The sequence below is a fragment of the Rhizobium esperanzae genome, from assembly GCF_002204185.1.
Classification (GTDB): Bacteria; Pseudomonadota; Alphaproteobacteria; order Rhizobiales; family Rhizobiaceae; genus Rhizobium; species Rhizobium esperanzae.
This window is the reverse complement of the sequence record NZ_MXPU01000001.1, coordinates 56,334-281,893: the sequence shown is the minus strand read 5'-3', so window position 1 is coordinate 281,893 and position 225,560 is coordinate 56,334. Positions and strand designations below refer to the sequence as shown.

Sequence of the window (225,560 nt, the reverse complement as noted above, 5' to 3'; positions counted from 1 at the left end):
CTTGGCTATAGCCGGCCTCGGCAAGGTCCTCGGCATCCATCGAGGTCAGCACGGTGACGCCGAGCAGACAGAGGCCGGAGCCGGCCGCCGCCTCCACTGCCGCTCTCATCGCCTTCGGATAGGCATGCAGCGTCAGCATCGACATGCCCATCTTGGCGATATTCTCGACGCCTGACGCGACTGTGTTGTCGATGTCGAGCAGCTTCATGTCGAGAAAGATCTTCTTGCCGCCGGCGGCAAGGTCGCGGGCGAATTCGAGACCGCCGGCAAAGACCAGCTGATAGCCGATCTTATAAAAGAGAATGTCGTCGCCGAGCGTGGAAACCAGTCTTTCCGCCTCGCCGATCGTTGGTACATCCAGGCCGACGATCAACCGCTCGCGTGCGTCCATGTGAAGTCACCCCCGCCAGTCTTCGATGGGCGTCCAGTCGCATGTTAGGCCGAGATCCGCAAGGCCGAAAGCATAGAGATTGCCGCCGCCGGCCGGTTGGTCGCGGTCGCGGGCGATCGGCCGGCCCGCCAGATGGCATTTGAGCAGCGTGCCGACGCCGCCATGGCCGACGAAGGCGATCGGTGCGGCCGGATCATGCATGGCGAGAACGGCCTTTACCGCAGCGACGATGCGGGCCTGCGCGTCGACGGCGCGCTCCCAGCCCCGGAAGCTTTGTTCCGGATGGGCAAAGAACCAGTTGGCCGCCTCTTCGAATTGCGGCGGCGGCAGGAAACCGGTGGCCGAACGGTCGTTCTCGTGCATGCCGTGGACGATCTCGACGCTGATGCCGGAGGCTGCCGCCAGGATTTCGGCCGTTTCGATCGCCTTCGTCTCCTCGCTGGAGACGATGCGGGTCAGCCGTCTGGCCCAGTCGCTCTCGGCAGCTTTGCGCGCTCGCGCCGCGCCGACATCGGAAAGCCCCCATTTCGGCACGGGAACATTCGCATCGATTCTGACTTGCGGATGGGTGACATAGAGCCCGAACATCTCAGCCGCGCCGGTAGATCCAGAGCTGCGCCGGCGGGATGTTGCGCATCACAAAATCGAAGTGCTGTATGTGATAACGATCGGGATTGGCGGCAATCGGCGAAATCGCGCCGTAGGAAATCTGCACCACCGGTCGGCCGACAGGCAGGCGGTCGAGCAGGCTTTCGAGCAGCGAGACGCGCATCGCCATTGGAAAATTCAACAGCGGAATGCAGGAGATGACGCAATCGAATGTCCGGTCGCTGTAGTCGCCGAGCGTGGTCTTGAGATCGAAGGCATCGCCGTTGATGAAGTGCACGCCGGGATAGGTTCGCAGCAGATGCTGGTGGAAATCCGTCGAATATTCGATTGCCACGAGATTTTCCGGTTTCACGCCCCGGCCGAGGATGGCCTTGGTGATGGCCCCCGTGCCCGGGCCGAGTTCCAGCACCGGCAGCCCCGAATGCATATCGATGACGCTGGCCATGCGCTTGGCGGTAATCGAAGAGGTCGGCACGATCGAGCCCACCGTCTTCGGCCCCTGCATCATGCCCCGGAAGAAGCGGATTTCCTCATCAAATCTCTTCCCGAGGTGTTCCTTCACCTTGACCCGTAAGCGCATTCTCCACCCATCCGCACGTTGATCGACTGTCTTAATATGCTGCTTGTCGCTCCCGGGACAAGGATTTTCGCAAAGAGGACATCGGCATCAACAGCTCATGCGGCCTTTCGCTGGGAATGAGGCATGAGGTCGGCAAGTCTTTCGCTCAAATGGCCGGCGTCGACAGGGGCGCGAAGTTTCTTATCGGTGTTGTCGAAATAAAGATAGACGTCGCGACCCTTGGCTCCCGCCGGCAGTGGCGCAACTATCCGCGTCGCATTCTCTGGTTCTCCGCCCTGTGCCCAGGCCCGGATGCGCTCGGCCCATAGATCGAGTGCTTGGTCTTCATAGCCGCTGACATAGAGCTGTTCGGATCCATGCAGGCGGCAATAGATGAAGTCGGCAGTGATATCCATCAGCAGCGGCCATTTCACTGTATCGGCGCAGACCAGCGCCGCCTTGTGCCGCCGGAGCATCTCGATGAACTCGGCTGAGCGGAAGCTGTCGTTGCGGATTTCGAACGCATGGCGGATCGGCTGGTGTCCGTCGCTTTTGAGCCAGGGCTGTTTGAGCCGCTCGTCATGCCGCTTGGCAAGCGTGATCGCCGCATCATGATCATGCGGCAGAAACGACAGGAAATTTTCGAAACGATCCGGATCGAAGACCATGTTGGCTGGGAATTGCCAGAGGATCGGCCCGAGCTTGGGGCCGAGCCTGAGCAGGCCCGAGGCGAAGAAATTGGCAAGCGGCGCCTCGATCTCCTTCAGTCGCCGCACATGGGTGAGGAAGCGCGGGCCCTTGACCGCAAAGACGAAATCATCAGGCGTTTCGTCCCGCCAGCGGCCGAAACTTTCGGGCTTCTGCAATCCGTAGAAGGTGCCGTTGATCTCGATCGAACGGAAGTGACGGGCGGCGTAGGAAAGCTCCTGCTTCTGCGGTAGGCCTTCCGGATAGAATTTCCCGCGCCAGGGCGCATAGGTCCAGCCGGAAATGCCGATGCGCACCGCTCCCGTCTTTTTCATCCTGGAACCTCCTGTTTGACAGGAGGAAAACCGGAAGCGGCCGCCTTCGTTCCGTCAGACGCGCATCGGCATCAAGACGTAGAGCGCGTCGTCACCGGCGGTGTCTCGGATCAGCGTCGGCGAGCCGGCATCCGCCAGCAGGAAGATCGCTTCCTCGCCGGAAAGCTGCGCGGTGATGTCGAGCAGATATTTGGCGTTGAAGCCGATTTCCATCGCATCCGTGTCGTAGCCGACGGCGACTTCTTCCGTAGCGCTGCCGGAATCCGGATTGTTGACGGTCAGCATCAGCTGCCCTTCGGAAAGCGCCAGCTTCACGGCGCGTCCGCGCTCGGAGGAGATCGTCGAGACGCGGTCGACGGCCTGGGCGAAGGTCGTGCAATCGACGCGCATTTCCTTGTCGTTGCCGGTGGGGATGACGCGCTGGTAATCGGGGAAGGTGCCGTCGATCAGTTTCGAAGTCATGACGATCGAGCCGATCGTCATGCGGATCTTGGCGTCTGAAACTTCGACGGTGACGATCGCTTCCGGATTGTCGACCAGCTTCTGCAGTTCCCCGACCGTCTTGCGTGGAATGATGATGCCGGGCATGCCCTCGGAGCCCGACGGCGCGTCGACATCGGCGCGGGCCAGCCGGTGGCCGTCGGTCGCGACCGCCCTGAGCTTCAGCTCACCATTGCTCTCGATCGTGTGGAAGAAGATGCCGTTCAGATAATAACGCGTCTCTTCCGTCGAGATCGCGAACTGGGTGCGGTCGATCAGCATCTTCAGATCGGTCGCCTTCAGCTTGAAGGAATGCGTGAAGGTGCCGGCGGTCAGATCCGGGAAATCGGATTCCGGCAGGCACTGCAGCGAGAATTTCGAGCGGCCGGACTGGACGGTCATCGAGCCGCCGTCGGTGCTGGTCGCCAGCAGCACTTCGGCGCCATCGGAAAGCTTGCGCACGATATCGTAGAGAAGGTGGGCGGGAACGGTGGTGGCGCCAGGCTGCTCGACGCTTGCCGGCGTCGCCTCGGTGATTTCGAGGTCGAGGTCGGTTGCCTTCATGTCGAGGTTCTGGCCATCGGCCTTGAGCAGTACGTTGGACAGGATCGGGATCGTGTTGCGACGTTCGACCACACGGTGGACGTGGTTCAGCGATTTCAGAAGGTTTGACCGCTCAATAGTAATACGCATGGGATGCTACCGCTTTCGACCGTGACTGCCCGGGCGCATCGAAGGCCCGAAGAATGCTTTCCCGATTTAGGTCGGGGGAGTGGACGGGCAAAATGGCAGACTTCAGCATTGGATGGCAAGAGGCATGGACGGCTGAGCCCCCGCATTTCAGGTTTTCCGGAGCAATCCTCACAGAAATCCCAACCCTTGCCGAAGCGGCGCCGCTCGCCCATAAAGGCCCGATGAGGGGCGAAGGACCGTCGGGACGAAGGCAAATGGCATGAACGAGCAAACCACAGCGGAGAACGCCGGCCGGCGAAGCTTCCGCCTGCACAACATGGCGGTGCCGGCGCGGCCGCTGGAACCGGCGCTCTATCTGGTCGCGACCCCCATCGGCAATCTCGGCGACATCACGCTGCGCGCACTGGAGACGCTGGCCGGCGCCGACGTGCTCGCCTGCGAGGATACGCGTGTCACCCGCGTTCTGCTCGACCGCTACGGCATCCAGAACCGTCCCTTCGCCTACCACGAGCACAATGCCGACGAAGCCGGTCCGCGGCTCATCCAGGCGCTGGAAGCCGGCCGCTCGGTGGCGCTGGTGTCCGATGCCGGCACGCCGCTCGTCTCCGATCCCGGCTACCGATTGGCCCGGCAGGCAATTGCCGCCGGTTACCGCGTCATTCCCATTCCGGGCGCCTCGGCGCCACTCGCCGCCCTGGTCGGTTCCGGCCTGCCGAACGACGCCTTCCTCTTTGCCGGCTTTCTGCCGGCCAAGGACAAGGCCCGCCGCGATCGTCTCGGCGAACTGGCTGCAGCCCCGGCGACGCTGATCTTTTTTGAATCGCCCCATCGCATCGGTGCGACGCTTCTTGCCGCCGCCGATGTGCTCGGCCCGGCTCGGACGGCTTGCGTCTGCCGCGAATTGACCAAGACCTATGAAGAATTCCGCCGCGGCACGCTGGCCGAACTTGCCGCCCACTACCAGCAGGTGGAAAATGTCAGGGGCGAGATCGTCCTCGTCGTCGGTCCGCCGCAGCCGGCCGAAACGTCCGAGGCCGATGTCGACGCCGTGCTTGCGGACCTGTCGATGTCGATGCCGACGGCAAAGGCAGCGACCGAGGCCGCCCGTCTCACCGGCCTGCCGCGCAAGGCGCTCTACCAGCGCCTGCTGGAGATGAAGAGCGGCAATGGGCGATAAAGACCTCACCGCCACCAAGCGGAAAGCGCTGCGCCGCGGCCGCATGTCGGAATATATCGCCGCCGCCTTCCTGATGCTGAAGGGCTACCGCATCCTGGCGCTGCGCCACCGCACCAGGCTCGGCGAGATCGATATCGTCGCCCGCAAGGGCGATCTCGCCGTCTTCGTCGAGGTCAAGGCCCGCCATGGCGAGGCTGCGGCCATCGACGCCGTCTCCATCGGCGCTCAGAAGCGGATCCGGGCGGCAAGCGATCTCTGGCTTGCCCGTCAGGCGGATCAAGCTCGCCTTTCCCAGCGCTACGACATCGTCGCGGTCATGCCCGGTCGGCTGCCGCGGCACTTTCCCGACGCCTTCTGAGGACTTGCGGCGCTGTCGAGTTGCCGGATTGTTAAAATTTTAGTCCCGCGTTGAACGAGCTCCTTACCTCTCTCTGCTACCCACCACCGCGGTAGGGATTAAGAATCGGGGGTTGTTGCATGGCCTGGAAGATGATGCTTGCAAGTGCGGTCGGCATGGCTGCGCGCTCGGTGCCTTATATCGCTCTGAAGCCGGCCGGGAAATCCTTCGTCGCGCATGCGAGCGGCCACCTGCCGCTGAAATCGACGCCGATCAATCCCGACTGGATCATCAGCGGCAATCCTGAAGCCCGCACCGCCGAACATTCGCGCGGCCATGACGAGGCGTCGCTGACGGCGATCTGGGACTGCACGGCGGGCGAATTCCGCTGGTATTTCGGCTGGGACGAGACCGTGATGATCCTCGAAGGCGAGGTCCACATCACCGCCGAGGATGGCACGGAACGGACCCTGTGCACCGGCGACGTCGCCTTTTTCGCAGGTGGAACCTGGGCGAGCTGGCAGGTCGACACTTACGTCCGCAAGGTCGCCTTCCTGCGCAAGCCTTTCCCGAAGCCTTTGGCGATCGTCTACCGTCTGCGCAACATGCTGCGCAACGGCGGCAGCCAGGGCATCGCCGCCTGAAAATTGCGACCGCCGCAAGCCTTCGATGACCGTTGCGTTTGATGCCGGGCCGACCTACATCTGTCCGGCATTCAGCGAGGGACGGAAATGGCCAAGATCACCAATGTAGCGGTCCAGATGGATCATGTCGCCGGCATCAATATCGCAGGTGACTCCACCTTCGCCATGAGCCTGGAAGCGCAATCGCGCGGCTACAGGCTCTTCCATTACACCCCCGAGCGCCTGAGCTTCCGCGATGGCAAGCTCTTTGCCAGCGTCGAGCCGATGGTGCTGCGCGACGTCAAGGGTGATCACTTCGAGCTTGGCGCGCCCGAGCGCGTCGATCTCTCGACCATGGATGTGGTGCTGCTGCGCCAGGATCCGCCCTTCGACATGGCCTATATCACCTCGACGCATCTGCTCGAGCGCATCCACCCGAAGACGCTCGTCGTCAACGATCCGGCCTGGGTGCGCAATTCGCCGGAGAAGATCTTCGTCACCGAATTCTCCGACCTGATGCCGAAGACGCTGATCACCAAGGATCCCGCCGAAATCCGCCGCTTCCGCGACGAGATGGGCGACATCATCCTGAAGCCGCTCTACGGCAATGGCGGCGCCGGCGTCTTCCATTCCACCCGCGACGACCGCAATCTCTCTTCGCTCTTGGAAATGTTCGGCCAGCTTTTCCGCGAGCCCTTCATCGCCCAGCAATATCTGCCCGACGTGCGCAAGGGCGACAAGCGCATCATCCTCGTCGACGGCGAATTTGCCGGCGCCATCAATCGCGTGCCGGCCGAGCATGACAGCCGCTCCAACATGCATGTCGGCGGCCGTGCTGAGGCGACCGAATTGACGGCGCGCGAAAAGGAAATCTGCGAGCGCATCGGCCCGGCGCTCAGGGAACGTGGCTTCCTGCTCGTCGGCATCGACGTGATCGGCGATTACATGACCGAGATCAACGTCACTTCGCCCACAGGCATCCGCGAGGTCCGGAAGTTCGGTGGCGCCGATATCGCGGCCCTGCTCTGGGGCGCGATCGAGCGCAAGCGTGGCTGAGGCTGCGATCGGGTACAACCGCGCTCGCTGCTGATTATCTGCCTGCGTTCTTTTATTGTTCTTGTTTTAGTCCTGCGTCGGTGCCAGATTGCAACCGCTGGCTTTCAACGGCCACGGGGCGGTCTCTAAGAGTTTGCGGGACAAGGGTGGGCATATGGTCGCGCGTGTCAGTACGGTAGCATTCCAGGGCATCGAAGGCGTGCCGGTCGAGGTTCAGGTCATGATCGCGCCTGGTAAGGTCGGCATGCAGATCGTCGGCCTGCCCGACAAGGCGGTGGCCGAAAGCCGCGAGCGCGTGCAGGCCGCCCTTCATGCTTCCGGCCTGGCGCTGCCGGGCAAACGGGTGACCGTCAACCTGGCGCCGGCCGATCTGCCGAAGGAAGGCTCGCATTTCGATCTGCCGATCGCGCTGGCCCTGATGGCTGCCCTCGGCGCCATTCCTGCCGATGCGCTCTCGGATTATGTCGTCGTCGGCGAACTCAATCTCGACGGCACGATCGCCGCAATCGCAGGCGCGCTACCGGCCGCCATCGGCGCCAATGCGCTCGGCAAGGGGCTGATCTGCCCGGCCGAAAGCGGAGCCGAAGCCGCCTGGGCCGGCGCCGAGGTCGATGTTCTCGCACCGCGCAGCCTGATCGCCCTTGCCAATCATTTCCGCGGCACGCAGGTGCTCTCCAGGCCGGAACCGTCGATCCGCGCCAATGCCGCCAACCTGCCGGATCTTGCCGAGATCAAGGGCCAGGAAAGCGCCAAGCGCGCCCTCGAAGTGGCGGCAGCCGGCGGTCACAACCTCTTGATGGTCGGGCCTCCCGGTTCCGGCAAGTCGATGTTGGCGGCAAGGCTGCCCTCGATCTTGCCGCCGCTTTCGCCCGCCGAACTGCTTGAAGTGTCGATGGTTCACTCGATCGCCGGCCAGCTCACCGGCGGCAAGCTTTCCGATCGCCGGCCCTTCCGCACTCCGCATCATTCCGCCACCATGGCCGCGCTTGTCGGCGGCGGTATACGCGCCCGGCCGGGCGAAGCCTCGCTTGCCCATCACGGCGTGCTGTTCCTCGACGAGTTTCCCGAATTCACGCCGCAGGCGCTCGATGCGCTGCGCCAGCCGCTCGAAGGCGGTGAATGCGTCATTGCCCGCGCCAATCACCGCGTCTCCTATCCGGCGAAATTCCAGCTGATCGCGGCGATGAACCCCTGCCGCTGCGGCATGGCCGGTGAGCCCGGCCACACCTGCGCCCGCGGCCCGCGCTGCATGAGCGATTACCAGGCCCGCATCTCCGGGCCGCTGATGGACCGCATCGATATCCGCATCGACGTGCCCGCCGTCTCAGCCGCCGACCTCATCCGGCCGATGGCGGCCGAGGCCAGCGCCGACGTCGCCCGCCGCGTCGCCCGCGCCCGCGAACTCCAGCAAGAGCGCTTCGAAGCCGCCGGCGCCAAGGGCATCGGCACCAATGCCCGCTGCTCCACCGCGATGATCGAAAAACTCGCCGAACCCGACGCCGCCGGCCTGCAGCTCCTGCGCGACGCCGCCGATAAAATGAAATTCTCCGCCCGCGGCTACCACCGCGTCCTCAAGGTCGCCCGCACCCTCGCCGACCTCGACGACAAACCGACAGTCGGCCGTTTGCATCTCGCCGAAGCGATTTCCTACAGGATTGCCGGGGAGAGGTTGACGGCGGCAGCATAGCGAGATGAGGACCGCGGGCGCGCTGACGTCCTGCTCTTCTCGTTGGTCAGGTGGGCACGGCGGCGCTCGGCGATAAAGCCTATGACAGCAATGCCCTGCTCGCGCGACATCGGGAACAAGTCATGCTTTCAATCAACGACAAATTTCGGTCTAGACCGAATTCGATGGGACGAACGTCTGCAACTAGCTCTGCGTAAATGCAGGGCGGGTCACCTTCGTCAGCGGGGGCCGACGTCTAATTCGGGGAATTTGTGATAGATGCAGTCATTGATCCTGAACCACCCCATACCATGGTCCATGTCGGCCTGCGAAAGTTCCCACTCGAATGTGTCATGGCCCTCGTACCCGTAGATTAGTGCCATGGTAGTCAACTCAGTGAACGGCCCGGGAGGAAATGGGATGCCGTACACTATCGCCTCCTTTGCAGCGAACTTTCCTTTGACGACCTTCTTGATCTCCAACTCTGCTCTTACCAGCTGCCCTGGGAAATCTTTGTCGGTCGTTATCAAACCAGAAGGGCTGATGGAGAGTGATCTGACCCTCGCCTCCACGACGATCTCTGCCTTCGCAAGCAGTTCTTTCTGGCTAGGACACGGCGCCATTGCCGCAGTCTGCCGCAGACCAATAGCCGATAGAACCAAAACCGCTGTACATAATAATCGCGCCTGCGCGTTCAGCATTCTTTCCTTCTCACACCAGTGCACTTAGCTTTCATCGATCCGATAAGGATGAACGCAAATCCCCGCTTAACAGTATAGACCGTGACTTTGCCCCCAAGTTTTATCCAATTTTAAGTTCACCCCAGCGGATCACATCAGCAAGAGCTAGGGGCGCCGCAGCGCCCCCAATATTCCCGCGGGGATTAAGAATGGGAAACCGGGAGATAAAGCCTTACCTCAGCTCCCCAACCCCTCAAACAGCGCCGTCGACAAATAACGCTCCGCAAACGACGGGATGATGATGACGATGTTCTTGCCCGCATTCTCCGGCCGGCTGCCGACCTTGATGGCGGCCGTCAGCGCCGCACCCGAGGAGATGCCGACCGGCACGCCTTCCAGCCTGGCGACCAGGCGCGCCTGTTCGAAGGCTTCGTCATTGGTGACGGTGACGACCTCGTCATAGATGCCGGTGTCGAGGATCTTCGGCGCGAAGCCGGCGCCGATGCCCTGGATCTTGTGCGGACCGGGATTGCCGCCGGAGAGAATGGGGGAATCGGCGGGCTCGACGGCGATGATCTGGATTTCGGGCTTATGGCTTTTCAGCACCTGACCGACGCCGGTGATCGTGCCGCCGGTGCCGATGCCGGAGACGACGATGTCGACGGTGCCGTTGGTGTCGTTCCAGATTTCCTCGGCCGTCGTCTTGCGGTGGATTTCAGGATTGGCGGGATTTTCGAACTGCTGCGGAATGATGGCGTCGGGCAGCGACTCCGCCAGTTCCTCGGCTTTGGCGATCGCGCCCTTCATGCCTTTGGCCCCTTCGGTCAGCACCAGCTCGGCGCCGAGCAGCGCCAGCATCTTACGGCGCTCGACCGACATCGTTTCGGGCATGGTGAGGATCAGCCGATAGCCCTTGGCAGCGGCGGCAAAGGCGAGCGCGATGCCGGTATTGCCGGAGGTCGGTTCGATCAGCACGGACTTGCCGGGGGTGATCCTGCCCTGCGCTTCGAGGCTTTCGATCATCGCCACGCCGATGCGGTCCTTGACCGAGGCGATCGGGTTGAAGAATTCGAGCTTGCCGATCAGGTTGGCCACGACGCCTTTTTCCCGCGCCAGCTTGTCGAAGCGCACGAGCGGCGTGTCGCCGATGGTCTCGGTAATCGAGGAATAGATGCGGCCGCGGCCGGGCTTGTGCGACATGGTGTGCTCTCCCTTGAAATTCCGTTTCTGAAATCGAGGAGGAGAATAGGGTCAAAGGCCGCAGGAGGCCAGAGCGCGTTCGCTTCCGGCGCGCGGACGGGAGAGAAAATAAGCTTTGAAAACCGTTTCCTTGCGGATGTTTATTTCAGGCCGCCCGCGTGGCGATGAAGGCGGCCGTGCCGGCCAGAATGCCGGCCGCAACCCGGTTCAGCGCCTGCAGGGCGCGCGGCTGTTTCAGCATCGTGCGTGCCCGCGAGGCCAGCAGCATATAGGGCACCAGCACTGATATCAGCACGACGAAGGTGACGGCGAGCAGCAGCGCATAGTCGCGCAAACCGATATTGCCGATATCGATCAGCGTCGGCGCCAGCGCGACATAAAACAGCATCGTCTTCGGATTGCCGAGCGTCACCAGCAGACCGGAAAGGAAGGATAGGCCGATATTGCTGGATTTCTTCGCCGCGATGTCCTGCGGCAGCAGCCCCGCCGTCCAGAGTTTCCAGGCGATGTAGCCGAGATAGAGGGCGCCGGCGATCTTGATGGCGATAAAGACCTCGGTGAAGGTCTGCGCCACGAAGGCAAGGCCGAGAATAACGGCAGTGAGATAGGTCATGTCGCCGAGCACCAGGCCGAGGCCCATGAAGAAGGTCTCGCGGAAATTCGAGCCGAGCGCACGCGCGACGATCGCGGTGATCCCGGGTCCGGGAATGGCGGCTGCGATGAACAGCGCTCCGGCATAGGCAAGCAAGGCGGCAAGGCTCATGGATGGGCTCCCTCTTCCCAGCTGTTTTATATCCGCCGAGCCGTGCCAATCAATCCGCCGGCGCTGATGGGTCCATCACCAGAAGAAATGCCTGCCGCCGCGTGCCAGCCCGCCCGTCGTCAGCCTTGAAGTGCCCGCGGCCGCAGCCAGCGTGGTGTCCAGCCGAGGTTCATGCCGGCGGCAGCCAAAAGTATGATGGCGGCGCCTGCGATCTGCATCGGCTGTAGCGCGTGGCCGAAGGCCAGCCGGTCGACGAGGATTGCGGCGATCGGATAGAGGAAGGACAAGGCCCCGGTCAGATGGGTCGGCAGCCGCTGGATGGCGCCGTAGAGCAGCACATACATCAGCCCGGTATGGACGACGCCGATGGAAACGAGGATCGCCCAGCTTTCGGCATCCTGAGGGGACTGCGAAAAATCCGTCATCGGCGCCAGCATCAGCATGCCGGTTGCGACCTGAATCAGTGCGATCAGATGCGGCGGCGTGCCCTTCAGCCACTTCGCGGCAAGCGCTGCCAGCGCGTAGAAGAAAGCCGCGCCCAGCGCCATCAGGATTCCGAGGCTGTAGCTCTCGAATGTATCGCCGCTTCCGCCCGGTTTTGCCTGGACGATCGCCATCATGCCGACAAAGGCGAGCGTCAGCCAGAACAGCTTGGCGGCGGTGATCTTCTCGCCGAGAAACAGCGCGCCGAGCACCAGCAGCATGAAGGGCTGGGTGTTGTAGACGGTGGTGGCGATCGAGATCGTCGCATGCGAATAGGAGGCGAAGAGCAGCAGCCAGTTGACGACGATGGCGATGCCGCCGAAGACGGCGATGGCGAAGGTGCGCAGCGTGAGGATGCCCGGCCGCAGCAGCCCGAGCGCGCCGCAGATGACAAGCAGGGTGAGCGCGCCGAACAGGCAGCGCCAGAAAACCACGCCGCTGACCGGCTGGCCCGACATGACGACGAACCAGCCGATCGTCCCCGAGATCAGCATCGCTGCCGTCATTTCCGCCGTGCCTCTTTTGATGTCGCCGCTCATGATCGCCTCCGTTTTTGCTGGGGTGATAATATTGCGGGAACACCCGAAATTATATAATGATAAAAACACAGTCCGCCGGTGCGACCTAATAATAAAAGGAAAATTCATCACCATGCCTAACGATGTCCAGTCGCTGGATGAAATCGATCAGGCCATTCTCGAAGCGCTGGCCGGCAATGCCCGGATCTCGCTGAAGGAGCTGGCGCAGCAGGTGGGGCTTTCCTCGCCGAGCGCCGCCGAGCGTCTGCGCCGGCTGGAGGAGCGCGGCGTCATCAAGGCCTTCACCATCGATCTCGATCCTGCCGCCGTCGGCTATCCCCTGCAGGCGATCGTCCGCGTGCGACCGCTGCCGGGGCAGCTGCATGTCGTCGAGCGCCTCATCCAGGAAATTCCCGAAATCGTCGAATGCGACAAGGTGACCGGCGAGGACTGCTTCATCGCCCGCCTGGTCATCCGCTCGATGGCGGAACTTGACGGTCTCCTGGACAGGGTTGCCGAACGCGCGGAGACCAACACCGCGATGATCAAAGCCTCGCCCGTCAAGCGCCGCCTGCCGCCGCTGTCACGTGGGAAATAATGCATGCCGCCCGGAAGTGCGCTGCGGTTCCGGGACAACGACATGCATAGAAACAAAGAGCTAAAGCGCGTTGCATGAATCAAGTTTGATGCGACGCGCCTTAGATCGGCGAACGGGCTAGAAATCCGCCATCGGCGAGAGCATCGCCGGAAAATGCGGAGCGTCGTCGCCGAGCCCGCGCAGCATCAGCGTCGTTCCGCCTTCAAACGGCTGCGGCGCGCCTGTCCAGCCGAGCTTGTCCGGCCGGAAGAGCACCTCGACGGTCGCCGAGGCAATGTCGAGCCCGCCGAGGATCGCGGCAAGCGACGGGATCTCCGCTGCCACGACATCGAGAAGGCTGAAGCGGCCTGTCCCATCCATCTTCCAGGCGATGACGGCTTGGCAGTCTTCCAGGAAGCTGATGCGGACATCGGCATCGAGCTGCGTGTTGATGAGAAACATCGCCGCATTTGCGGTCACCGAGAGCGTCGTCGAAACCGGGCTGCGTGCTTTCAGCAGCATTTGCAGCAGGGCGAGATCCTCTGCATTCGCCGGCAAAAGCGGCCGGGCGGCTGTGGCGCCATCAATCGCGGGGGCGGGGGCCGTTCCCACATATCGGTGCAGCGGCATCGCGCGAAAACCGTAAGGCTCATAGAGCGACGGTTTATCGGTGTAGAGGATGACGGCTTCGAAGCCCCGCCGCTCGCACCAGTCGAGCGCCTTGGCCGTCAGATCGCGATAGAGCCCACGGCCGCGCCATGGCGGCCGCACCGCGCCCGATTGCAGCCCGGCGGCATGAACGATCCGGCCGTTGAGGACGAAGGGCAGCGCAAAGGCCGAGAGATTGGCTGCAAGCTCGCCCTCGGCATCAAACCAGCCGAACGGCATGCTTGATGCATCGGGGCCGCCGAGCTGTTGCAGCGGATCGATGTCGATGCCGAAAATATCCTGGAGCAGGCGGACAAGCGCAGCCCAGCCGGCGGGATCGCCGAAATAATCCTGCCGGAAGGCCAGGCCCGCGCGGTCGAGGCCCGTTGCCATCAGAGCATGTCTCGCAAAACTGTGCAGCGGTTTTGCGATAAAGACATGCGCGAACAAAGATCTGAAGCGTGACAAGCGAATCTTAAAGATAGCGACACGGTTCAGACTCCAGTGGAGCCGAAGCCGCCGGCGCCGCGTGCCGTTTCGCTTGCCACGGTGATCTCGGCCACCCGTGCCTGGGTGACCGGCGCAATTACCATCTGGGCGATGCGCATGCCGCGTTCGATGACGAAGGCTTCTTCGCCGAGATTGGCGAGCAGCACCTTCACTTCGCCGCGATAGTCGCTGTCGACGGTGCCGGGTGAGTTGAGGCAGGTGATGCCGTGCTTGAAGGCAAGGCCGGAGCGCGGTCGCACCTGGCCTTCGAAACCCTCGGGGATCTCGAAAATGAAGCCGGTCGGCACCAGCGCCCGCTTGCCGGGCAGCAGCTTCAGCGGCGCATCCGCATCGACGGCGGCGCGCAGGTCCATGCCGGCCGCTCCCTTACTTTCATAGGCGGGCAGGTCGAGGCCTTCGCCATTGGCCAGGCGGATGAGGTTCAGCGTCGGGCTGAGGTCGGGATGAATGGTCATGGCTCATTACTTTGCGCCGCGAGCGCCGAGGTCAATTGCAAAGCCGGGCTTTAATCGTTAGATACGCCGCAATTCCACAGGATTCACATCATGGCCGAAAGTCTCGCCGAGGCGGTCTCCCGCCGCCGCACATTCGCTATTATCGCCCACCCGGACGCGGGTAAGACGACGCTCACCGAAAAGCTGCTGCTGTTCGGCGGCGCCATCCAGCTTGCCGGCGAAGTCAAGGCGAAGAAGGACCGCATGCAGACGCGCTCCGACTGGATGAAGATCGAGCGCGAGCGCGGCATCTCCGTCGTCACCTCGGTGATGACCTTCGAATATAACGACAATGTCTTCAACATCCTCGACACGCCGGGTCACGAGGATTTTGCCGACGACACCTATCGCACGCTGACCGCCGTCGACGCCGCGGTCATGGTCATCGACGCCGCCAAGGGCATCGAGCCGCGCACGCTGAAGCTCTTCGAAGTCTGCCGCATGCGCGATATCCCGATCATCACCTTCATCAACAAGATGGACCGCGAAAGCCGTGACCCCTTCGAGATCCTCGACGAGGTCGAAGAGAAGCTGGCGCTGGATACTGCGCCGATCACCTGGCCGATCGGCCGCTCGAAGACCTTCTGCGGCTCCTACCATCTCGCCAACAGCACCGCCCGCGGTTCCGATACCGAAGTCGAGACGACGCCGGTTAACGGCCCGCAGGCCGTTGCCGGCCGGCTGCCGGAAAACGAACGCCAGGCCTTCATCGACGAGACCGAGCTCGCCATCGAGGCCTGCCGCCCCTTCGATCGCGACTCCTTCCTCGAAGGCCATATGACGCCGGTGTTCTTCGGCTCGGCGCTGCGCAATTTCGGCGTGCGCGATCTGATTAACGCGCTCGGCGAATTCGCCCCGCCGCCGCGTGACCAGGTCGCCGATACCAGGACGGTTCATGCGACCGATGACAAGATGACGGCCTTCGTCTTCAAGATCCAGGCCAACATGGATCCCAACCACCGCGACCGCATCGCCTTTGCGCGCATCTGCTCCGGCAAGCTCGAACGTGGCATGAAGGCGAGGCTCGCCCGCACCGGCAAGCAGCTCGGCCTGACGGCACCGCAATTCTTCTTCGCCTCGCAGCGCCAGCTGGCCGACACCGCCTATGCCGGTGATGTCGTCGGCATTCCCAATCACGGGACGCTGCGCATCGGCGATACGCTGACCGAAGGTGAATCGCTGGTCTTCCAGGGCGTGCCGAATTTCTCGCCCGAGATCCTGCGCCGCGTGCGCCTCGAAGATGCGATGAAGGCGAAGAAGCTCAAGGAAGCCCTGCAGCAGATGGCCGAGGAAGGCGTCGTCCAGCTGTTTTCGCCGGAAGACGGTTCACCGGCGATCGTCGGCGTCGTCGGCGCCCTGCAGCTCGACGTCCTGAAGGAACGGCTGATGGCCGAATACGGCCTGCCGGTCTCCTTCGAAATGTCGCGTTTCTCCGTGTGCCGCTGGATTTCGGCCGATCAGCCGGCCGATCTCGACAAATTCCTCACCGTCAAACGCGGCGATATCGCCCGCGATCTCGACGGCGATCCCGTCTTCCTCGCCCAGGACGCCTTCTCGCTGCGTTACGAGGCCGAGCGTTACCCGGCAATCAAGATGGTCGCCATCAAGGAATATCACGCCGCCAAGGCGGCGTGATCTAGCTCGCGGCTATTTTTCCCGCATTGCGCGGCGGAAGTTCTGGGTGATCGGCTCGGCCAGATAGGACAGCACGGTGCGGGCGCCCGTCCGGATCATCGCCTCGCTCGACATGCCGGGCATGAGCTTGCGGCCCTCCAGCTTGGCGAGTTCGCTCTTGTCGATCAGCACGGTTGCGGCGAAATAGGGTGCCCCGCTGCGTTCTTCCAACATCCTGTCGGCCGAGACGATCCCGACGACGCCCTCGAGCGGCGGCAGGTTGTAGCGGGCAAAGGCCGGGAAGCTGACGCGTGCGCGCTGCCCGGGCGCGATCGTCTCGACATCCTCCGGCCGGACCATGGCCTCGACCACGAGCTGCTGTCCGAGCGGCACGACCGTCATCAAGGTCTCGCCGGGTTTGACGACGCCGCCTGTTGTGTGGACCTTCAGGTCCATGACGATGCCGTCAACCGGTGCGACGACATCGGTGCGGGCAAGCACGTCCTTGGCGGACCGCTCCTCCTGCCTGAGATCGACCAGTTCCGCCTCGACCTTGCTCAGCTCTTCGACCGCTTCGTTCAGCCGCAACGTGCTGAGATTGAGGATCTGCATGTCGATCTCGGCCATGGCGCTCTTGGCGCGGGCAATGGCCGCGACATTGGTCGCGCGATCGCCCTCGACCTCCCGCTGTTGCCGGGTGAGCAGCAGGCCGCGCTCGCGGGTGACCAGGCCACGCTTGAGCAGGCTTTCAAGATCCTTGGTTTCACCCTCGAATACCTCGATCTGCTTGTCCTCGGTGACGATCAGCTCCTCCAGTCCGGTGATCTCTTCCTGGGTCTGGCGCCGGCGTTGGCTGAGAATTTCCCGCTCGTCCTGCAGATTGTGGTGCTTCGCCGCAAAGACGTCGCGCTGAGCGGCCACGGCGTCCTTTGCTGACTTGCTCGAGTTTGCCAGCAAGGCAGGATCGAACTCGATCTCGGCCTTGTCGTCCCGCTCGGCGCGCAGCCGCGCGGCCAGCGCCTCGCGCGTTGCGATCCGGTTCTGGACCAGATCGAGCTTCGACCTCGCCTGCGTGCTGTCGAGCTGGATGAGCACCTTGCCCGCCTTGACAATATCGCCATCGGCGGCGTTCAGATCGGCGATGATGCCGCCCTCCAGGTGCTGGATAAGCTTGCGGTCGCCGACCACTTTGATGACACCCGGCGCCACTGCGGCGCTGTCCAGCGGCGCAAGTGCCGCCCAGCCTCCGGCCATGCCGAAGAACAGGAATATGATCGCGAAGCCCGTGACCGTTACGCCTGTGAGACGCAGGGGGATTGGCGCAGCGGGCGGCGAAACCGGTAACGGGACGACTTTCATATCCGTCATGGCTGTTTCGGTCCTTGCTGCTTCGCCACGATCGTCGGCATCTGCGCGACCTTGCGGACACGTGCGGCGAGTTCATTGAAGACATGGTCGCGCGGACCGAAGAGGTCCTGCTGGCCCCGGTTGAGGACCAGTATCTTGTCGACGGTTTCCATGATGTTCGGTCGGTGCGCGATCAGGATGACGGTCGTGCCCGCCGCCTTGACCGTGCCGAGCGCCGCGATCAAGGCCTCCTCGCCCTCCCGGTCGAGATTCGAATTGGGCTCGTCCAGGATGATGAGCGCCGGATCGCCGTAGAGCGCCCGTGCCAGGCCGATGCGCTGGCGCTGTCCGCCCGACAGCACCGCGCCGGATTCACCGATCTCGGTCAAGTAACCCTTCGGCAGCCCTTTGATCAGTTCGTGGACGCCGGCCAGCTGCGCTGCCTTGACCGCCTTGTCGAAGACCACGGGACTGACCGTGGCGAAGCGGCAGATATTTTCGCAGACGTTGCCTGCGAAAAGCTCGATGTCCTGCGGAAGGTAGCCGACATGATGACCGCGGTCCTCCGCCGCCCATTGGGCGACATCCATGCCATCGAGCAAAGCCCGCCCGCCGGAAGGTCGCCAGGCGCCGGCCAGGATGCGTGCCAGGCTCGTCTTGCCGGCCCCGCTCTGGCCGATCAACGCCATGGATTCACCCGGCTCGAGACGGAAGTTGATCCCTTTGAGAATATGTTCGCCGCCCTGTCGGGCAAGCACGATATTGTCGGCCTCGAACCGGCCTGTCGGCCGCGGCATTGCCGGAACCGGCGCGGCCTCGGGGTGTTCGCCCGCGACGGCGGTGAGACGCCGGTACGCGGCACGCGCACCGACCGTCGCCTTCCACGTGCCGATCGCCTGCTCGACCGGCGATAGCGCGCGGCCCATCAGGATGGAGGCGGAGACCATGATGCCCGGGGAAGCCTCGTTGCGCAGGACGAGATAGGCTCCGAGGCCCAATATTCCCATTTGCAGAGCCAGCCGGTGGCAACGCGCAATGGCCGAGATGATGCCGCCGCGGTTGGCGGCGAGAACCTGGCCCCTGTTTGCCTCGTCCTGCTGCACCTTCCAGCCTTCCAGCAGCGGCATCAGCATGCCCATCGCCTGGACGACCTCGGCGTTGCGGATTGCCGCCTCGGCCTGGTTGTAGGCCCGCGACTGTGCGCTGGTGGCCTCGGTCAACGGCTTGCGCGTCAGCCATTCGTTGAGCAAGGCCAGTGCAAACAGCACCCCGCCGCCCGACAGCGCCAGCCAGCCGAGCCAGGGATGCATGAAGAAGATGGCGGCGAAAAACAGCGGCGCCCAAGGCGCATCGAGAATGGGGAAGATGCTCGGGCTGGTGAAGAAATTCCGGACCTGGTCGAGATCGCGCAGTGGGCGGGCGTTGGCCTGGCCGGGTTTTGCGGCGGCATATTCCACCGATGCCGTCAGCAGAACGGGCGCCAGCCGCGCGTTCATCCACGATCCGACAGTTGCCAGAAGGCGCCCGCGCACCACCTCCAGCCCCGCCATTGCCGCAAGTGCGGCTGCCGCCATCAGCGACAACATCGCCAAGGTCTCGAGACTGTGGCTGGACAGCACGCGGTGATAGACCTGCAGCATGTAAAGCGCCCCGGTCAGCATCAGGACGTTGATGGCGCCGCTGAACCAGATAAGCGGCCGGATGGCCCGTCTGGCTTCTTTCATCACCACCTGAAGCGCCGGGGGCGGCTGTTTGGTTTTCATCTTTTCTATCTCTGGTACTCGAGATCACACCTTGTGCAATGCATGACGGGGGCAGCGAATGCTGCCCCCGTTGGCGACAAGTCAGGCGACGTCGACGAGGATGTGCTGCATCGCCGTCTGGTCCCCGTCCGCGTCGACGACCTGGAAGGCGAAGTCGAGATTGGCGTCCGGCGTCTGGCTGACCGTCGAGGTAAAGCCGATATCGGTGATCTTCAGCACGTCGTTGTCGGTGGTGTCGAAGTTCACCAGACCGCCGGTCACATTGCTGCCGCCGGTGGCGCCGGTCCCCCTTATCAGGTTGATCGCCGTAGCGTCGCCGGTGATCCCGTTGCCCGACTGCATGATCTGCACAGCCTGCAGCACGTAGTCTTCGCCGGCAGCGTTGTAGTCGTTCTGCTCGACGATCACGAGGCCGTCATTATTGTCGAGCGTGAACTCGCTGCTGTAGGGAGCCGGGACCTGGCCGGTCTTGTAGATGTCTTCGTTCGACACATACATGGCCCGGGTGATCACGTGATTGTCGTCGCCGTTGCCGGCAATGTTGTCGGCGCCGTCCTTGTCGATCAAGTTGAGGATCAACATCAGGTCTTCGCTGTTGCCGATGCCGTCGAACTTGATGGCCATCGCGCCGGCGGTCGCTGTCGGGGTGGTGGCCTCTTTGGCATTGTCGATGCCGACATCGCTATTGAAGAACCGCAAGGTGAGCAGTTCGTCTTTCTGGATCGTGTCGCCGGCGACGCCGTTGGTGCTCTGCGTTGCAGAGACCCACGTCTCATTATTGTTGCTCACCATCAACTTGCCGTCGGGGGTGAAGGTCGAGAGACCAGACGAGCCCTCGCCGTTGCTCGTCAGGCTGAACGGGTTGGCCTTGGTGACTAGGTTGCCGGTGAACTGCACGTAGAAGTCTTCATCGGCAGGTGTATTCGAGTCATCCGCCTGCAGCTTTTCCAGGACGATCTGCGGATGGCCGGTATTGCTCGTCGGCTGCTTGGACAGGAGCTCGCTGGTATGGAGCACGTCGAAGCTGAAGCCTTCCATCGGGTCGGTCAGGTTGATGGTGTAGGTGTCGGCCACCTTGTCGAAGACGAGGGTGCCGCCTGCCGTGCCCGTCTGGGTGCCGGCCGCCGGATCCTTGTCGTAGGTGAAGGTGAAGTTGAACGTCGCCGAGGTGAGGCTCTCCGACGCCAGCGTCACATTCGAGCTGAGGAGACTGCCGCTGCCGCCGCCGATAATCGTGCCGGTCAATCCGATCTGGACGCCGGCCGTAACGCCATCCTGGTCGACAAAGTCGGAACCGCCGCCGGTGTAGAATGCAGCGGGGTGGACATCCGCGCCGATATTGTAGCCGAAGGCGCCGCCGGCCGAGGCATTGAGCGCGTTGGCCAGGGTTTCATGCTGAATACCCACGAGAGCCGGGTTGCCGTCAAACGGCACTGTAATCGTCGGCCCGTCATCCTTGAAGAAGAGGCTCTGGCCGATATTGCCGGTGGAGGTTGCCTGATCGCCGTCGCCATCGGTGATTGTTGCGGTCAGGGTGACATCGGCGGCCGCCAGGGTGGTGATGTCGTCCGGGTCGTTGGCATCGGCATGGACGACCGCCCTTGCCTGGTCGAGGGTGATGACACCGGCAGCGCTGACGCTGACGGTGAAGACGACCGGACCGCCAGCTCCGGCGCGGCCGACCACGCTGCCGCCTTCCAGGAAGAGGAGGACGGACTGGCCGGTTTCGGTATCGGTAAGACCGCTGACATTGTTGTTCGGGTTGATGCCGAGCGCATAGGTGATTCCGTTGCCAACGCCATCGGCCCCGGGGAAGGCGACGAAGGCGGGCCCGAAGGCGCTGACATTGGTCGTCAGGTCGGTCTCGTCGACCACCAGTGGAGACGGGCCGCCTTTTATCCCGATTATCGGCGCGTCATCCTCGAAGTTGAGGTTCTGGCCGATATTGTGGGTGGCCGAGGCGTGATCGCCATCCTTGTCGGTAATGGTCGCGGTCAGGGTGACGAGGTTGGCGGCCGCCAAGGTGGCGCTGTCATCCGGGTTGCTGGCGTCGGCGTGGACGATTGCCCGTTGCTGGTCGAGGGTGACGACGCCGGCAGCACTGACGCTGACGGTGAAGACAACAGGACCGCCGACCCCGGCGCGGCCGACGACGCTGCCGCCTTCGAGGAAGAGCAGCACGGCCTGGTGGGTTGCGGTGTCGGTGAGGCCGCTGGCACTCCCGGCCTGGCTGATGCCGAGCGAATAGGTGATGGCGTCGCCATCGGCTCCGGCATTCGCGGTGAAGGAGGTCGCGAAGTCGCCGCTGGCATTGGTGGTCAGGTTGGTCTCGTCGACCGTCAGGTTCGGCGGGCTTCCGGTTGCGGCGATCGTCGGTCCGTCGTCATCGAAGTTGATGAAGGTGCCGACTTCTTCGTTATGGGCGTTGTTGACCTCGCCACCATAATGCACCTCCTTGACGTCGAAGAAGTCTTTCTCGGTGTCGATATTCTTGATAGTGAAGCGGTCGAAGGTTCCGCCAACGCCGCCCGCGGTGGTGAAATCGATCGTCACGCCGTCGCCGACATTCTCGAGGATCAGTCCGGTTCCGCTGAGATTGACCGTGATGCCGAGTGCCGCAGCCGTTGTTGCCACTCCGTTCAGTTTGAACGTCACGCCGGTAATATTGATCTCGGTGTCGTTGTCGTCACCAGGCAATGCGGCGCCTTCCGCATTGTCGTTATTATTATAGGCATGGATCTCGATGTCGGCGACGCTGCCGGTCGGGGTCGACTGCGAGACCGAGAATCCGGCGCTGGAGACGTTCTCGAGGTGTGAGCCATAGTCAGGCGCGGTTGGCGCGTTGGTAAAGTCCTTGCCCGCGCTCTGGGTACCGCCGGTGATCAGGTCGATCTGAAGCTCACGGCCGAAGCGCACGTCCTGAGAGGCGACGCCCAGGCCTTGCGTGCTGACATTGACCTCCGCCTGCACGCCATTGTCATGCGCCGTGACCAGGATCTTCTGCGGGCTGGCTGTGTCAGCGTCGAGAATATACCAATTGTTATGTCCGGAAGGGGCGTCGCTCAGCTGGCTGAAGTTGACCACAGAGGTCCCGGTGACCGACGCAAACACCTTATTGGTCAGATCGATGCGGTCGTCGGCATTGGTCGCATCGGGATGGAACAACGGCACGTATTGGACGGTATAAAGGTCATGGGTGGCGCCGGTGCCTGTGAGCCCCAGCGAAAAGGCGAGCGGCCCGGTCTCATCGGGTTCGGTGAGCGGGTTAGAGGTGCCGATGACACCGATCACGACGTTTGCATTGGTTGCGCTCTGGAATAGCCAGACATAATTGCCATCGACGGTGCGAATGCCGCTGTTGACGCCGACCGTGGTGGAAAACGGGGTCCCGGAAGAATTCTGCGTGAGAATCACCGACGTGATGGTTTCCCCTGCGCTCGCCGAGGCGACCACGAAATTGGACTGGAAGGCGACCTCCGGCGGGGATAAACCGCCCGCGCCATCGAGGCTTAACATATATTGCAGCGTGGTGTTGGTGCTATGCGGTGAAGCGGACGCGTTAATGTCATCGTCCTGCAAACCGGCGGTCTCGTCGATGATGAGGTCTTGGGTTGTGATGTCGAGTGCCATGGAAATTCTCCCTCGGTTAAGTCGCAGGGAGGCCGCGCCCCGGACGCCGAATGCATCCGACAGGTCCACCCCTTGCGCATGGGGCCTGCCGCTCCCCATCAATCGCGATTGTCTCGCCGACGGAGAGCGCGGTCCTTCTCAGTTGGAGGGTATTAAGACTAAAGTCCGGCGTTGGATTAAGACCAAAGCCTATACATGGAGGCTCGCCATAAAGACACGCATAAGTTTACATTCTCATAAACGCAAGATAAAGCTTTATGACTCAGAAATACAGAATTTATGGCTAAAAGCTTCCACCAAACGCGGCACGAGAATTCCCCTCCATTTGTATGTATACTAAAAGTTGGGCGAAACTTCACTTAGCCAATTCGAGCTAAGGCACATCTATATTGGGATATCGCCCAATAAGTCTGCTATTCGTCAACAAATACATCGCGTTGCATATCGGGCAAGTCCAACTGAAGACCTGCGGTCCGGCGAACAGTCAGACATCCGACGCTGCGTCTGGATGCGACAGGAGAACACCAAGCGGCGCCGCAAGAGTATACGCCGGTGTCATGGATAGCGGGTCGGAAATGGCACTCCTGATTGCAGCGCGACACGTCTTTTCAGATGGGGCGTGGAAGGTCTCTCAGTCTTCGCCATCAAACCGCGGCAGTGGCTCGATATTTGCCGACCAGGACAAGGCCGACCGGCACCATATCTGTTTCTTTGGCGTCAGGTCCCGCCGCTGGTCGATGCCGCCGAGACGGATGCCGATCGCACCGCCTTCGCCATCCGTACGATACAGCGGCGATCCGCAATTCGGACAGAAGAATTGCCGGCTGAGGGCGCCGCTGTCGCCATGCTTCGCATAGCTGCGCGGTTCGCCCGAAATAAGCGTGAAGCTTTGCGGTTGAGCCGGCGCGGTGACGCGGTAGGCCGAGCCCGTCAATCGCTGGCAATCGGTGCAGTGGCAGATCGTGACCCGCTCCGGATCGATTTCCGCCTGATAGCGGATCGCCCCGCAATGACATCCTCCCGTTATATGCATCGGCAACTCCTCAATCCGCCGGTTGTGCGGCCGGGCGTGCGGCATAGAAGGCCTTGGCATCCGCCGTGAAGGCGGCGCGTTGATCGGCTTGCGTGTAGAACATATGGCCGCCATGATAGAGCTTCAGCCCAACGCGGCCATCGGCGAGCGACGGCGGCAGGTGGTCGACGACATAGCGGCTGACGCTGTAAGGCGTCACCAGATCGCTGTAGCCATGCGCGATCAGCAGATGGAAGGCCGTGTTCGAGGCGAGCAGCTGCCTGATGTCGTCGGTCGCGCTCGCCTGGAAGCGTGATCCGCCGCCGCGGCCGCCGCCCCATTCCCAGCGCCGGCTGATATCGCTGTCGAGTAGCGAATAGGTCATTTCGGTTTTGAAGCCGAGCTCGTTGCGGGCATAGTCGGCAAAGGCGCCGCCATAGGCGCGGGCGAAGCCGTCAAGGATGGCGTCGTCGCCGCGGTCGTAATCCGACTCCGGATAGGGGTCGGGCGCTGCAAAGGACGCGTCGTAGGGGCTCATCAGCTCGCCGCTGCCGCCGTTCGAGTGCTTGACGAAGGAATTGCCTGGGAAACCGCGGTTGCGGGCGATGATATCCTGCGGGATGCCGGTTAGCCCGGCGATCCTGCCATAGAAGGCTGCAGCATCGGCGCCCGTCGGCGGCGGGCCGGCGAGCGTCGTCAAATAATCGCCGAGCGCGAAACGCTCCGCTTGCCTCTGCTTCTCCTCGGTAAAGCCATTTTGCCGGTCGAGCTCGGCCGCAGCCAGCGACGGCAGCTCGAGCGCCGCGCCGAGCGCGAACTGGTCGGCATCGAACATCAGCTGCCCTTCGAGCAGCGGCGAGAGCATCACGGCACCGGCGACGACAATGCCTTGGCTTTCCTGCAGGGTGGAAGCGACTTTGGCGGCGCGGAAACCGCCATAGCTTTCGCCGAGCAGATATTTCGGCGAGTTGGAACGGTTGTTATGCGCGACATAGAGCGCAATCGCCTTGGCGATGCTCTGGGCATCCGAGTTGACATTGTAATAGTTGGAGGCGTCGTCGGCCTTCGCCGTCCGGCTCCAGCCGGTGCCGATCGGATCGATCAGCACGAGATCGGTAAAGTCGAGCCAGCTATGCTCGTTATCGACGAGTTTCGCATGGGCGCCGTCGCGTGCCTGCGGCCCAAAATCGAGCACTTTGGGCCCAACCAGCCCGAGATGCAGAAAGGCGGAGGCGGCGCCCGGCCCGCCGTTGAAGACAAAGGTCAGCGGCCGATCCGGCCCGCCACCCTTGGCGACATAGGCGGTGTAGAAGATCGCGCCGGTCTGCGCTCCGTCCTGGCCGAAGAGATCAAGAGTACCGGCGGTCGCGGTATAGGCGATCTTCCGGCCGTCGACCGTCAGCTCGTGCTCCGTGACGGAGTCGGCTGGCAGCAGCTTCAGCACGCCGTCGCGCGCGATGCGCTCGACATTTGCCTGGCGCCCGCCGCGTTCCTGCGCCGGCGAAAGGGCAGGCCCCAGCGATGCCATCAACGCGGTGAGCAGAAACAGGGTTCGTATGCGCACGACTTGTCCTCCGGCGGATGCAGGCTGAGATAGCGTAGCATCCGCGCCTGGCGACCGGCATCAAGAGATGGTGATGGGCCGGTGAGCCTAGAAGTTCTCGACCGCATGCACATTCACCTCCAGCGCCCGGCCGGCCCTCCAGCCGTTGATCGCGGCCCCGAGCCCGAGCGCGATGAAGAGAACCGCACACCAGGAAAAGCTTCCGGTCCAGCCGCGGATGAGGCCGACGATCAGCGGGCCGATTGCGGCGAGCAGATAGCCGACGCATTGCGCCATGCCGGAGAGATGGGCGGCAACATCGGGATCGCGCGAGCGCAGCACGATCGTCGTCATGGCGGCCGCGATCAGTCCGCCCTGGCCGATGCCTTGCAGCACCGCCCACAGCCAGACGCTCGAAAGCGGCGCAAAGAGCAGTCCAAGCAGAGCCATGACGGCGACGCCGCAGAGGCCGGCATTGATCAATCGCTGATCCCGGCCGCGCACGGCGATATGCGGCACGACGAGGCAGGAGGCCGCCTGCACCATCACCGAGAGCGACACGATCGCCCCGGCCGTGACGCCGTCGAGCCCGCGTTCGCGCAGGATCGGAACGAGCCAGCCGAAGACGCAGTAGGCAAGCGCCGATTGCAGCCCCATGAACAGCGTAACCTGCCAGGCCAGCCGGTCCCGCCAGAGTCCGTCGACGCGAAAGCCGTTTCGCCTTGCTCCACCACCGCTGCGAAGGACCTGCGGCAGCCAGATCAGACCGACGGCGAGCGCCGGCAGTGCCCAGGCGGCGAGCGCGCCGCCGAGAGAGCCGCCGAGCGCATGTTCGATCGGCAGCGTCAGCCCGGCCGCGCCGGCAGCGCCTGCGCAGAGCGCCATCGTATAAAAGCCGGTCATCAGCGCGGCGCGCGTGGGGAAGTCCCGTTTCACCAGTCCCGGCAGCAGCACGTTGCCGACGGCGATGCAGGCGCCGGCAAGCGCCGTGCCGATAAAGAGCAGCGGCACGGAGAAAAGCCCGCGCAAGGCTGTGCCGAGCGCAAGCAGCAGGAGAACGCCGAGCAGTGTGCGTTCGGTTCCGATGCGCTGGGCAAGACGCGGCGCAAGCGGCGAGAAGACGCCGAGGCAGACGACCGGAAGCGTCGTCAGCAGGCTGGCGTCGAGCGCGCTCAGCCCGAGTTCGGAGCGGATCTCCGGCAGGAGCGCCGAGGCGCTCGAAAAGACCGGGCGCAGGTTGAAAGCGATCAGCACGAGGCTCGCGCCGAGCAGCAAACTGGCTGCACCATTCCGCACCGGCGTTGCCTGCTGGGCGGGAAGGCTGCCGGCCTCGGCATCGATCAGCAATTCGTCGGCCACATCAAGGGTGATGGCGCCAGTGTTGGAAGGTGTATTCATGACAGGATCATCCGGTCGAGTGCCGCAAGAACGGGCGCCATGAAGCGGCGCACCGCGGCATCCGCCTGGTCGGGATCGCCGGTGTCGATCGCATCGACGATATCGACATGCGCCTGCATGTCGGGTTCGGGAATATCCTTGCCGAGCGTCGCCGCTATGGTGTCGGCGATCGAGGCCGAAAAGAAAGCGTAGATTTCGATCATCGCCCGATTGCCGGAAGCAGCGATGACCGCCTCGTGGAAGGCGAGGTCCCGTTCGATGAAGGCGGCTTCATCGCCGCCGGCGTAACTGCCGCGTTCGTTCAGCAGCCGGCGCAGCTCGGCAATCGTCTCCGCCGTCTTGCGCATCGCCGTCAGTCGTGCCGCCTCGACATCGAGTGCTAAGCGCGCTTCGAACTGATCGCGCAGGCTCGCGCGCCGCGCCATGGTCAGCGGCCGGCCGGCGTCGCTGGTCGAACGCACGTATGTGCCCGACCCCTGCCGGGTTTCGAGATAACCCTGGGAGACAAGCACCCGCACCGCCTCGCGCACCGTGCCGCGGCTGACGGAGAGCATGGCCGACAGCGAGGCCTCGTTCGGCAGCTTGTCGCCGACCGCCCAACGCTTGCCGACAATGTCGCTGCGAATTGCCTCGATCGCCTCATCGGCGAGATTGGTCTTGCTGAGCGCCTGCATCTTCTACTCATAAAGTCATCAGATGACTTTATGAGTAGAAGAATTGTCGTCTTCTGTCAATCTTGAGGAGTCAGGCAATAAAAAAAAAAGGGCCGCCTCGGCGACCCTTTCCATGAGTTTGGCCTCGAACTGGCCTGGACTGTCAAAGCAGCCCCAGGAAGGCGGGTCTTAGAGCGAGGGCTGCCTCGTTTTCATCACCACTTCCATGCCCGATACGAGGTCCGAAATCTCATTAGACATTGGATCACCTTCCTTTCGTTCTGTTGCCGATAGGGAAAAGGTAGGACGATTCGCGCCGGATGCAAGAAGAAATTGCACTCGAGGCATCCCTCTGGGTCGGAGCCGCGTTCACAAAAGAACACAGGCTTTCGCCGAATTTGAAGTTCCACCCGGTCACCAAACCGTCATGATCGGCCTGCAAATCAGTCGCGCGTTAAGCTGTTATTAGCCGTGGCGTTCGACAATTTAGAGCATGCCCGCCGATGTCGCGGGTTCCGGAGCAAAAGAGCCATGTGTCGCTGGGCAGCCTATCACGGAGACCCTCTCTACCTCGAGGAGCTGGTATCTTCGCCGGCCCATTCGCTGATTGAGCAGTCCCATTGCGCCACCCGCGCCAAAACCGCGACCAATGGCGACGGCTTCGGCATCGCCTGGTATGGCGACCGGCCCGAGCCGGGCCGCTACCGCGACATCCTGCCGGCCTGGTCGGATTGCAATCTGAAGAGCCTGGCGCGGCAGATCCGCTCGCCCCTCTTCCTCGCCCATGTCCGTGCCGCCACCGGTGGCGGCACGCGCCGGGACAATTGCCATCCCTTCACCCACGATACCTGGTCGTTCATGCACAACGGCCAGATATCGGGCTTCGAGCGCTTGCGCCGGCCGATGGAGGCGATGCTTGACGACGAGCTGTTCAATGCCCGCAGCGGCACGACCGATTCCGAGCTGATGTTTCTGCTGGCGCTGCAGTTCGGCCTGCGCGAGGCGCCGATCGCTGCGATGGCTGATATGGTCGGCTTCGTCGAAGATCTCGCCGAACGCACCATCGGCTCGATCTTGCTGCGCTTCACCGCCGCCTTCTCCGACGGCAAGTCGCTCTATGCGATCCGCTATGCCACGGATCGCAAGGCGCCGACGCTCTACGCCTCGCCCGTCGGTGCCGGCTACTGCCTCGTCTCCGAACCCTTGAACGACGATGTCGACGCCTGGGCGGAGATTCCTGATGGCAGCGCCGTCATCGTCGGCAAAAACGGTATCGATGTCGCGGAATTCCGGCCGGAAAAGCCGAGCGCCGCCAAATCACAGCGCCTGGCGATCTCGGCATAATCCTTTCCGGAAAACGGGATCGATTTTCGAGGCGGCTATGCGCGGAAGCGTTTGGCAATCAGCGCCGCTAGCCTTTCGGCGACCTGTTCCTTCGTCAGGTCTGGCCATTGCTCGACGCCGTCGTGGCGAATGAGTTTGACGCTGTTGCGGCTGCCGCCCATGATGCCGGTCGCAGGAGAAACGTCATTGGCGACGATCAGGTCGGCGCCCTTCCGCTCGAGCTTCGCCCTGGCATTGCTTTCCACGTCCTGGGTCTCGGCGGCAAAGCCGATCACCAGCCTCGGCCGCATCGTGTGATGTCCCAGGGTCTTCAATATGTCGGGGTTCTCGGTCAGCGCCAGCGTCGGAATGGATTCACCCGGATGTTTCTTCAGTTTCTGGTCGGCGGCCGAGGCGACGCGCCAGTCCGCCACCGCCGCCACCATCACGGCGATATCGGCCGGCAGCGCCGCCAGCACGGCATCGCGCATTTCCTCGGCCCGCTCGACGTGGATGACGTTGACGCCAACCGGATCAGCGATCGTCACCGGCCCGGAGACGAGCGTCACGTCGGCCCCGAGCTTCGCCAGCGCTGCGGCGATCGCGTGCCCCTGCCGGCCGGAGGAGCGGTTGGCGATGTAGCGCACCGGATCGATCGGCTCATGGGTCGGCCCTGACGTGACGATCGCCTTGCGTCCCTTCAGCGGCTTTTCTCCCTCGTCGAGCATGGTTTCGGCGGCCGCGACGATATCCAGGGGCTCCGCCATCCGACCGATCCCCGCCTCCCGGCTTTCGGCCATCTCACCGGCCATCGGCCCGACGAAGCGCACGCCGTCTTCCCTGAGCCTCGCCGCATTGCGCCGTGTTGCCGGATGCGCCCACATTCTGGGGTTCATCGCCGGTGCGGCCAGCACAGGCCTGTCCGTCGCCAGAAGCACGGTCGAGGCGAGGTCATCGGCAAGGCCGTTCGCCATCTTCGCCATCAGATCGGCGCTGGCGGGGGCAATCAGCACAAGATCGCAGTCGCGCGCCAGCCTGATATGGCCGACATCCTGTTCGTCCTGCCGCGAAAACAGATCGACAAAGACATGGTCTGCCGCCAGCGCGCCGACCGCAAGCGGCGTGACGAATTCCTGCGCCCCCTTGGTCATGACCGGGCGCACGCTGGCACCGCGCTCGCGCAGCCGGCGGATCAGATCCAGGCTCTTATAGGCGGCAATGCCGCCCGAGATGATGAGGAGGATGCGTTTGCCGCTGAGAGCCATGGCCTTCTACCCGTTGCCTTTTCTGACCTGCCCCGACCCTAAGCCTTTGGCGGAGAACATGCAATCGCGCGGACGGCAGGTATCGGATCTGCTCGAGACGGGCGACCGGTGCGTCGGTGAACGACCCCTCCCCAACCCGTCCCCACAAGGGGGAGGGGCTTGGATGCCGCGCCGCCCATATCCCTTCCATCGTCTCATCCGCAGAAACGTTGATATTTGTCGTGGGGGTGGCGCCGCGCGTCAGCCCCTCCCCCTTGTGGGGAGGGGTTGGGGAGGGGTCTTTCAGCCCTTGGCTGGGACCCCCGGTGGATGGCGGCAGCTCCCGCCGTCTCAACTACGGGTGATCGAAATGCCGCCGTCGACCAGCGAAGCCGTGCCGGTGACGAAGCTTGCATCGTCGGAGGCGAGGTAGAGAACCGAGCGGGCGACTTCATCAGGTGTCGCGACGCGTTTCAGCGCGTGCATATTGGTGATGGCAGCCTGTTTCTCCGCCGTATCGTTCACATCGCGGTACATATCGGTATCGACGGCGCCCGGCAGGATGGCGTTGACGCGCACGCCCTGCGGTCCGAATTCGGCGGCCAGCGCCTGCGTCAGGCCGATCAGGCCGGATTTGCTGGCGGCATAAGCGGCAACGCCGGGAAAGGCGAAGCTGTAGCCGACGAAGGTCGAGGTGAAGATCACCGAACCGCCGCCACTGTCGGTCATCGCGCCGATCTGGTGTTTGGCAGCGAGAAAGGAGGCGGTCAGATTGACCGCCAGTGCGTCGCTGAATCCCGCTTCCGAGACACCGGTGCTCGGACCCGCTTCGCCGATGATGCCGGCATTGTTGAAGGCGATGTCGAGCTTGCCGTAATGGGTCACGGCGGCCGCGACAAGCGCCTGGTGATATTCTTCCGACCGGACGTCGCCGGCAACGGCCACCGCGTCGCCGCCCTCGGCCTTAATCTCCGCCACCAGGCTGTCGAGTTCGGCTTGACGTCGGGCGCCGACGATGACCTTGGCGCCTTCGGCGGCAAAAAGCTTTGCCGTGACGCGGCCGATGCCGGAGCTTGCGCCGGTGACGATTGCGACCTTGTTGTTCAAGCGGTTCATGCTTTCATCTCCTGTGTTGAAGTGAGGCGGCCCCTGCCGTCCCTTCCGTTGAATGGAAGATGGCATTTTCCTTTCGTTCGGATTAGTCTCCAGATCGGAGAATTCGAATTCGGAAAGACCGAACAATGATCAGGGTCGAAGGCATTGCCGCTTTCGTTGCCGTCGTCGAGGCCGGCTCGGTCAGCGAGGCGGCCCGGCGGCTGCGCCTCTCCAAATCCGTCGTCAGCGAAAGGCTGGCAGAACTGGAGAAGGCGCTTGGCGGCACGCTGCTGCACCGTACGACTCGCAAGCTCACCCTGACCGAGGACGGTGCGATCTTCCTGGAGCGGGCCGGGCGCATCGTGCGCGAGATCGAGGAGGCCGCCGCCGACATGGCCGAGCGGCGCGGCGCGCTGTCCGGCCCGATCCGCATTGCTGCACCCGTCACCTTCGGCCGCATGCATCTCGGTCCGGCGCTCTATCCCTTTCTCGCCCAACATCCCGACATCCACTTGACGCTCGATATCGACGACCGCCGTGTCGATGCCGCGTCGGACGGTTATGACGCCATCATCCGCAACGGCCCGCTCGCCGACAGCCGGCTGGTCGCCTGGAAGCTCGCGCCGAGCCGCCGGCTTCTCTGCGCGGCGCCGGATTATCTCGCCCGCCAGGGAATGCCGACCTCGCTCGCCGACCTCAACAATCATCGCGGTATCTTCTACACCAATCGCGGTGTCGCCGACTGGCGCTTCCAGACGCCGGAGGGGGTGATCCTCGTCCGCGCAAAACCGGCGCTCGGCATCAACAACGGCGATATGCTCCGCGACGCCGCCATCGCCGGCCTCGGCATTGCGCTGCTGCCCGCCTTCATTGCCGGCCCGGCCATCCGCGAGGGCCTGCTTGCCGAAATCGATGTCGGTCACAGGCCGGAGGCCGAATTCATCTATATGGCTCATCCCGCCGGCCGGAACCCCTCGGCCAAGCTGCGCGCCATCGCCGATCACCTGAAGAAGAGTTTTGGCCATCCGCCCTATTGGGATATTGCGGATAGAGCATGATGCCGAAAAGTGTGAGCGGTTTTCGGACGACATCATGCTCTAACTCTTTAATGTAGAACAGGATTCAGTTTTTAGGCCAAACGGCCTAAAATCATCCTGTTCTAACCCATGACTTCGAAAGTCCGTCAGCATGAAGATATGCCGCCCTCGGTGCACGCCGTGAAGACCGTGCTCACAGGAGAAAAGCGCTATTTGACACGCGGCACCGGTGCCTATCGCCGCGCCAGCCTGGCGCTTTTCCTCTCCGGCTTTTCCACCTTCTCGCTGCTCTATTGCGTGCAGCCGCTGCTGCCGATCTTTTCGCAGGAATTTTCCGTTAGCCCCGCCGAAAGCTCGCTGTCGCTGTCGCTCTCCACGGGTTTCCTCGCACTCGCCATCGTCTGCGCCGCCGCCGTCTCGGAAGGGGTCGGTCGCCGCAGCCTGATGTCGATTTCACTGGTCGGCGCGGCCTTGTTGACGGTGGCCACGGCTTTTGCGCCGAACTGGCACCTGCTGCTCGTCATCCGCGCCGTTGAGGGTCTCGTTCTCGGCGGCGTGCCCGCCGTCGCCATGGCCTATCTCGCGGAGGAGATCGATTCGCGCGGTCTCGGCGCCACCATGGGCCTTTATGTCGGCGGCACGGCCTTCGGCGGCATGTCCGGCCGCGTGCTGACCGGCATTTTCGCCGAATATCTCGGCTGGCGGCCGGCGCTGTTTCTCATCGGCGCCATCGGCCTTGCCGCGGCGCTCGGCTTCATCGCCCTGCTGCCGCCATCGCGGAATTTCGTCCGCCGGCCGGGCTTCGATCCGCGTTTCCATGCCAAGGCCTGGCTCGGCCATCTCGCCAATCCGGCGCTGCCCTTCATCTTCGCCATAGCCTTCCTGGCGATGGGTTCCTTCGTCACCGCCTACAATTACGCCGGTTTCCGCCTCGTGGCGCCGCCTTACGGCCTCAATCAGACCGAACTCGGCTTGATCTTCACCGTTTATCTCTTCGGCATCGGCGCCGCCTCGATCGGCGGCCTCATCGGAGATCGGATCGGGCATTTTCGCGTGCTGCTCTTCGGCCTGGCGCTAACGGCCGCCGGCAGCGTGCTGACGCTCTCCGCCGCGCTGCCATCGATCATCCTCGGGATTATTGTGCTGACGGCCGGCTTCTTCATGAGCCATTCCATCGCTAGCGGCCTCGTCGGTAGGCTGGCGCACGGCACCAAAGGCCACGCCTCGTCGCTCTATATGCTGGCCTATTACGTCGGCTCCAGCCTGATGGGGTCCGCGGGCGGCTGGTTCTGGGCAATCGACGGCTGGGCCGCCGTCGTCGCCTTCACCCTTGTCATGCTGACCCTCGCCTTTATCTCCGCCTGTGTCGCCCAGCACTTTGCGAGGGACGCCCGATAGTTTTGGGGTGCCGAACCTAGCCTTCCCAATTCTCGGCCTGCAAACCTGCCGCGCGTTCGAACTCCCTGAGGTTGCGGGTAATCAGAATGAGGCCGCGGGCGACGGCCTGCCCGGCAATCAGCACGTCATAAGGTCCAATCGGCGTTCCCGACGCTTGCAGTGCGGCCCGGATTTCCCCCGCCTTTTGCGCATCGTTCCGGTCGAATTCCAGGACGGCGAATTGCAGCCCGTCGATCCGTGCCAGATTCTCCTCGATGCGGAGGCTTTTGTAAGCACCGTAGAAGAGTTCGTGCGCGACGATTGCCGGGATGGCGAAATCCTGCGGCCTGTGTCTGCGCAGTCCGGCGATCAGTCTCTCGTTACCCTTCATCAAGGCGATGACGGCATTCGTATCGAGGAGATACGTCATTTGAAGAAGTCGAGCTCGGATCGCTCTTGCGGGGCGGGCTGCTCTTCCGCTGCCGCTGCAAAGTCGGGATCGACAGGACCGATCACGTCAGCTAGCCACTCCCAATCGTCGGAAATCGGCTCAAGAATGATCGCACGCCCCTGCCGCCGAATGGCGACACTGTCACCATCGAAACGGAATTCCTTGGGCAGCCGGACGGCCTGGGAACGTCCCGACCAGAAAATCTTTGCTGTTTCCATGTCAAAACCTCAATGAGATATGACAATGATATATAGCATGTCGTGGTTCATTTCAACCAAGCCGGATATAGGGCACATCCTTCTTCGCCACTTCATCAAGCGCCTCCTCATAACCGGCATCGGCATACCGCATGACGCCGAGGGCGGTGTCGTTGGTCAGCGCGTGGTCGAGCCGTTCGTCGGCAGCATCGGTGCCGTCGGCGACGACGGTGACGCCGCAGCTCGTCATGTAGCCGGCATAACCGCCGCCGCCGGAATGGACGACGACGAGATCGGCCATCGACGAGCAGAGCATCATCGCATCGATTAGCGGCCAGTCGGCGATCGCATCCGAACCGTCCTTCATCCGCTCGGTCATGATGTTGGGATGCGCCATGGCGCCGGCATCGAGATGGTCGCGGGAAAAGGCGACCGGGCCTTTGAGTTCGCCGCCTGCGACCAGCGCATTGACGCGCCGCGCCAGCATCGTGCGTTCGCCGTGGCCGAGCCAGGCGATGCGCGCCGGTAGCCCCTCGAAGGGAACGTGCTCGCGCGCCAGCCGGATCCAGTTGGTGATGATCTTGTTGTCGGGGAAGAGTTCGAGCAGCAGATCGTCGATGCGGGCGATATCGCTCTCCTCGCCCGACAGGGCCATCCAGCGGAACGGGCCGATCGCCCGGGCAAAGAGCGGCCTGAGATAGGCTTCGGTGAAGATCGGAATGTCGAAGGCATTGGTGACGCCGCCCTCTTTCGCCTGGGTACGGATCAGGTTGCCGTTGTCGAAGACTTCGGAGCCGCGCTTCTGGAAGTCCAGCATCGCGCTGACATGCTCGACGATCGAGGCGCGGCTTGCCGCCATCAATTGCCCCTGGCCATCGTCGCGCAAGCCTTTGACCTGATCGAGGCTCATGCCCTTCGGCACGTAGCCATAGACGAGGTCATGCGCCGAGGTCTGATCGGTGACGATATCGGGCACGATGCCGCGCCGCGCGATCTCGGGATAGACCTCCGCCGCATTCGCGACGAGGCCGACGGAGAGCGCCCGCTTGTCCTTCACCGCCCTATCGATCATTTGAAGGGCGGTATCGAGATCCGGCGCGATCTCCTGGAGATAGCCGATCTGCTGGCGTTTGCGCGCCCGCTCCGGATCGATGTCGACGCAGAGGATCGCCGCGCCCGCCATGCGGCCGGCGAGCGGCTGTGCCCCGCCCATGCCGCCAAGGCCGGCCGTCAGCACGAAGCGGCCTTGGAGATCGCCGCCGAAGCGACGTTCGGCAATGCGCATGAAAATCTCGTAGGTGCCCTGGATGACGCCCTGACTGCCGATATATTGCCAGGCCCCGGCCGTCAGCCCGCCCCAGCAGATCAGCCCTTTGCGCTGCAACTCGTAGAACACTTCGGCCTTTGCCCATTGCCCGACGATGTTGCAGTTCGCCATGATGACAAGGGGCGCCCTGGCATGGGTCTTTACGAGCCCGATCGGCTTGCCGGACTGGATGAGCAGCGTCTGGTCCTCATCCATCTCCGTCAGCGCCTTGACAATGCCCTTGTGCGCCGCCCAGTTGCGGGCCGCCTTGCCGAGCGCGGCATAGACGATCAGATTGTCGGGATCCTCGCCGACGGCGAGCACGTTTTCGAGGAGCCGCAGCAGCGCCTCCTGCCGCCAGCCCTTGGCGCGCAACTCCGGCCCGCCGGGAATCGGAAATTTCGGATGACGTGGATTGGCCTTCGGCATCGTGGGTTCCTCGCTTGGTTCTCTGCTCTTCCCTTCCCCAGCGGGGAGAAGGTAGCCCGAAGGGTCGGATGAGGGGGCCGCACGGCACGCCCTCCATTGCTCTTCGCTTGCGCTCAGCGCATTCGCTCCTGGCGTCGCTCACCCCCTCATCTGTCCTTCGGACCTCTGACCGGGGTCTAGCCGCAGGTCTCGACCCGTCCTTCGGACCTCCACTGGGGAGAAGGGAAATGGCGTCACTTGCCCGGCAGCGATTCCACATAGGCAAGCGCCGCATCGAGCAGACGCCGTCTCAGGGCATCGTCGCCGTAAGCCTCGGCGGAGGCGCGCAGCCAGCCGTGCATGACTCGCTCGCCCATCAGCATCCGGATTACGCCCGGCAGCGCCAGCGCCCAATCATCGTTGCCCTTGCCGAGACGGATCAGCATGCCGTCACTGCGGGCGCCGCAGAGAAGATTGCCGTTCAGCAGGAAGGCGCGGCCGCCGAACATGGATTTTTCGCTGAGCTCAGGACGATCGCCGAGTTCCTCACGCAGCAGTTCTTCAAGGCCGGGATCGCGTGCCATGGCTCAGGCCTTCGCCGCCAGTGCATAACGCGCGATCTCGATACCAATCGCCTTTTCGACGACGGGATAAACTGTCGGATCGAGTACGCTAGCCGACAGCGGAATGATATCCATCGGCACATGCAGGATGAAGATTTGCATGCCTTCCTGTAACTGCCCGACGCTCAGCGGCTCGCCCTCAGGCGACAGCGTGGTGATCACGGCGGGGAAGGTGGCAAGCCGCCCACCGCCCGCATCGTCCACGGCCATATATTCGTTCATCACATGCAGCGTCACCGATTTATTGCCCGAGCCGACGGTGATGGTGCCGATGTCGAAGGCCTCCCTAGTGTAGACGACGTTCTTCCGGCTGATGACTCCTTCGGCGAGGATATGTCCGCCCGTCGTCTTGCAGATCGCATCGATGACCGCTGGCCCGCCACGCTTCTCCGCCGCAATGATCGCCTCGCCGAGCGCAAGCGCCATCGAGATGCCGCCAAGTGCGGCATGGCTGCGCACGTAAGAAGCCCGGAGCGGATTGCGGCAGCTGGCGATGAAGCCGCCGGACTGATCGGCCGCGGCTCGCAGCACCGGCGAGATCTTGGCCGTCGCACCCTTCACCACCAGCTCGATGTAGCGGTTCTCGGCCCTGTTGCCGCCGACGGCGGTCTGGATCATCGGCTCGGGTGAGGCGGCCATGCCGATCGAGCCCATGTCGCCGGTGGGATGTGCGCGGATATCGCCGACGGCATCGACCACCTTGGTGCCGAGAATCGCCGATGGCAGCCAGCCGTTCAGCGTAGACGATTTGCCGTTCTGGCCGATGATCAGCCCGGAAAGCCTTTCGCCGAGCGCCTCCTGAAGCAATTGCACCGCCTTCACATAATCGACGCCCTGCATTTCCCAGGGCGTGGTGGAGGCCGGCGCGCCGATCGCCGCCGCCGTGGCAATCCAGTCGTCATCCTTCAATTCGTCGACCGATACCAGCTCAGGCTTGCCGATGGTGACGGCCGCAAGCCCGAGCATCCGGCCGTGATCGGCCCAGCCGCCGCCGCCGGCGGCATAGACGGAGCCGCCCTTGACAGCCGCCTCTACGTCCTTCTCAACCAGTATGCGTCCCATCGGCCTTCTCCCGCTTCAAATCCTTGTCCATCTCGCGCACCGCCTCGAAAAGCACGGCTGCGCCGAGCGCAATATCCTCATTGTCGGCCCATTCGTCGGAGCAATGGCTGCGACCTCCCCGGCAGGGCACGAAGATCATTGCCGCCGGCGCAACCTTGGCGATCCAGGCCGTATCGTGCCCGGCGCCGGAGGCCATGCGCCGGTATTTTGCGCCGACGCGTTCGCAGGCGGTCTCCAGCGTCGAAAGGAGCGCGACATCACTGGGCGTTGGCGGATTGTCGGAAACCCGGTTCGGCGCCTCGATCGTCACGCCGTAAGCGGTCGCCAGCTTTTCGACATGGCCGTCGAGCCAGCGGCAGAAGGCTTCCATGTCGGGGCGGATTTCCGCGCGCCCGTCGATCAGCAGCACGACCTTCGAGGGGACGACATTGGCCGCGTTCGGCTCGATCCTGAACTCACCGACTGTCGCCGCGAAATGCCCCGGCGTCTTGGCAAGCTCGGCGGCGGCGTTGCGGATGTCGAGCACCAGCTGCGAGGCCGCGACCAGCGCATCCGCCCGCCTGTCCATCGGCGTCGTGCCGGCATGGTCGGCCCGTCCCTCGACGGTGATCTCGATGCGGGTGATGCCGGAGATTGCCGTGACGATGCCGATATCCTCCCTTTCGGCTTCGAGCACCGGCCCCTGCTCGATATGAAGCTCCAGAAAGCCTGCCAGATCGGGCCGCTTCTGCTGTCCCAGCACGCCAGGCTCGCCGCCCACCCGGGCGATGCCGCCGGCAAGATCGAGGCCACCGCTTGCCCGCGACAGCCAGGCTTCCGGCAACTGCCCGGTCATGCCGCGGCTGCCGATGCAGGAGACGCCGAAGATGCTGACCTCCTCGGCAAGGAAATCGACGATCTCCAGATCGTGCTCGAGTTCGATGCTCTGGTCGCTGAGCGCCCGCGCCACCTCAAGCGCCGCGACCACCCCGGCAATGCCGTCGAAGCGGCCGCCGTCCGGCACCGTGTCGGAATGCGAACCGAGCATGATCGTGCCGAGCCATGGTTTGCGGCCGGTGCGCCGGCCGATCAGATTGCCGGCGGCATCGATCCGCGTTTCCAGCCCCGCCGCCTTCATCCGCGCCTCGATATAGGCTCGGCCTTCCAGAAAGAGCGGCGTGAAAGCCCGCCGCGTCCAGGGGCGCCCCGGCTCGGTGATATCGGCAAGCGCCTCGATATCTTCAGCGATTCGACCGGCATTGACGGGAAGATTACGGCTCATGCGGCGGCCCCCGATATGACCTGGCGGGGCGGCGGCCGGACGAACCGCCCAGTGCCGGGCGCGGCCAGCACCTTGCCGCCCTCGGCGATCCTTTCGCCGCGCAGATAGGTGGCGGAGACGGTCCAGGGCAGGCGAATGCCGTTATAGGGGCTCCAGCCGACGACGTTGTTGCCGCTCGCAGTCGCATCGTAGATGCTTTCGCGCGGCTCCAGCACGGTAATGTCGGCGTCCTTGCCTGGTGTCAGCGCCCCCTTGATGTGGTCGAGCCGGAAATGCTTCGCCGGATTCTCGGCCATCAGCCGCGCGGCCCAGGTGAGGGGAATGCCGCGCTCGAGAGCGCCCTTGATGAAAAGCGGCACCATCACCTCGAGGCCGGGAACACCGGATGCGTTGGCGAGCATGTCGGGATCGGTTTTGCGGTTCTCCGACCAGCTGACGTGATCGGTCGAGACCAACCAGACATCACCCTCGGCGACCTTCCGCCAGAGCCGCTCCACTTCGGCGCGCGACCGCAGCGGCGGATTGATCTTCGCCTTGCCGCCGAGGCGCCTCACATCGTTTTCCTCGTCGAGCGTCAGGTAATGAATGCAACATTCGACTGTGGCGGCAAAACCGTCGCGGCGGTAGGCGCGGGCGATATCGTAGCCGCGCCCGAGCGAGCAGTGCACCACATGTGCGGGGCAGCCGGTATTGGCCCCGGTCTCGAAAATCGTGTGCATCGCCAGGAGCTCGGTAATCGCAGGCCGAGACAGGCCGTGCGCCCGCCAGTCGATGATGCCGCTCGCCTTCACCTGTTCCATATAGCTGCGCACCGCCTCGTCATCCTCATTATGCACGCCCGCCGTCAGCCCGGTCGGCGCGATCGCGGCGAAGCAGACGTCGAGCAGGGCAGGGGGAATGCGCGGAAAACGTTTGGGATCGGTGCCGAAGGTCGAAAATTTGAAGGCAACAACCCCGGCCTCGACCATCTCCGGGATCCGCGCCGGGCCTTCTTGCGGATCGATGGTGCCGTAAAGCGCGAAATCGACGCGCGCCTGCGGGGCGGCATGGTCGATTTTGCGTTTGACCGCCGCCGCCGAGCAGACGAGATTGCCTTCGTCATAGGGCATGTCGACGATCGTAGTCACGCCGCCGGCCGCTGCCGACCGCGTCGACCAGACGAAATCCTCCTGATCCTTCTGGGACAGCGAATGCACCTGTGCGTCGATGGCGCTGGGCAGGATCAGCGCTCTTCCGAGCAGATGCCGCTCGCGCGCCGCAGGCGGGACGCCGAGGCCGATTTCGGCGATCTTGCCGGCGTGCACGGCGACATAACCCGCTTCGACGATGCGGTCCGGCAGCACCACCGTGCCCTGCAGAACGAGATCGAAGTCCATGCCGCTTCCTCCCTAGACTGACGTCAGACCGTACCTGCTGGAGCATGATGCCAAGCGCGCGTCTTCGAGGCGGCATCATGTTCAGGCGGATTAATGTAGAACAGGATCCGGATTTGACCCGGGCCTGAAATCACCCTGTCCGGTTGGCCAGCCGCTCCTCGATGGGCTCCGGCGAACCGAGTGCGAAGAAATCGTCGAAGGAGGCGATCGGAACCTGTTCGGTCAGCTTCGCGAGAAAGGTGTCCGATCCGAGTTCTTCCTCGATCGCCTCCACCTCAGCCGAAAGCGGCCGGTCGACGGTATAAAAGGCCGCATGTTTGCGGACGACCTCATAGAGCATACCGGCCACGCCCTTCGGTTCATCGCCGAGAATGTCGATCGCCTGGGCAGACAGGAGCGCCTCAAGTGCCGCGAGGCGCTTCAGCGCCTGCATCTGTCGCTCGAAGCGCTCGATGACCAGCGGCAGGAAGGCCGCCTCGTCCTCCAGGCCGGCCGCAACGACCAGGGACTGCGCCGAAACGGGACCTGACATCGACAGGACGCGCGAGAAGATTTCGCCGGCAAGCTTGATGATCGGCCCGAAGCCGGTGGCAATCCGGCCCGGCGGCACCAGGTTGACCGGCAGGTCGCGCCGTTGACCGTTGCCGAGAATGACGCAGCGGTTGAAGGCGTTGCGCGCCGCATGCGCCATGCAGAGTGCGGCCGATTCGAGCAGGATCGTCACATCGAGCGGAAGCGAACCGCCTGATGTCATCACCCGCCCCTCGACAACCACCGGATTGTCGTCCGAGCGTCCGGTGGCGGCGAGGATCTTGTGGCCGGTCGAAAGCAGATTTTCGATGACGGCGCCGAACACCTGGGCGATCATGCGCAGGCTGAGCGGATCCTGCACATGCGTTGCAACCGGCCAGTCCCATTCGTCCGACGCGTTGCAGAGCCAGGCGCCGATCAGCGCCTCGCGCGCCGTGCCGACGTGGCGGACCGCCTTCCACGGATCACGGGAGGCGCCGAGCGCACCTGATGCCATCATTCCGGTCGCGAGCAGGATGCGGATCGAGGCCGCGGCATTGCGCGTCGTTTCCGCCGCCGCCGCAAAGCTCACCGCGTTGACACTCAGCGAAGCGAGGCTGTCGCGCGGCGCCATCCGCACCGGTTCCAGTCCCGCCGCCCGGAAAGCGTCGGCCGCCTGCATCCGGTTGCCGCGATAGACCGCTTCACCGACGCCGGTCAGCACCGCGCCGATCTGCCCCATCAGGCCGATATCGGCGCAGCCGATCGACCCGGTGCGGCGCACGACCGGGATGAGATCGGCCTCGAGCATCCTGATATAGGCCTCGATCAGCTCCGGCGTGCAGCCGACCTGGCCGGTCAGCGCCGTGTTGACGCGGATCGCCATGGCATTGCGCACGACATTGCAGGAAAACGGCGTACCGGTGCCGAAGTGATGGGCACGCACCAGGCCGAGATTGAAGATGTCGAGCTCGTCGGCCGACCACTCCACATCCTTCATGGCGCCGACGCCCGTCGTCGAGCCGTAGACGGGCATGCCCGAGGCAATCGCGTCCTCGACGATCTCGCGGGCAATCGCGATGCGGGCCATGCCGGTCGGCGAGGCCGAAATCTTTGCCTTGCCTGCACCGATCGCCGCCATCTCGGCAAAACCGAGGGGACGTCCGGAAAGTTCGATGCCGGGGCGTTCGTGCTGCATGTGCCGTATCTCCTAACTCGAGAGACTAAGCGAGCCCTCCGTCACATGGGATATCCTAAATGCCGAACACAGCATGTTATTGGCAAGCGGTCAGCTCAGCATCCAGGCAATATAGAGCAGCGTCAATGCGATGACCCAGAGGGCGATCCGGCCGGAGCGGTTATGCCGCGCTTCGGCCTTGCCGATCGCCTCCGCCGTCTCCTCGTCGAAACGCAAGCCGTGTTCGCTCATATGCAGCAGTTGATGGTGGAATTTCTCGGTTTTCGCCGCGATCTCGGGCGCGGCTTCGGCGAGCTTGACCGCCGCCTTCAGCCCGTCCTTGAGGTCGGTGACGATCCGCTTCGGGCCGAGATTGGTGCGGATCCAGTCGCCGACGACGGGCTCGGAAGCCTTCCACATATTGAAACGCGGGTTGAGCATGCGCGACACGCCTTCGACCACGACCATGGTCTTCTGCAGCATCACAAGCTCCGGCCGTGTCGCCATGTCGAACAGTTCGGTCACTTCGAACAGCAGCGTCAGGAGCTTGCCCATCGAGATCGTTTCGGCCGGCTGCCCGTGGATCGGCTCGCCGATTGCCCGGATCGCCTGGGCGAAGCTTTCGACATTGTGGTGGCCGGGCACGTAGCCGGCCTCGAAATGCACCTCTGCGACACGGATGTAATCGCGGGTGATGAAGCCATAGAGGATCTCGGCCAGGAACCGTCGCTCCTTCTTGCCGAGCCGCCCGACAATGCCCATGTCGACGGCGACGATCATGCCGCCGGCATCGACGAAGAGATTGCCGGGATGCATGTCAGCATGGAAGAAACCGTCGCGCAGCGTATGGCGCAGGAAGGACTGGATCAGCGTATCGGCGAGCAGGTTGAGGTCGTGGCCGGCAGCGCGTAAGCCCTCGACGTCGGACATTCTCGTGCCGTCGATCCATTCCATGGTGATGACGTCGCGGCCCGTGCGCTCCCAGTCGACCTTCGGCACGCGAAAACCGGGATCGCTGTCGGTGTTTTCGGCAATCTCCGAAAGCGCTGCCGCCTCCAGGCGAAGATCCATCTCCACCTTCGTCGTCTGTTCCAGCGTCTTCGTCACCTCGACCGGCCGCAGCCGCCTGCTGGATGGCATGAACCGCTCCTGCATGTGGGCGACCAGATACATTGCCTCGATGTCATGGACAAAACGCTGGCGCACGCCCGGTCGGACGACCTTGACGGCGACCTTCCTTCGGCCTTCTGCCGTTTCGACTTCGGCCGGATGCACTTGCGCGATCGAGGCGGCGGCGATGGGCTCGCCGAAGCTCACATAGAGTTCGTCGATCGGCCGGCCGAGCGATCCTTCGATATTCGCCTTTGCGGCAGCCGAGGGGAAGAAGGCCATCCGATCCTGAAGCTGCGACAGATCGTTGGCGAATTCGACGCCGACGACGTCGGGCCGTGTCGCCAGGAACTGGCCGATTTTGACATAAGAGGGGCCGAGCCGCTCGACCGCCTGCGCCAGCCGATCGCTGCGCTTCTGATGCCGCGCCCTGCTGCGCTCGAAAATCGTGACGAAGGATTTGGCAAGCGCGACCGAAGGCGGCAGACCTTCGGACGGCAGGGCCGATACGACACCCTCACGCACGAGCACCCAACCGACACGGCAAAGGCGGAAATAGGCTCCGAAAGTGCTCATGCTGAAGTGCCCCATCGAGGGAGGTTCGTCTTTTTTTCCTTCATTCCCTCAGAGCTTCCAGCCGGAATGCAGCGCGGCGATGCCGCCGGTATAATTGGTATAAGTGACGCGCGAAAATCCGGCTTGACGGATCATCGCCGCGAAATTCTCCTGATTCGGGAACTTGCGGATCGATTCCACCAGATACTGGTAGGGTTCGGCATCGCCGGTGATCGCCTTGCCGAATTGCGGAATGGCGTTGAAAGACCAGGCGTCATAGATCTTGTCGAGAAGCGGCATATCGACTTCCGAAAACTCCAGGACCAGCAGCCGTCCGCCGCGTTTCAACACGCGATAGGCCTCGGACAGCGCCTTGTCGATCCTCGGCACGTTGCGAATGCCGAAGGCGATCGTATAGGCATCGAAGCTCCCCGCCTCGAAGGGCAGTTCCTCGGCATTCGCCTCGACGAAGGTGAGATTGTCGGAAAGCTTCTTCTTTGCCGCCCGCTCGGCGCCGACGCCGAGCATCGAGCCGTTGATGTCGAGCACGGTCGCGTGCGCCTGACGGCCCGAAGCCTCGACAATGCGGAAGGCGATGTCGCCCGTGCCGCCGGCAACATCGAGCACCTTGTAGCCCGGCTCCTTGCGCGGATTGAGGGCGGCGATCATCGCATCCTTCCAGACGCGGTGCATGCCCATCGACATCACGTCGTTCATGATGTCGTAGCGTTTGGCGACCTTGTGGAACACCTGGTTGACCAGACCCTGCTTCTCGCCGCCCGGCACCTCGCGAAAGCCGTAGGAGGTCTCCATGCCGCCATCGGCGGAAGTGCGGCTTTCTGACATCAGGCTGCTCCGTTCCTTGAAGATCGGCGCGGCGACCATAGCGAAAGGCCGCGCGCGACGTTATCACTGGACCGCGCTCTCCGCGGCACACTGGCGCTATAGCGCACATCGTCCTCGGTTGAAACACGTTCAATAGAGATGGGTTAAGATGCCGGAATTGCCAGAAGTCGAAACGGTCAAACGCGGCCTGGCGCCGGCGATGGAAGGCGCTCGCATTGCGAGGCTGGAACTGCGGCGCAAGGATTTGCGATTCCCCTTTCCCGATGCCTTGGCCGACAAGGTTTCCGGCCGCACCATCATCGGCCTTGGTCGCCGCGCCAAATATCTGCTGGTCGATCTCGATGACGGCAACACGCTGATTTCCCATCTCGGCATGTCCGGTTCCTTTCGCATCGAGGAGAACTCCGTCTCGGCGATGCCGGGCGAATTCCACCATGCCCGCACCAAGGACGAGAAGCACGATCACGTCGTCTTTCATCTTGAGGGCCCGGGCGGCCCGCGCCGCGTCGTCTATAACGACCCGCGCCGTTTCGGCTTCATGGATATGGTAAGACGAGCCGATCTTGCCGCCCATCCCTTCTTCCGCGATCTCGGCCCGGAGCCGACGGGCAACGATCTCGGCGCCGCCTATCTCGCCGAACGGTTCCGCGATAAGGCGCAGCCCTTGAAGAGCGCGCTTCTCGATCAGAAGAACATCGCCGGTCTCGGCAATATATATGTCTGCGAAGCGCTGTGGCGTTCCCATCTTTCGCCCATCCGCGCCGCCGGCACGCTGGTGACGCCGGGCGGCAAGCCGAAGGAAAAGCTCGGCCTGCTGGTCGCCTCGATCCGCGACGTCATCGCCGATGCGATCGCCGCTGGCGGATCGTCGCTGCGCGACCATATCCAGACGGACGGATCGCTCGGCTATTTCCAGCATGCCTTCTCCGTCTATGATCGCGAAGGTCAGGCTTGCGGCACGCCCGGCTGCGGCGGTACGGTCGCCCGTATCGTACAGGCGGGTCGCTCCACCTTCTATTGCGCCGCCTGCCAGAAATAATAGAGAACCGGGAGACCAGCATGGCTTACGAGACCCTGATCGTCGAAACCCGAGGCAATGTCGGCCTCGTCACGCTGAACCGCCCGCAGGCGCTGAACGCACTGAACTCCATCGTGCTGAGGGAACTGAAGCAGGCCTATGCCGCTTTCCATGAGGACGATGCCGTCGGCGCGATCGTCATCACTGGCTCCGAACGCGCCTTTGCCGCCGGCGCCGACATCAAGGAGATGCAGTCGCTTCAGTTCGCCGATATCTATAAGAGTGATTTCATTAGCGGCTGGGATGACGTCGCCAAGGCGCGCAAGCCGGTGATCGCTGCCGTCAGCGGTTTTGCCCTCGGCGGTGGCTGCGAGCTCGCCATGATGTGCGATTTCATTATCGCCTCGGAGACCGCGAAGTTCGGCCAGCCGGAGATCACCCTTGGCGTCATTCCCGGCATGGGCGGCTCGCAGCGGCTGACGCGCGCCGTCGGCAAGGCGAAGGCCATGGACCTGATCCTGACCGGTCGCATGATGGATGCGGCGGAAGCCGAACGGTCCGGACTCGTTTCGCGTGTGGTGGCGCCCGAGCGTCTGATCGACGAGGCTTTGGCCGCCGCCGAAAAGATCGCCTCGCTTTCGCAGCCCTCGGTCATGATGGCCAAGGAGGCGGTCAACCGCGCCTTCGAGGCGACGCTGGAGGAAGGGTTGCGGTTCGAACGCCGCCTGTTTCATAGTCTCTTTGCCACGGACGATCAGAAAGAAGGCATGGCGGCCTTCATCGAGAAGCGCAAACCTGCCTTTAAGCACCGTTGAATGCTTTTCGGCGCTTGCCGCCGGAAAGCTTGAAAATCCGCGTTGACGTGGGCCGGCTTTAGGGTTATATGCCCGCCCACGGTTCGGAAAGCCGCTCTGGTTTTCCGCGATTGCTCCCGCATTGCTGGATTTGGTGGCCGCAGGGCCCGCGGTGATGGCGGAGTTTGTTCGAATTCTTGAGAGAGGCATCCATGGCCAATACAACTTCGGCGAAAAAAGCGACCCGCAAGATCGCCCGCCGTACCGACGTCAATAAGGCTCGTCGCTCGCGCGTTCGTACTTTCGTTCGCCAGGTCGAAGAGGCCATCGCATCCGGTGACGCCGACAAGGCGAAGGCAGCTTTCCTGGCCGCTCAGCCGGAACTCGCCCGCGCCGCCAGCAAGGGCGTGCTGCACTCCAACACGGCATCGCGCAAGGTCTCTCGCCTGGCCGCTCGTGTGAAGGCTCTGTCGGTCTCCCCGACCGCGTAATAATCCATTAACGACCTCCTCGTTATGATTAGCCCGGTAATTTTACCGGGCTTTTTCGATTCCGCTGAGGAGCGTCCTTCATAGTTAATGACACGACTGTTTCGTGTCAGAGCCATGACAGGAAAAGGCATTTAAAAACAATGCCTTGCGCAAGGATGCTTTCCCATTGCGCGACTCTGGCCAAACCTTTGCGGATCACGCCCGAGTCAAGCGGATTTTTATTTTTTTTCTTTCTTTGCGTGTCAAAATAGCCCGAACGGGGAATCTCTTTGATTCAACTGCGATTCTTTTTTGACGCTGGTGTGACGCCCGAAAATGGCGGCCGGAGTCAATGGTCGCATCTTAATTTTGCGTAAAATTCATCGTTGATCTTGCCATTTGATCCTGCCTAAATGGCGTCCAACAGAGGGCGCGGACATCACCTGCAGAGCTCGGTCTTAACTGCCACGTCGGCAGGGCGATGAATTTGTGCCATCTGTTACGGAGCCTGCGCTTCCGTTTTTTCAAGCACTTGACGGATTTGGGCCGTAACGTGGCTGTTACGGGGCAGGGATGTTTTGTGCCTATGGCAACCACACGTTTAACGTGAGGCTGCCGGATAGGGATAGTAATATTGCGTTCGGGCTCGTCGGCCGAAAACGAGGATTGACCGACAGCCTGGCACGGAAAGCCGATGAAGGCGCCGCATGAACGCGGTACCTGCAGCGGGCTTCGGTGCCGTGTTTGAGTGAACCGGCAGGCGAGTGGCTTCATGAGGATGCCGCCAGCCCGTCAAAGCGGGGAATGATCGGGCGGCTGTTTTAGCGGAGGCCGCCCGGTGGAATTGAAAGGCGGCATTATGCAGATTAATACGATGATGGCGGGCGGGCTCGACAATGGGGATGCGGCACCGCAGGCGTTCGGCTCCATTCGCCAGGAAATGGGGGAAGCAAAGGCGGAAATGAAGCAGAGCATTTTGTTTGAGCGCGTCAGCGCGCGCTTGAAGGCCCAGGTCGGTCCTGACGTCTATGCCAGCTGGTTCGCCAGGTTGAAGCTGCATTCGGTCTCAAAGAGCGTTGTTCGCCTTTCAGTTCCCACGACCTTCCTGAAGTCGTGGATCAACAATCGTTATCTCGACCTCATCACCGGTCTGTTCCAGGCCGAAGATCCGGAAATCATGAAGATCGAAATCCTCGTGCGCACGGCAACGCGCAGCGGCATGAAGGCTGCCGACGAGGTGGTCCAGCCTGAGCCCGCTGCTCCCGCGCAGATGCGCCGTCCGCCGAGCGCCCAGCCGGCTGGCCAGGCCGTCCACCAGGCGGTTTCGGCCGTTGCCGCCGCAAGGCCCGCAAGCCTCGGCACGCCGCTCTTCGGCTCGCCGCTCGATAGCCGCTTCACCTTCGATACCTTCGTGGAAGGCAGCTCGAACCGCGTCGCGCTTGCGGCTGCCAAGACGATCGCGGAAGTCGGCTCCGGCGCCGTGCGCTTCAATCCGCTCTTCGTCCATTCGACGGTCGGCCTCGGCAAGACCCATCTTCTGCAGGCGATCGCCAATGCGGCGGTGCAGAACCCGCGGGCCCTGCGCGTTGTCTATCTGACGGCCGAATATTTCATGTGGCGCTTCGCCACCGCGATCCGCGACAACGACGCGCTGACGCTGAAGGATTCGCTGCGCAACATCGATCTCCTGATCATCGACGACATGCAGTTCCTGCAGGGCAAGATGATCCAGCATGAATTCTGCCATCTCCTGAACATGCTGCTCGACAGCGCCAAGCAGGTCGTCGTCGCCGCTGACCGCGCGCCATGGGAGCTGGAATCGCTCGATCCCCGCGTTCGCTCGCGTCTGCAGGGTGGCGTTGCGATCGAACTCGACGCTCCGGATTACGAAATGCGCCTCGAAATCCTCAAGCGGCGCCTTGCGGCCGCTCGCCTGGAGGATCCGTCGCTCGAAATTCCTGCAGACCTGCTGCAGCACGTCGCCCGCAACATCACGGCCAGTGGCCGCGAACTCGAAGGCGCCTTCAATCAGCTGATCTTCCGCCGTTCTTTCGAGCCGAACCTGTCGATCGAGCGCGTCGACGAACTGCTCGCCCATCTCGTCGGTTCGGGCGAGCCGCGCCGCGTGCGCATCGAGGATATCCAGCGCATCGTCGCCAGGCACTACAACGTCTCGCGCCAGGAACTGGTCTCCAATCGCCGCACCCGCGTCATCGTCAAGCCGCGCCAGATCGCCATGTATCTGTCGAAGACGCTGACGCCGCGCTCCTTCCCCGAGATCGGCCGCCGTTTCGGCGGGCGTGACCACACGACCGTGCTGCACGCCGTGCGCAAGATCGAAGAGCTGATATCAGGCGACACGAAGCTTTCGCACGAAATCGAGCTGCTGAAGCGGCTGATCAACGAATAAGTGGTGGATTTTCGAGGAAATTCGACGGCCGGGAGAGATTCCGGCCGTTTTCCTTTATAAGCTTTTTATTCTATACCTCCGGCCATCCCGTGCACGTCCGATTTTGAGCGACGCGCATCGGATAAAAACGAAAGCGCCGAAGCGGGCGCGTGGGAGGATTTGCATGAGTTTCAAAAGGATCGCCGTTCTCGGCCTGGGCAAGGTCGGACGGCTGGCGGCGACGCTGTTGCATGAAGGCGGCTTCGAGGTCATCGGCGTCGATGCGCAATTGCCGCTGGGCGAGCTGCCCTTCAAGTGCCGCACCGGCGATATTTCCGACGCTGAGGTGATTGGCGAGCTGCTCTCCACCGTGGAGGCGGTGCTTTCCTGCCTTCCCTATCACCTCAACATCGAACTGGCCCGCGCCGCCCATCTTGCCGGCATCCATTATTTCGATCTGACCGAAGACGTTCCGACCACCAATTTCATCATCGAATTGTCGAAGACCGCCCGCGGCCTGATGGCGCCGCAATGCGGACTGTCGCCGGGTTTCGTCGGCATCGTCGGCGCAAGCCTTGCCGACGGCTTCGAGCGCTGCCGCTCGATCCGCATGCGCGTCGGCGCCCTGCCGCAGCATCCCACGGGTCTTCTCGGCTACGCCTTCAACTGGTCGCCGGAGGGCGTCGTCAACGAATATCTGAATGATTGCGAGGTCATCGAGGGCGGTGTGCGCAAGCTGGTCTCGCCGATGGAATGGCATGAGACCATCTATGTCGGCGGCGTCAAGCTCGAAGCCTTCACCACCTCGGGCGGGCTTGGCACCATGTGCGACACCATGCTCGGCAAGATCGACAATCTCGACTACAAGACCATGCGTTACCCCGGCCATATGGAGCTGATGAACTTCTTCTTCCATGAGCTCTTGATGCGCGACAAGCGCGCACTCGCCGGCGAGATCCTGACCAATGCCAAGCCGCCCGTCGAAGACGATGTCGTCTATGTCCATGTCGCGGCCGAGGGAACGGAGAATGGCAGCCTGCGCCGCAAGGAATTCGTGCGCGCCTATTATCCGATCGAGATTGCCGGCGCGCGCCGCACGGCAATTGCCTGGACGACCTCGGCCTCTGTCGTCGCCGTCATCGAGATGGTCCGCGACGGCCTCCTGCCGGCGACCGGCTTCCTGCACCAGGAGCACATTCCGCTGGAGGCGTTCCTGAAGACGCCGACCGGCAGCCTGTTCAAGGCGGGCGCGACCAGCCACGGCTGAGACATGTTTTCCGGCGCGGACGGCGATGTCGCTGCCGCACCCGGATCAGCCTCGTTGGATGTCAGCAGGCGAGATCGGCGACGACGGAATCGAGGATCAGCATGCCCGATGGCGTGCAGCGCAGGCGCGAATTGCCGATCCGCTCGACGAATTTGTGTTCGAGCAGGAATTCCTCGCGCTTCGGGTCGAGCTCACGGCCCGAAAGCTGCTGCCAGCGGGCGAGATCGACGCCTTCCCTCAGCCGCAGTCCCATCAGCAGCAGTTCGTCCGACTGTTCCTCGAAACCGAGCCGCTCCTCATCGAGAATGCCATGGCCGTCGCGCTCGACCATCTCGAGCCAGGCTTCCGGCTTGCGCTCGGTCGCCGTCGCAAGCTTCTCATGCCCATGCGTCAGCCGGCCGTGCGCGCCCGGGCCGATGCCGGCATAATCGCCGTAACGCCAGTAGGTCAGGTTATGGCGGCTTTCGGCACCCGGCCGGGCATGATTGGAGACCTCGTAGGCGGGCATGCCTTCACGCGCCGTGATCTCCTGTGTCGCCTCGTAGAGCAAGGCCGATTGCTCGCCGTCCGGCACGATCAGCTTGCCTGATTTGTGCAGACCGAAGAAGGGTGTGCCTTCCTCGATGGTCAGCTGATAGAGCGACAGATGGTCGACCGCATAGGAGATCGCTTCCTTCAGTTCCTTCTCCCATTCATCGACCGTCTGCTCCGGCCGGGCATAGATGAGGTCGAAGGACATGCGCGGGAAGATCTCGCGCGCCAGCCGGATCGCCTTCAGCGCGTCGGCGACGTCGTGCAGCCGGCCGAGGAATTTCAGATCGCCGTCGTTCAGCGCCTGCACGCCGAGCGAGACCCGGTTGACGCCGGCCGCGCGGTAGCCGCGAAACCGTTCGGCCTCGACGCTCGAAGGGTTGGCCTCCATGGTGATTTCGATGCCGGCGGGCACATGCCAATGCCGTGCGATGCCATCGAGAATGGCAGAAACCGTCTCCGGCTTCATCAGCGACGGCGTGCCGCCGCCGAGGAAGATGCTTGTCACCGTCTTCGGACCGCTCATCGCCCGGACTGCCGCCATCTCCTTCAGAAAGGCTGATGCAAAGCGCTCCTGATCCACCGGCTGATGGCGCACATGACTGTTGAAGTCGCAGTAGGGGCACTTCGCCGCGCAGAAGGGCCAATGCACATAGACGCCGAAGCCGGGCTCGCCGGTATCGGGCAGCAGCGCAGCGTCGCGCGAGAGGCTTGGCGTATCGAAATTGCCCACGAACAGATCTTATGCCTCCAGGCAGGTTTCGACGAAAAGTTTGAAGGCACGGGCCCGATGCGACAGCGCCTGCGGCTTGCCGACATTCCAGCCGTGTTTCTCCTCGCCGCTCATTTCTCCGAAGGTGACGGCATAACCCTCGGGCTGGAAAACCGGATCATAGCCGAAGCCTTGGGTGCCGCGCGGCGGCCAGACGACATGGCCTTCCACCTCGCCGCGGAAAAGCTCGGTATGCCCGTCCGGCCAGGCAAGGCAGAGCACGCTGACGAAACGCGCCCCGCGCTGTTCCGGCGTCGTAGCGCCGGCGTCCTGCAGCGCCTTTTCCACCTTGGCCATCGCCATGTCGAAGTCGCGCGTTCCGTCCGCCTTCTCCGCCCAGTTGGCGGTGTAGACGCCGGGATCGCCGCCGAGCGCGTCGACCACCAGGCCGGAATCATCCGAGAGCGCCGGCATGCCGGCGGCATTGGCCGAGGCGACCGCCTTGATCGTCGCATTCTCCTCGAAGCTCGTGCCGGTTTCGTCAGGTTCGACGAAATTCAGTTCGGCGGCCGATTTGGCGGTGAAGCCGAGCGGCCCGATCAATTCCTGGATCTCGCGGATCTTGCCGGCATTGTGGCTGGCGACGACGATGGTTTTGGTTTCGAGCTTGCGCATTCAAATATCCTGTTCGATGCCCCAGATTTTAGCCTCCGCACATTCCAGGCTGTTGCCGGCAGGGTCGCGGAAATAGATCGAGCGGCCGCCATTTGGCCAGTGCACCTCGGATTCGATCGCAACGCCAGCTGCTTTCAGCTGTTCGGCCATCGCATCTATGTTGCGGCCAGATACCCGGAAACAGGCATGGCCTTGCCCGGTCGTGCCGTGTGGCGGCACCTGCAGCGCGTCGGGTGCCGGCGGCTTTGTCGTTTCCTCGGGGTTGAAGATGAGGAGAACGCCTGGCCCACAGCGGAAGAAGACATGCCGGTTGCCGGCGCGGGTGATCTTTTCAAGCCCGAGAACGCCCTCGTAGAACGTCTCGGCCTGATCGAGATCGCGCGCATAGAGCGCCGTTTCCAACATGCCTTCCAGCATGGCGTTCATCCCGCAATCGCCTCTTTCTGCAGGGCGACGAGTTCGCCGATGCCGTTCTTGGCAAGCCGCATCAGCGAGCTGAATTCCTCTTCGCTGAACGGCGTGCCTTCGGCAGTTCCCTGGATCTCGACGATGCCGCCCGCGCCGGTCATGACGAAGTTCGCATCGGTCTCGGCCGAGGAATCCTCGAGATAATCGAGGTCGATGACCGGCTGGCTGGCGAACACGCCGCAGGAGATGGCTGCGACGTGATCCTTCAGGACCCGGTCGACCTTGATCATGTTGCGGCTTTCCATCCATTTCAGGCAGTCGTAAAGCGCGATCCAGCCGCCGGTGATGGAGGCCGTCCGTGTGCCGCCATCGGCCTGGATGACGTCGCAATCGAGCGTGATCTGCTTTTCGCCGAGCGCCTGCAGGTCGACGACGGCGCGCAGCGACCGGCCGATCAGCCGTTGGATTTCCTGGGTGCGGCCGCCCTGCTTGCCGGCGGCGGCCTCGCGCTTCATGCGCTCGCCGGTCGCCCGCGGCAGCATGCCGTATTCGGCCGTGACCCAGCCCTTGCCGGTGTTGCGCAGCCACGGCGGCGTCTTTTCCTCGAGGCTTGCGGTGCAAAGCACGTGCGTATCGCCGAATTTCACCAGGCAGGAGCCTTCCGCATGCTTGGAAAAATTGCGCTCGAACGAGACCTTGCGCATCTGGTCGGTTTTTCTGCCTGAAGGCCGCATTCTCATCTCCTGGAGTTGTTGACCGCTTCTACGATTGGCGGCGCCCATTTGCAAATTCCCTTTTGCCACGGGTGCGAGTTTGACTATATTTTCGGGAGCATCATCAGCGCGGGTTTGAAAAGGTTCATGGGCATCAGGTCGACGTCGGTTTCGGATGCCGTTGCTGCACTGGACGAGCGCTCCAGGGAAATTTTTCGCCGCATCGTCGAAGGTTATCTCGAAAGCGGCGAGCCGCTCGGCTCGCGCAATCTGTCGCGCCTGCTGCCGATGTCGCTGTCGCCGGCCTCGGTGCGCAACGTCATGAGCGATCTCGAAGAGCTCGGTCTCATCTATTCCCCGCATGTCAGCGCCGGCCGGCTGCCGACCCAGATCGGGCTGCGCTTCTTCGTCGATGCATTCATGCAGATCGGCGATCTCTCCGCCGAGGAGCGCGCCAATATCGATCGCCAGGTGCGGGCCGAAAGCGGCGGCAATCCGGTGGAATCGATGATGAACGAAGCGAGCCGCATGCTTTCGGGCATCTCGCGCGGGGCCGGCCTCGTCATCACCTCGAAAAGCGATCCGGTGCTGAAACATGTCGAGTTCATCCGGCTTGAACCGACAAAGGCGCTCGCCGTGCTCGTCGGCGATCACGACCAGGTCGAAAACCGCATCATCGAGCTGCCGGCCGGCGTCACCTCCTCGCAGCTGACGGAGGCGGCGAATTTCCTCAATGCGCACATGTCCGGCCAGACGCTGCCGGAGCTGCGCAAACAGTTAAGCCGGCTGAAGGATGATGTCCGTCACGAACTCGATGCGCTCTCGCGCGATCTCGTCGAGCGCGGCATCGCCGTCTGGGCCGGCAGCCCGGACGAGGGAAAGCCTGCGCAGCTGATCATCCGCGGCCGCGCCAACCTGCTCGAAGGCCTCGCCGGCGCCGAAGATCTCGACCGGCTGCGCATGCTGTTCGACGATCTCGAAAAGAAGGACAGCCTGATCGAGCTTCTCAACCTCGCCGAAAGCGGTTCGGGCGTGCGCATCTTCATCGGCTCGGAAAACAAGCTCTTCTCGCTGTCCGGCTCGTCGCTCATCGTCGCGCCCTATCGCGACGATGATGACCGGATCGTCGGCGCTGTCGGCGTCATCGGCCCGACGCGGCTCAATTATTCCCGCATCGTGCCGATGGTGGATTACACAGCTCAGCTCGTCTCCCGCCTGTCGCGCAATCCGCTTTGACGTCATCACTGACGAAGCAGCGGAATTTTCGCTTCTTCGTCACGCAGACTTGATTTTTTCCGGCCAAACCTCGATATCGGGCGCATCTGAAAATACCAACCGGAGACCGTCATGACCGATGAAACGACGAAAAACGGACCTGACGCAACTGCGGCCGATGCCGCAGCCGACGCTGCCGTCAACGTCGAGACTGCCACTGTCGAGCAGGAGGAGGCCAGGCAGCCGGATCCGCTCGAGCTTCTGAAGGCCGAGAATGCCGAACTGCGTGACCGCTATCTGCGACTTGCCGCCGAGATGGATAATCTGCGCCGTCGCACCGAGCGCGAGGTGAAGGATGCAAAATCCTATTCCGTCGCCGGTTTCGCTCGCGACATGCTCGCCGTCTCGGACAATTTGCGCCGGGCGCTGGACGCCATCTCTCCGGAGGCCAAAGCCACGGCCGACGCCGGCCTCACCACGCTGATCGAAGGTGTGGAAATGACCGAGCGCTCGATGCTCTCGGCGTTGGAGCGACACGGCGTTCGCAAGCTGGAGCCGGTCGGCCAGAAATTCGATCCGAATTTCCATCAGGCAATGTTCGAAGTGCCGAACTCCGAAGTGCCGAACAATACCGTCGTTCAGGTCGTGCAGGCCGGCTTCACCATCGGCGAGCGCGTCCTGCGCCCGGCCATGGTCGGCGTCGCCAAGGGCGGCCCGAAACCGGTCGAGGCCGAAGCCAATTCCGTCTTCGACGAGAAGGACGCCTGAGGTCGTTTCGCTCTTCGGAGAAGGAAAGAATAATCAGATGCGGGCGAAGCGCTCGATCAGGAGATCGAAGAAGCCGTCCGCATCGACGGTGCGCATCACCTTGGCGTTGCGCTTGCGGTCGGTCACATGCCACCAGTCGACGACGGTCATGCCGGCGGTAAGTTCCGACCGAACCTCGATCTCGACATTGCAGTCCCGGCCCTGGAAAAGTTCCGGCTTCAGCAGATAGGCGACGACCGTCGGGTCGTGTAGCGGCCCGCCATCGGAGCCGTATTTCTCGATATCGAAGCGTTCGAAGAATTCCAACATTTCGACCATGGCCTTAACAGGCGCCGTGCCGATCTCAGCCATGCGTTTGACGCGGTCCTTGCGGGTCAGCAGCTGGTGCGTCACGTCAAGCGGCATCATCACGATCGGAACCCCCGAGCGGAAGACGATGTCGGCCGCCTCGGGATCGACATAGATGTTGAATTCGGCGGCCGGCGTAATATTGCCGCCCTCGAAGAAGCCGCCGCCCATCATGACCAGCTCGCGAATGCGGGGGATGATGTCGGGCGCTTTCTCAAAGGCCATGCCGATATTGGTGAGCGGCCCGAGCGTGCAGAGCGTCACCGTGCCTTCCGGCTCGCGGCGCAGCGTCTCGATGATGAAATCGACAGAATGGCCGGGTTGCAGCGCCATCGTCGGTTCGGGCAGAACAGGGCCGTCGAGGCCGGTCTTGCCGTGCACATGTTCTGCCGTCACCAGCTTGCGGGCGATCGGCTTGTCGGCGCCAGCGAAAACCTTCACATCCGTGCGGCCGCAGAGCTCGCAGACGATGCGCGCGTTGCGGCTGGTGAGAGACAGCGGCACGTTGCCGGCGACCGTCGTGATCCCCAGCACCTCGAGCTCACCCGGGCTGCCGAAAGCCAGCATGATGGCGGCCGCGTCATCCTGGCCGGGATCCGTGTCGATGATGATCTTTCTCGCGCTTGCCATTTCAATCGTCCCGTTCTCGGCATGCCGTTGTCCCGGCAGACACCATCTCTTCATTTCCCGTCACAAATCGGCACATTCCGCGCGGGCATGTTTTGATGCGAGGCAGCAGGTCCTTTGTCAAGCAAGGAGGCAGGCGCCGCCGTTCGAAAAGTAGCAGATGTTTAAATCGGGAGGATCGCGCGCGCCTTGCAGCGCCGTGATCATGCCCCCATATTAGCGGCATCCGGATGCTGCACTTTTAGGTCCGGGATGGTCGCTTGCATCAAGGACTTGAAAAGAGATGAGCCGCATTACCCCTTTCGCCAGCCCTCTGCTTCTGGGCTTCGACGCCATGGAAAAAACGCTGGAGCGCATTTCCAAGGCGAGCGACGGATACCCGCCTTACAATATCGAACGTATCGCCGCCGACAGCGGCGCGCCCGAGCGTCTGCGCATCACCCTTGCCGTTGCCGGTTTCAGCGAGGAGGAGCTTGATGTCTCCACCGAGGAGAATCAGCTTGTCATCCGCGGCCGCCAGGTGGAGCAGGGCGAGCGGGATTATCTTTATCGCGGCATCGCCGCTCGCCAGTTCCAGCGCACCTTCGTGCTGGCCGACGGCATGCAGGTCCTTGGCGCCGGCCTGAAGAACGGTCTGCTCTCCGTCGATCTAATTCGGCCGGAACCTGCGCGCATGGTCAAGAAAATTAACATTTCGGTTTCACAGTAGCACAACGGTTTGTCGAACCGTTGGTCCCTTCTTCCGGAGGAACAGGAATGTTGATGAAAGAAGCCACGTCTCACTTGACCAAATCCGAGCTTGCCCACATCGGCAACGGCGAGGTCGCCTATATCAGAAAAATGCGCACCGAAGAGGTCGCCAAGTGTTTCCCCGAGGCGCCGGATATCGATCCGAACGTCGATCTCTGGGCGCTGTTCGGCGCCGACGGCACGCCGATTCTCCTGACGGACAACCGCTCCAGCACCTTCTTCAAGGCTGCCGAGGACGAATTGAAGACGGTCAGCCTGCACTGACCGTCAAGACTGTCTGCTACGTTTCACTGCTTGCGGTGCACGGTCGCTCTATTCGTTTTCGCTGCGGTCGGGAGGGATGTCGCGACATTATCGCCAATCGAACCACGGCGTCAGCAAGCCCGTCTTGCGCCGATAGGCTTCATATTCGGATGCCAGCGGTGATAGGGCGAATTTCCTCTCCTCGTTGCGGGCTGCAATCACGTAGACAACCGTAAAAAATAAGACCGGCAGGATCGACCATATCGACCAAGATGCCAGCGCCCATCCCGACCAGAAGAGCAGGTAGGACGTGTAAAAAGGGTGCCGCAGGTAGCGATAGGGACCGTCGGTGACAAGACTATCTGGGTGATCGAGGGTGAACACAAAGCGCAACCTGGCCTCTCGCGACGCCGACACCGCCCACCAGAACAAGCCCGCCGACCCGATTTCAAACCCCAGTCCGACTACCTGTACCCATAGCATCTGCGTCCGGGACCAAACCAGGTACAGGAAAAACGCCGTCGTCGCGATGACGACGACGGTGATCAGCTTTGCTCCGGCTTCCATCTTCGGCGAGTTGAAGTGGCCTCGCAACGACCACGCGTAGAACCCGACGACACTCAGGCTGGTGATCGAAATAACAAAGTCCAGAAGAAATTGCATCGTGATGTCCACCTTGAAAGGTTGCTTGCAATTGCTGCTGCGACAGACCTAACCCGTATACAACGCCAAGGCAAATGATTGTGTATTGATGCGTAACCGCACCGAAACGTGTCGTGATTGCACGACCTGGTTCAGATCTGGTTTACGATGATCATGCACCTGCCATAGATATTTTCGTGCAAGACTTTGGCTGCGCGTTAGGGGTCGCAGCTTATGGACATATTTCACTGTACAATCGACACCAGCCACGGCGCTGTGCGCATCAGTGACACTATTGATGGCGCTGCACCACTGGTTATGATACACGGTTCGGGCAGCTCACGGACGGTCTTTTCACAGCAACTACACAGCCATTTGTCCCGGAATTGGCGTCTGATTGCGCTCGATCTTCCGGGACATGGCGAATCGAGCGACGCTAGAGATCCGCAGTCAACTTACACCGTCACCGGTCTTGCCGATTGCATAGGAGAGGTGGCAGCCCGCCTGGGACTTCATCGCTTTCCCGTGCTGGGATGGTCGCTTGGCGGTCACGTCGCGATTCAGATGGCGGGCAGCAGCAACGGCATTTCGGGCCTGATGTTGTGCGGCACGCCACCGATCCACAGCGGTCTCCTCGGAATGCTGCGGGGATTCCATCCATCATTTGATATTCTTCTGGCATCAAAAGAGAACTTTACATCGCGTGATGTGGAGCGGTTTCAGTCTCTTTGCTTTGGAGACACGAGTAACCCCTCCTTTCGCGATGCCATAGCGCGCGCGGACGGGAGACTAAGGAGCGTTTTTTCTCGCGCAATGTTGCGGGGGCAGGGGGTGGATCAGCGCCGCACCGTCGAACAGGCTGATATACCCATTGCTTTTGTGAATGGATTTTATGACCCCTTTGTCAAACTCAGCTATTTTTCGGGCCTGAACATCCAGTTGCTCTTCGAAGGCAAAGCGCATGTAATAGAAGGGGCTGGACACGCGCCCTTCTGGGAGAAGCCGGAGAGCTTCAACTCGATGCTCGACCGGTTCCTGAACACAGTCGCCGCTCATGAAGCCAATACCGATCTGAAAAATCAACACTGTCGCCGCAGTGGAAGCCAGATATAGGATCATCAACGATGAAACCAAGGCTTTAGCCATCACCTATTGGCGGCGACTCTCTCCGCCGGATTGTCGTGCCGGAAACGTGACCCTCTCGCGCTTGAAGGCTTCTGATGCATAGCAGCCTGGTTCAGATTGCGGATTTGGCAAACGGTGTCGATCGGCGGGCCGCCCATGTCCGCTTGTGGGCGCATAGCGGTCGTCCACCTGAAATGAACTGATAGTCCGCTTCGGACCGAAAGCCGTCAGGTAGGCCACTTGAGGCTTGATTGAGATCTCCCGTGCGTGACGGAGCTCTCTTACGCGAACCGGACCGCTGATCGCGCGCGCCTTTGCCGCAACCTCTTCGCGATCACGAGGAGGTTGAGACGTTTCCAGCGAATCGAGCAGCTCGCGGGCACAGGCCGTGATCGAACTGACCGCGTGCTCGAATGCGAGCTCATTGCGCTTCGACGGTTTGGTCGTTCCGCTCACCTTGCGCACGAACTGGAGCGCGGCATCGTGGACCTCGTCGTACGTCGCTGGCGGATCGAAATTGAACAGGGGTTTATATTTCGGCACATGACATGCTCCCGGTCATTTTCTCCCTTCCATTTGAGCGGAGGGTGGCCAGCACGGAAATAGTCGCGTCAGCGGCAATTGCAACCGTTCCACGGCGGAACTCTACGCGCCACAAGTGAGAGCGTAGCGCGTTCAGTTCGGTTTGTTGTCGTCGTCGGTTTTAGAGCCGGATGCCGGAAATTGCCGACAGCCTCAGATCTTCCTGAAGGTCAGATACGCCGAAGAGCGGCCCTCGCGGCGTGCCTTCGCCTCGTAGCGGGTGCTCGGCCAGCCCTCATAGGGGGTCAGCCAATCCGCCGCATTGTCGGCCAGCCAGTCGAAGCCGCCATGGTCGCGGCATTTGATCAGCGTCCAGTTCACATAGGTGTCGATGTCGGAGGCGAAGCAGAACAGGCCGCCGGGCTTCAGCACCCGGTGAAAGCGGTCGAGATTGGTCTTCGAGACGAAGCGGCGTTTCCAGTGCTTCCGCTTCGGCCAGGGATCGGGATAGAGCAGATCGATCTGGTCGAGCGACGCGTCCGGCAGCCAGTCGAGCAGTTGCGTCGCGTCGTCGTTGTAGACGCGGATATTGGAGGCACCCGTCTCGCCGATGCGCGACAAAAGCTTCTGCATCGAATTGACGAAGGGCTCGACGCCGATGAAGCCGGTCGAAGGTTTTTCGAGAGCCCGATGGATCAGATGTTCACCGCCGCCGAAACCGATTTCCAGCCGTAATGTCGTGACCGGAACCGGGAATAGCGAAGTCGGCGGCTCCGGGGGAGCCGCCGAGAGGTCGATGAGGAATGCCGGGAGCAGGCTGTTCAGCGTTTCCGCCTGCTGTTCGCGCAGGGCCTTTCCCTTGCGGCGACCGAAAAAGGCCTCGGTCGCCCGTCCCCGGCGTTCCATATCCGTCATGCAGCGACCTTGGTCTTGACGGCTTCCTTGAGCGCCTTGACGAGGTCGGTGCGCTCCCAGGAGAACGAGCCGTCACGGCCGGCCTTGCGGCCGAAATGACCGTAGGCCGAGGTCTTGGCGTAGATTGGCTTGTTGAGGTCGAGGTGACGGCGGATGCCCGACGGCGACAGGTCCATATTCTGGCGGATCGCCGCTTCGACCTGGTCTTCCGACACACCCCTGCCGGTGCCGTGCAGGTCGACGTAGATCGACAGCGGCTGCGCGACGCCGATGGCGTAGGAGAGCTGGATCGTGCAGCGGTCGGCGAGGCCGGCGGCCACGACGTTCTTGGCGAGGTAGCGGGCGGCATAGGCGGCCGAACGGTCGACTTTGGTCGTGTCCTTGCCGGAGAATGCGCCGCCGCCATGCGGAGCCGCACCGCCATAGGTGTCGACGATGATCTTGCGGCCGGTCAGGCCCGCATCGCCGTCCGGTCCGCCGATGACGAACTTGCCGGTCGGATTGATGTACCACTTGCAATCCTCGGCGATCTTCAGTTCGCCGAGCGCTTCGCGGATATAGGGTTCGACGACGGCGCGGACCTTCTTGGAATCCCAGCTCTCGTCGAGATGCTGGGTCGAAAGCACGATCGAGGTCGCTTCCGACGGCTTGCCGTCGACGTAACGCACGGTTACCTGGCTCTTGGCGTCGGGGCCGAGCTTGGCGACTTCACCGTCGCCCTTCTTGCGGGCGGCCGCCAGCAGCTGCAGGATCCTGTGGGAATAATAGATCGGCGCCGGCATCAGGTCCGGCGTTTCCTTGCAGGCGTAACCGAACATGATGCCCTGGTCGCCGGCGCCTTCGTCGCCCTGCTGGTCGGCGGCGCTGTCGACGCCCTGGGCAATATCGGCCGACTGCGAGTGCAGGAGCACGTCGATCTTTGCCTTCTTCCAGTGGAAGCCGTCCTGTTCGTAGCCGATATCCTTGATGGCGCGGCGAGCAGCGGCCTTGAACTTCGAGGGATTGATGACGTCCTTGCCGTCCTTGTCCTTCTTCATCAGGCTCGGCGGAAGGCGGACTTCGCCGGCGATGACGACACGGTTGGTCGTTGCCAGCGTTTCGCAGGCAATGCGCACACCCCACGGATTGACGCCGGTTTTGGCCGCTTCGCGGTAAACCAGATCGACGATCTCGTCGGAGATGCGGTCACACACTTTATCCGGATGACCTTCGGCAACAGATTCGCTGGTAAAGAGATAATTCGCGCGCATTCCGGGATTCCCCTCAAAGAATAAAAGCCAGCTAGTAGGTACTCAGTTCGAGCGCCGATGACAAGCGCACAAGGACATAAATATATCTTTATATCTGCGGCGAAGTGACAAATTTTGCCGCAAAAACACAAAAAAAGCGGTCTTTCGACCGCCTTTCTATTTCGCAATAAGAGCTGGATCAGTCAGCGTCGGCTTCGGCAGCGAGCGCCTTGACCAGTTCCACGACCTTGCGGCGAACCTTGGGATCGGAAATCTTGACGAAGGCGCGGTTGAGCTGCAGGCCCTCCGAGGAGGAGAGGAAGTCTACGACGTAATTCGAGCTGGAGGCTTCGGCCATGCCGCCGGCGGCGCCGGCATGTTCGCCGGGCGCATCCTCGAAGAAGAAGGAGACCGGAACATTTAGGATGCTCGAGATGTTCTGCAGGCGGCTTGCGCCGACACGGTTGGTGCCCTTCTCATATTTCTGGATCTGCTGGAAGGTGATGCCGAGGCTTTCGCCAAGCTTTTCCTGGCTCATGCCCAACATCGTTCGGCGAAGGCGAATGCGGCTGCCAACATGGATGTCGATCGGATTCGGTTTCTTCTTATTTTCAATCATGGTCGTGCCCTAGCTACGAATTTCTGTTTCCAACCGGCATGCCCCTGATCCATCCCAAAACGCCACGTTGTAAGCGGCGGGAACCCGCCGATAAACATACGTTAAGAACGCCGATTGACACCACTATGCAATTTTAGGGGTTTTTGGTCAATTCAACCCTAAAATAAAACCTGCGCGTGAAATTAGCGCAATCAACATCAACAGTGCTTCGGTCAACCAGAAGTATGTCTGAAGGGGGTATGAGGTTCCGAACCCATTGCCGAACCCATCAACAGTTGCATCAATAAAGCCGGTCTCACCAAGATCGAGGCCTGCGATGATTTCCCCGTGCGCGTTCACGAGCGCCGATATGCCGTTGTTGGCGTCGCGAATCAGCGGCAGGCCGGTCTCGACTGCCCGCACCCGCGCCTGCTGAAAATGCTGGTAGGGTCCGGGCGTGATGCCGAACCAGGCATCGTTGGTGAGGTTGAGGAGCGCGTTGGCATCCACGATGTCGCCGGTCATTTCGCCCGGAAAGATGATCTCGTAGCAGATCAGCGGATAAAGATTGAGGCCGCCCGGCAGCGCCAGCAGGTGCCGACTTGCGGCGCCCGAAAAACCGCCCGGTATCTCGACGACATTCTGGATGCCGAGTTCGGTGAGGATGTCCTCGAAGGGCAGATATTCGCCGAAAGGCACGAGATGCACCTTGTCGGAGGCGGCGATGATCTGGCCGCGGCCGTCGATCACATAGATGGAATTGTAGTAGCGCACCGGGGTGCCAGGCCCCATCTCCTCGGCGCGCACCGCGCCGGCGATCAGGATCTGGTCGTCGTCGAGCGTATCGGCGATGCGCGTCAGCGCATCCTGGTTGTCGGTGAGGATGAAGGGGATCGAGGTTTCCGGCCAGACGATGATGTTGGGTTTGCGGCCGCCATTCCTGGGCGCTTCGGCTGAAAGCTTCAGATGGGTCTCGAAGATCGCATTGCGGTCGGCGTCGTTGTCCATCTTCGCCGCCTGGTCGATGGCCGGCTGCACCAGCCGCACCACCGGCCGCTTGTCTTCGGGCAAGGGCTGCGGCCGCGGCGCCAGATAGAGGGCATAGGCGCCATAACCGAGATGGGCGGCAAACAGCAGGGTGGCGAGCGCAATTCCAGGCTTCGCGCCCTGTCGCGTCCCGATCAGCGCCGGGGCGGAAAAGACGAAGACGGCAAGTGTCGTCACCCCCATCGCGCCGATCACATGCGCCGACTGCATCATCAGCGGAACGGGCATCAGGCCATAACCGATGGCATTCCAGGGAAAGCCGGTGAGGATCATGCTTCGAAGCCATTCCATCAGGCCGAAGCCGGCCGCAAGTGCGGCGATCCGTCCCATGCCGTCGGACCAGACGATCCGGGCAAGTGCAGTCGCCAGCCCGTAGAAGACCGAAAGGCCGGCCGGCAGTCCGAGGACTGCCAGGGGCAGTGCCCAGGCAAATTCCTCCGAATCGACCAGCAAGGCGTGACCGATCCACCAGAGGCCGGCGACAAAATAACCGAAGCCGAACAGCCAGCCGATGGCAAAGGCCGGCCATAGCCTGCCGATCAGACCGCTTTCAGGAGAAGCCGCCGCCCCGTCGATCAGCCAGACGAGCAGCGTGAAGGAGAGAAACATCGCCGCGAAAAAGCCGAAAGGCGGCAGCGCCAGCGCGGCGAATGCTCCAGCGGCGACGGCCAGCAACGACCGTTTTACCCCCCAGACGAGGATAACCCTGTCCGCAAGCCGCTCCATGCGCACTCCCATCACACCGCGAATCAACCCATTCGCAGTCTTTCAAAAAAGCGGCTCTTTGTCCTGTTCCGCATCGGCCCGAAAGGCGATTCCGATTTCCGTACCGATGCCTAGTTGGTAGTCGATTCGGCCGGCCGGTCATCGCCGGTCTCGGATCCGGGCGTGATGTCGCCAGCCTCCTTGGCGCGGCGGCGGATCGCGTGGCGTTTACGGGTGATGCGCAGCCGCTTGATGCGGCGCGGATCGGCGTCGAGGATGTGGAATTCGAAGTTCGGCAGGGCCTGAACGACTTCGCCGCGGACGGGGATGCGGCCGAGCGCGGAGAAGATCAGCCCGCCCAGCGTGTCGACCTCGTCGACCTGTTCGCTGATGTCGAAATCCGGTCCGATCGCTTCGGCGATCTCTTCCAGCTCGACACGGGCGTCGGCGACGAAGATGTCTTCGGCGACGCGCTTGAACATCACCTCTTCGTCGTCATGTTCGTCGTCGATGTCGCCGACCACCATCTCGACGATGTCCTCATGCGAGGCGAGCCCATCGGTGCCGCCATATTCGTCGATGACCAGCGCCATCTGCGTACGGTTCACCTGCATTCGGCGCAAGAGGTCGGAGGCCAGCATCGACGGCGGCACGAACAGGATCTTGCGGATGATGCCGGCTTCGGCCAGCGTCTTCTGCAGATCGACCCGGGCAAGATCGAAATTCGGCTTGGTCGAGCGCGGCGGTTTCTGAATGTTCTCCGGCGCGACCTCGATCGCCGGCGCTGCAGCGGCCGGCTTTGCCGGGCCGCGGCGCTTGTTGCGCGCCTGCTTGGCGACATAGGAGAGCAGGTCGCGGATATGCACCATGCCGCGCGGGTCGTCGAGCGTATCGGCATAAACAGGCATGCGCGAGCGGCCGGATTCCTCGAAAAGGATCATCAGCTCGCCGATGGTGATGTTCTGGTCCACCGCCTCGATATCGGCGCGCGGCACCATCACGTCGGCGACGCGCACCTCGCGAAAGCGCAGGATATTGTGCAGCATCGCCCGCTCATCGGGCGAAAAAGCGTCGTCGCCGGCCGCATCGGTCATCAGCGCATCGGCAAGATCCTCGCGCAGTCGCGAGCCCTGCTGCGGGCGGAGAATGCGGGCGGCGCGCGACCAGAAGGATTGGGATCGGCCGGATGGCCGACTACTACTGCCGACCTCATCCGAAGAAGAGGATGATTCGGAGTCCTTGGCGTCTGCCGCCGGCTTCGTCGTAAAGTCGCTCATGGTTCCATTTTAAGGTCTTGACCCTCGTAGGGATCAGATAGGCCGAGCTGCGCCAAAATGCGAGTCTCCAGCGCCTCCATAATTTCGGCTTCGGCATTATTCATATGGTCGTAGCCGAGAAGATGCAAGAAACCGTGCACCAGCAGATGGGTCAGGTGGTCGTCGAAGCTCTTTTCGAGTTCCTGGGCTTCCCGCTCCACCGTCTCCCGGGCGATGATGATGTCGCCGAGCATCGGCCCGGGCAGCTTGCCCCGCTGAACCGGAAAGGCCGGGAAGGAGAGCACATTGGTCGGCTTGTCCTTGCCGCGCCATTCGGCATTGATGTCCTGGATCGAGGCATCGTCGGTAAAGACCAGCGAAACCTCGGGCGGCATCGTCGGAAAGGGCTGCTTCTCATTGTCGCGCAGATAGACCGCGGCGGCTCCGAGCACGCGCTCGCAAAAAACCAGCAGCGTTTCCTCGCCGGGCCAGCCGATGTCCTCGATGCTGATCTGGATATCGAGTTCGGCCATCAGCCCTGCCGACCGACGTCTTCGGCTTCGACAAGATAGGTGGCGTCATAGGCTCTGACGATGCGGCCGACCAGCGGATGACGCACGACGTCGGTATCCTTGAAGCGCACGATCGAGATGCCCTCGACGCCGTTCAGCAGCTCCAGAGCCTCGACGAGGCCGGATTTGACGCCGCGCGGCAGGTCGATCTGGCTCGGGTCGCCGGTGACGATCATGCGGGCATTTTCGCCGAGGCGCGTCAGGAACATCTTCATCTGCATCGACGTCGTGTTCTGCGCTTCGTCGAGGATGATGGCGGCGTTGGCGAGCGTGCGGCCGCGCATGAAGGCGAGCGGGGCGATTTCAATGACGCCGGCGGTGATCGCCCGATCGACCTTGTCGGCCGGGATCATATCGTAGAGCGCGTCATAGAGCGGGCGAAGATAGGGGTCGACCTTTTCCTTCATATCGCCGGGCAGGAAGCCGAGGCGCTCGCCGGCCTCGACGGCCGGGCGCGACAGGATGATCTTTTCGACCGCGCCGCGCTCCAGCATCTGGGCGGCATGGGCAACGGCGAGATAGGTCTTGCCAGTGCCGGCCGGGCCGACGCCGAAGACGAGCTCGGCGCGCTCCAGCGCCCTGATATAGGCGTCCTGCGTCGGCGTGCGAGCGATGATCGTCTTCTTGCGCGTCGAAATCTGCGCCATTGTCAGCTTGGCCTTGCGCTCCATGGTGGGAAGGCTGAGCTGATCGTCGGCGGCGACCGCCATGCGGATTGCGCCCTCGACGTCGGATCGTTCCACGCTGCCGCCTTTCTGAAGCTTTTCATAGAGATAATCGAGCGTGCGCCGCGCCTGATTTGTGGTCACGACATCGCCCGATATGACGACGGAATTGCCGCGCGCCCGCGCATTGATGTTCAGCCGCTCCTCGAGCAGCTTGAGGTTCTGGTCGAACTGGCCGAAGAGTTCGCTGGCGAACCGATTGTTCTCGAACGTCAGGACGAAGTGATTGGTGTCGCTCGGCGTGCGGGGGTGGCGCGGTGAAGAAGAAACCAATTCTTGTCCGTTCAAGCGGTCGGGCTCCTTGGGTTAAACCGCAGCCTCTGCGCGTTCGGCAAACAGGCTGTTCGTTCCGGTTCCGGTGATTCGCACTTTGATAATGTCACCGATTTGCGATGCTTTTGCATCAACATTCACGGATTGAAGCCAGGGAGAACGTCCGATCAGCTGGCCCGGCATGCGGCCCGGCTTTTCGAGCAGCAGATCGATCTCCTTGCCGATGCAGGATTCGGCAAATTCCTGCTGCTGCTTCAAAAGAAGCGCTTGCAGGCGTTCCAGCCGTTCTGCCTTGATCTCTTCCGGCACCTGGTCCTTCAGTTCCGCGCCGGGCGTGCCCGGCCGAGTCGAGTATTTGAATGAGAAGGCCTGCGCATAGCGCACCTCCTCCACAAGTCTGAGTGTATCCTCAAAATCCTTGTCTGTCTCCCCCGGAAAACCGGTGATGAAATCGCCCGATAGCGCGATGTCCGGCCGCACGGCGCGGATGCGCTCGATCAGACTCAAATATTCGGCGGCCGTATGACGCCGGTTCATCGCTTTGAGGATCCGGTCGGAGCCCGATTGCACCGGCAGGTGCAGGTAGGGCATCAGCGCCCGGAGGTCGCGATGGGCCTCGATCAACCGGTCGTCCATGTCGCGCGGATGGCTTGTGGTATAACGCAGCCGCGCCAGGCCGGGGATCTCGGCAAGGCGGTAGAGGAGGTCGCCGAGGCTCCATGCCTCGCCACGCGGTCCGCCGCCATGCCAGGCGTTGACGTTCTGGCCGAGCAGGGTGATTTCGCGCACTCCGGCTTCGACGAGCTTTTCGGCCTCCTCGACGATCTGCGAGACCGGCCGCGACACTTCCGAGCCGCGCGTATACGGCACGACACAGAAGGTGCAGAACTTGTCGCAACCCTCCTGCACCGTCAGGAAGGCAGTGACGCCGCGGGCGCGGATCTTGCGGCTCTCCGCAATCGGCAGATGCTCGAACTTGTCCTCGATCGCATATTCCGTATCGACGACGCGCTGGCCCTCCTTGGCCCGGCGCAGCGCCTCCGGCAAACGGTGATAGGTCTGCGGCCCGATGACGACGTCGACAGCCGGCGCCCGGCGCAGGATCTCCTCACCTTCGGCCTGGGCGACGCAGCCGGTTACGCCGATCATCATCTCCCGGCCGTCGGCTGCCTTCTTCTTTTTCATCTCGCGCAGCCGTCCGAGCGCCGAATAGACCTTCTCCGCCGCCTTCTCTCTGATATGACAGGTGTTGAGCAGAACGAGATCCGCCTGTTCCATGTCTTCGGTCGGTTCGTAGCCGTCGCGAGCAAGCGCATCGCTCATGCGCATGGAATCGTAGACGTTCATCTGGCAGCCATAGGTCTTGATGAAGACCTTGCGGCTGTTGCTGCCGTCACGGAGAGAAACTTCGGGGGCCTGAAGAAGGGCGTTATCCTGTGTCATGGCGCGGTATTTAGTGGTTTTTGCCGCCCGAGAAAAGAGACCTCTCGGCTTAGCCGATATCGCGACCACGCAGGCTTGTGTTGAGAAGGCTGCGGATGCGCGAGGCGATCGTCGCGCTCACCTGCTTGCGATTGCTGTCGGCGCGGTATTCCACCGCCTCACCGAAGGAAACTTCCGCGTCGATGGCGCCGCATTTGAGGATGTCGATCAGATGCGGCAGGAGCTCGATATCCCCCGGCCAGGCGGCAAGCGGCCGGTGGTAGCGTCCCATCGGAATGCCGTGCACCCTGGTATAGGCAACTGCCACCGGCTGCACCACGACGGTTCCCGTCGGCGAATAAGGCACCGCCATCGCGGCAGCGCCGAACAGCGACGACTTGACCTCCAGCAACCGGTTGCCGTCCGAGGTCGTGCCCTCGGGGAAGAGCACGACGATTTCCCCGTCGGCCATGCGCCCGGCGATCTCATTTGCCTGATGGCCGGTCTTGCGCCTCTCCTCGCGCACAACGAACACGCTTTTCTGCAGCTTGGCGAGGGTGCCGAAGATCGGCCAGTCGCTGACCTCGATCTTGGCGATGAAGGCGACGTCGGCGACGGCCGACAGGACCATGATGTCAAGCCAGGACGAATGGTTGGAGCAGAGCATCAGCGGCCGACGGTATTCCAGCCTGCCCGTCACCCGAACGCGGAGGCCGAGGCAATAACAGATGATACGGTGCCAGACGCGCGGAAGTCTGCGGCGCAGCCGCCAGTCGAAACGCAGCGCCAACACCTGCAGCGGCATGAGCACGATGCTGACGGCAAGGATGACGACTGCAGCGAAGGCAATGCGCAGCCAGGCGATCAAATGCGGCACTCCCGGGCTGCCATCGCTTCAGATATCTTCCTTCTTCAACGGAATGCCGTAGAGCTCCAGGCGGTGGTCGACCAGCTGGAAGCCGTGCTCGCGGGCGATGCGCTCCTGCAGCGCCTCGATCTCCGGCGAACGGAATTCGATGACCGTGCCGGTCTTCAGGTCGATGAGGTGGTCATGATGCTCTTCCGGCACCGTTTCGTAGCGCGAGCGCCCGTCGCGGAAGTCGTGGCGGGCGATGATGCCGGCATCCTCGAACAATTTGACGGTGCGATAGACCGTCGAGATCGAGATCTTCGCATCGACCTTCACCGAACGGCGGTAAAGCTCTTCGACGTCAGGATGGTCTTCCGACTCTTCGAGGATGCGTGCGATCACGCGGCGCTGCTCGGTCATGCGCATGCCGCGTTCGGTGCAAAGCTCCTCAAGGGTCTTGGCTACATCGGTCATGGCCGCCTCTAGAGATATTCGTGTTTCGACATGCCTGCACGGCGTTCGTGCCGGTGCGGATGTCATCTTTCTGCCACGGAACTATCGAAGAACGCGCTGCATGACAAGCGCCGTGGAGCGGGCGCCGTTTTCCTGCTTGTAGTAGCCTTGGCGCTCGCCGACCTTTTCAAAGCCGAGCTTGCGGTAAAGGCCGAGTGCGGCCGTATTGCCGCTGTCGACCTCGAGAAACACGCTCTCGCCGCCACGCGCCCGCGCCTCGCGCATTGCCGCCTGCATCAGCCGCCAGCCCAGCCCGGCGCGGGCGACCTTCGCCTGCACGGCAATCGTCAGGATCTCGGCCTCGCCGGCGACCTCACGCGCAAGGATAAAGCCGGGGAGCGGTTTTTTCAGGATGGCGTTGGTCTGGCGCGCGACGAAGCCGAAAACAGTCTCCTGCGACAGCAGGCTGTGGAATTCGCCGTCGCCCCAGGGCCGGGCGAAACGCTCGCCATGCAGGACGGCGACATCGCGGCAATCCTCGCGCTCCATGGCGATGATTTCGAATTCCGGCTTCAGCGTCAGATAGGCTTCCAGCATGGTCACACTCGTCGCGCAATCGCATATCCGGCCTGCGGCTTGGCATCCGGTCCGCGCAGATAAAGGGGCTTGGGCTTTCCGGCATCGGCAGGGACGGCAGCCCCCAGACGCGCGACAATCGAAGTCGGAAAGACATTGGGATGATCGCCACCGGCGCCGGCCTTCAGGAGCGGCGTTGCCGAACCGGTCATTTCACCATCGAAGCCGGCGGCGAAAGCCTGCGCCTCGGCGAGACTTGCCGCCCGCGGCTGATCGAGCGGGGAACCATCGGCTGCGAAGGACTGGAGATAGATTTCGTCCCGCTTGGCGTCCATCGCCGCCAGCACGGCGCGGCCGGGCGTCTTCTCCCGCTGGGCGGCGGCCATCACCTCGAGCGTGGTGACGCCGATGACGGGCACATTGAGGGAAAGCGCAAAACCGCGGGCTGCGGCAACGCCGACGCGGATACCGGTAAAGGAGCCGGGGCCGATGGTGACGGCAAGGCGGTCGATCTGAGAAAGTGTCACTCCCGCCTGATCCAGCGCGCGATCGACGATACCGATCAGATGTTCAGCATGCCCCTTGCCGATCATGTCCGATGCCTCCCCCAGCACCGTATTTCTGCCGCTGTCATAAACGGCGGCAGCGCAATCCACACCTGCCGTGTCGAGCGCCAGAACGATCATGCCATCAATTTCCGAATAAACTGTTTGTCGCCTAACCATAAACCGTCCAACCGAACCTGAGATGAACGGCCGGAGCGAATTCCAAATTCTTAAGCGGCAATGACTTCCTGCACTTCGGGAACAAAATGGCGCAGCAGGTTCTGGACGCCGTGCTTCAGCGTCGCCGTCGAAGACGGGCAGCCGGAGCAGGAGCCTTTCATGTTCAGATAGACCTTGCCGTCCTTGAAACCACGGAAGGTGATGTCGCCGCCGTCCTGGGCGACGGCCGGGCGCACGCGGGTCTCCAGAAGTTCCTTGATGGTCAGCACGATCGATTCGTCGCCTTCGTCAAAGAACTCGTCGCCGGCATCGGCATCCTCTGAAAGGATGGAGGCATTCCCCATGACCGGCTTGCCGGACATGAAATGCTCCATGATCGAGCCAAGGATAGCCGGCTTAAGATGCTGCCAGTCGGCGTTGTCCTTGGAGACGGAAATGAAATCATAGCCGAAATAGACGCCGGTAACGCCAGGGATTTCGAACAGCCGGGCGGCGAGCGGCGAGGCTTCAGCCTCTTCGGCGCTGCGGAATTCGGCGGTGCCGTTTTCCATGACGACCTTACCCGGCAGGAACTTCTGTGTGGCGGGGTTCGGCGTGGCTTCGGTCTGAATGAACATCTGGCTCTCCATGTGACAGGCTCGAGACCTCGGCCGTCTTTAGAATTCCTCAAAAGAAGATAAGCCCATTGCCTGGCCTAATCAAGAGACTTGTACTCAAGAAATAGGCTCAGCAGAGGGCGTCGATTTCCTCGTTGGTCAGCGTATCCGGCAGGACGGTGACGGGGATCGGAAACGCCGCCGCGCGTCCGGCGACCGACGAAACCAGTGGTCCCGGGCCTTCTTTCGCCGAGCCGGCGGCAAGAACGAGGATCGCCACATCGCGGTCTTCCTCGATCACGGCGTTGATCTGCTCGGCGGCACTGCCTTCGCGGATGACGACTTCGGGCTCGATGCCGATCGTCTCGCGCACGATCTGGGCGATCTTGGCAACCGTTGCCTCGGCTTCCTCGCGCGCCTCGGCCCGCATGATCTCCTCGACGCCGAGCCATTGCTGGAAATCGCCGTTCGGGATCACATAGAGCAGCACCAGGCCGCCATTGGAGTTCTTCGCGCGCCGGCCGGCATAATGAACGGCGCGCTGGCATTCGGGTGTCCCGTCGATCACCGCCATGAATTTGCGCCGGTGACCTTCGAGCCGTGAGAGTCGCTTCGATACCATGGGGCGGACTCTGACACCTGAAGCGGAAAAATTGCAAGCGCAGTTTTTGCCGCTTCTCCTTCCGAATAGATCCTCTTCCCCCGAAGGGTAAGAAGAGGAGATCTGCCTCAGTAAAGGAAGCCGATGACGTCGCGCAGCTGGTTCATCGTCACCTCGGCGCGGGCTCGGGCGCGTTCGCCGCCCCTGCGCAGGATCGCGTCGATATGGCTGGTATCGTCCATCAACCGGCGCATCTCGCCGGTGATCGGCGCCAGCACATGGATGGCGAGATCGACCAGCGCCGGCTTGAAGACGGAGAATTGCTGGCCGCCGAACTCGGCCAGAACCTCGGCTTTCGATTTGTCGGCGAGCGCGGCATAGATCGCCACCAGATTGTCGGCTTCCGGCCGGCCCTGCAGCCCGTCGACCTCGCTCGGCAAACCGTCCGGATCGGTCTTGGCCTTGCGGATCTTCTTCGAGATCGCCTCCTCGTCGTCCATCAGATTGATGCGCGAAAGGTCGGAAGGGTCCGATTTCGACATTTTCTTGGTGCCGTCGCGCAGCGACATGACGCGCGGCGCCGGTCCGCCGATCAAGGGTTCGACCATCGGGAAATAGGCATGCACCGGCTCGTCGCCGACGGTGATGTCGATGCCGTAGCCGCTCTTGCGAATATGCTCGGCATAATCGAGGTTGAACTTCATCGCAATGTCGCGGGCAAGCTCCAGATGCTGCTTTTGGTCCTCGCCAACGGGCACATGGGTGGCGCGATAGACGAGGATGTCGGCGGCCATCAGGCTCGGATAGGCGTAGAGGCCGAGGGAGGCCTGCTCACGGTCCTTGCCGGCCTTGTCCTTGAACTGCGTCATGCGGTTCATCCAGCCGATGCGGGCGACACAATTGAATATCCAGGCGAGTTCCGCGTGCTGCGGCACGGCCGACTGATTGAAGACGATATGCTTTTCCGGATCGATGCCGGCGGCAATGAAGGCGGCGGCGATCGAGCGCGTCTGGCTCGGCATATCCACGTGCACCAGCTGAGCCGTGAGGGCATGCATGTCGACGACGCAATAGATGCAGTCATTGCCTTCCTGCAGCGCCACGAAGCGGCGGATCGCGCCGAGATAGTTGCCGAGATGCAGATTGCCGGTCGGCTGCACGCCGGAGAATACGAGTTTCTTGAATTCGCTCATGTCGTCCTCAAAAGGCTGGTGGAGGGCCCCAAGGCTTCCCGCCTATGTTGCTAACGCCGCGGCTTATGCACGGGCGGCCGGTCGCAATCAAGGGGTTCGGGCTGCGGCATGCTGGATCAGATCGAAGGTGTTGCCGTAGGGATCCGCAAAGACGGCAACCGTGCCGTAAACCTCATGCCTGGGCTCCTCCAGAAAGCGCACGCCGGCGCCGAGCATCGCGGCATGATCGCGAGCGAAATCGTCGGTCTTCAGGAAGAAGCCGACGCGGCCGCCGGTCTGGTTGCCGATCGCCGCGCGCTGCGTCTCGTTTGCCGCCTGCGCCAGCAGAAAGGCGGCGCCATCTCCGCCTTTCGGCTTCACGACCACCCAGCGTTTGCCCTCAGGCTGGGGCTCGTCCTGAAGGCAATCAAAACCGAGGGTGCCGCAATAGAAGCGCTTGGCGCGGTCGTAATCGTCGACGACGAGCGTGACGAGAAATAGAGACTGAAGCGTCATGTGATCTCCGATGTTTGGATGTTTATTCCACCGCGAACGCGAAGGATGCTCATTTTTAAGCCAAATTGATCAGCGTTCTTAGTTCAAATTGAGTATAAAATTTCACAGAAAAGCTTTTATTGAACTGAAAATCCTCGGCCGTGCTGGCCAGTCCATTGATCGCCAGCCTAACCGACCGGAGGGACCATGCAGAACGTCAGTTTGCTCGCCCTGGCAGGCCTTTTCGCCCTACAATCCGCAACCGGCGCCGTCGGTCAAGACAGCAAGAGACCGGTCATTCATCTTCCCAAGCATGAGGCGCGTCTCGCCTATGCGGTCCAGACCGTCAGCGTGCGTGCCGGCTGTTTTCCAGAGCGCCTGCGAGCGATCCTCTCGCATATCGCCACAAAGACCGGACGCCGCCCGATCGTCACCTCCGGCCTCCGGCCGCATCCCCGCCGTCATGGCTCCCTGCATGGAAAATGCCTGGCGGCCGATATCAGGGTGCCGGGCCTCTCGGAACGAACAATCATTGCTGCCGCCAGGACAGCTCCTGGCATCGGCGGCATCGGCAGCTATTGCAACGGCATTATTCATGTCGATGTCGGCCCGCAACGGCGATGGGTCGATTGTTAAGCGGGAGAGAAGGTGTGCAGGGGGTTGTGCCACGACTGCCCGGTTTGCGATGGTGGCTTTTGCCCCTCACCCTAACCCTCTCGCCGTAAACGGGGCGAGGGGACATGCCCTACGAGAGTCTTGAGAGCGGCGTGACGGTGCGGCAAGTCCCTTCTCCCCGTCAGAACGGGAGAAGGTGGCGGCAGCCGGACGAGGGGCTGGTATTGGCAATTACCCTGGTTTCACGCATCCTTCGCCGGCACCGGCTTGCGGTTCAGATTGCGCCGGATCATGCCGAGGTCCGCCCCGCCGATCAGGAAAGCGGCGGCGAAATAGATGAGCATGGCGATTGCGATCAGCAGCCCCAGCGTACCGACCTTTGTCAGAAGCGGCGCGCCGGAGGCGAGCCATGGCGCCCAATATTGCTTGAGGACGACGATCGCCGCGCCCATGACGGCCGAGGCGACGATCAGCAGGGCGGCGCGTTTTGCCAACGCCCATTCCCATGTCAGATGGCCGCGGCGCAGAAGCGTGGTGAACAGCAGAAGCGTGCTGATCCAGCCGGCGGTGGCTTCGGCGACGGCGATGCCGGGCGCGCCCATAAAAGGAAAGAGGGTCAGCGCCGTCGCGCAGTTGGTCCCCACTGCGATCGCCGAGAAGCGCATCGGCGTCTTGGTGTCCTCGCGGGCATAAAAGCCCGGCTGCAGCGCCTTGATCAGCACGAAGGCCGGCAGCCCGATCCCGTAAATCGCGAGAATCGAACCGACGACGGTGGTGTTTTCCTGATGGAAGGCGCCGCGCTCATAGAGCACGCGGATGATCTCGTCCGAGAGGATCCACAGCGCGAAAGCGGCGGGGATGGTCAGGAACAGCACGAATTCGATCGAGCGGTTCTGCAAGTTTGCCGCTTCGCGCAGCGCCCCACCCTTCAGTGCCCGGGCAAGCTCCGGCAACAGCACGACGCCGACGGCGACGCCGACGACGCCGAGCGGAAGCTGATAGATGCGGTCGGCATATTGCAGGGCGGCGATCGCGCCGTCGCGGGAGGAGGCGATCGCCTGGCCGATCAGCTGGTTGATCTGGGTGATGCCGCCGGTGACGGCGGCCGGCACGGCCAGAATTAGGAGCCGCTTGACGTTGGGCGTCATTTTCGGGAAGCGCAAGCCGATGCTCATGCCGGCCGCCAGCACGCCGATATAGACGACGGCGAGCTGCAGCACCCCGGCGGCAAGAACGCCCCAGGAGAGATACCATGCTGTCGCGAGCGGATCGGCGCCGGTATAGAGCGAATAAAACAGCGCCCCGATCATCACCACGTTGAGGAAGACGGGGGCGATGGCGGCGGCGAAGAAATGATGCAGCGAATTCAGCATGCCGCTCATCATCGCCGTCAGCGACATGCACATCAGATAGGGAAACATCACGGCCGCCATGCGGATCGTGATCGAGAACTTGTCGGGATCGTCGGCAAAACCCGGCGCGATGATGAAGCGCACCAAGAGCGGCATGGCAAGCTCCATCACGATGGTGATGAGGAGCAGCACCGAAAACAAGACGCCGAAGACTTCTTCCGAAAAGCGCTTGGCGCCGTCCGTGCCGTTCGCCTCGATTTCCTTGGCAAAGAGCGGCACGAAGGCGGCATTGAAGGCCCCTTCGGCAAACAGCCGGCGGAAGAGGTTCGGAAAACGGAAGGCGGCGTAGAAGACGTCGGCCATCGGCCCGGTGCCGAGCGCCGCCGCCATCAGCGTTTCACGGGCGAAACCGAAAATCCGGCTGCCGAGAGTGGCGCCGCCGACGGTCGCGAATTTCTTGACGAGGCTCATGCTTTGGGGCTCATGCGGGGGAATCGGCTTTCTTTTCGGCTGCGGGCGATGTTCGGGTGGCGGCGGGCGCGATGATGCCGGAGGGCATGCGCTCGCGCAGCTCGTCCTGCTCCTCCGCCATCACGGCCTTCATGCGGGCGGTGATATTGGCGCGCTTGCTATCGCCCGATATTTTCTGACCCACGAGGTCGGTGACGTAGAAGGTGTCGATCACCTTCTCGCCGAAGGTGGTGATGCGCGCCGACTGGATGTCGAGCGACAGATCGGAGAGCACGGCGGTGATCTCCGACAGCAGGCCCGGCCGGTCGAGGCATTCGACTTCGATGACCGTGAACTTGTTCGACAGGCTGTTGGTGATATTGACCGAGGGCGGAATGTCGAAAGCCTTGCTTTTCTTGCGGTTACGCGTGCGCGTGGCGATGACCTCGGGCAGGCGCTTGCGGCCGGCCAGTACATTCTCGATCATCCGCCCGATCGTGCCGGCGCGGCGCAGCTCGTCGGCATCGTCGGCAAATTCGCGGCTGACATGGATCGTATCGAGCGCCCGGCCGTCCGAGGTCGTGAAAATCTGTGCGTCGACGATGTTGGCGCCCGTGGCAGCACAGGCGCCGGCAATGACGGCGAGAAGGCGCGGATGGTCGGGCGACAGCACGGTGATTTCAGTGATGGCGTGGAAGCTGTCGGTGCGCACCATGGTGGCGAGCGCCTGGCCCGCCTTGTCGGCCTGGCGGATGAAGTCGGCGTGGCGGAGCTGGTCTTCCAACGGCACGGAGAGCAGGTAGGGCTGGTAATGCAGCTTCGTATAGGTGTTGCGGTCCTTCTGGCTCCAGTCGGAAAGGGCGCCGCGCAGCGCCTCGGCGGCGGCATTGGCCCGCTCCTTGCGGGAGACCTCCGAAAAGCCGCCGGCCAGCAGCAGCTCGGTTTCGTAATAGAGCGTGCGCAGCAGCTGGCCCTTCCAGCCGTTCCAGACGCCGGGGCCGACGGCGCGAATATCGCAGATCGTCAGGACCAGAAGCATCTTCAGCCGGTCGAGCGACTGCACGCGGTCGGCAAAGTCGATAATGGTCTTGCGATCGGTGAGGTCGCGGGTCTGCGCCACCATCGACATCGTCAGATGTTCCTCGATCAGCCAGACGACGAGTTCCGTCTGCTTCTGCGACAGTCCGAAGCGGACGCAGAGCTTGCGGGCGACGCGGGCGCCGGCGATCGAATGATCCTCCTGGCGGCCCTTGGCGATGTCATGGAGGAGAACGGCGAGATAGAGCGCCTCGCGATCCTCGATTCCCGAGATCAGCTTGTTGGCGAGCGGATGCAGATCCTCCGAGCGCGACTTGTCGATCTCCGAGAGAACCTCGACGGAGCGGATCAGATGCTCGTCGACCGTATAATGGTGATACATGTTGAACTGCATCATCGCGACGATCTTGCCGAAATCAGGGATGAAGCGGCCGAGCACGCCGGCCTCGTTCATGCGGCGCAGGATCAGCGCCGGGTCGCGCTTCGACGTCAGGATCGACATGAAGAGGCGGTTGGCCTCGTCGTTTTCCCGTAAGCTGGCGTCGATCAGCGCGAGTGAACGGGTGACGCGTTTCAGCGCATCGGGATGGAATTCCAGCCCGTTGATGTCGGCGACGTGAAAGAGCCGCAGGATGCTGACCGGGTCGCGCTTGAAGACATCGGCGTCGGCGAGAGCGATGCGGCCGCGGTCTTCGACGAATTCGACGCTGCCGGCGATTTTGCGGGTGCGATGGGTAAAACGACTAATAACGCCGGTGAGGCCCGGGATCGATTTTGCCTGCTGGTCTTCGAGTGCGGCGCAGAGGATGCGCGTGAGATCGCCGACGTCCTTGGCCACGAGGAAATAGTGCTTCATGAAACGCTCGACCGCCGAAAGGCCGGGACGGGTGTGATAACCGAAGGCCTCGGCGATCTCGCGCTGAATGTCGAAGGACAGACGCTCCTCGGCCTTGCCTGTCAGGAAGTGCATATGGCAGCGCACCGCCCAGAGAAAATCGTCGGCTTTCTGCAGCAGGCGATATTCGTGTTTCGACAAGACGCCGAGCTTGATCAGCTCCGCCTGGTCGCGCACGTGGTAGTAATATTTCGAGATCCAGAACAGCGTGTGTAGGTCTCGAAGCCCGCCCTTGCCTTCCTTGACGTTCGGCTCGACCAGGTAACGCGTGTCGCCTGCCTTGCGGTGGCGCTCGTCGCGCTCGGCCAGCTTGGCGGCGATGAATTCGGGGCCGGTTCCGGTGACGATCTCCTTGTCGAAGCGGGCCTCGAGCTCGGTTTCCAGCCGCTGCAGGCCGCAGATATAGCGCATCTCGAGGATCGCGGTACGGATCGTCATGTCGGACTTGGACAGTGCGATGCATTCCTCCACCGTGCGGGTGGCGTGGCCGACCTTGAAGCCCATGTCCCAGAGCACGTAGAGCATGAATTCGACCGCCTTGTGCGTCTCCTCCGCCGGCCTCGGCGGGAAGAGGAAGAGCAGGTCGATATCGGAGCCCGGCGCCAACGTGTCGCGGCCGTAGCCTCCGACGGCCGTCACCGCGAATTTGTCCTTCTGCAGCGGAAAGATATGGGCGGTGGCGAAATTATAGAGGACGGTGATAATCTGGTCCTGCAGCCAGGAGATCCGATAGGCGCAATTGAGACCGCTGCCGTCGGCGGCAAGGGTCGCGCGCGCCTTCTGCCGGCCGTCCGTGCTCGCCTTTTTCAGGGCCGCGAGAAGATCGGCGCGCATGATGTCGGGCCGGTTCCGATTGGCCTCGGCAACGGCGTCGCACTGCTTCTGCAAGAGCTCGGCGTCGAGGATTTCCGAGAAATCGAGGTTGCGCGTCGCGCTCACAGGGCTGGTTTCCTGTTCATGCCGGGCTGCCTGATCGAGGCTCGCCTCACGTTTCGTCTGCATGCGCTATAACCTCTTTGCCCGGCGATTGACACGGGCCTTCGTACTGCAAGAACCTTTAAATTTGGCGAAATGGTGTTGCCATGCTGCGATGCGGGACGCTTTGCCGCAAGCGGCCTTTCCGTAATGCCTCAGTCTGCGACCTGCGCATGCAGCGAATACAGCACCTGCCGGGTCTCGCGCTGGATCTCCTCGAGCGTCGCCCTGTCGCACTCGCGGTAACCCGCCTTGGCGATCGACGTTCCGAGTTCAGAGATCATAGCGCAAGAGCGGGTGATTTTCAGCAGGCCGATCGGCGATGTCCAGCCGCGCGCGTTGCGGTCTTTGTCGGCGCGCCGCATTGTGTCGAGCATGGAGCAGATGAGCGACAGACGCTCGGTTTCGCGAACCAGCTTCTCCATGAACATGGGCTGCGCTCCTATTTCAGCTTTTTCTTGAGATCGTAAAGCGCGTCCATCGCCTGGCGCGGCGTCATGTCGTCAAGGCTCATCGCCTTCAGCGTCTCCTCGACCTTGGACGGAGCGCGGGCCGTGTCCTCGCGGCGCACCGCCACCTGGAAGAGCGGCAGATCGTCGATCAGCTGGCTCGCCGGGTTCTTGCGGTCGGCATCTTCGAGGCGGGTGAGCACGTCGCGGGCCCGGGCCACGACCGAGGCCGGAAGCCCGGCAAGACGGGCGACCTGGATGCCGTAGGAGCGGTCGGCGGCACCCGGGCCGACCTCGTGCAGAAAGATCACGTCGCCGTCCCATTCCTTGACGCGCATCGTGGCGTTCGATAGCCGGCCAAGCTTTTCCGACAGCACGGTCAATTCGTGAAAATGCGTGGCGAAAAGGCCGCGGCAGCGATTGGCCTCATGCAGGTGCTCGACGGCGGCCCAGGCGATCGACAGCCCGTCGAAAGTGGCGGTGCCGCGGCCGATTTCGTCGAGAATGACGAGCGAACGGTCGCTCGCCTGGTTGAGGATCGCAGCCGTTTCCACCATCTCGACCATGAAGGTGGAGCGCCCGCGCGCCAGATCGTCGGAGGCGCCAACGCGCGAGAAGAGCCGGTCGACGATGCCGATATGGGCCGATGTCGCCGGCACGAAAGAGCCCATCTGCGCCAGGATCGCGATCAGCGCGTTCTGGCGCAGAAAGGTCGATTTACCGCCCATGTTCGGGCCGGTCAGCAGCCAGATGGCGCCGTCCTTGGCGCCGTCCTTCGGCGAAAGATCGCAATGGTTGGCGACGAAGGGGCCACCCGCCTGCCGCCGCAGTGCCTGCTCGACAACAGGATGACGGCCGCCCTCGATGGCAAACATCTTCGAGCCGTCGACCTGCGGTCGGCAGTAGGCCTGCTCCTCGGCGAGCAGCGCCAGGCCTGCGGCGACGTCGATCACGGCAAGCGCCCGCGCACCGGATTTGATCGCCTCGGCTTCAGCCACAACGGCCGCCGTCATCCGGTCGAAAGCGGCGAGTTCGATGGAAAGCGCCCGGTCGGCGGCGTTGGCGATGCGGCTTTCGAGATCGGCAAGTTCGGTCGTGGTGAAGCGCATCGCGCTCGCCATCGTCTGGCGGTGAATGAAGCGGGCCTTGGCTTCGGCCGTATCGGTCATCGGGGCGGCATTGCCGGCGGTGACCTCGATGAAATAGCCGAGAATATTGTTATGCTTGATCTTCAGCGACCTTATGCCAGTTTCCTCGGCATATTGCAGCTGCAGCCCGGCGATGACGCGACGCGACTGGTCGCGCAGCGCCCGGACCTCGTCGAGCTCGGTGCTGGCGCCGTCGCGCAGGAAACCGCCGTCGCGCTTCAGCAGCGGCAGTTCATCGGCGAGCGTCTCGGCAAGCAGCGTTTCCAGGCTCGCGGGAAGCGCTTTCAGCCCGGACAGCGCCTCGCCGAGTTCTTCCGGCAGCATGGCGTTGGCGAGCAGATCCGCAATGCCGCCCGCCGCTTGCAGGCCCTGCCGAATGGCGGCGAGATCGCGTGGGCCGCCGCGGTCGAGCGCCAGACGGGAGAGCGCCCGCGGCATGTCGGGCACATGTTTCAGCGTGTCGCGCAGCCTGCCGCAGAGCGACGGCTCTTCGATCAAGAAACCGATCGAATCGAGCCGCGCATTGATATGGGCGGGATCGGTGAGCGGCGACATCAGCCGCTCGGCGAGAAGCCTGGCGCCGCCGCCGGTGACGGTGCGGTCGATTGCCTTCAGCAGCGAACCGTTGCGATCGCCCGACAGCGTGCGGGCAAGTTCGAGATTGGCGCGGGTGGCCGGGTCGATGAACAGCGTCGAGGCGGCACTTTCCCGCTCGGGCTGCCCAAGCGGCGGACGCTCGGCGATCTGCGTCTTCTCGACATAGGCGACGGCGGCTGCGGCTGCCGCAAGCTCGGCGCGCGAGAAGCTGCCGAAGCCGTCCAGCGTCGAAACCCCGAAATAGCGGGCGATCCGGCCTTCAGCGCTGGCGCTGTCGAATAGAACCGCCGGCTGCGGCACCGCCGTTCGGCCGAGCACGTCAAAGACGGGTTTCAGCTCGGCATCGTGGAAGATCGTATCGGGCAGGATGAGCTCGCGCGGATCGATGCGCAGGATGTCGGCGAGCAGCCGCGAACTTTCCGTCTCCGCCAGACGGAAGACGCCGGTGGAAATATCGATCCAGGCAAGCGCCAACGCCGGTTCGGCCCCGCCGCGAATGCGGGCGAGCGCCATCAGATAGTTGGATTCCGAGGGCGATAGCAGCTTTTCCTCGGTGATCGTGCCCGGCGTGACCAAGCGCACGACATCGCGCCTGACGACGGATTTGCCGCCGCGTTTCTTTGCCTCGGCCGGATCCTCGACCTGCTCGCAGACGGCGACGCGGAAGCCGAGGGAAATCAGCTTCTGCAGATAATCATCGGCGGCATGCACGGGAACGCCGCACATCGGGATGTCCTGGCCCATATGCTGGCCACGCTTCGTCAGCGTGATGCCGAGCGCGCGCGAGGCCTCCAGCGCATCCTCGAAGAACAGCTCGTAGAAGTCGCCCATGCGATAGAACAGCAGCGAACCCGGATTGTTCGCCTTGATCTCGATATATTGCTCCATCATCGGCGTCGCCGAGGCACGGCTTTCCGCCGTGGCAAGCTCGGCAGCCGAAAAGGCTTCATTTCCTGTGTCTATTCGTGCGTTCACGGAGGTGCAGTTTTTCCCAAAAAAACAGGTGCCAACCCTATCCGCGCGCCGCTATAGATGACAACAGCATTTGAGGAAGAGCAAAGCGTCGCCCACAGGACGTTGGAGGATTTATGCCCGATATCGATAAGAAGGACCGGCCGACGACATCAGTGACCGACCAGGAGGCGCTCGATTTTCATGCGATGGGCCGGCCCGGCAAGCTGGAGATCAATCCGACCAAGCCGATGGCAACGCAGCGCGACCTGTCGCTGGCCTATTCCCCGGGTGTCGCCGTCCCCGTCAAGGCGATCGCCGCCGATCCGCAGACGGCCTACGATTACACGGCGCGCGGCAACATGGTCGCGGTCATCTCCAACGGCACTGCCATTCTCGGCCTCGGCAATCTCGGCGCGCTCGCCTCCAAGCCGGTCATGGAAGGCAAGTCGGTGCTCTTCAAGCGCTTCGCCGACGTCGACTCTATCGATCTCGAGATCGATACCGAAAATGTCGACGAGTTCATCAATTGCGTGCGCTTCCTCGGCCCCTCCTTCGGCGGCATCAACCTGGAGGATATCAAGGCGCCGGATTGCTTCGTCATCGAAAGCCGGCTGCGCGAGCTGATGGATATTCCGGTGTTTCACGATGATCAGCACGGTACGGCGATCATCGCCGCCGCCGGCCTGATCAACGCGCTGGAGCTGACCGGCCGAGACCTGAAGACGACGAAGCTCGTCTGCAACGGCGCGGGAGCGGCGGCGATTGCCTGCGTCGAGCTCATCAAGGCGATGGGTTTTGCGCCTGAAAACATCATCCTCTGCGATACCAAGGGCGTCATCTACCAGGGCCGCACCGAGGGCATGAACCAGTGGAAATCGGCGCATGCGGCAAAGACCGACGCCCGCACGCTGGAAGAGGCGATGAAGGGTGCCGACGTCATTTTCGGCCTGTCGCAGAAGGGCGCCTTCTCGGCCAAGATGATCCGCTCGATGGCGGACCGGCCGATCATCTTCGCCATGGCCAATCCCGATCCCGAAATCACCCCGGAAGAGGTGGCCCGCATCCGCGACGACGCCATCATGGCGACGGGCCGCTCGGACTATCCGAACCAGGTCAACAACGTCCTCGGCTTCCCCTATATCTTCCGCGGCGCGCTCGACGTGCGCGCCTCAACGATCAACGACGCAATGAAGATCGCCGCCGTCAACGCGCTGGCCAATCTTGCCCGCGAGGACGTGCCCGATGATGTGGTCGCCGCCTATCAGGGCAACCGGCCGCGTTTCGGGGCGCAATACATCATCCCGGTTCCATTCGATCCGCGGCTGATCTCGGCCATCCCGGTCGCGGTCGCGCAGGCCGCAATCGAGACCGGCGTTGCCCGCAAGGTCATCACCGATATGGCCGGTTACGCCCGCGAGCTTTCGGCCCGCCGCGATCCGATCGCCTCGACGCTCGCCAGCCTCTACGAGCGGGTGCGCCGCCGCCCGAAGCGGATCGTCTTTGCCGAAGCCGAGGAAGAGCAGGTCCTGCGTGCAGCATTGTCCTATGCCAATCAGCAGCTCGGCACCGCTTTGCTGCTCGGCCGCGAAGACCTGATCCGGGCGACGGCGGAGCGCGCCGGCATCGATCTCAACCGCCCCGGCCTGGAGATCGTCAACGCCCGTATCTCCACCCGCGTCGAGGCTTATATCGATTATCTCTATGCGAGGCTGCAGCGGAAGGGTTACCTTCACCGCGATGCCCAGCGGCTGATCCACAACGACCGCAACCATTTCGCCGCCACCATGGTAGCGCTTGGCGACGCCGATGGCATGGTGACGGGCATCACCCGCAACTATTCGACCGCGCTCGAGGATGTGCGCCGCTGCATCGACGAGAAGCCCGGCCACCGCGTCATCGGTGTGTCGCTGGCGCTCTGCCGTGGCCGCACCGTCTTCGTTGCCGACACCGCGGTGCACGACATGCCGAGCGCCGAAGAGCTTGCCGATATCGCCGAAGAGGCCGCCGGCCTCGCACGGCGCATGGGCTATCCGCCGCGTGTCGCCTTGCTCGCCTATTCCACCTTCGGCCATCCCTCCGGCGAACGTTCCGAGCGGGTACGCGAGGCGGTGAAGATCCTCGACAAGCGCCGCGTCGATTTCGAATATGACGGCGAGATGGCCGCCGATGTGGCGCTGAACCGCAAGGTGATGGAGCAATATCCCTTCTGCCGGCTCTCCGGCCCCGCCAACGTGCTCGTCATGCCGGCCTTCCACTCGGCCTCGATCTCGACGAAGATGCTGCAGGAACTCGGTGGCTCCACCGTCATTGGCCCGATCCTCGTCGGCCTCGACAAACCGGTGCAGATCACCTCGATGGGCGCCAAGGACAGCGACATCGTCAACATGGCGGCGATCGCCGCCTATGGCGGTTCGTAAGGCCATCTGCCCGCATAGCGAGCTATTTAGTGACAGGGGAGATCGCGAGATCAGCCCCTCATCCGCCCGCCGGCACCTTCGCCCCGCTTGCGGGGCGAAGGGAGCGTGCCGCGACCTCTCAGTTTCTCGCAGATCTCTCATAGGGCACGTCCTCTCTCCCCGTCATCACGAGGAGAGAGTTAGGATGAGGGGCAGCCGTTGACCCTACCAGACGGCAGTGCGACGAAGCGATCAGCTGGCGAAACGGCCGGCGTCGGCGCCGTAGTAGTTCAGGTAACGGTCGGAAATGCTGGAGATCGGCAGCACGATCAGCACGTCGGTCGTGTTGAAGGCGTGGTCGATGACCGCGCTGGAGCCGACCATCGCGCCGAGGCGCAGATAGCCCTTGATCAGCGGCGGCAGGGCCATCAGCGCCCGCTTCGGGTTGACGGCCTCGGCCGGCATCAGGTCCATGTTGCGAGCGAGATGCGGCAGTGCGCCGACGGTCCATTCGTCCTTCGCCAGCACATTGTGGTAGAGGAAGGACAGCGCCAGCGCGTGGCTTTCGAGGTAGACGCCGGGGAACGAGGCGCAGCCGAACATCGCGCTCATGCCGTGCTTCAGCGCATAAGCCCAGTTGCCCTGCCAGAGAAGCTCGACGGTGCGTTTGGTGCGGTATTCCGGCAGCACGCAGGAGCGTCCGAGTTCCATGAAACGCTTGTCCGGATGCCTGGCGAGCAGGTTCTCGATTTCGAATTCGGAAGCCGAGTAAAAACCGCCATTGGCGATCGCGACATCCTGGCGCAGCAGCCGGTAGGTGCCGACGATCTGGTCTTCCGGATCACCTTCGAGCGAGCGGTCGAGAACGAGAAGATGGTCACAGAAAGCGTCATAAGCATCGAAATCCCGTTCGCGCCGCATGGCTTCCGGCGGCAGCTGCGCCTTCATTTCGTCGACGAAGACGCGGTAGCGCACGGCCTGGGCCGCATCGATCTCACGTGCCGTGCGGGCAAGGCGGGTTTCGAGATTGCCGATCCGGCCGAGGATGTCGCCGTCTTGCTGCGCAGCCGTCGACGGCCGTGCAGCCTCCGTGGTAACGTCACGATTCAGGATGTCGATGGAGGACATGGCGATTCTCCCGTTGCCGGCTTATCGACGCCATAAAACACTTCTGTGCGACAGGAAAGTGACATATTGAATTTCCCGGCGCAAGCAGCCGGCGCAGCCAATTCAGCGACCTACCGCGCCTCTGCCCGGCGGGCGGAAAGCGCGGCGACCGCCTGAACTTCCGTCAGCAGCCGCACTGGGTCGACCGGTTTCACCATGACGCGGTTGGCGCCATTGAGCAAGACCTGGCGGCGCGACTCGTCGCTCTTGTCAGCGGTGAGCACGATCACCGGCACCGGGTCGAGATCGAGCCGCCTTTCGTGGCCGCGCAGCCGCCCCAGCATGTCGATGCCGTTGCCGCCGGGCATCGACAGATCGCTGATGATGATGTCGGGCCGAGCGTTCGCCTCGCCGAGGGCGCAATCGAGGAGCGTCTCGAAATCCTCGACATGGTGCACCTTGTGTCCGCCCTTTTCGAGCATGACGCGCACCAGCATCGCATTGATTGGATCGTCCTCTCCGAGCAGGATGCGCAGCCCGTGTGCGGCAACCACGGTGTCGGTCATCGGCAGGCCGAAACCCGGTTGGTTGTCGTTCAGCGCGTCGCGCTTCTCCATGCCGCGCATGCGCCCGCGCAGCACATCGATCAGCGACTGTTCGCGCAGCGGCCGGATGAGCCAGGCATCGAACAGGTCGAGCGGATGGGCGCTGCGCTCTTCCGGGTTGACGAGCAGGACCTTGCGCAGGCCAAGTGCAGCGATTTCGGCGCGATCGGCGAGGTGCGCTGAAAATTCCGCCGACATGCGATGATCGACGATGATATCGGTCGGCCGGCGGCCGCCACTCGCCATTCCGAGCAGCCTCGTGCGGGCAGCCTCGCCGGTGTCGACGAGATGGCAAATGCCGCCGAGCGCGGTGATCGTTTCGGCAATGGCGGAGCGGGCAGCCCCCGCCGGCGCCAGCAGCACGACGCTGTTGCCGGAAAGCAGCGTGTTTCGCCGCTCGGAGCGCTCGCTGTCGAGTTCAATCGGGAAGCGGATGGTGAACGTGCTGCCTTTGCCCTTTTCGCTGGTGACCGTCAGGGCGCCGTCGAATTCGCGCATGATGCGGGCGGAGATGGCAAGGCCGAGCCCGGTGCCGCCGCTCTTGTCGGCAACGTTTCCACCCTGCTCGAACTCGCCGAAGACACGCGCCTGCTCCTCCGCCGTCATGCCCGGACCGGTGTCGGTGACGGTGATCAGGAGGTTGCCGGCATCGAGCGATACGCGGATGAAAACGCCGCCGGCCTGGGTGAATTTGACGGCATTGCCGATGACGTTGAACAGAACCTGGCGCAGGCGCGCCGCATCGAAGCTCATTTTCTCCGGAACGTCTGATGACACGGTGGCGCCGATCTCGATGCCCTTTTCATGCGCCCGGTGGGCGAGCATTTCGACAACGCTTTCCAGAAGCTTCCGCAGCGATTCCGAGCGCGGGTGAAGCTCGAATCGACCGACCTCGATCGTGGAAAAGTCGAGCAGATCCTCGACAAGCTGCGTCAAGGCGTGGCCGGACTGGCGGATGTTGGCCAGATAATTCTGCTGCTCCTGCGTCAGCCGCGTTTCCGCGAGCAGGTGCGTCATGCCGAGAATGCCGGAAAGCGGCGTGCGCACCTCGTGGCTGACGGTTGCAAGCAGTCGGGATTTCGCGGCGCTGTTATACTCGGCCTTCTGGCGCGCGGACTCGCGGCCCTGCGCGACGAGCCGTTCCTCCGTCACATCACGGGCAACACTCTGCAGCAGCAGGTGGCCGCTGCCCGGATCGCGGGTGACGACGTCGCGCCACAGGAAAATACGCTGGCCTTCCGGCGTCGATATTTCGACGTCGTAGCAGTGCGGGATCGGGCCGGGGCGGAAGGCAAGCCCGATCTCTTCGCAGGTCCGCCCTTCCGGGCGCAGCCGGCCGGTCAGCCGGCGAAACGTGTCGTTGGCCGAGATGATGCGCCGGTCCATGGCGCGGGTGAGGGTGATGTCGCCGAGCACATCATGCACCTCGGCGAAGAGCTTCGCGCCATCATCGCCGTTCGGAGTGGATCGACCGGCCGGCTGTCCGCTTCTCTGCCGGCGAACCATCAGCACGGCATAGCCGGCGATGACGGCAAGGCCGAGAGCGACGAGACCGCCCGAAAGGAGCAGCGGCTCGCCGGCATGGGCGAGCAGCGTCAGGATCATCGCGGCCAGAAAGCCGGCGCCGCTCAGCCAATAGAACAGCAGGCGCCGCGTCGCTGCAGGCCTTGATAGGGGAGTAGTACCCGTGCGCGCTGTCGATGCGCCGGGACGCGGAGAGGGTTCCTCCGTCCGCTCCTGATGCGGCTTGACGGCGGTTCCGCCGAAGGCGGCGGACAATCTTTCCTGCAACTGTCCCAGACTCTGCATGGTATCTGGATAACATGAGGCTTGTTCCGAATGCCTTCAGGAATTCGATACAATTTTAGCGGCCGGCCTTTTTCGGCAGCAGCAGTTCCTCGAGAATGACGCAGCCGGCGCCGATGGTGATGAAACTGTCGGCGAGATTGAACACCGCAAACGACCAGCTTTCGGTGTAGAAGAGGATGTAGTCGATCACATGCCCGTAGGCGAAGCGATCGACAAGATTGCCGATCGCCCCGGCAATGATCAGCGCGTAGCCGAGATGGGCGAGCCAGCGGTCTTTTGCCGTGCGGTACCACAGCCAGATGACGAAGGTGACGATGACGAGCCGCATGCCGACGATAAACCAGCCGTCCATGCCCTCCAGCATCGAAAAGGCGACGCCGAGATTATAGGTGCGGTAGAGCGCCAACATCGGAATGACGGGCACGGCTTCCTGCAGCGGCAGGTAATGATCGACGGCGACCTTGACGACCTGGTCGATCAGAACGGCGAAGAGGATGAAGAAGAGGATCGGCGCCGGGCGCGAAAACAGCGCGGGGCGTGCATGCGTCGGTTCGGTCATTTGCCCTCGGCAAGTGAGAGGAGATGGCGGCGCGCCTCGAAAAGCATGACGGCGGTGGCGACGGCGAGGTTGAGGGAATCGGCGCGGCCCTGCTGCGGGATGCGGGCAAGCGCGTCGGCCTCTTTGGCCAGTTGCTCGGGCAGGCCGGATTGCTCGTTGCCCATCAAGAGCACGATGGGCTTCCTCTGGTAGTCGATCGTGCGATAATCGACCGCGCCGGCCAGATGGGTGGCGACGATGGAAACGCCGGCCGACTTCCGCCAGGCCAAGAACTCCTCCGGCGTCGCCCGCGCGACCGGAACGGCGAAGACCGAGCCCATGGTTGCCCGCACAGTCTCCAGCGAGAAGGGATCGGTCGTCTCGCCGATCAGAATAATGCCGGACGCGCCGGCGGCATCGGCCGTCCGGATGATGGTGCCGAGATTGCCCGGATCGCGCACCCGGTCGAGCGCCACCCACGTCTCACCCTCCTGCGGCCGGATGCCCTTGAGCGGCGTCCAGCGTTGCTCGAAGATGCCGACGACCATTTGCGGGTTGTCGCGCCGGGTGATCGCGGCAATCACCTTTTCGCTGACTTCGAGCACCAGCCCGCCCGCGGCGACGGTCCTTGCCGCCATCTGCTCGACCAGCGGCTTGCCCTTGGCGGCCTTGGCATAGACCAGCGTGCGGATCGTCCAGCCGAGCTCGATCGCATCGATGACGAGCTTCAGACCTTCGGCGAGGAAAGTCCCGCTTTCCTCCCGCGACTTCTTGTTGGTCAGCGCCTTGATGTCCTTGATGATCGGATTGGCGAGCGAGGTGACTTCCTTCACCTGCCCGACCCTCCGCGGCCCCTGATCGTGGAAGTCCTTGCTCATTGCGGCACCCAGCGGGAAAAGAGGGAGGTGGAAAGCGCGCGGCCCGGCGTTTTGCCGTCGAGGCCTGCCTCGCGAATCACCAGCTCGCCGGATTCGACCGCGCCGCCGGCGCCGCGCATCGTTTCGCGCATCAGCTCGTGGATCGAATAGAAGCTGGCGCGGATCGAATAGGCCGTCAGCACCAGGCCGACCGCCTTGGGCGACAGGATTTCGCGGCAGACATCGAGCATCAAGGGCAAATGCTCGAAAAGATGCCAGACTTCGCCATTGGGGCCGCGGCCGAATTTCGGCGGATCGGTCAGGATGATGTCGTACTGGCTGCCGCGGCGTTCCTCGCGCAGGATGAACTTCATCGCATCCTCGCAGATCCAGCGGATCGGCAGCTTCTCCATGCGCCCGAGCGCCTGGTTCTCGCGCGCCCAGCCGATCGCCTTCTTCGACGCGTCGACATGGGTGACCTCGGCGCCGACAGCGGCGGCGACCAGCGAGGCGACGCCGGTATAACCGAAGAGGTTCAGCACCTTCAGCGGCCGGCCGGCCTTTTCAACCTGCTCTTTCATCCAGCTCCAGTGCACGATCTGCTCGGGAAAGACGCCGACGTGACGGAACGAGGTGAAGCGGCCGAGAAAATCGACGCCGAGCAAGTTGAGCGGCCAGGTCTCGCCGAGTGCGGCCTTCGGAAAGCGCCAGCGGCCGGTGCCTTCCTCGTCGGTATCGCCGGTGAACACGGCATCGACCTTCTCCCAGATTTGCGGCGCCAGCGAAGGCCGCCACAGCGCCTGGGCCTCCGGGCGGATGATGCGGTAGGGGCCATATTGCTCGAGCTTCTGGCCGTCGCCGCTGTCGATCAGGTGGAAATCGCCGGCGCCGAGCGATTCGAGAATGACGGGCACGCGCTCCGCCGGCCGATCGCCGCTGCGTGCCACGAGCGGGCGCGAAACCGCGGCCGGCGCAGTCTCGCGAACTGTATCGCGTGTGGCCGCGGGGCGTGCCACGCGCTTCAGTGATCGGCCGGCCCGATCGTCCCTGCGGCTTTCACCGGCGGGAGCTGATGTCTTCTTCTGGCCCGGCCGGCGTTCTCTTTGTTTCAACGTGCTCTTCCGCGTCTCTGTCGGGGTGTCTTGCAGGCTATGCAGTAGCCCAGAAGACCGTGCCGGATCAACTGCGCGCTGGCCGGCCCCGGCGAGAGGACAGCTCCTGCGGGCACAGCGCCTATTTCAAGCCCTCGGACGCGCCCCTCTCCGAAGCCAGCTTTCTGCCGCATAAAGTGCAGCGACATGCATCGACTGCATGATGACGGCGCCGGATTGCAGGTCGCTGAGGATGGCGGCAAGATCGGTAAACAGCAGCTCGACCTTCTCGCCGGGGTCGAAACGCGGTTCGCCGGCCCGGCTCAGACCGAGCGCCAGCCAGCTCGTCACCATGTTGCTGTGGCTGGCCGCATTCGGATAGGAGGTGAGCAGCTTGACGAAGGTCGAGGCTTCATAGCCGGTCTCTTCCCGCAGTTCGCGCTGTGCCGCCGCCAACGCCGCATCGCCGCTCTTGCCGTCGCCAGTCTTGCCATCGTCTGCTTCGACACCGCCGGCGACGAGGCCGAGCACGAACTCGCCGCGGCCGTGGCGGTATTCCCGCGTCAGCAGCACCCGTCCGTCGGGCATGACTGGGATCACGTTGATCCAGTCGGGATAATCGAGCACATGGAATGGCGCGATGACGATTCCGTCGGCTGTGACGCAATCGTCGCTCCGCACCCGGATCCAGCGGTCTTCATAGGTGATGCGGCTTGCCGTCACGCGCCAGGGCTTCAGTTCGTTCATCGGCCAATTCCTCGCTCGGGCTCGGAACGCAGATAACATTCCCCTCCGCCTTGGCAAAGCGGTTTCCAGCTGGATAAGTTGGGCGAATCGCAGATGGGGCTTATCGGATGGATTTCACCGGCGAAGAGCTGATCGCCGCGCCGCGGGACATGGTCTGGGCAGCGCTCAACGATCCGGAGATCATGCGTGGCTGCATTCCCGGCTGCCAGGGCATCGAGCGGATATCGCCAAGCGCTTTCGAGGCGACGATCAAGGTCAAGCTCAGCCTGTTCTCCGCCACCTTCCATGGGTTGCTGACGCTTTCCAATATCGATGCGCCGAGAAGCTATACGCTGTCGGCGGAAGGCAAGGGCGGCCTTGCCGGCTTCGCCAGGGGCAGCGCCGATGTCATACTCGAGGCGAGGGGGGAGGAGACGATCCTGCACTATCGGGCCAAGGCCGAACTCGGCGGCAGGCTCGCTCAGTTCGGCGCACGCCTGCTCGATTCGACCTCGCAGCGGCTGGCCGAGGGCTTCTTCTCTGATTTCAATACTGCGGTCGTTGCAAAAATGGCTGCGGATTGAGCGTCGAAGGCTTTCGCTGCGGCTTGGCGCGGACCTGCGCCTGAGCTATTCCGACATGATGACATGGACCATCAGGCCGCCGCGGGCGGAAGACCAGGAAATGCTCGCGGACATTTATCTTTCCGTGCGCCGCCAGACATTCGTCTGGGTCGATCCCGGCAAGTTTCACCGCGAGGATTTCTCCGCTCATACCAATGGTGAGACGATCTTCGTCTGCGAGCATGTCGATGGCAGCCTTGCCGGCTTCCTGTCGCTCTGGCCGGAGGACGATTTCATTCACATGCTTTATATAAGACCCGAGTTTCAGGGTCTTGGCGCCGGCACGGCGCTGCTCCGGGCGCTGCCGGAGTGGCCGCAACATAAGTACCGTCTGAAATGCCTGGTGAACAACCGGCGGGCGAAGGCCTTCTACCTTTCCCACGGTTTTGCCGTGACCGGCAATGGCGCGTCGCCGGAAGGCGATTATGAGGAGCTGAGCTTTTCTCCGGTTTGACTCGGGCGGTGAGCCGATCTCACCGCGACGGCAGCTGGCCGGCGATGTCCTCCGCGCGGGTCCTGTGGCGGTCGGCCTCGCCCTGCCAGCGAATGGCTTCCTTGGCCTCCGTGCGGGCGCGCTTGCGGTGTTTGCCCTGGCTGAACCAGGTGGCGGCCGAGCCGATCAGCATGCCTGCTATCAGCGCGATGAAAAGGAAGACGAAGAAGGGTGCGGAAACAGCAAGCACCGGATCGTCGGGCCTGAAGGGATTGAAGGCGAGCGTGACGCTCTGCCGGTTGGCGACGCAGAAGACGATGAGGATGACGCCGAGCGGCAGCAAAATCAATAGGTTGACAATCTTCTTGGCCATTTGAACTCTCCATGCGCCTTATAAGCATCGGCCCGAAAATCGATTCCGACTTTCGGGCCGATGCGCTAGCAGAATAGGAAAACGGTGTTCAAGTTCAAGTGCGGTTTCGCCGCAGGCGGCTCGCGTCGCTCAATCCTCTTCGTCGGCCTGGCCGGGATTGAGCCGCTCGCGCAGTTCCTTGCCAGTTTTGAAGAAGGGAACCCACTTCTCTTCAACGAAGACGGTATCGCCGGTGCGCGGGTTGCGGCCGGAGCGGGAAGGGCGGTTCTTGACCGAAAACGCGCCGAAGCCGCGCAATTCGACGCGGTTGCCCGCAGCCAGTGCATCGGTGATCTCGTCGAGAACCGCGTTGACGATATTTTCGACGTCGCGATGATAGAGATGCGGGTTGCGTGCCGCAACAATCTGCACCAATTCGGACTTGATCACAGTCGCCCCCTTAAATTATTGATTTCTTATCAATCGCGGCCAACCTGCCAAACTGAAAGCAGCCCGTCAAGAAGCAACTTTGGGGGTAGGATTCCATTGATATCCTGGCCCCTGAGGAGATCATCATAACCCAGGATAGTAATCAGCCGCGAAACAGCTCCGGCGAGCAGAAAAGGCGTGTTGCTCTTCTTGTCCCAATCCACCATCGGCAGATCGGCGTCGACGCCGCGCGATTTGAGATAGGCGCGAATTTCCGCCTCGCCGCCGATCGTATCGACGAGCTTCGCCTGGAGCGCCTGCCGGCCGGTATAGATCGTCCCGTCGGCGAGTTTCAGCACCTCCTCGCGGGGCAGCTTGCGCCGGTCGGCCACCAGGTCGACGAACCAGTTGTAGCTGTCGATCACCATGTTGCGGATCATCGCCTTGGCTTCCTCGCTCGCCTCGTGGAAGGGCGAAGGCTCGGCCTTCAGCGGCGAGGACTTGATCTCCTGCAGCGACACGCCGATCTTGTCGAGCAGCGGCTGGATCTGCGGGTACTGGAAGATGACGCCGATCGAGCCGGTGATCGAGCTGTCGCCGGCAATGATCGTGTCGCCGGCGGTGGCGACCATATAGCCGGCGGAAGCGGCCAGCGTGCGCACGTCGGAGACGACGGGCTTCTTCGCTGATATCGCCCGGATCGCCTTGAAGATTTTTTCGCCGCCATAGGTCGTGCCACCGGGCGAGGAGATCGAAATCACCGCGGCCTTCACCTGATCGCTGGTCTCGACCTTCTTTAGCCGCTCCAGCAGCTCGTCATCATCGACGATCAGCCCTGATATCGTCACATGGGCGATATGCGGACTTGCCGTGCCGGCCTCGCCGACGGCGAAGCGGTAAAAAGCAAAACCGAGCGCCACGATGAGGGCGACCGCGACGATGCGCCAGAAGCCGAGCTTGCGGCGCAGCCGCCGGCGATCCGCGATGATCGAACTGTCCATAGAAACCTCCAGCGCTGGCCCGGGTCGGCATGGCGCCGATGAATCCGGTGAAATGGGTGGCAGCGGCGCGTATGAATGCCACTTTTGTATGTTTTTCCGTTTTGTTGCTTGTTGCAGAAAAAATTCCATATTGGCAAGCCAATGTAATAATGCGAAACGAACTGTGATTGCCGGCCGGCTTTGTTACGCAGGCGAGGCAATCACCGCACATGGAACGAGACCTATGCTCGATACCCTGAAGAACAACGGACATGCCGCTTATGCGGGCTCCGGCAGGAGCCCCTATGGCGATGCGTTGTTCCATTCCGCCCGCGTGCGGCGGCTGAAGATCTTGCTGCCGTTGGCCGCCCTTATCGTCGCCGGCGCGCTTGCGACGGTGGCCTTGGTGAGCCTGTACCTGCCCGAAAACGTCAAGTTCGAAGGCGCCAAGATCGAGAACGGCAAGGTCGTGATGGAAAAGCCGGCAATTGCCGGACGCAACTCCGACGGCGTCAATTATTCCATGCTTGCCGAAAGGGCGCTGCAGGATATCCGCAATCCCGATCTCATCACCCTCGAGATCATCAAGGCCGCCGTGCCGATGAATGATGGGCTGATCGCCCGCGTCATCGCTTCGACTGCCGATTATAATCGCGCCACCGATAACCTGCATATGACGGCTCCCTTCACCCTGGTGCTGAGCAGCGGCCTCAACGCGCAATTCCAGTCCGCCCGGCTCGATATCAAGGGCGGCAACATGCGCAGCGACGACCCCGTCACCATCACAAAGGACAATGCTTCCATTGTTGCGAAGACGCTGGAGATAACCGATAAGGGGCGCGTGATCACATTCGAGGGGAATGTTCGCATGAATGTCGATCCATCCACCATTCATAAACAGGGCACTTAACCAGCCGGGTCACCCATGACAAAAGATTGTCGCATTTCAGCTTGCAAGACGGGCATCGCATTCGTTGCCGGCGCATTTGCCCTTATTCTGACGGTCTCGGGCGCGGGGGCGCAGTCGACCACCATGTCGGGCATGAAGCTTTCCAACGACCAGCCGATCCAGATCGAAAGCGACAAGCTGGAGATCCATGACCAGGAGCACACGGCGCTCTTCACCGGCAACGTCAAGGTCGTCCAGGGCACGACGACGATGCAGTCCGGCAAGATGACGGTTTATTACAAGGACAAGGCGGCAAAGTCGGGCGCCGGCGCGCCGGCTCAACCCGAGGCGAAGCCCGAGCAGTCGGCCTCGCTGGCGTCGGGAAGTGCGGATATCGACAAGATCCTGGTGACGGACAAGGTCTACCTGGTCTCGGGCACGCAGACGGCAACTGCCGACGACGGCAATTTCGACATGGCCTCGCAGACATTCATCCTGACCGCGGATCAGGGAAACAAGGTCATTCTGTCGGACGGTCCGAACGTCTTCACCGGCTGCAAGCTGACCGTTCACATGCAAACCGGCCAGGCGGAGCTTGAAAGCTGCGGCGGTCGTGTCCAGATTCAGCTCGATCCGAAATCGCAGCCGAACGCGCAGAAGCAGAACTGAACCGGCCTCCCACGTGAAATTATCATCGCTATCCACCATGTTCGGCAGGCCTGAGCCGCACGCTGCGGGTGCCGCCGACAAGAGCCGCTATCAGGGAACGCTGATCGCCCGTGGTCTAACCAAGACCTATGCGACGCGCCGTGTCGTCAACGGCGTCTCCCTGGTGGTGCGTCGCGGCGAAGCCGTCGGCCTGCTCGGCCCGAACGGCGCCGGCAAGACGACCTGCTTTTACATGATTACCGGCCTGGTGCCGGTGGATGAAGGCACGATCGAGATCGACGGAAATGATGTCACGACCATGCCGATGTACCGCCGCTCGCGCCTCGGCGTCGGTTACCTGCCGCAGGAAGCCTCGATCTTTCGCGGACTGACGGTGGAAGAAAATATCCGCGCCGTCCTCGAAGTGCATGTGAAGGACAAGGCCGAGCGCGAGCAGAAGCTGAACGAGCTGCTGGAGGAATTTCATATCCAAAAGCTGCGCAAGAGCGCGGCCGTCGCCCTTTCCGGCGGCGAACGCCGCCGTCTTGAAATCGCCCGAGCGCTTGCAACCGACCCGACCTTCATGCTGCTCGACGAGCCCTTCGCCGGTGTCGACCCGATTTCGGTCGCCGATATCCAGAACCTCGTCCACCACCTGACGGCCCGCGGCATCGGCGTTCTCATTACCGACCACAATGTGCGTGAGACGCTTGGCCTCATCGACCGCGCCTATATCATCCATGCCGGTGAGGTGCTGACCCACGGCCGGGCGAACGACATCGTCAACAATCCGGAAGTGCGCCGGCTCTATCTCGGCGACAATTTCAGCCTCTGATCTCGCGCCGATTCACCTTGCCGCGTAGTTCCGCTTGACCAAATGAGATAAAAAAGCAATTTTTGGGCCAACTCGGATTTCCGTGGCCTGAAGCGTGGATCGGGCGCGGTTTCCTGGAGTCGAGGGAGTTTCGCGTCCGTCATGGCACTGTCCGCCAATCTATTTCTGCGCCAGAGCCAGTCCCTGGTCATGACGCCGCAACTGATGCAATCCATCCAGTTGCTGCAGATGACCCATTTCGAGCTCACTCAGTTCATCGCTCAGGAAGTGGAGAAGAACCCGCTGCTCGAATTTCCGTCGAATGACGGCGAGGCGGGCGACGAACGGCCGGCAGGCGAGGACGAGCAGTTCGGTCATTCGCCGGAGGACGCCGGCTCGGACGACGGCGCCGACAATCGCGCCGAGGCGCTGTCGAGTGACTGGTACGACAATGGCGGCAGCGAAAGCAGCAGCCGGCTGAACGACGAGCTCGACGCCAATTACACCAATGTCTTTCCCGATGACGGTGGTCCGCAGCGCCTCGACGCACCGGAACTCGTCGGTCAGTGGAAGTCGATGCCGGGCAGCGCCGACGGCGCCGATTACGATCTCGACGATTTTGTCGCCGGCCAGGTGTCGCTGCGCGATCATCTCGCTCAGCAGATCCCCTTCGTGCTGCCCGATATGAGCGACCGGCTGATCGCGCAGAATTTTATCGATCAGCTCGACGATGCCGGTTACATCCAGGTCGATCTGGTCGAGACCGGCGAGCGGCTCGGCACCAGTCTCACGCAGGTCGAACACGTGCTCGCCGCTCTCCAGACGCTTGATCCGCCGGGTGTTTTTGCCCGCAGCCTCGCCGAATGCCTGGCGATCCAGCTCAGGCAGAAGGACCGTTACGACCCTGCCATGCAGGCGCTGGTCGAAAATCTCGAACTCCTGGCCCGGCGCGACTTCGCTACGCTGAAGCGGCTCTGTGGCGTTGACGAGGAAGATCTTCTCGACATGCTCGGCGAGATCCGCCAGCTCAATCCGAAGCCCGGCAGCGGTTTCGAGACGGGTGTTTCCGAAGCGATCATGCCCGATGTCGTCGTCAGGCCCTCGGCGGAGGGTGGCTGGCTGGTCGAGCTCAATCCGGATACGCTGCCGCGCGTGCTTGTTAATCAGTCCTATTTTTCCCGCGTGACCCGGAACGGCGAGGATCATGCCTTCCTTTCCGAGTGCCTGCAGAGCGCCAACTGGCTGACCCGCAGCCTCGACCAGCGGGCAAAGACCATCATGAAGGTGGCAAGCGAGATCGTCCGCCAGCAGGACGCCTTCCTGCTACACGGTGTCGACCATTTGCGGCCGCTGAACCTGAAAACGGTGGCCGAGGCGATCAAGATGCATGAATCCACCGTCAGCCGCGTCACCTCGAACAAGTATATGCTGACGCCGCGCGGCCTCTTCGAACTCAAATATTTCTTCACCGTGTCGATCGGCGCGGTCGAGGGCGGCGACAGCCATTCGGCCGAGGCCGTGCGCCACAAGATCCGCGCGCTGATCATGCAGGAGAGCCCCGACGCGGTGCTCTCCGATGACGATATCGTCGACATGCTGAAGAAGGGCGGCATCGATCTCGCCCGCCGCACGGTCGCGAAATACCGGGAAGCGATGAACATCGCTTCCTCGGTCCAGCGCCGCCGCGAGAAACGGGCGCTCGCCAAGGTCGCGGGCTTCTGAGGCAGCAGGACGCTTCGACGGTGATCGAAGCATCCACTTCGCAAATTGGCCTATTTCTCCCGTGTCTTAAACGAATATCGATGTGCCTATGACGCCGCAAAATCCGAAGCTTGCCAAAGAACTTGTCCTGCTTTTGGTGCTGGCGACCCTCTGGGGTTCTTCCTACACCTTTATCAAGATCGGGGTCGAAACGATCCCGCCGGTGACCTTGATCGCGGTGCGCACACTGATCGCCGGCGCCATTCTGCTGGCCGTGCTTCGCCATCGGCATGTCCGCCTGCCGCGCGACCGCGCGACATGGCGCCTGTTCGTCGTCCAGGCCTGTCTGAACAGCGTCATTCCTTTCACTCTGATCGCCTGGGCGGAGCAGTCCGTCGATGCCGGACTGGCGGTGATCCTGAATTCGGCGACGCCGATCTTCACCTTCCTGCTGACCGTGTCGATAACCCGCCATGAGCAGGCGACGGCGCGAAAGCTATTCGGCGTCGTCTCCGGGCTTGCCGGCATCTGCCTCGTCATCGGCGTCGAAGCGCTCGGCGGTCTTGGCGAAAGCCTGATGGCGCAGCTTGCCATCATCCTGGCGACCATCTGTTATGCCGGGGCCGCGATTTTCAGCAAGAACTTCAGAGGCCTTGATCCCGCTGTGCCGGCGGCCGGTTCGCTGATCTCGGGCGCGGTCATTCTGATGCCCGTGAGCCTGATCGTCGATCGGCCGTGGGGGCTCGATCCCTCGGCCGCATCGGTACTGGCGTTGCTTGCCCTTTCCGCCTTTTCGACGGCGCTTGCCTTTACGATCTATTTCCGCCTCGTTCAGACGCTGGGTTCGGTCGGAACCACGTCGCAAGCCTATCTCCGCGTGCCGATCGGTGTCGCGATCGGTATCGTCTTCCTCGGTGAAAGCCTGAGCCCGACGGCTTGGATCGGGCTCACCTGCGTCATTCTCGGTGTCATCGCCATGACGATGCCGCGCACAACGCAGGCCCGAAGCGCGTGAGCTCATGAAAGGAAGTTGCTGGAAGGCTCCTTCCGCAGGAGATTTGCTACAGCTTCTGCGACCCGGGGCTGATTCGGCCTCCTATTGACTTTCTGGTAAGCTCTGGCTAGAAGCCCGCCGCAATCGACGCCGTGAGCGCTTTTTGAAGTTATCCCCATCATCCAAAGGGCACCGAGGGCCCGCAGGCCCACGCCGATCTTGCTTGAGATTGCGCGAAGTGCTTGGATGAACCTGAGGCTTGGCGTAAACTGATACCCGCAAACGACCATAAGAAGGGAAACTCCATGAGTGTGCGTGTATCCGGGAAACATATGGAAATTGGTGAATCCTTCCGTCAAAAGATCGAGGACCAAATTGCTATGGCCATCACGAAATACTTCGACGGGGGGTATTCCGGCCAGGTGACCGTCGAAAAGGCGAGTTCTCGTTTCTCGGCAGACTGCAAGCTTCATCTCGACAGCGGGGTGGTGCTGCATGCCGCCGGCGAAGCAACCGATCCGCTGCTTGCCTTCGACGCCGCTTCCGAGCGCATCGAGAAGCGTCTGCGCCGCTACAAGCGCAAGCTGAAGGACCATCATGCCGGAAACCACCTGAATGGCTTTGCAGAAGTCTCCTACACGGTCATGGACTCCGTTCCTGATCACGAGGATGAAATTCCCGACGATTTCGCCCCGGCAATCGTCGCTGAAAGCACGAAGCAGTTGAAGACCATGTCCGTCGCCACCGCCGTGATGGCGCTCGACATGACCGATGAGCCGCTTCTCCTGTTCCGCAGTCCCGGCAAGGAACATCTGAATATCGTTTATCGTCGGCACGACGGAAATATTGGCTGGATCGATTCAGCCAATATCAAAGGCTGAGATCAGGGCGGTGAGCGGCGGTATCGCCGCCGCTCCTCGCATCATCTGATCCCGGCGACAGAAGGAAAAAGAAATGGCATTGGCAGATTTGCTCCATCAGGATGCGATCATTCCCGCCCTCAGAGTAAATTCCAAGAAACAGTTGCTTCAGGAATTGGCGGCAAGAGCCGCGAGGATCACCGGGCTCTCCGAACGGGAGATTTTCGACGTCATCCTGCAGCGCGAACGCCTCGGCTCGACCGGCGTAGGCAACGGTATCGCCATTCCCCACGGCAAGCTGGTGAACATTCATTCCATCGTCGGCATCTTCGCCCGGCTGGAGCAGCCTGTCGATTTCGAAGCGCTGGACGACCAGCCCGTCGATCTCGTCTTCCTGCTGCTGGCACCGGAGGGCGCCGGCGCCGATCATCTCAAAGCCCTGTCGCGCATCGCCCGCGTCCTGCGCGATCAAGACCTGGTGGCAAAGCTGCGGGCCACCGATTCCGCCTCGGCGATCTACGCCTTCCTCAACGAGGAGCAGACGTCGAACGCTGCTTGAGCTGCATAATCCCTAAATGAAAAAAGGCGCCTGATTTCGCAGGCGCCTTTTTTTCTTATGCAGGGCTGAACGGTCAGAACTCTTCCCAGTTATCCTGAGCCACGGCAGCCGAGCCATGCGATTGAGGCGTGGTGCGGCGGGTCGCCGGGGCGTGGCGGACCGCGGGAGCGGCCGCGAAATGCGAGGGGGCTGCAGCCGGCGCACGCATCTGCCTTGCCACGGAGGCGAGTGCAGTCGCGTTGGCGGAGCCGGAGACGCTGAAGCGTGTGGCGAGCGCCTTCAGCGTCTGCGCCTCGTCGTTGAGCGCCACGCTGGCGGCGGTCGCTTCCTCCACCATCGCCGCATTCTGCTGCGTCACCTGATCCATCTGGTTCATGGCCTGGTTGATTTCCTTCAGCCCGACCGCCTGTTCGCTCGCCGATGCCGAGATCTGCCGGATGAGGCTGTTGATGCCCATCACCTGTTCGGCGATCTTGTGCAGCGTGCCGCCCGCGCGCCCGACGAGATCGACGCCTTCCTTGACCTGGACGGCCGAGGTGTTGATCAGCGTCTTGATCTCCTTGGCAGCATTGGCCGAACGCTGCGCGAGTTCACGCACTTCCTGGGCGACGACGGCAAAACCCTTGCCGGCTTCGCCGGCGCGGGCCGCTTCGACGCCGGCATTCAGCGCCAGCAGGTTCGTCTGGAAGGCGATTTCGTCGATGACGCCGATGATCCGCGAAACCTCCGTCGAAGACTGCTCGATCCCCTGCATGGAGGCGATGGCTTTCTGCACCACTTCGCCTGATTTCTCGGCATCCTGGCAGGCGAGGTTGACGTTGTCGGCAGCCGTGCGGGCATTCTCGGCACTGGAATCGACCTGGGCGGTAAGCTCATTGAGCGCTGCCGCCGTCTCTTCCAGGCTTGCCGCCTGCTGCTCGGTGCGTTTGGCGAGGTCGGAAGCGCTGTTGCTGATCTCGCCGGTGCCGGCGCCGATATTGACGACGCTGAGATTCATCGTGTTGATGGTCTCTTCGAGGCTCGCAAGCGCGGCGTTGAAGTCCTGCTTCAGTTTGCCGTATTCGCCGGGGAATTCCTCAGTGATGCGGTGACCCAGATTGCCCTGGGACAGTTCGGAAAGGCCGGCGCCGACGATCGAGACGATATGACGCTGCAGCGACACCGATTGTTGCCGTTCCGATTCCGAACGGCTGCGCTCGGTCTCGGCGGCCTGTCGCTGGTGGGTGGCCTCGTCTTCGAGGCGCCTGGAGTCGGCGAGTTTGAAGCGGAAGCCTTCGAGCGCCTTGGCGACCGAACCGACTTCGTCGGTACGGTCCTGGGCAGCGATGGGTTCGGCATATTCGCCGTCGCTGAGCGTTTTGACGCTAGCGACAAGGCTGCCGAGCGGCCGCTGTACGAGCGAGCGGACGGCGAAATAGAGCGCGAGCATCACCGCACCGAGCACGATCAGGCCGGTGGCGATCATCATGTAGGTCTGGTCCTGCACCGGCGCGTTGATCGCCGTGTGCGGGACATCGACAAGCACGACCCAGGTGGCGTTGACGCCGGGGACTTCGAACGGATAGACGACGCGGTCGAAGGGGTCGAGGCCGTCATAAGTGAGATTCCTGACAAGGCCGGGCTGCTTGTTCGACAGCGCCGCCTTGACGACGTCGGCGCCTTCGCCGTCATATTGTTTCGTCATCAGGTCGGGGATCGGCGCGACGATCCAGTTGCCGGCCTGCGACAGCAGCGTCACGCGCCCCGAGCCGAAGGGATGCAGCGCCTGCAGCTTGTCGGTCAGCGACTTCAGCGAGATGTCGACACCGCCGACACCGATCATCTTGCCGCCCGCTATGACGGGATAGGCAATTGATGTCAGCAGCGTCGGTACATCTGTTCCCTGGGCGAGATAGGGGGTTGTGATCGCGCCCTTGCCGCTGTCGGCAGCAAGCTTCCACCATTCGGCGGTATAGTCATTGTCGAAGGTGGAGTATTGAATGCCACCGTCCTTGGTCTTCGACCAATAGGGCGTGAAGGCGCCGTTCTTGTTCGTGCCTTCGTCATTATTGTTGGCGATCTCGGTGGTCTTGCCGTCGAGCGCGCCGAGCTGCTCGCAGAACCAGCTGCCGAAGGCAAAGGCGTTCTGTTCGAGATTGGCCTTCAGCACGTTGATCATGCCCTTGCGATCGAGCGACTTGCCGTCATGGGCGCGGCCGAGAACGCCCATCATGCTGCGCGCGGCACTGGCGAGCTCGCCGACATTGGCGGCGATTTCATTGGCGATCGATTTTGCTTCGAGGTTGGCCTGATCCATCGTCAGCGTCTGGACGCGATCCCGGGTCTGGCCGATGAGGAAGAAATTCGAAACGATGAGAACAAGCGCGATGGCGATGCCGGTGATGACGATAAGCTTCGCCGCAAGCGATTTCATGCGAAAGATGAACATGGGGTCCTCGGGCAAGGATGCGCCGAAGGGGCATTCTTCGGCACAGGAGCGAAGGCATGGCTCCGTCATGGAGCAGCCGCATGAGCCGCGGATCCGCAAGCGCGAAGACCCGGCGATCACTGGGAAGATCGCCGGAGACCTCTTAAATTTGAGTGAAACTTTAGGGGTTTATATGAGGAAAGCCGCAGAAATCCCCTCAAAACTCGAAGGGAGGTCCGGCCACCTTTCGCAAGGAGGCCAGCCTATATTCTGTCTGCGACTTCCTCGCTCAAAGGAATCGACGGTTGCGCGCCTGATTTGAGGCATGCGAGTGAACCGGCGACCGCCGCGCGGCGCAGCGCCGTCGGAAAATCCACGTCATCGAGGCTGGCGGCGAAATAGCCGCAGAAGGTGTCTCCCGCTCCGACCGTGTCGACAGGATCGATCGCCAACCCTTGCGCCCGTGAAATGACCCCGTCGCGGATGGCGATGACGCCGTCACCACCGAGCGTCACGATCAGCGTCTGGCCGGTCTCCTGATGCAGGCGGACAAGCGCTGCCTCGCGCTCTTGCGTGTCCATGCCGTTCTGTCCGGCGAGCCGCTCGAACTCGGTCTCATTGGCAATGACGATATCGGCCAGGCGACCGAGACGCGGTGCATCGGGGATCAAGGGGGCGAGGTTGAGGATGCTGGTGATGCCTTTGGCGCGCGCGGCCGAGAGCGCGCGTTCGACGGCCGCGACAGGCACCTCGAGCTGCAACATCAGCATGTCGCCTTCGTTCATGCGGCCGATCGCGATTTCCGCATCCGCAGGCGTGACCAAGCCGTTGGCGCCCGGAACCACGGCGATCATGTTCTCGCCGTCGCCGCCCACGAGGATCAGCGCCGTGCCTGTGGGGCCGTCGACATGCTTGACGAGGGAGAGGTCGGTTCCGGCCTCATCGAGCAGGGCGAGAGCATCGGCGGCAAAAGCATCCTTGCCGACGGCGCCGGCCATGTGCACATAGCGGCCGGCGCGACGGGCTGCCAGCGCCTGGTTGGCGCCCTTGCCGCCGGCGGCCGTGGCAAAACCGTTGCCGGCCACCGTCTCGCCGGGCTTTGGCAGTCGCTCGGTCGTGGCGATGAGATCCATGTTGATGGATCCGAAAACTGTGATCATCAGGCTGTCCCGTCCTTTGGAGCATGCGAATGACATCATGCTCCTGCTATTTCATGGGGCGAGACACTGCCCGAAGCGATCACTCCTCGTCAACCACCCGAAGCTTGAGAAGGCCAGTACGGCTTTCCACGGATTTGGCCGGAGTCTCGTCGTGGCGGGCGGGTTTGGCGTCGCCGCCTGCCTCGAATTCCAGCGCCTCGATCTTGGCGCCGCGCCTGGTGAGCTTGTCGGCTGACGTGACCACCATGTCGATATCCTTCTGCGCCATGGCGAAATGGCCCTGCAGCTTGCGCACCCGCTCGTCGAGGCGGCTGAGATCGTCCATCAGCAGCGCCACCTCGCCCTGGATCAGATGCGCCTGCGCCCGCATGCGCTGGTCTTTCAGCACCGCCTGGATGACCTGGATCGACAGCATCAGCAGTGATGGTGATACGATGACGATGCGCGCCCGGTGCGCCTTCTGCACCAGGGCCTCGAAGTTCTCGTGGATCTCCGCGAAAATCGATTCTGACGGCACGAAGAGAAAGGCCGTCTCCTGGGTTTCCCCCTGAATCAGATATTTCTCCGAAATATCCCGGATATGGATCTCCATGTCGCGGCGGAACTGCTGGCCGGCGATCTTGGCGGCCTCGGGGCTGCCGGCGTCGCGGATGGCGTTCCAGGCTTCGAGCGGGAACTTTGCATCGATGACGAGCGGCGGCGCGCCGTTCGGCATGCGGATGGTGCAGTCCGGCCGCGAGCCGTTCGAAAGCGTCTGCTGGAAGGCATAAGCGCCCATCGGCAGGCCGTCCGCGACGATCGTCTCCATCCGCGACTGGCCGAAGGCGCCGCGCGTCTGCTTGTTCGAGAGAATCGCCTGCAGTCCGACGACGTCCTTGGCGAGCGTCTGGATATTGTTCTGCGCGGCATCGATGATCGCCAGCCGCTCCTGCAGCCGCTGCAGGTTCTCATGCGTCGATTTCGTCTGCTCCGTAATTGTCGAGCTGACGCGCTGCGACATGCCGTCGAGACGCTGGCTGATTGCCTGGTTGAGCTCGCTCTGACGCGCGCCGAAAACCTCGGCCATGGCCGCAATGCGGCCCTGCATCTCCGCCTGAATCTTCAAAAGCTCGGCCATGCGCGCCTCGCCTTCCCTGGCGCGCAGCTCCGCTTCCTCCGCCTGTTCACGGCGAAGGCCGCCGGCGCGCAGGAAAAGGACGATAATCAGGACGACGAGGGCCGCGAGAAGCCCGCCGGCAAGCGCCAGCATGGCCGGGCTGATCGAGGTAAGCGAAAGGGCGAGCGATTCGGAATGGACGGTCATGCCGCAACCATAACAGAAGAAACGGCGATATGAAGATCAAAACGTGAACGAAATTGGCCATACGCTCTATCTTCGCGAGCGGGCTTCCACTCATGGAAGAGAAATCGCAGCCCGACTTAACGATTGCTCAACCATATTCGCCAAACCTGCATCGCAGAAATTCCCTCCCGCGCGTCGCGCCAAATACAGAGATTTCCATGACATCCCAGCAGACCGACAATGCCCTCAGGCAGCGCCTCGATTTCATCGAACTGGACGAGGCGGCGCGCAAGTCGATGCGGGATCTGCGCCCTGTCATTACAGAGCTGATCGGCGGCGCCCTCGATAAATTCTACGCCAAGATCGCCAAGACCCCCGCCGTTTCGGGCTTCTTTTCCGATAAGAACCATGTCGGCCATGCCAAGAAGCGCCAGCAGGATCATTGGGCCAATCTCGCCAGCGGCGCCTACGACGAGAGCTATGTCGATGGCGTGACCGCGGTCGGCCGCACCCATGCCCGCATCGGGCTGGAGCCGCGCTGGTATGTCGGCGGCTATGCCCTCGTCATCTCCGAACTCGTCAAGGGCATCATGGAGAAGCAGTGGCCGTCGGTCTTCGCGCGCCAGCAGGGTAAACTGCTCGCCGAGAAGCTGTCGGCGGTCATCAAGGCGGGCATGCTCGACATGGATTATTCCATCTCGGTCTATCTCGAGACGCTTGAAGCCAAGCGCCAGGCTCTTGAAGAGCAGCGCGCCCAAGCCGAGGCTGATCAGACGATGGCGCTGGAGCAGCTGCGCCGCGGTCTGGAGGCGCTGTCGAGCGGGGATCTCGAGGCCACCCTGCCATCCGACCTGCCGGGCAATTTCCGGCAGATGGCCGAGGATTACAATCGTGCCGTCAAGGCTCTTCGCCAGTCCTTCGCATCGGTGCGCGACACGTCGGGCCATATCATGAACGGCGCCGACGTCATCTCCAATGCGACCAATGACCTGGCGTTGCGCACTGCCCAGCAGGCGGCGGGCGTCGAGGAGAGTTCGGCCGCCCTGCAGCAGCTTTCCGTCAGCGTCGGCCAGACCGCCGCCAATGCCGAGAAGGCTTCGGACGCCGTACGCGAGACGCAGCAGAAGGCGAAGAATTCGGGTGAACTCGTCACCAGCGCCGTCTCGGCGATGGCCGGCATCGAGAAATCCTCGACGGAGATTTCCAAGATCATCGGCGTCATCGACGAGATCGCCTTCCAGACCAATCTGCTGGCGCTGAACGCCGGCGTCGAGGCAGCGCGCGCCGGCGATGCCGGCAAGGGTTTTGCCGTCGTCGCCCAGGAAGTGCGCCAGCTGGCCCAGCGCACGGCCGAAGCCGCCAAGGAGATCAAGAACCTGATCTCGCAGAGTTCGACCCAGGTCAATGAGGGTGTCGGCATCGTCTCCAGCACCGGCGAGGCGCTGAACGACATGATCGGCCGCATCGACATCATCAACCGCTTCGTCGCCGATATCGCCGCTGCCGCCCGCGATCAGGCGACCGGCGTCAACGAGGTCAGTGTGGCGATCCGCAGCATGGGCGAGATCACCCAGCAGAATTCCGGCATGGTCGAGCGCACGTCGGCGGAAACCGGCCGCCTCAAGGACGAGGTGGACCAACTGATCGAGCTGCTGCGCCGCTTCCGCGCCCGGCCGGAAGGCCATGCTGCCATCACCGCTCGCCGGGCGGCTTGATGCGAATATGGCGAAATTCCGGGCGGGGATGCAAAAAAGCGTCTTCCCCGCTCGTCGGATAATTCCATAGCGGGAAAAGATGGGTTATGGGAACGCCCATGACCATCAAGCCACTCATCATCCTTCCCGACCCCGTTCTCCGTCAGCTCTCCAAGCCGATCGAGCGTGTGGATGCCGACCTGCAGCGCCTTGCCGACGACATGCTGGAAACCATGTACGACGCGCCGGGCATCGGCCTTGCTGCAATCCAGATCGGCGTGCCGCGCCGCATGCTGGTTATCGACGTCTCCCGCGAGGGCGAGGAAAAGCAGCCGCAGGTCTTCATCAATCCCGAGATCGTCAAATCCTCCGACGAGCGCTCGGTCTATGAGGAAGGTTGCCTGTCGATTCCTGACTATTATGCCGAGGTCGAGCGCCCGGCTGCCGTCTCGGTCAAATATCTCGACCGCAACGGCAAGGAACAGACGGTGGAAGCCGATGGGCTGCTCGCCACCTGCCTGCAGCACGAGATCGACCACCTGAACGGCGTGCTCTTCATCGACCACATCTCGCGGCTGAAGCGGGAGATGGTGATCAAGAAGTTCACCAAGGCGGCGAAATCGAAGGCGCTCTGAGCGTTGCATTGAAAATGCGCCAGCGAAGCCCTATGATATCACCGATATCATGATGGAGGTGCCGCATGGGTGATTTTCTGATTAGAAATATCTCCGAAGCAATGAAGCGAGACATTGCGGAAGCGGCGCAGCGGAGCGGAAACAGTCTTTCCGACGAGGCCAAGGAGCTTTTGCGGGAGGCGCTTCAAAGAAAAAACGCAGCAAAGCCCGAAACCGGGTCGGCCTATGCCGCCATACGCGCCGCTTTCGAAAGAGAAGACGCAGTAGACGACGAATTCGTTGCGATCATGGGAGAAATCGAGGCCGCGCGTAAAAAGGACTTTGGCCGGCCGTTCGAGGACCTTGAATGATCGTACTTGATACGAATGTGGTTTCCGAATTCGCCAGGTCGTTGCCGAATGAACAGGTGAAAGCCTGGATGTTGCGGCAGGACAGCGCGAGAATCTGGCTTTGCACCGTCGGCTTGATGGAGCAGATTTATGGGGCCGAAAGAGTTCGCCTGAAGACGGGATCGGATCGCTTCTTTCGTGCCATCGAGAATTTAGTGAAAGGCCAATTCCGTGACCGTATCGTCGGTTGGGATTTGCAAGCGGCCATGGCAACCGGCCGCCTGCGGGCAAAGCGCGAAAGCGTAGGGCGGCCGATTTCGGTCCAGGACGCGATGATCGCCGCCATCTGCCTTGCAAACGGCGCCACGCTCGCCACCCGCAACATCCGAGATTTCGAGGGGCTTGATCTCAAGCTCGTAAACCCGTTTGAAGACGGCTGATCCTCAATTGGCGAGATAGAATGTCTCTTAGCATCATTTTCATGGGAACCCCGGAGTTCTCCGTTCCGACCCTGCGCCTGCTCGTCGATGCCGGCCACAGGATCGTCGCCGTCTATACGCAGCCGCCGCGGCCGGGCGGGCGGCGCGGGCTCGATCTGCAGAAATCGCCGGTGCACCAGGCGGCCGAACTGCTCGGCCTGCCGGTCTTCACGCCGGTCAATTTCAAGGATGCGGAGGAGCGCGAGAGGTTTGCCGCGTTCAAGGCCGATGTCGCCGTCGTCGTCGCCTACGGGCTGCTGCTGCCGGAGGCGGTTTTGAACGGCACCCGCGACGGCTGCTATAACGGCCATGCCTCGCTGCTGCCGCGCTGGCGGGGTGCTGCGCCGATCCAGCGGGCGATCATGGCCGGCGATGAAAAGACCGGCATGATGGTGATGAAAATGGACAAGGGTCTCGACACCGGCCCCGTGGCGCTCAGCCGCGAAGTCGAGATCGGCCCGAACATGACGGCCGGCGAACTGCACGACCGGCTGATGCAGGTCGGCGCCAAGGCGATGGCGGAAGCCATGGTGAAGCTCGAAATGACCGACCTGCCGCTGACGCCGCAGCGGCAAGACGGCGTGCTTTATGCCGCCAAGATCGACAAGGCCGAGACGCGCATCGATTTCGCCAGGCCGGCGCGGGATGTGCACAACCATATCCGCGGCCTGGCACCGTTTCCGGGCGCCTGGTTCGAGCTGGAGCTCGGCGGCAAGCCGGAACGGGTGAAGGTGCTGGGCTCGGAGCTGGCTGAGGGGCAGGGGACCGCCGGACAGTTGCTGACCGACGATCTCGTCGTCGCCTGTGCTTCCGGCGCGGTGCGGCTGACCAGGCTGCAGAAGGCAGGTGGCAAGCCGCTTGCCGCATCCGATTTCCTCCGGGGCACGCCACTTGCAGCCGGCACGAGGCTTTCCTGATGCCGCGTTTCCGCATGACCGTCGAATATGACGGCGGCCCCTATGTCGGCTGGCAGCGGCAGGAGAACGGCCCCTCGGTGCAGGGGGCGATCGAGGCTGCGGTGCTGTCGCTGACCGGCGAGACCGTGTCGATCCGCGGCGCCGGCCGCACCGATTCCGGCGTTCACGCCATGGGACAGGTGATCCATGCCGATCTTTCCAAGGACTGGTCGCCCTACAAGCTGCAAAATGCCCTGAACGCGCATCTGAGGCTTGCCGGCGAGCGTGTCTCCATTCTCGACGTCGAGGCGGTTCCCGATTTTTTCGATGCCCGCTTTTCCGCACTGCGGCGCCATTATCTCTACCGCATCGTCAGCCGCCGGGCACCGCTGGCGCTCGAAGCCGGCAAGGCCTGGTGGGTGCCGAAGACGCTCGATCACGAGGTCATGCACGCCGCCGCCCAGAGGCTGGTCGGGCGGCACGATTTCTCCACTTTCCGCTCCGCCCATTGCCAGGCGAACAGCCCGGTGCGCACGCTCGACCGTCTTGACGTGACGCGAAACGGCGAATTGATCGAGATCCGCGCCACGGCGCAGAGCTTCCTCCACAACCAGATCCGTTCCTTCGCCGGCACGCTGAAGCTTGCCGGCGAAGGCAAATGGACCCCTGGAGATGTGCAGGCAGCGCTCGAGGCGCAGGACCGCAAGGCCTGCGGCCCGGTGGCGCCGTCCGAAGGGCTCTATTTCCTGCAGGTGGATTATCCCGAGGTGATCACTGACCGCCGCAGGCCCGCCGACGAAAACGACGACGATCTCTGATGCTCATGCGATACCGCGGGTCAGGCCGGGTAGATGCCGAGGAAGTGCTGCAGATATTCCGAAAGGATCATCGATGGCACGAGCAGCACCAGCGTCAGCGCCCCGACCATCAGCGCGTGATCGTGGCAGATCATCCTGAGAATGCGGGCCAGGGCGAAGATCTGCGCCAGCATGAAGGCGAGGAGCAGCAGCGAGACGAGGCCGACGGTGCCGGGCAGGAAGAACACCAGCGCCAATAGCAGACCGTTGATATAGGAGAGCGGCACGCCGAGCCAGTTGACGCTGACGACGACGGGGGCGAAGCGCTCGCCCATGCGGAAGGCAAGCAGCAGCAGCCCGGCAAAGACCAGCGGCACGAACCAGTTGGCGACCTCGACGAGGGCGAGCCTGATGTAGAAGGCAAGATCGACATCGGCCTCGGGCGGCATCGACCGCAGGAAGGCCTGTCGCCACCAGAGCCAGGAAATGCCCATCGGCGGCAGGCACCAGGCCATCGCCCAGAACGAGCGGTTGACGCCGCGCTCCGATAGATCGAGGAAGCGGAAGCCGCGCGGATCCATCCGGATCAGCAGCCAGAGGCCGGCCAGATAATACTGGACTTCCCTAAGACCCGGCATGAGCGAACCAGCGGTCGATGAAGGTTTCGTAGATCGCCGTCAGCGTCTCCAGATCGGCAACGGCGACACGCTCGTCGACCATGTGCATCGTCTGACCGACAAGGCCGAACTCGACGACCGGACAATAATCCTTGATGAAGCGGGCGTCCGACGTGCCGCCCGTGGTCGAAAGCTGCGGCGAGCGGCCGATCGCGCTCTCGATGGCCGAAGACAGCGAGGCGATCAGGGCGTTGTTGCGGGTCAGGAAGACATGGCTCGGCCGGTCGGCCCAGACGATATCGTATTTCACCGGCTCCCGGCCCGGCCGCAGCTGGCCGTTGCCGGCAGCGGCCTCGAGCCGCCGCAGGATTTCCGCACGCAGCGTGTCGACGGTCCAGCTGTCGTTGAAGCGGATGTTGAAGCTTGCCGATGCCTTGGCCGGAATGACGTTGGTGGCCGGATTGCCGACATCGACCGTCGTCACTTCGAGGTTCGACGGCTGGAAATCGTCGGTGCCACCGTCGAAGGGCGGATCCATCAGCGCCTGCGTCAGCTGCAGCACGCCGCGCACCGGATTGTCGGCGAGGTGCGGGTAGGCGGCATGGCCCTGAACGCCGTGTACGATGATCCTGCCTGACAGCGAGCCGCGCCGGCCGATCTTGATCATGTCGCCGAGCCGGTCCGGATTGGTCGGTTCTCCCACAAGGCAGGCGTCCCAGCGTTCGCCTCGCTCCGCCGCCCATTGCAGCAGTTTGATCGTGCCGTTGATCGCCGGGCCTTCTTCGTCGCCGGTGATGAGGAAAGAGATCGAGCCGGCCGGCGGCCCGTTTTTTTCGATATGACGGGCGACGGCGGCGACGAAACAGGCGATGCCGCCCTTCATGTCGACGGCGCCGCGTCCGAAGAGCTCGCCCTTTGATATCTCCGCGGCAAAAGGCGGGTGCGCCCAGGCGGCTTCATCGCCAACCGGCACGACATCGGTATGGCCGGCAAACATCAAGTGCGGACCCTCGCCGCCGAGGCGGGCATAGAGGTTCTCGATATCGGGTGTTCCCTCTTCGCTCGCTCTCACTTTGTCGACTTTGAAGCCGAGCGGTGTAAGCATCGCTTCCAGCGCCGTCAGCGCGCCGCCTTCGGCTGGTGTGACGGAGGGGCAGCGAATCAGCGTTTGCAGATTGGCGACGGGATCGGTAGCGGTCATGGCGGTCGAACTATCCGGCGGGAATGGCAAAGACATGGCAAGGCGAGGCCGCCTCGCTCAAAGAGACGTCGCCTGTTTACCGGATCAATGCCCCGGTGTCATCAATCTCTGAGCAGCTCGTTGATGCCGGTCTTCGAACGGGTCTGTTCGTCGACGCGCTTGACGATGACGGCGCAGTAGAGGTGCGGCGCCGGCTGGCCGTTTGCCATCGTCGCATTGGCCGAGGCCATCGAGCCGGCGACGACGACGGAATAGGGCGGCACTTCGCCGTACATCACCTCGCCGGTGGCGCGGTCGACGATCTTGGTCGACTTGCCGATGTAAACACCCATGCCGAGCACGGAGCCTTCACGGATGATGCAGCCCTCGACCACTTCGGAACGGGCGCCGATGAAGCAATTGTCCTCGATGATCGTCGGGCCGGCCTGCATCGGCTCCAGCACGCCGCCGATGCCGACGCCGCCGGACAGATGCACATGTTTGCCGATCTGCGCGCAGGAACCGACCGTCGCCCAGGTGTCGACCATCGTGCCTTCGCCGACATAGGCGCCGAGATTGACGAAGGAGGGCATCAGGATGGCGTTCGGCGCGATATAGGCCGAGCGGCGCACGACGCAGTTGGGAACGGCGCGGAAACCCGCGGCGCGGAACTGGTTCTCGCCCCAGTTCTCGAATTTCGAAGGAACCTTGTCCCACCAGGTGGAATTGCCGGAGCCGCCCTTGACCACTTCCATGTCGTTGAGGCGGAAGGACAAGAGCACCGCCTTCTTCAGCCACTGATTGACCGTCCAGGCGCCGTCGGCGCCGCGGGTCGCCACGCGGGCTTTGCCGGAATCGAGCAGATCGAGCGCCGCTTCGACCGCATCACGGACCTCGCCCTTCGTCGACATGTTCACATTGTCGCGATTGTCGAAGGCGGCTTCGATGGTCTTTTCCAGGGATGCGAGGTCGGTGGCGCTCATGAGAATTCCTTAAACTTCGATCTTTATCGTGGAGACGGCGGAGTCTCCGGACATGCGATCGGCGTGGGTTTGTCCTGCTCTACAGCATGCACCCGTAGAACGGAATGATTTTTCGAACAAGATCATACCTGGATTCAAGGCGTTATAGCGACATATCCGGTTTCACGGACGGCAATACTGAAAGGCATTTCGACATGGCGAAGGGACGAAACGGCGGTTCGCGGCGCAAGGATGGCGTATGGGACCCGTTGAAGAGCAGCTCGACCGACAGGCAGCGCGCCGAAGCCGTGCCGAAGACGCCGCAGACGTTATCGCCGGCTTATCGCCTAGCCTATGTCGACGAGGATTTCCTCTGCCGCGAAGAATTGCGGCCGATCCGGCTGCAGTTGGAACTCTTGAAGACCGAGATGATGCTGACCGAACGCGGCATCCGCTCGACCGTCGTCATGTTCGGCGGCGCCCGCATTCCCGCCCCCGGCCAGAGTGCCTGGGCGGCGCGCAACGAGATCCAGCGCGCCAATTTGGAGGCGGCCTCCGTCTATTATGACGAGGCGCGCAAATTTGCCCGTCTCTGCTCGAAATATTCCGCGGGCTTCGACTTTCAGGAATATGTCATCGTCACCGGCGGCGGCCCCGGCGTCATGGAGGCGGGCAATCGCGGTGCGGCCGACGAGGGCGCGCCGTCGATCGGCCTCAACATCGTGTTGCCGCACGAGCAGGCCCCGAACGCCTATGTGACGCCGGAGCTCAGCTTCAACTTCCACTATTTCGCCATTCGCAAGATGCATTTCATGGTGCGCGCCAAGGCGATCGCGGTCTTTCCCGGCGGCTTCGGAACGCTCGACGAATTCTTCGAATGCCTGACGCTGATCCAGACCGGCCGCATGGAACGCCTGCCGCTGATCCTGTTCGGCGAGGCCTTCTGGCGGCGCATCATCGATTTCGAGGCCTTGGCCGAATTCGGCACGATCGCGCCCGACGACGTCAAGCTGATCAGCTTCGTTGATACGGCCGACGCCGCGTGGAAGATCGTCCAGGATTTCTACGAACATCGCGAGTAGGGGGCCGAGCGCAGCGTCTCGATCGCAACGCGTATCTCCTTCCCCGCCGGGGCGGGGAAAGAGTATGCAATGGTTCACCGCCCTTACAGCAGCGGCCGGTCCGGCATGTCGTCGATCGAGATGACCCCATCCTTGTTGCTGTCCATCCGCGCAAACAGCTTGTCGAGGGCGGCGGAGGCTTCCTGTTTGGAAATCTGGCCGTTTTCGTCGGTATCGACGCGGCGCATCATCATCGAGGCGCGCATGAAATTGCCGCCATGGCGCATCCAGTGATGTCCGTCGCGGCCTTCATGATCTTCGCGCGGCGGCCGTCCTTGATCGTCATTGTCCAGCAGGTCGGGCACGGCATTGACGTCGTCATTCTCGCCGACCTCCTGCTTGCGCTCATCCTTCATCGCCTTCATCTGCGTTTCCCGGTACTGGCGGATTTCGCCGGGTGTCAACGAGCCGTCATTATTGGTGTCGATCGCAGCAAAGATCTTGTCGAGACCGGCGGTTGCCTCTTCCTTGGAGATCTGACCGTCCTTGTTGGTGTCGAACTGCTTGAGCATTCTGATATAGGTGACTTCGCGGAAGCCAGCCGGACCCGGGCGGTCCATGCCGGCATGATGCGGGCGCGGCCCGTCGCCCGGTGCGGCAAAGCTTGCCCCGGCTGCAGCGCCGAAGATGAGGACGGAGGAGAGCGCTGCCAGTATCAGCTTGTTGCGGTACATCGTGTTTCCCTTTCGTAAGGTGTCCCCTCACGAAAGAAGCTATGGCAGCGGCCCTCAAAGACCCAGTTAAACATCGGTAAGCTGGGTGAAACTTTCGTAACCTGGCGGTCAGCCGCCGGATCTGGTCACCTTGCCGAGAAATGCAACGAGGTCGTCGGTGACGAAATCGATGTGATCCTCGTCGCCGCTGGTCTTTTCCCACCATTCGACGACGGTCTCTTCCAGATTGCGCGGCACCAGCAGCACGGTTTGCATGCCGAGCGCCTTCGGCACCGTCAAATTGCGCGGCAGATCCTCGAACATCGCCGCCTTGTTCGTTTCGACCCGCTTCAGCGCCGCAAACTTGTCGTAGGTTGCCTGCGCTGGCTTCGGCACGTAATCGGCGGCGACGATGTCGAAGATATCGTCGAAATGCTCGAGAATGCCGAGCGCTCCGGCGGTCATTTCGGCATGTTTGACGCTGCCGTTGGTGAAGATGAATTTGCGCCCCGGCAGCGCCTTGATCGCTTCGCCGAGTTCCGGCTGCGGCGTCAGCGCGGAATAGTCGATCGCATGCGCCTTTTCGAGGAAATCGTTCGGGTCGATGCCGTGATGGATCATCAGGCCCTGCAGCGTCGTGCCGTGGTCGAGATAATACTGCTTCTGCAGCTTGCGCGCTTCTTCCCGCTCCATCTGTAACAGCGCCGCGACATAGGCGGTCATGTTCTTGTCGATCTGCGCGAAGAGATTGATGTGATGGGGATAGAGTGTGTTGTCGAGATCGAACACCCAGTCTGTCACGTGTTCGAAATCGGCTTTTTCAGGCGTACGGTCGATCTTGGTCATGGCCGCCCTTATGGCACGGCTGCTCGCCCAAGGAAATCGACAAGAAAAAATAGACGCCCGATTTTCGGCGGACGCAGCAGGCGTTGGATGTTAGAAAGCGCACATGCTTTTCGAACGCCCCGATGATGATACGCTCTATGACGCCCTGGTCGCGCGCAGCGCCGATTACGAGGGCCAGGCCTATGTTTGCGTGAAGACGACGGGCATCTTCTGCCGTCTGACCTGCCCGGCGCGCAAGCCGAAGCGGGAAAACACGCTCTTCTTCGAGACGATCGCCGCCTGCATGCATTCCGGCTTTCGCCCCTGCCAGCGCTGCAGGCCGCTGGAACAGCAGCCGGGCCGGGAGCCAGTCGTCGACGAGCTGCTGGCGCGGCTGGACAGCGAGCCGGAGGTTCGCTGGACCGAGGAGGAGCTTGTGCGCCGCGGCCATGATCCCTCGACCGTGCGCCGCGCCTTCAAGCGGGCGCTCGGGATGACCTTCCATGACATCGTCCGTTACCGCAGGCTCGGAGAAGCGGCCCGGCAGCTGGCGGATGGGGCGCGTGTCATCGATGCCCAGATCGACGCCGGATACGAATCTCCGAGCGGCTTCCGGTCGGCGTTCCAGCGGATGGTCGGCAAGGCGCCGGCGCTCTCGCAGAACCGCGAGCTGCTCTTTGCCGATTGGTTCGATACGCCGCTCGGACCGATGATCGCGGTCGCCGACAAGACGCATCTGCATCTGCTCGAATTTCACGATCGCAAGGCGCTACTGAGCGAACTCGAAGCGCTGCAGAAGCGCGTCCGCTCCTCCGTCGCGATCGGCCGCACCCCGGCGATCGATCAGATCGAGGCGGAGATCCGCGATTATTTCGAAGGCCGGCTGACCGTTTTCAAGACGCCCCTGGCCCTTGGCGGCACGCCCTTCGAAAAGCATGTCTGGGCAAGGCTGATGGAGATCCCCCTCGGGCAGACGCGCGCCTATGGCGATCTCGCCAGGGAGATGGAGAGGCCGGAGGTGGTGCGGGCCGTCGGCCGCGCCAATGGCGCCAACCGGCTTGCCATCATCGTGCCCTGCCATCGCATTCTCGGCGCCGATGGTTCTCTGACCTGTTACGGCGGCGGGCTCTGGCGCAAGCAGTGGCTGCTGCGCCATGAAGAGAAAATCAGTACAGAGACAAGGATGGAGGAGACAGCATGAACCAGACTGAAAAGGCCAAGGCATTCGGCGCGCTTCACCGGAAAGGCGACCCGATCGTGCTCTACAATATCTGGGATGCGGGTACGGCGAAGGCCGTTGCCGATGCCGGCGCCAAGGCGCTTGCTACCGGAAGCTGGTCGGTCGCCGCAGCTCATGGTTTTGCCGACGGGGAGAAGCTGCCGATGTCGATGCTCGTGGAGACGGCGAAATCCATCACCGATGCCGTCGACCTGCCGCTTTCGATCGATTTCGAAGGCGCTTATTCGGCCGATCCTCAGGGTGCGGCCGCCAATGTCGCCAAGCTCATCGAGGTCGGCGCCATCGGCATCAATTTCGAGGATCGGGTGGTCAGCGGCGAGGGGCTCTATCCCATCGAGAGCCAGGCGGCGCGCATCCGCGCCATTCGCGTCATGGCCGAAGGCAAAGGCATGCCCTTCTTCATCAACGCCCGCACCGACCTTTTCCTCGCCGAGAGCGACCTTTCAAAACACGCCGGCCTGGTGGACGAGGCGATCGAGCGGGGCAGGGCCTATGCGGCCGCCGGCGGCAACGGCTTCTTCGTGCCTGGCCTGATCGACCCCGCCTTGATCGAAAAGATTTGCGCGGCCTCGTCGCTGCCGGTCAATGTCATGATGCGGGCAGGCGCCCCCGACGTGAAAACCCTGGCAAAGCTCGGGGTCGGCCGCATCAGCTATGGCCCGGGGCCTTACCGGTCGATGATGGAAAAGCTGAGGCAGGAGGCCGCGGCGATTTATAGCCTGCTCTGAGTCCTTTGCGGGCCGCATCCGTATGAAAGGCTGCGGCCCGGAAATGACATACGGTTGCGCTCAGGAGCGGAAGCGCAGGTTGCGCCGCGTCAGCTGGTCGACCGAGGTGCAGCCCATCAGTTTCATGTCGCGTTCGATCTCGGTGCGGATCGTCTCCAGCGCCCGTTCGACGCCGGGCTGTCCGGCGGCGGCCAGCGGGAAGAGATAGTAGCGGCCGAGCCCGACCGCCTTTGCGCCCAGCGATAGCGCTTTCAGAACATGTGTTCCCCGCTGCACGCCGCCATCCATCATCACGTCGATCCGGTCGCCGACGGCATCGACGATCTCGGCCAACTGGTCGAAAGCGCTGCGCGAACCGTCGAGCTGGCGGCCGCCGTGGTTGGACAGCACGATGCCGGTGCAGCCGATCTCGACCGCGCGCTTGGCGTCCTCCACCGACATGATGCCCTTCAGGCAAAATTGCCCGCCCCAGGCCTGCACCATCTCGGCCACGTCGGTCCACGACATCGAGGGGTCGAGCATTTCGGTGAAGTAGCGGCTGATCGACAGCGCACCGCCGTCCATCTTGACGTGGTTTTCGAGCTGCGGCAGCCGGAACGCCTCATGCGTCATCCAGCCGATCGCCCAGGAGGGCTTGATGGCAAACTGCATCATGCCGGCGAGATTGAGCTTGAAGGGAATGGCAAAACCGGTGCGCTTGTCGCGCTCGCGATTGCCGCCGGTGATGCTGTCGACCGTCAGCATCATCGCCTGCACACCGGCGGTCTTCGCCCGCGCCATCATTTCGTGGTTCAGTCCGCGGTCCTTATGGAAATAGAACTGATAGACCTGTGGCCCGTCGCTGATCTGCCTGGCCTCCTCCAGGCTGATCGTGCCGAGCGAGGAAACCCCGAACATCGTGCCGTATTTCGCCGCTGCCGCCGCGACCGCCCGTTCCCCCTGGTGGTGAAACAGCCGCTGGAGCGCCGTCGGCGAGCAATAGACCGGCATGGCGAGCTTCTGCCCCATGACCGTCACCGACATGTCGACCTCGGCTACCCCTTTGAGAACATCGGGCACCAGATCGCACGCCTCGAAGGCCGCGGTATTGCGCCGATACGTCACCTCATCATCGGCGGCGCCATCGATATAGTCGAAGATCGGCCCCGGAAGACGCCGTTTGGCCATGCGCCGGAAATCGTGAAAATTATAGCAGTCTGTAAGGCGCATCTTTTTGCTCGACCCAGTTAGTTTTCGGGGCGCAACCTAAAGCACGATTCGAAACCTTGCCAAGGCTAGATTGTGCGATTTGCGACCTGTCGGATGGATATTGCGGCTTGGGTGGGTTTGCAGGCGGATAATGATCTGCTGGGCGCGCTAATGCAGAGGCTGAGCTGTCTCTCCCCGGCCTGTGACTCGGCGGCATTCTCCAACGCAGCCCGCAGGGCGAAGCCTCGAAGGACATGCCGCAACGCCGCTGCTTGCATCCATCCGCTGCCAGCGCACCCGCCCCGCCCTTCGAGGCCCCTCCGGGGCACCTCAGGGTGAGGCTCTCTTGAACACCGCGCTGTATTCTGTGGTACCCCCTCAACGCTGACCAACAGGATGATCCTCACCAGTGTCTCCGGAGACTTCAACGCGTCTCAACCCATCCCTCGGTACGATCGTGTGCGGGAGCTTGATCGCTGAAGCCAGACCGAGCGCTGCCAGCAGCCGGATAAAATGCCAGCCGAGGTCTAGCTGCCCCGGCTCGATGCCGAGCCGCGCCGATTCCGGAAAGGCGTGATGGTTGCCGTGGAAGCTCTCGCCGAAGGTCACCAGCCCGAAATGCGGTAGATTATAGCCTTGCACCGCGACGTCATCGACGCTCCAGCCTTGATGGCCGTGCCGATGGGCGAAATGACCGACCAGCCAGTGCCCGGTCAGCGACACCGAGACCCGCACGGCAATCCCCCAGACCAGCCACGGCAGTCCGCCGAGAATGAGGAGCAGGAGTCCCAAGGGAATTTGCTGCGCCATCCATGTCGCCTCCAGAAAACGATAGAAGCGGTCGCCCCGCTCACGCTCTTCAAGGACGAAACGTGGCGGCCGGTCGAGCGACACGGCGCAATGCATCTGCCAGAAGGCGTCGACGAAGAACGATCGCCGATGGGCATAGAGGTCATGGCAGTCTCGTTGCCGCTGCGCCCAGTCGCGAATATCGTGGGCGTAGATCATGCCGAAGGGGCCGGCCATGCCGACCAGCGCGCCGAGATAGACGAGCAAGCGCTCGAGCCAGAGCGGAGCGCTGAAGGAACCGTGAATCACCAGCCGGTGCATGCCCACCGAATGGCCAAGGCAGATCGTGATGGCGCTCGATAGAACAAAGACGGTAACAGCGCTCCAGCTGAAGGTCACTGGTCCGCCCACTACGGCAACCACGGTCATGGCGGTGATCCAGATCGATTTCGCGGGCATCCAGACCACTCTGCCCTTCACGGGATCGCTGCTATCGTCGATCATGCGTCCGGTGGAAATACTGCTCATAACAACTCCTTCCCATCGGGCGCATTCTCCACTTGAACACCGCCCGGCAATTCATTAATTAAGCAATTACCTAATTACCTTGCATCAGGAAAAACAGTTAAGCAATGCACTAATTGCTTAACTGTTTGGCAAATCGACGCGATGATTGCCGCAGACATGGAGAGGGAACTTGGAAGACGAGACTTTCGATGACATTACAGAAGACAGCTCGGTCGGCCCCGCCCAGCGGGTGTTCCACGCGCTTTCCAGCGCGCCGCGGCGGAAGATCCTCGCATACCTCTCGGCATCGGGGCTGACCGCCGGTGAGATCGCCGACCGCTTCAGCATGTCGAAGCCAGCGGTTTCCCAGCATCTTTCCATCCTGGAAGCGGCAGGACTGCTCAGACGGGAAAAACAGGGCCAGTTCGTTCACTATTCCCTGATCGAGAACAATCTCGTCAATACGCTCAACGGGTTCGTGCAGGAGGTCTGCCCGGTCGGCCGGCCGATCAAGAAGGAAAGCCAGGCGCGCGCGCGCCGGAAAGAATCGCCCTGAATTCGGGCATCTCGCCCGGCCTTGAGGAAGACCGGGAAATGTTCGAAGTGAGACGACGCACCCCCCTGCGGTGAGGGGCGCAGCCCCGATCAGGGGACGATCAGCGTTCCGATGCCGTGCTCGGTGAAGATCTCGAGCAGGACGGAATGGGCGGTCTTGCCATTGAGGATGACGACGCCCTGCACGCCGGCCTTGATCGCATCGATGCAGGTCTCGACCTTGGGGATCATGCCGCCCGAGATCGTGCCGTCGGCGATCAGCGCATGCGCTTCGGCGACGGAAAGCTCCTTGATCAGCTGCCCTTTCTTGTCGAGCACGCCGGGAACGTCGGTCAAAAACAGCAGGCGGGTGGCGTTGAGCGCGCCGGCAATGGCGCCGGCGAAGGTGTCGGCGTTGATATTGTAGGTCGCGCCGTCGCGGCCAGGTGCAACGGGCGCGATGACCGGGATCATCTCTGAGCGAGCGAGCAGATCGAGCAGCGTGCGGTCGACTTCGACCACTTCGCCGACGAAGCCGAGATCAAGCACCCGCTCGATGTTGGAATCCGGATCTTTGATGGTCTTGCGCGCCTTTTCGGCGAAGACCATGTTGCCGTCCTTGCCGCAAAGGCCGATCGCCCATTCGCCGGTCTGGTTGATCAGTGCGACGATCTCCTTGTTGATCGAGCCGGCGAGCACCATCTCGACGATCTCGACCGTCTTCTGGTCGGTGACGCGAAGGCCGCCTTCGAACTTCGATTCGATGCCCATCTTGGTCAGCATGGCGCCGATCTGCGGACCGCCGCCGTGAACGACGATCGGGTTGACGCCCGACTGCTTCAAAAGCGCGATGTCGCTGGCAAAGGCCTTGCCGAGCTCGGGATTGCCCATCGCATGGCCGCCGTACTTCACCACGATCGTCTTGTTTTCATAACGCTGCATGAAAGGCAGCGCCTGGGCGAGAAGACGTGCCTGGATTTCGCTTTCGGACTCGTTCATGGGAACCCCGCAGAATTGATCGCGGCCTTTTATCGCAAGTTTCTGACAGAGGGAATAATCCAGAACGCAATAGTTTTTCGTATGTGGCATGAAGCCGGAGGAGTTGGACCCGCCGGCTGAGCGAGGCACGATAGGGGAACGGCATGCAGGGCGATGAGATCAAGGACTTGATCGGCCGCGTCGCGCTCGGCGACCGCATGGCCTTCGCTGCCCTCTACAACCAGACCGCACCGAAACTTTTCGCAATCTGCCTGCGTATCTTGAAGGACCGCACGGAGGCCGAGGAGGCCCTGCAGGAAGTCTATATCAGCATCTGGCAACGCGCTCGAAGCTTCCAGGCAGCCTCGGGATCGTCCCCGGCATGGCTGGCCGCAATTGCCCGCAACCGGTCGATCGATCTGCTGCGTGCGCGCAAGCCCGTCGCCGACGAACTCGACAGCGTTTACGACCTTGCCGATTCAGAACCCGACCCGGAAAGACAGACGGTGACGAAGGATGAAGGAAGGCGGATTGACACCTGCATGGAAGAGTTGGAAGCTGATCGTGCGGTCGCCGTGAAACGGGCTTATGTCGAAGGGCTGAGCTATCAGGAACTGGCGGATCAGTTCGGCGTTCCGCTGAACACGATGCGGACCTGGCTCAGGCGCAGCCTCTTGAAACTGAGAGAGTGCATGGAACGATGACATCGCCCGACAAAAGCAAGGGAAACCGCTCCCGCGACGAGGTCCTCGCCGGTGAATATGTTTTGGGCGTCCTGTCGCTGCAGGATCGCCGGGTGGTGGAAGAGCGCATGCGCCACGATCGGATATTTGCGGCGATCGTCAGCCGTTGGGAAACCAACCTCTCCGCCTTCAACGATGAATATGACGGCGTCGCGCCGAGCCGGGAAACCTTCAAGCAGATCGAGTCCCGGCTGTTCGGCGATGCCGGAAAACCCGCATCCTTTTCGCAGGGGCTGTGGAATTCGGCGGTTTTCTGGCGCTCATTGGCCTTCGCCTGCATCGTCGTCGCCGTGAGTGCCGTCATCTTCGCCTCCGGCCTTGTGCCGCAGCCGCAGGGACCGGCGCCGCTGGTGGCCGAACTTGCGGGTCAAAACAGCGCGATCAATCTCCGCGCCTCCTACGAGATCCAGAGCGGCCGGCTGAGGATCGTGCCGGTCGCCGCCGGCAAGCCGGAGGAGAAATCGCTGGAACTCTGGCTGGTGCCGGGCAGCGGCGCGCCGAAATCGCTCGGCATCTTCCAGCCCGGCGAAAGCGGCGAACTCGTCATCCCCGCCGATCTGCGCAACAATGTCGCCGATGGCGCAACGCTTGCCGTCAGCCTCGAGCCTTTCGGCGGCTCGCCGAGCGGACAGGTGACCGGTCCGGTGATCGCAAGTGGCGCGGTGCATCGGCCATAATCAGGCGCGGCAGGATCCAGTGCCGGCCGTCAAATCATTTTCTGGTCTCTGAAACTCTTCTGCGTGGACCTCCGTAGTTCGATCTGTCCGGACGACGCTCAGGCATAGGGCCTTGCGGATGGTGTCCGGTGAGGAGAAAATCATGATCAGATCCCTATTGCGCGGCTTCGCGCTCGCCACAGTCCTTTCGGCTGTCGCCTTTGCCGCCGCCAAGAACCCGATCGTCGGCGGCGCTGCGATGTTCGACAACAAGAACATCATCGAAAACGCCGTGAATTCAAAGGATCACACGACGCTGGTCGCTGCGGTCAAGGCCGCTGGCCTTGTCGGCACACTCGAGGGCAAAGGCCCCTTCACCGTCTTTGCGCCAACCAACGAAGCTTTCGCTGCCCTGCCGAAAGGCACCGTCGAGACGCTGCTGAAGCCGGAAAACAAGGCAACTCTGACCAAGGTTCTGACCTGCCATGTCGTTGCGGCCGACGCTATGGCCAAAACCGTTGCCAAGATGATCAAGGATGATGGTGGCGAGCACGACATCAAGACCGTCGGCGGCTGCGTGATCAAAGCCAGGGAGAGCATGGGCAAGATCACGCTGACCGACGAAAACGGCGGTGTCTCCCATGTGATGATCGCTGACGTCAAGCAGTCGAACGGCGTCATTCATGTCGTTGACAAGGTGCTGCTGCCGAAGATGTAAGTGTGTATCGGCAGAGGGCGCGCTCTTCGGGCGCGCCCCAACCAACTGCAAACGGCGCCCAGCGTCGAGCCTCTGCGTGAACGGGGCGCGGCGCCGCTGACCTGGCTATTGGGCCGCTTCGATCCTTGGGAAAACGAGCGAGACACTCATGCCATTGCCGGGGGAAGAGCTGACTTCGACCTCGGCATGGGCGTTCTGTTTCAGCGACTGGATGATCATGGCGCTCAGTTTTCCGGGGTTCGGCCAAGGCACATCCTCAGGAAGGCCGACGCCATTATCGGCGACGGTAATCCTGCATCCGGTGTCGCTGACGACACAGCGCAGCGTGATCTCTCCGCCATCCCGCCCTACGAAGGCATGCTTGAATGTATTGGTCAGGAGCTCGTTGATAACGAGTCCGGCAGGCATCGCCACATTCACGGAAACCGGCCAGGTATCCACCTTCATGTCGAGCCGGATGCCTTCCACCGCGTGGGCGGCCATGACCGACGCCGCGATCTGGCTCACATAGCTGCCGAGATCGATCATCGCGCCTTTCTCTTCGTCCGACAGCGCGCGATAGAGCAGAGCCAAGGCTTCGACCCGCCCTGCAAGTCGTGCAAACCGTTCGCTCTCCTCGTTCTTTTGAGCATTACGCGCCTCCATTCGGATCAGCGCCGTGATCATCTGCAGATTGTTCTTCACGCGATGCTGAAGTTCTCGAAGAAGGACATCCTTCTCGGCCAGCAGCTCACTGAAGCTCTGGCCACCCGTCGCCTCATTGCGGGCAGCGAAGGCGACCAGACGGAAAAGCGGGACGTCATCGTCGTTGACGATCGTATTCGACCAAACGTCGATAATCACATTGCTTTCTGCTGCGAGCGAGAAGGCGCCAATATATTCCTCCGCCGTGGTCACAGCGGCTGTCAGCGTTGTCTCGCCGGAGACTGCAGTGCAATTCACCTCGATGTCCGACCAGCGTTTTCCCTCCACCTGTGTGGCGGTCAGCGCTGTCAGCCGTTCGAATTCGAGGTTTACGTAAACTAGCTTCTCAAAGGTGCCGAGCTCGGAGACCGCCACTGCAAACGGGACGTGATCGAGAAAGTGTCGAAACCGGTCGTCGTCGAGGGCTTCGGCAAGATGGGGAAGGTTGCCGACGCCTTCTGGCGAAAGGGCTTCGTCTTTGCTGTCAGTCATGGATGATTTCTCGCGGACGTCGCTGCTCTTCAACAGCATGAGATCAAGCGTTGCTTCAAAAGCTTTCTTGGCGCAAGTACAATCGATGTCGCACGCCTAAACAGCCGGTGTTCAAATGCGGCAACTGTCGGAGATCTCGATGCTCTGCAAAGCTGCCGTGAATGCGACGGTCGACGTCACTGGTCGGCATGCCTCTATTGGGCGCAAGGTCATTCGTCAGCGTCAGTCGCGAGCTTACGCCCTGTCATAAGTGAACGAGGTCAGCAGCGTCGTGACAAAATTGCTGGCCCTTTCTTTGACCAGAACTTCCGTCCACTCATCCGTCCCGCGCAGCCGCAAATCCGTATAAATACTGTCCACCGCTGCCTCTTCTATGCGCTTGATATGGGACTTGAATGACGCCTCGCCGCCGCCATGATACATGTCTCGGATAACCATGCGCAAAATCTCCTGGATGGCGATCTGCCATGCTGTATTGATCGACTGAAGTTCCTTCGCATCCTCTGCCATTGCGGCGTCCTTTGGTATGAGTGAACTGTCAGCACGGCTCTGCCCGTTCTGTTGCCGCCTCTTGAACCCGCGAATACTTCCTCTTGAAAGTTGCGTCGGATAGGTCGGTGCGGTGCGTGCGCGAGATCTATTCGGCGCAGCCCGGGCATGTCTTCGGGCAACCTGCCTAGGGCTCGATCTTTGCCGTGATCAGCAGGCTTTGGCACGTTTCGCAAGGAGAGCAGACATTGCCGAGGCGCGATCGTCGCGTTGCTTCGCAAGCCGTGCTTCACGCAACCGCAGCGTCTTTTCCTGCTGCGACTGGGCGTGGGATTCCAGCTCTTCCATCGCCTTATTCTTCGCGAAAAACTGGGACTGGATGTTGCCGAAGGCGATCTCCGCCCGCTGGCGCGATTTGCTGTATGTTTCTGCCATTTCTTCTCCGATATTGAAGGGCTCGACTGCGAGCGAAAACAAAAAGGCCAGGCAGATTGCCCGGCCTTCAATAAATCGGTGCTTCCGGCAGTGCCAGTACATCCGTGGTCAAAGGGAAGCAGATACCGATTTAAGTCTTCTGGAGATTGCAAGCGGACATTTTGCCCGACTTGTGGTCTCGCTCGAGATCGAAGCCGATCTTCTGACCCTCGACGAGTTCGCGCATTCCGGCGCGCTCGACGGCGGAGATATGGACGAAGGCGTCAGCGCCGCCATTATCGGGCTGAATGAAGCCGAAGCCCTTGGTGGAGTTGAACCATTTAACTGTGCCAGTGGTCATGATGAACCCTTTCATAGCAATATTGAGAAACCGCAAGGCGTGAAGGCGATGCGGATGGTGGTAACGATTTTTGAAAGGAAGTTCGTTCAGGCCGCGGTGCTAATCGCGCGATAACCAAGCCGGCAAGCAAAATTCGATAAGCACTATATAGGTTACCTATTCCACCGCGTCAACCTTTAGTTTTTCTGTTTGACGGGAAAATAAACTTTTAGCTGTTTCGGTGAGTACAATGCGGGTTGGCTGGTTATTTCCAGTTTGCGATCCCGACAGTTTCCGCGATCGCCTGACGTAGATCGTCTAGCCCGTCGCCCTTTTCGGACGAGGTGGACAGCACGAAGGGATAGGCGGCCGGGCGTTTGCGGATCTTATCCGCCGTCTCGGCAAGCAGCTTGGGAACGGCCGGCGCCTTGATCTTGTCCGTTTTTGTCAGCACCAGCTGGTAGGAAACAGCAGCCTTGTCGAGCAGATCAAGCACGTCATCATCGTTCTTCTTGATGCCGTGACGGCTGTCGATCAGCACGTAGACGCGTTTCAACGTCGCCCGGCCGCGTAGATAGTCGAAAACGAGCTTCGTCCATTTGTCGACCTGCTCCTTCGGCGCTTGCGCATAACCATAACCGGGCATGTCGACGATCGCCATCGGCGGCAGGTCGTCGCCTTCGCCGGAATAACCGTCCGGAACGAAATAGTTGAGTTCCTGCGTTCGCCCGGGGGTATTCGACGTGCGCGCCAGACCCTTCTGGCCGACCAGCGCATTGATCAGCGACGACTTGCCGACATTCGAACGGCCGGCGAAGGCCACTTCCGACGGCCCCTCCGGCGGCAGGAAGTTGAGCGACGGGACGCCACGGATGAAAATCCAGGGGTGCCCGAAGAGCGGCTTTTCGGTTTCAGTCATACGGGGGCTCTCCGGGTTCGTTTTTCTGTCGGCTTCGTGGTTTTGCGGGCGGATGTCAAGCTTTCAGGCGGTAGGCGTCTTGCTCATGGGCAGCCAAAAATGAAAAGCCCCGCCGAAGCGGGGCTTGAGAGCATCACTTCGACGGCGCCGTCTTTCGTCGGAACAGACCCCTCAGATTGTCGAAGAGTTCGATCTTCACGCCGTGGCGCTTCATGATCACCGACTGCTGGATCACCGAGAGCGTGTTGTTCCAGGCCCAGTAAATGACGAGGCCCGCCGGGAAGCTTGCCAGCATGAACATGAACACCAGCGGCATCCAGTTGAAGATCATCGCCTGCGTCGGATCGGGCGGCGTCGGGTTCATGCGCATCTGCAGGAACATGGTGACGCCCATGATCAGCGGCCAGACGCCGAGATGCAGGAATGTCGGCGCTGTGAAGGGCAGCAGGCCGAACAGGTTGACGATCGTCGTCGGATCGGGCGCCGAAAGGTCCTGGATCCAGCCGAAGAAAGGCGCGTGGCGCATTTCGATGGTGATGTAGATCACCTTGTAGAGCGAGAAGAAGATCGGGATCTGCAGCGCCACCGGCCAGCAGCCCGCGATCGGATTGATCTTCTCTTCCTTGTAGAGCTGCATCGTCGCCTGTTGCAGCCCCATGCGGTCGTCGCCGAATTTCGCCTTCAGTTCCTCCATCTTCGGCTGCATGCGCTTCATGTTCGCCATCGACGCATACTGCTTGCTGGCGAGCGGGAAGAACAGCGCCTTGACGACGATGGTGGTGCACAGGATCGCGACACCGAAATTGCCGAAGAAGCGGAAGAAGAAGTCCATCAGCTTGAACATCGGCTTAGTGATGAAATAGAACCAGCCCCAGTCGATCAGGCGGTCGAACTTCGGGATCGAATAGCTGGCCTCATAGCCGTCGATGACGGGCACTTCCTTGGCGCCGGCGAAGACCAGATTCTTGAGCTCGATCGACTGGCCGGGCGCAACGGTAAAGGCATCGTCCTTGTAGTCGGCCTGATAGCGCGGCTGACCGTCGGCAAAATGCGAGAAACGCGCCTCGTAGGCTGACGTCTGCGGCGGAACGATCGTTGCAGCCCAGTATTTGTCGGTAATGCCGAGCCAGCCGCCGGTGGATTTTGCCGGCGTTACGGCTTCCTTCTCGGCCGCCGTGTATTTGGTTTCGATCAGGCCGTCGTCGCCGATGACGCCGATGAAACCTTCATGCAGGACGTAGGCCGATGGGGTCGTCGGCTTGTTGTACCGTGTCACGCGGCCGTAGGAGGAGAGCGAGACGGGCGCCTGGCCGGTATTTGCGACCTTGTCGGCGATCGTGAACATGTAGCGTTCGTCGACGGAAATCGTGCGGGTAAAGGTCAGGCCCTTGTCGTTGGTATAGCTGAGCGTCACCGGCGTCTTCTCGGTGAGCTTGGCGCCCTCCGGCGCCGTCCACAGCGTCGAGGCGCCGGGAACGCTGCCCGTGGCATCGCTGCCGATATAACCGAGCTCGGTGAAGTAGCCGTCCTTGGTTTCGGCCGGGCTGAACAGGGTGATGATCGGGCTCGAATCGTCGACGGTCTCGTGGTAGCCCTTAAGCTTCAGGTCGTCGAGCCGGGCGCCGGCAAGGTTGATCGAGCCGGAAAGGGCAGGGGTGTCGATGACAACACGCGGGGTCTTTGCGAGCGCCTGCTCAAGGGTCGCCGTTGCGACGGCCTGGCCGGAAGGGGCTGCACCGCTGGTCGGAGCCGGCGTCGCGCCGGCGGTAGGCTGCTGGACCTGCTCGGTCTGCTGCTGCGCCTTCTGGGCTTCCTGCGCCTTGCGCTGGGCCTCGATGCGCGGATTCATATAGAGAAACTGCCAGCCGAGGACGATCAGCACCGAGAGAGCGATCGCAATGAAATAATTGCGGTTGTTTTCCATCATACGTTCCTGGGGCGTCCGTCTCCGGAGCGCCGGTGTTTCGGCCTGGTTTCCACGCGAAGCTTCAGCTCCGCGGCCAATTCCTGGAAGGACGCATCAAGCACGTCCCTGCGCGCGACAACCACATAGTCGTGTCCGGGCTGCATTGCAAATCCCGCATGAAGCCGCACCGCCTCTTTCAGGCGGCGGCGCATGCGGTTCCGTTCGACCGCGTTGCCATGTTTTTTGGTGACTGTGAAACCGACACGGGCCTGGCTGTCGGGTTCCTTCCGGTCGAGGACTTCGAGAAGGAAGAGTCCTCCCCGGCGTTTTTCGCCCTCGCGCACGGCAAGAAACTGCGGGCGGCTCTTCAGCCGCCCGACAGCATATTTCTTCTCACTGGTCGTCACTTCGCCCGCCATCTCTTACCGGGCAACCCGGCCTTAAGCCGAAAGACGCTTGCGGCCCTGCGCGCGGCGGGCAGCGATGACCTTGCGGCCACCCTTCGTGGACATGCGCGCACGGAAGCCGTGGCGACGCTTGCGAACAAGCTTGGATGGTTGGTAAGTACGCTTCATTTATTTAAACACCGCGGAGTGCGGCCCTTCTTGAATTTGCATGATGCAAGGAGCGTTGTTTTTCGAACGGGCGGGCCATGAAGGCCTTAGGTGACCGGACGTGCGGCGGCTTATACGGATGAAGGCCGCCAAAGTCAATTATACCAGATCATTTCACTGGCAATGCTGACCAGGGCGTGGTTTTCGCACGCAAGTGTTAAGAAGTTCGCTTTGCTCCAGAAGGTTGTACTTTGTCACCGCCGGGATGGAAAGTCCCGATTTTCAGGGACTTGCGCCCAGGACAGGCGCCGAATGGCTAATTTTCATTGGCCATAATCGTAAATATTAGAAATCCAACTTTAAGGAATTTCCTCGATAGTCGGATCATCGGCTGGGAATTTGCTTTCCAGGCAGTTTGGGGTAGCTAGGAGGCACTGCATTGAAGATCCGCGGCAAAATTAATCTGCTCGTTTGCGTGATGGGCGCGGTGGCGCTTCTGATCGGCGCAACGGCATTGTCCGCCATGCGCGAATACAGCCGCAACCTCACGGCCTACGAGCAGGCCGCCGCCCGCGCCTATGCCGGCGAGCGCCTCAACCGTTTCGTCACCGCTGTCGTTATGGAATCGCGCGGCATCTATGCGGCGAAGACGATCAAAGATACGCCGAATTTCGCCAAGGGTCTGATGGCCGGCCTCGACGAAATCGACAAGGTCATTGCCGGCTGGGCGCCGCTCGTGCCCGAGGGCGAAAAGGACAATTTCGCCAAGCTGGTGGCGCGCGCCGCCGAATTCCGCACCTTCCGCACGGAAACGGCTCGGCTCGGCACCGAAGTCGGTCCCGAGGCTGCCAGCGCCCAGGGCAACAATGAGGCCAACCGCGCCAATCGCAAGGCGTTCCAGGCCGAGATCGACGCGGTGGTCGCCACCGACAAGGCAGCGCTTCAGGCGGTCAATGATGAGATTGAGAGCTTCCGTTCCTGGGTGCTGATGCTCGTCCTCGGCATCACCGGCATCGGCATCGCGGCCGGGGTTGGCATGGGCTTTTATATCGGCACCAGCCATCTGAGCCGCCCGATCAAGCGTGTCACCCACGCGATCAAGGAGGTCGCAAACGGCAATTTCGAAGCCGAAGTTCCCTTTGCCGGCCGCAAGGACGAAATCGGCGAGATGGCCGCCGCAGTTGCGGTCTTCAAGGAGAACGGCCTTGCCGTCAAGCGCCTGAACGCCCAGGAAGCGGCGATGCGCGCCAAGAGCGACGACCTGCAGTCCAGCATGTCGGTCGTCGTCGCCGCGGCTGCGGCCGGCGATTTCAGCCACCGCATCGACAAGGACTATCAGGACGAGAACCTCAACCAGTTCGCCGGCAACATCAACACGCTGCTGTCGAGCGTCGATGCCGGCATCGGCGAGACCCGCCGCGTCATCGCAAGCCTTGCCGAAGGCGACCTGACCCAGACGATGAACGGCAATTTCCAGGGCGCCTTCGCCGAGCTGCAGCAGAACGTCAACAACAGCTTCGTAACGCTGCAGGCAACGATGCGCGAAGTGCGCGAGACGACCGAAGCGATGAACGGCAACACCGCCGAGCTGCGCAATGCCAGCGACGACCTGTCGAAGCGCACCGAACAGCAGGCGGCAGCGCTCGAACAGACCTCGGCGGCACTCGACGAGATCACCGCCGTCGTCCAGAACTCCACCGAGCGGGCGCATGAAGCAACCGTCATGGTGTCCGAAGCCAAGGAAAATGCCGGCCGCTCCGGCGTCGTCGTGCGCAATGCCGTCGAGGCCATGGGCCGCATCGAACAGGCCTCGCGCGAAATCAGCCAGATCATCAACGTCATCGATGAGATCGCCTTCCAGACCAATCTTCTGGCGCTGAATGCCGGTGTCGAGGCCGCGCGCGCCGGTGAGGCCGGCAAGGGCTTTGCCGTGGTCGCCCAGGAAGTGCGCGAACTTGCCCAGCGCTCGGCAACGGCCGCCAAGGATATCAAGGCGCTGATCACCAAGTCGGGCGACGAGGTCCAGGTCGGCGTCAAGCTCGTCCAGGCGACCGGCGAGGCGCTGTCGGAAATCGGCACCCGCGTCATCGCCATCAACGACCATATCCATTCGATCGCCACAGCCGCGGTCGAACAGTCGACCGGCCTCAAGGAGGTCAACACCGCCGTCAATCAGATGGATCAGGTGACCCAGCAGAATGCCGCGATGGTGGAGGAAACGTCCGCCGCTACCCACCGGCTTTCGGCCGAAGCCAACGGGCTGGTGCATCTCATCGCCCGCTTCAAGCTGTCGGACGGGCCAGCACCCGCGACGCTCGTCCGCAACGAGCCGCACAGGCAGCCGGTCGCCTCACCCGCCCGCCGGGCGATCGCCAAGGTCGCCCGCGCCTTCGGAGGCGGCAATGCGGCCGCAGCCGAGCAGAGCTGGGAAGAGTTCTGATCGCCACTGATCAGGCGCCTTTTAACGCCGCCTCCGGGCGGCGTTAGTTTTTTCTGCCCGGTCCGTGCCGGGCAAAGATTCCGCCCCAAACCCTCCCCACACGGGAAGGGCCGGCGCTTCCTACTTTCGTCGCTTCATCCGCGGAAAGGCTGACATTTGCTGCGCGGGCGCCGCAAATTAGTCGCTCCCCATTGTCGGGAGGGGTTGGAGAGGGCCCGCCTCCTCTCGCGTGCACGTTTCTTTGTGGCGACATGACGCTGCTCGCAAAGATTTGAAAGCGGAGCGTCTTGGTCTAATATAAGAACCCAACGGTGAGGGCGGCGAGCGCTGCCGATCGGGCGAGATGACCATGCCGGTTCGAGACCAGGGCAAAGATCCTTCGGCTGATATCCCGGCAGCCGGCGAGGCTGCCAAGGGGCGGTGCCCGTCCGGCTTGTTCGGCGGGCTTTCGGGCAAGCTGCTCTGGCTCACCGTCGTCTTCATCATGCTCGCCGAGATCCTGATTTTCTTTCCCTCGGTCGCCAGCATGCGGATGCGCTGGCTGCAGGACAGGCTGAACACGGCCGCCGCCGCCGCCATCGTCATCGACGGGCTGCAGCCGATCGAGCTGCCGCGCGCCCTGCAGAAGGAGACGCTGGAAGCGACCGGCACCAAGGCGATCGTGCTGCGCAAGGAAGGCACTTCGCGGCTGCTGGCAACGACCGACATGCCGACCTCCGTCGACGAATCCTACGACCTCACGGACGTGCCGCCGCTGACGGCGATCCGCGACGCTCTCGACACCTTGATTTTCGGCGGCAGCAGGATGATCCGCGTCTACGGCCCGGTGGGTGAAAACAAGGTCGGCGTCGAGGTTGTCATGAAGGACCGGCCGCTGCGCACGGCGATGTTTGCTTATTCCCGTAACGTGCTGCTGCTGTCGGTGCTGATCTCGCTCTTCACCGCGACGCTGATCTTCTTTGCGATCAACCGCATTCTGATCGGCCCGATTCGCCGGCTGACCGGCAGCATGCAGCAATTCTCCTCCGATCCCGAGAATCCGGCCCATATCTATATCGGTGACGGTGGCCGTGACGAGCTGGCGGTGGCCGGCCGCAATCTCACCTCGATGCAGATGGAGCTGCAGAAGACGCTGAAGCAGCAAAAAAACCTTGCCGCTCTTGGCCTCGCCGTTTCCAAGATCAATCACGATATGCGCAACATATTGGCTTCCGCGCAGCTGATGTCGGACCGGCTCGTCGATGTCGATGATCCGATGGTCAAGAGCTTCGCGCCGAAGCTGCTGCGCACCATCGACCGCGCCGTCGGTTATACGACGGAGGTGCTGTCCTACGGCAAGGCGAGCGAATCGGCGCCGCGCCGCCGCCATGTTCGGCTGCTGGGACTGACTCAGGACGTCAAGGACATGCTGGCGATCGATCCGCAAAGCGGCATCGAGTTTGTCGAACAGTTCGCTGCCGATCTCGAGGTCGATGCCGATGGCGAGCAGCTGTTCCGGGTCATTCACAATCTTTGCCGCAACGCCCTGCAGGCGCTGACTTCACCGGGCGAGGGCGGCCCCGGGACCATCCGGCGCATCACCGTCTCCGCCCAGCGTGTCGGCAGCGTCGTCAGCATCACGGTGGACGATACCGGCCCCGGCATGCCGCTGAAGGCGCGCCAGAACCTCTTTGCCGCCTTCCGCGGCTCGGCCCGTTCCGGCGGCACCGGCCTCGGCCTGACCATCGCCCGCGAACTGGTGCTCGCCCATGGCGGTACGATTGCGCTGGTGGAAAAGCCGACGGTCGGCACCCAGTTCCGCATCGAGATCCCCGATCGTCCGGTTTCGCTGGACGATTACCGCAATCGGACGCAGGGTGAGAAGTGACGGGATTTCGCCGGAGCGCGGCCCTTGCAGACAAACGCGCGATTTTTTCAGAAATGCTCTTGCAATGTCCGAAAGGACCCTTTAGAGGATCGCCCACGCAAGCGGCACCGCCGCTTCTGCCACGCACCCGTAGCTCAGCTGGATAGAGCACCAGACTACGAATCTGGGGGTCAGGAGTTCGAATCTCTTCGGGTGCGCCATTCTTTTCCCTTCCTTTGATACCTCCTGTTTTGGAAAATCGGCTCCGAATATCACAGGCGATTGCCGCCTCCGTCACGTCATCAGCAGATATCCACCCGATCCTGATCTCGCCAAACTGGCAGTGACCATTCACAATGAGCGGCTGAAGTTGCTAGCGACCTTCCTGAACGGCATCAGTATTTCGGTGTTTGCGGTCGGCGGCCTGGCCCTGTCTTTTCCAGCCTGTATAATTCCGGCGGCCCGACCCCTTTCCTGATGCTGGTCAGCATCGTTTTTTTTGACCGCATGTACATTACATTACTCGGCAAGCACGGTTCTCAAAAGGATGAAGCCATGACGACGATGGAAATGATTTCGCTGATGCCCGTCGCCGGATTGATCATCGCCGGAACGGCGGTCTATCTCGTCAACCATCGCAAACTTTGATCGGCTTCCGCGCATCGACGCAACAGAAACCTCCCGAAAGGGCTGCGGGCCTGTCCAGTGCGAAAGTGCCTGGCAGGCCTAATCATTTCCAGCCGCACCCACGTGCATTTCACGACCCGGCCAAGCCGAGGAATTGCTCTGCTGGCCTGATCCCGTCGCAGTTCATCGGCGCGCTGCAGTAGTGGACATTGACCATCTGTCGCACGGGCGCTTCGGCGGCCTTTCCGGGAATGCGCTCGAAGCGGCGGGAAGGTTGGCCGCGGGAATGCTAAAACCGGGGCGCGTCGTCTCATTCCTTGATAGGGATCCCGGCTTCGATCGCAGCTTCGATGAACGCCTGCCGCGCCTCTTCCCGGCTCCGTTTCCCAGATATGACATCGGCGCAAACCGCACACGCTCTGTCGAGCGCAGGACCCTCTTCTGTCGGCCAGTCTTCGATCAGCGCCCATGTGGCGGCTTGGGTCGTCTGGATGACCACCCACTGATCCGGGCCTTCAAGGGCCAGCGTCACCGGCTTCTTCCATAGGGTTTGCATAATGCAGGATCTCCGCTGCGTCTTCTCAGCCAGCTGCTCGCCTAAGGCAATTGTTCCGGCGTGTCGAGATGCCGTCTGAAGGAGACGTTTTCTGGAGCAGTGAGCTGCCTACTGAAACGCCGGCATATTTACTTCCGGCCGCCGCTTCCCGTCGGCCGCTGCCATCTTTGCCGCAAGGCAGCAAGGCAAAAGCTATTGAGCGTTCGGATGCTCTCTCTCATAGGCTTCCCTTTCTTCCTTCCCGAACACGGCGGAGTAAAAGCCGCTGCAAACCAGATATGAGCACTCATCCGGGTTGCCCGTTTGCCATCCGGGCTGGCGGAGGACGACGCGATGGAATTTGGCATTGCAAAGCCCGTGGTTTGCCAGAAGCCGCGGATCGTTTCCGAAATACGCGCTTATGGCTTTCTCGCGAGTCCATGCAGGAACGACTTGCCAATCAGCGGCGCCTCCTTCAGCGCTCACATTGCCGGTCGCACAGAACGACCAATTCGATATCGTGATCGGTTGATCGCAGGGAAAAGCCTGGACGGCGCTTCCCAGCAAGAGCGAAATCAATGCCAGCAATCGCTTGCTGTAACCCTCCATGCTCCTTTCCCCCATGCAGATCATTCGCATCCTGTCCTCCACGCCCAGCAATTGCCTGTCACCGTGACGGGGATCAGGTCTAATCCAAACCCTAAGATTATTTTCCTAGTTCTCGAAACGTTCTTACGTTAGATTGCACTTTGTTGCAACCATGGAATGTCGAATGTCAAAGAATTTTGTAGTGATTGGCGCTGTGGGCGCTTGGCCCAGTCTTTCCCTCTGCATGCGGGAAAAAACGAGTTCTTCTGTTTGCCGGAAGGACGTGCTCGCAGCCGAGGCGACGGGCTGATGGCGGAATTCAACTCTCGTGACAAGAGCCGCACCAGTTCCGGCAAGACGCGAGCGCTGGTGCGCAAGCACACCGCGCCGCCGAGCGCCAGCGATGACGGCAGCCTGCGATGGCAATGGTTGACGGTCCAGCTACTGGAATCGGCGGCCTTCACCACCTTGAGTGCGAATGCCTGCCGCGCCTTCTTCCGCGTCGTTATCGAGCACGTCTCGCATGCCGGGTTGCAAAATGGCAGGCTTGTCGTGACGCATCCCCAGTTCGTCTCCTACGGCGTCACGGGCGAATATGTGGCCGATGCGCTCGACGAGCTGGAATATAAGGGGCTGGTCAAGGTCCGCCGCGGTCGGGCGGGAAGCGGGGTCGCGCATCCCAACCTGTTCACGCTCACCTTTGTCGGGGACCATGAGGGCGCGCCGCCGACCGACGAGTGGAAGCGGTGCACGGCGGAAAGGGGCCGGAAATGGTCCGAGACCGACCGCAAGATCGCCGCCGAAAAACGCGGTCGCCTCGGCCGGAAGAAAAAAACCTCGCTTCGGGATCCCGAAATCCGCCCGCTTCGGGATTCCGAAATTCGCCGCGCTTCGTAAGCTTTTCGGCTGAGCGGAAACGCAATGATTTCAACGCCGCAGCCTATTTCGGGATTCCGAAGTGCTATATAGATTTTGGTGGGGCTTCCCGGCATGGCGCGTGACGACCGTCCTCGGTCGGAAGCGGCATTGGTTTTCCCGCATGCCTAGCTTCGCGCAACCTTCCTGATGTATCCGCAGGCCTGATGATCTCGGAGGAATGCATGACGGTGGGAATTTTTCGGGCTCTGGCGGTTCTCGCGACGATGGCCGCCCTTGCCGGCTGCATCGACCATGCCAACGAGCCGGTGCTGCTGGCAGTCGGCGTGCCGGTCAATCCGCCGTCCGTTGCGCACAGCCTTTGCATGACCGACGGCAATGCCATGTATGGTGAGGCGAAGCGTCAATATGAGCTGCGCGCCCAGCTGACCGGATATGCGCAGGCCGATGCGTTCGAAGCGGAAACGGTGGCGCGCGCCGCCGCCCATCGCCAATATGTCGCCTGTCTTTCGGCTCAAGGTTACCGGGCATTATACGCCAATTGAGAACAGAGAATTCGCATTCTTGACCAGCGCCGTTCGCGCCATTCTGCTGTTACTGCTTTTCACGGTTTCTCGCGAAAAACTCACGCCGGATCGCTTGCAATCACGAGTTTTGGAAGTTGCGCACGCGCTGGGAACCGCGCCCTTGGAGTCGGCATTTTCCCGGGATAAATCCACGAAGGAGGGTTTATCATGAAGACGTTCAATTTAGTCCGTTCCGCCATCGCGCTCAGTGCCCTTCTCGCTTTCGCGCCGATCGGCCCAGCTCAGGCAGCTCCCGTTCAAACGGTCGGCCGCCGAATATTTCCGACGTAAAAACAGTGCAATATAAGGCACGTCCGGGCCTCTGGCATGGCTATCGAGGCTTCCGAACGGAGCGTCCCGGCACCCGCCGTCATTCCGACGGCTACTGGTATCCGCTTGCCACTTTCGGTGTCGAGGCTGGCGCCACAGGCTCCATCATCCGCCAGCCGGTGAACAGGCCGGCGGCTCCGACAATGTGCAACCCTACGTTTTCGGGATCGATCGGCCCCGGCAGCATGCCCTGTGATAACGGCTATTGAGCCGGCAAATGAAAAAGGCGGCACGCGCCGCCTTTTTCCTGTTTCGGGCGCCGCTCACATGTTCGTGACCTCTGTTGCGACGCGGTAGATTATGACAAATCCGCTTCCTAACTCCTCGACGTAAATTCACCTGATCCTCCCAAGGAGATGATAATGATGACGACGTTCAAGGGCGGCCTGGCGGCCGCGGTCCTCGGCGCAATCGTCGGCCTTTCCGCCTTCGCAGCGCAAGCGGCTCCCCTTCAGTCGAGCGCGACGGAGCAGGGCTCGGTCAAGCAGCCGGTTGCCCGGAATGGGACCCGCGTGCAGCACGACAGGGGCACGACCGGTTCGATCGGTGAAGGCCGTTCGAAGGGCATGGCCTCGCCCTACATGACGAACCCGAAGAAGCCGCTGAACATGGATTGCAAGCTCGGCTTCAACCCGACAAGCAGCTCCGGCTGCAATTATTAACCCGGCGCTTTGCGGTGGCGACCAGGCCACCGCGGTGAGGGGCGGCTTCCCGGCAGCCCTTTTCGCCACAGACGACGGCGTTCGCTATGTCAAAGCTGCCATAGATGCAAAAATGCCAGAGGCCGGTGGGAAAAGAGGTGGGAAATGCCGGCTCACAAGGGCGATTGACGTCTCTGCCTTGGAATTGCCATGCTGGCCGCGATGGTCGCATTCATAATCAATTGAATTTCAGACAGGTGGGACAGTCATGACCGCAAGGGCTGCATGCTCGGATTTCCTGCATTTTTTTCGCTCCTGGATCAGCAACCCGCTTCGGGTTGCCGCCATCGCGCCGTCGGGTGATTCACTTGCCAGGATCATGACCAGCGAAATTGCGGCGCTCGATGGGCCGATCATCGAGCTCGGCCCGGGCACGGGCGTCTTCACCCGGGCGCTGCTTGCCCGCGGCATCAGCGAGGCGGATCTGACGCTGATCGAATACGGCCCGGAATTTATCGATGCGCTGCAGGCGCGGTTCCCGGCGGCGCGCATATTGCAGATGGACGCCGCCCACCTTGCCCAGGCCGATATTTTCGAGGGCGAACCGGTCGGCGCCGTCATCAGCGGCCTGCCGCTTCTGTCGATGTCGCCGCGCAAGATCGCCTCGATCCTTGCCGGCGTCTTCACCTATATGCGGCCGGGCGGGGCGGTCTATCAGTTCACCTATGGCCCACGCTGCCCGGTGCCGCGGCCGATCCTCGACCGCCTGGGCCTGAAAGCGGTGCGCATTGGCGGCACGGTTCGCAATCTGCCGCCGGCCTCCGTCTACCGGATTTCGCGCCGCAAGCCGCTGGAACTCTCGCGCGAGCGCCTGAGATACCGTGAGGCGGACATCGAAGTCGCCGCATTCTCCGGCGAATCGACGGGCTAAAACGCGGCAACGGCTGACCGGAAGCGACAGGCTTCGACACCAGGCCGATATCCCGGCGCACCGCTGCGGCGCCGGTCGAGGGACGATGTTTTCGGCCTCTCCCTGTCATCCGCGCGGGCTCGTCCTATATGTGCAAGCGTCGCAGCGGCTGCATGTCCGATATCGCCGCGGCGGCCGGGTCATCACCATGCCGGGCATCACCAGACACTGCAGACATTCAGAACCAAATCCCTCCTCGCCAGCCCGGCATTCCAGCGCTGGCCAAGCGAAGAGCTTCGGCCATTTCATCGACGTTGAATGATTTTATTGATCAAGAGAGGAAAGATCATGTCCAGTCATAACGCAGCCAAGTCAGGCACCTTCAGGATCGGCGGCGAGATCGAAGTCAATCGTCTCGGTTTCGGCGCCATGCGCGTTACCGGCAAGGGAATCTGGGGTGAGCCCGACGACCATGCCGAGTCCATCCGGACGCTGAAGCGCCTGCCGGAGCTTGGCGTCAATTTCATCGATACGGCCGATTCCTACGGCCCCGATGTCTCCGAATGGCTGATCAAGGAGGCGCTGCATCCCTATGGCGGCAAGTCCGTCGTCGCCACCAAGGGCGGCCTGACCCGCCACGGCCCCGATATCTGGCTGCCGGTCGGCCGTCCCGAATATCTGATCCAGCAGGCGCATAAGAGCCTGCGCAATCTCGGGGTCGAGCAGATCGATCTCTGGCAGCTGCACCGCATCGATCCGAAAGTGCCGGCCAGGGAACAGTTCGATGCGATCAAGTCGCTGCTCGACGCCGGCCTCATCCGCCATGCTGGCTTGAGCGAAGTCTCCGTCGCCGAGATCGAGGCGGCCTCGAAGCACTTCAAGGTCGCCACCGTCCAGAACCGCTACAATCTCGTCGATCGCACCAGCGAGGACGTGCTCGATTATTGCGCCAAGCACAATATCGGCTTCATTCCCTGGTATCCGCTCGCCGCCGGCGATCTCGCCAAATCAGGCTCGCTGCTCGAGACGATCGCCAAAAAGCACAATGCCGCGCCGAGTCAGATCGCGCTCGCCTGGGTGCTGAAGCGCAGCCCTGTCATGCTGCCGATCCCCGGCACCTCCAAGGTCAAGCACCTGGAGGAAAACGTTGCGGCCGTCGACATCAGCCTCTCCGACGCGGAATTTTCGGCTCTGGATGCCGAGGGCCGGAAGCTGTTCAAGGCGGCTTAAGGGCGGTGCCCGCCATCGGCGATCAGCGCGGCCTCATTTTTCAGCAGAATTTGACCAACCGGTCAAATATGCCTCAAAATGAGGCGGCGATCTGTTGTTTTGAGGGCAAGCGTTGCGCTGAATGCATTGCTGCATTGCGGTATTTTCGCTATTCCCGAGCAAATGAATGGGCTATCTATATCTCCGTAAGCAGCGCACTCCTCCTCCCAAGCGCTCTTACATCGGACTGACAACACTCCTCCTCCCAGTTGTCAGTCAGGATCAAGAGCCTGGCGCACCTCCTCCCGCGCCAGGCTCTTTTCTTTTTTCCGGCAAGTTCTTCACCACACGCGGTTTGACTCGGCAATCGTCGTCGGACTATTTGAACGGGCGCCCCTCTGTCCGGTGCGCGCACCGGTTGGAGTTTGGTCATGATCGGCAAATGGCGCGCCCCGCATGCGGCCCTGACAGGTCTTCTGGTTGCAACGCTTGTGCTCGCCGGCTGCGGCGGCAGGCCGGTCGGTGTCATGCAGGCGGCCGGCACGGTGCCGCCGGGCACCTCGAAGGTCGATCTCTTGGTGGCGACGACGCGGGCTGCCGACGCCGATCCGGCCGTGCTGTTCTCCGGCGAACGCGGCACCGGGCTCACCGTCAATGCCGTCGATGTCTCCATTCCGCCGGATGCCAATCGCAAGGTCGGCCAGGTGCAATGGCCAAAGCGGCTGCCGGCCGACCCCTTGCGCGATTTCGTCACCGTCTCCGTCGATCCGCTCGAAGGCGAACGGGCGGGCGAGAGCTGGCTGAAGGGCCATATGCCGAAAAGCCGCCGCGTGCTGGTCTTCGTGCACGGTTTCAACAATCGTTATGAGGATGCCGTCTACCGCTTCGCCCAGATCGTCCATGATTCGCATGCCGACGTCGCACCTGTCGTCTTCACCTGGCCGTCGCGCGCCAGCATCTTCGATTACAATTACGACAAGGAAAGCACCAATTATTCCCGCGACGCGCTGGAAGAACTGCTGACCCGAACCGCCGCCAATCCCGCCGTCAGCGACATCACCATCATGGCGCATTCGATGGGCACCTGGCTCACCGTCGAAGCGCTGAGGCAGATGGCGATCCGCAACGGCCAGGTTGCCGGCAAGATCAACAATGTCATTCTCGCCTCGCCGGATCTCGATGTCGACGTCTTCGGCCGTCAGTTCGCAAGCCTCGGCAAGGACAGGCCGCATTTCACCATCTTCGTCTCGCAGGACGATCGCGCCTTGGCGCTATCGCGACGCATCTCCGGCAATATCGATCGCCTCGGCCAGATCGACCCTTCGGCCGAGCCCTATCGCAGCAAGCTCGAAGCGGCCGGCATCACCGTGCTCGATCTCACCAAGCTGAAGGGCGGCGACCGGCTGAACCACGGCAAATTCGCCGAAAGCCCCGAAGTGGTGAAGCTGATCGGCGACCGGCTGATTGCCGGCCAGACGATCACCGATTCCAATGTCGGCCTCGGCGAGGCCGTCGGCGCCGTGGCGATGGGCGCTGCGCAGACGGCCGGAAGTGCCGTCGGCGTCGCCGTCAGCACGCCGATCGCCATCTTCGATCCGCGCACAAGGCGCAATTACGACGCCCAGCTGAAGCGTCTCGGCCAGTCGGTGGACAATACCGTCGGAGCGGTCGGTGACAGCGTCGGCGCCGGCCTGCCAGCCACCCAGTAAAAATTTCATAGGCAATCACCGTCGTTCTGATATATCAGGCTGGCGAAGCGGCGGTCTTGTCTGCCGTGCGGTTGGGTTGATGGCATGGCTGAAGAGACGAAGAAGAAGATTGTTGTCGTCGGCGCGGGGGTGATCGGCGCCTCCATTGCTTTCGACTTGCAGCGGCGTGGCCATCAGGTGACGCTGGTCGACAAGGGCGAGCCGGGACACGGCGCCTCCTTCGGCAATATGGCGAGCATCGCGCTCGATTTTGCCGCCGGCTCCGGTCCTTCGACCTGGAAGAAAATGCCCGGCTGGCTGCTCGATCCCGAAGGTCCGGTCTGGCTGCGGCCCTCCTATGCGGCAAAAATGCTGCCCTGGTTCCTGCGCTTCCTCGCCGCCGGCCGCCCGTCGCGCCTGCGAGAAATCGAGGATGCCGGCATGAGCCTGTCTGAGCGTGCGCTCGGCGATTTCAGGGAAATGCTGCAGGCGATCGGCGCCTCCGAGCTGATGACGGAGGAGGGATGCCTGGCGATCTACGAGACGGAAGCGGAATTTGCCGCCGACCGCAGCCACCTCGCCATGATGCAGCGCTACGGCCTCGAATTCGAAGTGTTGAGCAACGGCGCCATTCAATATTATGAGCCGGCCCTTTCGCCTGCCATCGCCAAGGCGGTGCTGCTGCCCGACAACAAGTCGATCCGCGACCCCTATAGACTGGTGGTCAAACTGGCCGAGGCGGCCAAAGCCGCGGGCGCGGCCTTTGTCTCCGGCGCCGTCAGGAACATCGAGCGCAAGGGCGATGGCGCCGTCGTCGTTCTCCTGGAAGATTGCGGCCGCGTCGAGGCCGATTGCGTCGTGCTCGCCGCCGGTGTCCATACCCGTTTTCTGGCCGAAAAGCTCGGCGAGCCGATCCCGCTCGAAACCGAGCGCGGCTATCACACCCAGATCATGAAGCCGGGCATCTCCATGCGCTATTCGATGATCTGGCCGGCGCGCGCCTTCATGGTGACGCCGACGGCCGGCGGCATCCGTGTTGGTGGCAATGTCGAACTTGCCGGTCTCGATGCCGCGCCGGACTTCCGTCGGCCGCGGGTGCTGGTGCGTCACGCTCAGCGGGCGCTGCCCGGACTGAAGCTCGAGGAGGCGACGGACTGGATGGGCCATCGCCCGGCGCTGCCCGATACGATCCCGATCATCTCGCCGTCGTCGAAAATGCCGGGTGTTTTTTATGCGACCGGCCATGGCCATCTCGGCCTGACCTATGCCGCGACGACAGCGCGGCTGATCGGCGATATGGTGACCGGCATTGAGCCGCCGGTCGACCTGACGCCGTTCCGCATCGACCGATACTGAATGAGAACCGTGACCTCGGAACCGGAGTTTTCGATATGAGATGGAAGCGCACGATCCAGCTGCTGGATGTCCATGCCGAAGGCGAGATCGGCCGCGTCGCGATCGGCGGCGTTCCGAAGATTCCCGGCGAAACCATCGCCGCGCAGCTGCACTGGCTGAACACCGATCCGAAAGGCGACGAGCTCCGCCGCTTCCTGTGCCTGGAGCCGCGGGGTGCCCCGATCGGCTCGGTCAACCTGCTGCTGCCGGCAAAGCATCCCGACGCCGACGCCGCCTTCATCATCCTGCAGCCCGACCAGGCGCATGCGAGCTCCGGCTCGAACTCGATCTGCGTGACGACGGCGTTGCTCGAATCCGGCATCGTCGAGATGCAGGAGCCGGAGACGATCGTGACGCTGGAAACCGCCGCCGGCCTCGTCAAGGCGACGGCGACCTGCCGCGACGGGCGCTGCGAGAAGGTGAAGCTCACCATGGTGCCCTCCTTCGTGCATGAGCTCGACATCGAGATCGACACGCCGCATTGGGGCAGGATCAAGGCCGATCTCTGCTATGGCGGCATCTTCTATGCCCTCGTCGATGTCGGCCAGATCAAGCTCACGATCGAGAAGGCCAATGCCGCCGGCCTGGTCCAAGCCGGCATGGTCCTGAAAGAGCTGATCAATCGCGACATCAAGGTCGTCCATCCCGAAATCCCGGCAATTTCGGGCGTCGCCTATGTGATGTTCCGCGATACCGAGGCCGACGGCACGGTGCGCACCTGCACCACCATGTGGCCGGGCCGAGCCGACCGCTCGCCCTGCGGCACCGGCAATTCCGCCAATCTCGCGACGCTCCATGCCCGCGGCAAAGCCAAGGTCGGCGATAGCTTCACCTCGAAATCGATCATCGGCTCGCAGTTCGAGGTTGGACTGCAGGCACTGACCGAGGTCGCCGGCCGCCCGGCCGTCATCCCCACCATCACCGGCCGCGGCTTCACCTTCGGTCTGACCCAGGTGGCCCTCGACTCATTCGACCCGCATCCCTTAGGCTTCGCGCTGACGGATGTATGGGGGCCGTCGGCGGGGGAGATCTGAGCCTTCCTCCGAGATGTCCCGTTGGGCCAGCGTGGAAACAATACATGGTCGAATCGATAGTCCTGAGAAACTGGCGCAAGCGCTTGGCGGCATCATTGGTCGCCATCCCGCTATGCGGCTGCGATCCTATGATCCAGCATTTTGCCGATTTTGAATTGAGCGGCGACTATAAAGCGATAGCCAACTGTACAGCTCAGTATCTGCCGAGCAAATGCCCGCCTGCCGCCTGCGGACGCACTATCGATCCTCAGCGATTTCAAGTCTCTTTCTCGGGGTGACGGTGAGGGTGGCGTTTGAGCGTTTCCGGCCGGGCAGCAGCGTCGCCTCAAATGCTCGTTCCGAGCACCTGCGCAGCAGCGAGGGATCGTCGATCACATGCGCCGGCACCGCATAGTAGCGGCGAACCCTCACCTCCCTGCCGGCGGCTCGGTAGCTGAACGGTTCTGCGCCATCTGCCTCGAATTCTGCGCGCAGTGCGGCGTCGACGCGCAGATACAATGTGCCCTTCATGACGAACCCGAACTGCGCGCCGTTTCGGACGAGGGCGGATCCGCCGAAGAACCGCCGGACATCGATGGCGCCCGGTGGGGCGATCTGGCTCGCAAATTCGAGCGCCAGGCTGCGTGACGCCTCGCTACCCATGGTGCTGCCCTGCCAGAGGATCGAAGAAGCCGGTGATCGCGCTGAGCCGGCCATCGGACATCGCCGCGAAGCTTGTCCCCGTTTGCAGGACGGTGTCGTCTTCGTGGCGCAGTTCCCAGCGTGCCAGCGAACGTTCATTGTGATGGAGGACACTCAATATTATGAACCGGCCTGCCGGTACGCTCTCCTTGAAGCCAGCCATGTAAGCCGAGAGGCCGGCTCGCCCGGCGATCGCTCCATTCGGATCGCAATAGGTCACATCGTCGGCGAGGCATGCCAACATTTCCGGCTCGCGTGCGTCAGCGTCCAGCGACCAGATGGCCGCATATCGATTCCATAGCGCCTCAGGCGTCATAACAGTGTCTCCAGTTGGTTGAATTCGTCTTCGATCGCCTGCCGCAGGCTGGCCTTGTCTTCGCCGCCGCGAATGAGCACGAGCAGGCCTTGATAAAAGGCAAGGAGACGGACGGCGGTCCTGTCCGCCTTGGCTTCGTTCGCGTCTCGAAATGCGGTCGACGGCTCGCCAAGCCGCGAGCGAAACGTGCCGCGAAGAAGACCGAGCGCTGCCTCGACATGGGGATACGTGTTGACGTCGCCTCCGAGCTCCACAGCCATGTTGGTGATCAGGCAGCCCAGGGAGCCATTGTCGGGCTCATGCAGCAGTGAAAGGAACAGTTCGCGCAAGCCTTTAAGGCCGCTCCCCGGCGGCGCAAATCGCTCGAGCCGCCCCTCCAGGACCGCCCGATTGTAATGTCTGAACGCCGCGTCGAAGAGCCCGGCCTTGTCGCCGAAGGCGTGATAGATGCTTCCGCCCTTGAGGCCCGTTGCCTCTTCGAGGTCTCGGATTGAAGCACGTTGATAGCCGTGTTTGCGAAAGACGTGCATCGCCCCCTTCAGCACCGCCTCCTCATCGTATTCGCGCGTTCTGCCCACATTCCCTCGATTCTTTATTGGGTGTTCTAGAATGACTGATAAAGAATGCGAGTGCAACCGCCTTTCGTAGGTTCTCCGAAAATTCTCATCCGGTCGCATTTGCTCATGCCGGGTGCGCTGCATCGCGCTTTCGGAATGGGTCAGGATGACGTTGGCAGAGCAGAAGTCCTGGCCGGACGACGTCGCCCATAGCCCGTTAGCAAGACTGACGGTGGCAGAGGCGGTGTTAAAGTTCGGCCTCACGCAGCAACTGCTCAAGACGGGCCGCCCATTCCGTGTTGCCCTCTCTGAATGGCCCAAGCGCATCGCCAGCGGCTTCCGGCAGGCCGCTGGCAGCAGCGGCAAATCGGCGAGCCTGCTCAATATGTCCGAGCGCCATATGGCAGCACGCGTGTATGCGCAGCAGCGCCGGCCAGTCGGGCCGCGCCTTCAACGCCGCACGCCCCACGTCGAGCGCCCCTTCGACGTCGCCCGAAAAGTACTGTGCAAGCATCAGCAGGCTGAACCAGACGCCATTCTGCGGATCATGCGGATTGAGTTCGAGGCCGCGCGACAAAGGCTTGCGTGCGCCGACCGCATCACCGGTAAAGAGCCGCGCCATGCCAAGGACGAGATACCCGAGGGCGAAGCTCGAGCCGAGCTCGATCGACCGTTCCGCGGCGAGGATCGCCTGGTCGGCTCTGCCCGTATAGGCCGACACGATCGCCAGCGCATAGTGCGAATACGGGTTTCGCGCGTCGAGATAGATCGCCCGCAAGGCGGCGTTTAGCCCTTCCTGACCATCCGCGGCAGGATCGTCCGTCCAGCCATAGGCGATGAGGCCGGCGTTAACTCGCGCCCGCCAGATCTGCGCCTCCGGAAGCATCGGGTCGAGCTCGGCGGCCTCGCGGAAAAATCGCCTTGCCAGAAGGTGGGTCGGCCGTGAGACCTTGTGGAAATTGAACGTGCCTTGCCGGACAAGGTCCCAGGCCGTGATGTTGCCGGTGTGGGGAGTGACCGCAAGCCCGTGGCGCAACAGCAGCTCCGGTTCGACCGCCGCGGCGATCCGCTCGGCGATCGCGTCTTGCACCGCGAATATCTCGGCCAGCTGCAGATCGTAATGTTCGGACCAGACGGTCGCGCCCTTGCCCGCCTCGGCGAGGTGCACCGATATCCGGATTCGATCGCCGGTATAGCGGATAGCCCCATCCACCAGAAAATTGACACCGAGTGCCAGCCCGACTGCGCGCGGATCCCTGGAGCCGTTCCTGTCTTTGAAACTCGCACCGCGTGATGCGACGCGGAGCCATCTGAACCGGGTGAGCGCTGTGATCAGGTCGTCGGCGATCCCGTCGGCCAGATATTGCTTCTCAGCATCGCCGCCCAGATTGTCGAACGGCAGGACTGCGATCCCCAGCTTCGATCCGGCTTGCGCATGCCACTCGCTGTCGGTTCCGTCGCATGCGCTCTCCACCCGGCCCGAAAACCTGTAGCCGACCCGTGGGACGGTGGCGATCCATTCGGTGCCGTCCGATGCGGGGCCGAGCAGTTTGCGAAGGGCAGCAATCTGAACGGAAAGATTGCTTTCCTCGACGGCCAATCCGGGCCAAGCGGCATCCATCAGTGCCGATTTTGAGACGACGCCCCCTTGCGCCGCAAGCAGAACAGCAAGCAGCGAAGCGCCGCGGGCGCCGATGGCGACAGGCCGATCGTCACGAAGCAGGCATCCGTTCTCGGCGCTGAACTCGAAGCGGCCGAATGCAATGTGCTGGGTGTTCATGGCCAGCCATGATACGCCGATTTCGGCGTTTTTCGGAACTTTTCGGGATCGCTTCAGGACTTGCGCCGCCTGCGCGTGCAGAGTCTGTTTTCATCGCGCCACGGAATGGTGAGAGCCATGAAGAACGAAGCAGCCCAGCCGAAAAATCCTTCTGCAGTAGCCGCAAAGGTCGTCAGCGGCAGCGACAGCCACATCGCCAAGCAAGGATCCGTCTACCGGTCGGGCGTCTCGGCAGAGAGCGTCGGATCGACCATGCTGTGGCTCGGGACGATTTCGCTGCCCGCAGGCAGGCGAACCAGCGCCCATCGCCACGAGGGACATGAAACGGCCCTTCTCATGACCGCGGGCCAGGAGATCGAAATCTGGTCCGGAGCCAAGCTCGAACGCTGCGAGACGGTACGCCCCGGCGACTACCTGTTCATTCCGGTCGGCGTTCCGCACGTCGCTGTCAATCGCAGCGCGGAAAACGCCGAGTTCCTCGGTGCCCGCAACGACCCAGCGGCGAACGAGAGCGTCATTCTCATGCCGGAGCTTGACGACATCGTACCCTGAGCGCCGCGAATTCCTGATTTGCCCGCCTCAGATTCCTGTTTCGCATATCGCTATCGCAAAAACGCTGGCCGCCTTTGCGCGATGCAGCCATGGGAGGTGTATTATGGCCATTATCGAACAACGTCTTGCCGAAATGGGCCTGCAATTGCCCGAACCTTTGAAGGTTCGCGACGGCCTGAAATTGCCCTTTGCCTGGGTTCGGGTGCGCGGCACCCGCGCTTATATTTCAGGTCATGTCGCCTGCAACCCGGATGGGACATTGGCAAAACCGCTGGGGAAGGTCGGAGCCGAAGTGTCGCCGGAGCAGGGATATGCATCGGCTCGGCTTGTCGCCTTGGCCCATCTCGCAAGCCTCAAACGCGCCGTCGGAGACCTCGATCGGGTCACGGCCTGGCTGCGCGTTTTCGCGATGGTGAATGTCGCTCCGGGGTTCAATGAGACGCCGCTGGTGACAAACGGCTATTCCGATCTGATACTGGAGCTCTACGGTCCCGAGGCCGGCGCGCACGCCCGCTCGTCCATCGGCATGGCCATCCCGTTGAATGCGCCGGTAAATTGCGAAGCGGAAGTGGAAATCGACGGTTGATTCCTACTGGGCGAGGGGGTCGATTGTGACGGCATTCCGGGGCGCAGGTGCCGGCACCTACACCACTGCACAGGGCGATGGGAAGCGGCAACTCACCCTCGGCCTGATAGACGAACGCAGCCCATCACCGGCGCTGCCGAATCCTGCTGCCGACCTGATCGGCCGCGATCTCCTCGATCGGCGCGGGTCTGCCCAGCAGATATCCCTGACCGATGTCGCAACCCAGATCCTGAAGCCGCTGAAGTTGGCTTTCCTCTTCGATGCCCTCGGCCGTTATCGTCACGTCAAGCCCGGCGCCGAGAGCGATGATGGCTTTGATCACCTTGTCCTGCTTGTCATTGCTCTCGAACGAAGCGACGAAACTCCTGTCGATCTTGATCTTGTCGAACCGGTAGTTGGACAGCTGGGAGAGGCTGGAATAGCCTGTCCCAAAATCATCGAGCGCAATCCCGACCCCCGCATTCACCAGATCGTCGAGGACAATGCGTGCGGTGACGGCGTCCTGGATGATGGCGCTCTCCGTCACCTCAAGCTCGACCCTGTGCGCGGGTAGGCCGACATCGCCCAATATCTTGAGAATTCTGAGGCCCAGCAACCGGTCGCTCAGCTGGATCGGTGAAAGGTTGAATGACAGGACAAGCTCGCTTGGCCAGGAAAGCGCATCGGTGCAGGCGCGGCGAAGCAGTTGGTCCGTCAATTCGACGATCAGACCGGCTTCCTCCGCCACTGGAATAAATTCGCTCGGCGGGATGAAGTCCCCCGAAGCCGTTTTCCAGCGCGCCAGCGCCTCAAAGCCGATGATCTTGTTCGCCTTGAGGTCGACGAGCGGCTGATAATAGGGAACGATCTCGCCCTTGCGGATGGCCGCCCGCAGATCGCCTTCTATCCTCACCCGTTTCGCCAGCTCCTCTTGCATCGAAGGCACGAAGGGCTTCACCAGATTGCGGCCCTGCTTTTTCGCAACATACATCGCACAATCCGAATGCCGGATGACCTGACCGAGCTCATCGCCGTCCTCCGGATAAAGTGCGAAGCCGACGCTGGCGCCGAGGTCGACGGCAACACCATTGAATGTGAATGGCTTGCCGATCGTGCTGACGATGCGGTTCCCCAATGCGACAAGATCGGGATTTCCGATGCGCCGCGAGAGAACCACAAACTCGTCTCCACCAAGGCGGAACACATGCTCACGGGGAAAGAGCGAGGAGAGCCGCTGAGCAACGGCCTTCAGCACGGCATCACCGTGATCGTGGCCGAGGAGATCATTGACCTTCTTGAAGCCGTCAAGATCGATGCTGAACACGGCATAGGTATCTTGTGACCTTTGATCGGTCATTGCCTGCGCACATATGGAATCCAGGAATCTGCGGTTCGGCAGCTCGGTCAGCGTGTCATGACAGGCAATCCAGTCGACGTGCTTTTCGGCCTGCAGCCTGCGATGGACCTCTCTCGAAAGGTCCCGGATCCTCAGCGCGGAATAGATGAGCCCTAAAAACCCGGAGATATTCAGGGCAAGCAGTGCGTGGTCGAGCGGATAGTGGTGATGCCGCTCGATAAACTCATCCAATTCCTCATGCCACTGGAAGCGCCAGGAGAGGCTGAAGAGAAGCAGGAAGATAAGGAGCCAGGCCAGTATCTCCATCTGCGGTCTGGTCAGTCGGATGCGGGGCATATGAACGGCTCCTGTTGTGTGAAGAGCCATCATGGCCAGTTCGCAGGACCGCATCGTCCTTGGTGGTGATCGAAGACCGCCACAAATCATTCGGGCGGCGTTGAAAGGGCCAGCTTGCGGTCGCCGACCAGCGCGCAGACCGAAAGGCTTTTGTGCGCGTCGAAGGTTAACGGCGGGTTGCCGTGACGAGGGTGCAGGCGGTTCACTGCGCATAGCGGATAGCTTTGCCGCAAATCGGATCAGGCGCTGGTTCAGAAAGCGGCTTGACAAGTTTGATGACGAGTATCATTAATCAGCTATGATGATAATCGTCATTAAAAATGGCTGACGGAGGTAGGGCGTCGTCGATCACATGGGTCCACGCCGATTTGTGCCTCTGGCTTTATCGTTTCCTTGACACCTGACGCCGGAAGAGGAGAAGGCCCTGTGAAGGCATTCGTCGTTGACAAGTACAAGAAGAAAGGCGCTCTGCGTCTGGCCAGCCTGCCCGAACCGGAATTGCTGGACAATGACGTCCTCGTACGGATCCAGGCCACCGCCGTGAACCAGCTGGACTCCAAGGTCAGGGACGGGGAGTTCAAGCTTATTCTTCCCTATCGTCCGCCCTTCGTCCTCGGGCATGACCTTGCCGGGACGGTTGTCAAAGTCGGATCCAGGGTGAGGCGGTTCAAGGTGGGTGACGAGGTCTATGGACGACCGCGTGATCATCGCGTCGGGACATTCGCCGAATTCATTGCCATCGATGAAGCCGATGCGGCGCTGAAGCCAAGCAACCTCAGCATGAGCGAAGCGGCGTCCGTCCCGCTTGTCGGGTTGACCGCCTGGCAGGCGCTGGTCGAGGTGGGCAAGATAAAGCCCGGCCAGAAAGTCTTCATTCAGGCCGGTTCCGGCGGTGTCGGGACGTTCGCCATTCAGCTCGCCAAACACCTCGGCGCGGCGGTTGCGACGACGACGAGTGCTGAAAATGCCGAGCTGGCGAGAAGTCTCGGGGCGGACGTGGTCATCGACTACAAGACGCAGGATTTCGAAAAGATCTTGTCGGGCTACGATCTGGTGCTGAACAGCCAGGATCCGAAGACGCTCGAAAAGTCGCTGGCCGTGCTGAAGCCGGGTGGCCGGCTCATTTCTATTTCCGGTCCGCCCGATCCGGCATTCGCCAGGGAGCTCGGCCTCAATCTGTTCCTGAAGCTGGTACTGTGGCTGCTCAGCCGAGGAGTTCGCAGAAAGGCCAGGCGTCTCGGCGTCGCTTATTCATTCCTGTTCATGCGCGCCGAGGGGCGGCAGTTGGGTGAGATTGCCCGCCTGATCGAACAAGGCGTGATCCGGCCGGTCGTCGACAGGGTTTTCGCGTTTGAGAAGACGGGGGATGCGCTGGCCTATGTCGAGACCGGGCGTGCCAAAGGCAAGGTGGTCATCACAGTCGCGAATTGACGTTTGTCGCGCCGGCGAATGCCTGGCCCTATCGTTGCCGCATCCGGTTCTCAATGGCGTCGCGGCAATCCGCGCGGCAGGCGTCGAGCAGTTCGTCAGCCAGCGGGGAATCGTCCGGGCAGGCCCTCGAAAGCACGATGGCGCCAACGGCCTGAGCGAGAATGGCGATGGCTTGCGCGCGCCCACCGGCGCCGGAAGGATGACGTTGCGCAATGCCACCCTCCACCGCGCGCACCAGCTTGTCTATTCCTGCAGCGAAAACGGCCTTGGTTGTCTCAGGCTGTCGGGCGGCATCGCAACTCAGTGCTGCGGCCGTGCACCCCTGGCCGCGCCCATCCCGGTGATCGCGTGCGAGATAAAGCTCCATGACGTCGAGGACGTCGTAACCGGCATAGCGCTGCAAAGTCTCGTTCAACCCGTTCTCGGTCGATTCGGCGATCAGTTCCTCCTTGGAGCGGAAGTGATTGTAGAAGCCGCCATGGGTGAGCCCCGCGCGCTCCATCAATTCCGCCACGCCCACGCCATCGAATCCACGTTCGCGAAACAGCTCTGACGCGGTGGCGATAATCCGGTCGTAGTTTTCCTGCTTCTGTTCCTTGGTGATCCGCACGTCACGGTCCTTTCAACGGCCATTTCCAGCTATGATGGCGGCCGTCATTATAGCTTAGTTATTGATGATGTGCATCATTAATATGGGCGATCAACAAAGGCATCCCGTTGTGACGGTGACGCACATAATGCAGATGGCACCGCGTGTTTTTTTACGGGCGGTGCCAGCTGCAGCAACTTTGAATGCGGGAAAAAGCGCCTCTCGGCATGGCCTCAGATCGTTGCCGCGTCGTAGGTGGCAGCCACGCGTTCCTCGCTCCGCACGGCTAAACTGTCAGAAGGACGCTACTTGGCATTCTCGCCGCCGACATCAGGGGTTGGGCAACCTGATCCAGCAACTGGCCGGCATTCTGCTCTTCACCCAGCGACAGTGTTAGCAATTGCGCGACCGCCGGCTGCGCAAGTTGAAGTGCCATATTGCGAGCGGTGGTGTAGGCGGCAATCTCGTAGTGCTCGACCCGCAACGCCGCTCCGATCAAAGCCAGATCAGCGGGAGCGTCTTGCTTTTTCTTGCCTTCCGCCATCACTTCCTCGCCTTCCTCCACCAGGCCGGCCATGCCTTTGCATGGCTTGGCGCGAGCCGAGGTGCCGAGGATTCGCAGACATTCGTTCAAACGCTCGACCTGCGCCTCCGTCTCGGCAAGATGGTTGCGCAGCAAGGTCTGGAGCTGCTGCGTGCGCGCGGCTTTCTGCATCTTGGGAAGCGCCTTCAACAGCTGCTTTTCCGCATGCAGCAGGTCACGGAGCTCATCCACAAGGACTTCCTGAATCGCTTCTGCTCCTTCAGGGGGAGCGCTCTGAGCGCGGATTGCCGTCCCGCCGTTTTCAGCGCCCGGGAGATCCTGGAAGGCCGGCGCTTCGACAAATTCCCAGGGTTTTCCTTCATTCCATGGACCGCGGGTGTCAACCTCACCCAAATCTCCTTGACCCGTGGAATCGTTGAAGAACTGATCGACCAGTCCTGCCGTCGGCGCAATCCTGCCGACGCTCAGCGGCGGCTTGCCCATGCTTTCGAGGGCCAGGGCGAAAGCACGCATGTGGGTGATCTCTCTGGTCATCAGGAACTGCAGCGCATCCTTGGTCCCCGGATCGCGGCAGAAGTCGATCAGGCGTTCGTAGACGATCTTGGCGCGTGCTTCCGCGGCTATATTGCTTCTCAGATCCACATCCAGCTCGCCTGTTATTTTGAGATAATCGGCCGTCCAGGGGTTTCCCATCGAATTGAAAAGGTTCACGCCACCGCCGCCTGCAATGGCGATCAGCGGATCGGCTTCCGCCTCCTCCCTGACCGACTTCAGCGGCTTGAGGTGCATTCTCGCAAGAGTCCCGACGATCTCGAGGTGGCTGAGTTCTTCGGTTCCGATGTCCATCAGGAGGTCCTTCCGTCCGGGATCCTCGCAATTCAAGCCTTGAATAGAGTATTGCATGGCTGCCGCAAGTTCACCGTTTGCGCCGCCGAACTGCTCAAGCAGCATATTGCCGAATTTCGGATCAGGTTCGTCAACCCGAACGGTATACATGAGCTTCTTTACATGGTGATACATTGGCATCCTCCTGGTTGGATGCCGACTAACCGACTCGCTGCAGGAATGTTCCCGTCTGTTGCTGCTGCTGGCGCACCGGATTGCTCCATCATCAGCCCACACCGGTCGGCGCCGCTTCGGACGCAGGCATTGCCTGTGCGGACGTACCCCATGATAGGGAGCCCATCCCTTGGTCGCTTCCTCAACGAGATCATCGATACTGGCGCAGCAATAGGGGCGTGGGAATACGGACAGCCGCGGCTGGCCGGATCGGCAGCTGAGCATCTTCGGCGTGCCTCAGCACGGGTGGAAGCGCTACGCGCCTACTCGGGCGCGCAGCGAAAGCGTGGCTTGAACGGTGGGGCCAGACCCTGGCTAGTAAACGAAAGGATCGACCTCGGCCGCCTGCGTGCCCGGCTCTTTCGGATAGATCACGCCCTTGCGCAGGATGATGTTGGCATAGAGCCTGGGCTCGCTGGTCTGTATCAGCGCATGGGCGGCCCGCACCCGGCCGTAGAAATCCTGGCCGACGAGCGGCACCACCTGCCGGTGCGGCTCGTGAAGCGCGCAGCAGTCGATCATCTCCTCATGCACCGGATCGAGCTTGTCGCGCTCGGCCTTGACGGTCGAGCGGAAGATTGCCTCCGGCACGAAATCGTCGATCGGCAGCACGCTGAGCACGGCGTTGAGCACCGGAATGAGGCGGTGGCCGTCGAGCCGGATCAGCCGGCGGGCATGTTCGACACCGGGATAATTGCCGTCGACAATGGCGATTTCGTCGCCGTGGCCCATGGCGCGCAGCGTGAAAAGCAATTCCGGGCTCAGAAGCGGATCAAGTCCCTTCAGCATGGTCTATCTCCTTGAAGAGTACGTTCTGGTCTGTGAGGTAACGCGAAAAGATCGGCAGGCTGGCGCCGCCGATGGCGCGCGCCTGCGCGCCGACCGCGCCCTCGATGATTTCGGGCATGACGACGCCCTGCAGGTCGAGCTTGGCGGCCTCGTCGATCGTCGCCTGCACCATGCGGCTGCGCACCCAATCGGGAAAGCCGCCATCGATGACGGCGGCGCTGAAATCGACGATCGAGGCGGCGGCGACGATCGCCTGGGCCAGCGCCTTGGCGCTATCCTGGATCCAGACTTCCATTGGCTCGCCGAAATCCACCCAATCGTCGGCCGAATACCAGAGCGGCTCGGGATCGATGCCGCGTTCGCGCAGCATGTTTTCCAAAACGAAGATCGAGGCGATCTCGAGCAACTGCTTGGTTTCGCCGTTCCTGTCGCGCACGGGCAGCGGCCCGATGGCGCCCGCCGTGCCGGTGCGGCCGGAAAAGATCGCCGAATTGAGCACGATGCCGCCGCCGATGAAGGAGCCGATGAAGAAATAGACGAAGTCGGGATAGGAGGGGCCGACGCCGAAGACGAGTTCGGCGCCGCAGGCGCTGGTCGCATCGTTCTGCAGGAAGACGGGGTGGGAGACACGGGCGGCGATATCGGCCTGCAGGTCGACATCCCGCCAGACCTCCATGGCGCCCGGCGGCGCGCCGACTTCCTCGGCCCAATTCCAGAGCTCGAACGGAGCTGCGATGCCGAGGCCGGCAATGCGGCTGCGCTGCTTGTCGTCGAGCCTGCTCTCGATCTCCTCGATGCCCGAGGTGACGAAGGCGAGAATTTCGTCCGGCAGCGGATAGGCATAGGTCTGGTGCAGCTGCATGCGGATGCGGCCGACGAAATCCATCAGCACCAGATCGGCGCTGCGCCGGCCTATCTTGAGTCCGAAGGAATAGACGGCGTCGGGATTGAGATGCATCGGGATCGACGGCTGGCCGACCCGGCCGCGCACCGGCGCCCCGCGCGATAGCAGCCCTTCTTTTTCCAGCACCCGCATGATCACCGAGACGGTCTGCGCCGACAGTCCGCTGCGGCGCGCGATATCGGCCTTCGACAGCGCGCCGTAGAGGCGCACCAGCGACAGCACGAGCCGTTCGTTATAGGCGCGCACCCTGACCTGGTTCGCGCCCCCGGCCGGATTGAGAATGGGCGGCGGGACCGGTGTGTGTTCCGGCCCATCCAAAGACGACATGGCCGCTCCTCCCGAGCGTTGGCCTCTTGCACGGTTCCCCGGATCGGAAGCGATCCAAGGGGATTGTGCAGCAGCTGAAAGCGGTAAGGCGGCCATTCTCTGCGTTGGAAAAGGCGCGGTACCGTACATCCTAATGCGATTGAGCATGCCACATCGAATTAATAATTCAATTGGATTTATTTATTGACAAGCCGATTTCTTTCGCTCTTAATTGCCAGCGTCAAGGGCACGGGCGGCTTCGGAAGCGGCAGCGACCGAAGCGAAGTGTCACATCTCGAAAATTCCGGCCCGCACGGGCGGCGCCGGCAAACTCTGGGAGGAGTTCATGAAGAAATCAGTTCTCGCTTTCGGCGCGCTCGCACTCGGCGTCGCCTTTTCCGCCCCTGTTATGGCGGCTGACGTTTCCGCCTGCCTGATCACCAAGACCGACACCAATCCCTTCTTCGTCAAGATGAAGGAAGGTGCGACGGCCAAGGCCAAGGAACTCGGCGTTTCGCTGAAGTCCTATGCCGGCAAGGTCGACGGTGACAGCGAAAGCCAGGTTGCGGCGATCGAAAGCTGCATCGCCGACGGCGCCAAGGGAATTCTGCTGACCGCCTCGGACACCAAGGGCATCGTCTCTTCGGTCAAGAAGGCGCGTGATGCCGGCGTGCTGGTCATCGCGCTCGACACGCCGCTCGAGCCGGCCGATGCCGCCGACGCCACCTTCGCCACCGACAACCTGCTCGCCGGCAAGCTGATCGGCCAGTGGGCCAAGGAAACGCTCGGCGACAAGGCCAAGGACGCCAAGGTCGGTTTCCTCGACCTGACGCCGTCGCAGCCGACGGTTGACGTCCTGCGCGACCAGGGCTTCATGATGGGCTTCGGCATCGACCCGAAGAACCCGGACAAGATCGGCGACGAAGACGACAAGCGCATCGTCGGCCATGACGTGACCAACGGCAACGAGGAAGGCGGTCGCAAGGCCATGGAAAACCTTCTGCAGAAGGATCCGAGCATCAACGTCATCCACACGATCAACGAGCCGGCCGCTGTCGGTGCCTATCAGGCGCTGAAGGCCGTCGGCATGGAAAAGAACGTGCTGATCGTCTCGGTTGACGGCGGCTGCCCGGGTGTCAAGTCGGTCAAGGAAGGCGTCATCGGCGCCACCTCGCAGCAATACCCGCTGCTGATGGCGTCGCTCGGCATCGAGGCGATCAAGAAGTTCGCCGATAGCGGTGAGAAGCCGAAGCCGACGGAAGGCAAGTCCTTCTTCGACACCGGCGTTTCGCTCGTCACAGACAAGCCGGTCTCCGGCGTCAAGTCGATCGACACCAAGGAAGGCACCGACAAGTGCTGGGGCTGAGCCCAATCTATTGAAAGAGAAAGCGGCCGGGGCTTGATCCCCGGCCGTTTTGGACGGACGATGTGCCGTCACCCCACCGGCTAAGCAACGAACGGATGACAATGGGTGGCGGCCTCCGCGCGGGTTCGGCGCGCGGATGCGGAGGAGGAACCATGACCGGAGCACAGGAATTCGAACGCGTCCTCGACGGCAGCGACAAGAACGTCGCCTCCTTCGAGCACCAGGGCGTCCCGCTGATCAAGCGTGCGCAGCATTTTCTGCACTCGACGCCGGCAGCCGTGCCGCTCATCGTGCTGGTGCTGGCGATCATCATCTTCGGGGTAGCGCTCGGCGGACGGTTTTTCTCGTCCTACACCCTGACACTGATCCTGCAGCAGATCGCCATCGTCGGCATTCTCGGCGCCGCCCAGACGCTGGTCATCCTGACGGCCGGCATCGATCTTTCGATCGGCGTCATCATGGTGATCTCGGCTGTCATCATGGGCAACGTCGCCATCACCTACGGCATACCGACCCCGATTGCGGTCATCGGAGGCCTGCTGGTCGGCGGTCTCTGCGGCTTGCTGAACGGCTTCCTCGTCGCCTTCATGAAGCTTCCGCCGTTCATCGTCACGCTCGGCACCTGGAACATCGTCATGGCGACGAATTTCATCTATTCCGCCAATGAGACGATCCGCGACGCCGATGTCGACGCCCAGGCGCCGCTGCTGCATCTTTTCGCCGCAAGCTTCAGGCTCGGCACCGCTGTGCTCACCCTCGGTGTCATCGCCATGGTGCTGCTCGTCCTGCTGCTCTGGTATGTGCTCAATCACACCGCCTGGGGCCGGCATGTCTATGCGGTCGGCGACGATCCGGAAGCGGCCAAGCTTTCCGGCATCCAGACGAAGCGGGTGCTGCTCACCGTCTATACAATGTCCGGCGTCATCGCCGCCTTCGCCGCCTGGGTCTCGATCGGCCGCAATGGCTCGATCTCGCCGTCCTCGGCAGTCACCGATTATAACCTGCAGGCGATCACCGCGACCGTGATCGGCGGCATCTCGCTCTTCGGCGGCCGCGGCTCCATTCTCGGGACGCTGTTCGGCGCCATGATCGTCGGCGTCGTGTCGATGGGCCTCAACATGCTCGGCGCCGACCCGCAATGGAAAGTCCTGCTGACAGGCGTGCTGATCATCGCCGCCGTCGCCATCGATCAGTGGATCAGAAAGGTTTCGGTGTAATCATGGCTCACGAACCCATTCTCACTGCCCGCGGACTCGTCAAGCGCTATGGACGCGTGACCGCCCTCGACAATGCCGATTTCGACCTCTACCCGGGTGAAATCCTTGCCGTCATCGGCGATAACGGCGCCGGCAAGTCCTCGCTGATCAAGGCGATTTCAGGCGCCGTCACCCCCGATGAGGGAGTGATCACGCTCGAAGGCCGGCAGGTGCATTTCCGCTCGCCGATGGAGGCGCGCGAGGCCGGCATCGAGACTGTCTACCAGAACCTCGCTTTGTCGCCGGCGCTCTCGATCGCCGACAACATGTTCCTCGGCCGCGAGATCCGCAAGAAAGGTCCGCTCGGTTCGCTGTTCCGCATGCTCGACCGGCCGGCGATGGAAAAGCTGGCGCGCAACAAGCTGTCCGAGCTCGGGCTGATGACCATCCAGAACATCAATCAGGCGGTGGAGACGCTCTCCGGCGGTCAGCGCCAGGGTGTCGCCGTCGCCCGCGCCGCCGCCTTCGGCTCGAAGGTCATCATCATGGACGAGCCGACCGCGGCGCTCGGCGTCAAGGAAAGCCGCAAGGTGCTGGAGCTGATCCTCGATGTGCGCGCCCGCGGCCTGCCGATCGTGCTGATCTCGCACAACATGCCGCATGTCTTCGAAGTCGCCGACCGGATCCATATTCACCGCCTCGGCCGGCGTCTGACGGTGATCAATCCGAAGGAATACACCATGTCGGATGCCGTCGCCTTCATGACCGGCGCCAAGGCGGTGCCGACGGAGCCTGTTGCGGCATGAGTGCACGCATCGAAGACATCGCCGGCGAGGTGCTTTCCCGCGCCGGCGATGCCAGACGTTTCCTGATCGCCGTCGCCGGGCCGCCGGGGGCGGGCAAATCGACCATGGCAGACAATCTGGCGGCGGCGCTGAAAGCCAAAGGCGAGAGCGCCGCGGTCCTGCCGATGGACGGCTTCCACATGGACAATGCCGTCCTGATCGAACGCGGCCTCTTGGCGCGCAAGGGCATCCCCGAAACCTTCGATGTCAGGGGATTCCTCGATATCATCCGCGCCGTCCGCCGGGCCGACCAGGAGGTTCTGGCGCCGGTCTTCGACCGCTCGCGCGAGCTCGCCATCGCCTCCGCCCGGCCCATCGATCCCAAAGACCGCTTCATCATCGTCGAGGGCAATTATCTGCTCTTCACGCAGGGCAAATGGGCCGAGCTCGACGGCATCTTCGATTTTTCGATCATGCTGGCGCCGCCGATCGAGGTGCTGGAGGAGCGGCTCTGGGCGCGTTGGCGCGGTTACAACCTCGACGAGGAGGCCGCCAGCGCCAAGGTCTACGGCAACGACTTGCCGAACGGCCGGCTGATCCTGGAAAACCGCCGCCCGGCCGACGTGACGCTGGAGATCGCGCTGGCGTGATGCAGCAATTGGCTTGACGACCATGCCGGCTGAACCCGTGCAGCGGTGGGATGGCGACGTGCAGGTAAATTGCGTTGAAGTGCCTGGCATGAATCAATTTCAATGCGACGCGCTTTAGTGCTATCAGGCCGCAGACGCATCGCTTCGGAGGCCTGCCATGCAATCGATCACCATCCGCCGTCCCGACGACTGGCACCTGCATCTGCGCGACGGCGCCATGCTGGAAGGCGTGATCGCCGACACGAGCCGCACCTTTGCCCGCGCCATCATCATGCCCAACCTGGTGCCGCCGGTCGTCACCACCGCGGATGCGAAGGCCTATCGCGAGCGCATCCTCAAGGCGTTGCCGGACGGCCACCGGTTTCAGCCGCTGATGACGCTTTATCTGACCGAACAAACCAGCCCCGACGATGTCGAGGCGGGGGCGGCAAGCGGGCTCATCACCGCCGTCAAGCTTTACCCGGCCGGCGCCACCACCAATTCGCATGGTGGGGTGCGCGACATGGAGAAGGCGATGCCGGTGCTGGAGCGCATGGCGAAGATCGGCCTGCCGCTCTGCGTCCATGGCGAGGTGACGACGCCCGATGTCGATATTTTCGACCGGGAGGCCGTCTTCATCGACACCGTGCTCGATCCGCTGCGCCGGCGCCTGCCGGAGCTGAAGGTGACGATGGAGCATGTGACGACCGCGGACGGCATCGATTACATCAAGGCCGCCCAAGGCAATCTCGCCGGCTCGATCACCACCCACCATCTGATCATCAACCGCAACGCCATCCTCGTCGGCGGCATCCGCCCGCATTATTACTGCCTGCCGGTCGCCAAGCGCGAGAACCACCGCTTGGCGCTGCGCGCTGCCGCGACCAGTGGCGACAAACGCTTCTTCCTCGGCACCGATTCCGCCCCGCATGTCGATCCCTTGAAGGAATGCGCCTGCGGCTGCGCCGGCATCTACACCTCGATCAATACGATGAGCTGCCTGGCCCATGTCTTCGAGGAGGAGGGCGCGCTCGACAGGTTGGAAGCCTTCGCTTCGCTGAATGGGCCGGCCTGGTACGGCCTATCGCCGAACGAGGAGCGGATCACCCTCTCAAAGCAGAGCGATCCGATCGTTTTTCCCGCAAAGATAGAAACAGGCGCCGGTGCGGTGACGGTCTTCGATCCAATGTTCCCCCTGCATTGGCGGGTCGTGGCGTGAGCATCTTTTCGTCTTTTCAATTTTAAATGGAATATTCATTTAAATTGCGCCACAACGTTAGGCGAATAACATTTTCATTGTGCGATGCATCATTTGTTAACGGATGCATAAGACATTCTCCGCGCGGAACCCCAGGCCGCCGATCATCTGGCGACACCCGCTGCGGAGACTGAAGAAGCATGACGCTTGACTACAACTCCCTCTTACTGGCGCTCGGCGTCTCTGCGGCCTGCCTTGCCGTGACCTTGATGGGCAGCTGGCTGGTGCGCCGGGCCGAAACCGTGCTGCTCACCGCCACCGTCGGCCTCGTCCTCGTCGTCGGCGGGATTTTTGTCTACAGCGCCTACGTCAACCGGCCGCAAGTTGTCTTTGCCATTGGCAGCTTCGTGCTGTTCCATGCCGGCTTCGCCACCATATGGGGCGCCGGAAAACAGTTTCTCACCGGCCATGTGTCGATTGCCGCCATCGCGATCCGGGCTCTGGCGGCGATGGCCGTCTCGATCCTGCCGATGCTGTCAGGCTATGACGGCCTCGCCTTCATTGCCGACAATCTCGCCATCGCCCTGCTGCTCTTCGCCACCGCCCGGCAATATTGGCTTGCTCGCGCCGAAGCGCCGGCGCCGCTCCTCGGCATTGCGGCGCTCTATACGCTGACGGCGGTCTCCTTCCTGCTTTGCGCCGCCGTTCTCGTTGCCGACGGCAAGCTGGTGCTCGGCAAGGCGCCCAGCAACTGGGCGGAAGATCTGAGCCTCGCCATTTGCATCGCGGGCATGACGGGGATTGGTGCGCTGTCGCTGGCGCTGCATCAATGGCGGCTTGCCGCCCGCCATCGTCTGGAGGCGATCACCGATCCGCTGACCGGGCTGCTCAACCGCCGCGCCGTCTTCGACGAATACGGCACGCGCCCGATGGGAACGACCGCCGCCGTCATCGTCTTCGATATCGACCATTTCAAATCCGTCAATGACCGCTATGGCCATGCCGCCGGAGACCGGGTGATCACCGTCTTCGCCGACGAACTGACCGCCCATTGCCGCCCGGGCGACACCGCCGCCCGGCTCGGGGGCGAGGAATTTGCGTTGGTGCTGAAGGAGATCATGCCCGGCCGGGCCGAACTGACGGCTGAGCGAATCCGCCGGGCCTTCGAGGCGCGCGAAATCCCGATCGACAGCGAAGTGCTGAAATGCACCGTCAGCGTCGGTGTGGCGCCCGGCCGCTCCACGCCGCTCGATTTCGATGCCATGTTGAGCGCCGCCGACAAGGCGCTTTACGCCGCCAAGCGCGGCGGCCGCAATCGCGTCGAGTTGGCCGGCCACCTGCGGGCCGTGCCCCTCGAGGCATCGCGCACGGCCTCTTGATCCCGGACTGCGCGTCTCTATCCTATCAATCGGTCTGTGGCACATTACCGATGTTGCCTTCAACGGCACGATCAGGGAGCTGGCTGGGGCAAAGAGCTGCACAACAGCACCAATGGCAAGATGCAGGTATAGGGCCTCTCTTTGCTGCCAGCGCCTACTCAAACCAGCATCAGTGCCCGCACGAAGGCGACCGAAGCCAGCAGCGAGGCCACTGTCCTGACATGGTTCCACCTTGTCCAGTCCCTGAGATAGGTCGCCCAGAGCTCGGCCGCCTGCGGCCCGTTGCCACTCACCTTCTCCAGCGCATCGTTCATCGGCACGTTGAAGACGATGGTCGACACGAAAGAAGCGATGACATAGAGCGCCGCTCCCGCCAGCATCAGCGCCGACGCCCCGCCGCGCCAGTTGATCAACGCCAGCACTGTTATGACGAGACAGAGGATCGTCGTCGGTACGAACAGCGCCATGAACGGCGAGCGGACGATCGTCACGTTGATCGAGTTCATCGCGGCAATGCCCTGTTCGGCCGGGATCCTGGAAAAGGCGGTCATGATGAAGGTCGAGAAGGCGAAGAAGATGCCGGCGACGAGACCGCTGCCGATTGCCGCGGCGACGAGAGAAAGGACGAGGACGATCTGCATATCGAAGTTCCTTCTGTTGCAGTCAGGCGCGCCTTGCGTCTGGAAACCGAAGGCTCTTGCTGCTATTGCCGGAGACGCAAAGCTGAAGGAGAGCCGTATGATCCAGACCACATTTCCCGACCGCGCCCTGATGGCCGAACTGGTGGCCAAGATGCTCTGGGAGATCAAGGCGGTGCATTTCAACGCCGCTCAGCCTTACAAGCTCTCCTCCGGCATGGCGAGCCCGGTCTATATCGATTGCCGCAAGCTGCTCTCCTATCCGCGCATCCGCTCGACCGTCATGGATTTCGCCGCCAGCACCCTCCTGCGCGATGCCGGTTTCGAGCAGTTCGACTGCATCGCCGGCGGCGAGACGGCCGGCATTCCCTTCGCCGCCCTGCTCGCCGACCGCCTCGGCCTGCCGATGATCTATGTCCGCAAGCAGCCGAAGGGCCATGGCCGCAATGCCCAGATCGAAGGCAATATGCCGGAAGGCTCGCGCGTGCTCGTCATCGAGGATCTGACGACGGCGGGCGGCAGCATGTTCAAGTTCATCGATGCGGTGCGCGCCGCGGGCGGCATCGTCGATCACGGCATCGCGCTGTTCTTCTATGACATCTTCGGCCAACAGCGCTTTACCGACGGCAAGGTCCGGCTGCATCATATCGCCACCTGGCGCAATGTTCTGGCCGTCGCCAGGGCGCAGAAGCTGTTCGACGACAAGACGCTCGAAGAAGTCGAGGCCTTCCTCGACGCGCCGCTCGCCTGGTCGGGAAGGAATGGTGGCGTTAGTGAGCTTTCGCTCTAGCCTTTTGACAAAAGCTCGCTTAAATCGATTGAAGAATGTAGGCCCTGTGGGAGGAATTCGATGATTTTGTGCTGCGGCGAAGCCTTGATCGACATGCTGCCGAGGGACACGACCCTGGGTGAAAAGGGTTTTGCCCCCTATGCCGGCGGCGCGATCTTCAACACCGCGATCGCGCTCGGCCGCCTCGGCATCCCGACCGCCTTCTTCACCGGCATTGCCGACGACATGATGGGCGAAATCCTGCTTGCGACGCTGAAGGCCGCCGATGTCGATTACAGCCCCTGCGCCATCACGCAGCGCCCGTCGACCATCGCCTTCGTCAAGCTCGTCAACGGCCAGGCGACCTATGCCTTTTACGACGAGGGCACGGCCGGCCGCATGATCACCGAGGCCGACCTGCCCGTCCTCGGCGACGATTGCGAAGCGCTGCATTTCGGCGCGATCAGCCTGATCCCGAGCCCCTGCGGCGAAACCTACGAAGCGCTGCTCGACCGCGAAGCCGAAAAGCGCGTCATCTCGCTCGATCCCAACATCCGCCCCGGCTTCATCAAGGACAAGCCGGCGCATATGGCCCGCATCAAGCGCATGGCGGCCAAATCGGATATCGTCAAATTCTCCGACGAGGATCTCGATTGGTTCGGTCTTGAAGGCGACCATGATGCGCTCGCCGCCCACTGGCTCGCCCACGGCGCCAAGCTCGTCGTCATCACCAAGGGCGCCGAAGGCGCTTCCGGCTATACCAAGGAACGCAAGGTGACGGTGCCGAGCCAGCGCGTGACGGTGGTCGACACGGTCGGCGCCGGCGATACGTTCGACGCCGGCGTGCTCGCCTCGCTGAAGAGGGACAATCTGCTGACCAAGGTGCAGGTCGCCTCGCTCGACGAACAGGCGGTGCGCAACGCCCTGACGCTCGGCGCCAAAGCCGCCGCCGTCACCGTCTCCCGCGCCGGCGCCAACCCGCCCTGGGCGCATGAGATCGGGCTTTAAGGCTTAAGCCAGCGTCGGCCCTTCATCCGCCTGCCTGCACCTTCTGCCCGTAAATGGGGCGAAGGAGGAATGCCGCGACGTCTCGGTTCCCTCTTCTCCCCAGCGGGGAGAAGGTGCCCGTAGGGCGGATGAGGGGGCCGCACATGCCGGTCTTAGTAGGTTCCTCCTACGGAATTCAATCGCACCGAAATCATTTCGGGCTTGGTCAGGGCGGCGCGGTATGGAGTTCGGGATGATGTGAGGCTTGTGCCGGGGCCCCCTCATCCGCCTGCCGGCACCTTCTCCCCGCGGGGGAGAAGGGGATATGCCGCAACGCCTACGCCCGTTTCCCGTGCCAACCAGCACTGATTTGCCAGAGATTTCATTCTTCGCGCGCGCTGAAGAGACTATCCCTGAGCCCCGCTCCGGTCGGAGCTCGGTGCGGCCACCAGGTCCCGCAGGAAATCTTTGCACCATAGAGAGACGTCGTGCGAGAGCAGATGCTCCATCATCATGCGCCAACGGTCGCGACGCTCCTCGAGCGACATGGCAAGCCCTCGCGCAATCGCATTGGCAGTGCCCTCGACATCGTAAGGGTTGACCAGCAGCGCCCCCTTCAACTCCCGTGCCGCGCCGGCGAAGCGCGATAGCACCAAGACACCCGGGCGGTCCGGATCTTGGGCGGCGACATATTCCTTGGCAACGAGGTTCATGCCGTCGCGCAACGGCGTCACCAGCCCGATCGTCGCCAGGCGATAGAGCCCGGCGAGCACATTGCGGCTGATCGATCGGTTGACGTAGCGGATCGGCACCCAGTCGACGGTTCCGATGGCGCCGTTGACGCGGCCGGCCTGTTCGGCGACCATCTTTTGCATATGCTCGTATTCGGGCACTTCCGATCGCGATTTCGGTGTGACCTGCAGATAGGTGACCTTGTTCTGGTAGGCAGGATTGCTGGTGAGGAAGCGTTCGAAGGCTTCCAGCCGCTGAATGATGCCCTTCGAATAATCGAGGCGGTCGACCCCGATGATCATATCCCGGCCTTCGATGCTGCGCCGGGTCTTCTGCACCATGACATTGTCAGCGGCCCTTTCGGCGAATTCGGCGAAGGCCGCGGTCTCGATGCCGATTGGATAGGCGCCGGCCTTGAAGATCCGCCCATGGGAATCGAACAATCCGTTGCCGAGATCGTCGCCAATGCCCTCCCGTCTGAGATAACCGGCGAAATTCTGGAGATCATAATCGGTCTGGAAGCCGACGAGATCGTAATGCGAGAGGCCGCGCATGATTTCTTCATGGACCGGCATGGTGACGAGAATATCGGCCGGCGGCCAGGGGATGTGCAGAAAGAAGCCGATCCGGTTCTTCAGCCCCATCTGGCGCAGTTCCGCCGCCAGCGGAATGAGGTGGTAATCGTGAACCCAGATGATGTCGTCCGGCTCGATCATCGGCGCCAGCCGGTGTGCGAAGAAGCGATTGACGCGGAAATAGCCAGCCATTTCCTTCCGGCCATATTCGGCGAGATCCAGGCGGTAGTGACAGATCGGCCAGAGAACGCGGTTGGCAAAGCCGCGATAATATTCCTCGACGTCGGTGTCGGTGAGGTCGGTCAGGGCATAGGTGATGTTGCCCTTCTGCTGCAGCGACAGCGCGCCGGGTTCCCTGTCGCCGCTCGATTCTCCCGACCACCCCATCCAGATGCCGCCGCGCTCCTGCAGGGCCGCCTGCAGCGCGACGGCGAGGCCGCCGGCAGCCGCACCGCCATCTTTGCTCGGCACGGGAACGCGATTGGAAACGACGATAAGACGGCTCATGGGGTTCCTTCAGTTGAGATGGGACATGAAAACGCGAGGTGACGAGCGTCCTGGCGAACCTCCTGAATGTGACGGGGGCGATGCTGGGCGGGCACCGACATCAAACGAGCCATCCGGACGAGGGGCCGCCGTATAGGCCGGCGGGAACAATGGAACAGAGCGTCGTCCCGGGCTTGATAGGCCATGTCGTCGGAAGTACCCATTGCACAGAATTTGCTTGAATCTAGGGCAATTCACGCGGAATGGAAGAATTCTTTCTACAGTTTTCCATTAGAAGAACGTTTCATCCGATTGCGAGCGACGAGCCCGTCGCGCGGCAGGCAGGCACCCGGCCGCGTCACTGTCAGTTTTGGCAATGATGATGAGGCAGGTCGCCGGAAGATGGGGCAGGGACCGTTGCCCTGCCTCACGCGATAAGGGGCGGTGGTGCGCCGCCCCTCGATCAGCTATTTCGCGAGCTTCGCCAGCGCCGCAACCAGCCCCTGGGTGGAGGAATCATGGCTCGCCGCGCTCTCTTTACCTTCGACGACGGGCAGTAGGCCCGTCGCCAGTTCCTTGCCGAGCTCGACGCCCCACTGGTCGAAGGAGTTGATGCGGAAGAGCACGCCTTCGACGAAGACGCGGTGTTCGTAGAGCGCGATCAGGCGGCCGAGCGCGTAAGGGGTCAGCTTGTCGTAGACGAAGGTGATCGATGGGCGGTTACCCTGGAAGACGCGATGCGGGGCGATGAAATCGGCCTTCTTGTCGTCCATGCCCTTGTCGGTCAGTTGCTTCTTGGCTTCCGCGAAAGTGCGGCCCTTCATCAGCGCTTCCGACTGGGCGAGAACGTTGGAGATCAAGAGTTGATGCTGATGGCGCAGCTCCGGCTCGAAGGCATTGGCGGCAATCATGAATTCGGCCGGAATGATGCTCGTGCCCTGATGGATGAGCTGGTAGAAGGCGTGCTGGCCGTTGGTGCCGGCCTCGCCCCAGACGACCGGGCCGGAATTGCCCTCGACCGGCGTGCCGTCGATGGTGACGCCCTTGCCGTTCGATTCCATGTCGAGCTGCTGCAGATAGGCCGGGAAGCGCGACAGGCGCTGGTCGTAGGGCAGGATGGCGCGGGTGGGGTAGCCAAGCACATTGCGATGGTAGAAGCCGAGCAGGCCGAGCAGCATCGGCAGGTTTTCGGTAATGGGTGCCTTACGGAAGTGATTGTCGACGGCATGCGCGCCGTCGAGGAACTTGCCAAAATTCTCTGGCCCAATGGCGATCATCAGCGGCAGGCCGATGGCCGACCAGATCGAGTAGCGGCCGCCGACCCAGTCCCAGAAGCCGAAGACGCGGGCGCTGTCGATGCCGAAGGCGGCAACCTTGTCGAGCGCCGTCGAGACGGCGGCGAAGTGATGCTGCACGGCCGCTTCGCCGAGCGCCTTGGCGATGAAATTGCGCGCCGTCTGCGCATTGGTCATCGTCTCGACTGTCGTGAAGGTCTTTGAGGCGACGATGAACAGCGTCGTTTCCGGCTGCACGAGCTTCAGGATGTCGGCAATGTGGGCGCCGTCGATATTGGAGACGAAATGGGCGCGCGGGCCGTCATGGAAGGGGGCAAGCGCCAGCGTCGCCATGACGGGGCCAAGATCCGAGCCGCCAATACCGATATTGATGACATCGGTGATCGCTTTGCCGGTGGCGCCCTTCAGTGCGCCGGAGCGGATCTCGTCGGCAAACTTGCCCATAGCGGCAAGCACGGCGTTGACGTCAGGCATGACGTCCTTGCCGTCGACGAGGACAGGCGTGTTGGAGCGGTTGCGCAGCGCCGTGTGCAGGACAGCGCGGTCCTCGGTGAAATTGATCGCCTTGCCGGAGAACATCTCCTCGCGCTTCTTTTCGACGCCGCCCTCTTCGGCAAGCTTGACCAGCAGCTTGAGGATCTCGTCGTTCACCGCCGTCTTGGAATAGTCCATCAGCAGGTCGTCAAGCGAGACCGAGAAGCGCGAAAAGCGCTGCGGATCGGCGGCGAAGGCGGCACGGAGGTCGGTCGCCTTGGTGGCGGCGGCAGTGCTTTTCAGCTGTTCGACGATGGCGTTCATGGGGAGGCTCCTTTGGAGGCGGAAAGGGTTGCGGAAACTATTCGCTTTATCGCGCCCAAATCAAGTTCAGCCGCCGCGCCTATATGAAAAAAGCCACCCGCGGCAGGCGGATGGCATTAAATTTCAGGAGCTTGTCAAATTCAGCCGCGCAGATCCTTGCGCAGGATCTTGCCGACCGGCGATTTCGGCAGCTCGGTGCGGAATTCGATGAAGCGCGGGCGCTTGTAGTTGGTGAGATTGGCAATGCAATGGGCCCTCACCTCCGCTTCCGTCAGGTTCGGATCCTTCCTGACTACGAAGAGCTTGACCGCCTCGCCGGAATGGCCGTCCGGCACGCCGATCGCCGCCGCCTCGAGGATGCCGGCGTGCATGGCGGCGACTTCCTCGATCTCGTTCGGATAGACGTTAAAGCCGGAGACGAGGATCATGTCCTTCTTGCGGTCGACGATCTTGGTATAGCCGCGCTCGTCCATGAAGCCCATGTCGCCCGAGCGGAAATAGCCGTCGGCGGTCATCACCCGCGCCGTTTCCTCCGGCTTCTGCCAATAGCCGGCCATCACCTGCGGCCCGCGGATGCAGATCTCGCCGATTTCTCCGAGCGGCAGCGAACGGCCTTCCTCGTCGCGGATGTCGAGTTCGGTGGAAGGGATGGGCAGGCCGATCGAGCCGGTAAACTCGATCGAATCGAAGCGGTTGGCGGTGGCGACTGGCGAGGTCTCCGAAAGCCCGTAGCCTTCCGTAATAGCCGTGCCTGTCATCTGCAGCCAGCGTTCGGCGACCGGGCGCTGGACGGCCATGCCGCCGCCAAGCGACATGATGAGCGAGGAGAAATCGAGCTTGGCGAATTCGGCGTTGTTCAGCAGCGCGTTGAACAGCGTGTTCAGGCCGGGGAAGATATGAATATTCGACTTTCCGAACTCCTTGACGAGGCCGGGAATGTCGCGCGGGTTGGCGATCAGGATATTGTGGGCGCCGAGCGACATGCCCATCAGCGAATTCACCGTCAGCGCGAAGATGTGATAGAGCGGCAGGGCGCAGAGGAAGTTCAGAACCTCGGGCTGTTTCTTGCGCTGGAAAGCCGATCGCAGCCAGAGCGACAGCTGCAGCTTGTTGGCGAGCAGGTTCTGATGCGTCAGCACCGCGCCCTTGGCAACGCCTGTTGTGCCGCCGGTATATTGCAGGAAGGCGATGTCGCCGCCGGCAAGCGTGACCGGCTGGAGACGTGTCTTTGCGCCTTCGCGCAGCACCTCACCGAAGCTCTTATGCTGCGGGATCGACCAGGAGGGAACGAGCTTCTTCACCTTGCGCACGACGAAATTGACCATCAGCCCCTTCGGTCCCAGCATTTCGCCCAGCGAGGTGACGACGACATGGCGCAGATCGGTCTTGTTGAGGACCTGCTCGACGGTTCGGGCGAAATTCTCCAGCACGAAGATCGCCTTGGCGCCGGAATCACGCAGCTGGTGTTCGAGTTCGCGCGGCGTATAGAGCGGATTGACGTTGACGACCACGAGGCCGGCCCGAAGGATCGCATAGGTGGCGACGGGGTTCTGCAGGACATTCGGCATCATGACCGCGACGCGGTCGCCTTTCTCGAGGCCGATGCTCTGCAGCCATGCGGCGACCTTGCGCGTCTGGCTCTCCAGCTCGCGATAGCTCATCGCCTTGCCCATGCTCGAAAAAACCGTCCGGTCGGCATAACGGGCGCAGGATTTTTCCAGAAGTTCTGCAAGCGAGGCATATTCCAGCGGCGGCAGTTCGGCCGGAACCACATCGGGATAGGTGGCAAGCCACGGCTTGCCGGCTTTTGCTCCGGTCGGATGGACGGAAATGCTGCTCATCGTGTCTCTCTCTCCCTTGCGACCGCCGCGCCGGTCGAGCCGTGGTCGACTGGCTCTCATTGACCGGAAGCATCCTCCATCTTCCGGTCCGGCAGCTTATGCCATTGCCTGAACGGTTCAAGCCGAATGAAGCTATACTAACCTTGACGTAAACGTCAATAATCACCCGGGGCGCGGCCGTGGAAAGGGCAGGGAACTTTGAGTCCGCCATGGCGTTGACCTTCCATACCAACCATGAGGAAACACCAAAGGAGGTTCAAATGTTGAATCAGGACACCGACGCCAGCCGCCGTGACCCGAACGCCAAGGAAACGCATTCGCTGATCGCCAGCGACCGCGTCGAAGGCACCCGCGTCTATGGCGCCGATGGCCGGCATATCGGCTCGATCGAACGCCTGATCATCGGCAAGCGCGATGGCCGCGTTGCCTATGCGGTGCTGAGCTTCGGCGGCTTCCTTGGCATCGGTCACGATCACTATCCGCTGCCCTGGGAAAAGCTGAATTACGACACCCAGCTGGACGGCTATCGCATCGACCTGACCAAGGAGCAGATCGAAGGCGCACCCAGCTATTCGGACGATGATGACACCTGGTACAACGACAATGGCCGCCGGGTGTACGATTATTACGGCGTGCCGCCCTACTGGATGTAATCTCGTCCGATGGACCGAGCTGGAAGGGCCCCGTTGGAGGCGGGGCCTTTTTGGTGTGTGGCAGACGTACCTTACAAAGGTTGCAAGGAACCTGGGAGGTCGCGGCATCTCCTCTTCTCCCCTCGGGGAGAAGAGGGAGTCGAGAGGCTGCGGCCGCCTTTATCGCCCCCCGCCACAAGATCATTGGCGGACCGCAGCACCGTCCCGATCGTGATGTCCGCAGCGGCGATCACCTTTGCCGTCCTCACCGCAAACACATGGCTCTCCCCCGGCAGCAGCGTCACCAGCATCGTATCCACCACAGCATCCGGATCCAACCGATCCGCCATCAGGCAGAGGTCCTTGACGAAATTCTCAGCCGTCACCTTCACGGCATATCCACCCCCGAACGCCGCAACATCGACCGCCAGCCGCGGCACTGACAAGGCGAGCTCGATATCCTCGACGAAGTAATGCAACGCCCGTCGGTCGAGCATCTCAACGACGATGACCTCTTCCGTCGGTAAGTCTGGTCTAACGATATGCTTCGGCAGCGGAAATTCCTTGGCCTCGAAGCGGTCGCAGAGCAGCCGCCAGAATTCGAATTCGGCGAGCACTGTTCCGTCGAGCTTCAAACGCCTGCCGCTAATCTTCGCCCGCCAGAACAGCGTCCTCTCATTGACCGCCACCGCCGACAGTCCGCCATCGCGCGGTTGGATCGTCAGCAGGCGCGGATCATAGGCCGCCTTCAGCGCATACCAGAGCGGCTTGCGGCGGCCGGCCGAATCGAGCGCGGCCCAGGAGGTCACAGGCCAGCAGTCGTTGAACTGCCAGACCACCGCACCCTTGCAGATGTCCCGATGCGAGCGCATGTGCTCGATGCCGAAGCGGATGGCGCGCGCCTGGTTGAGCTGGGTGGCGAAGTGCCAGTCCTCCATCGTCTTTGGCTCCGGCAGATGGCCGGCCAACCCGCGGATCAGCTTCTCATTGCCCTGCGTCGCCTTCTGGTGGTGGAAGACGCCGTTCGATTGCGGCGTCAGCGGCTGGTCATGCACGCTTTCTTCGATCGTCGCCCAGGCGGGCGGCGCCTGCCAGCCGAATTCGGAGCAGAAGCGCGGGATATAATCGCGGTAGACCTCGTAGCCGACATCGTTCCACACGTCCCATATGTGTTTGCAGCCATGCGCGTCGGCATTGGGCTCGATCTCCATCGATCCGGAATAGGGGCTGCCGGGATAATAGGGCCGGTCGGGATCGAGTTCGGCGCAGAGCCGCGGCAGCAGGTCGAGGTAATAGCCGAGCCCCCAGCTTTCATCGGCCTTGATGATCGGCCGCCAGCCCCATTCGTCGAAGCCCCAGATATTCTCATTATTGCCATTCCAGAGGATCAGGCTGGCATGCGGCATCAGCCGCACGACATTGTCGCGCACCTCCGCCTCGACCTCGCTTCGAAGCGGCTCCTCCTCCGGATAGGCCGCGCAGGCAAAGAGGAAATCCTGCCAGACCAGCATGCCCATGCGGTCGCAGGCTTCGTAGAATTCGTCCGTCTCGAAGATGCCGCCGCCCCAGACGCGCAGCATGTGGATGTTGGCGGCCTTCGCCTCCTCAATCCGGGCGGCGTAACGGTCGGCCGTCACCCGCGAAGGGAAACAATCGTCGGGGATCCAGTTGGCACCGGCGATGAACAGCGGCACGTCGTTGATGACGAAGGTGAAGGCCGAGCCGTGCGCGTCGGCCGAAGTATCGAGCCTGAGCGAGCGGAAGCCGAGCTCGCGCTCGATGCGGTCGAGCTGATCGCCGCTGGCCTCGTCGATCAGCATGAGCGTCAGCGGATAGAGCGGCTGCGCGCCGAGATGGTGCGGCCACCAGAGCTGGGGCGAGGGCAGGCTAATTTCGAAAGCGACCGTGTCTTCACCAGGCGCAATCGCCGCAGTCGTCGTCACACCGCCGATCGCGGCGGTCAGCCGGCACGGCCGGGCATTGCCGTGGCGCGCCAGCCTTGCATGCACCGTCACCAGCCCCTCGCCGCCGGCAAGGCTTGCAGACACCCGCGTCTCGGCGAGCCGCGCCCGATTCCAGCTCTCCAGCCTGACCGTTTTCCAGAGGCCCGCCGTCACCAATGTCGGCCCCCAGTCCCAGCCGAAATTGCAGGCCATCTTGCGCATCAGATTGCCCGGGCCTGGATAGTTGTTGGGCCGGTAGCCGTATTGCTTCTCCATCTCTGCGCCGTAGGCGTAGGCGGAGCGGAAGGTGACGGAGAGTTCGTTGGCGCCGGCCTTCAGCAGCTCGGAAACATCGAAGCGGTAGGTGCGGTGCATGTTGAATGTGCGGCCGATCTCTTCGCCGTTGAGGCTGATGACCGCGATCGTATCGAGCCCGTCGAAGACGAGTTCCTGCACGTTGCCCTCGTCAGGCGTCGCCTCGAAGCGGCAGCGATAGGTCCAGTCCGCCCTGCCGACCCAGTCGTTGGTGATCTCGTTGACGTCGATATAGGGATCGGGGATCAGCCGGCCGGCGAGAAGGTCGGTATGGACGCATCCCGGCACCGTCGCCGCTATCGCATCCGGCAGGTGGGGTCTTCCTGTATCGTTGCAGGTGAGTGTCCAGCCGGAATTGAGCGCGGTCTTCTCGATCATGGCGGGCTCCTGGTTATGCCGCTCGAAGCTGTGGGAGTATGATTGGGTCGGAAGATCGCGCGCGGTCAGAGAAACCGGCCATGGCGCTGCAGCACCTCGATCTTGTAGCCGTCGGGATCGCTGACGAAGAAGAACAGGCCGAAGAGCTTGCCGTCGCGGTTGAGCTCCACCAGCTCGCCCGGTTTGAGCCCCAGTTTCACCATGCGCTCGCGCTCGATGGCGACTTCTTCGACCGAGACGGCGAGATGGCCATAGCCTTTGCCGAGATCATAGGGGTCGGCGCGGCCCTTGTTGACGGTCAGCTCCAGCTCGAAGCCGGTCTCGGAATTGCTCAGATAGATCAGCGTGAAGGTGTCGAAATCGACGCGGTCGGCGACCGTAAGACCGAAGGCCTTGCCGTAGAAGTCGACCGAGCGCGCCTCGTCGAGAACGCGGATCATCGAGTGGATCATCTTGGCCAATTCTGCCTCCCGTTGCTTCGATCACGCCAGCCTTGGTAGCGGTCCTCTTAAGCCGCGCGCAAGCCGATTCTTCGCGTGATCGCGCTTTCGATCAGACCCATCGCGTCATAGATCAGCACCGCCATCAGGCCGACGATCAGTCCGCCCTGCAGGATGAAGGCGGTATTGTCCGATATCAGGCCGGCGATGATCACCTCGCCGAGGCCCTTGGCCGCCACGGTCGAGCCGATCGTCGCCGTGCCGATATTGATCACGGTCGCGACCTTCAGCCCTTCGAGGATCAGCGGCAGGGCAAGCGGCAGCTCGACGCGCGTGAGCCGTTGCGTGCCGCTCATCCCCATGCCGTCGGCGGCGTCGAGCACCTGCGGCGACACCTGCTTCAGACCGGCGACGGTGTTTTCGAAGATCGGCAGCAGACCGTAGAGAAACAACGCAATCAGCGTCGGCATGGCGCCGAAGCCGGTGGCGGGCACGGCAAGCGCCAGCACGGCGACCGGGGGAAAGGTCTGCCCGGCATTGGCAATCGCCCGTGACAGCGGCAGAAAGTCGGCGCCGCTTTTCCGCGTCACGAAGATGCCACCGATAACGGCGAGCACGGCGCTGCAGGCGATCGAGCCGACGACGAGCTGCAGATGCCCGAGCGCGAGCGAGGCAAGGCTGTTCTGCGTATAGACGGCGGGCGCATTGTTGCTCGTCAGCGGCACAAGCAGGAAGGAAAGCCACTCGGTCCTGAACAGCAGGACCAGCAGCAGGGCGAGCGCCGCCAGGCGGAAGAGATTGGCGATGACGAGTTTCATGCCTTGCGGCCCAGTTCGAGCAGCCGCGCCATCGAGATCGAACCGACCTGCGCCTTGTCGCTATCCTGCACGGCGGCTTCATCAACCCCCTGCCAGATCATTTCGGCGAGCGCATCGCGCAGGCTGAGTGATTGCGGCAGGGCATAGGCAAGCCCGCTTTTGGCCGGCTCCATGCTTTCCTTCAGCGAAAGCAGCGACATCAGCTTCAGCGCCCGGTCGGAGGTGCCGGTCAGTTGCTGTACGAAGGGATCGGCGGGCTCGGTGAGGATCTTTTCCGGCGTCGAGCATTGCAGTAATCTGCCCTGGCTCATCACCGCGATCTGGTTGCCGAGATGGAAGGCCTCGTCCATGTCGTGGGTGACGAGGATGATGGTGGTGCCGAACTGCTTCTGGATCGCCAGCAGGTCGTCCTGCGCCTTGCCGCGGATGACGGGATCGAGGGCGCCGAAGGGTTCGTCCATCAGCAGCAGTTCCGGCTCGGCCGCCAGCGCCCGGGCGACGCCAACGCGCTGCTGCTGGCCGCCGGACAGCTGATGCGGATATTTGTCGGCAAAAGTTGCCGGATCGAGGTTGAACAGTCCGAGCAGCTCTTCGACGCGGGCGGCGATGCGTGTCGAATCCCATTCGAGCAGCTGCGGCACGGTGGCGATATTCTGCGCCACGGTGCGATGCGGAAACAGCCCGTGCCCCTGGATTGCATAACCGATCCGGCGGCGAAGCTCGGTCACCTCGACATCCATCACATTCTGGCCGCCGACGAAGATCTCGCCTTCGGTGATCGGCGCCAGCCGGTTGATCATCCGCATCAGCGTCGATTTGCCGGAGCCCGACGTGCCGACGACGACGGTGATCGAGCCCTTTTCGACCTGCATCGAGACATTGTCGACGACGGTGGCAGCACCATAGCGCTTGGTGACGTTGCGGATTTCGATCATGGTCATGCGGCAGGCCCCCGGATGCTGTCGATGACCGCATCGAGGATGACGGCCGATGAGAAGGCGAAGAAGACGGTCGGCACGGCGCCGAGCAGGACGAGGTCCATCGCCGTCTGGCCGAGCCCCTGGAAGATGAAGATGCCGAAGCCGCCGCCGCCGATCAGCGCGGCGATCGTCACCATGCCGATCGCCTGCACCAGCACGATGCGGATCCCGGTGAGGATGACGGGAAAGGCGAGCGGCATGTCGATACCAACAAGGATCTGCCGGCGCGTCAGCCCCATGCCGGCCGCAGCGTCACGCACCGAAGGGTCGACGCCCTGTAGGCCGACGACGGTGTTGGCAACGATCGGCAGCAGCGAATAGAGCACCAGCGCAATCAGCGCCGGCGCCGTGCCGATGCCGCGAATGCCGATCGCGGCCGCCAGCGGCACATGGGTGGCGAGATAGCCGAGCGGCAGCATTAGCAAGCCGAAGAGGGCCAGGCTCGGGATCGTCTGGATGAGGCTCAGGCCCTGCAGCACGACGGCCCGCAGCCGCGGCACCCAGAAGCAAAGGATGCCGAGCGGCAGCCCGAGAATAATGGCGATGGCGAGCGAGCCGAGCGCCAGCAGCAGATGCGAAATCGCTTCCGTCTCGAATTGCGGCGCCCGCGTCGCAAACTCCTTCATGATCGACAGGCTGTCGAGCAGGCCGGAGGCGAGCGAGATGAACAGCAGCGCCGTATAGGCGGCGAGCGCAGCCACCCGCATCCACGGCGCCAGCCTTATCTTCACCAGCGCATCGGAGATGATGAGCCCGATCACCGCAAACAGCACCCAGAAACCGCCGCCCGGCGTCATGCGCGCCACGGTGCTGCCGGGCGGCGTCGCCGCGCTCGAGACCAGGCCGATCGCAACGACCAGCGCCGCAAGGCAGAGCGTGGCGATGACAAGCCGCGCCACTGCGCTGCGCAGAAACAGCGTCGCCAGGGCGGTGAGAATAAGCAGGGCGGTCAGGATGACGACGGAAGCCTGGGGAAGGAGCTGGGTGAGCAGCATCGGCTTGCCGGCGGCGATACGGTTTGCCTTGACATAGATGAAGGGCATCAGTGCGGTGGCCGCAATTCCGCCGGCCACCAGAACCACGCCGAGCCGGTCCAGCCTGCGCACCGCTGAGGTTTCGTCCATCGATCCAACCTTATGGGGAAAGGACGCTCCGCCCGCTGCCGGGCGGAGCGGGCGATGATTACTTCAGGAAGCCTTTTTCCTTGAGATAGGCCTCGGCGACGGATTTTGCCGGCTCGCCGTCGACCTGGATCTTGGCGTTGAGCTTGCGCAGCTCGTCGGCGCTGAGGCTCTTGAAGATCGGCGAGAGGATCTCCTCGATCTTAGGATTGGCCTTCAGCACCGCTTCGCGGATGATCGGGGTCGGCGCATAGACCTGCTGCACGCCCTTGTCGTCTTCGAGAACGGTCAGTTCGGCCGCTTCGATCGCGCCGTCGGTGCCGTAGACCATGGCGGTGTTGACGCCGTTCGTCTGGTCGGCCGCCGCCTTGATCGTCGCCGCCGTGTCGCCGCCGGAGAGAACGACCATCTGGTCGGGTTTCAGCTGGAAGCCGTAGGTCGTCTGGAAGGCGGGAAGCGCGCCGGCCGAATTGACGAATTCGGATGAGGCCGCAAGCTTGGCGGTGCCGCCGCCGGCAACCCACTTGCCGAAATCGGACATGGTCTTCAGCTTGTTCGGGCTGGCGACGTCGTTGCGCACGGCGAGCGCCCAGGTGTTATTAGCAGGCGACGGCGTCAGCCAGACGATCTTGTTGGCGTCGTAATCGAGCTTCTTCGCCAGCTCATATCCCTGGTCGTTGTTCTTCCAGGCAGCATCGTCGGCCTTGTTGAAGAAGAAGCCGGCATTGCCGGTATATTCGGGATAAATATCGATTTCGCCTGCGGTGATCGCCTTGCGCACCACGGGTGTGGCGCCGAGCGCGATGCGGTCCTGCGTCTTGATGCCGTTTGCTTCAAGCGCCAGTGCGATGACGTTGCCGAGCAGCGTGCCTTCCGTGTCTATTTTCGACGAGACGACGACGTCTGCGGCCTGAACCGCACCCGCCGCGAAAGCGGAGAGCGAGACGGCAAGTGCGAGTTTCTTCAGCATGGAATATCCCCTGTTTTAACACCGTTGACGTGGCGCAGCCCCCCGGCGGGAGGCGTCTGCGCAGGAAATCCGCCGGCGAAGGCGACAAGGCCGCCATCATGCCGGAATTGCGTGCGTCATGGAAATAGCGTGCACGCTCGAAAAATCGATGCAGGCCCCCTCCAGTATTTGCGTTCGCGCCGGTGATTATGGCGGCGAACGCGGCCCGGCGCGCGGAAAGGCATTCCCTTTTCCGGGTCCGGCGCGATTTGTTTTTGTTCCCTTGCGTGTTTCCGCGATGGTTCCGGTGCTCTTGCGCGAATAACCGCCGCCCGGATTTTTATGGAGGCGACGATAGCCCGGCTCTGTCGAGGCAGGGATATCTTTTTTCGCGAACACATCATATCGTCCGGTTTTTAAAGCGCTTTCCGGAGCCAGCCTTTGCATCTCGGCGCCCTGTTCATCATCCGTCACGTCCTGACCTCGGCTTCGGTCCGCGAGACCGCGCGCCGGTTCCAACTGTCGCCTTCCACCGTGTCTGCGGCCATCCGCAATGCCGAGACCGAACTGGCGATGAAGCTGACGGAACGCGCCTCCGGCGAGCTGGTGACGCTGATCGCAAGCGGCGGCGTGCTCGAAGGCCTGGAGCCGATCACGGTCGCGATCGGCGAACTCTGCCAATTCGCCGGCCAGGTCGGCGCCGGCGGCATCGATGAGGCCTGGGCCGCCCGCATTCCCGTCAAGATCGGCGCGATCGAGCGGTTCCTCGAGGTCGCCGACCAGGGCAGCATCAACCGCGCCGCCCGCCGCCTGCATCTCGGTCAGCCGCAGCTTTCGCTGCAGCTTGCCAATCTCGAAAAATTTCTCGGCCGCCGCCTGTTCGAGCGGCAGGCGCAAGGCTCGGTGCTGACGGAGGAGGGCAGGCGCGCCTACCAGATCTTCATGGCGATCAGCCAGGCGTGGAACGATCTGAAATCGGCCGCCGACGAGCGCTATCGCCGCACCGCCCGGTCGCTGCGCATCGGCACGATCATTCCGACCGGATCGGAAAGCTGGGTGGCGCGCTGCCTCGGCTTGCTGGTCTCCGAATGGAATGCGCGCCGCAGCAACAATGCGATCTCGCTGGTCTCGATGACCGCCGACGATCTGCGCGAGGCGCTGAAGAGCGGCCGCATCGATGTGGCGATCCTGGATTCGGTCTTCGGCCTGGATGACTTCCGCCACCGCGAACTGCTGCAGACCGACATGGTGGTGATCGCCCCGCCGCAAAGCACGGAGACGACGGTCGCCGATCTGGTCGCCGGTCATGCGATCTGCATGCCGAGTCCGCGCACCGGCCTCGGCCATGCGGCCATGGCCTTCAGCGCCGAGCGTGCACCCGACCGGCGCTTGCGCAGCCGCGATATCACCGCGGCGGATTCACTGCCGGTGATCGTCGACCTCGTCGCCAATCACGGTTACGTCTCCTTCCTCGGCCGTGTCAGCGCCATGCCGATCGCCGACAAGGTGCGCATCGTCCATCTCGACGAGGCCCTGCCGATGTCCTATCACGTCGCCTTCAACCATCGCAAAGCCGCCGCCGATGCCTCTGCCGTCATCATCGCGGCGGCGGCAAGAATAACGTCGGAGACCGTCGCGAAAACCGACGCAGTCAGGGAGAGCGCCGCATGACGATCCTGCTGGAAGTCTGTGTCGACAGCGCCGAGGGCCTTGCCGCCGCGATCGAGGGTGGCGCCGGTCGTATCGAGCTCTGCTCGGCGCTGGAGCTCGGCGGCCTGACGCCGCTGCCGAGCCTGATGCGGATCGCCGCCCGGGCGCCCATTCCTGTTTACGCGATGATCCGCCCGCATGCTGGCCCCTTCATCTTCGGCAGCACCGACGAGGAAGCGATGCTGCTCGATATCGACGCCGTGCGCGCCGCCGGCCTCGCCGGCGTCGTCATCGGCGCCAACCGGCCGGACGGCAGGCTCGACATGCCGCTGATCCACCGCCTGAAAGCGCATGCTTCTGGCCTCGGCTCGACGCTGCACCGGGCTTTCGATCTGGTGCCGGATGCCGACCAGGCGCTGGAGCAGGCGGTCGAGCTCGGCGTTGATCGCATCCTGACCTCGGGCTGCGCGCTGAAGGCCGTCGACGGCATCGAAACGTTGAAATACCTGTCGGCAAAGGCGGCCGGCCGCATTTCAATCATGCCCGGCAGCGGTGTGCGCCCTGCCAATGCCGCCGAAATCCTGCGGGCAATCGGCGCGCATGAGATCCACGGTTCCTGCAGCTCACCCGTTGCTGGCGCCGATCCGCGCGCCATCTCCTTCGGCTTCGATGTGCCGACCTCGAACCGTACCGATGTCGAGGTCGTCAAGCAGATGCGCGCGGCGATCGAGACTGTCTAAGGCATGTTTCGAGTTCGCTGGCGGCTTCGCGAAATTTGTCAATCTATGTCTAAGAATCAGTCTTCTTCGAGGACCAGTTTCTGGGCCTCCAGCAACCGAATAAGCTTTCCAATCTCCTTGGGCCCCATGTCACCCTTCACCAGAAGTCGCACATTCGTGTCACCACCCAATCGGCTCCTTATCCACTCGACTTCGCCCTGTGCAGGACTCAACGATTCTTCCTCCTGAGGTAAAGGAAAAGTAGGGGGCGTCTTTTGAGCTGACGCTTTGGATTCAACGATAACTTCACTCATGGGAATACCTGTCTGGCTTCCTTCTACCGCAACCCATTCCCTATCATCGGATATGAAACGGACGCGTAGAGGCTTCGGAAACTGAAGCGCGCCCTGCGATTCCCATTGGATAAGATCGCCTATGACCGCCCCACCGAATGTCGTTTCATCCGAGACGACCTTCGATGTAGAAGATTCTATGCCTTCCGTCACGTTGGGACCATGACTTTCGTTTGCTTTCAGTTCCTCAACGAACCGCATTGTCTCCAAGAACGCATTCGCGGCAGGGCGAACTGCATTGGGGTTGAACCCCTGTCTATTGAGATAGGTCACCACGCCGCTTTCTGGGGGAACGGGGATACCGGAAAAGCGGTCTCGCAACTCGCTAAAGAGCGGTGGTTCGGACGCCGCCTCAAGTAGATGCAGGCGTCGTTCGTCCTCATTTGCGGGATGCAAGATGGCGACAGCGCGAGGTGTAACACGCGCCTCTCCTTTGCCGGCACGGTCAAACAATCCATATGCCGCCAGTGCGGCGAGAGCTTTCGCCGCTGGGCCACTGAGGGAACTGTATCCTATCAACTTGGCTGCAGTTTCTCGGTCAACCGGGGTTGATCGATAAACCAATTCGATTTTTCCAACCGCATGCAAAGCGTCTCGCAGAGACATGCTTGGATAACTGGGGCTCCGAATTGCCTTGGCTGCCGTGTCGCTCATTGGATCTCCGACTCGTTATGTCAGTGTCGAAAGAGTACTGGAGAAATCTGGATTACTCAAGGGTACTGGAGCATTGACGCGGGAGTAATTGCACGCGATATTCGAGTCGCGGGAATCGTCAGGGTGATTCCCGCCAACAAATTTTGAGGTCGAAGCAGTGAAAGCAAGATCGTAATAGCCCCTCGCGCTCTGGGCATTGGCGTCAGAGGGGAGACTAACAAAAAGCCGCCCAACCTGTTTGCACCAGGAAAGGCGGCTCAGATGACCAAGTAATCGAAAGAGGCGGTAGACGCCCAGCGATCATTTGACCACTCCATCTCAAAGATTCGCATGTCTGCCTTGTTCTTTCAAGGCCCATCGTCTTGCGAAAGGAGAACGATATGGTTTGGGTTAATCCTTACAACCGTATCCGCTTCGGCAAGCTCGAATTCGTCTGCGGACATTTTCGTAGCCGTTAATCGGGTCCAGGCGGCTTAGGTCGCTCGACTCTGTCGTCAACAATTTGCCGGGAGACAACTAGTCTTCCGGCTTTTTCTTTGGATACGCCACTTCCATAGCGGCAAATTTGTTTGACCCGGTTTGCGGTAGCGGCGCGATTTAGATTGCAGATCCGCAATATGTGAGACGCTTCCCTCTACACACTTTAACCGCCAACCCGGATCACCGCCTTAATCAGCCCGCTCTTCTCATGCGCCCAGCGGGCGAGGTCGCGCGGTGCGTCGGCGAGCGTCGTGCGATGGGTGATCAGTTTATCCACCGGCACAAGGCCCTTGGCGATCGAATCCGCCACATGTTCGAAATCGACGCGGGTGGCGTTGCGGCTGCCGATCAGCATCATCTCTCGCTTGTGGAATTCGGGATCGGAGAAGCGGATATCGTCCTTGACGACGCTGACCAGCACCAGCGCGCCGCCGTGGGCGACGAAGGAGAAGGCCTTTTCCATCGACGGGCCGTAGCCGGTCGCATCGAACACCACGTCGAAACCGTCGTTATTGGTCTTTTCCTTGACGGCCTCGGCCGTCGCCTCGTTGGCGACGATGCCGGAGCTAAAGCCGAAGCGCTCCGATGCCATCTGCAGCCGTTCGGCACTGGTATCGAGCAGCGTCACCTCGTGACCGGCAATGCGCGAGAAGATCGCCGCGCCGAGGCCGATTGGGCCGGCGCCGATGACGAGTGCGCGCTGGCCGGCGCCGGCCAGCGAGCGGCGCACCGCATGCGCGCCGATCGCCAGAAATTCCGTCGTCGCCGCCGCCTCCAGGCTGAGGCCCTCGGCGGGATAGAGATTGCCTGCCGGAACAGAAATCTCCTCGCAGAAGGCGCCGTCGGTGTGGACTCCGAGCACCTTGATGTTGGTGCAGCAATTCGGCTTGCCCTTGATGCAGGCGACACATTGGCCGCAGGAGAGATAGGGGTTGACGATAACAGGTGTGCCGGCTGCAAGCGTCACGCCCTCACCGGCTTCGATGACGGTCGCCGAGATCTCGTGCCCCATCACCCGGGGATATTCGAGGAAAGGGTGTTTGCCCTCGAAGATGTGATAATCCGTGCCGCAGATGCCGACATGGCTGACGGCCAGCCGCACCCAGCCGGGCGCCGGTGTGGCGGGAGATGGCCGCTCGACGATCTCGAGCACGCCGGGCTCGCGGCAAACTACTGCTTTCATGACGGGTCTCGCATTGCTTGAATGGTTGAAGCCGGCCTGTTCGACCGGCTTCCCTATGCTCTCAATTGCTCTTGCGGCGCCGCAACTGGTCGAAGAACACGATCACGATGATCAGCAGTCCGGTGATGATGCGCTGCCAGAAGGAATTGACGTTCAGAAGGTTGGCGCCGTTGTTGATGGTGGCGAGAATGAAGGCGCCGATCAACGGGCCGTGCACGGAGCCGACCGCCCCGAACAGGCTGGTGCCGCCGATAACGGAGGAGGCGATCGCCTGCAGTTCCCAGCCGTCGGCCTGTGTCGCATTGCCGATGGCGATGCGCGAGGCGAGCAGCACGCCGACGAAGGCGGCGAAGCCGGCCGAGAGGATATAGGCGAGATAGATCATGCCCTTGACGTTGACGCCGGAAAGGCGCGCCGCTTCGGCATTCGAGCCGACCGCGAAGAGATAGCGGCCCCAGCGGCTCAAATGCAGGAAGACGAAGGAAGGCACCGCCACCAGGATGACCATCCAGAACAGGCTCGGAATGCTGAGGAAATCGGCCCGCGCGAAATTGCTGAAACTCTCGTCGGTGATGCTGATCGTCGAGCCGTTGGTGATCAGCAGGCCGATGCCGCGCAGCGACGTCAGCGTTGCCAGCGTGATGATGAACGGCGGCAGGCCCATATGCACGATGCCGAAGCCGTGGAAGGCGCCGATCGCCACACCGATGGCGAGCGTCAGCACGATAGCGCCCCAGAGCGGCACGCCGGCCTGCAGGAGCCAGGCGATGATGACGGTGCAGAAGCCGACGATGGCGCCGACCGACAGATCGATGCCGGCGGTGATAATGACGAAGGTCTGGCCGAGCGCCAGAATCGCCGTCATCGCCCCCTGACGCAGCAGGTTCGAGATGTTGAGCGGCGTCCAGAAGCTCGGGGTGACCAGCCCAAGCACGACCCAGAGGAAGATCAAGAGCCCGATCAGCGTCAGGCCGAACAGGATGTTCATTTTCCGGCGCGGCGGCGGCGCGACGATTTCGGTGGGGGTGGCAGTCATGAATTTTCTCCCTCTTAGAGCCTTTCCGTTTTTTCCGAACCGCGGAAATGCTCTATCTCTTTGTTGTCTCGTGCTCAGACGCCGATCGCTTCGCTGAGCACTTCTTCATGCGTCGCCGCGCGATAATCATGGCTGGCGACGATCCTGCCGCCGCGGAAGACGTGCAGCCGGTCGGCCAATTCGTAGACCTCGGGCAGATAGGAGGAGATCAGGATGATGCCAGCGCCCTCCTTCAGAAGCTTGGCGAACAGCCGGTAGATCTCAGCCTTGGTGCCGACGTCGACGCCGACTGTGGGTTCGTCGAAGATGAACAGCCTGGCGCCGTGGCTCAGCCACTTGCCGATGACGATCTTCTGCTGGTTACCGCCCGACATGCTGGAGGCCGGAACGCGCCGGCTCGGCGTCTTGATGCTGAGATTGCGGATCTGATTGTCGGCATTCGCAGATTCCCGCGCATGGTTGATGACCGGCCCGTGGCTGAGGCGCCCGAAGACCGGCAGGTTGATATTGAGGCCGATCGACTGATTGAGGCAGAGACCCTGGTCGCGCCGGCTTTCCGGCGCCAGAGCAATGCCGAGCTCCATCGCGGTGCGTTCGTTCCGGATGTCGACGCGCTTGCCCATCCAGTGGACTTCCCCGGCGCTTGTCGGCTGGCGCCCATAAAGGCCGAGCGCAAATTCGCTACGTCCGGCACCGATCAGGCCATAGAGGCCGACGATCTGTCCTGATTTGACGCTGAGCGACACGTCCTCGAAGCCCGGACCCGAAAGCCCTTTAACCTCGACGATCGTCTCGCCGAAGGCGATCTCTTCCTTGTGGTAGATCTGCTCGATCGAGCGGTTGATCATCAATGCGATCAGCTCGGCATCGTTCGTCTCGCCGATCAGCCGGGTGCCGACATGCGTGCCGTCGCGCAGCACCGAGACACGGTCGGCCAGTTCGAAGACCTCCTCCATGCGATGGCTGATATAGACGATCGTGACGCCTTCGCCCTGCAGGCGGCGGATCAGCTTGAACAGTTGCGCCGATTCCTGGCGGGTGAGATAGGCGGTGGGTTCGTCGAAGATCAGGAACTGCGTGCCGCGCATCGCCGCGCGCGCCGTTGCCACCAGCTGCTGCTGGCCGATCGTCAGCGAACTTAGTAGCGCGCCGGCCGGCAGGCCGAAGCCGAGATCGTCGAGCACGGCCTGGCCCATCTTCTCCATCTGCTTCTTGCGCATCAGGCCGTAGCGGTTGACCTCGTCGCCGAGGAAGAGATTGGCGGCGACCGTCAGGTGTGGGCAGAGCACCACTTCCTGGTGGACGGCGTTGATGCCGCGGGCGATCGCCTCGTTCGGCGTCGACAGCCCCACCGGGTGACCGCACCACAACACCTCGCCGGCCGTGCGGGTGATGACGCCGGTGAGCAATTTGATCAGGGTGGATTTGCCGGCGCCGTTTTCGCCGACGATGGCGTGGATCTCTCCCGCCAGGAAGGTCAGCGTCGCCGGTTTCAGCGCCTGCACATGACCGTAATTCTTCTGCAGGCCTTTGAGTTCGAGGATAGGCGATCCGGTGGGAATGCGATTGGCTTCTTTCAGCGTGGCGCTGTCATCGTGGCGATGACTGACCTCTTCCAGTCCGATCATGGACCTCTCCTCCTCTTGTCGTCTCTCGCTCCATCCCGGGTGAATCATACCATGGATGGAAAAGGCCGCGCCGGTTTTTGAGCCGGCGCGGCCGTCTTGTTCTATTACTTGATCTTCGGGTTCAGGAGCGCGTCGATCTTCGGATCCTTCATGTTCGCCTTGGTCACGAGGTTGGCGCCGGTGTCGACATTTTCCGGAACCTTCTCGCCCTTCGAGACGGCAAGCGCGGTCTTGATGCCGTCATAACCCATGCGATAGGGGTCCTGAACGACGAGACCGGCAATGGCGCCGTCCTTGAGGAAGCCGACCGTCTTGTCGTCGCTGTCGAAGCCGATGACCTTGATCTTGTCGCCGAGCTTGTTTTCGGCGATCGCCTGGCCGACGCCCTGCGCCAAGATCAGGTTCGAGGCAAAGACGCCGACGAGTTTCGGGTTGGCGGTGATCAGGTCGGTCATCATGTTGAGGCCGGTCGTCGCCTGGCCGTCGCCATACTTGTCGGCAATGACCTTCAGGCCGGGATGCTTGGTCTTGATCTGATCCAGGAAGCCTTCGCGGCGCTGTTCCAGCGAGCCGACGCCGGGAAGATTGGTCAGGATGACGATGTCGCCTTCTTCCTTGCCGGTCATCTCCTTGATCGCGGCGGCAAGACCGTCGGCAGCGATGCGGCCACCCTGGACGTTGTCGGTCGTCAGGAACGACTTGAACGCCTTGGAGTCGGCGCCCGAGTCGATGCCGATGATCGGAACCGACTTGGCGGCTTCGTCGATCGGCTTGCCGAGCGCCTTGAATTCGGTCGGCGAAATGACGATGGCGGCCGGCTTGCCGGCAACGGCATTTTCCAGGATCGAGATCTGGCCGTTGATGTCGGATTCTGCCTGGGCGCCAAGCTCCGGCACGTTGACGCCGAGATCCTTACCGGCCTTGCGGGCGCCGGCCAGAACGATCTGCCAGTAGAAGGACGTCGTGTCCTTGACGATGATCGGGATCGTCACATCGGCAGCGAAGGACGTGACCGGCATCGCCGTGGCGATGACGGCGGCGCCTGCCAGCGCGGTGAAGGCGCGGCGGGACAGAATGGATTTCACGATGCTCATAAGGGTTCTCCTCTCAGGATGCGTTCTCCTCCAATAAACCGGACCGCTGAACGCTGGCGGAGGGTTTTTATCGATAAAAAACATTTGCAGGGAGAAGCTAGCCGAGGCGCAATCAAATTGCAAGGGCGTCGATTGCGCTTTTTTGCTCCGGAAAACTCCTCCCAAGCATCTGATTTCATTTCAATACCACGATAGCCTAAAATAGCTATCAGGTGAAATCGACCTCATGCGGATGCACGACGCCCTTTTTCAAAATCAGGTTGCCGTACAGCCGGAATTCGGTGGTCGCGACGATGTAGGCGGCCTTGCGCGCCATCGCATAGAAGGCGAAGCGCTCGACCGGGACAATCGAAAAATCGCCGGCGCGTTTCGAAACGATCTGCTGGAACTCGGCGCAGACTTCGGGCACGGCCTGCGGGTCGCCGACCACCTCCATCCGCCATGCCGTTTCCGGCACGAAGGTGTCGAGCGGCATATGTGTCAGGATCGCTTCGGCCATCGCGGTGGCGCTGACGCCGTCGGCGCGGATGACCGGCGGGCCCATCGAGCCCGCGGGGAAATTGGCGTCTGCGATAACGATGTCGTCGCCATGCCCCATCGTCTTCAGGGCATGGAGCAGGTCGGGACCGAGCAGCGGATGAATACCCCTCAGCATAGTTGTCTCCTCAGACTCGGACCGCTTCGGCGCCGAGCGGCGGCGCGGTGAGCGTATAGGGCTCGAATTCGGCAAAGATGCCCTCGGCAAGCGGCGGCTCGACGATTTCCATGTTGCGCGTCAGGCTCGAGGGCTTGGCGGTGCCGATCAGCACCGAGGCGACGATCGGGTCGCGCAGCGGAAACTGCATGGCGGCGGCCGCGAGCGGCACGCCGTGACGCTTGGCGATCGCCTCCATGGCACCGACCTTGGCAAGCACGTCCGCATCGGCCGGCATATAGTCGAAATGCGAGCCCGGCACCGGACCGGTGGCGAGAATGCCGGAGTTGAAGACGCCGCCGACCACGAGCGACGTGCCCTTCTGCCGGCAGAGGGGCAGCAGTTCGTCGACCGCCGAACGGTCGAGCAGCGTATAGCGGCCCGCAAGCAGGATGCAGTCGAGATCGGCATGGCGCATGACGTCGAGGCAGACGGGCACTTCGTTGACGCCGAGGCCGAAGGCTGAGATCGCGCCGGAGGATTTCAGCTCTTCCAACGCCTTCACGCCGGAATCGAGCAGCTGCTTCTGATAGACCGCGTTCTTCGCCGCGCCATGCGTATAGACGCCGATATCGTGCACGTAGAGAATATCGATGCGGTTGAGGCCGAGACGGGCATAGCTGAACTCGACCGAGCGCATGATGCCGTCATAGGAATAGTCGTAATCGGCATCGAAGGAGAGCGGATTGACATAGCTGTAATCCGGCACCGTCCCCGTCGGCACCGGCCGAAGCAGCCGGCCGACCTTGGTGGACAGCACGTAAGCGCCGTCCGGCTGGTCGCGCAGGAAATCGCCGACGCGCCGTTCGGCAAGGCCGAGGCCGTACCAGGGAGCGACGTCGAAATAGCGGATGCCGCTGTCCCAGGCGGCCTGCAGCGTTTCCATCGCCTGCTCGCGCGGGCATGCGCGGTAGAGGCCGCCGAGGGGAGCCGCGCCGTAGCTGATCTCGGTCACCTCAAGCCCGGTCTTGCCGATCCGTCTCGTCTTCATCATGCCCCCTCGGGAATTACATAAAAACAAAAGCTTAGCATCGCAATCTAGAGCGTTGCGCCGAGATGCCAAGGCACGAATTCGTTATCGCCGTAACCGAAGATCTCGCTCTTGGTCTTCTTGCCGGAGGCGGTGTCGACGATCAGCTCGAAGATCTCGCGGCCCTTGCCGCTGATCGTCGCATCACCCGTCGCGATCGTGCCGCAATCGATGTCCATGTCCTCTTCCATCGAGGCATAGAGGGCCGAATTGCTCGACAGCTTCAAGGACGGCGCCGGCCGGCAGCCGAAGCAGCTGCCGCGCCCTGTCGTAAAGGCGATCATGTTCGCCCCGCCGGCCACCTGGCCGGTCGCCGAGACCGGGTCATAGCCGGGGGTATCCATGAAGACCAGGCCGGGGGCCGTCACCCTCTCGGCATAACCGTAAACCGCCGTCAGCGGCGAGCGGCCACCCTTGGCAACCGCGCCGAGCGACTTTTCCAGGATGGTGGTGAGACCGCCGCGCTTGTTGCCGGGCGACGGGTTGTTGTCGAGCGAGGCGCCGTGCAGGGCGACATAGTTTTCCCACCAGGCGATTTTCTCGTCGAGCTTTCTCGCCACCTCGTCGCTGACGGCGCGGCTGCGCAGCAGATGCTCGGCACCATAGATTTCCGAGGTCTCCGACAGGATCGCCGTGCCGCCGGCCGCCGCCAGCAGATCGGCGGCGACGCCGAGCGCCGGATTGGCGGTGATGCCGGAAAAGCCGTCCGAACCGCCGCATTGCAGTCCGATGATGATCTCGCCGATCGAGATCGGCACCCGCTTCTCCTTGCCGACATCGGCGGCGATCTCGCGCAGCACGCCCATGGCGCGTTCGACCGCACGGCGCGAACCGCCGGCGTCCTGGATGTTAAAATGCCGTTTCGAGGCGCCCGCACCACTCTGGCCGTAAAGCGTCAGCTGGTTGACCTCGCAGCCGAGGCCGATCATCAGCACGCCGCCGAAATTCACATGTCTGGCATAGCCGGCAAGCGTGCGGTGCAGCACATTCATGCCGTCGCCGGTCGAGCTCATGCCGCAGCCCTGGTCATGCACGATCGGCACGAAACCATCGATGCCGTCATAATGCGGCAGGATCGTCCGGTTCGCCTCGTCGGCGATCGCCCGGCAGACGGTGGTGGAACAGTTCACGCTGGCGATGATGCCGATATAGTTGCGCGTCGCCGCCCGCCCGTCGGCGCGGCGATAGCCCATGAAGGTGCGCGCCTTGTCTTCGGCCGTCGCCGTCTCCGGCGCCGAATTGGCGGTGGCGGCCAGCCGGTCGTTTTCAAAATGCAGATTATGGCTGTGCACATGGTCGCCGGCCTTGACGTCGGCGGTGGTGCGGCCGATCGCCTGGCCGTATTTCACCACGGCGGAACCGAGGGGAATATCGGCGATCGCCACCTTGTGGCCCGGCTCGATCTTCTGGCGGGCTGCAATGCCGGCAACCGTCGAGCCCTCGGCGATGGCGGCCGTTGCGACCGCGACATTGTCGCCGGCCGACAGGATGATCCAAGGCTGTTTGTCCAATCTCTTCTCCCTGAAGGAAACGCTCGCTGCATCGGCGAATGCGATTGATTTTGTTTTTTATCTACAATAAACATTTTCAAGTCAACGGGAATATTGATCCTGTGGACGAGGGAGGCAATGCGCCGCAGACGATCGGAAATACGCTAATGGTTTTTTCAACAAGCTCCGGTCGGGCGCCGTTTCGCTGTTGAAGCGGAAGGGAAATCCCGGCACGCGGGCGGAAAGCGGGGGATCTGATGGCAAGGCAGAATACGGTCTTCAAGGAAGCCTACAACAGGTATGCCGCGGCCCTGCGCACGGATACGGCGCTGCCGTCGGAACCGGAGATCGCCGCCCAGCTCGGCGTCAGCCGTTCCACCGCGCGCGCCATCCTCACCCGCCTCAGCGACGAAGGCATCATCCGCTGGAACAAACGTCAGAAGATCGTGCTGCGCGAGCCCACCGACCGCGACCTCTTTCCCTCCGAAGAGACGGATTCGCTGCATGACATTATCGAGCGCAGCTTCATGCGGCGCATCCTTGCCGACGACGCCGCGCCCGGCATGCAGATCAACGAACTGGAGCTTGCCCGCGAGATCGGCACCGGCACAACGAGCGTGCGCGAATTTCTGATCCGCTTCTCCCGCTTCGGACTGATTGAAAAGCGGCCGAACAGCCATTGGACGCTGAAGGGTTTTACGCGCGAATTCGCGCTCGAGCTTGCCGATGTCCGCGAAATGTTCGAGCTGCATTCGGCTGCCGAGTTCGGCCGGCTTCCCAAAGACAATCAAGCGTGGATCGATCTTGCCGCCATGCGCGAGGAGCATCTTTCCATGCTTGCCGACATCAACCAGCGCTTCAAGGACTTCTCCGTCCTCGACGAGCGCTTCCACCTGCTGATCCACCGCGCTTCGAAGAACCGCTTCATCGCCGATTTCTACGACGCGATCGCCATCATCTTCCACTATCACTACCAGTGGAACAAGACCGCCGCCCGCGAGCGCAACGAGCGCGCCATCCACGAACATCTGGATTATATCGCCGCACTGGAATCCGGGGACCAGGCAGCGATCGGCAAAGCCTGCCGCGTCCACCTGCGCTCCGCTCGCCAGACCCTGCTGCAGTCTCTGCCGCAGACTATGAGCGACAACGCCTGAGCCGCCTATGCCGGCAGACGTCATCTTCATGCGCGCGCCACGTCGGCGCCAGTGCCATGAAACCTTCTGATTTGTAAGCCGTTATCGTGCTTATGACCGACGTTAAAATCAAACCGAAATCGGTCGACGGCACCGAGCAGGGCGGTGCCGAGAAGTCGCGCCAGGAGAAGGCATCGACTGTCGAGGTCGCGCCGCCGCCAGATGTCATCGAACCAAGTCAGAAGCTCACGCCCGAGGAGGCCGAGCAGGCGCGCAAGCGATATTTACTGAGGCGTTTCTGGATCAGCGCCCGCCGTTACTGGGGCCGCAGCGGCGACAGGTTTGCCTGGCCGTGCTCGATCGGTCTGTTGATGATGATCTGCATGAATGTCGGCTTCCAGTATGGGATCAATCGCTGGAACCGCGGTATCTTCGACGCCATAGAGCGACACGACGCCGGCACCGTCTATTATCTCAGCGCCGTCTTCGTGCCGCTTGTGCTCGGAAGCGTCGCGCTTGTCACCGCGCAAGTCTATGTTCGCATGATGATCCAGCGTCGCTGGCGCTCCTGGCTGACGAAGGCGGTGATCACGCGCTGGCTGGCCAACGGTCGTTATTATCAGTTGAACCTCATCGGCGGCGACCACAAGAATCCTGAGGCGCGCCTCTCGGAGGATTTGCGGATCGCCACCGAAGCGCCGGTCGATTTCATCGCCGGCGTCATCGCCGCCTTTCTGTCGGCCTCGACCTTCATCGTCGTGCTGTGGACGATCGGCGGAGCGCTGACGCTGCCGGTCGCCGGGTCGACCATCACCATCCCCGGTTTTCTCGTCGTCACCGCAGTTCTCTATGCCGTGATCACCTCGACCGTGATCGCGGTCATCGGCCGCCATTTCGTCCAGGTCTCGGAGGTCAAGAACCAGGTGGAGGCCGAGCTTCGCTACACGTTGACCCGTGTGCGCGAAAACGGCGAGAGCATCGCCCTGCTCGGCGGCGAGGAAGAGGAGCGTAGCGATCTCGACAAGACGTTTTCCAATGTACTCAGGCAATGGGCGCTGCTTGCGCGCCAGCACATGCGTACGACCTTCGTCTCGCACGGCTCGATGCTGATTGCTCCGGTCGTGCCGCTCCTGTTATGCGCGCCGAAGTTTCTCGCTGGCGGCATGACGCTTGGCGAGGTCATGCAGGCTGCCTCCGCCTTCGCTATCGTTCAGACGGCGTTCGGATGGCTGGTCGACAACTACCCGCGTCTTGCCGACTGGAACGCCTGCGCGCGACGCGTCGCCTCGCTGATGATGTCGCTCGACGGCCTCGAGCACGCCGAGCAAAGCGACGTTCTGGGACGCATCCGGCATGGTGAAACTAAGGGCAATGCGATCCTGAACCTGAACGATCTCGCGGTGTCTCTCGACGACGGCACCGCGGTGGTCAAGGAAACCCAGGTCGAGATCGCGCCGGGCGAGCGGGTGCTCGTGGCAGGCGAATCCGGCTCGGGCAAGAGCACGCTGGTGCGCGCCATCGCCGGTCTTTGGCCCTGGGGTCACGGCAGCGTCGATTTCCACGGCGACCGGCGCTTGTTCATGCTGCCGCAGCGGCCCTATATCCCGTCCGGCACGCTTCGCCGCGCAGTCGCCTACCCCCGCGCCGCCGACAGCTGGACGCCGGAGGAAATCAAGGCCGCCCTTGCCAAGGTGGGGCTGGATTATCTGAGCGAGAAAATCGAGGAAGAGGCGCCATGGGACCAGATCCTGTCGGGCGGCGAAAAGCAGCGGCTCGCCTTCGCACGGCTGCTGCTGCATACCCCCGATATCATCGTGCTCGACGAAGCGACCTCGGCACTCGACGAGAAGAGCCAGGACAGGATGATGGGGATGGTGATCGACGAATTGCCGGCGGCGACCATCATCAGCGTGGCACATCGCGCCGAACTTGAAGCCTTCCACAGTCGCAAGATCACCTTGGAACGGCGCGAGGGCGGCGCCAAGCTCGTCAGCGATATCGATCTCGTCCCGCGCAAGGGAAGACGAAACTTGATCCTGCGCGTTTTGGACAACCGCCGCTAAGGCGATCCCACGAAAGACGCGAAGCGGCTTTTCCGTAGGTGCTTGGATGCGCGCGACGTCATCCTCGGTCTTGTGCCGAGGATCTGCACGCGTCCAATTAAGTATCTGAAAATAAATGAGTCATGCCAAGCAATTGCGGTGCTCAGATGCTCGGCACAAGGCGAGCATGACGGAGGAGACGTTGTCAGCAAACTGCCAGGCGCTTCCCCTGAGGAGCAACCTTATCAACGCGAGGCGGCCTCGCTTGCCACCGCCGGCTCTTCTCGCGTCTGGCGGTGGCCGACCGGGATCAGCCAGGTGGTGAAGAAGGTCAGCACCGCGACGACGACCACGCCCCAGAAGCTCCAGTGCAGGGCCGCGTCGAAGATGCTGCGGATCGCTGGATCGGCGGCGAGGGCCGAGAGGCCGGTCGGCTGGTTCAGCGCCTTATGAAGGGCTGCCGCCGTTTCGCCGCTCGCATAATGGCCGATGCCGGCATTGAGAATGGCGCCGAGCACGGTGGCGCCGAGCGTATTGCCGAGGCTGCGGGCGAAGATGATCGAGGCCGTCGCGCTGCCGCGCATCGACCATTCGACGCTGTCCTGCACCAGCACGATGCTCGTCAGGCTGATTAGGCCCATGCCGAAGCCCATGAAGAAGGAGCCGGCGCCGGCAAGAACCGGCGAGCTTTCAGGCGTGAGGAACAACAGGAAGCAGGCGCCGAACGGAAACATCAGGCTGCCGACGCGCAGCGTCCGGCGAACGCCGAACGCCTTATAGAAGCGGCTGGAGAGCATCACCGCCAGGGGCCAGCCGACGATGAGCATGGTCAGCGTGAAGCCGGCGACGATGGGCGTGCGGCCGAGCACGCCCTGCACGTAGATCGGCAGGATGGTGGAAAGCCCGATCAGCGCCATGCCAGCAAGCAGCGTCGCCGCATTGCTGGTGGCAATCAGCCGGCGGCTCCAGAGCGCGATCGAAATGATCGGCTCCGGCGCCCGTCTCTCCTGGGCGAGGAAGAGAATGCCCGCGACCACGAAGACGGCGAAAAGCGACAGCAGGATTGAGGTGCGCGCATCGGTCTCCGTCAGCATGACGAGCAGCGCGACGATCGAGATCGAAAACAGCACCGATCCGAGATAATCGATCCTTGCCTGCTTGTGCGCGACGTCTTCCTTGAGGAAGATCATGAAGGCGATGATCGAGACGATGCCGATCGGCAGGTTGATCCAGAAGATCCAGGCCCAGGAAATATTGTCGACGATGATGCCGCCGGCAAGTGGCCCGACGACGGCCGAGGTCGCCCATACAGTCGCCATCGCCCCCTGCACGCGGCCGCGTTCCTCGAGCTTGAAGAGATCGCCGATGATCGTCATCGTCACCGGCTGGATGGCGCCGGCGCCGAGCCCCTGCAGCAGCCGGAACAGCACCAGCGACATCATCGACCAGGCAAAGCCGCAGAGCAAAGAGCCGGCCAGGAAGATGAGGATGCCGCCGATCAGCACCGGCTTGCGTCCGAAAATATCCGAAAGCTTGCCGTAGATGACCGTCGTCGTCGACTGCGCCAGCAGGAAGGCCGAAAACACCCAGCTGTAATAGGAGAATCCGCCGAGCTGGCCAACGATGCGCGGCATCGCCGTCGCCACGATCGTCGCCTCGATGGCAACCATGAATGTCGCCACCATGATGGTCGCGACGACAAGCACGCGGTTCGAGCGATGCGCTGCATTCGACATGACGGTCCTCTTCGGGTGCTCCGCGGACGCCGGAATAACGGCAGGCTGGCTGAGGTGTGGGGCAATGCGCCATGTGCGGAGGGATGCAGTAGTTCTACGACTTGAAAGCCAGTCGGTAAAGCAATTCTCGCGGCAGCCGTCGTTTTTGCGCGACGTCAGCCGAAATGAAGGCCCGGCGCGATCGCGGCCGCGCCTTCATTCTATCGGAGGCGAGCGCCTGCCCACCTCACTGCTGGCATGCCTCGCTGAGTGAGCCGGTACCGGCCGTGCAGCCCGGCACCTGTTGAAGATCCGGATTGACGCCGCCGGGATTGATCGTGCTGCGGTCGCGGTTGAGATCGATGCCGCCAGTGCCGGTCGTGCTGCCGGTCGCGCCGGGATCGGTGCCGACAGAGCCGGTGCCGGCCGCGCCCGTGCCGGCGGAGCCGGTACCCGCCGAACCCGCGCCTGTACTGCCCGAGCCGCCGATAACGGGCGCCACCGAAAGCCGCCCGCTGGAATTCGCCCCGCCGGCCGTCTGGGCGAGGGCCGACCCGGCAAGACCGATCGAAAGGAGGGATATCGCGATGAGTTTGCAGGACATGGTCTTCTCCATCCTTGTTGTCTCGAGGGGGAAACCTGTTCGGCAGCGGCATGTTCCGTTCCGATATTCGCAGTCGAAAGGACGCAGCGGACAGCCTGACGCCGCCCGGCCTTCATCGACTGTCGACCCGCACAAGTTGTGCCACAGCGCATTAAAATCCATTCAACACTATCCGGTTGCCGTCGAAGATGCTAACCCTGCCCGCGGATACGAATGGATAGAGGTATCTCATGGACGCGATGAAAGGCGGCAGACGCATCGAATGTCTGGATGGTTTGCGTGGTTTGGCGGCGCTATGGGTGCTGATCGGCCATGCGCATATCCTGACGGGATTCAAGGTGCCGATTATCGGAGATCCGGAGCTCGGGGTCGACCTGTTCATCATGCTCTCCGGCTTCCTGATGGTGTTTCACTATCAGCGGCGGAAGGTCAGGGAGCCATGGGAGAGCCCGCAAACATGGGCGGTCTTCTGGGCGCGTCGCTTCTTCCGCATCGCACCGCTCTATTACCTCATGCTGGTGATTGCGCTCATCGCCGGGTCCGAGATTTATCAGGCAAGGATGATCATCGATGCGTTCAACGGCAATTCGCCGCAAGCCGCCTCCCGCTATCTGGACGATAGCCTGACCAATTACCTGATGCATCTCTCCTTCCTGTTCGGCTTGTCCCCGGCCCACGCTTTCCGCACCGCGCTGCCCGATTGGAGCATCGGCCTGGAAATGCAGTTTTATGCGGCTTTGCCCTTCATCATGATCGTTCTCGGGCGGCTGGGCTGGCTGAAGGGCATGCTCGTCACCGTCGGCCTGGCAGTCATTGCCGCCTGGGTGGTCCATCATCTGGGCTTTCGTTTCCCGATGCCGTCGTTTCTGCCAATGAAAATGCACATCTTCGCCGCCGGCATGCTTCTCGCGGGCGCATTGTGGATGTCGCAGGGCAGAGCTTACCTCGCTTTTGCAATTTCGGCTCTGCTGGTCCTCATCCCTCTCGGCGGCGACGTGACGGTGCTGCACGAAACTGTGCGCGTGGGGATCGTGGTGCTGTTCTTTGTCCTGGTGCACGCGGATCGGTTTCCGGGTTCCGTCGGTCATTATTCGCGCGCGGTCAATGCGGTGCTCGGCAACAGCTTGTTTCGAAACCTCGGCGAACTTTCCTTTGGGGCCTATCTCATTCACCTGCTCATCATGCAGCCGGTCATCGCTTGGCTGATCGGCAATACGGACCTCAGCAATCCCGCTCGCTGGCTGGTGACGCTGATCGTCACCATCCCTGTCGTCTATGTCTTGTCCTTCATGGGCTACAAGTTCATCGAGCTTCCCGGTCAGTCGGTCGGCAGGCGCCTGACGCAACAGAGACAGGTGGCGGTCTAGATATGAGCTTCCAATAGGTCGTCCAATCGGTCGCGACCGGGAAGCTGAGACAGTCATCCTGTCATTCGTCGTCCAGCATTTTAAACTTTCGCGCCGCCTGGGGCAGAGCATTGTGAACTGCTTGATTAGCGGCGGCATGCCTGAGGCGCACGACACATCTGCATCCTCTGGTAATGGGAAAGTCACGCGCAACGGTTCTCCGCCCGGAGGAAAAAAGGACAGGGTGCCCTTGCGGCAATCTGCGGTGGAACGATAGGTGTCTTTACCATTTTGTTTCACATACATCGCCACGCACTGCTCAACAGTCAGTTTCCCGCCATGCGCGGTCGTCTCGTATCCCGGGTCTCGTTCGCAGTATTCCTGGAAGTTGGCCTGATTGACGTTCCCTTCCATCACCGCATTTCTCGAATCCGTGCCGGTTCTGCTCACCAGCGTTCCGTCCCATCCACTGCATGAGGCAAGTGGGAAATCCGCGGAATCCGCGTTGGAAATGGTAAAGGTGAAAAGCACGAGGCTCGAAAGTAATATCCGCATAAATCCTCCTACCTGACGGGCCCGCTCGGGCTCGATCGACATCAGTCGCCATGCGCAGCCGAAGGGGCAGGTCGATTGCCTTGATGAAATAGCCCAGCACCTAATCGCGATTTGCCTGCCGAGCGGCCACGGCTGATTAATGGACGCAGGATATTAGGAGAGGCTTATAATGTGGGTGGTGGAGCGGCCGATTGGAGGCAAATGGTGCCGCTTACGTGACTCGAACACGTGACCCCATCATTACGAATGATGTGCTCTACCGACTGAGCTAAAGCGGCATTTGGCGGCCGAAGCGTGCGGCCTGCGATTTGCATGGCGCTGATACAGGCATTATCCGAAGATTTCAAGCACCCTGTCATGCCTTTGGCAAAAAAGAGGGCAGGGGTGTGGAAGACCGCCTTCAGAGCGAAAGCCGGGCGCGGGCGGCCTTGTATTCGGCCTCCAGCCGGTCGACGAGTTTGGCCACCGGCTCGACGGCCTTGACGGCGCCGATGCCCTGGCCGCTGCCCCATATGTCCTTCCAGGCCTTGGCGCCGCCGGTGGCCTGCTCGAAATCCATCTTCGAGGGGTCGGCGACGGGCAGGTTGTCGGGGTCCATGCCGGCGGCGAGGATCGACGGCTTGAGATAGTTGCCGTGCACGCCGGTGAAATAGTTGGAGTAGACGATGTCGTTGGCGGCACCGTCGACGATCGCCTGCTTGTAGGCGGGCGCGGCGCGCGCCTCTCGCGTTGCGATGAAGGGCGAGCCGATATAGGCCATGTCGGCGCCCATGGCTTCGGCGGCCAGGATGGCGCCGCCGGTCGCGATCGCGCCGGCAAGCAGCAGCGGCCCTTCGAACCACTCGCGGATTTCCTGGACGAGCGCGAAGGGCGACAGCGTGCCGGCATGGCCGCCGGCGCCCGAGGCCACCGCAATCAGCCCGTCCGCGCCCTTGCGGATCGCCGAATGGGCGTGGCGGTTATTGATAATGTCGTGCAGCACGATGCCACCATAGGAATGCACGGCGGCGTTGACCTCCGGCACGGCGCCGAGCGAGGAGATGACGATCGGCACCTTGTATTTGACGCAGAGCGAGAGATCGTGCTCCAGCCGCTTGTTCGACATGTGGACGATCTGGTTGACCGCAAACGGTGCGGCCTGACTTTCCGGATGGGCGGCGTCGTGGCGGGCGAGTTCCTCGGTGATCTCGGCCAGCCATTCGTCGAGCTGGCTTTCCGGTCGGGCGTTCAGCGCGGGAAAGGCGCCGATGACGCCCGCCTTGCATTGCGCCAGGGTCAGCGCCGGATGCGAGATGATGAAGAGCGGCGAGCCGATCACCGGCAGTCTGAGTTTGTCCTTGAGGATCGGGGGCAGGGCCATTGTTCACCGCTCATTGACGTTTACGAAAACGTCAATCTCATAACAGAGAAGAAAAGCCGATAAAAGAGCAGCCGCCATGCCTTCGTCGATTTCAACCCGATATATCAGCTGCGCATGAAGAAAAGGGCAAGGCCCGGAAGCCGTGAAAGCTGGCGATGATCGCCGCCGATCAACGGCTAACGGGGCTGCAAGACTTGCGGTTTGCCGCGCTTGCCGCTACCGAATTTTGATAGAGAACGGCAGGGACGGCAGTTCGATGCCGGGTTCGAAGTGAAGGACTTGACGTGAGCGGATTAGAAACGGCCATCAGAACAGCGCTCGAAAATGCCGATCGCGACAATCCGGAGGTTCGAGCGAGGATCTACCAATCGGCCCGCCAAGCGCTGGAAGCCGGCCTGCGCAAGCAGGATATTACCGATGCCGAGGCCGTCGCCCATCACCGCCATCGTCTGGAAACCACCATCCACGCCATCGAAAGCGAGGAGCGAGACCGTCTTCACCCGCGCCAGAGACCGCCGGAAGTGCCGGTCCCGCCCGTCGTCGACATGTCGGCGCCGCCGGTTCACCGGGGGGATGTGGCCGATGTCGACAGCCTGATCGACAGCCCGGTGGCGGCGGGCGAGACCCGTGCTCCCGAAGTGATCATGCACCGCAGCGACGAGTCGAGGCTCGACGATGTGCATGCAAGCAATGCCGATCATCTCTCCGCCGCCCCGCTCGGTGACGAGCGGCTGCAGCGCGGCCAGCGCGCCGCCAACATGGATTTCCGTCCGGAGCGGGCGGCCGGCCGCCGCAAGCCGCGCAAGTTCTTTTCGAGGCTTCTCGTCTGGTGCGTGCTGCTCGCCTTCATCGGCATCGGCGCCTGGTGGGCCTATACGTCGGGCCTGCTCCTGACGGCGGCCGAGCGCGACACCAGCGTCGCCAATCCGCCGGCCAGCACCCAGCCGGAGGATTTCACCGGCAATGATGACGGCGCCGGCAATGCGGCCACCCACACCGATCAGCCGGTGACCATCGATCCGCAGAACAGTTTTTCGGCCGATTGGATCCCGGTGTTCAAGCCAGACGAGGCCGGCAAGATCACAAGCGGCCCGCGGGCGCGCACCGAAAACATCACCGAGAATGACGGCCCCGCCGTGCGGCTGATTTCGCAAAGCGGTGCGGCTGACGGCAATATCTCCGTCAGCGTTCCCGCCTCAGTGCTGCAGCAGCTTGCCGGCAAATCCTCAACCATCGCGCTGACGCTGCAATCGACCACCGACGAGCCGACGCAGGTGACGGTCGAATGCAATTTCCAGTCGCTCGGCAATTGCGCCCGCCATCGCTTCAGCGTCACCCGCGAGAAGTCGGATGCGCTGCTGCAGGTGAAGTTCGACCGCTCGCTGGCGCCGAATTCGCCTGGTACGCTTGTCATCAACAGCGATCTCGACGGCAAGGCGCGCGGCATCAACCTCTTCGCCATCCGCATCCTGCCGGGGCAGTGACGCCGCAGGCGATCTATTTCAGGAAGCCGGGGCCCGAGCCGATGATCTCCTTATCGATCTCGCCGAGCGCCGCCTCGTCCTTGCCGTCATAATCCATCCTGTTCAGCATGTGATGGATGAGTTGCAGCCTTGCACGCCGCTTGTCGTTGGCGCGAATGACGGTCCATGGCGCGAAATCCGTATGGGTTTCCTTTAGCATCCGATCGCGCTTTTCGCTGTAATCGCCCCATTTCGCCAGCGCCGCGATGTCCATCGACGACAGCTTCCAGACCTTCAGCGGATCGTGCCTGCGATCGTGGAAACGCTTGAGCTGCATCTCGCGGCCGATATCGAGATAGAATTTGAAGAAGAAGATCCCCTCATGGGCAATGATCTTTTCGAGCTGCGGCGCCTGTTTGAGGAAGCCTTCATATTGCTGCGGCGTGCAAAAACCCATGACCGGCTCGACGCCGGCGCGGTTGTACCAGGAGCGGTCAAAGAGCACAAATTCGCCCGCCGTCGGAAACTGCGCGACGTAACGCTGGAAATACCATTGCCCCTGCTCGCGCTCGGTCGGTTTGGCGAGCGCCACGACGCGGGCAAGGCGCGGGTTCATATGTGCGGAGGAGGCCGAGATCGCGCCGCCCTTTCCAGCGGCGTCCCGCCCTTCGAACAGAGCCATTACCCGCTTGCCGGTCGCCTGCAGCCAGAACTGCACCTTGACGAGTTCGACCTGCAGCTTTTCCAGCTGCTCCAGATAGTCCTCCTCGTTCAGTTTCTTCTTGTAGGGAAATTCGCCGGATTCCAGCGCGTGGTCGTCCACCCAGTCCGGCAGAACCGGATCGTCGACGTCGAAGATGCGCTTCTTGCCGCGGATATCGAGCTCCACGGCCCTGCTTTCGACAGCCTCGCCCATATGCTCCTCCTGCGCTGGTGGTCCTCTTGCCGCAGGCGAACATATTTGCCGTTGAAAATCAAATCTTTCGCTTTTGGCCGGCGATTTTTCTTGAAGCTTGTGCTGCAGTCTTTCGCTTGAGCGGCGCCAGCCGAAAACTTCTGTCATGAATTGCCGCTATCAGGCAGAGTTCAATATAAAGAAAAACGAATCGACGCCGCGAGGCCCAGTTGCAAGACGAAACCCCCTGGAGAAAAAGCCTGCTGGCGCGCATCCGGCGTGAACGTCCCGTCCTGCTTGCGGCCATCCTCAGCGCGCTAGCCGCCCTTGCCGCCGGGATGAACAAGTGGGTCGTGCTCGTTCTCCTGCTCGTCATGATCTTGACCGCGCTGTTCAATGAGGCGCCGGTCCTCAAGGCGGAATCCGTCGGGCCGGTGGAGGCGGAGCCGCAAGCGCCGCCGAGCCGCCTGCCTGAGATTTCCGCCACGCTCGCCGGCCTCGATATTCCCGTCATGGTGCTGTCGGACGACGCTTCGGTGCTCTTCCAGAACCGCGCCGCCGAAAAGGCCTTCGGCGAGGTGGCGCTCGGTGCCCACATATCGGCCCGGCTGCGCTCGCCCGGCGTGCTCGATATGGTGCGCGAAACCATCGCGACCAATGCGCCGAACCAGATCGAGCATGCCGAGCGGCTGCCGTCCGAGCGCGTCTATATCGTCCGCAGCGCGCCTGTCGAATTCCAGGCCGACGGAGAGCCGGAGCGGTTTTTCATCCTGTCCTTCCGCGATATATCGGAGGTCCGCCGCATCGACCGCATGCGCTCGGATTTCGTCGCCAATGCCAGCCATGAGCTGCGCACGCCGCTTGCCTCGCTGCGCGGCTTCATCGAGACCATTCAGGGGCCAGCGAAGAACGATCAGAAGGCGCAGGCGCAGTTCCTCGGCATCATGTTCGATCAGACGACACGCATGAGCCGGCTGGTCGACGACCTCTTGTCGCTCTCCCGCCTGGAGCTGAAATCGCATATCGCCCCGGACGAGAAGGTCGACCTGGTGCCGCTGCTCGGCCATGTCCGCGACTCCCTGGTGCCGCTGGCCCGGGATGTCGGCGTCGACATCAACCTGCATCTGCCCGATGGCAAGGTCGAGGTGCTGGGAGACCGCGACGAGCTTGTTCAGGTTTTCGAGAACCTGATGGAGAATGCCTGCAAATACGGTCAGGAGGGCAAGATCGTCGACGTCTGGCTGAAGAACGGCGCCGGGGCGCCCGTGGAGGTCAGCATCGTCGACAAGGGGCCAGGCATTCCGGCCGAGCACGTGCCGCGTCTGACAGAACGCTTCTATCGCGTCAGCATCGAGGACAGCCGTTCGAAAAAAGGCACCGGCCTCGGCCTTGCCATCGTCAAACATATCCTGACCCGCCACCGCGCCCGGCTGATCGTCAAGTCCGAGGTCGGCAAGGGCACGGATTTTACGGTGCGGTTCTGACGTGTCCTATGCGAGGTTTGCGAGGAGCGGAGAGGTTGCGGCATGTCCCTTCTCCCCAGCGGGGAGAAGGTAGCCCGAAGGGTCGGATGAGGGGGCCACACGGACATCCTTAAGTAATTCCCCTTTCATGCAAGCGGATGGTCTAAACCCGCAGCGGCACGTGCCCTTTCGCCCGTTTGCGAGCCTCCGGCAACCGATGGGCCCCTTATGAAAAATTTTGCAATGCCAGGTCGAGTGTGCGGTCCAAACTTTGCCGCCCCCCGACGCGATGGGCTGAGTGTCGCATAATTTATTGTGTAAAAATAAAGGCCTAACTTGTCACAAATGTTTCACCGATTTGACATAAAAGGACGGTGCTTACAGCGCTAAGAGAGTCCCGCCGATGAAAATGGCACTGCGGGGGCCTCTATAGGCCGCACTCACACAAGCCCAATGCGGGAGAATTTCTAATGAATACCTTCAAGCTCACCGTTGCCGCGCTCGCTGCAACTGCTGCTTTCGCTGGCGCAGCCGTCGCTCGCGACCAGATACAGATCGCTGGTTCGTCCACCGTCCTGCCTTACGCCAAGATCGTTGCCGAGTCCTTCGGCGAGACCTTCACCAACTTCAAGACACCGGTCGTCGAATCCGGCGGCACGGGCGCTGGCCTGAAGGAATTCTGCAAGGGCGTTGGTGAAGACACCATCGACATCGCCAACGCTTCGCGCCCGATCAACAAGAACGAAGCCGAAGCCTGCAAGGCTGCCGGCGTAACCGACATCCAGGAAGTCAAGATCGGTTATGACGGCATCGTCTTCGCAACCGACTCGTCCAACCCCGATGTCGCCTACGTTCCCGCCGACATCTACAAGGCCCTCGCCGCCCAGGTCGTCGTCGACGGCAAGCTCGTCGCCAACCCCTACAAGAAGTGGTCGGAAGTCAACCCGAAGCTCCCGGCTGTTGATATCGCTGCCTATATCCCGGGCGAAAAGCACGGCACGCGCGAAGTCTTCGAACAGAACGTTCTTGCCGCCGGCTGCAAGGCTTCGGGCGCTCTCGACGTGATCGCCAAGGAAATCTCCGACAAGGCCGCCCAGACCAAGGCCTGCGTCGCAGTTCGCAAGGACGGCGCTGCCGTCGACATCGACGGCGACTATCCGGAAACCCTCGCACGCATCGCCGCCAACAAGACCGGCGTTGGCGTATTCGGCCTTTCCTTCTATGAAAACAACGCCGACAAGCTGAAGGTCGCCAGCGTGAACGGTATCGTTCCGTCCACCGAAACGATCGCCAACGGCACCTATCCGGTTTCCCGCCCGCTGTTCTTCTACGTCAAGAAGGCACATCTCGGCGCCGTTCCGGGCCTGAAGGAATATGTCAACTTCTTCGTATCCGACCAGATGATCGGCCCCGACGGTCCGCTGGCCGAATACGGCCTGGTTGCTGCTCCGGACGCCGAGCGCGACGCGATCCGCAAGGACGTCGAAGCCGGCAAGTCCATGTAATAAATTTGCCGGCGCGGTTCTCTCTGAGCCCGCGCCGGCATTGCTTTATGTCCCTGCGCGCCGGCCTGTCCGCTGCAGGGTTGAATTCCTTCTCCATGATTGGAAGCCGAAGGCAGGCTGATGAAGCCGCCGCGCTTTTTGGGGGCCACGGGCCTGGGGACGTAACGAATGAGCACATCCGTCATACTTCTGTGCCTTGTGGCGATCGGCGCCGCCGCCTATCTGGTCGCCCGCAGCCGTGCCACGGCCCTTGCCGGAGGCAGGTCCTCCGCACTGCATTCCCGGCCGGCCTATTACGGCGCCTATGCGGCGATCTGGGCCGTTCTTCCTGCCCTCATCGTTCTCTGCGCCTGGCTCTCCGTCAGCCCCGGCATCATCCAGTCCTCGGTTCGCGGCGCTTTCCCTGCCGACGTCAAGGCTCAGGCCGCAGTCGAGCAGGATCTGAGCTATTCGATGGTGGCGACGGTCGCCCGCGGGCTGACGATGCTGACCTCCGACGAAGCCGCCGCGGTCGCAAACGATCCGGCCGCCCTGCAGGCCAAGCTCAGCGAGAAGGGCGTGCCGCTTGCCGGCCAGCCGCAGCCTTACATGGTCGAGGCCGCCAAGAAGCTCAACGCCATGAGCCTGACGAGCCGCATGGCCATGACCGCGGTCGTCTTCCTTCTGGCCGTCGCCGGCGCCTTCTACGCGCTGCGCGCCATCGCGCCGCGTTTCCGCGCCCGCAACCGTGTCGAGCGCGTCATGCTCTGGGCGCTGCTGCTCGCCTCCTCGATCGCCATCCTGACGACGGTCGGCATCGTGCTGTCGATGCTGTCGGAAGCCACGCGCTTCTTTGCCGTCGTTCCCGCCGGCGAGTTCTTCTTCGGCACCGTCTGGGATCCGCGCTTTGCCGGCGCCGGCAGCTCCTCCTTCGGCCAGTTCGGCCTGATCCCGCTGCTGCTCGGCACGCTCTATATCGGTCTGGTCGCCATGCTGGTCGCCGTGCCGGTCGGGCTGTTCGCCGCCATCTACATGGCCGAATATGCGTCGCCGAAGCTGCGCGGCATCGCCAAGCCGCTGCTCGAAGTGCTGGCCGGCATTCCGACGATCGTCTACGGCTTCTTCGCGCTCGTCACCGTCGGTCCGTTCCTGCGCGATTTCTCCGCGCAGATCAGCGGCCTGCTCTCCGGCAGCTACACCAACTTCATCCAGGCGCAGAGCGTTCTGACGGCCGGCATCGTCATGGGCATCATGCTGATCCCCTACGTGTCCTCGCTGTCGGACGACATCATCACCGCTGTGCCGCGGGCGCTGCGCGACGGTTCGCTCGGTCTCGGCGCCACACGCTCCGAAACCATCAAGAAGGTGGTCCTGCCGGCAGCCCTTCCCGGCATCGTCGGCGCGCTGCTGATGACCGCCTCGCGCGCCATCGGTGAAACCATGATCGTCGTGCTGGCCGCAGGTGTTGCCGCCCGCATTCAGATCAACCCCTTCGAGCCGATGACGACGGTGACCGTCAAGATCGTCAACCAGCTGACGGGTGACCTTGAGTTCACCTCGCCGCAGACGCTGGTTGCCTTTGCCCTCGGCATCACCCTGTTCTGCATCACGCTTTGCCTCAATATCTACGCGCTCTACATCGTGCGCAAATACCGGGAGCAGTACGAATGACGGATATTGTTTCTCCCACCCAAGGTGTCACCGTTTCCAAGGCGCCCGCCCGCCGCGATATCGGCATCAAGCGCCGCTACGCCGCCGAGCGCCGCTTCCAGGCCTATGGCATTGCCGCTATCACCTTCGGTCTCGTCTTCCTCTTCATCCTGCTGTGGACGGTGATCGGCAAGGGCTACACCGCCTTCCAGCAGACGGCGATCACCCTGCCGATCGAATTCTCCGAGAAGACGATCGACCCCAGCAATAAGCGTGCGACCGACCCTTCGGTGCTGATCGCCGCCAATTACCCGGTTCTGTTGCGCGACGCGATCGTCAGACAGCTGAATATCAATGCCTCGAGCAAGCCTGACGTGCGCGATGCATCCGCTATGCTCTCCAAGAGCGCGCCGATCCAGCTGCGCGACATGGTCGTGGCCGATCCCTCGCTGATCGGCAAGACGGTCAATGTCTCCGTTCTCGCCGACGCCAATGTCGACAGCGCCAACAAGGGCCAGATCGACCTCACCGTCGATGAGAAGAACCGCAAGGTCAACGATAAGCAGGTGACCTGGATGAACCAGCTGAAGGCGAGCGGCGCTCTCCAGAAGCAGTTCAACACCGGCCTGTTCGTCAACGGCAACTCCAGCCGTCCGGAGGCTGCCGGCCTCGGCGTCGCCCTGATCGGCTCGCTCTACCTGATGCTGATCGTGCTGGCGCTGTCGCTACCGATCGGGGTTGCCGCCTCGATCTATCTCGAGGAGTTTGCGCCGAAGAACAAGCTGACGGACCTGATCGAGGTCAACATCAACAACCTCGCCGCCGTCCCGTCGATCGTTTACGGTCTGCTCGGCCTTTCCGTCTTCATCAATTTCATCGGCCTGCCGCGCTCGGCCTCGCTGGTCGGCGGCCTGGTGCTGACGCTGATGACCCTGCCGACGATCATCATCGCCACCCGCGCCGCACTGCGCGCCGTGCCGCCGTCGATCCGCGCCGCAGCCCTCGGCCTCGGCGCCTCGAAGATGCAGATGGTGTTCCACCATGTCCTGCCGCTCGCCATGCCCGGCATCCTCACCGGCACGATCATCGGCCTGGCGCACGCGCTCGGCGAAACCGCGCCGCTGCTCCTGATCGGCATGGTCGCCTTCGTCGCCAATGCACCGACGACACCGCTTGATCCCTCGACGGCCCTGCCGGTGCAGGTCTATATGTGGGCGAACGAGGCCGAACGGGCCTTCGTGGAGCGTACTTCGGGTGCCATCATCGTCCTGCTCCTGTTCCTGGTTGTCATGAACATGGGCGCCATCCTCTTGCGTCGTCGCTTCGAGCGCCGCTGGTAAACGGAGTAGATATCATGAACATGCTGACGGAAGCTGCAGTTGAAAAGGCGCTGGATCAGAAGATGAGCAACGTCCCGTATAAAATGATCGGACAGGATGTCTCCGTATATTACGGCGAAAAGCGCGCGCTTTTCGATGTGAACCTGAACATCCGCGAAAACACCGTAACCGCCCTGATCGGCCCGTCGGGCTGCGGCAAGTCGACCTTCCTGCGAAGCCTCAACCGCATGAACGATACGATCGAGGGCTGCCGCGTCGCCGGCAAGATCACCCTCGACGGTGACGATATCTATGATCCCGACATTGACGTCGTCGAGTTGCGCGCCCGCGTCGGCATGGTGTTCCAGAAGCCGAACCCGTTCCCGAAGTCGATCTATGAAAACGTCTCCTACGGCCCTCGCATCCATGGCCTGGCCAAGTCGAAGGCCGATCTCGACCAGATCGTCGAGACCAGTCTGCAGCGCGCCGGCCTCTGGAACGAGGTCAAGGACCGCGTGCACGAATCCGGCACCGGTCTCTCCGGCGGCCAGCAGCAGCGCCTGTGCATTGCCCGCGCCGTCGCCGTCAGCCCTGAAGTCATCCTCATGGACGAGCCCTGCTCGGCGCTCGACCCGATCGCCACCGCCAAGGTCGAGGAGCTGATCCACGAACTGCGCGAGAACTACACGATCGTCATCGTCACCCACTCCATGCAGCAAGCCGCGCGCGTGTCGCAGCGCACCGCCATGTTCCACCTCGGCAACCTCGTCGAGGAGAACGACACCGACAAGATGTTCACCAATCCGGACGATCCGCGCACCCAGGACTACATCATGGGTCGCTTCGGCTGATTGCGGTCATCCGAAGCCTTCCCGTTATTCGAGGACAAAGCCCCATGGCATCGACACATATTTATTCTGCCTATGATGATGATCTGAAGTTCCTGTCCAGGCGGATTTCCGAAATGGGCGGCCTGGCCGAGCAGATGGTCGCCGAATCCGTCCGGGCGCTGGTCAACGGTGATACCGCGCTGGCGCAGAAGGTCATTTCCGACGACGTGATCCTCGATCACACCGAGCGCGAAATCGGCGACAAGGCGATCGTCACCATCGCCCGCCGCCAGCCGATGGCCGCCGACCTGCGCGAAATCATGGGTTCGATCCGCATCGCCGCCGATCTCGAACGCGTCGGCGACCTCGGCAAGAACACCGCCAAGCGCGTCATCGCCGTGCAAAGCACCGGCGTTCCGCGCAAGCTCGCCCGCGGTCTCGAGCACCTGTCCGAGCTGGCGCTCGTCCAGCTCAAGGAAGTGCTCGACGTCTATACGACGCGCGCCGCCGACAAGGCGACTGCCATCCGCGAACGCGACAACGAGATCGACGCGATGTACACGTCGCTGTTCCGCGAACTCCTGACCTATATGATGGAAGATCCGCGCAACATCACCAGCTGCACGCATCTCCTCTTCTGCGCCAAGAACATCGAGCGCATCGGCGACCACGCCACCAATATCGCCGAAACGATCTACTACATGGCGACCGGCGCCCAGCCGGAAGGCGACCGTCCGAAGGACGACAGCGCCAACACCGTCGGTGCCGCCACGGAATAACCGTGCCGGACCCAGCCTATTGCGTGCGCGCCCGTCCGGGCGTGCAAAGAGATCGCAGCCAATTTCTGATTTTGCGCGGGATCCCTTGCTTAAATCGTCCCCGGTTTAAGGATCGTGCGCGAGGAGACGGACACGCATGATCCCGAGAGTTGCAGTTGTTGAAGACGAAGAGGCCCTCAGCGTGCTTCTCCGTTATAATCTCGAAGCGGAAGGCTTCGAAGTCGATACCATCCTGCGCGGCGACGAGGCCGAAATCAGGCTTCAGGAGCGCACGCCCGACCTTCTCATCCTCGACTGGATGCTGCCCGGCGTCTCCGGCATCGAACTCTGCCGGCGCCTGCGCATGCGGCCGGAGACCGAGCGGCTGCCGATCATCATGCTGACGGCGCGCGGCGAGGAGAGCGAGCGGGTGCGCGGACTGTCCACCGGCGCCGACGATTATGTCGTCAAGCCCTTCTCGACCCCCGAACTCGTCGCCCGCGTCAAGGCGATGCTGCGTCGGGCCCGTCCCGAGGTGCTGTCCTCGGTGTTGAAATGCGGCGATATCGAGCTCGACCGTGAGACCCACCGCGTCCACCGCAAGAGCCGCGAAGTCCGCCTCGGCCCGACCGAATTCCGCCTGCTGGAGTTCCTGATGTCGTCGCCGGGCCGCGTCTTCTCCCGCTCGCAGCTGCTCGACGGCGTCTGGGGCCACGACATCTATGTTGATGAACGCACCGTCGACGTCCATGTCGGCCGCCTGCGCAAGGCGCTGAACTTCTCCAACATGCAGGACGTCATCCGCACCGTCCGCGGCGCCGGCTATTCGATGGAAGCCTGAGGCGGAGGGGGTGTGTGGTCGGCGTTCCCGCCGGTGCAGCCTTTCCCAGGCCCTTCATTGCACCGGCGCGGCGTATGAGCGGGCACCACCTCACCTCTGTCATCCAGGCACCACCTCTCCTCCGTCATCCCAGGGCTTGACCCTGGGATCCATGCGGCTGGCGCTGCGGGAGGAGCGATGGCATTCAAATGCAGGGAAATTATCGAAGCCGAGTGCCTGGTCGTGGATCCCAGGGTCAAGCCCTGGGATGACGGAATGCGTGGTCGGCTTTGCTGCCAAACACAAAGGAGCTTCCCCACTCTAATCACAAAAACGGGCCACGAGGCCCGTTTTCGCATTTCCAGCAATGTTTGCCCGCTCAGCTGACCCGCGCTGCCGCCCGGCGCCGTTCATTGACCGGCTGATAGGCAAGCTTCTGATGATAGCTGCAGTAGGGCGAATTGTCGGGGGATTCGCAGCCGCAGAAATGGAAGTCGTCCTTCAGCGGATCGCCGACCGGCCACTTGCAGGTGCGTTCGGTGAGCTCCGTCAGGCCGAGGCGGCGGGAAATCGGCACCACCACGTTGCCCTTCGGCACGTATTCCATTTCCTCGACCGTTTCGATCTCGATCTCTTCCTTCAGCAGGGTTGCGCCCTGCTGGCGGGTCACGGTGCGGGTGGCGATCCGGGAGGCGTAATTCGGAGCGCGCGGCGCCGATGTCTGACGCTTCGGCGTGCGCGCCGCTGTGGCTGTGCCGCCGGCCTTGGCGCGGCCTGGAAGGTTGAGCCTGTGCACCTTGCCGATAACGGCGTTTCGGCTGACCCCGCCAAGCTGCGCAGCAATCTGGCTGGCGCTCAGTCCTTCAGCCCAAAGCTTCTTGAGTTTCTCGACCCGCTCGTCTGTCCAGTTCATGCCCTGTCTCCACCTTTTGCGTTGGTGATGGCAGAATCCCTCACCGTTGTCCCGGAAGCCTCCGAAACAAGAAACGCTTGATCAATTTTGGTGACTAGTTCCGCCGCATGCAGTCTAGTAATTGAACTTTAACCTAGTGTGAGGCTGACTCCGTGACAAGAGTCGCGGGAATCCGGATGAATCGAATTCCGAGTTTTCCCCAACTTGCTTCCTCTGCGTGTCATTTCTGCAATAATGCCTGTTGAAGGCTGGAAATGCCGCTGTACAAGCTTGCTGCATGAGCTAAGGGCGCAGTTTTGTTGACATTGCAGCGCGAAGAGGAAATAGTGCTGGTCGCCGCCGCAAGGCGGCATTTTTGATTTTTCGGGCCTGGTTTTCTTAGCCGGAGTCCGGTGATTGACAACGCTGATCGGGAGACCCGCGCCATGGCCGAAGCCGCGCCGCTGTATGACACCTATTCTCGTGCCCCGTTGCGGTTCGAGCGAGGCGAGGGCGTATGGCTGATCACCGAAGGCGGCGAGCGTTATCTCGATTTCGGCGCCGGTGTCGCCGTCACCTCCGTCGGCCACGGCAACCCGCATGTGGTCGCGGCGCTGAAGGAGCAGGCCGATAAGGTCTGGCACCTCTCCAACATCTATGAGATCCCCGGCCAGGAGCGTCTGGCCAAGCGCCTGACGGACGCCACCTTCGCCGACAAGGTGTTCTTCACCAATTCGGGCGCCGAGGCGCTCGAATGCGCCATCAAGACGGCGCGCCGCTACCAGTTTTCCAAGGGCCATCCCGAGCGCTTCCATATCATCACCTTCGAAGGCGCCTTCCATGGGCGCACGCTTGCGACGATCGCCGCCGGCGGCCAGGAGAAATATCTCGAAGGCTTCGGCCCCAAGACGCCGGGCTTCGATCAGGTGCCGTTCGGCGACATCGAAGCGGTGCGCGCCGCGATCACCGATGCGACGGCGGCAATCCTCATCGAGCCGGTGCAGGGCGAGGGCGGCGTGCGTCCCGCCACCACCGAGTTCATGAAGGCGCTGCGCCGGATCTGCGACGAGAACGGCCTGCTGCTGATCCTCGACGAGGTCCAGACCGGCGTTGGCCGTACCGGCAAGCTCTTCGCCCATGAATGGTCGGGCATCACACCCGACATCATGGCCGTCGCCAAGGGCATCGGCGGCGGTTTCCCGCTCGGCGCCTGCCTTGCGACCGCTGAGGCCGCCTCCGGCATGAAGGCCGGCACCCATGGTTCGACCTATGGCGGCAATCCGCTGGCCATGGCCGTCGGCGGCGCCGTGCTCGATGTCATTCTCGCCGACGGCTTCCTTGAGCATGTGCGCGACGTGGCGCTTGTCTTCCGTCAGGGGCTGGCCTCGTTGAAGGACCGTTATCCCGACGTGATCGAGGATATCAGGGGCGAGGGCCTGCTGCTCGGCGTCAAGGCGGCCGTCCCTTCGGCCGAGTTGCTGCAGGCGATCCGCGCCGCGCATCTGCTCGGCGTGCCGGCCGGCGACAATGTCATCCGCCTTCTTCCGCCGCTCGTCGTCACCGCCGAGGAAGCCCGCGAGGGTCTCGCCCGCCTCGAGCGCGCCGCCGAGAGCATCCGCGCCGCCAAGATCAAGAAGACGGCTTGAAGGGATCGCCGCCTTCGGGCGCACGACAGGTAAGAACATGGCTCCTAAACATTTCCTCGATCTTTCGGCCGTCACATCGGCCGACCTCAGAACCATCATGAACGACGCGCTCGCCCGCAAGCAGGCCTTCAAGGCCGGCGCCGGCGACAAGCCGCTCGCCGGCAAGATGCTGGCGATGATCTTCGAGAAGCCGTCGACGCGAACCCGCGTCTCCTTCGACGTCGGCATGCGCCAGCTCGGCGGCGAAACGCTGTTTTTGTCCGGCACGGAAATGCAGCTCGGCCGCGCCGAGACGATCGGCGACACCGCCAAGGTGCTGTCGCGCTATGTCGATGCGATCATGATCCGCACCACCGAGCACTCGCGCCTGCTGGAGCTTGCCGAACATGCGACCGTGCCTGTGATCAACGCCCTTACGGACGATACGCATCCCTGCCAGATCATGGCCGACATCATGACCTTCGAAGAGCATCGCGGCCCGATCAAGGGCAAGACCATCGCCTGGACCGGCGACGGCAACAATGTGCTGCATTCGCTGGTCGAGGGTGCGGCGCGTTTCGGCTACCGCATGAACATGGCCGTACCCCTTGGTTCGGAGCCCAAGGATCACTATCTGAACTGGGCCCGCAATGAGGGCGCCGAAATCATGCTCTGCCATGATGCCGACCGTGCGGTCGAAGGCGTCGATTGCGTGGTGACCGATACCTGGGTCTCCATGAATCAGGAACATCGGGCCCGGGGTCATAACGTCTTCCAGCCTTATCAGGTCAATGCGGCCTTGATGGCGAAGGCCGGCAGCGATGCATTGTTCATGCATTGCCTGCCTGCTCATCGCGGTGAGGAAGTGACGGACGAGGTGATCGACGGTCCGCAATCCGTGGTCTTCGATGAGGCGGAAAACCGTCTTCACGCGCAGAAGTCGATTCTTGCTTGGTGCCTGGGCGCGATCTGAACCATAATCGGATGTCGCGCGTGAAAAGCGCGCGACCGCGCGAGCGAAGGGCACGCTGACCCTTTGCTTGAAAACTAGGAGTAAAAGCCATGGCAGAAGCTGCAGCCGCCCTCGGCCAGTTCGATTTCGCCGGCGATGATCATGTCGTCCCCTTTCAGGTGGAGGGTCTGGATGTGCGCGGCCGCGCCGTCCAGCTCGGCCCCATGCTCGATGCCATCCTCGAGCGCCATCATTATCCCGCGCCCGTCGCCCGGCTGCTTGCCGAGGTCGTGGTGCTGACGGTGCTGCTCGGCACCTCGCTGAAGTTCGACGGCAAGTTCACCGTGCAGACCAAGGGCGACGGCCCGGTCGATCTGCTCGTCGCCGATTTCTCGACACCTGAGAACGTGCGCGCCTATGCCCGTTTCGATCGGGCGCTGCTCGACCAGGCCATTGCATCGGGCGAGACGGAGCCGGAGCAGCTGCTCGGCAAGGGCGTGCTCGCCTTCACCATCGATCAGGGCAAGTTCGCTCAGCCCTATCAGGGCATTGTCGCGCTGGACGGCACCTCGCTCGAGGAGATCGCCGGCGTCTATTTCCGCCAGTCGGAGCAGATTCCGACACGTGTGCGCCTGGCTGCGGCCGAACTCTTCGATCGTGACGACGCCGGCAAGCCGCGCCACCGCTGGCGGGCAGGCGGCCTCGTCGCCCAGTTCCTGCCGGAGGCGCCGGAGCGTATGCGCCAGCCCGATCTCCACGGCGGCGACGGCGACACCGGCGACCGCCCGCATGGTGAGGACGATGCCTGGACCGAGGCCCGCTCGCTGGTCGAGACCATCGACGCCGACGAGCTGACCGATCCGCTTGTCGGCACCGAACGGCTGTTGTTCCGCCTGTTCCACGAGCGCGGCGTGCGCGTATTCGAGCCCCGCGCCGTCTTCGACCGCTGCAGCTGTTCGCGGGAAAAGATCGGCAACGTGCTGAAGGGTTTTACCGCCGAGGAGATCGAGGCCAGCCAGGAAAACGGCGAGATATCCGTCACCTGCGAATTCTGCTCGACCACCTACCGCTTCGAAGCGGCCGAGCTTCAGCCGGCGGAATAATTCTCGGCGCCAAAAACCCCTCCCCAACCTCTCCCCAAAAGGGGGAGGGGCGTGGATGCCGCACCCACTGTTTTCCATTTCACCGTCTCCGCAGAGAAGCAGATGTCTGCTGCAGTTGGCGCATTGCGTTAGCCTCTCCCCCGTGACGAGGGACTTTTTCAGATCTCGGCAATCTCTTGAGTGGGAACTTGCCCCTCAATTCAGCACGCGCAGCAGCCCCGGTGAATCCAGCGAGAAGGCGGGGATGTCGACGTCGAACAGCTCGCCTTCATCCGTTTCCATCTGGTAATGGCCGAACATCAGCCCGGAGGGCGTGTCGAGCGGGCAGCCGGAGGAATATTCGTAGGTATCGCCGGGGCTGAGCCGCGGCTGTTCGCCGACGACGCCGGGGCCGGTCACCTCGTCTACCTGGCCGTTCTGGTCGGTGATGTTCCAGTAGCGGTTGACCAGACGAACGGCGACGCCGGAATTGTTGCTGATGACGATCCGGTAACCCCAGACATAGCGATCGTCCTCCGGATCGGATTGCTCCTCCAGATAGAACGGTTCGACCACGACTTCGATATCTCTTGTGAGGGCGCGATACATGCCTTGCACCATAGTCAAGATATGTTACCCGTATCTTATAAAGAGGCCCTGTTCGTCAAGAAACGGAACGTTTATCATCGGTCAAATGGTGATGATCGAAGGGTTTTCGATCGTTAAGCCTAACTGTCAGCGTTAATTTTACTTCGCAACGCCAGCGCGGGTGGACTTGTTCCCGCGGATCGGCGGCCGGCTCCGGACGAAGTCCGGCCGCTATTCCAGTCGATCAGGCCGAAACTTTGGTAAGCGCCCGCGCGAAATCCTCGATCAGGTCGTCCGTGTCCTCGATGCCGGCCGAAAGCCGCACCGTGCCCGGAGAAATGCCGAGTTCGGCGCGCGCCTCTTCCGTCAGGTTCTTGTGCGTGGTCGTTGCCGGATGGGTGATCAGGCTCTTGCTGTCGCCGAGATTGTTGGAAATCTTGATGATCTCAAGCGCGTTCTGCAGCGCGAAGGCCGCCTCCTTGCCGCCCTTCAGCTCGAAGCAGACGAGCGTCGAGCCGCCGGTCATCTGCTTGGCGATGATTTCGGCCTGCGGGTGATCATTGCGGCCGGGATAGATCACCTTGGCGACTTTGCCTTGCTCCGCCAGGAAATCGGCGATCTTCGCTGCATTCTCGGTCTGCTGGCGCACGCGCAGCGGCAGTGTCTCGATGCCCTTCAGAAGCGTCCAGGCATTGAACGGCGACATGGCCGGGCCGGTATGACGGAAATAGTCGTGCAGGTTCTCGTCGATCCATGCCTTGTCGGCGAGCACCACGCCGCCGAGGCAGCGGCCCTGGCCGTCAATATGCTTGGTTGCGGAATAGACGACGATATGAGCGCCGAGCTCCAGGGGCTTCTGGAAGAGCGGCGTCGCAAAAACATTGTCGACGATCAGCTTTGCGCCGACCTGATTGGCGAGCTTGGCGACGCCTGATATATCGACCACTTCGAGCGTCGGGTTGGTCGGGCTTTCCAGGAAGAACACCTTGGTATTCGGGCGGATCGCCTTTTCCCAGTTGGCGAGATCCCGGCCGTCGACCAGCGTGCACTCGACGCCGTATTTCGGCGCCAGCGTTTCCACGACCCAGCGGCAGGAGCCGAACAGGGCGCGGGCGGCGACGATATGGTCGCCTGCCTTCACCTGGCAGAGAACGGCGGCGGCGACGGCCGCCATGCCGGAGGCGGTGGCACGGGCATCTTCGGCGCCTTCCAATGCACACATGCGCTTTTCGAACATGTCATTGGTGGGGCTGCCGTAGCGGGCGTAGATGAAGCCGTCCGTTTCGCCCTTGAAGCGGGCTTCGGCCGCCTCCGACGTGTCATAGACGAAACCCTGGGTGAGATAGATTGCCTCCGACGTTTCGCCATATTGCGAACGCAGCGTGCCGCCATGGACGAGTTGGGTTGCCGGGCGCCAGGTCTTGCTCATGCCATCACCTTCACATAACAAAAAAACCGGCCGCAAAAGCAGACCGGTTTCAACCCGGTCTTTTTAGCCACTTGTTTAACGTGGCTGCAAGCCGACCGGCCAAATCACCACGGGATAATTCTGCAATACTGCTGTTAGCTGCTTGCGTCAATTCCCCGTATTTGGTTTTGTCGGCGGCAAAATGATGGATGGGGCATGATGGCTCGCGAAACGGGAATTCTGGCGGACCGCGCGATCTCCGCGCTGTTTGAAACGGGGCGTCTTAACTCCGAGCGGGAGCTGGACCGAGACCAGATCCAGCCGGCAAGTCTGGATCTGCGTTTAGGCAGCAAGGCTTTCCGCGTGCGCGCCTCCTTCATGCCGGGGCCTTCGCATCTGGTGTCGGACAAGCTCGATCGGCTGAGCCTGCACGTGATCGACCTGTCCCAGGGCGCGGTGCTCGAAACGGGCTGCGTCTATATCGTGCCGTTGATGGAGAGCTTGGCGCTGCCGGCCGACATGTCGGCCTCGGCCAATCCGAAGAGCTCGACCGGCCGTCTCGATATCTTCACCCGCGTCATCACTGATTACGCCCAGGAGTTTGACAAGATCCCCGCGGGCTATTCCGGCCCGCTCTATCTCGAAATCAGCCCGCGCACCTTCCCCATCGTCGTGCGCCGCGGCTCGCGCCTGTCGCAGATCCGCTTCCGCGTCGGCCAGTCCCTGCTCGGCGAGCCGGAACTGTTGAAACTGCATGAAAGCGAGACGCTTGTCGCCAGCAAGCAGCCGAACGTATCGGGTGGCGGCATCGCGCTGTCGATCGATCTCAGCGGCGACAAGGACGGCCTGATCGGCTATCGCGGCAAGCACCACACCGCCGTCGTCGATGTCGACGAGAAGGACCAGCACGATATCTTCGATTTCTGGGAGCCGCTCTATAGCCGCGGCCGCAACGAGCTGATCCTCGATCCTGACGAATTCTATATCCTCGTCTCCCGCGAGGCCGTGCACGTGCCGCCGGATTATGCCGCCGAGATGACCCCCTTCGATCCGCTGGTCGGCGAATTCCGCGTCCATTACGCCGGCTTCTTCGATCCGGGCTTCGGCCATGCCCCGGCGGGCGGTCGCGGCAGCCGCGCCGTGCTCGAAGTGCGCAGCCACGAAGTGCCCTTCATTCTCGAAGACGGCCAGATCGTCGGCCGCCTGGTCTATGAACACATGCAGGAAAAGCCCGCCAGCCTCTACGGCTCCGGCCTCGGATCCAACTACCAGGCCCAGGGCCTCAAGCTGTCGAAACATTTCCGCATCTGAGCCGGCCTGAAGGGCTGCGACTTGACAGCCGGCCCCATCTGTTGGAAATCTCAGCGCATCGCGGGTGTAGCTCAATGGTAGAGCAGCAGCTTCCCAAGCTGAATACGAGGGTTCGATTCCCTTCACCCGCTCCAGCTTCTTCAAGTGCTTAGATACCAGTTTCGGCCGTGGAACGGGGCGCTAAAGGCGCGATTGCCGTGCTTGAATTGCCATTGGCCTTTTCCCAACAAGTCAGGCTTGCGTATCACTAGCACACCATATCGACGATATTCGAAAGTTCACGATCAGTTTCAACATCTTGAAGATGTTCGGAGGTAGCAATGTGTGCTATAGATTGACCTGATAGTTAGGTTTATCGAGCGTGATCGTGAGCGCCTCACCTTCCTTAAATTTCACCTTCGTCCGCTGAATCTCATCAAGGCTTTGGGCTAGGCGCGAGCTCCAACTGCTTGAGCAGGCGGAGCCTCCAAAGATGAAGTCACGAGTGTTGGCTAGAACGAAAACCCGGCTTGCTGCTGAGTTAGCTTTCTGAGGGCGGCTGAGAGGCCGATCTTTTTTTCGGCTTGATCCAGGGCTCCATCTGACATGACCTTCAAGAGGTTTTGTAGATCCTGAACCCCTCTAATGATAGTGAAGGCATCCATTTTATTGACAAAGACGACTGTCTTTTTGCCTCTTCGCGTAAGTTCAATAACATTGCTCAGTGTGCCCGTGCTTTTTGCATCCCACAGCATCAGGCCCAACTCTGCAGTCTCCGCCATTGCCATGTCCTTAGCCGTAAAGAAGGCCTTGGTACCTGGCTCCGCAGTACTGTAAATTTCCTTTACGGGCCAGTTTCCGAGATTGTTGCGGGGTACCTTGCCGGAGCAAAAGACGGTGACATTGGCTGCTCCTCGGTCGTCTAATATGCTTTGCACAGCTCTATCAACGCCATTCGCGTCACCGATCACAACGGCGAGGTTCGCCGCGATCAAACTGTCGAGCTTTTCGACGAAGAGCGAAGGCAGGCTCTTTATTGTAATAGAGCCTGCTATGAAAACTGATTCCATTTCCTATTTCCACGTGAGTGCGGCAACATAGACGCCAGCAATTTTACCATACGTCTTAAGGGCGATTGTCGCGGCTTCCATTGAAGCGCCGCTATCGAACAGATCGTCAATTAACAAGGCATTCCATTTGCCCTGGGCTGGTATGGCATCGTTGATCGAGAACCTCCCCGCGAGTTCTGCGTCCTTTTCATGCTTTGTGCCGAGGTCTTTCAATTTCTTCCCACTTGTAGAGGGTGCCTTCACAATGATATCGGCGAAAGAATTGACGTTCATCAACTTTGCTAGCTCCTCCCCCACCGCATCAACGGGTTGTCTTGCACGCGTCTGAGATGCTGGCATAGGGATGACCAGTCCAATCTGGGGGAACTTAGGCACAATGTGCTCGTAGACCGCTGCTGCAAGAATTCCAGCCTGTGTCCAGTCGCTCCTATATTTTAGCCGAAATACAGCTTCTCCCGCGTCTGTCCGCAAGGTATCAAACGTCGCATGTCCATATTCATTGTAGCCTGTAAACGTGCTTGCAATCTTATGCTTATCGAGCGCATAGCCGCCACTCCACGGCCCCGACAGGCTCTTAACCGTAACTTTCATATCTTCCCTACATGCCGCATGGCTGCCCGATTAGAAATTGTAAATACCCCTAAACCGGAGGTGGTGTACAGGTGCGTGCCTTTGCCGTTCTGCCGGTCCAGTTGGCAACCGCTTCCGTGCCTCGGCTCTGGACACCACAAGTCAGAGTTCCATTGCTTTGATGACGGCATGAGACAGATTCGGCGTGGCACTACCGCCTACATTGCGCCATTCGGCGCTAGTCTTCTTCTGCAGTAAGAATGAACCTTTCTGTTGAAGAATCCTGACTGTTTTATTCTCTCTGTGTAGGGTGGGAACGCCGCCGGGAAACTGCCAGTCTGGGACGGATCCCTTTAGATTATTAAGTGCACCAGCAAGATCGGCGACGGAGGCGTAACGCTTCTCTTTGTTCTGGTTTGTCGCGCGCCGGATAACTGTTCTAAGGCCAGTAGGAACGAAGGGAGGCAATCCTGGAGTATTTAAGAGCGTCCCTGCTCTTATCTTTCCAGTGATTATGTCCGTTGCAAATTTCTGCTGGTCGAATCCGGTGAGGGTCAGATACTTTTCATGCTGCTTCTCATTTAGCCATTGCGTTTCTTCATAGGGGAGCCAACCGCCAAGCAACTGATATAGCAAGATACCAAGCTGATAGACGTCGCCTTGTTTGTAATAGTCGTTACCGTCTGCAGTCTCGGGAGGGCGGTAAAGGAGTGAGTGCCTAGTCAGCGTCTTGGCATATCCGTTCTCATCGCACTGCACTACCGAACCGAAGTCTCCAACGACAAATTTGCCAGAGTCGCAAAAAATATTAAGCGGTTTCAAGTCTCTATGGAGGTAGTTGTTGCCGTGCAGAAAGCTGACACCCGCGCATATCTGCATTACGATGTCGATCGCCCGAAGGATAGCAATGGGGCCTTTCGCGATAAGGCGATCGAGGTCACCATCGGGACAAAACCTGGTTGCGAAATAGGCGTAGTCATCATCTATCGCCGCAGCATGGTAGACCTGTAGAATGTTCTCATGCTCCAGCTTCGCAAGCATTTCGGGCTCGGCGTGGTCGCCGTTATCCCAGAAGTATATTTTGAGAACAATTGGTCGCTTCAGAACCTTGTTTTCGCCGAACAAGACATAACCATTCCCGCCTCGGTCGCTATATGCGGTGAATTCTGTCTCTTTTGACAGCTCGGAAATCGTAGGATGTAAGCTACCTGGGAACTTGCTGATGTCGAACGAGATCAAAGAAGACCCGCCTTTTTAAGAATTAGCGCCGCCGACAAAAAGGCGTCTCTCTGGTAACTGTGCAGAGAGTCTGGCGGGGTCGTCGCATTGCTAGCTGCTACCTTGGAAAGCATATTCGGAGCAGCGTAGGCCACATTCGCAACGGTCAGCTGAAGCAGCGCTTCGATTTTAAACGTTACTCCAGACGCCGCCATTTGGCCGCTTCCAGATCGATTTTTGATTGCGATGCATTCGATCTGGTTTTCACGCATGAAAGCTTCAGCCGCAATTAGGAACGATTTCAAAGAGGACTGCTTCTTATCGTCTTCCAATATGAGCTTCTTCGTCGGCGATTGTATGTGTTTAGCTCCCGCCGCCGAGTCCTCAACGATGACTAGAATTGCCTCATTTGACTTTATCTGTACGCCACAAACCCTCAATGTTAGTCTCCCGCATGTTAAAGCGCGCCACAACTGCCAATAAAAAGCAAATCACGCGCACTGGTTTTAAAATGTCAATTAGAAACTGCAAGTGAGATGTTGCGACAATGCGGCGGAGTTAGATTGAACCGCCGACCTCACCTTTAACAAGGGTGTTCTCAACCGACATTGAGCCGTCCCATGTAAAGCGCGGGACGACTCTAGATAGCCCGACGTTTTCAACCCACGGGAGCTTCCCAAGCCGCAGGCTGGAAGCGTTCATGACTGCCTAATCTCCGAAGAACCGGATCGGCTTGTACTGCCGATGCGCGATGATCAGCCTTCGGTCCGGCTGGATGACCTGCAGAAACATGTTCAAACCTTTTCCGTGTCGCCCGCGATGCGCTTGACCGCATCGGCGGCGGTCTCCAGCAGTCGCTCCGACATGGCCTGATCGGTCATGATGCGAGAGATGGTTACGGCGCCGACCATGAGGGACAGCACGACCATGGCTTTCTCGAACGGTTTTGCGCCGTCCGATACCGGGATCAATTCGTCGAGAACCTGAAGGTGCGCTTCAATGCCATTCTGGAACGGAGCGCGGACCTCTTCGCTCTGACGCGCCGCGTCGGACCCGAGCGCGGCCAGGGGGCAACCATCGCCTTTCTCTTCCTGGTGCCCGGTTGAGAGATACATGCCGACAACCGCGCCGAAGGGATCGCTGCTTCCGGCGGCAACCCTCGACCACCGGCGAATTGCACTCTCCATCGCTCGCCCGGATGCCAGCGCCGCAAGATCGTCTTTCGATCGGAACTGTTTGTAGAATCCGCCTTGGGTGAGGCCGGCACCTTTCATCAGATCTTTCAGCCCGATGCCGTCGAAACCATGCTCCCGGAAGAGCCGACTTGCGACGTTGATCACTGTTTCGCGGTTGGCCTCGGCCTGGACACGACTGACTCTCATAGCGACCTCCAGTTAGATTTCATTTGACATCTATATCAATTTTAGAGTTAGATCGCAATCTAAATGATCCGCGCGCCGGTCAACAAGGGTTAATGAGATGAACCGCAAAATATTATTCGCCGTTTTCGGTCTTGTGGCTGCTGCCGGCGCCACCGCTTTCGTGCTTATCGAGGAACCCTCCAAGGCAAGTGCAAAAGCCGCCGATCCCCGCACGGCACCCCCCTTTGTCAAGCTGGTGGAGGCAAAAAACCCGGAAGCGGCCGAACGCACCTTCACGGGCACCATTGCCGCCCGGGTGCAGAGCAATCTCGGGTTTCGCGTCCCCGGCAAGATCATGCAGCGCTATGTGGACGTTGGCGTGCAGGTCAAAGCCGGTCAGCCGCTGATGCGCATCGACGAGACCGATCTGCGTCTCGCACTGACGGCGAAGCGAAACGCGGTTGCCGCGGCGCAAGCAGTGCTGATCCAGGCGCAAGCCGACGAGCGGCGCTATGCCGCCTTGGTGAAAAACGGCTTGGCCGCGACGCCGCAGCGCTATGAGCAGGCGAAAGCGGCACTCGACACCGCGACCGCGCAGCTTGCCGCGGCAGAAGCGGACGCGAAGGTCGCAGAGAACGAGACTGCCTATTCCATCCTTGTTGCCGATACCGATGGGACGGTTGTCGAAACGCTCGGCGAGCCGGGCCAAGTGGTGACGGCAGGACAAACCGTGGTTCGCCTCGCACAGGCCGGTCCGCGTGAAGCGCTGGTCTGGCTTCCTGAATTCCTGCGGCCCGAGATCGGCCAGACAGCCGATGCCAGCATCTACGGAAGCGAAGGCCGGCGGGACAAGGCGCGGCTGCGGCAGATCTCCGACGCGGCCGACCCTCAAACCCGCACCTATGAAGCACGCTGGGTTCTGGATGGCGCGGCAGCGTCGGCCCCGCTGGGCGCGACGGTGACGATCAGGATCTCCAACAGCAGGGGCCAATCACAGGCCGCGGTGCCTGTCGGCGCGGTTTTGGACGACGGCAGCCGAACCGGCGTGTGGGTCTTCGATGAGAAATCTTCGACCGTCCACTTCAGGCAGGTGAAAATTGAACAAATAGGCGAGGAGGTCGCGGTGGTTTCCAGCGTCAAAGCAGGCGAGCCGGTCGTCGCTCTCGGCGCCCATCTGCTGCAGGACGGCGCCAGCGTGCGCACCAAGGTAGAACAGGCAGAGGCGGCAAAACAATGAACTTCAATCTCTCCGCGCTCGCCGTCCGCGAACGGGCCGTTACGCTGTTCTTCATCATTCTGCTGGCCGCCGCCGGCGCCTATGCCTTCGTCAAGCTTGGGCGCGCGGAGGACCCCTCATTCACCATCAAGACCTTGACCGTGACGACCGTGTGGCCGGGTGCGACGGCGCGCGAGATGCAGGATCTGGTCGCCGAACCGCTCGAGAAGCGCCTCCAGGAACTCACCTGGTACGATCGTGTCGAGACGACTACCCGGCCGGGATACGCCTTTCTGACTGTGACGCTGAAGGACAGTACGCCGTCCACGGCGGTCAAAGAGGAATTCTATCAGGCTCGAAAGAAGCTTGGGGACGAGGCTCGCAATCTGCCCCAGGGCGTCTTCGGTCCTTTCGTCAACGACGAGTATTCCGATGTCAGCTTCGGGCTTTATGCGCTGAAGGCCAAGGGCATGCCGATGCGTGAGCTTGTGCGCCAGGCCGAGGTGATCCGCCAGGATCTTCTGCATGTGCCTGGAGTCAAGAAGATCAACATCCTCGGCGAGCGGCCCGAACAGATCTTCGTCGAATTTTCCTATGCCAAGCTGGCGACGCTCGGCATTTCTGCGCAGGACGTCGCGGCCGCGTTGCAGCGGCGAAACACCGTGACGCCGGCGGGGTCGATCGACACCCGCGGCCCGCAGGTCTTCATTCGCTTCGACGGCGCCTATGACAGCATCCAGGCGATATCAGACACGCCGATCGTCGCGGCCGGACGCACCTTGAAACTCTCCGATTTGGCCGAAGTGCGGCGCGGCTATGAGGATCCGGCCACCTATCTCATCCGCCATGACGGCGAGCCCGCCATCATGCTCGGCGCGGTGATGCAGCAGGGCTGGAACGGCCTGGAACTCGGCAAGGCGCTGGAAGAAAGATCGGCCGCGATCGCCAAGACCTTGCCGCTTGGAATGACGCTCGACAAGGTCAGCGACCAGGCCGTCAACATCGACGAAGCCGTCGGCGAGTTCATGCTGAAATTCGCCATGGCGCTCGGCGTCGTCTTGTTCGTCAGCCTCGTCAGCCTTGGTTGGCGCGTCGGGATCGTCGTCGCTCTGGCCGTTCCGCTCACCCTTGCCGTCGTCTTCCTCATCATGCTGGAGACCGGCCGGTTCTTCGATCGCATCACTCTTGGTGCGCTGATCCTGGCGCTCGGCCTTCTGGTCGACGACGCCATCATCGCCATCGAGGTGATGGTGGTGAAGATGGAAGAGGGGATGGATCGCATCAAGGCGGCCGCCTATGCCTGGAGCCATACGGCGGCCCCGATGCTCTCGGGCACGCTCGTGACGATCATCGGCCTGATGCCGGTCGGCTTTGCCCGCTCAACCGCCGGCGAATATGCCGGCAATATCTTCTGGGTCGTCGGCTTTGCCCTCATCGTATCATGGGTCGTTGCGGTGGTCTTCACGCCGTATCTCGGCGTCAAGATGCTGCCGGCGATCAAGCCGGTCGAAGGCGGCCATCACGCCATTTACGACACGCCGAATTACCGGCGCCTGCGGCGGCTGATCGAGTTTACCGTGCGCCACAAGTTCGTCACTTGTGCTGTGGTCGCCATCGCCATGGCAGTCTCCGTCGTGGGAATGGGAGCGGTGAAACAGCAGTTCTTCCCGACGTCGGATCGTCCGGAGGTTCTGGTTGAAGTGCGCATGCCGGAAGGGACCAGTATCGAGACGACGGCCGCAACGGTCGGGAAGCTCGAAGACTGGCTGCAGCAGCAGCCGGAGGCAAAGACAGTCACGAGCTATATCGGTCAGGGCGCTCCCCGCTTCTTCTTTGCCATGGCCCCTGAGCTGCCGGACCCGTCCTTCGCCAAGATCGTCGTGCTGACTCCTGACGCCCACACACGCGAGGCTTTGAAGCTTCGCCTGCGCGCGGCCATCTCGGATGGGCTCGCTCCCGAAGCCTATGTCCGCGTCACCCAGCTCGTCTTCGGTCCCTATACGCCGTTTCCGGTCGAATTCCGCATCATGGGTCCTGATGCCGACCAATTGTACCGGATCTCCGAAAAGGCCCTGGAGATCATGAAGAGCGTGCCGGATGTGCGTCAGGCAAACCGCGATTGGGGCAACCGCACTCCGGTGCTGCGCTTCGTTCCCGACCAGGAACGGCTGGGCCTGATCGGGCTTTCGCCGGCGGAGGCCGCCCAGCAGATGCAGTTGCTGCTGAGCGGGATCCCGATTACCGAGGTTCGCGAGAATATCCGCAACGTGCCTGTCGTCGCCCGCAGTGCCGGCGACAACCGGCTTGACCCGTCGCGATTGGCGGACTTCTCGCTGATGAGTCGGGATGGCCGCCAGGTCCCGCTAGATCAGATCGGTCATTCCGAAATCCGGTTCGAGGAGCCAATCCTGAAACGTCGCGACCGCACGCCCGTTGTCACGATCCGTTCCGATATCGACGAGGCGACCCAGCCCCCGGAGGTGTCCCAGCAGGTCATGAAGGCGC

The 225,560-nt window shown here is 62.2% G+C and carries 211 protein-coding genes, 3 tRNA genes, 2 pseudogenes and 1 riboswitch (2 of these 217 cut by a window edge); of the genes and pseudogenes, 88 read left to right on the top strand and 128 right to left on the bottom strand.

Annotated elements, in window-relative coordinates:
* The 5 genes from pyrF to dnaN form a co-directional block, all read right to left on the bottom strand.
* Positions 1-391 carry the 5' portion of an orotidine-5'-phosphate decarboxylase gene (pyrF, locus tag B5E41_RS01375; RefSeq protein WP_088390451.1) on the bottom strand. The gene continues 317 nt to the left of window position 1, outside the view, so only the first 391 of its 708 coding nucleotides appear in the window; its start codon is at positions 389-391; its stop codon lies off the left edge, out of view.
* A gap of 6 nt (positions 392-397) precedes the next feature.
* Complete coding sequence (locus tag B5E41_RS01370; protein ID WP_088390449.1) at positions 398-979, bottom strand: histidine phosphatase family protein; 582 nt, start codon at positions 977-979, stop codon at positions 398-400.
* 1 nt (position 980) lies between these two features.
* Complete coding sequence (gene pmtA, locus B5E41_RS01365) at positions 981-1,580, bottom strand: phospholipid N-methyltransferase PmtA (RefSeq protein ID WP_088390447.1); 600 nt, start codon at positions 1,578-1,580, stop codon at positions 981-983.
* Between the two features lie 95 nt (positions 1,581-1,675).
* Positions 1,676-2,581, bottom strand: coding sequence for a DUF72 domain-containing protein (locus B5E41_RS01360; RefSeq protein WP_088390445.1), 906 nt, complete (start codon positions 2,579-2,581; stop codon positions 1,676-1,678).
* A 54-nt stretch (positions 2,582-2,635) separates the two neighbouring features.
* Positions 2,636-3,754 (bottom strand): DNA polymerase III subunit beta, encoded by a 1,119-nt coding sequence (dnaN, locus tag B5E41_RS01355; protein WP_064800389.1) that lies wholly within the window; start codon positions 3,752-3,754, stop codon positions 2,636-2,638.
* A 259-nt stretch (positions 3,755-4,013) separates the two neighbouring features.
* Between dnaN and rsmI the strand changes: the two genes are divergently transcribed.
* The 5 genes from rsmI (at position 4,014) to B5E41_RS01325 (ending at position 8,634) form a co-directional block, all read left to right on the top strand.
* Positions 4,014-4,931 (top strand): 16S rRNA (cytidine(1402)-2'-O)-methyltransferase, encoded by a 918-nt coding sequence (gene rsmI / locus B5E41_RS01345; RefSeq protein WP_088390443.1) that lies wholly within the window; start codon positions 4,014-4,016, stop codon positions 4,929-4,931.
* The gene (locus B5E41_RS01340; RefSeq protein WP_064809342.1) at positions 4,921-5,289 is read left to right on the top strand and encodes a YraN family protein; all 369 of its coding nucleotides are present in this window, start codon (positions 4,921-4,923) and stop codon (positions 5,287-5,289) included. The genes rsmI and B5E41_RS01340 overlap by 11 nt, the downstream gene beginning before the upstream one ends.
* A gap of 119 nt (positions 5,290-5,408) precedes the next feature.
* On the top strand, positions 5,409-5,912 hold the full coding sequence (locus B5E41_RS01335) for a cupin domain-containing protein (RefSeq protein WP_088390441.1): 504 nt from the start codon (positions 5,409-5,411) through the stop codon (positions 5,910-5,912).
* 87 nt (positions 5,913-5,999) lie between these two features.
* On the top strand, positions 6,000-6,947 hold the full coding sequence (gshB, locus tag B5E41_RS01330) for a glutathione synthase (protein ID WP_088390439.1): 948 nt from the start codon (positions 6,000-6,002) through the stop codon (positions 6,945-6,947).
* A 154-nt stretch (positions 6,948-7,101) separates the two neighbouring features.
* Positions 7,102-8,634 (top strand): YifB family Mg chelatase-like AAA ATPase, encoded by a 1,533-nt coding sequence (locus B5E41_RS01325; RefSeq protein ID WP_088390437.1) that lies wholly within the window; start codon positions 7,102-7,104, stop codon positions 8,632-8,634.
* Between the two features lie 218 nt (positions 8,635-8,852).
* Here B5E41_RS01325 and B5E41_RS01320 read toward each other — a convergent pair whose 3' ends face one another.
* The 4 genes from B5E41_RS01320 to B5E41_RS01305 form a co-directional block, all read right to left on the bottom strand.
* Positions 8,853-9,314, bottom strand: a complete 462-nt coding sequence (locus B5E41_RS01320) for a hypothetical protein (protein WP_245303045.1) — start codon at positions 9,312-9,314, stop codon at positions 8,853-8,855.
* 216 nt (positions 9,315-9,530) lie between these two features.
* A complete protein-coding gene (gene cysK, locus B5E41_RS01315) occupies positions 9,531-10,493 on the bottom strand; it encodes a cysteine synthase A (protein WP_064809346.1) in 963 nt (320 codons plus the stop codon).
* Positions 10,494-10,638: 145 nt separating this feature from the next.
* Positions 10,639-11,256 carry a LysE family translocator gene (locus B5E41_RS01310; protein ID WP_088390435.1) on the bottom strand — a complete coding sequence of 206 codons (618 nt, stop codon included), beginning with the start codon at positions 11,254-11,256 and terminating at the stop codon, positions 10,639-10,641.
* A gap of 119 nt (positions 11,257-11,375) precedes the next feature.
* Positions 11,376-12,278, bottom strand: coding sequence for a DMT family transporter (locus B5E41_RS01305; RefSeq protein ID WP_088390433.1), 903 nt, complete (start codon positions 12,276-12,278; stop codon positions 11,376-11,378).
* 112 nt (positions 12,279-12,390) lie between these two features.
* On the opposite strand from B5E41_RS01305, the gene B5E41_RS01300 reads away from it, so the two are divergent.
* A complete protein-coding gene (locus tag B5E41_RS01300; protein WP_088390431.1) occupies positions 12,391-12,855 on the top strand; it encodes an Lrp/AsnC family transcriptional regulator in 465 nt (154 codons plus the stop codon).
* Between the two features lie 117 nt (positions 12,856-12,972).
* Here the strand turns inward: B5E41_RS01300 and B5E41_RS01295 are convergent, their stop codons facing one another.
* Positions 12,973-13,932: a GNAT family N-acetyltransferase gene (locus tag B5E41_RS01295; RefSeq protein WP_245303048.1), complete on the bottom strand. Its 960-nt coding sequence runs from the start codon at positions 13,930-13,932 to the stop codon at positions 12,973-12,975.
* A gap of 44 nt (positions 13,933-13,976) precedes the next feature.
* Positions 13,977-14,447 carry a dUTP diphosphatase gene (gene dut / locus B5E41_RS01290; RefSeq protein WP_088390427.1) on the bottom strand — a complete coding sequence of 157 codons (471 nt, stop codon included), beginning with the start codon at positions 14,445-14,447 and terminating at the stop codon, positions 13,977-13,979.
* Between the two features lie 90 nt (positions 14,448-14,537).
* Between dut and B5E41_RS01285 the strand changes: the two genes are divergently transcribed.
* Positions 14,538-16,121, top strand: coding sequence for a peptide chain release factor 3 (locus B5E41_RS01285; protein WP_004673960.1), 1,584 nt, complete (start codon positions 14,538-14,540; stop codon positions 16,119-16,121).
* Between the two features lie 12 nt (positions 16,122-16,133).
* On the opposite strand, the gene B5E41_RS01280 is transcribed toward B5E41_RS01285, so the two are convergent.
* From B5E41_RS01280 to B5E41_RS01250, 7 genes are all read right to left on the bottom strand, one after another.
* Positions 16,134-17,468 (bottom strand): HlyD family type I secretion periplasmic adaptor subunit, encoded by a 1,335-nt coding sequence (locus B5E41_RS01280; protein ID WP_088390425.1) that lies wholly within the window; start codon positions 17,466-17,468, stop codon positions 16,134-16,136.
* Positions 17,465-19,210 (bottom strand): type I secretion system permease/ATPase, encoded by a 1,746-nt coding sequence (locus B5E41_RS01275; protein WP_088390423.1) that lies wholly within the window; start codon positions 19,208-19,210, stop codon positions 17,465-17,467. The genes B5E41_RS01280 and B5E41_RS01275 overlap by 4 nt, the downstream gene beginning before the upstream one ends.
* A gap of 81 nt (positions 19,211-19,291) precedes the next feature.
* A complete protein-coding gene (locus tag B5E41_RS01270) occupies positions 19,292-22,840 on the bottom strand; it encodes a DUF5801 repeats-in-toxin domain-containing protein (RefSeq protein ID WP_088390421.1) in 3,549 nt (1,182 codons plus the stop codon).
* A gap of 631 nt (positions 22,841-23,471) precedes the next feature.
* Positions 23,472-23,873 (bottom strand): GFA family protein, encoded by a 402-nt coding sequence (locus tag B5E41_RS01265; RefSeq protein ID WP_088390419.1) that lies wholly within the window; start codon positions 23,871-23,873, stop codon positions 23,472-23,474.
* 10 nt (positions 23,874-23,883) lie between these two features.
* A complete protein-coding gene (locus B5E41_RS01260) occupies positions 23,884-25,416 on the bottom strand; it encodes a S10 family peptidase (RefSeq protein WP_088390417.1) in 1,533 nt (510 codons plus the stop codon).
* An 87-nt stretch (positions 25,417-25,503) separates the two neighbouring features.
* Positions 25,504-26,793 carry a CynX/NimT family MFS transporter gene (locus B5E41_RS01255; protein ID WP_088390415.1) on the bottom strand — a complete coding sequence of 430 codons (1,290 nt, stop codon included), beginning with the start codon at positions 26,791-26,793 and terminating at the stop codon, positions 25,504-25,506.
* The gene (locus B5E41_RS01250) at positions 26,790-27,467 is read right to left on the bottom strand and encodes a FadR/GntR family transcriptional regulator (protein WP_088390413.1); all 678 of its coding nucleotides are present in this window, start codon (positions 27,465-27,467) and stop codon (positions 26,790-26,792) included. The genes B5E41_RS01255 and B5E41_RS01250 overlap by 4 nt, the downstream gene beginning before the upstream one ends.
* A gap of 510 nt (positions 27,468-27,977) precedes the next feature.
* Here B5E41_RS01250 and B5E41_RS01245 point away from each other — a divergent pair.
* Positions 27,978-28,790 (top strand): class II glutamine amidotransferase, encoded by an 813-nt coding sequence (locus B5E41_RS01245; protein ID WP_088390412.1) that lies wholly within the window; start codon positions 27,978-27,980, stop codon positions 28,788-28,790.
* A gap of 35 nt (positions 28,791-28,825) precedes the next feature.
* Here B5E41_RS01245 and coaBC read toward each other — a convergent pair whose 3' ends face one another.
* Together coaBC and B5E41_RS01235 are read right to left on the bottom strand one after the other, a co-directional pair.
* Positions 28,826-30,034, bottom strand: a complete 1,209-nt coding sequence (coaBC, locus tag B5E41_RS01240; protein WP_064809355.1) for a bifunctional phosphopantothenoylcysteine decarboxylase/phosphopantothenate--cysteine ligase CoaBC — start codon at positions 30,032-30,034, stop codon at positions 28,826-28,828.
* 330 nt (positions 30,035-30,364) lie between these two features.
* Positions 30,365-31,129: an SDR family oxidoreductase gene (locus B5E41_RS01235; protein WP_088390410.1), complete on the bottom strand. Its 765-nt coding sequence runs from the start codon at positions 31,127-31,129 to the stop codon at positions 30,365-30,367.
* A 125-nt stretch (positions 31,130-31,254) separates the two neighbouring features.
* Here B5E41_RS01235 and B5E41_RS01230 point away from each other — a divergent pair, with 125 nt between their 5' ends.
* Positions 31,255-32,166 carry a LysR family transcriptional regulator gene (locus tag B5E41_RS01230; protein ID WP_088390408.1) on the top strand — a complete coding sequence of 304 codons (912 nt, stop codon included), beginning with the start codon at positions 31,255-31,257 and terminating at the stop codon, positions 32,164-32,166.
* A gap of 138 nt (positions 32,167-32,304) precedes the next feature.
* Positions 32,305-33,543 (top strand): MFS transporter, encoded by a 1,239-nt coding sequence (locus tag B5E41_RS01225; protein WP_088390406.1) that lies wholly within the window; start codon positions 32,305-32,307, stop codon positions 33,541-33,543.
* 16 nt (positions 33,544-33,559) lie between these two features.
* Here the strand turns inward: B5E41_RS01225 and B5E41_RS01220 are convergent, their stop codons facing one another.
* The 10 genes from B5E41_RS01220 to ubiE form a co-directional block, all read right to left on the bottom strand.
* Entirely contained in the window at positions 33,560-33,952 is a 393-nt protein-coding gene (locus B5E41_RS01220) for a type II toxin-antitoxin system VapC family toxin (protein ID WP_085857902.1), read from the bottom strand.
* Positions 33,949-34,191 carry an antitoxin gene (locus B5E41_RS01215; protein ID WP_088390404.1) on the bottom strand — a complete coding sequence of 81 codons (243 nt, stop codon included), beginning with the start codon at positions 34,189-34,191 and terminating at the stop codon, positions 33,949-33,951. The genes B5E41_RS01220 and B5E41_RS01215 overlap by 4 nt, the downstream gene beginning before the upstream one ends.
* A 52-nt stretch (positions 34,192-34,243) precedes the next feature.
* Entirely contained in the window at positions 34,244-35,905 is a 1,662-nt protein-coding gene (locus B5E41_RS01210; RefSeq protein ID WP_088390402.1) for a thiourocanate hydratase, read from the bottom strand.
* 233 nt (positions 35,906-36,138) lie between these two features.
* Positions 36,139-36,468 carry a TfoX/Sxy family protein gene (locus tag B5E41_RS01205; RefSeq protein ID WP_088390400.1) on the bottom strand — a complete coding sequence of 110 codons (330 nt, stop codon included), beginning with the start codon at positions 36,466-36,468 and terminating at the stop codon, positions 36,139-36,141.
* 3 nt (positions 36,469-36,471) lie between these two features.
* Positions 36,472-37,569 (bottom strand): thiohydantoin desulfurase, encoded by a 1,098-nt coding sequence (locus B5E41_RS01200; RefSeq protein WP_088390398.1) that lies wholly within the window; start codon positions 37,567-37,569, stop codon positions 36,472-36,474.
* The gene (locus B5E41_RS01195) at positions 37,550-38,830 is read right to left on the bottom strand and encodes a Zn-dependent hydrolase (protein WP_088390396.1); all 1,281 of its coding nucleotides are present in this window, start codon (positions 38,828-38,830) and stop codon (positions 37,550-37,552) included. The genes B5E41_RS01200 and B5E41_RS01195 overlap by 20 nt, the downstream gene beginning before the upstream one ends.
* A complete protein-coding gene (locus B5E41_RS01190; protein WP_088390394.1) occupies positions 38,827-40,206 on the bottom strand; it encodes a dihydroorotase in 1,380 nt (459 codons plus the stop codon). The genes B5E41_RS01195 and B5E41_RS01190 overlap by 4 nt, the downstream gene beginning before the upstream one ends.
* A gap of 130 nt (positions 40,207-40,336) precedes the next feature.
* Entirely contained in the window at positions 40,337-41,914 is a 1,578-nt protein-coding gene (locus B5E41_RS01185) for an aromatic amino acid lyase (RefSeq protein WP_088390392.1), read from the bottom strand.
* A 90-nt stretch (positions 41,915-42,004) separates the two neighbouring features.
* Positions 42,005-43,579, bottom strand: a complete 1,575-nt coding sequence (gene ubiB / locus B5E41_RS01180; protein ID WP_088390390.1) for a 2-polyprenylphenol 6-hydroxylase — start codon at positions 43,577-43,579, stop codon at positions 42,005-42,007.
* Between the two features lie 48 nt (positions 43,580-43,627).
* Positions 43,628-44,404, bottom strand: coding sequence for a bifunctional demethylmenaquinone methyltransferase/2-methoxy-6-polyprenyl-1,4-benzoquinol methylase UbiE (gene ubiE / locus B5E41_RS01175; RefSeq protein WP_088390751.1), 777 nt, complete (start codon positions 44,402-44,404; stop codon positions 43,628-43,630).
* 148 nt (positions 44,405-44,552) lie between these two features.
* On the opposite strand from ubiE, the gene mutM reads away from it, so the two are divergent.
* From mutM to B5E41_RS01150, 5 genes are all read left to right on the top strand, one after another.
* On the top strand, positions 44,553-45,443 hold the full coding sequence (gene mutM, locus B5E41_RS01170; protein ID WP_088390388.1) for a bifunctional DNA-formamidopyrimidine glycosylase/DNA-(apurinic or apyrimidinic site) lyase: 891 nt from the start codon (positions 44,553-44,555) through the stop codon (positions 45,441-45,443).
* Positions 45,444-45,463: 20 nt separating this feature from the next.
* A complete protein-coding gene (locus B5E41_RS01165; protein ID WP_088390386.1) occupies positions 45,464-46,237 on the top strand; it encodes an enoyl-CoA hydratase in 774 nt (257 codons plus the stop codon).
* Between the two features lie 191 nt (positions 46,238-46,428).
* Entirely contained in the window at positions 46,429-46,707 is a 279-nt protein-coding gene (rpsT, locus tag B5E41_RS01160; protein ID WP_011423741.1) for a 30S ribosomal protein S20, read from the top strand.
* Positions 46,708-47,545: 838 nt separating this feature from the next.
* A complete protein-coding gene (gene dnaA / locus B5E41_RS01155; protein ID WP_088390749.1) occupies positions 47,546-49,096 on the top strand; it encodes a chromosomal replication initiator protein DnaA in 1,551 nt (516 codons plus the stop codon).
* 163 nt (positions 49,097-49,259) lie between these two features.
* Entirely contained in the window at positions 49,260-50,342 is a 1,083-nt protein-coding gene (locus B5E41_RS01150) for a saccharopine dehydrogenase family protein (protein WP_088390384.1), read from the top strand.
* Between the two features lie 61 nt (positions 50,343-50,403).
* Here B5E41_RS01150 and hemW read toward each other — a convergent pair whose 3' ends face one another.
* Genes hemW through rph form a run of 4 tightly spaced genes read right to left on the bottom strand, consistent with a single transcriptional unit; the run spans position 50,404 to position 53,402 of the window.
* Positions 50,404-51,606 (bottom strand): radical SAM family heme chaperone HemW, encoded by a 1,203-nt coding sequence (gene hemW / locus B5E41_RS01145; RefSeq protein WP_088390382.1) that lies wholly within the window; start codon positions 51,604-51,606, stop codon positions 50,404-50,406.
* Between the two features lie 9 nt (positions 51,607-51,615).
* A complete protein-coding gene (gene rdgB, locus B5E41_RS01140) occupies positions 51,616-52,260 on the bottom strand; it encodes an RdgB/HAM1 family non-canonical purine NTP pyrophosphatase (protein WP_088390380.1) in 645 nt (214 codons plus the stop codon).
* Positions 52,261-52,686 (bottom strand): VOC family protein, encoded by a 426-nt coding sequence (locus B5E41_RS01135; RefSeq protein ID WP_088390378.1) that lies wholly within the window; start codon positions 52,684-52,686, stop codon positions 52,261-52,263.
* Entirely contained in the window at positions 52,683-53,402 is a 720-nt protein-coding gene (gene rph / locus B5E41_RS01130) for a ribonuclease PH (RefSeq protein ID WP_064809389.1), read from the bottom strand. Before rph ends, B5E41_RS01135 begins: the two co-directional genes overlap by 4 nt.
* Positions 53,403-53,528: 126 nt before the next feature.
* Between rph and hrcA the strand changes: the two genes are divergently transcribed.
* Positions 53,529-54,617 carry a heat-inducible transcriptional repressor HrcA gene (hrcA, locus tag B5E41_RS01125; RefSeq protein ID WP_064800429.1) on the top strand — a complete coding sequence of 363 codons (1,089 nt, stop codon included), beginning with the start codon at positions 53,529-53,531 and terminating at the stop codon, positions 54,615-54,617.
* Between the two features lie 111 nt (positions 54,618-54,728).
* Entirely contained in the window at positions 54,729-55,364 is a 636-nt protein-coding gene (gene grpE, locus B5E41_RS01120) for a nucleotide exchange factor GrpE (RefSeq protein WP_088390376.1), read from the top strand.
* Between the two features lie 33 nt (positions 55,365-55,397).
* On the opposite strand, the gene B5E41_RS01115 is transcribed toward grpE, so the two are convergent.
* Entirely contained in the window at positions 55,398-56,342 is a 945-nt protein-coding gene (locus B5E41_RS01115; RefSeq protein ID WP_088390374.1) for a nucleoside hydrolase, read from the bottom strand.
* Positions 56,343-56,622: 280 nt separating this feature from the next.
* Here B5E41_RS01115 and B5E41_RS01110 point away from each other — a divergent pair, with 280 nt between their 5' ends.
* Both B5E41_RS01110 and B5E41_RS01105 read left to right on the top strand, forming a co-directional pair.
* Positions 56,623-57,048, top strand: coding sequence for an Hsp20 family protein (locus tag B5E41_RS01110; protein WP_010032703.1), 426 nt, complete (start codon positions 56,623-56,625; stop codon positions 57,046-57,048).
* Positions 57,049-57,095: 47 nt separating this feature from the next.
* On the top strand, positions 57,096-57,353 hold the full coding sequence (locus B5E41_RS01105) for a BQ00720 family protein (protein ID WP_008524631.1): 258 nt from the start codon (positions 57,096-57,098) through the stop codon (positions 57,351-57,353).
* An 87-nt stretch (positions 57,354-57,440) separates the two neighbouring features.
* On the opposite strand, the gene B5E41_RS01100 is transcribed toward B5E41_RS01105, so the two are convergent.
* Positions 57,441-57,995 carry a methyltransferase family protein gene (locus tag B5E41_RS01100; RefSeq protein ID WP_088390747.1) on the bottom strand — a complete coding sequence of 185 codons (555 nt, stop codon included), beginning with the start codon at positions 57,993-57,995 and terminating at the stop codon, positions 57,441-57,443.
* A gap of 213 nt (positions 57,996-58,208) precedes the next feature.
* Here B5E41_RS01100 and B5E41_RS01095 point away from each other — a divergent pair, with 213 nt between their 5' ends.
* Positions 58,209-59,087 (top strand): alpha/beta fold hydrolase, encoded by an 879-nt coding sequence (locus tag B5E41_RS01095; RefSeq protein WP_064800433.1) that lies wholly within the window; start codon positions 58,209-58,211, stop codon positions 59,085-59,087.
* A gap of 293 nt (positions 59,088-59,380) precedes the next feature.
* Here B5E41_RS01095 and B5E41_RS01090 read toward each other — a convergent pair.
* The 17 genes and pseudogenes from B5E41_RS01090 to B5E41_RS01010 form a co-directional block, all read right to left on the bottom strand.
* Positions 59,381-59,644, bottom strand: a pseudogene (locus B5E41_RS01090) (DUF2277 domain-containing protein).
* 190 nt (positions 59,645-59,834) lie between these two features.
* Positions 59,835-60,536 carry a tRNA (guanine(46)-N(7))-methyltransferase TrmB gene (gene trmB / locus B5E41_RS01085; RefSeq protein WP_088390372.1) on the bottom strand — a complete coding sequence of 234 codons (702 nt, stop codon included), beginning with the start codon at positions 60,534-60,536 and terminating at the stop codon, positions 59,835-59,837.
* The gene (metK, locus tag B5E41_RS01080) at positions 60,533-61,786 is read right to left on the bottom strand and encodes a methionine adenosyltransferase (RefSeq protein WP_064800435.1); all 1,254 of its coding nucleotides are present in this window, start codon (positions 61,784-61,786) and stop codon (positions 60,533-60,535) included. The genes trmB and metK overlap by 4 nt, the downstream gene beginning before the upstream one ends.
* Positions 61,787-61,964: 178 nt before the next feature.
* Positions 61,965-62,384, bottom strand: a complete 420-nt coding sequence (locus B5E41_RS01075; protein ID WP_011423753.1) for a helix-turn-helix domain-containing protein — start codon at positions 62,382-62,384, stop codon at positions 61,965-61,967.
* A 147-nt stretch (positions 62,385-62,531) separates the two neighbouring features.
* Positions 62,532-64,136 (bottom strand): apolipoprotein N-acyltransferase, encoded by a 1,605-nt coding sequence (gene lnt / locus B5E41_RS01070; protein ID WP_088390745.1) that lies wholly within the window; start codon positions 64,134-64,136, stop codon positions 62,532-62,534.
* A gap of 110 nt (positions 64,137-64,246) precedes the next feature.
* Positions 64,247-65,392, bottom strand: a complete 1,146-nt coding sequence (locus B5E41_RS01065; RefSeq protein WP_088390370.1) for a hemolysin family protein — start codon at positions 65,390-65,392, stop codon at positions 64,247-64,249.
* A complete protein-coding gene (gene ybeY, locus B5E41_RS01060; RefSeq protein ID WP_064800438.1) occupies positions 65,389-65,904 on the bottom strand; it encodes an rRNA maturation RNase YbeY in 516 nt (171 codons plus the stop codon). Before ybeY ends, B5E41_RS01065 begins: the two co-directional genes overlap by 4 nt.
* Positions 65,904-66,956, bottom strand: coding sequence for a PhoH family protein (locus tag B5E41_RS01055; RefSeq protein ID WP_088390368.1), 1,053 nt, complete (start codon positions 66,954-66,956; stop codon positions 65,904-65,906). The genes ybeY and B5E41_RS01055 overlap by 1 nt, the downstream gene beginning before the upstream one ends.
* An 18-nt stretch (positions 66,957-66,974) precedes the next feature.
* The gene (gene miaB / locus B5E41_RS01050; protein WP_088390366.1) at positions 66,975-68,384 is read right to left on the bottom strand and encodes a tRNA (N6-isopentenyl adenosine(37)-C2)-methylthiotransferase MiaB; all 1,410 of its coding nucleotides are present in this window, start codon (positions 68,382-68,384) and stop codon (positions 66,975-66,977) included.
* 49 nt (positions 68,385-68,433) lie between these two features.
* Positions 68,434-69,231: a lyso-ornithine lipid O-acyltransferase gene (olsA, locus tag B5E41_RS01045; RefSeq protein ID WP_088390743.1), complete on the bottom strand. Its 798-nt coding sequence runs from the start codon at positions 69,229-69,231 to the stop codon at positions 68,434-68,436.
* A 27-nt stretch (positions 69,232-69,258) separates the two neighbouring features.
* Positions 69,259-69,687 (bottom strand): Fur family transcriptional regulator, encoded by a 429-nt coding sequence (locus B5E41_RS01040; RefSeq protein ID WP_088390364.1) that lies wholly within the window; start codon positions 69,685-69,687, stop codon positions 69,259-69,261.
* A gap of 81 nt (positions 69,688-69,768) precedes the next feature.
* Positions 69,769-70,263, bottom strand: coding sequence for a GNAT family N-acetyltransferase (locus B5E41_RS01035; protein WP_088390362.1), 495 nt, complete (start codon positions 70,261-70,263; stop codon positions 69,769-69,771).
* Positions 70,264-70,265: 2 nt separating this feature from the next.
* A complete protein-coding gene (gene tsaB / locus B5E41_RS01030) occupies positions 70,266-70,928 on the bottom strand; it encodes a tRNA (adenosine(37)-N6)-threonylcarbamoyltransferase complex dimerization subunit type 1 TsaB (RefSeq protein ID WP_088390360.1) in 663 nt (220 codons plus the stop codon).
* 89 nt (positions 70,929-71,017) lie between these two features.
* Positions 71,018-71,584 (bottom strand): NifU family protein, encoded by a 567-nt coding sequence (locus tag B5E41_RS01025; RefSeq protein WP_088390741.1) that lies wholly within the window; start codon positions 71,582-71,584, stop codon positions 71,018-71,020.
* Between the two features lie 109 nt (positions 71,585-71,693).
* Complete coding sequence (locus tag B5E41_RS01020; protein WP_011423764.1) at positions 71,694-72,185, bottom strand: universal stress protein; 492 nt, start codon at positions 72,183-72,185, stop codon at positions 71,694-71,696.
* A gap of 107 nt (positions 72,186-72,292) precedes the next feature.
* The gene (gene trpS / locus B5E41_RS01015; RefSeq protein WP_088390358.1) at positions 72,293-73,357 is read right to left on the bottom strand and encodes a tryptophan--tRNA ligase; all 1,065 of its coding nucleotides are present in this window, start codon (positions 73,355-73,357) and stop codon (positions 72,293-72,295) included.
* Between the two features lie 87 nt (positions 73,358-73,444).
* Positions 73,445-73,852, bottom strand: a complete 408-nt coding sequence (locus tag B5E41_RS01010; protein ID WP_088390356.1) for a VOC family protein — start codon at positions 73,850-73,852, stop codon at positions 73,445-73,447.
* A gap of 186 nt (positions 73,853-74,038) precedes the next feature.
* Between B5E41_RS01010 and B5E41_RS01005 the strand changes: the two genes are divergently transcribed.
* Positions 74,039-74,467, top strand: coding sequence for a YcbK family protein (locus tag B5E41_RS01005; protein WP_088390354.1), 429 nt, complete (start codon positions 74,039-74,041; stop codon positions 74,465-74,467).
* Positions 74,468-74,688: 221 nt separating this feature from the next.
* Here the strand turns inward: B5E41_RS01005 and murJ are convergent, their stop codons facing one another.
* The 4 genes from murJ to mutS all read right to left on the bottom strand — a co-directional run bounded on the left by murJ (position 74,689) and on the right by mutS (position 82,325).
* Entirely contained in the window at positions 74,689-76,269 is a 1,581-nt protein-coding gene (murJ, locus tag B5E41_RS01000) for a murein biosynthesis integral membrane protein MurJ (RefSeq protein WP_088390352.1), read from the bottom strand.
* Between the two features lie 10 nt (positions 76,270-76,279).
* On the bottom strand, positions 76,280-79,183 hold the full coding sequence (locus tag B5E41_RS00995; protein WP_088390350.1) for a [protein-PII] uridylyltransferase: 2,904 nt from the start codon (positions 79,181-79,183) through the stop codon (positions 76,280-76,282).
* 128 nt (positions 79,184-79,311) lie between these two features.
* Positions 79,312-79,587, bottom strand: coding sequence for a hypothetical protein (locus B5E41_RS00990; RefSeq protein WP_064800449.1), 276 nt, complete (start codon positions 79,585-79,587; stop codon positions 79,312-79,314).
* An 11-nt stretch (positions 79,588-79,598) separates the two neighbouring features.
* Entirely contained in the window at positions 79,599-82,325 is a 2,727-nt protein-coding gene (gene mutS / locus B5E41_RS00985; RefSeq protein ID WP_088390348.1) for a DNA mismatch repair protein MutS, read from the bottom strand.
* Between the two features lie 113 nt (positions 82,326-82,438).
* Between mutS and B5E41_RS00980 the strand changes: the two genes are divergently transcribed.
* Positions 82,439-84,721 (top strand): NADP-dependent malic enzyme, encoded by a 2,283-nt coding sequence (locus B5E41_RS00980; RefSeq protein WP_088390346.1) that lies wholly within the window; start codon positions 82,439-82,441, stop codon positions 84,719-84,721.
* A gap of 231 nt (positions 84,722-84,952) precedes the next feature.
* Here B5E41_RS00980 and olsB read toward each other — a convergent pair whose 3' ends face one another.
* The 6 genes from olsB to B5E41_RS00950 form a co-directional block, all read right to left on the bottom strand.
* Positions 84,953-85,828: a l-ornithine N(alpha)-acyltransferase gene (gene olsB, locus B5E41_RS00975; RefSeq protein WP_088390344.1), complete on the bottom strand. Its 876-nt coding sequence runs from the start codon at positions 85,826-85,828 to the stop codon at positions 84,953-84,955.
* 110 nt (positions 85,829-85,938) lie between these two features.
* Complete coding sequence (locus B5E41_RS00970; RefSeq protein WP_088390342.1) at positions 85,939-88,221, bottom strand: hybrid sensor histidine kinase/response regulator; 2,283 nt, start codon at positions 88,219-88,221, stop codon at positions 85,939-85,941.
* Between the two features lie 55 nt (positions 88,222-88,276).
* Positions 88,277-88,780: a signal peptidase II gene (lspA, locus tag B5E41_RS00965; protein ID WP_088390340.1), complete on the bottom strand. Its 504-nt coding sequence runs from the start codon at positions 88,778-88,780 to the stop codon at positions 88,277-88,279.
* Positions 88,777-89,637 carry a TrmH family RNA methyltransferase gene (locus tag B5E41_RS00960; protein ID WP_088390338.1) on the bottom strand — a complete coding sequence of 287 codons (861 nt, stop codon included), beginning with the start codon at positions 89,635-89,637 and terminating at the stop codon, positions 88,777-88,779. The genes lspA and B5E41_RS00960 overlap by 4 nt, the downstream gene beginning before the upstream one ends.
* The gene (locus B5E41_RS00955; RefSeq protein WP_088390336.1) at positions 89,634-90,728 is read right to left on the bottom strand and encodes a class I SAM-dependent methyltransferase; all 1,095 of its coding nucleotides are present in this window, start codon (positions 90,726-90,728) and stop codon (positions 89,634-89,636) included. The genes B5E41_RS00960 and B5E41_RS00955 overlap by 4 nt, the downstream gene beginning before the upstream one ends.
* Positions 90,729-90,854: 126 nt before the next feature.
* A complete protein-coding gene (locus B5E41_RS00950; RefSeq protein ID WP_088390334.1) occupies positions 90,855-91,454 on the bottom strand; it encodes an NUDIX hydrolase in 600 nt (199 codons plus the stop codon).
* A 107-nt stretch (positions 91,455-91,561) separates the two neighbouring features.
* On the opposite strand from B5E41_RS00950, the gene B5E41_RS00945 reads away from it, so the two are divergent.
* Positions 91,562-92,017 carry an SRPBCC family protein gene (locus tag B5E41_RS00945; protein WP_088390332.1) on the top strand — a complete coding sequence of 152 codons (456 nt, stop codon included), beginning with the start codon at positions 91,562-91,564 and terminating at the stop codon, positions 92,015-92,017.
* Positions 92,018-92,075: 58 nt separating this feature from the next.
* A complete protein-coding gene (locus tag B5E41_RS00940) occupies positions 92,076-92,510 on the top strand; it encodes a GNAT family N-acetyltransferase (protein WP_064811620.1) in 435 nt (144 codons plus the stop codon).
* 19 nt (positions 92,511-92,529) lie between these two features.
* On the opposite strand, the gene B5E41_RS00935 is transcribed toward B5E41_RS00940, so the two are convergent.
* The 3 genes from B5E41_RS00935 to sppA all read right to left on the bottom strand — a co-directional run bounded on the left by B5E41_RS00935 (position 92,530) and on the right by sppA (position 94,271).
* Positions 92,530-92,862, bottom strand: coding sequence for a LapA family protein (locus B5E41_RS00935; protein WP_064800459.1), 333 nt, complete (start codon positions 92,860-92,862; stop codon positions 92,530-92,532).
* A gap of 129 nt (positions 92,863-92,991) precedes the next feature.
* The gene (locus tag B5E41_RS00930; protein WP_003544934.1) at positions 92,992-93,291 is read right to left on the bottom strand and encodes an integration host factor subunit beta; all 300 of its coding nucleotides are present in this window, start codon (positions 93,289-93,291) and stop codon (positions 92,992-92,994) included.
* A gap of 29 nt (positions 93,292-93,320) precedes the next feature.
* Positions 93,321-94,271, bottom strand: a complete 951-nt coding sequence (gene sppA, locus B5E41_RS00925; protein ID WP_088390331.1) for a signal peptide peptidase SppA — start codon at positions 94,269-94,271, stop codon at positions 93,321-93,323.
* Between the two features lie 223 nt (positions 94,272-94,494).
* Between sppA and lptC the strand changes: the two genes are divergently transcribed.
* The 7 genes from lptC to ptsN all read left to right on the top strand — a co-directional run bounded on the left by lptC (position 94,495) and on the right by ptsN (position 100,715).
* On the top strand, positions 94,495-95,160 hold the full coding sequence (gene lptC / locus B5E41_RS00920) for an LPS export ABC transporter periplasmic protein LptC (RefSeq protein WP_088390329.1): 666 nt from the start codon (positions 94,495-94,497) through the stop codon (positions 95,158-95,160).
* A gap of 15 nt (positions 95,161-95,175) precedes the next feature.
* On the top strand, positions 95,176-95,808 hold the full coding sequence (locus B5E41_RS00915) for an LptA/OstA family protein (RefSeq protein ID WP_064800462.1): 633 nt from the start codon (positions 95,176-95,178) through the stop codon (positions 95,806-95,808).
* 37 nt (positions 95,809-95,845) lie between these two features.
* Positions 95,846-96,622 (top strand): LPS export ABC transporter ATP-binding protein, encoded by a 777-nt coding sequence (gene lptB / locus B5E41_RS00910; protein WP_064800463.1) that lies wholly within the window; start codon positions 95,846-95,848, stop codon positions 96,620-96,622.
* A gap of 141 nt (positions 96,623-96,763) precedes the next feature.
* Positions 96,764-98,323, top strand: coding sequence for an RNA polymerase factor sigma-54 (gene rpoN / locus B5E41_RS00905; RefSeq protein ID WP_085857932.1), 1,560 nt, complete (start codon positions 96,764-96,766; stop codon positions 98,321-98,323).
* Positions 98,324-98,411: 88 nt separating this feature from the next.
* On the top strand, positions 98,412-99,317 hold the full coding sequence (locus B5E41_RS00900) for a DMT family transporter (protein WP_088390327.1): 906 nt from the start codon (positions 98,412-98,414) through the stop codon (positions 99,315-99,317).
* Positions 99,318-99,601: 284 nt separating this feature from the next.
* On the top strand, positions 99,602-100,177 hold the full coding sequence (gene hpf / locus B5E41_RS00890; protein WP_020920235.1) for a ribosome hibernation-promoting factor, HPF/YfiA family: 576 nt from the start codon (positions 99,602-99,604) through the stop codon (positions 100,175-100,177).
* A gap of 73 nt (positions 100,178-100,250) precedes the next feature.
* Positions 100,251-100,715 (top strand): PTS IIA-like nitrogen regulatory protein PtsN, encoded by a 465-nt coding sequence (gene ptsN, locus B5E41_RS00885; RefSeq protein WP_011423788.1) that lies wholly within the window; start codon positions 100,251-100,253, stop codon positions 100,713-100,715.
* 73 nt (positions 100,716-100,788) lie between these two features.
* Here the strand turns inward: ptsN and B5E41_RS00880 are convergent, their stop codons facing one another.
* From B5E41_RS00880 to B5E41_RS00870, 3 genes are all read right to left on the bottom strand, one after another.
* Positions 100,789-103,143 (bottom strand): methyl-accepting chemotaxis protein, encoded by a 2,355-nt coding sequence (locus B5E41_RS00880; protein ID WP_088390323.1) that lies wholly within the window; start codon positions 103,141-103,143, stop codon positions 100,789-100,791.
* A gap of 242 nt (positions 103,144-103,385) precedes the next feature.
* Positions 103,386-104,282 carry a ribokinase gene (locus B5E41_RS00875; protein ID WP_088390739.1) on the bottom strand — a complete coding sequence of 299 codons (897 nt, stop codon included), beginning with the start codon at positions 104,280-104,282 and terminating at the stop codon, positions 103,386-103,388.
* A 79-nt stretch (positions 104,283-104,361) separates the two neighbouring features.
* The gene (locus B5E41_RS00870) at positions 104,362-105,585 is read right to left on the bottom strand and encodes a DNA recombination protein RmuC (RefSeq protein ID WP_088390321.1); all 1,224 of its coding nucleotides are present in this window, start codon (positions 105,583-105,585) and stop codon (positions 104,362-104,364) included.
* A gap of 197 nt (positions 105,586-105,782) precedes the next feature.
* On the opposite strand from B5E41_RS00870, the gene B5E41_RS00865 reads away from it, so the two are divergent.
* From B5E41_RS00865 to truA, 6 genes are all read left to right on the top strand, one after another.
* Positions 105,783-107,279: a globin-coupled sensor protein gene (locus tag B5E41_RS00865; RefSeq protein ID WP_088390319.1), complete on the top strand. Its 1,497-nt coding sequence runs from the start codon at positions 105,783-105,785 to the stop codon at positions 107,277-107,279.
* Between the two features lie 98 nt (positions 107,280-107,377).
* Positions 107,378-107,893, top strand: coding sequence for a peptide deformylase (gene def, locus B5E41_RS00860; RefSeq protein WP_088390317.1), 516 nt, complete (start codon positions 107,378-107,380; stop codon positions 107,891-107,893).
* Positions 107,894-107,958: 65 nt separating this feature from the next.
* A complete protein-coding gene (locus tag B5E41_RS00855) occupies positions 107,959-108,243 on the top strand; it encodes a plasmid stabilization protein (RefSeq protein WP_085857937.1) in 285 nt (94 codons plus the stop codon).
* A complete protein-coding gene (locus B5E41_RS00850) occupies positions 108,240-108,662 on the top strand; it encodes a type II toxin-antitoxin system VapC family toxin (protein WP_088390315.1) in 423 nt (140 codons plus the stop codon). Before B5E41_RS00855 ends, B5E41_RS00850 begins: the two co-directional genes overlap by 4 nt.
* A gap of 20 nt (positions 108,663-108,682) precedes the next feature.
* The gene (gene fmt, locus B5E41_RS00845) at positions 108,683-109,618 is read left to right on the top strand and encodes a methionyl-tRNA formyltransferase (RefSeq protein ID WP_088390313.1); all 936 of its coding nucleotides are present in this window, start codon (positions 108,683-108,685) and stop codon (positions 109,616-109,618) included.
* A complete protein-coding gene (truA, locus tag B5E41_RS00840; protein ID WP_088390311.1) occupies positions 109,618-110,415 on the top strand; it encodes a tRNA pseudouridine(38-40) synthase TruA in 798 nt (265 codons plus the stop codon). The genes fmt and truA overlap by 1 nt, the downstream gene beginning before the upstream one ends.
* A gap of 20 nt (positions 110,416-110,435) precedes the next feature.
* Here truA and B5E41_RS00835 read toward each other — a convergent pair whose 3' ends face one another.
* The 3 genes from B5E41_RS00835 to dapD form a co-directional block, all read right to left on the bottom strand.
* Positions 110,436-111,032 (bottom strand): hypothetical protein, encoded by a 597-nt coding sequence (locus B5E41_RS00835; RefSeq protein ID WP_088390309.1) that lies wholly within the window; start codon positions 111,030-111,032, stop codon positions 110,436-110,438.
* Positions 111,019-112,212, bottom strand: coding sequence for a succinyl-diaminopimelate desuccinylase (gene dapE, locus B5E41_RS00830; RefSeq protein WP_088390307.1), 1,194 nt, complete (start codon positions 112,210-112,212; stop codon positions 111,019-111,021). Before dapE ends, B5E41_RS00835 begins: the two co-directional genes overlap by 14 nt.
* Positions 112,213-112,313: 101 nt before the next feature.
* Positions 112,314-113,174: a 2,3,4,5-tetrahydropyridine-2,6-dicarboxylate N-succinyltransferase gene (gene dapD, locus B5E41_RS00825; RefSeq protein WP_064800473.1), complete on the bottom strand. Its 861-nt coding sequence runs from the start codon at positions 113,172-113,174 to the stop codon at positions 112,314-112,316.
* Between the two features lie 194 nt (positions 113,175-113,368).
* On the opposite strand from dapD, the gene B5E41_RS00820 reads away from it, so the two are divergent.
* On the top strand, positions 113,369-114,235 hold the full coding sequence (locus tag B5E41_RS00820) for an LOG family protein (RefSeq protein ID WP_088390305.1): 867 nt from the start codon (positions 113,369-113,371) through the stop codon (positions 114,233-114,235).
* Positions 114,236-114,318: 83 nt separating this feature from the next.
* Here the strand turns inward: B5E41_RS00820 and B5E41_RS00815 are convergent, their stop codons facing one another.
* A complete protein-coding gene (locus B5E41_RS00815; protein WP_088390303.1) occupies positions 114,319-114,948 on the bottom strand; it encodes an EF-hand domain-containing protein in 630 nt (209 codons plus the stop codon).
* Between the two features lie 108 nt (positions 114,949-115,056).
* The gene (locus B5E41_RS00810) at positions 115,057-115,773 is read right to left on the bottom strand and encodes a pyrimidine 5'-nucleotidase (protein ID WP_088390301.1); all 717 of its coding nucleotides are present in this window, start codon (positions 115,771-115,773) and stop codon (positions 115,057-115,059) included.
* A 103-nt stretch (positions 115,774-115,876) separates the two neighbouring features.
* On the opposite strand from B5E41_RS00810, the gene B5E41_RS00805 reads away from it, so the two are divergent.
* Both B5E41_RS00805 and B5E41_RS00800 read left to right on the top strand, forming a co-directional pair.
* A complete protein-coding gene (locus B5E41_RS00805; RefSeq protein ID WP_088390298.1) occupies positions 115,877-116,953 on the top strand; it encodes a bifunctional transcriptional activator/DNA repair enzyme AdaA in 1,077 nt (358 codons plus the stop codon).
* Complete coding sequence (locus B5E41_RS00800) at positions 116,950-117,720, top strand: isocitrate lyase/PEP mutase family protein (RefSeq protein WP_088390296.1); 771 nt, start codon at positions 116,950-116,952, stop codon at positions 117,718-117,720. The genes B5E41_RS00805 and B5E41_RS00800 overlap by 4 nt, the downstream gene beginning before the upstream one ends.
* Before the next feature lie 60 nt (positions 117,721-117,780).
* On the opposite strand, the gene B5E41_RS00795 is transcribed toward B5E41_RS00800, so the two are convergent.
* Both B5E41_RS00795 and B5E41_RS00785 read right to left on the bottom strand, forming a co-directional pair.
* Positions 117,781-118,929 carry an alpha-hydroxy acid oxidase gene (locus B5E41_RS00795; protein ID WP_088390294.1) on the bottom strand — a complete coding sequence of 383 codons (1,149 nt, stop codon included), beginning with the start codon at positions 118,927-118,929 and terminating at the stop codon, positions 117,781-117,783.
* Between the two features lie 357 nt (positions 118,930-119,286).
* A complete protein-coding gene (locus tag B5E41_RS00785; RefSeq protein WP_088390290.1) occupies positions 119,287-120,225 on the bottom strand; it encodes a fatty acid desaturase in 939 nt (312 codons plus the stop codon).
* A 169-nt stretch (positions 120,226-120,394) separates the two neighbouring features.
* Here B5E41_RS00785 and B5E41_RS00780 point away from each other — a divergent pair, with 169 nt between their 5' ends.
* Complete coding sequence (locus tag B5E41_RS00780; protein ID WP_088390288.1) at positions 120,395-120,760, top strand: metalloregulator ArsR/SmtB family transcription factor; 366 nt, start codon at positions 120,395-120,397, stop codon at positions 120,758-120,760.
* Positions 120,761-120,849: 89 nt separating this feature from the next.
* Here the strand turns inward: B5E41_RS00780 and argB are convergent, their stop codons facing one another.
* Positions 120,850-121,737, bottom strand: coding sequence for an acetylglutamate kinase (argB, locus tag B5E41_RS00775; protein WP_011423809.1), 888 nt, complete (start codon positions 121,735-121,737; stop codon positions 120,850-120,852).
* 143 nt (positions 121,738-121,880) lie between these two features.
* Between argB and B5E41_RS00770 the strand changes: the two genes are divergently transcribed.
* The 3 genes from B5E41_RS00770 to B5E41_RS00760 all read left to right on the top strand — a co-directional run bounded on the left by B5E41_RS00770 (position 121,881) and on the right by B5E41_RS00760 (position 123,833).
* Positions 121,881-122,420 (top strand): sigma-70 family RNA polymerase sigma factor, encoded by a 540-nt coding sequence (locus B5E41_RS00770; RefSeq protein ID WP_064805862.1) that lies wholly within the window; start codon positions 121,881-121,883, stop codon positions 122,418-122,420.
* Positions 122,417-123,136, top strand: coding sequence for an anti-sigma factor (locus B5E41_RS00765; RefSeq protein ID WP_088390286.1), 720 nt, complete (start codon positions 122,417-122,419; stop codon positions 123,134-123,136). The genes B5E41_RS00770 and B5E41_RS00765 overlap by 4 nt, the downstream gene beginning before the upstream one ends.
* 142 nt (positions 123,137-123,278) lie before the next feature.
* Complete coding sequence (locus tag B5E41_RS00760) at positions 123,279-123,833, top strand: fasciclin domain-containing protein (RefSeq protein WP_088390284.1); 555 nt, start codon at positions 123,279-123,281, stop codon at positions 123,831-123,833.
* A 105-nt stretch (positions 123,834-123,938) separates the two neighbouring features.
* On the opposite strand, the gene B5E41_RS00755 is transcribed toward B5E41_RS00760, so the two are convergent.
* The 8 genes from B5E41_RS00755 to rpmH all read right to left on the bottom strand — a co-directional run bounded on the left by B5E41_RS00755 (position 123,939) and on the right by rpmH (position 129,652).
* On the bottom strand, positions 123,939-125,009 hold the full coding sequence (locus tag B5E41_RS00755; RefSeq protein WP_088390737.1) for a sensor histidine kinase: 1,071 nt from the start codon (positions 125,007-125,009) through the stop codon (positions 123,939-123,941).
* A gap of 234 nt (positions 125,010-125,243) precedes the next feature.
* The gene (locus B5E41_RS00750; RefSeq protein ID WP_088390282.1) at positions 125,244-125,519 is read right to left on the bottom strand and encodes a hypothetical protein; all 276 of its coding nucleotides are present in this window, start codon (positions 125,517-125,519) and stop codon (positions 125,244-125,246) included.
* Positions 125,520-125,708: 189 nt separating this feature from the next.
* The gene (locus tag B5E41_RS00745) at positions 125,709-125,933 is read right to left on the bottom strand and encodes a hypothetical protein (protein ID WP_088390735.1); all 225 of its coding nucleotides are present in this window, start codon (positions 125,931-125,933) and stop codon (positions 125,709-125,711) included.
* A 130-nt stretch (positions 125,934-126,063) separates the two neighbouring features.
* A complete protein-coding gene (locus B5E41_RS00740; protein WP_088390280.1) occupies positions 126,064-126,273 on the bottom strand; it encodes a cold-shock protein in 210 nt (69 codons plus the stop codon).
* A 244-nt stretch (positions 126,274-126,517) separates the two neighbouring features.
* On the bottom strand, positions 126,518-127,171 hold the full coding sequence (gene yihA, locus B5E41_RS00735) for a ribosome biogenesis GTP-binding protein YihA/YsxC (RefSeq protein WP_088390278.1): 654 nt from the start codon (positions 127,169-127,171) through the stop codon (positions 126,518-126,520).
* 133 nt (positions 127,172-127,304) lie between these two features.
* Complete coding sequence (yidC, locus tag B5E41_RS00730) at positions 127,305-129,095, bottom strand: membrane protein insertase YidC (protein ID WP_085857950.1); 1,791 nt, start codon at positions 129,093-129,095, stop codon at positions 127,305-127,307.
* A complete protein-coding gene (rnpA, locus tag B5E41_RS00725; protein WP_064800485.1) occupies positions 129,095-129,496 on the bottom strand; it encodes a ribonuclease P protein component in 402 nt (133 codons plus the stop codon). The genes yidC and rnpA overlap by 1 nt, the downstream gene beginning before the upstream one ends.
* A gap of 21 nt (positions 129,497-129,517) precedes the next feature.
* Complete coding sequence (rpmH, locus tag B5E41_RS00720) at positions 129,518-129,652, bottom strand: 50S ribosomal protein L34 (RefSeq protein ID WP_008524438.1); 135 nt, start codon at positions 129,650-129,652, stop codon at positions 129,518-129,520.
* 418 nt (positions 129,653-130,070) lie between these two features.
* Between rpmH and B5E41_RS00715 the strand changes: the two genes are divergently transcribed.
* From B5E41_RS00715 to B5E41_RS00705, 3 genes are all read left to right on the top strand, one after another.
* Positions 130,071-132,071: a methyl-accepting chemotaxis protein gene (locus B5E41_RS00715; protein WP_088390276.1), complete on the top strand. Its 2,001-nt coding sequence runs from the start codon at positions 130,071-130,073 to the stop codon at positions 132,069-132,071.
* Between the two features lie 349 nt (positions 132,072-132,420).
* Positions 132,421-133,938, top strand: coding sequence for an ATP-binding protein (locus B5E41_RS00710; protein WP_064805866.1), 1,518 nt, complete (start codon positions 132,421-132,423; stop codon positions 133,936-133,938).
* A gap of 123 nt (positions 133,939-134,061) precedes the next feature.
* Positions 134,062-134,138, top strand: a tRNA-Arg gene (locus B5E41_RS00705).
* Between the two features lie 716 nt (positions 134,139-134,854).
* Here the strand turns inward: B5E41_RS00705 and B5E41_RS00700 are convergent.
* Both B5E41_RS00700 and B5E41_RS00695 read right to left on the bottom strand, forming a co-directional pair.
* Complete coding sequence (locus B5E41_RS00700; RefSeq protein WP_064707810.1) at positions 134,855-135,100, bottom strand: DUF982 domain-containing protein; 246 nt, start codon at positions 135,098-135,100, stop codon at positions 134,855-134,857.
* A 192-nt stretch (positions 135,101-135,292) separates the two neighbouring features.
* The gene (locus B5E41_RS00695; protein ID WP_425350110.1) at positions 135,293-135,688 is read right to left on the bottom strand and encodes a hypothetical protein; all 396 of its coding nucleotides are present in this window, start codon (positions 135,686-135,688) and stop codon (positions 135,293-135,295) included.
* A 288-nt stretch (positions 135,689-135,976) separates the two neighbouring features.
* Here B5E41_RS00695 and B5E41_RS00690 point away from each other — a divergent pair, with 288 nt between their 5' ends.
* From B5E41_RS00690 to B5E41_RS00650, 9 genes and pseudogenes are all read left to right on the top strand, one after another.
* On the top strand, positions 135,977-136,564 hold the full coding sequence (locus B5E41_RS00690) for a hypothetical protein (RefSeq protein WP_088390272.1): 588 nt from the start codon (positions 135,977-135,979) through the stop codon (positions 136,562-136,564).
* A gap of 203 nt (positions 136,565-136,767) precedes the next feature.
* A complete protein-coding gene (locus tag B5E41_RS00685; protein WP_088390270.1) occupies positions 136,768-137,088 on the top strand; it encodes a hypothetical protein in 321 nt (106 codons plus the stop codon).
* Positions 137,089-137,277: 189 nt separating this feature from the next.
* Positions 137,278-137,648: pseudogene (locus B5E41_RS32065) on the top strand (cell surface protein).
* A gap of 153 nt (positions 137,649-137,801) precedes the next feature.
* On the top strand, positions 137,802-138,101 hold the full coding sequence (locus B5E41_RS00675) for a hypothetical protein (protein ID WP_088390268.1): 300 nt from the start codon (positions 137,802-137,804) through the stop codon (positions 138,099-138,101).
* A 247-nt stretch (positions 138,102-138,348) separates the two neighbouring features.
* On the top strand, positions 138,349-139,011 hold the full coding sequence (locus B5E41_RS00670; protein ID WP_088390266.1) for a class I SAM-dependent methyltransferase: 663 nt from the start codon (positions 138,349-138,351) through the stop codon (positions 139,009-139,011).
* Positions 139,012-139,338: 327 nt separating this feature from the next.
* The gene (locus tag B5E41_RS00665) at positions 139,339-140,220 is read left to right on the top strand and encodes an aldo/keto reductase (RefSeq protein WP_088390264.1); all 882 of its coding nucleotides are present in this window, start codon (positions 139,339-139,341) and stop codon (positions 140,218-140,220) included.
* Positions 140,221-140,630: 410 nt separating this feature from the next.
* A complete protein-coding gene (locus B5E41_RS00660) occupies positions 140,631-141,908 on the top strand; it encodes an alpha/beta hydrolase (RefSeq protein WP_088390262.1) in 1,278 nt (425 codons plus the stop codon).
* An 84-nt stretch (positions 141,909-141,992) separates the two neighbouring features.
* Positions 141,993-143,243: an NAD(P)/FAD-dependent oxidoreductase gene (locus B5E41_RS00655; RefSeq protein ID WP_088390260.1), complete on the top strand. Its 1,251-nt coding sequence runs from the start codon at positions 141,993-141,995 to the stop codon at positions 143,241-143,243.
* 35 nt (positions 143,244-143,278) lie between these two features.
* On the top strand, positions 143,279-144,316 hold the full coding sequence (locus B5E41_RS00650; RefSeq protein ID WP_088390258.1) for a 4-hydroxyproline epimerase: 1,038 nt from the start codon (positions 143,279-143,281) through the stop codon (positions 144,314-144,316).
* A 237-nt stretch (positions 144,317-144,553) separates the two neighbouring features.
* Here B5E41_RS00650 and B5E41_RS00640 read toward each other — a convergent pair whose 3' ends face one another.
* The 4 genes from B5E41_RS00640 to B5E41_RS00625 all read right to left on the bottom strand — a co-directional run bounded on the left by B5E41_RS00640 (position 144,554) and on the right by B5E41_RS00625 (position 147,650).
* Complete coding sequence (locus tag B5E41_RS00640; protein ID WP_088390254.1) at positions 144,554-144,958, bottom strand: TfoX/Sxy family protein; 405 nt, start codon at positions 144,956-144,958, stop codon at positions 144,554-144,556.
* A complete protein-coding gene (locus tag B5E41_RS00635; protein ID WP_088390252.1) occupies positions 144,951-145,313 on the bottom strand; it encodes a nuclear transport factor 2 family protein in 363 nt (120 codons plus the stop codon). Before B5E41_RS00635 ends, B5E41_RS00640 begins: the two co-directional genes overlap by 8 nt.
* Positions 145,310-145,891 carry a TetR/AcrR family transcriptional regulator gene (locus tag B5E41_RS00630; RefSeq protein WP_088390250.1) on the bottom strand — a complete coding sequence of 194 codons (582 nt, stop codon included), beginning with the start codon at positions 145,889-145,891 and terminating at the stop codon, positions 145,310-145,312. Before B5E41_RS00630 ends, B5E41_RS00635 begins: the two co-directional genes overlap by 4 nt.
* A gap of 226 nt (positions 145,892-146,117) precedes the next feature.
* Positions 146,118-147,650 (bottom strand): winged helix-turn-helix domain-containing tetratricopeptide repeat protein, encoded by a 1,533-nt coding sequence (locus B5E41_RS00625; protein WP_088390248.1) that lies wholly within the window; start codon positions 147,648-147,650, stop codon positions 146,118-146,120.
* Between the two features lie 117 nt (positions 147,651-147,767).
* On the opposite strand from B5E41_RS00625, the gene B5E41_RS00620 reads away from it, so the two are divergent.
* Together B5E41_RS00620 and B5E41_RS00615 are read left to right on the top strand one after the other, a co-directional pair.
* Complete coding sequence (locus tag B5E41_RS00620; RefSeq protein WP_088390246.1) at positions 147,768-148,202, top strand: cupin domain-containing protein; 435 nt, start codon at positions 147,768-147,770, stop codon at positions 148,200-148,202.
* 103 nt (positions 148,203-148,305) lie between these two features.
* Positions 148,306-148,788 carry a RidA family protein gene (locus tag B5E41_RS00615; protein WP_088390244.1) on the top strand — a complete coding sequence of 161 codons (483 nt, stop codon included), beginning with the start codon at positions 148,306-148,308 and terminating at the stop codon, positions 148,786-148,788.
* 124 nt (positions 148,789-148,912) lie between these two features.
* Here B5E41_RS00615 and B5E41_RS00610 read toward each other — a convergent pair whose 3' ends face one another.
* Entirely contained in the window at positions 148,913-150,460 is a 1,548-nt protein-coding gene (locus B5E41_RS00610) for a putative bifunctional diguanylate cyclase/phosphodiesterase (protein WP_088390242.1), read from the bottom strand.
* A 426-nt stretch (positions 150,461-150,886) separates the two neighbouring features.
* Here B5E41_RS00610 and B5E41_RS00605 point away from each other — a divergent pair, with 426 nt between their 5' ends.
* Positions 150,887-151,891, top strand: a complete 1,005-nt coding sequence (locus B5E41_RS00605; protein WP_088390240.1) for an NADP-dependent oxidoreductase — start codon at positions 150,887-150,889, stop codon at positions 151,889-151,891.
* A gap of 28 nt (positions 151,892-151,919) precedes the next feature.
* On the opposite strand, the gene B5E41_RS00600 is transcribed toward B5E41_RS00605, so the two are convergent.
* The 4 genes from B5E41_RS00600 to B5E41_RS00585 form a co-directional block, all read right to left on the bottom strand.
* A complete protein-coding gene (locus tag B5E41_RS00600) occupies positions 151,920-152,501 on the bottom strand; it encodes a TetR/AcrR family transcriptional regulator (protein ID WP_088390238.1) in 582 nt (193 codons plus the stop codon).
* A gap of 265 nt (positions 152,502-152,766) precedes the next feature.
* Positions 152,767-154,044: a DUF892 family protein gene (locus B5E41_RS00595; protein WP_088390236.1), complete on the bottom strand. Its 1,278-nt coding sequence runs from the start codon at positions 154,042-154,044 to the stop codon at positions 152,767-152,769.
* A 354-nt stretch (positions 154,045-154,398) separates the two neighbouring features.
* Positions 154,399-154,872 carry an RbsD/FucU family protein gene (locus B5E41_RS00590; RefSeq protein WP_011423841.1) on the bottom strand — a complete coding sequence of 158 codons (474 nt, stop codon included), beginning with the start codon at positions 154,870-154,872 and terminating at the stop codon, positions 154,399-154,401.
* On the bottom strand, positions 154,856-156,103 hold the full coding sequence (locus B5E41_RS00585; RefSeq protein WP_088390234.1) for an ROK family transcriptional regulator: 1,248 nt from the start codon (positions 156,101-156,103) through the stop codon (positions 154,856-154,858). The genes B5E41_RS00590 and B5E41_RS00585 overlap by 17 nt, the downstream gene beginning before the upstream one ends.
* Before the next feature lie 325 nt (positions 156,104-156,428).
* Between B5E41_RS00585 and B5E41_RS00580 the strand changes: the two genes are divergently transcribed.
* The 6 genes from B5E41_RS00580 (at position 156,429) to B5E41_RS00555 (ending at position 162,635) form a co-directional block, all read left to right on the top strand.
* The gene (locus tag B5E41_RS00580) at positions 156,429-157,448 is read left to right on the top strand and encodes a sugar ABC transporter substrate-binding protein (RefSeq protein WP_064800508.1); all 1,020 of its coding nucleotides are present in this window, start codon (positions 156,429-156,431) and stop codon (positions 157,446-157,448) included.
* Between the two features lie 152 nt (positions 157,449-157,600).
* On the top strand, positions 157,601-158,665 hold the full coding sequence (locus B5E41_RS00575) for an ABC transporter permease (RefSeq protein ID WP_088390232.1): 1,065 nt from the start codon (positions 157,601-157,603) through the stop codon (positions 158,663-158,665).
* Between the two features lie 2 nt (positions 158,666-158,667).
* The gene (locus B5E41_RS00570; protein WP_064800510.1) at positions 158,668-159,450 is read left to right on the top strand and encodes an ATP-binding cassette domain-containing protein; all 783 of its coding nucleotides are present in this window, start codon (positions 158,668-158,670) and stop codon (positions 159,448-159,450) included.
* On the top strand, positions 159,447-160,079 hold the full coding sequence (locus B5E41_RS00565; protein ID WP_088390230.1) for a nucleoside triphosphate hydrolase: 633 nt from the start codon (positions 159,447-159,449) through the stop codon (positions 160,077-160,079). The genes B5E41_RS00570 and B5E41_RS00565 overlap by 4 nt, the downstream gene beginning before the upstream one ends.
* Positions 160,080-160,236: 157 nt before the next feature.
* Positions 160,237-161,277: a dihydroorotase gene (pyrC, locus tag B5E41_RS00560; protein ID WP_088390228.1), complete on the top strand. Its 1,041-nt coding sequence runs from the start codon at positions 160,237-160,239 to the stop codon at positions 161,275-161,277.
* Between the two features lie 179 nt (positions 161,278-161,456).
* The gene (locus B5E41_RS00555) at positions 161,457-162,635 is read left to right on the top strand and encodes a GGDEF domain-containing protein (protein WP_088390226.1); all 1,179 of its coding nucleotides are present in this window, start codon (positions 161,457-161,459) and stop codon (positions 162,633-162,635) included.
* Between the two features lie 158 nt (positions 162,636-162,793).
* Here the strand turns inward: B5E41_RS00555 and B5E41_RS00550 are convergent, their stop codons facing one another.
* Positions 162,794-163,276, bottom strand: a complete 483-nt coding sequence (locus tag B5E41_RS00550; RefSeq protein ID WP_088390224.1) for an anthrone oxygenase family protein — start codon at positions 163,274-163,276, stop codon at positions 162,794-162,796.
* A 97-nt stretch (positions 163,277-163,373) separates the two neighbouring features.
* Between B5E41_RS00550 and B5E41_RS00545 the strand changes: the two genes are divergently transcribed.
* Complete coding sequence (locus B5E41_RS00545) at positions 163,374-164,063, top strand: orotate phosphoribosyltransferase (RefSeq protein ID WP_088390222.1); 690 nt, start codon at positions 163,374-163,376, stop codon at positions 164,061-164,063.
* Between the two features lie 60 nt (positions 164,064-164,123).
* Positions 164,124-165,050 (top strand): carbohydrate kinase family protein, encoded by a 927-nt coding sequence (locus tag B5E41_RS00540; protein WP_088390220.1) that lies wholly within the window; start codon positions 164,124-164,126, stop codon positions 165,048-165,050.
* A gap of 386 nt (positions 165,051-165,436) precedes the next feature.
* Here the strand turns inward: B5E41_RS00540 and otsA are convergent, their stop codons facing one another.
* From otsA to B5E41_RS00525, 3 genes are all read right to left on the bottom strand, one after another.
* Positions 165,437-166,843: an alpha,alpha-trehalose-phosphate synthase (UDP-forming) gene (gene otsA / locus B5E41_RS00535; RefSeq protein ID WP_088390218.1), complete on the bottom strand. Its 1,407-nt coding sequence runs from the start codon at positions 166,841-166,843 to the stop codon at positions 165,437-165,439.
* A gap of 446 nt (positions 166,844-167,289) precedes the next feature.
* Positions 167,290-168,915 (bottom strand): glucose-6-phosphate isomerase, encoded by a 1,626-nt coding sequence (gene pgi, locus B5E41_RS00530; RefSeq protein WP_088390216.1) that lies wholly within the window; start codon positions 168,913-168,915, stop codon positions 167,290-167,292.
* A gap of 140 nt (positions 168,916-169,055) precedes the next feature.
* The gene (locus B5E41_RS00525) at positions 169,056-170,756 is read right to left on the bottom strand and encodes a long-chain fatty acid--CoA ligase (RefSeq protein ID WP_088390214.1); all 1,701 of its coding nucleotides are present in this window, start codon (positions 170,754-170,756) and stop codon (positions 169,056-169,058) included.
* 260 nt (positions 170,757-171,016) lie between these two features.
* Between B5E41_RS00525 and B5E41_RS00520 the strand changes: the two genes are divergently transcribed.
* Positions 171,017-171,409: a PRC-barrel domain-containing protein gene (locus tag B5E41_RS00520; protein ID WP_037143114.1), complete on the top strand. Its 393-nt coding sequence runs from the start codon at positions 171,017-171,019 to the stop codon at positions 171,407-171,409.
* A gap of 71 nt (positions 171,410-171,480) precedes the next feature.
* Here the strand turns inward: B5E41_RS00520 and B5E41_RS00515 are convergent, their stop codons facing one another.
* The 7 genes from B5E41_RS00515 to B5E41_RS00485 all read right to left on the bottom strand — a co-directional run bounded on the left by B5E41_RS00515 (position 171,481) and on the right by B5E41_RS00485 (position 178,806).
* A complete protein-coding gene (locus B5E41_RS00515) occupies positions 171,481-174,024 on the bottom strand; it encodes a glycoside hydrolase family 2 protein (protein ID WP_088390212.1) in 2,544 nt (847 codons plus the stop codon).
* 65 nt (positions 174,025-174,089) lie between these two features.
* The gene (locus tag B5E41_RS00510) at positions 174,090-174,485 is read right to left on the bottom strand and encodes a VOC family protein (protein WP_010001571.1); all 396 of its coding nucleotides are present in this window, start codon (positions 174,483-174,485) and stop codon (positions 174,090-174,092) included.
* A 47-nt stretch (positions 174,486-174,532) separates the two neighbouring features.
* The gene (locus tag B5E41_RS00505) at positions 174,533-175,282 is read right to left on the bottom strand and encodes an ABC transporter permease (RefSeq protein WP_088390210.1); all 750 of its coding nucleotides are present in this window, start codon (positions 175,280-175,282) and stop codon (positions 174,533-174,535) included.
* A complete protein-coding gene (locus B5E41_RS00500; protein WP_088390208.1) occupies positions 175,279-176,223 on the bottom strand; it encodes an ABC transporter ATP-binding protein in 945 nt (314 codons plus the stop codon). The genes B5E41_RS00505 and B5E41_RS00500 overlap by 4 nt, the downstream gene beginning before the upstream one ends.
* Complete coding sequence (locus B5E41_RS00495; protein ID WP_088390206.1) at positions 176,220-177,386, bottom strand: ABC transporter permease; 1,167 nt, start codon at positions 177,384-177,386, stop codon at positions 176,220-176,222. The genes B5E41_RS00500 and B5E41_RS00495 overlap by 4 nt, the downstream gene beginning before the upstream one ends.
* 58 nt (positions 177,387-177,444) lie before the next feature.
* Positions 177,445-178,353 carry a glycine betaine ABC transporter substrate-binding protein OsmF gene (gene osmF / locus B5E41_RS00490; RefSeq protein ID WP_004668856.1) on the bottom strand — a complete coding sequence of 303 codons (909 nt, stop codon included), beginning with the start codon at positions 178,351-178,353 and terminating at the stop codon, positions 177,445-177,447.
* A gap of 186 nt (positions 178,354-178,539) precedes the next feature.
* A complete protein-coding gene (locus B5E41_RS00485; RefSeq protein WP_245303043.1) occupies positions 178,540-178,806 on the bottom strand; it encodes an acetyltransferase in 267 nt (88 codons plus the stop codon).
* Here B5E41_RS00485 and B5E41_RS00480 point away from each other — a divergent pair.
* Together B5E41_RS00480 and B5E41_RS00475 are read left to right on the top strand one after the other, a co-directional pair.
* Positions 178,774-180,003 (top strand): LysR family transcriptional regulator, encoded by a 1,230-nt coding sequence (locus B5E41_RS00480; RefSeq protein ID WP_088390202.1) that lies wholly within the window; start codon positions 178,774-178,776, stop codon positions 180,001-180,003. The two genes, B5E41_RS00485 and B5E41_RS00480, sit on opposite strands and share 33 nt — an antisense overlap.
* Entirely contained in the window at positions 180,000-180,722 is a 723-nt protein-coding gene (locus B5E41_RS00475; protein WP_088390200.1) for a copper homeostasis protein CutC, read from the top strand. Before B5E41_RS00480 ends, B5E41_RS00475 begins: the two co-directional genes overlap by 4 nt.
* A gap of 56 nt (positions 180,723-180,778) precedes the next feature.
* Here B5E41_RS00475 and B5E41_RS00470 read toward each other — a convergent pair whose 3' ends face one another.
* From B5E41_RS00470 to B5E41_RS00435, 8 genes are all read right to left on the bottom strand, one after another.
* Positions 180,779-181,708 carry a hypothetical protein gene (locus B5E41_RS00470; RefSeq protein ID WP_088390198.1) on the bottom strand — a complete coding sequence of 310 codons (930 nt, stop codon included), beginning with the start codon at positions 181,706-181,708 and terminating at the stop codon, positions 180,779-180,781.
* 643 nt (positions 181,709-182,351) lie between these two features.
* The gene (locus B5E41_RS00465) at positions 182,352-183,371 is read right to left on the bottom strand and encodes a zinc-binding alcohol dehydrogenase family protein (protein ID WP_088390196.1); all 1,020 of its coding nucleotides are present in this window, start codon (positions 183,369-183,371) and stop codon (positions 182,352-182,354) included.
* Between the two features lie 61 nt (positions 183,372-183,432).
* A complete protein-coding gene (locus B5E41_RS00460) occupies positions 183,433-184,407 on the bottom strand; it encodes an ABC transporter permease (protein WP_003570656.1) in 975 nt (324 codons plus the stop codon).
* 74 nt (positions 184,408-184,481) lie between these two features.
* Positions 184,482-186,035 (bottom strand): sugar ABC transporter ATP-binding protein, encoded by a 1,554-nt coding sequence (locus B5E41_RS00455; RefSeq protein WP_088390194.1) that lies wholly within the window; start codon positions 186,033-186,035, stop codon positions 184,482-184,484.
* Positions 186,036-186,139: 104 nt separating this feature from the next.
* Positions 186,140-187,129: an ABC transporter substrate-binding protein gene (locus B5E41_RS00450; protein WP_088390192.1), complete on the bottom strand. Its 990-nt coding sequence runs from the start codon at positions 187,127-187,129 to the stop codon at positions 186,140-186,142.
* A gap of 208 nt (positions 187,130-187,337) precedes the next feature.
* Complete coding sequence (locus B5E41_RS00445; RefSeq protein WP_064809505.1) at positions 187,338-187,784, bottom strand: RbsD/FucU family protein; 447 nt, start codon at positions 187,782-187,784, stop codon at positions 187,338-187,340.
* A 10-nt stretch (positions 187,785-187,794) separates the two neighbouring features.
* The gene (locus B5E41_RS00440; protein ID WP_088390733.1) at positions 187,795-188,814 is read right to left on the bottom strand and encodes an aldo/keto reductase; all 1,020 of its coding nucleotides are present in this window, start codon (positions 188,812-188,814) and stop codon (positions 187,795-187,797) included.
* A 47-nt stretch (positions 188,815-188,861) separates the two neighbouring features.
* Complete coding sequence (locus B5E41_RS00435) at positions 188,862-190,364, bottom strand: UxaA family hydrolase (protein WP_088390190.1); 1,503 nt, start codon at positions 190,362-190,364, stop codon at positions 188,862-188,864.
* 236 nt (positions 190,365-190,600) lie between these two features.
* Here B5E41_RS00435 and B5E41_RS00430 point away from each other — a divergent pair, with 236 nt between their 5' ends.
* Positions 190,601-191,500, top strand: a complete 900-nt coding sequence (locus B5E41_RS00430; protein ID WP_064800534.1) for a GntR family transcriptional regulator — start codon at positions 190,601-190,603, stop codon at positions 191,498-191,500.
* Positions 191,501-191,592: 92 nt separating this feature from the next.
* Positions 191,593-193,542, top strand: coding sequence for an ABC transporter ATP-binding protein/permease (locus tag B5E41_RS00425; protein WP_088390188.1), 1,950 nt, complete (start codon positions 191,593-191,595; stop codon positions 193,540-193,542).
* 224 nt (positions 193,543-193,766) lie between these two features.
* On the opposite strand, the gene B5E41_RS00420 is transcribed toward B5E41_RS00425, so the two are convergent.
* Positions 193,767-195,257 (bottom strand): MDR family MFS transporter, encoded by a 1,491-nt coding sequence (locus B5E41_RS00420; RefSeq protein WP_088390186.1) that lies wholly within the window; start codon positions 195,255-195,257, stop codon positions 193,767-193,769.
* 226 nt (positions 195,258-195,483) lie between these two features.
* Complete coding sequence (locus B5E41_RS00415) at positions 195,484-195,852, bottom strand: hypothetical protein (RefSeq protein ID WP_176439318.1); 369 nt, start codon at positions 195,850-195,852, stop codon at positions 195,484-195,486.
* A gap of 218 nt (positions 195,853-196,070) precedes the next feature.
* Between B5E41_RS00415 and B5E41_RS00410 the strand changes: the two genes are divergently transcribed.
* The gene (locus tag B5E41_RS00410; RefSeq protein ID WP_088390182.1) at positions 196,071-197,207 is read left to right on the top strand and encodes an acyltransferase family protein; all 1,137 of its coding nucleotides are present in this window, start codon (positions 196,071-196,073) and stop codon (positions 197,205-197,207) included.
* Between the two features lie 736 nt (positions 197,208-197,943).
* Here the strand turns inward: B5E41_RS00410 and B5E41_RS00400 are convergent.
* Both B5E41_RS00400 and B5E41_RS00395 read right to left on the bottom strand, forming a co-directional pair.
* Positions 197,944-198,019 (bottom strand) — tRNA-Thr (locus tag B5E41_RS00400).
* Between the two features lie 122 nt (positions 198,020-198,141).
* Complete coding sequence (locus tag B5E41_RS00395) at positions 198,142-199,101, bottom strand: NAD(P)H-dependent flavin oxidoreductase (RefSeq protein ID WP_088390180.1); 960 nt, start codon at positions 199,099-199,101, stop codon at positions 198,142-198,144.
* A gap of 284 nt (positions 199,102-199,385) precedes the next feature.
* Between B5E41_RS00395 and B5E41_RS00390 the strand changes: the two genes are divergently transcribed.
* Positions 199,386-200,585, top strand: a complete 1,200-nt coding sequence (locus B5E41_RS00390; RefSeq protein ID WP_088390178.1) for a regulator — start codon at positions 199,386-199,388, stop codon at positions 200,583-200,585.
* Between the two features lie 13 nt (positions 200,586-200,598).
* On the opposite strand, the gene ppk2 is transcribed toward B5E41_RS00390, so the two are convergent.
* Positions 200,599-201,480, bottom strand: a complete 882-nt coding sequence (gene ppk2, locus B5E41_RS00385) for a polyphosphate kinase 2 (protein WP_088390176.1) — start codon at positions 201,478-201,480, stop codon at positions 200,599-200,601.
* A 242-nt stretch (positions 201,481-201,722) separates the two neighbouring features.
* Here ppk2 and phoR point away from each other — a divergent pair, with 242 nt between their 5' ends.
* From phoR to phoB, 7 genes are all read left to right on the top strand, one after another.
* Positions 201,723-202,943: a phosphate regulon sensor histidine kinase PhoR gene (phoR, locus tag B5E41_RS00380; RefSeq protein ID WP_088390731.1), complete on the top strand. Its 1,221-nt coding sequence runs from the start codon at positions 201,723-201,725 to the stop codon at positions 202,941-202,943.
* A 449-nt stretch (positions 202,944-203,392) separates the two neighbouring features.
* Positions 203,393-204,427, top strand: coding sequence for a substrate-binding domain-containing protein (locus tag B5E41_RS00375; protein WP_085776823.1), 1,035 nt, complete (start codon positions 203,393-203,395; stop codon positions 204,425-204,427).
* A gap of 168 nt (positions 204,428-204,595) precedes the next feature.
* Entirely contained in the window at positions 204,596-206,077 is a 1,482-nt protein-coding gene (gene pstC / locus B5E41_RS00370; protein WP_088390174.1) for a phosphate ABC transporter permease subunit PstC, read from the top strand.
* A complete protein-coding gene (pstA, locus tag B5E41_RS00365) occupies positions 206,074-207,396 on the top strand; it encodes a phosphate ABC transporter permease PstA (protein WP_088390172.1) in 1,323 nt (440 codons plus the stop codon). The genes pstC and pstA overlap by 4 nt, the downstream gene beginning before the upstream one ends.
* A gap of 14 nt (positions 207,397-207,410) precedes the next feature.
* The gene (gene pstB, locus B5E41_RS00360) at positions 207,411-208,226 is read left to right on the top strand and encodes a phosphate ABC transporter ATP-binding protein PstB (RefSeq protein ID WP_004672770.1); all 816 of its coding nucleotides are present in this window, start codon (positions 207,411-207,413) and stop codon (positions 208,224-208,226) included.
* Positions 208,227-208,270: 44 nt separating this feature from the next.
* The gene (phoU, locus tag B5E41_RS00355) at positions 208,271-208,984 is read left to right on the top strand and encodes a phosphate signaling complex protein PhoU (protein ID WP_004672769.1); all 714 of its coding nucleotides are present in this window, start codon (positions 208,271-208,273) and stop codon (positions 208,982-208,984) included.
* 136 nt (positions 208,985-209,120) lie between these two features.
* Positions 209,121-209,804 carry a phosphate regulon transcriptional regulator PhoB gene (gene phoB / locus B5E41_RS00350; RefSeq protein ID WP_004672768.1) on the top strand — a complete coding sequence of 228 codons (684 nt, stop codon included), beginning with the start codon at positions 209,121-209,123 and terminating at the stop codon, positions 209,802-209,804.
* Between the two features lie 358 nt (positions 209,805-210,162).
* On the opposite strand, the gene B5E41_RS00345 is transcribed toward phoB, so the two are convergent.
* Positions 210,163-210,696: a GcrA family cell cycle regulator gene (locus B5E41_RS00345; RefSeq protein ID WP_088390170.1), complete on the bottom strand. Its 534-nt coding sequence runs from the start codon at positions 210,694-210,696 to the stop codon at positions 210,163-210,165.
* 425 nt (positions 210,697-211,121) lie between these two features.
* Between B5E41_RS00345 and B5E41_RS00340 the strand changes: the two genes are divergently transcribed.
* From B5E41_RS00340 to B5E41_RS00330, 3 genes are all read left to right on the top strand, one after another.
* On the top strand, positions 211,122-212,321 hold the full coding sequence (locus tag B5E41_RS00340) for an aspartate aminotransferase family protein (protein WP_088390168.1): 1,200 nt from the start codon (positions 211,122-211,124) through the stop codon (positions 212,319-212,321).
* A 37-nt stretch (positions 212,322-212,358) separates the two neighbouring features.
* Entirely contained in the window at positions 212,359-213,273 is a 915-nt protein-coding gene (gene argF, locus B5E41_RS00335; protein ID WP_088390166.1) for an ornithine carbamoyltransferase, read from the top strand.
* A gap of 89 nt (positions 213,274-213,362) precedes the next feature.
* The gene (locus B5E41_RS00330; protein WP_011423891.1) at positions 213,363-214,355 is read left to right on the top strand and encodes an Hsp33 family molecular chaperone; all 993 of its coding nucleotides are present in this window, start codon (positions 213,363-213,365) and stop codon (positions 214,353-214,355) included.
* A 195-nt stretch (positions 214,356-214,550) separates the two neighbouring features.
* On the opposite strand, the gene apaG is transcribed toward B5E41_RS00330, so the two are convergent.
* Together apaG and B5E41_RS00320 are read right to left on the bottom strand one after the other, a co-directional pair.
* A complete protein-coding gene (apaG, locus tag B5E41_RS00325) occupies positions 214,551-214,943 on the bottom strand; it encodes a Co2+/Mg2+ efflux protein ApaG (protein ID WP_011423893.1) in 393 nt (130 codons plus the stop codon).
* Positions 214,944-215,166: 223 nt separating this feature from the next.
* Positions 215,167-216,351, bottom strand: coding sequence for an O-succinylhomoserine sulfhydrylase (locus B5E41_RS00320; protein ID WP_088390164.1), 1,185 nt, complete (start codon positions 216,349-216,351; stop codon positions 215,167-215,169).
* A 42-nt stretch (positions 216,352-216,393) separates the two neighbouring features.
* Positions 216,394-216,472: riboswitch (SAM riboswitch) on the bottom strand.
* A gap of 74 nt (positions 216,473-216,546) precedes the next feature.
* Here B5E41_RS00320 and B5E41_RS00315 point away from each other — a divergent pair.
* Together B5E41_RS00315 and B5E41_RS00310 are read left to right on the top strand one after the other, a co-directional pair.
* Positions 216,547-217,641, top strand: a complete 1,095-nt coding sequence (locus tag B5E41_RS00315; RefSeq protein ID WP_176439317.1) for a 2'-deoxycytidine 5'-triphosphate deaminase — start codon at positions 216,547-216,549, stop codon at positions 217,639-217,641.
* A 60-nt stretch (positions 217,642-217,701) separates the two neighbouring features.
* A tRNA-Gly gene (locus tag B5E41_RS00310) sits at positions 217,702-217,775 on the top strand.
* Positions 217,776-218,132: 357 nt separating this feature from the next.
* On the opposite strand, the gene B5E41_RS00305 is transcribed toward B5E41_RS00310, so the two are convergent.
* From B5E41_RS00305 to B5E41_RS00285, 5 genes are all read right to left on the bottom strand, one after another.
* Entirely contained in the window at positions 218,133-218,690 is a 558-nt protein-coding gene (locus tag B5E41_RS00305) for a hypothetical protein (protein WP_088390162.1), read from the bottom strand.
* Positions 218,691-218,693: 3 nt separating this feature from the next.
* Positions 218,694-219,281 carry a ComF family protein gene (locus B5E41_RS00300; protein ID WP_088390160.1) on the bottom strand — a complete coding sequence of 196 codons (588 nt, stop codon included), beginning with the start codon at positions 219,279-219,281 and terminating at the stop codon, positions 218,694-218,696.
* 141 nt (positions 219,282-219,422) lie between these two features.
* Positions 219,423-220,499 carry a serine/threonine-protein kinase gene (locus tag B5E41_RS00295; protein ID WP_088390158.1) on the bottom strand — a complete coding sequence of 359 codons (1,077 nt, stop codon included), beginning with the start codon at positions 220,497-220,499 and terminating at the stop codon, positions 219,423-219,425.
* Entirely contained in the window at positions 220,496-220,918 is a 423-nt protein-coding gene (locus tag B5E41_RS00290; RefSeq protein WP_176439316.1) for a DUF3010 family protein, read from the bottom strand. Before B5E41_RS00290 ends, B5E41_RS00295 begins: the two co-directional genes overlap by 4 nt.
* 354 nt (positions 220,919-221,272) lie before the next feature.
* Positions 221,273-221,860, bottom strand: a complete 588-nt coding sequence (locus tag B5E41_RS00285; protein WP_088390154.1) for a TetR/AcrR family transcriptional regulator — start codon at positions 221,858-221,860, stop codon at positions 221,273-221,275.
* A 97-nt stretch (positions 221,861-221,957) separates the two neighbouring features.
* Here B5E41_RS00285 and B5E41_RS00280 point away from each other — a divergent pair, with 97 nt between their 5' ends.
* Both B5E41_RS00280 and B5E41_RS00275 read left to right on the top strand, forming a co-directional pair.
* Complete coding sequence (locus tag B5E41_RS00280) at positions 221,958-223,076, top strand: efflux RND transporter periplasmic adaptor subunit (RefSeq protein ID WP_088390152.1); 1,119 nt, start codon at positions 221,958-221,960, stop codon at positions 223,074-223,076.
* Positions 223,073-225,560 carry the 5' portion of an efflux RND transporter permease subunit gene (locus tag B5E41_RS00275; protein ID WP_088390150.1) on the top strand. The gene runs 623 nt beyond the window's last position, so the window shows 2,488 of its 3,111 coding nt (coding positions 1-2,488); the start codon lies at positions 223,073-223,075; its stop codon lies off the right edge, out of view. Before B5E41_RS00280 ends, B5E41_RS00275 begins: the two co-directional genes overlap by 4 nt.

Coding starts and splice junctions, on each gene's coding strand:
- B5E41_RS01370 (WP_088390449.1), bottom strand. CDS start 979: ATGTTCGGGCTCTATGTCACCCATCCGCAAGTCAGAATCGATGCGAAT.
- pmtA (WP_088390447.1), bottom strand. CDS start 1,580: ATGCGCTTACGGGTCAAGGTGAAGGAACACCTCGGGAAGAGATTTGAT.
- B5E41_RS01360 (WP_088390445.1), bottom strand. CDS start 2,581: ATGAAAAAGACGGGAGCGGTGCGCATCGGCATTTCCGGCTGGACCTAT.
- dnaN (WP_064800389.1), bottom strand. CDS start 3,754: ATGCGTATTACTATTGAGCGGTCAAACCTTCTGAAATCGCTGAACCAC.
- rsmI (WP_088390443.1), top strand. CDS start 4,014: ATGAACGAGCAAACCACAGCGGAGAACGCCGGCCGGCGAAGCTTCCGC.
- B5E41_RS01340 (WP_064809342.1), top strand. CDS start 4,921: ATGGGCGATAAAGACCTCACCGCCACCAAGCGGAAAGCGCTGCGCCGC.
- B5E41_RS01335 (WP_088390441.1), top strand. CDS start 5,409: ATGGCCTGGAAGATGATGCTTGCAAGTGCGGTCGGCATGGCTGCGCGC.
- gshB (WP_088390439.1), top strand. CDS start 6,000: ATGGCCAAGATCACCAATGTAGCGGTCCAGATGGATCATGTCGCCGGC.
- B5E41_RS01325 (WP_088390437.1), top strand. CDS start 7,102: ATGGTCGCGCGTGTCAGTACGGTAGCATTCCAGGGCATCGAAGGCGTG.
- B5E41_RS01320 (WP_245303045.1), bottom strand. CDS start 9,314: ATGCTGAACGCGCAGGCGCGATTATTATGTACAGCGGTTTTGGTTCTA.
- cysK (WP_064809346.1), bottom strand. CDS start 10,493: ATGTCGCACAAGCCCGGCCGCGGCCGCATCTATTCCTCGATTACCGAG.
- B5E41_RS01310 (WP_088390435.1), bottom strand. CDS start 11,256: ATGAGCCTTGCCGCCTTGCTTGCCTATGCCGGAGCGCTGTTCATCGCA.
- B5E41_RS01305 (WP_088390433.1), bottom strand. CDS start 12,278: ATGAGCGGCGACATCAAAAGAGGCACGGCGGAAATGACGGCAGCGATG.
- B5E41_RS01300 (WP_088390431.1), top strand. CDS start 12,391: ATGCCTAACGATGTCCAGTCGCTGGATGAAATCGATCAGGCCATTCTC.
- dut (WP_088390427.1), bottom strand. CDS start 14,447: ATGACCATTCATCCCGACCTCAGCCCGACGCTGAACCTCATCCGCCTG.
- B5E41_RS01285 (WP_004673960.1), top strand. CDS start 14,538: ATGGCCGAAAGTCTCGCCGAGGCGGTCTCCCGCCGCCGCACATTCGCT.
- B5E41_RS01280 (WP_088390425.1), bottom strand. CDS start 17,468: ATGACGGATATGAAAGTCGTCCCGTTACCGGTTTCGCCGCCCGCTGCG.
- B5E41_RS01275 (WP_088390423.1), bottom strand. CDS start 19,210: ATGAAAACCAAACAGCCGCCCCCGGCGCTTCAGGTGGTGATGAAAGAA.
- B5E41_RS01270 (WP_088390421.1), bottom strand. CDS start 22,840: ATGGCACTCGACATCACAACCCAAGACCTCATCATCGACGAGACCGCC.
- B5E41_RS01265 (WP_088390419.1), bottom strand. CDS start 23,873: ATGCATATAACGGGAGGATGTCATTGCGGGGCGATCCGCTATCAGGCG.
- B5E41_RS01255 (WP_088390415.1), bottom strand. CDS start 26,793: ATGAATACACCTTCCAACACTGGCGCCATCACCCTTGATGTGGCCGAC.
- B5E41_RS01250 (WP_088390413.1), bottom strand. CDS start 27,467: ATGCAGGCGCTCAGCAAGACCAATCTCGCCGATGAGGCGATCGAGGCA.
- B5E41_RS01245 (WP_088390412.1), top strand. CDS start 27,978: ATGTGTCGCTGGGCAGCCTATCACGGAGACCCTCTCTACCTCGAGGAG.
- coaBC (WP_064809355.1), bottom strand. CDS start 30,034: ATGGCTCTCAGCGGCAAACGCATCCTCCTCATCATCTCGGGCGGCATT.
- B5E41_RS01235 (WP_088390410.1), bottom strand. CDS start 31,129: ATGAACCGCTTGAACAACAAGGTCGCAATCGTCACCGGCGCAAGCTCC.
- B5E41_RS01230 (WP_088390408.1), top strand. CDS start 31,255: ATGATCAGGGTCGAAGGCATTGCCGCTTTCGTTGCCGTCGTCGAGGCC.
- B5E41_RS01225 (WP_088390406.1), top strand. CDS start 32,305: ATGCCGCCCTCGGTGCACGCCGTGAAGACCGTGCTCACAGGAGAAAAG.
- B5E41_RS01220 (WP_085857902.1), bottom strand. CDS start 33,952: ATGACGTATCTCCTCGATACGAATGCCGTCATCGCCTTGATGAAGGGT.
- B5E41_RS01215 (WP_088390404.1), bottom strand. CDS start 34,191: ATGGAAACAGCAAAGATTTTCTGGTCGGGACGTTCCCAGGCCGTCCGG.
- B5E41_RS01210 (WP_088390402.1), bottom strand. CDS start 35,905: ATGCCGAAGGCCAATCCACGTCATCCGAAATTTCCGATTCCCGGCGGG.
- B5E41_RS01205 (WP_088390400.1), bottom strand. CDS start 36,468: ATGGCACGCGATCCCGGCCTTGAAGAACTGCTGCGTGAGGAACTCGGC.
- B5E41_RS01200 (WP_088390398.1), bottom strand. CDS start 37,569: ATGGGACGCATACTGGTTGAGAAGGACGTAGAGGCGGCTGTCAAGGGC.
- B5E41_RS01195 (WP_088390396.1), bottom strand. CDS start 38,830: ATGAGCCGTAATCTTCCCGTCAATGCCGGTCGAATCGCTGAAGATATC.
- B5E41_RS01190 (WP_088390394.1), bottom strand. CDS start 40,206: ATGGACTTCGATCTCGTTCTGCAGGGCACGGTGGTGCTGCCGGACCGC.
- B5E41_RS01185 (WP_088390392.1), bottom strand. CDS start 41,914: ATGCAGCACGAACGCCCCGGCATCGAACTTTCCGGACGTCCCCTCGGT.
- ubiB (WP_088390390.1), bottom strand. CDS start 43,579: ATGAGCACTTTCGGAGCCTATTTCCGCCTTTGCCGTGTCGGTTGGGTG.
- ubiE (WP_088390751.1), bottom strand. CDS start 44,404: ATGTCAGAAAGCCGCACTTCCGCCGATGGCGGCATGGAGACCTCCTAC.
- mutM (WP_088390388.1), top strand. CDS start 44,553: ATGCCGGAATTGCCAGAAGTCGAAACGGTCAAACGCGGCCTGGCGCCG.
- B5E41_RS01165 (WP_088390386.1), top strand. CDS start 45,464: ATGGCTTACGAGACCCTGATCGTCGAAACCCGAGGCAATGTCGGCCTC.
- rpsT (WP_011423741.1), top strand. CDS start 46,429: ATGGCCAATACAACTTCGGCGAAAAAAGCGACCCGCAAGATCGCCCGC.
- dnaA (WP_088390749.1), top strand. CDS start 47,546: ATGCAGATTAATACGATGATGGCGGGCGGGCTCGACAATGGGGATGCG.
- B5E41_RS01150 (WP_088390384.1), top strand. CDS start 49,260: ATGAGTTTCAAAAGGATCGCCGTTCTCGGCCTGGGCAAGGTCGGACGG.
- rdgB (WP_088390380.1), bottom strand. CDS start 52,260: ATGCGCAAGCTCGAAACCAAAACCATCGTCGTCGCCAGCCACAATGCC.
- B5E41_RS01135 (WP_088390378.1), bottom strand. CDS start 52,686: ATGAACGCCATGCTGGAAGGCATGTTGGAAACGGCGCTCTATGCGCGC.
- rph (WP_064809389.1), bottom strand. CDS start 53,402: ATGCGGCCTTCAGGCAGAAAAACCGACCAGATGCGCAAGGTCTCGTTC.
- hrcA (WP_064800429.1), top strand. CDS start 53,529: ATGGGCATCAGGTCGACGTCGGTTTCGGATGCCGTTGCTGCACTGGAC.
- grpE (WP_088390376.1), top strand. CDS start 54,729: ATGACCGATGAAACGACGAAAAACGGACCTGACGCAACTGCGGCCGAT.
- B5E41_RS01115 (WP_088390374.1), bottom strand. CDS start 56,342: ATGGCAAGCGCGAGAAAGATCATCATCGACACGGATCCCGGCCAGGAT.
- B5E41_RS01110 (WP_010032703.1), top strand. CDS start 56,623: ATGAGCCGCATTACCCCTTTCGCCAGCCCTCTGCTTCTGGGCTTCGAC.
- B5E41_RS01105 (WP_008524631.1), top strand. CDS start 57,096: ATGTTGATGAAAGAAGCCACGTCTCACTTGACCAAATCCGAGCTTGCC.
- B5E41_RS01100 (WP_088390747.1), bottom strand. CDS start 57,995: ATGCAATTTCTTCTGGACTTTGTTATTTCGATCACCAGCCTGAGTGTC.
- B5E41_RS01095 (WP_064800433.1), top strand. CDS start 58,209: ATGGACATATTTCACTGTACAATCGACACCAGCCACGGCGCTGTGCGC.
- trmB (WP_088390372.1), bottom strand. CDS start 60,536: ATGACGGATATGGAACGCCGGGGACGGGCGACCGAGGCCTTTTTCGGT.
- metK (WP_064800435.1), bottom strand. CDS start 61,786: ATGCGCGCGAATTATCTCTTTACCAGCGAATCTGTTGCCGAAGGTCAT.
- B5E41_RS01075 (WP_011423753.1), bottom strand. CDS start 62,384: ATGATTGAAAATAAGAAGAAACCGAATCCGATCGACATCCATGTTGGC.
- lnt (WP_088390745.1), bottom strand. CDS start 64,136: ATGGAGCGGCTTGCGGACAGGGTTATCCTCGTCTGGGGGGTAAAACGG.
- B5E41_RS01065 (WP_088390370.1), bottom strand. CDS start 65,392: ATGAGCGACTTTACGACGAAGCCGGCGGCAGACGCCAAGGACTCCGAA.
- ybeY (WP_064800438.1), bottom strand. CDS start 65,904: ATGGCCGAACTCGATATCCAGATCAGCATCGAGGACATCGGCTGGCCC.
- miaB (WP_088390366.1), bottom strand. CDS start 68,384: ATGACACAGGATAACGCCCTTCTTCAGGCCCCCGAAGTTTCTCTCCGT.
- B5E41_RS01040 (WP_088390364.1), bottom strand. CDS start 69,687: ATGACCGATGTAGCCAAGACCCTTGAGGAGCTTTGCACCGAACGCGGC.
- B5E41_RS01035 (WP_088390362.1), bottom strand. CDS start 70,263: ATGCTGGAAGCCTATCTGACGCTGAAGCCGGAATTCGAAATCATCGCC.
- tsaB (WP_088390360.1), bottom strand. CDS start 70,928: ATGATCGTTCTGGCGCTCGACACGGCAGGTGTGGATTGCGCTGCCGCC.
- B5E41_RS01025 (WP_088390741.1), bottom strand. CDS start 71,584: ATGTTCATTCAGACCGAAGCCACGCCGAACCCCGCCACACAGAAGTTC.
- B5E41_RS01020 (WP_011423764.1), bottom strand. CDS start 72,185: ATGGTATCGAAGCGACTCTCACGGCTCGAAGGTCACCGGCGCAAATTC.
- trpS (WP_088390358.1), bottom strand. CDS start 73,357: ATGAGCGAATTCAAGAAACTCGTATTCTCCGGCGTGCAGCCGACCGGC.
- B5E41_RS01010 (WP_088390356.1), bottom strand. CDS start 73,852: ATGACGCTTCAGTCTCTATTTCTCGTCACGCTCGTCGTCGACGATTAC.
- B5E41_RS01005 (WP_088390354.1), top strand. CDS start 74,039: ATGCAGAACGTCAGTTTGCTCGCCCTGGCAGGCCTTTTCGCCCTACAA.
- murJ (WP_088390352.1), bottom strand. CDS start 76,269: ATGAGCCTCGTCAAGAAATTCGCGACCGTCGGCGGCGCCACTCTCGGC.
- B5E41_RS00995 (WP_088390350.1), bottom strand. CDS start 79,183: ATGCAGACGAAACGTGAGGCGAGCCTCGATCAGGCAGCCCGGCATGAA.
- B5E41_RS00990 (WP_064800449.1), bottom strand. CDS start 79,587: ATGTTCATGGAGAAGCTGGTTCGCGAAACCGAGCGTCTGTCGCTCATC.
- B5E41_RS00980 (WP_088390346.1), top strand. CDS start 82,439: ATGCCCGATATCGATAAGAAGGACCGGCCGACGACATCAGTGACCGAC.
- olsB (WP_088390344.1), bottom strand. CDS start 85,828: ATGTCCTCCATCGACATCCTGAATCGTGACGTTACCACGGAGGCTGCA.
- B5E41_RS00970 (WP_088390342.1), bottom strand. CDS start 88,221: ATGCAGAGTCTGGGACAGTTGCAGGAAAGATTGTCCGCCGCCTTCGGC.
- lspA (WP_088390340.1), bottom strand. CDS start 88,780: ATGACCGAACCGACGCATGCACGCCCCGCGCTGTTTTCGCGCCCGGCG.
- B5E41_RS00960 (WP_088390338.1), bottom strand. CDS start 89,637: ATGAGCAAGGACTTCCACGATCAGGGGCCGCGGAGGGTCGGGCAGGTG.
- B5E41_RS00950 (WP_088390334.1), bottom strand. CDS start 91,454: ATGAACGAACTGAAGCCCTGGCGCGTGACGGCAAGCCGCATCACCTAT.
- B5E41_RS00945 (WP_088390332.1), top strand. CDS start 91,562: ATGGATTTCACCGGCGAAGAGCTGATCGCCGCGCCGCGGGACATGGTC.
- B5E41_RS00940 (WP_064811620.1), top strand. CDS start 92,076: ATGACATGGACCATCAGGCCGCCGCGGGCGGAAGACCAGGAAATGCTC.
- B5E41_RS00935 (WP_064800459.1), bottom strand. CDS start 92,862: ATGGCCAAGAAGATTGTCAACCTATTGATTTTGCTGCCGCTCGGCGTC.
- sppA (WP_088390331.1), bottom strand. CDS start 94,271: ATGGACAGTTCGATCATCGCGGATCGCCGGCGGCTGCGCCGCAAGCTC.
- lptC (WP_088390329.1), top strand. CDS start 94,495: ATGCTCGATACCCTGAAGAACAACGGACATGCCGCTTATGCGGGCTCC.
- B5E41_RS00915 (WP_064800462.1), top strand. CDS start 95,176: ATGACAAAAGATTGTCGCATTTCAGCTTGCAAGACGGGCATCGCATTC.
- lptB (WP_064800463.1), top strand. CDS start 95,846: ATGTTCGGCAGGCCTGAGCCGCACGCTGCGGGTGCCGCCGACAAGAGC.
- rpoN (WP_085857932.1), top strand. CDS start 96,764: ATGGCACTGTCCGCCAATCTATTTCTGCGCCAGAGCCAGTCCCTGGTC.
- B5E41_RS00900 (WP_088390327.1), top strand. CDS start 98,412: ATGACGCCGCAAAATCCGAAGCTTGCCAAAGAACTTGTCCTGCTTTTG.
- hpf (WP_020920235.1), top strand. CDS start 99,602: ATGAGTGTGCGTGTATCCGGGAAACATATGGAAATTGGTGAATCCTTC.
- ptsN (WP_011423788.1), top strand. CDS start 100,251: ATGGCATTGGCAGATTTGCTCCATCAGGATGCGATCATTCCCGCCCTC.
- B5E41_RS00880 (WP_088390323.1), bottom strand. CDS start 103,143: ATGTTCATCTTTCGCATGAAATCGCTTGCGGCGAAGCTTATCGTCATC.
- B5E41_RS00875 (WP_088390739.1), bottom strand. CDS start 104,282: ATGATCACAGTTTTCGGATCCATCAACATGGATCTCATCGCCACGACC.
- B5E41_RS00870 (WP_088390321.1), bottom strand. CDS start 105,585: ATGACCGTCCATTCCGAATCGCTCGCCCTTTCGCTTACCTCGATCAGC.
- B5E41_RS00865 (WP_088390319.1), top strand. CDS start 105,783: ATGACATCCCAGCAGACCGACAATGCCCTCAGGCAGCGCCTCGATTTC.
- def (WP_088390317.1), top strand. CDS start 107,378: ATGACCATCAAGCCACTCATCATCCTTCCCGACCCCGTTCTCCGTCAG.
- B5E41_RS00855 (WP_085857937.1), top strand. CDS start 107,959: ATGGGTGATTTTCTGATTAGAAATATCTCCGAAGCAATGAAGCGAGAC.
- B5E41_RS00850 (WP_088390315.1), top strand. CDS start 108,240: ATGATCGTACTTGATACGAATGTGGTTTCCGAATTCGCCAGGTCGTTG.
- fmt (WP_088390313.1), top strand. CDS start 108,683: ATGTCTCTTAGCATCATTTTCATGGGAACCCCGGAGTTCTCCGTTCCG.
- truA (WP_088390311.1), top strand. CDS start 109,618: ATGCCGCGTTTCCGCATGACCGTCGAATATGACGGCGGCCCCTATGTC.
- B5E41_RS00835 (WP_088390309.1), bottom strand. CDS start 111,032: ATGCCGGGTCTTAGGGAAGTCCAGTATTATCTGGCCGGCCTCTGGCTG.
- dapE (WP_088390307.1), bottom strand. CDS start 112,212: ATGACCGCTACCGATCCCGTCGCCAATCTGCAAACGCTGATTCGCTGC.
- dapD (WP_064800473.1), bottom strand. CDS start 113,174: ATGAGCGCCACCGACCTCGCATCCCTGGAAAAGACCATCGAAGCCGCC.
- B5E41_RS00820 (WP_088390305.1), top strand. CDS start 113,369: ATGGCGAAGGGACGAAACGGCGGTTCGCGGCGCAAGGATGGCGTATGG.
- B5E41_RS00815 (WP_088390303.1), bottom strand. CDS start 114,948: ATGTACCGCAACAAGCTGATACTGGCAGCGCTCTCCTCCGTCCTCATC.
- B5E41_RS00810 (WP_088390301.1), bottom strand. CDS start 115,773: ATGACCAAGATCGACCGTACGCCTGAAAAAGCCGATTTCGAACACGTG.
- B5E41_RS00805 (WP_088390298.1), top strand. CDS start 115,877: ATGCTTTTCGAACGCCCCGATGATGATACGCTCTATGACGCCCTGGTC.
- B5E41_RS00800 (WP_088390296.1), top strand. CDS start 116,950: ATGAACCAGACTGAAAAGGCCAAGGCATTCGGCGCGCTTCACCGGAAA.
- B5E41_RS00795 (WP_088390294.1), bottom strand. CDS start 118,929: ATGCGCCTTACAGACTGCTATAATTTTCACGATTTCCGGCGCATGGCC.
- B5E41_RS00785 (WP_088390290.1), bottom strand. CDS start 120,225: ATGAGCAGTATTTCCACCGGACGCATGATCGACGATAGCAGCGATCCC.
- argB (WP_011423809.1), bottom strand. CDS start 121,737: ATGAACGAGTCCGAAAGCGAAATCCAGGCACGTCTTCTCGCCCAGGCG.
- B5E41_RS00770 (WP_064805862.1), top strand. CDS start 121,881: ATGCAGGGCGATGAGATCAAGGACTTGATCGGCCGCGTCGCGCTCGGC.
- B5E41_RS00765 (WP_088390286.1), top strand. CDS start 122,417: ATGACATCGCCCGACAAAAGCAAGGGAAACCGCTCCCGCGACGAGGTC.
- B5E41_RS00760 (WP_088390284.1), top strand. CDS start 123,279: ATGATCAGATCCCTATTGCGCGGCTTCGCGCTCGCCACAGTCCTTTCG.
- B5E41_RS00755 (WP_088390737.1), bottom strand. CDS start 125,009: ATGACTGACAGCAAAGACGAAGCCCTTTCGCCAGAAGGCGTCGGCAAC.
- B5E41_RS00750 (WP_088390282.1), bottom strand. CDS start 125,519: ATGGCAGAGGATGCGAAGGAACTTCAGTCGATCAATACAGCATGGCAG.
- B5E41_RS00745 (WP_088390735.1), bottom strand. CDS start 125,933: ATGGCAGAAACATACAGCAAATCGCGCCAGCGGGCGGAGATCGCCTTC.
- B5E41_RS00740 (WP_088390280.1), bottom strand. CDS start 126,273: ATGACCACTGGCACAGTTAAATGGTTCAACTCCACCAAGGGCTTCGGC.
- yihA (WP_088390278.1), bottom strand. CDS start 127,171: ATGACTGAAACCGAAAAGCCGCTCTTCGGGCACCCCTGGATTTTCATC.
- yidC (WP_085857950.1), bottom strand. CDS start 129,095: ATGGAAAACAACCGCAATTATTTCATTGCGATCGCTCTCTCGGTGCTG.
- rnpA (WP_064800485.1), bottom strand. CDS start 129,496: ATGGCGGGCGAAGTGACGACCAGTGAGAAGAAATATGCTGTCGGGCGG.
- rpmH (WP_008524438.1), bottom strand. CDS start 129,652: ATGAAGCGTACTTACCAACCATCCAAGCTTGTTCGCAAGCGTCGCCAC.
- B5E41_RS00710 (WP_064805866.1), top strand. CDS start 132,421: ATGCCGGTTCGAGACCAGGGCAAAGATCCTTCGGCTGATATCCCGGCA.
- B5E41_RS00700 (WP_064707810.1), bottom strand. CDS start 135,100: ATGCAAACCCTATGGAAGAAGCCGGTGACGCTGGCCCTTGAAGGCCCG.
- B5E41_RS00695 (WP_425350110.1), bottom strand. CDS start 135,688: ATGGAGGGTTACAGCAAGCGATTGCTGGCATTGATTTCGCTCTTGCTG.
- B5E41_RS00690 (WP_088390272.1), top strand. CDS start 135,977: ATGGCGGAATTCAACTCTCGTGACAAGAGCCGCACCAGTTCCGGCAAG.
- B5E41_RS00685 (WP_088390270.1), top strand. CDS start 136,768: ATGACGGTGGGAATTTTTCGGGCTCTGGCGGTTCTCGCGACGATGGCC.
- B5E41_RS00675 (WP_088390268.1), top strand. CDS start 137,802: ATGATGACGACGTTCAAGGGCGGCCTGGCGGCCGCGGTCCTCGGCGCA.
- B5E41_RS00670 (WP_088390266.1), top strand. CDS start 138,349: ATGACCGCAAGGGCTGCATGCTCGGATTTCCTGCATTTTTTTCGCTCC.
- B5E41_RS00665 (WP_088390264.1), top strand. CDS start 139,339: ATGTCCAGTCATAACGCAGCCAAGTCAGGCACCTTCAGGATCGGCGGC.
- B5E41_RS00660 (WP_088390262.1), top strand. CDS start 140,631: ATGATCGGCAAATGGCGCGCCCCGCATGCGGCCCTGACAGGTCTTCTG.
- B5E41_RS00655 (WP_088390260.1), top strand. CDS start 141,993: ATGGCTGAAGAGACGAAGAAGAAGATTGTTGTCGTCGGCGCGGGGGTG.
- B5E41_RS00650 (WP_088390258.1), top strand. CDS start 143,279: ATGAGATGGAAGCGCACGATCCAGCTGCTGGATGTCCATGCCGAAGGC.
- B5E41_RS00640 (WP_088390254.1), bottom strand. CDS start 144,958: ATGGGTAGCGAGGCGTCACGCAGCCTGGCGCTCGAATTTGCGAGCCAG.
- B5E41_RS00635 (WP_088390252.1), bottom strand. CDS start 145,313: ATGACGCCTGAGGCGCTATGGAATCGATATGCGGCCATCTGGTCGCTG.
- B5E41_RS00625 (WP_088390248.1), bottom strand. CDS start 147,650: ATGAACACCCAGCACATTGCATTCGGCCGCTTCGAGTTCAGCGCCGAG.
- B5E41_RS00620 (WP_088390246.1), top strand. CDS start 147,768: ATGAAGAACGAAGCAGCCCAGCCGAAAAATCCTTCTGCAGTAGCCGCA.
- B5E41_RS00615 (WP_088390244.1), top strand. CDS start 148,306: ATGGCCATTATCGAACAACGTCTTGCCGAAATGGGCCTGCAATTGCCC.
- B5E41_RS00610 (WP_088390242.1), bottom strand. CDS start 150,460: ATGCCCCGCATCCGACTGACCAGACCGCAGATGGAGATACTGGCCTGG.
- B5E41_RS00595 (WP_088390236.1), bottom strand. CDS start 154,044: ATGTATCACCATGTAAAGAAGCTCATGTATACCGTTCGGGTTGACGAA.
- B5E41_RS00590 (WP_011423841.1), bottom strand. CDS start 154,872: ATGCTGAAGGGACTTGATCCGCTTCTGAGCCCGGAATTGCTTTTCACG.
- B5E41_RS00585 (WP_088390234.1), bottom strand. CDS start 156,103: ATGTCGTCTTTGGATGGGCCGGAACACACACCGGTCCCGCCGCCCATT.
- B5E41_RS00580 (WP_064800508.1), top strand. CDS start 156,429: ATGAAGAAATCAGTTCTCGCTTTCGGCGCGCTCGCACTCGGCGTCGCC.
- B5E41_RS00575 (WP_088390232.1), top strand. CDS start 157,601: ATGACCGGAGCACAGGAATTCGAACGCGTCCTCGACGGCAGCGACAAG.
- B5E41_RS00570 (WP_064800510.1), top strand. CDS start 158,668: ATGGCTCACGAACCCATTCTCACTGCCCGCGGACTCGTCAAGCGCTAT.
- B5E41_RS00565 (WP_088390230.1), top strand. CDS start 159,447: ATGAGTGCACGCATCGAAGACATCGCCGGCGAGGTGCTTTCCCGCGCC.
- pyrC (WP_088390228.1), top strand. CDS start 160,237: ATGCAATCGATCACCATCCGCCGTCCCGACGACTGGCACCTGCATCTG.
- B5E41_RS00555 (WP_088390226.1), top strand. CDS start 161,457: ATGACGCTTGACTACAACTCCCTCTTACTGGCGCTCGGCGTCTCTGCG.
- B5E41_RS00550 (WP_088390224.1), bottom strand. CDS start 163,276: ATGCAGATCGTCCTCGTCCTTTCTCTCGTCGCCGCGGCAATCGGCAGC.
- B5E41_RS00545 (WP_088390222.1), top strand. CDS start 163,374: ATGATCCAGACCACATTTCCCGACCGCGCCCTGATGGCCGAACTGGTG.
- B5E41_RS00540 (WP_088390220.1), top strand. CDS start 164,124: ATGATTTTGTGCTGCGGCGAAGCCTTGATCGACATGCTGCCGAGGGAC.
- otsA (WP_088390218.1), bottom strand. CDS start 166,843: ATGAGCCGTCTTATCGTCGTTTCCAATCGCGTTCCCGTGCCGAGCAAA.
- pgi (WP_088390216.1), bottom strand. CDS start 168,915: ATGAACGCCATCGTCGAACAGCTGAAAAGCACTGCCGCCGCCACCAAG.
- B5E41_RS00525 (WP_088390214.1), bottom strand. CDS start 170,756: ATGAGCAGCATTTCCGTCCATCCGACCGGAGCAAAAGCCGGCAAGCCG.
- B5E41_RS00520 (WP_037143114.1), top strand. CDS start 171,017: ATGTTGAATCAGGACACCGACGCCAGCCGCCGTGACCCGAACGCCAAG.
- B5E41_RS00515 (WP_088390212.1), bottom strand. CDS start 174,024: ATGATCGAGAAGACCGCGCTCAATTCCGGCTGGACACTCACCTGCAAC.
- B5E41_RS00505 (WP_088390210.1), bottom strand. CDS start 175,282: ATGAAACTCGTCATCGCCAATCTCTTCCGCCTGGCGGCGCTCGCCCTG.
- B5E41_RS00500 (WP_088390208.1), bottom strand. CDS start 176,223: ATGACCATGATCGAAATCCGCAACGTCACCAAGCGCTATGGTGCTGCC.
- B5E41_RS00495 (WP_088390206.1), bottom strand. CDS start 177,386: ATGGACGAAACCTCAGCGGTGCGCAGGCTGGACCGGCTCGGCGTGGTT.
- osmF (WP_004668856.1), bottom strand. CDS start 178,353: ATGCTGAAGAAACTCGCACTTGCCGTCTCGCTCTCCGCTTTCGCGGCG.
- B5E41_RS00475 (WP_088390200.1), top strand. CDS start 180,000: ATGACGATCCTGCTGGAAGTCTGTGTCGACAGCGCCGAGGGCCTTGCC.
- B5E41_RS00470 (WP_088390198.1), bottom strand. CDS start 181,708: ATGAGCGACACGGCAGCCAAGGCAATTCGGAGCCCCAGTTATCCAAGC.
- B5E41_RS00465 (WP_088390196.1), bottom strand. CDS start 183,371: ATGAAAGCAGTAGTTTGCCGCGAGCCCGGCGTGCTCGAGATCGTCGAG.
- B5E41_RS00460 (WP_003570656.1), bottom strand. CDS start 184,407: ATGACTGCCACCCCCACCGAAATCGTCGCGCCGCCGCCGCGCCGGAAA.
- B5E41_RS00455 (WP_088390194.1), bottom strand. CDS start 186,035: ATGATCGGACTGGAAGAGGTCAGTCATCGCCACGATGACAGCGCCACG.
- B5E41_RS00450 (WP_088390192.1), bottom strand. CDS start 187,129: ATGAGCATCGTGAAATCCATTCTGTCCCGCCGCGCCTTCACCGCGCTG.
- B5E41_RS00445 (WP_064809505.1), bottom strand. CDS start 187,784: ATGCTGAGGGGTATTCATCCGCTGCTCGGTCCCGACCTGCTCCATGCC.
- B5E41_RS00440 (WP_088390733.1), bottom strand. CDS start 188,814: ATGAAGACGAGACGGATCGGCAAGACCGGGCTTGAGGTGACCGAGATC.
- B5E41_RS00430 (WP_064800534.1), top strand. CDS start 190,601: ATGGCAAGGCAGAATACGGTCTTCAAGGAAGCCTACAACAGGTATGCC.
- B5E41_RS00425 (WP_088390188.1), top strand. CDS start 191,593: ATGACCGACGTTAAAATCAAACCGAAATCGGTCGACGGCACCGAGCAG.
- B5E41_RS00420 (WP_088390186.1), bottom strand. CDS start 195,257: ATGTCGAATGCAGCGCATCGCTCGAACCGCGTGCTTGTCGTCGCGACC.
- B5E41_RS00415 (WP_176439318.1), bottom strand. CDS start 195,852: ATGGAGAAGACCATGTCCTGCAAACTCATCGCGATATCCCTCCTTTCG.
- B5E41_RS00410 (WP_088390182.1), top strand. CDS start 196,071: ATGGACGCGATGAAAGGCGGCAGACGCATCGAATGTCTGGATGGTTTG.
- B5E41_RS00395 (WP_088390180.1), bottom strand. CDS start 199,101: ATGGCCCTGCCCCCGATCCTCAAGGACAAACTCAGACTGCCGGTGATC.
- ppk2 (WP_088390176.1), bottom strand. CDS start 201,480: ATGGGCGAGGCTGTCGAAAGCAGGGCCGTGGAGCTCGATATCCGCGGC.
- B5E41_RS00375 (WP_085776823.1), top strand. CDS start 203,393: ATGAATACCTTCAAGCTCACCGTTGCCGCGCTCGCTGCAACTGCTGCT.
- pstC (WP_088390174.1), top strand. CDS start 204,596: ATGAGCACATCCGTCATACTTCTGTGCCTTGTGGCGATCGGCGCCGCC.
- pstA (WP_088390172.1), top strand. CDS start 206,074: ATGACGGATATTGTTTCTCCCACCCAAGGTGTCACCGTTTCCAAGGCG.
- pstB (WP_004672770.1), top strand. CDS start 207,411: ATGAACATGCTGACGGAAGCTGCAGTTGAAAAGGCGCTGGATCAGAAG.
- phoU (WP_004672769.1), top strand. CDS start 208,271: ATGGCATCGACACATATTTATTCTGCCTATGATGATGATCTGAAGTTC.
- phoB (WP_004672768.1), top strand. CDS start 209,121: ATGATCCCGAGAGTTGCAGTTGTTGAAGACGAAGAGGCCCTCAGCGTG.
- B5E41_RS00345 (WP_088390170.1), bottom strand. CDS start 210,696: ATGAACTGGACAGACGAGCGGGTCGAGAAACTCAAGAAGCTTTGGGCT.
- B5E41_RS00340 (WP_088390168.1), top strand. CDS start 211,122: ATGGCCGAAGCCGCGCCGCTGTATGACACCTATTCTCGTGCCCCGTTG.
- argF (WP_088390166.1), top strand. CDS start 212,359: ATGGCTCCTAAACATTTCCTCGATCTTTCGGCCGTCACATCGGCCGAC.
- B5E41_RS00330 (WP_011423891.1), top strand. CDS start 213,363: ATGGCAGAAGCTGCAGCCGCCCTCGGCCAGTTCGATTTCGCCGGCGAT.
- apaG (WP_011423893.1), bottom strand. CDS start 214,943: ATGTATCGCGCCCTCACAAGAGATATCGAAGTCGTGGTCGAACCGTTC.
- B5E41_RS00320 (WP_088390164.1), bottom strand. CDS start 216,351: ATGAGCAAGACCTGGCGCCCGGCAACCCAACTCGTCCATGGCGGCACG.
- B5E41_RS00315 (WP_176439317.1), top strand. CDS start 216,547: ATGATGGCTCGCGAAACGGGAATTCTGGCGGACCGCGCGATCTCCGCG.
- B5E41_RS00305 (WP_088390162.1), bottom strand. CDS start 218,690: ATGGAATCAGTTTTCATAGCAGGCTCTATTACAATAAAGAGCCTGCCT.
- B5E41_RS00300 (WP_088390160.1), bottom strand. CDS start 219,281: ATGAAAGTTACGGTTAAGAGCCTGTCGGGGCCGTGGAGTGGCGGCTAT.
- B5E41_RS00285 (WP_088390154.1), bottom strand. CDS start 221,860: ATGAGAGTCAGTCGTGTCCAGGCCGAGGCCAACCGCGAAACAGTGATC.
- B5E41_RS00280 (WP_088390152.1), top strand. CDS start 221,958: ATGAACCGCAAAATATTATTCGCCGTTTTCGGTCTTGTGGCTGCTGCC.